At 65.3% G+C, this 208,072-nt stretch carries 207 protein-coding genes, 5 tRNA genes, 1 other RNA gene and 4 pseudogenes; 98 read left to right on the forward strand and 119 right to left on the reverse strand.

Translation table 11 applies throughout. From position 1 onward, the window contains the following. Nucleotides 1-718 (forward strand): hypothetical protein (locus WS91_RS20535; protein WP_231752056.1); only part of this gene is annotated, 718 nt, incomplete at its 5' end. Between the two features lie 52 nt (nt 719-770). Here WS91_RS20535 and WS91_RS20540 read toward each other — a convergent pair. The 30 genes from WS91_RS20540 to WS91_RS20675 all read right to left on the reverse strand — a co-directional run bounded on the left by WS91_RS20540 (nt 771) and on the right by WS91_RS20675 (nt 30,391). Continuing rightward, nucleotides 771-1,661 carry a hypothetical protein gene (locus tag WS91_RS20540; RefSeq protein WP_059670898.1) on the reverse strand — a complete coding sequence of 297 codons (891 nt, stop codon included), beginning with the start codon at nt 1,659-1,661 and terminating at the stop codon, nt 771-773. Between the two features lie 110 nt (nt 1,662-1,771). Then, the gene (locus WS91_RS20545; RefSeq protein ID WP_059670899.1) at nt 1,772-2,560 is read right to left on the reverse strand and encodes a DNA adenine methylase; all 789 of its coding nucleotides are present in this window, start codon (nt 2,558-2,560) and stop codon (nt 1,772-1,774) included. 168 nt (nt 2,561-2,728) lie between these two features. Continuing rightward, on the reverse strand, nt 2,729-3,223 hold the full coding sequence (locus WS91_RS20550; RefSeq protein ID WP_059670900.1) for a DUF2514 family protein: 495 nt from the start codon (nt 3,221-3,223) through the stop codon (nt 2,729-2,731). Then, the gene (locus WS91_RS20555; RefSeq protein ID WP_059670901.1) at nt 3,220-3,639 is read right to left on the reverse strand and encodes a glycoside hydrolase family protein; all 420 of its coding nucleotides are present in this window, start codon (nt 3,637-3,639) and stop codon (nt 3,220-3,222) included. Before WS91_RS20555 ends, WS91_RS20550 begins: the two co-directional genes overlap by 4 nt. Then, nucleotides 3,632-3,925 carry a phage holin family protein gene (locus WS91_RS20560; RefSeq protein ID WP_059670902.1) on the reverse strand — a complete coding sequence of 98 codons (294 nt, stop codon included), beginning with the start codon at nt 3,923-3,925 and terminating at the stop codon, nt 3,632-3,634. The genes WS91_RS20555 and WS91_RS20560 overlap by 8 nt, the downstream gene beginning before the upstream one ends. 56 nt (nt 3,926-3,981) lie before the next feature. Beyond that, nucleotides 3,982-4,719 carry a hypothetical protein gene (locus WS91_RS20565; RefSeq protein ID WP_059670903.1) on the reverse strand — a complete coding sequence of 246 codons (738 nt, stop codon included), beginning with the start codon at nt 4,717-4,719 and terminating at the stop codon, nt 3,982-3,984. Further along, nucleotides 4,719-5,024 (reverse strand): hypothetical protein, encoded by a 306-nt coding sequence (locus tag WS91_RS33920; RefSeq protein WP_082758267.1) that lies wholly within the window; start codon nt 5,022-5,024, stop codon nt 4,719-4,721. Before WS91_RS33920 ends, WS91_RS20565 begins: the two co-directional genes overlap by 1 nt. Continuing rightward, complete coding sequence (locus WS91_RS20570; RefSeq protein WP_059670904.1) at nt 5,024-8,395, reverse strand: host specificity protein J; 3,372 nt, start codon at nt 8,393-8,395, stop codon at nt 5,024-5,026. Before WS91_RS20570 ends, WS91_RS33920 begins: the two co-directional genes overlap by 1 nt. Next, nucleotides 8,392-8,973: a tail assembly protein gene (locus tag WS91_RS20575; protein WP_059670905.1), complete on the reverse strand. Its 582-nt coding sequence runs from the start codon at nt 8,971-8,973 to the stop codon at nt 8,392-8,394. The genes WS91_RS20570 and WS91_RS20575 overlap by 4 nt, the downstream gene beginning before the upstream one ends. Then, a complete protein-coding gene (locus tag WS91_RS20580) occupies nt 8,970-9,701 on the reverse strand; it encodes a C40 family peptidase (RefSeq protein ID WP_059670906.1) in 732 nt (243 codons plus the stop codon). Before WS91_RS20580 ends, WS91_RS20575 begins: the two co-directional genes overlap by 4 nt. A 4-nt stretch (nt 9,702-9,705) precedes the next feature. Next, complete coding sequence (locus WS91_RS20585) at nt 9,706-10,395, reverse strand: phage minor tail protein L (RefSeq protein WP_059670907.1); 690 nt, start codon at nt 10,393-10,395, stop codon at nt 9,706-9,708. A gap of 2 nt (nt 10,396-10,397) precedes the next feature. Further along, nucleotides 10,398-11,891 carry a hypothetical protein gene (locus WS91_RS36095; protein WP_156432420.1) on the reverse strand — a complete coding sequence of 498 codons (1,494 nt, stop codon included), beginning with the start codon at nt 11,889-11,891 and terminating at the stop codon, nt 10,398-10,400. A 1-nt stretch (nt 11,892) separates the two neighbouring features. After that, complete coding sequence (locus tag WS91_RS20590; RefSeq protein WP_059670908.1) at nt 11,893-12,231, reverse strand: phage tail protein; 339 nt, start codon at nt 12,229-12,231, stop codon at nt 11,893-11,895. After that, complete coding sequence (locus WS91_RS20595; RefSeq protein WP_059670909.1) at nt 12,221-15,001, reverse strand: phage tail length tape measure family protein; 2,781 nt, start codon at nt 14,999-15,001, stop codon at nt 12,221-12,223. Before WS91_RS20595 ends, WS91_RS20590 begins: the two co-directional genes overlap by 11 nt. Before the next feature lie 44 nt (nt 15,002-15,045). Then, nucleotides 15,046-15,360, reverse strand: a complete 315-nt coding sequence (locus tag WS91_RS20600) for a DUF1799 domain-containing protein (protein WP_197422259.1) — start codon at nt 15,358-15,360, stop codon at nt 15,046-15,048. A gap of 62 nt (nt 15,361-15,422) precedes the next feature. After that, a complete protein-coding gene (locus tag WS91_RS20605; protein ID WP_059670910.1) occupies nt 15,423-15,761 on the reverse strand; it encodes a hypothetical protein in 339 nt (112 codons plus the stop codon). A 58-nt stretch (nt 15,762-15,819) separates the two neighbouring features. Beyond that, the gene (locus tag WS91_RS20610) at nt 15,820-16,758 is read right to left on the reverse strand and encodes a phage tail tube protein (RefSeq protein WP_226166641.1); all 939 of its coding nucleotides are present in this window, start codon (nt 16,756-16,758) and stop codon (nt 15,820-15,822) included. 30 nt (nt 16,759-16,788) lie between these two features. Then, nucleotides 16,789-17,214, reverse strand: coding sequence for a hypothetical protein (locus WS91_RS20615; RefSeq protein WP_059670912.1), 426 nt, complete (start codon nt 17,212-17,214; stop codon nt 16,789-16,791). After that, nucleotides 17,211-17,507 carry a head-tail joining protein gene (locus tag WS91_RS20620; protein ID WP_059670913.1) on the reverse strand — a complete coding sequence of 99 codons (297 nt, stop codon included), beginning with the start codon at nt 17,505-17,507 and terminating at the stop codon, nt 17,211-17,213. Before WS91_RS20620 ends, WS91_RS20615 begins: the two co-directional genes overlap by 4 nt. Before the next feature lie 2 nt (nt 17,508-17,509). Then, entirely contained in the window at nt 17,510-17,845 is a 336-nt protein-coding gene (locus WS91_RS20625; protein WP_059670914.1) for a DUF2190 family protein, read from the reverse strand. Between the two features lie 66 nt (nt 17,846-17,911). Further along, complete coding sequence (locus WS91_RS20630) at nt 17,912-19,930, reverse strand: prohead protease/major capsid protein fusion protein (RefSeq protein WP_059670998.1); 2,019 nt, start codon at nt 19,928-19,930, stop codon at nt 17,912-17,914. 49 nt (nt 19,931-19,979) lie between these two features. Beyond that, nucleotides 19,980-21,503, reverse strand: coding sequence for a phage portal protein (locus WS91_RS20635; protein ID WP_059670915.1), 1,524 nt, complete (start codon nt 21,501-21,503; stop codon nt 19,980-19,982). A 1-nt stretch (nt 21,504) separates the two neighbouring features. Beyond that, on the reverse strand, nt 21,505-21,711 hold the full coding sequence (locus WS91_RS20640; RefSeq protein ID WP_059670916.1) for a phage head-tail joining protein: 207 nt from the start codon (nt 21,709-21,711) through the stop codon (nt 21,505-21,507). Nucleotides 21,712-21,713: 2 nt separating this feature from the next. Then, nucleotides 21,714-23,783: a phage terminase large subunit family protein gene (locus WS91_RS20645; protein WP_059670917.1), complete on the reverse strand. Its 2,070-nt coding sequence runs from the start codon at nt 23,781-23,783 to the stop codon at nt 21,714-21,716. Next, nucleotides 23,731-24,324, reverse strand: a complete 594-nt coding sequence (locus WS91_RS20650) for a hypothetical protein (RefSeq protein WP_082758258.1) — start codon at nt 24,322-24,324, stop codon at nt 23,731-23,733. The genes WS91_RS20645 and WS91_RS20650 overlap by 53 nt, the downstream gene beginning before the upstream one ends. Nucleotides 24,325-24,509: 185 nt before the next feature. Further along, on the reverse strand, nt 24,510-25,268 hold the full coding sequence (locus tag WS91_RS20655; protein ID WP_059670919.1) for a hypothetical protein: 759 nt from the start codon (nt 25,266-25,268) through the stop codon (nt 24,510-24,512). A gap of 218 nt (nt 25,269-25,486) precedes the next feature. After that, nucleotides 25,487-26,284, reverse strand: coding sequence for a hypothetical protein (locus tag WS91_RS20660; protein WP_059670920.1), 798 nt, complete (start codon nt 26,282-26,284; stop codon nt 25,487-25,489). Nucleotides 26,285-26,572: 288 nt separating this feature from the next. Continuing rightward, nucleotides 26,573-29,311: a VapE domain-containing protein gene (locus WS91_RS37790; RefSeq protein WP_059670921.1), complete on the reverse strand. Its 2,739-nt coding sequence runs from the start codon at nt 29,309-29,311 to the stop codon at nt 26,573-26,575. Between the two features lie 154 nt (nt 29,312-29,465). Continuing rightward, nucleotides 29,466-29,858: a hypothetical protein gene (locus WS91_RS20670; protein ID WP_059670922.1), complete on the reverse strand. Its 393-nt coding sequence runs from the start codon at nt 29,856-29,858 to the stop codon at nt 29,466-29,468. A gap of 8 nt (nt 29,859-29,866) precedes the next feature. After that, nucleotides 29,867-30,391, reverse strand: a complete 525-nt coding sequence (locus tag WS91_RS20675) for a hypothetical protein (RefSeq protein WP_059670923.1) — start codon at nt 30,389-30,391, stop codon at nt 29,867-29,869. Nucleotides 30,392-30,683: 292 nt separating this feature from the next. Here WS91_RS20675 and WS91_RS20685 point away from each other — a divergent pair, with 292 nt between their 5' ends. From WS91_RS20685 to WS91_RS20715, 10 genes are all read left to right on the forward strand, one after another. Next, complete coding sequence (locus tag WS91_RS20685; RefSeq protein WP_082758259.1) at nt 30,684-31,298, forward strand: helix-turn-helix domain-containing protein; 615 nt, start codon at nt 30,684-30,686, stop codon at nt 31,296-31,298. Beyond that, nucleotides 31,243-31,722, forward strand: a complete 480-nt coding sequence (locus WS91_RS36100; RefSeq protein ID WP_156432421.1) for a hypothetical protein — start codon at nt 31,243-31,245, stop codon at nt 31,720-31,722. The genes WS91_RS20685 and WS91_RS36100 overlap by 56 nt, the downstream gene beginning before the upstream one ends. A gap of 136 nt (nt 31,723-31,858) precedes the next feature. Then, a complete protein-coding gene (locus tag WS91_RS36105; RefSeq protein ID WP_156432422.1) occupies nt 31,859-32,074 on the forward strand; it encodes a hypothetical protein in 216 nt (71 codons plus the stop codon). 3 nt (nt 32,075-32,077) lie between these two features. Continuing rightward, nucleotides 32,078-32,230 (forward strand): hypothetical protein, encoded by a 153-nt coding sequence (locus WS91_RS36110; protein ID WP_155649201.1) that lies wholly within the window; start codon nt 32,078-32,080, stop codon nt 32,228-32,230. A gap of 221 nt (nt 32,231-32,451) precedes the next feature. Next, the gene (locus WS91_RS33925; RefSeq protein WP_060331556.1) at nt 32,452-32,811 is read left to right on the forward strand and encodes a hypothetical protein; all 360 of its coding nucleotides are present in this window, start codon (nt 32,452-32,454) and stop codon (nt 32,809-32,811) included. Then, nucleotides 32,811-34,283 carry a hypothetical protein gene (locus WS91_RS20695; protein WP_059670927.1) on the forward strand — a complete coding sequence of 491 codons (1,473 nt, stop codon included), beginning with the start codon at nt 32,811-32,813 and terminating at the stop codon, nt 34,281-34,283. Before WS91_RS33925 ends, WS91_RS20695 begins: the two co-directional genes overlap by 1 nt. Further along, nucleotides 34,280-34,738, forward strand: a complete 459-nt coding sequence (locus WS91_RS20700) for a hypothetical protein (protein WP_231752057.1) — start codon at nt 34,280-34,282, stop codon at nt 34,736-34,738. Before WS91_RS20695 ends, WS91_RS20700 begins: the two co-directional genes overlap by 4 nt. Beyond that, a complete protein-coding gene (locus tag WS91_RS36915; protein ID WP_059670928.1) occupies nt 34,735-35,628 on the forward strand; it encodes a hypothetical protein in 894 nt (297 codons plus the stop codon). Before WS91_RS20700 ends, WS91_RS36915 begins: the two co-directional genes overlap by 4 nt. Next, nucleotides 35,625-35,885, forward strand: a complete 261-nt coding sequence (locus WS91_RS20710; protein WP_059670929.1) for a hypothetical protein — start codon at nt 35,625-35,627, stop codon at nt 35,883-35,885. The genes WS91_RS36915 and WS91_RS20710 overlap by 4 nt, the downstream gene beginning before the upstream one ends. Next, a complete protein-coding gene (locus WS91_RS20715; protein ID WP_059670930.1) occupies nt 35,882-36,220 on the forward strand; it encodes a helix-turn-helix domain-containing protein in 339 nt (112 codons plus the stop codon). Before WS91_RS20710 ends, WS91_RS20715 begins: the two co-directional genes overlap by 4 nt. A 36-nt stretch (nt 36,221-36,256) precedes the next feature. On the opposite strand, the gene WS91_RS20720 is transcribed toward WS91_RS20715, so the two are convergent. The 6 genes from WS91_RS20720 to uvrC all read right to left on the reverse strand — a co-directional run bounded on the left by WS91_RS20720 (nt 36,257) and on the right by uvrC (nt 41,254). Then, nucleotides 36,257-37,456 carry a site-specific integrase gene (locus WS91_RS20720; protein ID WP_059670931.1) on the reverse strand — a complete coding sequence of 400 codons (1,200 nt, stop codon included), beginning with the start codon at nt 37,454-37,456 and terminating at the stop codon, nt 36,257-36,259. Between the two features lie 170 nt (nt 37,457-37,626). Further along, nucleotides 37,627-37,700: transfer RNA gene (locus WS91_RS20725), tRNA-Cys, on the reverse strand. 115 nt (nt 37,701-37,815) lie between these two features. After that, nucleotides 37,816-37,891: transfer RNA gene (locus WS91_RS20730), tRNA-Gly, on the reverse strand. Nucleotides 37,892-37,951: 60 nt separating this feature from the next. Then, nucleotides 37,952-38,027: transfer RNA gene (locus tag WS91_RS20735), tRNA-Gly, on the reverse strand. A gap of 156 nt (nt 38,028-38,183) precedes the next feature. Then, nucleotides 38,184-38,777: a CDP-diacylglycerol--glycerol-3-phosphate 3-phosphatidyltransferase gene (gene pgsA / locus WS91_RS20740; RefSeq protein ID WP_038750360.1), complete on the reverse strand. Its 594-nt coding sequence runs from the start codon at nt 38,775-38,777 to the stop codon at nt 38,184-38,186. A gap of 113 nt (nt 38,778-38,890) precedes the next feature. After that, nucleotides 38,891-41,254, reverse strand: coding sequence for an excinuclease ABC subunit UvrC (gene uvrC, locus WS91_RS20745; RefSeq protein WP_059670932.1), 2,364 nt, complete (start codon nt 41,252-41,254; stop codon nt 38,891-38,893). 237 nt (nt 41,255-41,491) lie between these two features. Here uvrC and earP point away from each other — a divergent pair, with 237 nt between their 5' ends. From earP to WS91_RS20760, 3 genes are all read left to right on the forward strand, one after another. Beyond that, nucleotides 41,492-42,712, forward strand: coding sequence for an elongation factor P maturation arginine rhamnosyltransferase EarP (earP, locus tag WS91_RS20750; RefSeq protein WP_038750356.1), 1,221 nt, complete (start codon nt 41,492-41,494; stop codon nt 42,710-42,712). Nucleotides 42,713-42,896: 184 nt separating this feature from the next. Then, a complete protein-coding gene (efp, locus tag WS91_RS20755; protein WP_038750354.1) occupies nt 42,897-43,454 on the forward strand; it encodes an elongation factor P in 558 nt (185 codons plus the stop codon). Between the two features lie 270 nt (nt 43,455-43,724). After that, entirely contained in the window at nt 43,725-45,122 is a 1,398-nt protein-coding gene (locus WS91_RS20760) for a sigma-54-dependent transcriptional regulator (RefSeq protein ID WP_038750351.1), read from the forward strand. Nucleotides 45,123-45,177: 55 nt separating this feature from the next. Here the strand turns inward: WS91_RS20760 and nagZ are convergent, their stop codons facing one another. The 22 genes from nagZ to WS91_RS20870 all read right to left on the reverse strand — a co-directional run bounded on the left by nagZ (nt 45,178) and on the right by WS91_RS20870 (nt 65,306). Further along, nucleotides 45,178-46,206 carry a beta-N-acetylhexosaminidase gene (gene nagZ, locus WS91_RS20765; RefSeq protein ID WP_038750349.1) on the reverse strand — a complete coding sequence of 343 codons (1,029 nt, stop codon included), beginning with the start codon at nt 46,204-46,206 and terminating at the stop codon, nt 45,178-45,180. 25 nt (nt 46,207-46,231) lie between these two features. Beyond that, the gene (gene acpS, locus WS91_RS20770; RefSeq protein ID WP_038750345.1) at nt 46,232-46,663 is read right to left on the reverse strand and encodes a holo-ACP synthase; all 432 of its coding nucleotides are present in this window, start codon (nt 46,661-46,663) and stop codon (nt 46,232-46,234) included. A gap of 5 nt (nt 46,664-46,668) precedes the next feature. Beyond that, on the reverse strand, nt 46,669-47,442 hold the full coding sequence (gene pdxJ, locus WS91_RS20775) for a pyridoxine 5'-phosphate synthase (RefSeq protein WP_038750344.1): 774 nt from the start codon (nt 47,440-47,442) through the stop codon (nt 46,669-46,671). After that, a complete protein-coding gene (gene recO, locus WS91_RS20780; RefSeq protein ID WP_082721460.1) occupies nt 47,439-48,317 on the reverse strand; it encodes a DNA repair protein RecO in 879 nt (292 codons plus the stop codon). The genes pdxJ and recO overlap by 4 nt, the downstream gene beginning before the upstream one ends. Next, a complete protein-coding gene (gene era / locus WS91_RS20785; RefSeq protein ID WP_038750341.1) occupies nt 48,304-49,203 on the reverse strand; it encodes a GTPase Era in 900 nt (299 codons plus the stop codon). The genes recO and era overlap by 14 nt, the downstream gene beginning before the upstream one ends. Nucleotides 49,204-49,272: 69 nt before the next feature. After that, the gene (gene rnc / locus WS91_RS20790) at nt 49,273-50,754 is read right to left on the reverse strand and encodes a ribonuclease III (RefSeq protein WP_038750338.1); all 1,482 of its coding nucleotides are present in this window, start codon (nt 50,752-50,754) and stop codon (nt 49,273-49,275) included. A gap of 151 nt (nt 50,755-50,905) precedes the next feature. Then, nucleotides 50,906-51,799 carry a signal peptidase I gene (gene lepB, locus WS91_RS20795; RefSeq protein WP_038750336.1) on the reverse strand — a complete coding sequence of 298 codons (894 nt, stop codon included), beginning with the start codon at nt 51,797-51,799 and terminating at the stop codon, nt 50,906-50,908. 16 nt (nt 51,800-51,815) lie between these two features. Beyond that, on the reverse strand, nt 51,816-53,609 hold the full coding sequence (lepA, locus tag WS91_RS20800) for a translation elongation factor 4 (protein WP_038750333.1): 1,794 nt from the start codon (nt 53,607-53,609) through the stop codon (nt 51,816-51,818). A 262-nt stretch (nt 53,610-53,871) separates the two neighbouring features. Beyond that, a complete protein-coding gene (locus tag WS91_RS20805) occupies nt 53,872-54,126 on the reverse strand; it encodes a glutaredoxin family protein (RefSeq protein WP_038750331.1) in 255 nt (84 codons plus the stop codon). Beyond that, a complete protein-coding gene (locus WS91_RS20810) occupies nt 54,123-55,631 on the reverse strand; it encodes a DegQ family serine endoprotease (protein WP_038750329.1) in 1,509 nt (502 codons plus the stop codon). Before WS91_RS20810 ends, WS91_RS20805 begins: the two co-directional genes overlap by 4 nt. A 16-nt stretch (nt 55,632-55,647) precedes the next feature. After that, a complete protein-coding gene (locus WS91_RS20815; RefSeq protein ID WP_038750327.1) occupies nt 55,648-56,703 on the reverse strand; it encodes a MucB/RseB C-terminal domain-containing protein in 1,056 nt (351 codons plus the stop codon). 5 nt (nt 56,704-56,708) lie between these two features. Continuing rightward, nucleotides 56,709-57,308, reverse strand: a complete 600-nt coding sequence (locus WS91_RS20820) for a sigma-E factor negative regulatory protein (RefSeq protein WP_038750325.1) — start codon at nt 57,306-57,308, stop codon at nt 56,709-56,711. An 81-nt stretch (nt 57,309-57,389) separates the two neighbouring features. Beyond that, entirely contained in the window at nt 57,390-57,989 is a 600-nt protein-coding gene (gene rpoE, locus WS91_RS20825) for an RNA polymerase sigma factor RpoE (protein ID WP_038750323.1), read from the reverse strand. A 102-nt stretch (nt 57,990-58,091) separates the two neighbouring features. Then, nucleotides 58,092-58,565: a hypothetical protein gene (locus tag WS91_RS20830; protein WP_059670933.1), complete on the reverse strand. Its 474-nt coding sequence runs from the start codon at nt 58,563-58,565 to the stop codon at nt 58,092-58,094. A gap of 11 nt (nt 58,566-58,576) precedes the next feature. Beyond that, nucleotides 58,577-59,815 carry a beta-ketoacyl-ACP synthase II gene (gene fabF / locus WS91_RS20835; protein WP_038750320.1) on the reverse strand — a complete coding sequence of 413 codons (1,239 nt, stop codon included), beginning with the start codon at nt 59,813-59,815 and terminating at the stop codon, nt 58,577-58,579. A 156-nt stretch (nt 59,816-59,971) separates the two neighbouring features. Beyond that, a complete protein-coding gene (gene acpP, locus WS91_RS20840) occupies nt 59,972-60,211 on the reverse strand; it encodes an acyl carrier protein (protein WP_004197638.1) in 240 nt (79 codons plus the stop codon). Nucleotides 60,212-60,355: 144 nt separating this feature from the next. Then, the gene (fabG, locus tag WS91_RS20845) at nt 60,356-61,105 is read right to left on the reverse strand and encodes a 3-oxoacyl-ACP reductase FabG (RefSeq protein WP_038750318.1); all 750 of its coding nucleotides are present in this window, start codon (nt 61,103-61,105) and stop codon (nt 60,356-60,358) included. A 53-nt stretch (nt 61,106-61,158) separates the two neighbouring features. Continuing rightward, nucleotides 61,159-62,091 (reverse strand): ACP S-malonyltransferase, encoded by a 933-nt coding sequence (gene fabD, locus WS91_RS20850; RefSeq protein WP_059670934.1) that lies wholly within the window; start codon nt 62,089-62,091, stop codon nt 61,159-61,161. 71 nt (nt 62,092-62,162) lie between these two features. Beyond that, a complete protein-coding gene (locus WS91_RS20855; RefSeq protein WP_059670935.1) occupies nt 62,163-63,152 on the reverse strand; it encodes a beta-ketoacyl-ACP synthase III in 990 nt (329 codons plus the stop codon). Beyond that, the gene (gene plsX / locus WS91_RS20860) at nt 63,152-64,258 is read right to left on the reverse strand and encodes a phosphate acyltransferase PlsX (protein ID WP_059584616.1); all 1,107 of its coding nucleotides are present in this window, start codon (nt 64,256-64,258) and stop codon (nt 63,152-63,154) included. The genes WS91_RS20855 and plsX overlap by 1 nt, the downstream gene beginning before the upstream one ends. Before the next feature lie 139 nt (nt 64,259-64,397). Beyond that, a complete protein-coding gene (rpmF, locus tag WS91_RS20865; protein ID WP_004192741.1) occupies nt 64,398-64,577 on the reverse strand; it encodes a 50S ribosomal protein L32 in 180 nt (59 codons plus the stop codon). Nucleotides 64,578-64,673: 96 nt separating this feature from the next. Continuing rightward, nucleotides 64,674-65,306, reverse strand: coding sequence for a DUF177 domain-containing protein (locus tag WS91_RS20870; protein WP_059670936.1), 633 nt, complete (start codon nt 65,304-65,306; stop codon nt 64,674-64,676). Between the two features lie 311 nt (nt 65,307-65,617). Between WS91_RS20870 and WS91_RS20875 the strand changes: the two genes are divergently transcribed. Next, a complete protein-coding gene (locus WS91_RS20875) occupies nt 65,618-66,265 on the forward strand; it encodes a Maf-like protein (RefSeq protein ID WP_038750307.1) in 648 nt (215 codons plus the stop codon). Further along, entirely contained in the window at nt 66,262-66,996 is a 735-nt protein-coding gene (locus tag WS91_RS20880; RefSeq protein ID WP_059670937.1) for an SAM-dependent methyltransferase, read from the forward strand. Before WS91_RS20875 ends, WS91_RS20880 begins: the two co-directional genes overlap by 4 nt. A gap of 18 nt (nt 66,997-67,014) precedes the next feature. On the opposite strand, the gene WS91_RS20885 is transcribed toward WS91_RS20880, so the two are convergent. Genes WS91_RS20885 through WS91_RS20900 form a run of 4 tightly spaced genes read right to left on the reverse strand, consistent with a single transcriptional unit; the run spans nt 67,015 to nt 70,090 of the window. After that, the gene (locus WS91_RS20885) at nt 67,015-68,016 is read right to left on the reverse strand and encodes a S49 family peptidase (RefSeq protein ID WP_038750303.1); all 1,002 of its coding nucleotides are present in this window, start codon (nt 68,014-68,016) and stop codon (nt 67,015-67,017) included. Nucleotides 68,017-68,025: 9 nt separating this feature from the next. Next, entirely contained in the window at nt 68,026-68,421 is a 396-nt protein-coding gene (locus WS91_RS20890; RefSeq protein ID WP_038750301.1) for a Rieske (2Fe-2S) protein, read from the reverse strand. Continuing rightward, entirely contained in the window at nt 68,418-69,077 is a 660-nt protein-coding gene (locus WS91_RS20895) for an HAD-IA family hydrolase (RefSeq protein WP_059647860.1), read from the reverse strand. Before WS91_RS20895 ends, WS91_RS20890 begins: the two co-directional genes overlap by 4 nt. 5 nt (nt 69,078-69,082) lie before the next feature. Beyond that, nucleotides 69,083-70,090, reverse strand: a complete 1,008-nt coding sequence (locus WS91_RS20900) for an RluA family pseudouridine synthase (protein ID WP_038750298.1) — start codon at nt 70,088-70,090, stop codon at nt 69,083-69,085. A gap of 723 nt (nt 70,091-70,813) precedes the next feature. Between WS91_RS20900 and WS91_RS20905 the strand changes: the two genes are divergently transcribed. From WS91_RS20905 to WS91_RS20930, 6 genes are all read left to right on the forward strand, one after another. Continuing rightward, the gene (locus WS91_RS20905; RefSeq protein WP_059670938.1) at nt 70,814-73,990 is read left to right on the forward strand and encodes an Rne/Rng family ribonuclease; all 3,177 of its coding nucleotides are present in this window, start codon (nt 70,814-70,816) and stop codon (nt 73,988-73,990) included. Between the two features lie 139 nt (nt 73,991-74,129). After that, on the forward strand, nt 74,130-75,242 hold the full coding sequence (moaA, locus tag WS91_RS20910) for a GTP 3',8-cyclase MoaA (protein WP_038750293.1): 1,113 nt from the start codon (nt 74,130-74,132) through the stop codon (nt 75,240-75,242). Nucleotides 75,243-75,278: 36 nt separating this feature from the next. Then, entirely contained in the window at nt 75,279-75,902 is a 624-nt protein-coding gene (mobA, locus tag WS91_RS20915; protein ID WP_059584606.1) for a molybdenum cofactor guanylyltransferase MobA, read from the forward strand. 109 nt (nt 75,903-76,011) lie between these two features. Continuing rightward, nucleotides 76,012-77,310: a molybdopterin molybdotransferase MoeA gene (gene moeA, locus WS91_RS20920; protein WP_038750290.1), complete on the forward strand. Its 1,299-nt coding sequence runs from the start codon at nt 76,012-76,014 to the stop codon at nt 77,308-77,310. A gap of 36 nt (nt 77,311-77,346) precedes the next feature. Beyond that, nucleotides 77,347-77,634, forward strand: coding sequence for a hypothetical protein (locus WS91_RS20925; RefSeq protein WP_038750288.1), 288 nt, complete (start codon nt 77,347-77,349; stop codon nt 77,632-77,634). Continuing rightward, nucleotides 77,631-78,134: a GNAT family N-acetyltransferase gene (locus WS91_RS20930; protein WP_038750286.1), complete on the forward strand. Its 504-nt coding sequence runs from the start codon at nt 77,631-77,633 to the stop codon at nt 78,132-78,134. The genes WS91_RS20925 and WS91_RS20930 overlap by 4 nt, the downstream gene beginning before the upstream one ends. Before the next feature lie 259 nt (nt 78,135-78,393). Here the strand turns inward: WS91_RS20930 and rmuC are convergent, their stop codons facing one another. The 5 genes from rmuC to pncB all read right to left on the reverse strand — a co-directional run bounded on the left by rmuC (nt 78,394) and on the right by pncB (nt 84,469). Next, on the reverse strand, nt 78,394-79,869 hold the full coding sequence (gene rmuC / locus WS91_RS20935) for a DNA recombination protein RmuC (protein WP_038750285.1): 1,476 nt from the start codon (nt 79,867-79,869) through the stop codon (nt 78,394-78,396). Then, on the reverse strand, nt 79,866-80,855 hold the full coding sequence (locus tag WS91_RS20940; RefSeq protein ID WP_038750283.1) for a 2-hydroxyacid dehydrogenase: 990 nt from the start codon (nt 80,853-80,855) through the stop codon (nt 79,866-79,868). Before WS91_RS20940 ends, rmuC begins: the two co-directional genes overlap by 4 nt. A gap of 82 nt (nt 80,856-80,937) precedes the next feature. Further along, nucleotides 80,938-82,368 (reverse strand): sodium:proton antiporter, encoded by a 1,431-nt coding sequence (locus WS91_RS20945; RefSeq protein WP_059670939.1) that lies wholly within the window; start codon nt 82,366-82,368, stop codon nt 80,938-80,940. Between the two features lie 82 nt (nt 82,369-82,450). After that, the gene (locus tag WS91_RS20950; protein ID WP_038750279.1) at nt 82,451-83,113 is read right to left on the reverse strand and encodes a LutC/YkgG family protein; all 663 of its coding nucleotides are present in this window, start codon (nt 83,111-83,113) and stop codon (nt 82,451-82,453) included. Nucleotides 83,114-83,269: 156 nt separating this feature from the next. Further along, nucleotides 83,270-84,469, reverse strand: coding sequence for a nicotinate phosphoribosyltransferase (gene pncB / locus WS91_RS20955; RefSeq protein ID WP_038750278.1), 1,200 nt, complete (start codon nt 84,467-84,469; stop codon nt 83,270-83,272). A 265-nt stretch (nt 84,470-84,734) separates the two neighbouring features. Here pncB and fdxA point away from each other — a divergent pair, with 265 nt between their 5' ends. The 8 genes and pseudogenes from fdxA to WS91_RS20995 all read left to right on the forward strand — a co-directional run bounded on the left by fdxA (nt 84,735) and on the right by WS91_RS20995 (nt 89,460). Further along, nucleotides 84,735-85,058 (forward strand): ferredoxin FdxA, encoded by a 324-nt coding sequence (gene fdxA / locus WS91_RS20960; protein WP_038750276.1) that lies wholly within the window; start codon nt 84,735-84,737, stop codon nt 85,056-85,058. 108 nt (nt 85,059-85,166) lie between these two features. Beyond that, nucleotides 85,167-85,242 (forward strand) — tRNA-Asn (locus WS91_RS20965). 80 nt (nt 85,243-85,322) lie between these two features. Then, nucleotides 85,323-85,398 (forward strand) — tRNA-Asn (locus tag WS91_RS20970). A gap of 139 nt (nt 85,399-85,537) precedes the next feature. Continuing rightward, complete coding sequence (locus WS91_RS20975) at nt 85,538-86,020, forward strand: CreA family protein (protein ID WP_038750273.1); 483 nt, start codon at nt 85,538-85,540, stop codon at nt 86,018-86,020. 40 nt (nt 86,021-86,060) lie between these two features. After that, on the forward strand, nt 86,061-87,092 hold the full coding sequence (locus WS91_RS20980; protein ID WP_059670940.1) for an AraC family transcriptional regulator: 1,032 nt from the start codon (nt 86,061-86,063) through the stop codon (nt 87,090-87,092). Between the two features lie 306 nt (nt 87,093-87,398). Then, a pseudogene (locus tag WS91_RS20985) lies at nt 87,399-88,092 on the forward strand (AzlC family ABC transporter permease). Then, nucleotides 88,089-88,430: an AzlD domain-containing protein gene (locus WS91_RS20990; RefSeq protein ID WP_038744493.1), complete on the forward strand. Its 342-nt coding sequence runs from the start codon at nt 88,089-88,091 to the stop codon at nt 88,428-88,430. The pseudogene WS91_RS20985 and the gene WS91_RS20990 overlap by 4 nt, the downstream one beginning before the upstream one ends. A gap of 244 nt (nt 88,431-88,674) precedes the next feature. After that, entirely contained in the window at nt 88,675-89,460 is a 786-nt protein-coding gene (locus WS91_RS20995; RefSeq protein ID WP_038744494.1) for a DUF4088 family protein, read from the forward strand. 223 nt (nt 89,461-89,683) lie between these two features. On the opposite strand, the gene WS91_RS21000 is transcribed toward WS91_RS20995, so the two are convergent. Beyond that, nucleotides 89,684-90,169 (reverse strand): hypothetical protein, encoded by a 486-nt coding sequence (locus WS91_RS21000; RefSeq protein WP_038744496.1) that lies wholly within the window; start codon nt 90,167-90,169, stop codon nt 89,684-89,686. A 306-nt stretch (nt 90,170-90,475) separates the two neighbouring features. On the opposite strand from WS91_RS21000, the gene WS91_RS21005 reads away from it, so the two are divergent. The 3 genes from WS91_RS21005 (at nt 90,476) to fumC (ending at nt 94,188) form a co-directional block, all read left to right on the forward strand. After that, a complete protein-coding gene (locus WS91_RS21005) occupies nt 90,476-90,697 on the forward strand; it encodes an RNA-binding S4 domain-containing protein (RefSeq protein WP_038744499.1) in 222 nt (73 codons plus the stop codon). A gap of 124 nt (nt 90,698-90,821) precedes the next feature. Beyond that, nucleotides 90,822-92,216 (forward strand): MATE family efflux transporter, encoded by a 1,395-nt coding sequence (locus WS91_RS21010; RefSeq protein WP_038744498.1) that lies wholly within the window; start codon nt 90,822-90,824, stop codon nt 92,214-92,216. A gap of 577 nt (nt 92,217-92,793) precedes the next feature. Next, nucleotides 92,794-94,188, forward strand: coding sequence for a class II fumarate hydratase (gene fumC / locus WS91_RS21020; RefSeq protein ID WP_038745522.1), 1,395 nt, complete (start codon nt 92,794-92,796; stop codon nt 94,186-94,188). A gap of 597 nt (nt 94,189-94,785) precedes the next feature. Here fumC and WS91_RS21025 read toward each other — a convergent pair. Together WS91_RS21025 and WS91_RS36115 are read right to left on the reverse strand one after the other, a co-directional pair. Further along, nucleotides 94,786-95,292 carry an acyl-CoA thioesterase gene (locus WS91_RS21025; protein WP_038745524.1) on the reverse strand — a complete coding sequence of 169 codons (507 nt, stop codon included), beginning with the start codon at nt 95,290-95,292 and terminating at the stop codon, nt 94,786-94,788. Between the two features lie 136 nt (nt 95,293-95,428). Beyond that, a complete protein-coding gene (locus tag WS91_RS36115; RefSeq protein ID WP_145986828.1) occupies nt 95,429-95,569 on the reverse strand; it encodes a hypothetical protein in 141 nt (46 codons plus the stop codon). A gap of 394 nt (nt 95,570-95,963) precedes the next feature. On the opposite strand from WS91_RS36115, the gene WS91_RS21030 reads away from it, so the two are divergent. After that, the gene (locus WS91_RS21030; RefSeq protein ID WP_059647838.1) at nt 95,964-96,674 is read left to right on the forward strand and encodes an ArsR/SmtB family transcription factor; all 711 of its coding nucleotides are present in this window, start codon (nt 95,964-95,966) and stop codon (nt 96,672-96,674) included. A 155-nt stretch (nt 96,675-96,829) separates the two neighbouring features. Beyond that, nucleotides 96,830-99,376 carry a DUF6600 domain-containing protein gene (locus tag WS91_RS21035; protein WP_059671000.1) on the forward strand — a complete coding sequence of 849 codons (2,547 nt, stop codon included), beginning with the start codon at nt 96,830-96,832 and terminating at the stop codon, nt 99,374-99,376. A 79-nt stretch (nt 99,377-99,455) separates the two neighbouring features. On the opposite strand, the gene WS91_RS21040 is transcribed toward WS91_RS21035, so the two are convergent. After that, nucleotides 99,456-100,427 carry a thymidylate synthase gene (locus WS91_RS21040; protein ID WP_038745528.1) on the reverse strand — a complete coding sequence of 324 codons (972 nt, stop codon included), beginning with the start codon at nt 100,425-100,427 and terminating at the stop codon, nt 99,456-99,458. A 56-nt stretch (nt 100,428-100,483) separates the two neighbouring features. Beyond that, on the reverse strand, nt 100,484-101,869 hold the full coding sequence (locus tag WS91_RS21045) for a sigma-54 dependent transcriptional regulator (RefSeq protein ID WP_038745530.1): 1,386 nt from the start codon (nt 101,867-101,869) through the stop codon (nt 100,484-100,486). Between the two features lie 524 nt (nt 101,870-102,393). Between WS91_RS21045 and WS91_RS37495 the strand changes: the two genes are divergently transcribed. From WS91_RS37495 to WS91_RS21075, 4 genes and pseudogenes are all read left to right on the forward strand, one after another. Continuing rightward, entirely contained in the window at nt 102,394-102,765 is a 372-nt protein-coding gene (locus tag WS91_RS37495; protein WP_059670942.1) for a hypothetical protein, read from the forward strand. 144 nt (nt 102,766-102,909) lie between these two features. Then, nucleotides 102,910-103,530: a hypothetical protein gene (locus WS91_RS36120; RefSeq protein WP_156432423.1), complete on the forward strand. Its 621-nt coding sequence runs from the start codon at nt 102,910-102,912 to the stop codon at nt 103,528-103,530. Between the two features lie 863 nt (nt 103,531-104,393). Then, nucleotides 104,394-106,020: pseudogene (locus WS91_RS21070) on the forward strand (sigma 54-interacting transcriptional regulator); the annotation flags it as partial. A gap of 232 nt (nt 106,021-106,252) precedes the next feature. After that, on the forward strand, nt 106,253-106,756 hold the full coding sequence (locus tag WS91_RS21075; RefSeq protein ID WP_038745536.1) for a dihydrofolate reductase: 504 nt from the start codon (nt 106,253-106,255) through the stop codon (nt 106,754-106,756). Nucleotides 106,757-106,879: 123 nt separating this feature from the next. Here the strand turns inward: WS91_RS21075 and pmbA are convergent, their stop codons facing one another. Next, nucleotides 106,880-108,250, reverse strand: a complete 1,371-nt coding sequence (gene pmbA / locus WS91_RS21080) for a metalloprotease PmbA (protein ID WP_059670945.1) — start codon at nt 108,248-108,250, stop codon at nt 106,880-106,882. Nucleotides 108,251-108,407: 157 nt separating this feature from the next. On the opposite strand from pmbA, the gene yjgA reads away from it, so the two are divergent. Together yjgA and mog are read left to right on the forward strand one after the other, a co-directional pair. Then, nucleotides 108,408-109,022: a ribosome biogenesis factor YjgA gene (yjgA, locus tag WS91_RS21085; RefSeq protein WP_272482185.1), complete on the forward strand. Its 615-nt coding sequence runs from the start codon at nt 108,408-108,410 to the stop codon at nt 109,020-109,022. Beyond that, entirely contained in the window at nt 108,997-109,623 is a 627-nt protein-coding gene (gene mog / locus WS91_RS21090; protein ID WP_081989424.1) for a molybdopterin adenylyltransferase, read from the forward strand. The genes yjgA and mog overlap by 26 nt, the downstream gene beginning before the upstream one ends. Before the next feature lie 326 nt (nt 109,624-109,949). Here the strand turns inward: mog and orn are convergent, their stop codons facing one another. Next, nucleotides 109,950-110,555: an oligoribonuclease gene (gene orn, locus WS91_RS21095; protein WP_059584572.1), complete on the reverse strand. Its 606-nt coding sequence runs from the start codon at nt 110,553-110,555 to the stop codon at nt 109,950-109,952. Between the two features lie 117 nt (nt 110,556-110,672). On the opposite strand from orn, the gene WS91_RS21100 reads away from it, so the two are divergent. The 3 genes from WS91_RS21100 to WS91_RS21110 all read left to right on the forward strand — a co-directional run bounded on the left by WS91_RS21100 (nt 110,673) and on the right by WS91_RS21110 (nt 113,252). Continuing rightward, nucleotides 110,673-111,932, forward strand: coding sequence for a M48 family metallopeptidase (locus WS91_RS21100; RefSeq protein ID WP_038745544.1), 1,260 nt, complete (start codon nt 110,673-110,675; stop codon nt 111,930-111,932). After that, nucleotides 111,929-112,873, forward strand: a complete 945-nt coding sequence (gene rsgA, locus WS91_RS21105; RefSeq protein ID WP_038745546.1) for a ribosome small subunit-dependent GTPase A — start codon at nt 111,929-111,931, stop codon at nt 112,871-112,873. The genes WS91_RS21100 and rsgA overlap by 4 nt, the downstream gene beginning before the upstream one ends. Before the next feature lie 61 nt (nt 112,874-112,934). Next, the gene (locus WS91_RS21110; protein WP_038745548.1) at nt 112,935-113,252 is read left to right on the forward strand and encodes a putative signal transducing protein; all 318 of its coding nucleotides are present in this window, start codon (nt 112,935-112,937) and stop codon (nt 113,250-113,252) included. Between the two features lie 157 nt (nt 113,253-113,409). Here the strand turns inward: WS91_RS21110 and WS91_RS21115 are convergent, their stop codons facing one another. Both WS91_RS21115 and WS91_RS21120 read right to left on the reverse strand, forming a co-directional pair. Further along, complete coding sequence (locus WS91_RS21115) at nt 113,410-114,348, reverse strand: CobD/CbiB family protein (protein WP_038745550.1); 939 nt, start codon at nt 114,346-114,348, stop codon at nt 113,410-113,412. Nucleotides 114,349-114,456: 108 nt separating this feature from the next. Next, nucleotides 114,457-115,140, reverse strand: a complete 684-nt coding sequence (locus WS91_RS21120) for a CoA pyrophosphatase (protein ID WP_038745552.1) — start codon at nt 115,138-115,140, stop codon at nt 114,457-114,459. Between the two features lie 566 nt (nt 115,141-115,706). Between WS91_RS21120 and WS91_RS21125 the strand changes: the two genes are divergently transcribed. Further along, nucleotides 115,707-116,300, forward strand: a complete 594-nt coding sequence (locus WS91_RS21125; protein WP_059670946.1) for a GNAT family N-acetyltransferase — start codon at nt 115,707-115,709, stop codon at nt 116,298-116,300. 281 nt (nt 116,301-116,581) lie between these two features. Here WS91_RS21125 and rplS read toward each other — a convergent pair whose 3' ends face one another. From rplS to rpsP, 4 genes are all read right to left on the reverse strand, one after another. Continuing rightward, a complete protein-coding gene (gene rplS / locus WS91_RS21130) occupies nt 116,582-116,971 on the reverse strand; it encodes a 50S ribosomal protein L19 (protein ID WP_038745556.1) in 390 nt (129 codons plus the stop codon). A gap of 138 nt (nt 116,972-117,109) precedes the next feature. Continuing rightward, nucleotides 117,110-117,904 (reverse strand): tRNA (guanosine(37)-N1)-methyltransferase TrmD, encoded by a 795-nt coding sequence (gene trmD, locus WS91_RS21135; RefSeq protein WP_059670947.1) that lies wholly within the window; start codon nt 117,902-117,904, stop codon nt 117,110-117,112. 1 nt (nt 117,905) lies between these two features. Beyond that, entirely contained in the window at nt 117,906-118,595 is a 690-nt protein-coding gene (rimM, locus tag WS91_RS21140) for a ribosome maturation factor RimM (RefSeq protein ID WP_059670948.1), read from the reverse strand. Nucleotides 118,596-118,637: 42 nt separating this feature from the next. Continuing rightward, entirely contained in the window at nt 118,638-118,892 is a 255-nt protein-coding gene (rpsP, locus tag WS91_RS21145; protein WP_004189402.1) for a 30S ribosomal protein S16, read from the reverse strand. Nucleotides 118,893-119,058: 166 nt separating this feature from the next. On the opposite strand from rpsP, the gene WS91_RS21150 reads away from it, so the two are divergent. After that, nucleotides 119,059-120,216: a PQQ-dependent sugar dehydrogenase gene (locus WS91_RS21150; RefSeq protein ID WP_059647815.1), complete on the forward strand. Its 1,158-nt coding sequence runs from the start codon at nt 119,059-119,061 to the stop codon at nt 120,214-120,216. 108 nt (nt 120,217-120,324) lie between these two features. Further along, nucleotides 120,325-120,792, forward strand: a complete 468-nt coding sequence (locus tag WS91_RS21155; RefSeq protein WP_038745564.1) for an NINE protein — start codon at nt 120,325-120,327, stop codon at nt 120,790-120,792. Between the two features lie 67 nt (nt 120,793-120,859). Here the strand turns inward: WS91_RS21155 and WS91_RS21160 are convergent, their stop codons facing one another. Both WS91_RS21160 and WS91_RS21165 read right to left on the reverse strand, forming a co-directional pair. Next, on the reverse strand, nt 120,860-122,020 hold the full coding sequence (locus WS91_RS21160; protein ID WP_059584566.1) for a PA0069 family radical SAM protein: 1,161 nt from the start codon (nt 122,018-122,020) through the stop codon (nt 120,860-120,862). Between the two features lie 123 nt (nt 122,021-122,143). Then, nucleotides 122,144-122,632: an Lrp/AsnC ligand binding domain-containing protein gene (locus WS91_RS21165; protein WP_038745568.1), complete on the reverse strand. Its 489-nt coding sequence runs from the start codon at nt 122,630-122,632 to the stop codon at nt 122,144-122,146. Nucleotides 122,633-122,779: 147 nt separating this feature from the next. On the opposite strand from WS91_RS21165, the gene WS91_RS21170 reads away from it, so the two are divergent. Next, the gene (locus WS91_RS21170; protein WP_038745570.1) at nt 122,780-124,066 is read left to right on the forward strand and encodes a D-amino acid dehydrogenase; all 1,287 of its coding nucleotides are present in this window, start codon (nt 122,780-122,782) and stop codon (nt 124,064-124,066) included. Between the two features lie 120 nt (nt 124,067-124,186). Here the strand turns inward: WS91_RS21170 and WS91_RS21175 are convergent, their stop codons facing one another. The 6 genes from WS91_RS21175 to WS91_RS21200 all read right to left on the reverse strand — a co-directional run bounded on the left by WS91_RS21175 (nt 124,187) and on the right by WS91_RS21200 (nt 130,565). Beyond that, nucleotides 124,187-125,977: an acyl-CoA dehydrogenase gene (locus WS91_RS21175; RefSeq protein WP_038745571.1), complete on the reverse strand. Its 1,791-nt coding sequence runs from the start codon at nt 125,975-125,977 to the stop codon at nt 124,187-124,189. Nucleotides 125,978-126,083: 106 nt separating this feature from the next. Beyond that, nucleotides 126,084-127,019: an electron transfer flavoprotein subunit alpha/FixB family protein gene (locus WS91_RS21180; protein WP_038745573.1), complete on the reverse strand. Its 936-nt coding sequence runs from the start codon at nt 127,017-127,019 to the stop codon at nt 126,084-126,086. A gap of 15 nt (nt 127,020-127,034) precedes the next feature. Further along, nucleotides 127,035-127,784: an electron transfer flavoprotein subunit beta/FixA family protein gene (locus WS91_RS21185; RefSeq protein ID WP_038745575.1), complete on the reverse strand. Its 750-nt coding sequence runs from the start codon at nt 127,782-127,784 to the stop codon at nt 127,035-127,037. A gap of 223 nt (nt 127,785-128,007) precedes the next feature. Continuing rightward, nucleotides 128,008-128,802: a MetQ/NlpA family ABC transporter substrate-binding protein gene (locus tag WS91_RS21190; protein WP_081989426.1), complete on the reverse strand. Its 795-nt coding sequence runs from the start codon at nt 128,800-128,802 to the stop codon at nt 128,008-128,010. An 85-nt stretch (nt 128,803-128,887) separates the two neighbouring features. Then, nucleotides 128,888-129,541, reverse strand: coding sequence for a methionine ABC transporter permease (locus WS91_RS21195; RefSeq protein ID WP_038745579.1), 654 nt, complete (start codon nt 129,539-129,541; stop codon nt 128,888-128,890). Next, nucleotides 129,531-130,565 carry a methionine ABC transporter ATP-binding protein gene (locus WS91_RS21200; protein ID WP_059584564.1) on the reverse strand — a complete coding sequence of 345 codons (1,035 nt, stop codon included), beginning with the start codon at nt 130,563-130,565 and terminating at the stop codon, nt 129,531-129,533. Before WS91_RS21200 ends, WS91_RS21195 begins: the two co-directional genes overlap by 11 nt. Nucleotides 130,566-130,873: 308 nt before the next feature. On the opposite strand from WS91_RS21200, the gene WS91_RS21205 reads away from it, so the two are divergent. Next, nucleotides 130,874-131,713 carry an alpha/beta hydrolase gene (locus WS91_RS21205; RefSeq protein WP_082717753.1) on the forward strand — a complete coding sequence of 280 codons (840 nt, stop codon included), beginning with the start codon at nt 130,874-130,876 and terminating at the stop codon, nt 131,711-131,713. A gap of 311 nt (nt 131,714-132,024) precedes the next feature. Here the strand turns inward: WS91_RS21205 and WS91_RS21210 are convergent, their stop codons facing one another. Beyond that, nucleotides 132,025-132,948: a histone deacetylase family protein gene (locus WS91_RS21210; protein WP_059584558.1), complete on the reverse strand. Its 924-nt coding sequence runs from the start codon at nt 132,946-132,948 to the stop codon at nt 132,025-132,027. Nucleotides 132,949-133,126: 178 nt separating this feature from the next. On the opposite strand from WS91_RS21210, the gene mltB reads away from it, so the two are divergent. Further along, nucleotides 133,127-134,419 carry a lytic murein transglycosylase B gene (gene mltB, locus WS91_RS21215; protein WP_059670950.1) on the forward strand — a complete coding sequence of 431 codons (1,293 nt, stop codon included), beginning with the start codon at nt 133,127-133,129 and terminating at the stop codon, nt 134,417-134,419. A 90-nt stretch (nt 134,420-134,509) separates the two neighbouring features. On the opposite strand, the gene cysM is transcribed toward mltB, so the two are convergent. The 16 genes and pseudogenes from cysM to gyrA all read right to left on the reverse strand — a co-directional run bounded on the left by cysM (nt 134,510) and on the right by gyrA (nt 152,358). Beyond that, on the reverse strand, nt 134,510-135,412 hold the full coding sequence (gene cysM, locus WS91_RS21220) for a cysteine synthase CysM (RefSeq protein ID WP_038745590.1): 903 nt from the start codon (nt 135,410-135,412) through the stop codon (nt 134,510-134,512). 268 nt (nt 135,413-135,680) lie between these two features. Then, a complete protein-coding gene (locus WS91_RS21225) occupies nt 135,681-135,998 on the reverse strand; it encodes a ComEA family DNA-binding protein (protein WP_038745592.1) in 318 nt (105 codons plus the stop codon). A gap of 71 nt (nt 135,999-136,069) precedes the next feature. Then, entirely contained in the window at nt 136,070-137,062 is a 993-nt protein-coding gene (rfaD, locus tag WS91_RS21230) for an ADP-glyceromanno-heptose 6-epimerase (RefSeq protein WP_038745594.1), read from the reverse strand. 58 nt (nt 137,063-137,120) lie between these two features. Next, nucleotides 137,121-138,110 (reverse strand): D-glycero-beta-D-manno-heptose-7-phosphate kinase, encoded by a 990-nt coding sequence (gene rfaE1, locus WS91_RS21235; protein WP_052145031.1) that lies wholly within the window; start codon nt 138,108-138,110, stop codon nt 137,121-137,123. Then, a complete protein-coding gene (locus WS91_RS21240) occupies nt 138,076-139,479 on the reverse strand; it encodes a UDP-glucose dehydrogenase family protein (RefSeq protein WP_059584551.1) in 1,404 nt (467 codons plus the stop codon). Before WS91_RS21240 ends, rfaE1 begins: the two co-directional genes overlap by 35 nt. 101 nt (nt 139,480-139,580) lie before the next feature. Next, nucleotides 139,581-140,750, reverse strand: a complete 1,170-nt coding sequence (lapB, locus tag WS91_RS21245; protein WP_059584549.1) for a lipopolysaccharide assembly protein LapB — start codon at nt 140,748-140,750, stop codon at nt 139,581-139,583. Between the two features lie 52 nt (nt 140,751-140,802). Further along, nucleotides 140,803-141,096, reverse strand: a complete 294-nt coding sequence (locus WS91_RS21250) for a LapA family protein (RefSeq protein ID WP_004195986.1) — start codon at nt 141,094-141,096, stop codon at nt 140,803-140,805. Nucleotides 141,097-141,318: 222 nt separating this feature from the next. Beyond that, nucleotides 141,319-141,642 (reverse strand): integration host factor subunit beta, encoded by a 324-nt coding sequence (locus tag WS91_RS21255; protein WP_038745600.1) that lies wholly within the window; start codon nt 141,640-141,642, stop codon nt 141,319-141,321. A 22-nt stretch (nt 141,643-141,664) separates the two neighbouring features. Next, nucleotides 141,665-143,377, reverse strand: coding sequence for a 30S ribosomal protein S1 (gene rpsA, locus WS91_RS21260; protein ID WP_038745601.1), 1,713 nt, complete (start codon nt 143,375-143,377; stop codon nt 141,665-141,667). Between the two features lie 142 nt (nt 143,378-143,519). Then, on the reverse strand, nt 143,520-144,206 hold the full coding sequence (gene cmK / locus WS91_RS21265; RefSeq protein WP_038745603.1) for a cytidylate kinase CmK: 687 nt from the start codon (nt 144,204-144,206) through the stop codon (nt 143,520-143,522). Between the two features lie 16 nt (nt 144,207-144,222). Further along, complete coding sequence (gene aroA, locus WS91_RS38000; RefSeq protein ID WP_038745663.1) at nt 144,223-145,527, reverse strand: 3-phosphoshikimate 1-carboxyvinyltransferase; 1,305 nt, start codon at nt 145,525-145,527, stop codon at nt 144,223-144,225. A gap of 105 nt (nt 145,528-145,632) precedes the next feature. Continuing rightward, nucleotides 145,633-146,559, reverse strand: a pseudogene (locus WS91_RS38005) (prephenate dehydrogenase/arogenate dehydrogenase family protein); the annotation flags it as partial. 132 nt (nt 146,560-146,691) lie between these two features. After that, entirely contained in the window at nt 146,692-147,774 is a 1,083-nt protein-coding gene (gene pheA, locus WS91_RS21275; RefSeq protein WP_038745605.1) for a prephenate dehydratase, read from the reverse strand. Between the two features lie 33 nt (nt 147,775-147,807). Further along, the gene (serC, locus tag WS91_RS21280) at nt 147,808-148,890 is read right to left on the reverse strand and encodes a 3-phosphoserine/phosphohydroxythreonine transaminase (RefSeq protein WP_038745607.1); all 1,083 of its coding nucleotides are present in this window, start codon (nt 148,888-148,890) and stop codon (nt 147,808-147,810) included. 168 nt (nt 148,891-149,058) lie between these two features. After that, nucleotides 149,059-149,655 carry a DUF2059 domain-containing protein gene (locus WS91_RS21285; RefSeq protein ID WP_059671001.1) on the reverse strand — a complete coding sequence of 199 codons (597 nt, stop codon included), beginning with the start codon at nt 149,653-149,655 and terminating at the stop codon, nt 149,059-149,061. Nucleotides 149,656-149,754: 99 nt separating this feature from the next. Then, on the reverse strand, nt 149,755-152,358 hold the full coding sequence (gene gyrA / locus WS91_RS21290; RefSeq protein WP_038745609.1) for a DNA gyrase subunit A: 2,604 nt from the start codon (nt 152,356-152,358) through the stop codon (nt 149,755-149,757). 510 nt (nt 152,359-152,868) lie between these two features. Between gyrA and ompA the strand changes: the two genes are divergently transcribed. From ompA to ssrA, 4 genes are all read left to right on the forward strand, one after another. Then, the gene (ompA, locus tag WS91_RS21295; protein WP_006025709.1) at nt 152,869-153,543 is read left to right on the forward strand and encodes an outer membrane protein OmpA; all 675 of its coding nucleotides are present in this window, start codon (nt 152,869-152,871) and stop codon (nt 153,541-153,543) included. A gap of 169 nt (nt 153,544-153,712) precedes the next feature. Continuing rightward, nucleotides 153,713-154,411 carry a bifunctional 2-polyprenyl-6-hydroxyphenol methylase/3-demethylubiquinol 3-O-methyltransferase UbiG gene (ubiG, locus tag WS91_RS21300; protein WP_038745611.1) on the forward strand — a complete coding sequence of 233 codons (699 nt, stop codon included), beginning with the start codon at nt 153,713-153,715 and terminating at the stop codon, nt 154,409-154,411. Nucleotides 154,412-154,436: 25 nt separating this feature from the next. Then, nucleotides 154,437-155,162 carry a phosphoglycolate phosphatase gene (gene gph / locus WS91_RS21305; protein WP_038745613.1) on the forward strand — a complete coding sequence of 242 codons (726 nt, stop codon included), beginning with the start codon at nt 154,437-154,439 and terminating at the stop codon, nt 155,160-155,162. Between the two features lie 6 nt (nt 155,163-155,168). Continuing rightward, nucleotides 155,169-155,538, forward strand: a transfer-messenger RNA (tmRNA) gene (gene ssrA, locus WS91_RS21310). A gap of 618 nt (nt 155,539-156,156) precedes the next feature. Here ssrA and mcrC read toward each other — a convergent pair. From mcrC to WS91_RS21350, 9 genes are all read right to left on the reverse strand, one after another. Then, a complete protein-coding gene (gene mcrC, locus WS91_RS21315) occupies nt 156,157-157,290 on the reverse strand; it encodes a 5-methylcytosine-specific restriction endonuclease system specificity protein McrC (RefSeq protein ID WP_059670951.1) in 1,134 nt (377 codons plus the stop codon). Beyond that, nucleotides 157,290-159,359 (reverse strand): AAA family ATPase, encoded by a 2,070-nt coding sequence (locus WS91_RS21320; protein WP_231752058.1) that lies wholly within the window; start codon nt 159,357-159,359, stop codon nt 157,290-157,292. Before WS91_RS21320 ends, mcrC begins: the two co-directional genes overlap by 1 nt. Nucleotides 159,360-159,898: 539 nt before the next feature. Continuing rightward, entirely contained in the window at nt 159,899-160,339 is a 441-nt protein-coding gene (locus WS91_RS21325) for a hypothetical protein (RefSeq protein WP_059670952.1), read from the reverse strand. After that, nucleotides 160,336-161,700 carry a recombinase family protein gene (locus tag WS91_RS21330; protein ID WP_059670953.1) on the reverse strand — a complete coding sequence of 455 codons (1,365 nt, stop codon included), beginning with the start codon at nt 161,698-161,700 and terminating at the stop codon, nt 160,336-160,338. The genes WS91_RS21325 and WS91_RS21330 overlap by 4 nt, the downstream gene beginning before the upstream one ends. Further along, nucleotides 161,697-162,194 (reverse strand): DUF2924 domain-containing protein, encoded by a 498-nt coding sequence (locus WS91_RS21335; protein ID WP_059670954.1) that lies wholly within the window; start codon nt 162,192-162,194, stop codon nt 161,697-161,699. The genes WS91_RS21330 and WS91_RS21335 overlap by 4 nt, the downstream gene beginning before the upstream one ends. Then, nucleotides 162,191-162,409, reverse strand: coding sequence for a hypothetical protein (locus tag WS91_RS33990; RefSeq protein WP_082758263.1), 219 nt, complete (start codon nt 162,407-162,409; stop codon nt 162,191-162,193). Before WS91_RS33990 ends, WS91_RS21335 begins: the two co-directional genes overlap by 4 nt. A gap of 126 nt (nt 162,410-162,535) precedes the next feature. After that, nucleotides 162,536-163,750: a hypothetical protein gene (locus WS91_RS21340; RefSeq protein ID WP_059670955.1), complete on the reverse strand. Its 1,215-nt coding sequence runs from the start codon at nt 163,748-163,750 to the stop codon at nt 162,536-162,538. 3 nt (nt 163,751-163,753) lie between these two features. After that, nucleotides 163,754-164,665, reverse strand: a complete 912-nt coding sequence (locus tag WS91_RS21345; protein WP_059670956.1) for an ImmA/IrrE family metallo-endopeptidase — start codon at nt 164,663-164,665, stop codon at nt 163,754-163,756. Next, nucleotides 164,662-164,982, reverse strand: a complete 321-nt coding sequence (locus WS91_RS21350; protein WP_059670957.1) for a helix-turn-helix domain-containing protein — start codon at nt 164,980-164,982, stop codon at nt 164,662-164,664. The genes WS91_RS21345 and WS91_RS21350 overlap by 4 nt, the downstream gene beginning before the upstream one ends. A 204-nt stretch (nt 164,983-165,186) precedes the next feature. Between WS91_RS21350 and WS91_RS21355 the strand changes: the two genes are divergently transcribed. From WS91_RS21355 to WS91_RS21430, 16 genes are all read left to right on the forward strand, one after another. After that, nucleotides 165,187-166,416 carry a hypothetical protein gene (locus WS91_RS21355; protein ID WP_059670958.1) on the forward strand — a complete coding sequence of 410 codons (1,230 nt, stop codon included), beginning with the start codon at nt 165,187-165,189 and terminating at the stop codon, nt 166,414-166,416. Then, nucleotides 166,379-167,380 (forward strand): hypothetical protein, encoded by a 1,002-nt coding sequence (locus tag WS91_RS21360; RefSeq protein WP_059670959.1) that lies wholly within the window; start codon nt 166,379-166,381, stop codon nt 167,378-167,380. Before WS91_RS21355 ends, WS91_RS21360 begins: the two co-directional genes overlap by 38 nt. Nucleotides 167,381-167,563: 183 nt before the next feature. Beyond that, entirely contained in the window at nt 167,564-167,800 is a 237-nt protein-coding gene (locus WS91_RS21365) for a helix-turn-helix domain-containing protein (RefSeq protein ID WP_059670960.1), read from the forward strand. 11 nt (nt 167,801-167,811) lie between these two features. Beyond that, on the forward strand, nt 167,812-168,297 hold the full coding sequence (locus WS91_RS21370; protein ID WP_059538811.1) for a hypothetical protein: 486 nt from the start codon (nt 167,812-167,814) through the stop codon (nt 168,295-168,297). A gap of 2 nt (nt 168,298-168,299) precedes the next feature. Further along, a complete protein-coding gene (locus WS91_RS21375; RefSeq protein ID WP_059670961.1) occupies nt 168,300-169,049 on the forward strand; it encodes a BRO-N domain-containing protein in 750 nt (249 codons plus the stop codon). After that, nucleotides 169,049-169,870, forward strand: a complete 822-nt coding sequence (locus WS91_RS21380) for an ATP-binding protein (protein ID WP_059670962.1) — start codon at nt 169,049-169,051, stop codon at nt 169,868-169,870. The genes WS91_RS21375 and WS91_RS21380 overlap by 1 nt, the downstream gene beginning before the upstream one ends. 2 nt (nt 169,871-169,872) lie before the next feature. Further along, nucleotides 169,873-170,499, forward strand: a complete 627-nt coding sequence (locus tag WS91_RS21385; protein WP_059671003.1) for a hypothetical protein — start codon at nt 169,873-169,875, stop codon at nt 170,497-170,499. A gap of 14 nt (nt 170,500-170,513) precedes the next feature. Next, nucleotides 170,514-170,978 (forward strand): DUF6511 domain-containing protein, encoded by a 465-nt coding sequence (locus tag WS91_RS21390; RefSeq protein ID WP_059670963.1) that lies wholly within the window; start codon nt 170,514-170,516, stop codon nt 170,976-170,978. Continuing rightward, nucleotides 170,975-171,712, forward strand: coding sequence for a hypothetical protein (locus WS91_RS21395; protein ID WP_059670964.1), 738 nt, complete (start codon nt 170,975-170,977; stop codon nt 171,710-171,712). Before WS91_RS21390 ends, WS91_RS21395 begins: the two co-directional genes overlap by 4 nt. Beyond that, nucleotides 171,679-172,077, forward strand: coding sequence for a hypothetical protein (locus WS91_RS21400; RefSeq protein ID WP_059670965.1), 399 nt, complete (start codon nt 171,679-171,681; stop codon nt 172,075-172,077). The genes WS91_RS21395 and WS91_RS21400 overlap by 34 nt, the downstream gene beginning before the upstream one ends. Beyond that, nucleotides 172,070-174,352 (forward strand): phage/plasmid primase, P4 family, encoded by a 2,283-nt coding sequence (locus WS91_RS21405; protein WP_059670966.1) that lies wholly within the window; start codon nt 172,070-172,072, stop codon nt 174,350-174,352. Before WS91_RS21400 ends, WS91_RS21405 begins: the two co-directional genes overlap by 8 nt. Nucleotides 174,353-174,492: 140 nt before the next feature. Further along, the gene (locus WS91_RS21410) at nt 174,493-174,957 is read left to right on the forward strand and encodes a crossover junction endodeoxyribonuclease RuvC (protein WP_059670967.1); all 465 of its coding nucleotides are present in this window, start codon (nt 174,493-174,495) and stop codon (nt 174,955-174,957) included. Nucleotide 174,958: 1 nt separating this feature from the next. Further along, complete coding sequence (locus WS91_RS21415; protein ID WP_059670968.1) at nt 174,959-175,174, forward strand: hypothetical protein; 216 nt, start codon at nt 174,959-174,961, stop codon at nt 175,172-175,174. Further along, nucleotides 175,167-175,550, forward strand: coding sequence for a DUF6362 family protein (locus tag WS91_RS21420; RefSeq protein ID WP_059671004.1), 384 nt, complete (start codon nt 175,167-175,169; stop codon nt 175,548-175,550). The genes WS91_RS21415 and WS91_RS21420 overlap by 8 nt, the downstream gene beginning before the upstream one ends. Nucleotides 175,551-175,744: 194 nt before the next feature. Next, nucleotides 175,745-177,130, forward strand: coding sequence for a site-specific DNA-methyltransferase (locus WS91_RS21425; protein ID WP_059670969.1), 1,386 nt, complete (start codon nt 175,745-175,747; stop codon nt 177,128-177,130). After that, nucleotides 177,123-178,379 (forward strand): site-specific DNA-methyltransferase, encoded by a 1,257-nt coding sequence (locus tag WS91_RS21430; RefSeq protein WP_059670970.1) that lies wholly within the window; start codon nt 177,123-177,125, stop codon nt 178,377-178,379. The genes WS91_RS21425 and WS91_RS21430 overlap by 8 nt, the downstream gene beginning before the upstream one ends. A gap of 15 nt (nt 178,380-178,394) precedes the next feature. Here the strand turns inward: WS91_RS21430 and WS91_RS21435 are convergent, their stop codons facing one another. Continuing rightward, a complete protein-coding gene (locus WS91_RS21435) occupies nt 178,395-178,898 on the reverse strand; it encodes a DUF3489 domain-containing protein (protein ID WP_059670971.1) in 504 nt (167 codons plus the stop codon). A gap of 122 nt (nt 178,899-179,020) precedes the next feature. Between WS91_RS21435 and WS91_RS33995 the strand changes: the two genes are divergently transcribed. Continuing rightward, a complete protein-coding gene (locus tag WS91_RS33995) occupies nt 179,021-179,356 on the forward strand; it encodes an HNH endonuclease (RefSeq protein ID WP_197422261.1) in 336 nt (111 codons plus the stop codon). Between the two features lie 281 nt (nt 179,357-179,637). Next, nucleotides 179,638-180,762 (forward strand): hypothetical protein, encoded by a 1,125-nt coding sequence (locus WS91_RS21440; protein WP_059670972.1) that lies wholly within the window; start codon nt 179,638-179,640, stop codon nt 180,760-180,762. A gap of 4 nt (nt 180,763-180,766) precedes the next feature. Here WS91_RS21440 and WS91_RS37795 read toward each other — a convergent pair whose 3' ends face one another. Further along, on the reverse strand, nt 180,767-180,895 hold the full coding sequence (locus tag WS91_RS37795) for a hypothetical protein (RefSeq protein WP_269435335.1): 129 nt from the start codon (nt 180,893-180,895) through the stop codon (nt 180,767-180,769). Nucleotides 180,896-181,068: 173 nt separating this feature from the next. Here WS91_RS37795 and WS91_RS21445 point away from each other — a divergent pair, with 173 nt between their 5' ends. From WS91_RS21445 to WS91_RS21550, 23 genes are all read left to right on the forward strand, one after another. Beyond that, a complete protein-coding gene (locus tag WS91_RS21445) occupies nt 181,069-181,527 on the forward strand; it encodes a phage terminase small subunit P27 family (protein ID WP_082758265.1) in 459 nt (152 codons plus the stop codon). After that, nucleotides 181,506-183,239 (forward strand): terminase large subunit, encoded by a 1,734-nt coding sequence (locus WS91_RS21450; RefSeq protein WP_231752059.1) that lies wholly within the window; start codon nt 181,506-181,508, stop codon nt 183,237-183,239. Before WS91_RS21445 ends, WS91_RS21450 begins: the two co-directional genes overlap by 22 nt. Further along, nucleotides 183,236-183,388, forward strand: a complete 153-nt coding sequence (locus tag WS91_RS36130) for a hypothetical protein (RefSeq protein WP_156432426.1) — start codon at nt 183,236-183,238, stop codon at nt 183,386-183,388. Before WS91_RS21450 ends, WS91_RS36130 begins: the two co-directional genes overlap by 4 nt. Before the next feature lie 3 nt (nt 183,389-183,391). Further along, nucleotides 183,392-184,645, forward strand: coding sequence for a phage portal protein (locus WS91_RS21455; RefSeq protein ID WP_082758266.1), 1,254 nt, complete (start codon nt 183,392-183,394; stop codon nt 184,643-184,645). Beyond that, entirely contained in the window at nt 184,642-185,625 is a 984-nt protein-coding gene (locus tag WS91_RS21460) for a S49 family peptidase (RefSeq protein ID WP_059670975.1), read from the forward strand. Before WS91_RS21455 ends, WS91_RS21460 begins: the two co-directional genes overlap by 4 nt. A 62-nt stretch (nt 185,626-185,687) precedes the next feature. Further along, a complete protein-coding gene (locus WS91_RS21465; RefSeq protein ID WP_059670976.1) occupies nt 185,688-186,977 on the forward strand; it encodes a phage major capsid protein in 1,290 nt (429 codons plus the stop codon). 39 nt (nt 186,978-187,016) lie between these two features. Continuing rightward, nucleotides 187,017-187,487 (forward strand): hypothetical protein, encoded by a 471-nt coding sequence (locus WS91_RS21470; RefSeq protein WP_059670977.1) that lies wholly within the window; start codon nt 187,017-187,019, stop codon nt 187,485-187,487. Nucleotides 187,488-187,510: 23 nt separating this feature from the next. Then, nucleotides 187,511-188,380, forward strand: a complete 870-nt coding sequence (locus WS91_RS21475) for a head-tail connector protein (protein WP_059670978.1) — start codon at nt 187,511-187,513, stop codon at nt 188,378-188,380. A 10-nt stretch (nt 188,381-188,390) separates the two neighbouring features. Further along, a complete protein-coding gene (locus WS91_RS21480; protein ID WP_059670979.1) occupies nt 188,391-188,744 on the forward strand; it encodes a phage head closure protein in 354 nt (117 codons plus the stop codon). Beyond that, on the forward strand, nt 188,737-189,297 hold the full coding sequence (locus WS91_RS21485) for an HK97-gp10 family putative phage morphogenesis protein (RefSeq protein WP_059670980.1): 561 nt from the start codon (nt 188,737-188,739) through the stop codon (nt 189,295-189,297). Before WS91_RS21480 ends, WS91_RS21485 begins: the two co-directional genes overlap by 8 nt. Beyond that, nucleotides 189,294-189,647, forward strand: a complete 354-nt coding sequence (gp17, locus tag WS91_RS21490; RefSeq protein ID WP_059670981.1) for a tail completion protein gp17 — start codon at nt 189,294-189,296, stop codon at nt 189,645-189,647. The genes WS91_RS21485 and gp17 overlap by 4 nt, the downstream gene beginning before the upstream one ends. A gap of 45 nt (nt 189,648-189,692) precedes the next feature. After that, on the forward strand, nt 189,693-190,328 hold the full coding sequence (locus WS91_RS21495) for a phage tail tube protein (RefSeq protein WP_059670982.1): 636 nt from the start codon (nt 189,693-189,695) through the stop codon (nt 190,326-190,328). A 34-nt stretch (nt 190,329-190,362) separates the two neighbouring features. After that, nucleotides 190,363-190,782: a hypothetical protein gene (locus WS91_RS21500; RefSeq protein ID WP_059670983.1), complete on the forward strand. Its 420-nt coding sequence runs from the start codon at nt 190,363-190,365 to the stop codon at nt 190,780-190,782. Continuing rightward, nucleotides 190,779-191,057, forward strand: coding sequence for a phage tail assembly protein T (locus WS91_RS37505; RefSeq protein ID WP_059670984.1), 279 nt, complete (start codon nt 190,779-190,781; stop codon nt 191,055-191,057). Before WS91_RS21500 ends, WS91_RS37505 begins: the two co-directional genes overlap by 4 nt. Nucleotides 191,058-191,064: 7 nt before the next feature. Next, the gene (locus tag WS91_RS21510) at nt 191,065-193,881 is read left to right on the forward strand and encodes a phage tail length tape measure family protein (RefSeq protein ID WP_059670985.1); all 2,817 of its coding nucleotides are present in this window, start codon (nt 191,065-191,067) and stop codon (nt 193,879-193,881) included. A 7-nt stretch (nt 193,882-193,888) separates the two neighbouring features. Beyond that, a complete protein-coding gene (locus tag WS91_RS21515; protein ID WP_059670986.1) occupies nt 193,889-194,512 on the forward strand; it encodes a DUF2460 domain-containing protein in 624 nt (207 codons plus the stop codon). A 12-nt stretch (nt 194,513-194,524) separates the two neighbouring features. After that, nucleotides 194,525-195,607, forward strand: coding sequence for a DUF2163 domain-containing protein (locus WS91_RS21520; RefSeq protein WP_059670987.1), 1,083 nt, complete (start codon nt 194,525-194,527; stop codon nt 195,605-195,607). Further along, complete coding sequence (locus WS91_RS21525) at nt 195,608-196,039, forward strand: NlpC/P60 family protein (protein WP_059670988.1); 432 nt, start codon at nt 195,608-195,610, stop codon at nt 196,037-196,039. Then, on the forward strand, nt 196,040-199,180 hold the full coding sequence (locus WS91_RS21530) for a phage tail protein (protein WP_059670989.1): 3,141 nt from the start codon (nt 196,040-196,042) through the stop codon (nt 199,178-199,180). A 4-nt stretch (nt 199,181-199,184) separates the two neighbouring features. After that, nucleotides 199,185-200,573 (forward strand): hypothetical protein, encoded by a 1,389-nt coding sequence (locus tag WS91_RS36920; protein ID WP_059670990.1) that lies wholly within the window; start codon nt 199,185-199,187, stop codon nt 200,571-200,573. Nucleotides 200,574-200,576: 3 nt separating this feature from the next. Further along, nucleotides 200,577-201,959 carry a hypothetical protein gene (locus WS91_RS21540; protein WP_059670991.1) on the forward strand — a complete coding sequence of 461 codons (1,383 nt, stop codon included), beginning with the start codon at nt 200,577-200,579 and terminating at the stop codon, nt 201,957-201,959. 89 nt (nt 201,960-202,048) lie between these two features. Beyond that, complete coding sequence (locus tag WS91_RS21545; protein ID WP_156432427.1) at nt 202,049-202,234, forward strand: hypothetical protein; 186 nt, start codon at nt 202,049-202,051, stop codon at nt 202,232-202,234. A 2-nt stretch (nt 202,235-202,236) separates the two neighbouring features. Beyond that, nucleotides 202,237-202,740, forward strand: coding sequence for a glycoside hydrolase family 24 protein (locus WS91_RS21550; protein WP_059670993.1), 504 nt, complete (start codon nt 202,237-202,239; stop codon nt 202,738-202,740). A gap of 146 nt (nt 202,741-202,886) precedes the next feature. Here WS91_RS21550 and istB read toward each other — a convergent pair whose 3' ends face one another. Further along, the gene (istB, locus tag WS91_RS21555; RefSeq protein ID WP_059670994.1) at nt 202,887-203,657 is read right to left on the reverse strand and encodes an IS21-like element helper ATPase IstB; all 771 of its coding nucleotides are present in this window, start codon (nt 203,655-203,657) and stop codon (nt 202,887-202,889) included. Next, a pseudogene (gene istA / locus WS91_RS21560) lies at nt 203,654-204,970 on the reverse strand (IS21 family transposase); the annotation flags it as partial. The pseudogene istA and the gene istB, both read right to left, overlap by 4 nt. Nucleotides 204,971-205,039: 69 nt before the next feature. Between istA and tnpA the strand changes: the two are divergent. The 3 genes from tnpA to tnpC all read left to right on the forward strand — a co-directional run bounded on the left by tnpA (nt 205,040) and on the right by tnpC (nt 207,576). Continuing rightward, nucleotides 205,040-205,501, forward strand: coding sequence for an IS66-like element accessory protein TnpA (gene tnpA / locus WS91_RS21565; RefSeq protein WP_059584105.1), 462 nt, complete (start codon nt 205,040-205,042; stop codon nt 205,499-205,501). After that, nucleotides 205,501-205,854, forward strand: a complete 354-nt coding sequence (gene tnpB, locus WS91_RS21570) for an IS66 family insertion sequence element accessory protein TnpB (protein ID WP_059580646.1) — start codon at nt 205,501-205,503, stop codon at nt 205,852-205,854. Before tnpA ends, tnpB begins: the two co-directional genes overlap by 1 nt. Nucleotides 205,855-205,953: 99 nt before the next feature. Next, nucleotides 205,954-207,576: an IS66 family transposase gene (gene tnpC / locus WS91_RS21575; protein WP_059670996.1), complete on the forward strand. Its 1,623-nt coding sequence runs from the start codon at nt 205,954-205,956 to the stop codon at nt 207,574-207,576. Nucleotides 207,577-207,585: 9 nt separating this feature from the next. Here the strand turns inward: tnpC and WS91_RS21580 are convergent, their stop codons facing one another. Next, nucleotides 207,586-207,846: a hypothetical protein gene (locus WS91_RS21580; RefSeq protein WP_045598729.1), complete on the reverse strand. Its 261-nt coding sequence runs from the start codon at nt 207,844-207,846 to the stop codon at nt 207,586-207,588. Between the last annotated feature and the right edge of the window lie 226 nt (nt 207,847-208,072).

Below are 208,072 nucleotides of genomic sequence, written 5' to 3' on the forward strand. Positions count from 1 at the left end.
TGAGCCGTATGCGGGGAAACTCGCACGTACGGTTCTTAGGGGGCGGCGGCGCAGCAATGCGTCGTCGCTACCCGACTGTTTCGCGCGTATCATGATCTTGCCCCCATTTACCCCTCCCAAGTTCGATGAGATGTCGAAGTGGTGGAACTCGTGCACGTATGCCGACGTCCATCGGCTGATTCTCGAAGTGCTACACCTGCGAATCACGATGAGCGAAATGAGTGGGCTTACCGGCGACGCGACGCGCATGATCGCGTACCTCGATCGTGCCGACGAGCTGCAATACGCCGCCCCGTTGCGACGCTTGTCGAACAAGATCGACAGGGAGGTCACACGGGCAGGCCGAATGAACAATCCTCGCGCGCCCGTTGAGCCGTTCTCCGACGAGTGGCGCGCGCGCGAAGAAATGAAACGCAGGCTTTACGACGTTCCCGGTGAACCTGATCCGGGTTCAGACAAGGCAACAAAGCTGCCCGAGTTTCAACGCCTGACATGGGAGGAGTTGCGCGACGCGTGGAGCGCGGCCAACTTCAAGAAACATCGCTCGCTTACGCTCGAACAACGCTTCGTGCTGGAAGTCGTGCACGTCCGCCGAACACTGCGGCTCATGGAGAAAATGGTCTGCGCGGCCGAGCTCGAGCTGAAGAAAGGCGGCTACCCTGATTCGTTCGCGCTCGATCAGCTGCGAAGAATGATTGATGGTGCGCGGTTCGATTGACCGCGCGGCGGGGAATGCGCCTCACGCTGGCTCGCGTACGGCGCTCCAGCGGTTACTTCTTGACCGGCTCGATGCCCCAACACTGCGCGCCCCGGATGTACTCCGGAATCGCCTCGGGATTGTGCTTGCACTGTTCGATCGTCTCGAGCGCCGCCTTGTAGTTGATCGTGAGCGGATCGACGATGCTGTTGATCTGCGCGTCTTGCGCAATTTGATCGGGCGTCGAGCAATCAGCGCCCATATGGGCCGGATCGGAATCCCGTTGACCGCCCACCGTCCGGAAGCCAACGATATCGTTAAGTGAGGCCGCATAAACCGCACCGTATAGCTCACTGGACGCGGTTCGATACGAACGTTCACGCACAACGCCAGTGTCGTCGGTGTAACGCTCGACCTTCACTGGCTGGCACGACACGATCGGCAGCACTGCGTGTACCACGCGACCTTTGAGGTATTCCCGCGCCGCGTAGATCTCCAGATCCCTCTGGAATTGACTCACGGCCGCCCGCTTTTCCGGCGTGTCGACGTACCCCGCCATGTCGTCGAGCTGGAAGTTCATCAAGACCCATTCGGAAACATTGACGTTCGCCTTCAGCACCTCGTCACGACTCGGACCTACCCCGCCGTTCTCGGCCTGGACAAGTTGATGCAGCGCAGTGCCATCGATCACGCCCGGATAGACGCCGATATCGGCACCGCGTGCCTTGAACGCAGCCTGCAACGCATCGATTGTCGCTTGCGCGTTGAGCCCACTCGGTACGACTGGCGAAGCTCCGTCCGACGCCGCCATCGCACGAGCAACGCGAGCAGTGATGATCGGGTCGCCAGAATACGTGAGGCGAATCGTCGGCCCGGTGTTAGCCGGTGCAGCAACATCGTCCCCACCCCCGCAAGCCGACAGAGCGGCCGCAACGCAAAAAGTAGCAAGTAGCTTTTTTTTCATTGAAGTCTCAGGTGCTAGTTGATTTGGTATGTCCCCGCGATTTCATTTTACAGAATGATTACGCGCGGGTAACTATTGAAAGCGAGCCGGGGTCAACGCCCCGGCCTAGGTCAGAACAAGCCGACCGGTTGTGCCGCGTCGTCCCAACTGAAAATGATCAGTTCGTTTCGGCTGACGCCCTTACCGCCCCCGACCGTGTAGTCGATCGGCACCGTCTCGATGTGGTATCCGTCGAACACACGTCGAATCTCGGGATGATCATTCAGACTCACGATCGCCCGACCCTTAATCGTGCGCAGCCGATCCGCCATCTTTTCGTACTCTGCAAACGGGAACGCCACGCCGTAACCTTCCGTCTCGTAGTACGGGGGATCGAGATAGAACAGCGTGTGCGCCCGGTCGTAGCGGTCAATGCAACCCGCCCAATCGAGACGCTCGACGAACGTATTCGCCAGCCGGAGATGTGCGGCTGACAATTCCTCCTCGATCCGCAGAAGGTTCAGGCCCGGCGGTGTCGTCGTCGCTGTGCCGAACGTCTGCCCTTCAAGCTTCCCGCCAAAGCAACTTTTCTGGAGGTAGTAGAAGCGCGCAGCTCGCTGGATATCGGTGAGGGTTTCCGGGACCGTCGACTTCAGCCACTCGAAAACTTGCCGGCTCGTCAGCGCCCACTTGAACTGGCGCACAAACTCCTCCAGGTGGTGCTGCACAACGCGGTATAGGTTGATCAGCTCGCCATTAACGTCATTGATCACCTCGACCTTTGCCGGCGGACGCATGAAGTACAACGCAGCACCGCCCGCGAACACTTCAACGTAGCAGTCATGTGACGGAAAGCGCGGGATCAGGTGGTCTGCCAGGCGGCGCTTACCGCCGATCCACGGAATAATCGGATTTGCCATTGTGAAAGCCGTTTTTAAACTTGGTGTAGAATCCGGCCCGCCTACGTAGGTAAACGGGGCCTAGGCTGATTCACTGGCTCGGTCAGTGGAAAGGTGGCCGGGGACAATGCGCGAACATTCCCCCGGTCGCCCTGTTTCTCTCGAAGCCGCTCGGCCTCGAATGCCGCGTTATCGCGACGCGCTGGATTGCGCGTCGGACATCAATGCGTCGTAACTGCGCTCACACTGCTGGCCGGCGATACCCCGCTCGTCAGCGATCTTCGCCAGCTCTCCCGCGCGCTCGTCAGTCCGGCCGAACACGTCGGCAAGCAGATCGAGGGCGTCGCCGGCTGCCGGGCTTCCGGCCGAAGCGCTGGCACGCCGGACGTCGGCAACGAGCACTGCGACCTGCTTGCGCAGGCCGTCAGCAGCAGCATCAGCAGTAGCGGCATCAGCGACCGCCTGATCACGTTTCTTTGCAGCATCGGTTGCGATCCCCTCTTGTGCCGCCAGCCGGCGGCGAATCTCGTTTCGTTCGTTCCGAAGGTCATCGATCTGCCTCGCCTGATCCGCGACCTTCGCGGATTGATCAGCGTCACGGTGTCCCTTCGAGTAGCCTGCAGCGGAGCCGATGACGACCGCAACGATGACGGCCATCCAGATGCGAGGATCGAGCCACGTCATGCGCCGCTCCTCATCATCGAAGCAAGACGCTTCGCGCGATCCCCGACCTGTCGCGCCCACAGGCTGTCGAGCATCTCTGCCGCTGCCACGCTCCAGTCCGCGCGTTGCGCCGCCGCGAGGAAATTGCGAAATCCGAGCAGCTTCCCTTGCATGTTGAATGCCATGTTCATCAGCACTCGCTGACGCACGGGATCGAGGGTCCGCCACCACGGCAGATTGCGATCGAGCCACGCCTCAGTGTCGGCGATATCGTTCTGGTACATCAGGTCGATCTCGCTATCGCGGAACCCCTTGTCGGTCAGATTGCGACCAATGCCGCCCGACACCTTGCCGACCGTGTCGGTGTAGATGCGATACCGCCGATCTTCGTCACGCGTCAGTTCCGCCTTCAGTTTCAACGCGTCGTAATTACCCATTCTTGCTTCCCCCAAAAAGTTGCTTTGCCTTCCTGCGAAGCAGTACCTCGAGGTACTGCGACCCGACGATGCCGAATGCGCTGCCGAGGCCGAGCAACGCGATCGGAGGCAGGTCCGGAATCTGCAGCAGTGCGATGCCTGCGACCATCGACGTCGCAGACCCCAAAACGGCACGGCCGACCACAAGCCGGAACGACAACGGCTCGCTTCCGACCAGCACCTTCGCGATGCCAATCAATCCGCCCATAAGAATCAACTCCAAGATGGTTTTTTCATGCTCTTGCATTACGGCTCCTCTTCCCCGTACCCCACAAATGAAAAGGCCGCCAAGTTGGCGGCCTGTTACACAATCCCCGTTCCGTCTAGCACCATGAACCTTGTGTGCCAACACTCTCTGAATGTCGTTATGTTTGGTGACCTTCCCCCGTTGTAGATTCGTGTACCCCACGAGACAACGTCGCCGCTGACTCGCACCGTTCCGACTTCAAGAATGTCCCAGAGCCGCTGATTACTATTCGACGACCCCCAGATGTAATGCGCCGGCCACATCCCAGAGATCAATACGGGTCGGCCGTACGACCGCTGCCCCCAACTCGGATTGGGCGATCCAGTGACGGTCCACCCCGTGTCGCCCATATACCTCGATTCAATGACGTCGAGAACGCGAAAAAATGGACTCGCCGCGTCGGCAATTAACGTGCCGTTCGGACTGAAGACTTGCAGCCCGTATCTGCTGCCAGTCGCCGGAACATTCGAGAAAACGAACAGACGCACTGTCGCTTGCGCCTCCGTAATGAATCGCACGGTATAGGTTCGCCCATCATCGGAGCCCTTCGCATCCCACAGCGACACCCCGATGCCCGGATCTGCGGAAAATGCGTATAGCGGCAACTCGGCCGCAAACGTGAACGAACAAATCCAGTACGTACCTCGATACTGAATGCTCGCGTTGTTGTAGACCGTGTCGACCGTTGTTTGCTGAGACACCGCCTCGAGGCGCTGGACGAGTTGATAGTTCGGCGTCAAGCCGTCGATCTGGAAGACGCCGCTATCAGTAAATGCCTGAAATCCGACACCCATCAATAAACCCCATAGATCAGCCAACCGACAACCGGTGTCCGGTAATCGCTCCCGCCGTCTGCGCTGTACCACCAACGAACGCCACCCGCATTGATCTCGATGTTTGGGACCGGCGCTTTCATCGAGATATGCTTGAACAACCAATCAGGCATGAACGCCCAAAACGGCTCCCCGCCCGACAGGTCTGCGGATTGACTGCCATCTGCCCCGCCAATTCGCACCATTCCTCGCAGGCGTCCGCACCGAGTCGTCCCATCGAGCAGCAAGCGACCATTCAGATCAAAGATTTGCAGTCCGGCCGGCATCACCACCTCCCCCACCGCACGAGCAGCGCCCCGTTCGGCCCGTACACCTGGCCGCCGAATTGGTTGATAACCGTACGACCGCCACCATCCGCACTGTTGATCTCAAACGATCCATTCTTATCGATCCTCCAACCTCGCTGGCCACCGACGTAGTCGTTGCTCTGAATCACATCGCCGATCATCAGGTTCGTGATCCAACCCTTCCCGATAAATCCGCGGTTGATGAAGACCTCCCCATTCTCGATAACGAACGGCGTATACCACCCTCCGTTAGCCAAGCTCAACAATGCGAAGCGGTCGGCCTGAAACAAGATCTGCGATTGCACGACTCCGTTGTTGTTGTCGACGCCGACCGACATGCCCGCGACGTAATAACTGCCGCCGACAGTTGCCTGCACCTTCAACGTGTAGTACGCCTTGACCCGACCATCGACGTCCGCGATCGCCTGCGAGGTCTGTTCAACAGCAGCACTGACCCTACCGACGCTTGCCTCGGTCGTGACGATCCGCTCTGCCATCGCGCTTGCCTCGTTGACGCGCGTGTTTTGCTCGACGCGGATCTGAGCTGCGTGCTCGCCAGTCACGGCGGCGACGGCATCGACTCGTCGTGCTACTGCCGAGATCTTGTCCGTCATGGCCGACCATTGCGTCCACGCACCAGCAAGCTTCGAAGCGTCGCCTGCGTAACCGTCCGTGGCGCCGGCCCACTCAGGCGTCCACTTCGCGACAACACCGTCGACGCGCTCAACCTGCGACTTGACGTCGCCAACGGCATTGGCGAGCTGCTCGAGCTGCTGCTTCGCGGGACCAATGAAGTCTGTTGCTCCCTTGATCTGTGACTGCAGCTGCTGAGTCAGCTCCGAATTGCCGATCTGCCCCTTCAGATACTCGACAATCGCGGTAGCGTCCGAACTAGACTGCCCGTTCACGCCAGCGCCTGCCGGATACCACGGCCCGACGTTGCCCGAGCGATCAACGAGCCGCGCCCAGAAGAAAAACGACGCACCGGCGTGCAATCCGTCCATCGTGTACGCGTGCTGCGGATAGGCGAAATCCCCGAGCTTCTTAGCAGTGCCACGATCGGACGTGGTCGAGTACCACAACTCGCTCCGCTGCGTGTCGAGCGCCCCTTCCGGGAAGCCCCACTCCAGACCGATCCCCATGATCTGCGACGTCGAGCGCAGAAACGTCACCGCAGGCGGAGGCGTCGTCTTGCCCTGCATGGTCGTCAGCGGACTGAACGCCGGCAGGGACGGCACATTCATCGCATTGATCGCGACAATGCGGGCCATGTACGCTCCCGCGTAAATGTTCGGCACTTCGATGTTCACGGATCCGGTTCGGCCGGCCGAGATCCAGTCACCGTTATCCTTTCGCCACTGCGCCTCATACTGCACCGCGCCTTGACCGGGTTCCCACCCGATCACCATGACGGTTGACGCCACGCCCTGATCGATCCGCGAATACGACGTGATGCGGACGTTTGCCGGCGGCGGCTGAATTGACGGCGGGATGACCGTCACCGGCCGCTCCTCAATCCGCGTCCCGAAATCAACGTTGTCAAACTTGCCCGGCGCGTGCTGAACAACGGTGATCTCGAAGCGCACCGACTGATCGTCAGTGCGATCCGCAACCGACACGACCTGAAACATTGGCACGGCCAGGTCATCGCTTTCGACCGCCCACACCGCCTCGGCAACAGGTTGAGCCGACCAATCGGTAGACACGGTTATGTCCCGACCAGACACCTTGAACACCACGCGCGTTTCGTTCCGGCCGCTCGGCAGGTTCACGATCAGCCGATCGCCCGGCTTCACGGAGGGGTCACGGTCAACCGTGATCGTGCGCCCCGCGACGGCATGAATACGGCCACTGATGGGTCGGCCAGCAAACGTCGCATCGGCGATGCGGATCACCTGCCCCGGCAGCGCGAGCATGCCGTCTAGCCCCACCGAGAAAGTTACTTCCTGCGTTTCCAAGCGCGACGTGAGCAAGGCCCACTTGCCGACGCGCTGCGCCTGACCTTGCGAAGTGCATCCGATTGCCGTGATCTCTGTCTGCCGGACTCCATAGCGCAGTTTTCCGTCACGATCCTCGACGGCTTCGACCGCCTGCTGATAGTGGTTGGCGGGATCGCTCCACGACACCAGTGCAACCGTGTATCGCGTCTTTCGCTCGGTTCCCTGTCGCACAAACAGCCCGTCGATGACGTTTCCGGCCGTGTACGTGTATACCGGTTGCGTCGGCATATTCGCCACCGCCCAGATCTGCGCGGCAGACCAGTACGTAATACCCCTGAAAACGGACGCCAGATCTGCCAGAACCTTGTATGCGTCAGCTCGGGTCTGCAGGTACACGTTGCACGTCATGCGCGGCTCCTGCCCGCCCTTACCGTCCGGCACCAGCTCGTCACAGTACTGGCCGATCTTGTACAACTGATAGCGATCGAGTTGGTCGAGTGCGATTCGATGCCCCATGCCGTAGCGCGGATGGGTCGCCATGTCGTAGAAGATCCATGCCGGGTTGTTCGTGTATCCGACCTTGAACGTGCCATCCCAGACGCCCGTATAGCCACGCGTCGTCGGATCATAGTTCGACGGAATGCGGATCCGCCGACCGCGAAGGTGGTACGACCGCGTCGGGACACGCTGGAACTGAGACGCATCGACCATGACGCCAGCCAACGCCGTGTTCGGGTAACGCAGCTTCGCGTCGATGACCTCGGTAACCGATTCCACCATCATGGTGTCGGCGATCGTCGTACTGCCTGCATTCGGCGTCAGCCGTCGAACGCGCACCGTCCACCCGCGACGAGCCGGCGGCAGGTCGACACGGTGCGACCGCTCATATTTTCCCGACACTTTGATATCGAACGCCGTCTTCAGAGCTACCTGAAATGCTCCGTCGTCCGTCGCGATCTCGATTTGATACTCAACTCGGTAGCCCTTCACGTCCCCCGTATTGGGATCGACCTGCTGGAACTGCGGCGTCGAGAGGCGCACACGAACGGCGGACAGCTCGAGGTTGGTGATCGCGCGCGAATACGGTGTTGCGCTGCGCAGCTCGACACTGACGCCGATCTCATTCTCGACCGCAGGAAACCCCGGAATGTAACTTTGGTCCTGCGAGCCGGTGCGGAACTCGATCGTCGCGCCCGGAAAATTGATTGTGCCGTCGTCGGCCGCCAACGGTGTACCGTCGAGGATGACCGACTTCAGCCCGTTCACCGGCCCTTCGATCTCGCCCTCCGACAGGATGTCCAGCACGCGCGCGTAGGAGATCGACCGTGCGGTGTCGCTCGCCTCGACGGGAGAGCGCCCACCACCACCTTTCTTGTACCCGACGACGTCGTGATACCCATATGCCGTCATAGCTGATCCTCTGCATAGATGCCGGCCGATGCAACTGCCGACCCGATCTCGAGCTCGCCATACAGGACCGGCACGGGGCCGCCCTGAGCGGTCGTATTCACCGGGCCATTGAACACATAGCTGGCTTGGTTCTGCGGGCTATCCTTCGTCGACAACCCACGCGGCGATGGAGCAAGCAGTTGCGAGATCCCGCCGGCCATCATGGCAACACCCATGTTGCCGATTACGGCCCCGATCCCGGTCCATCCGAAGTAATAGCCGACCGCGGCCATCACCCCACCGAGAATCGTCTGAAACAGCCCCCCGGCCTTCGCCCCCTGCAACACCGGTGCGATGCGAATATCCTCATCCCCACATGGAAAGCTAAGATCCCGCACGCCGAGGTTGCGACGCCCAGCGAAGACTGCGTACGTGATGCCCCGATCGCGGCTCTGCATCAGCTCTCGCTCGAAGCCGGGCACCAACACGCATAGCGCACCGATCGCGCGCGCGGGACAGTCCACGACGAATCGATGAATCCGGCCGAACCGAGCGCCGAGATAGCCGTACAGCCTGATTACCCGAACGTTGTCACTCATCCTTCGAACCTCAGAATGAGGCGGGTCACTTCCCGCCAATAACCGCCGTAGACGTCACGGCTCGACAGCTTGTCGTAGAGGTGATGCAGCATCGTGCCGTCGCCGAGATAGATCCCGGCATGATTCGGGACCGGTGCGCGTACCTGCATCAAGATCACGTCGCCACGTTCCGGCACCGGCTCCGGCCCCTGCAACGCGACGAATCCCGCCGTGCGGTAGTGCTGCATGTAGAGATCCTCGCCAGCCTCCCACCACGCGTCCCGGCGGGGAAAGTCCGGCAGCACAATCTCATGCTCGACGCGGTACCAATCTCGGACCAGCGTGTAGCAGTCGAGCACACCATGCGCAAACGACCGCCCAACGAGCGGAACCTGAAACCCAACCGGCTCGATCGTCTCGATCCTGCCCGGCCGAACAACGCCATCGTCACCGCGTCGAACCTCGACCACATGCCACGCGACGCCTGACGCTTCGCAGGCGACTCGATCGGCTTCCGATGGCTCGGCTGGCGAATCAGGATGCGAATGGACAACAGCCACGACCGCACCGCGATCCTCCGCCGCCGCATACTCCTCCGCCGGCAGAACGAAATGATCGCTACCTGTCGCCGCATTGCTGCATTCGACGTAGCGCTCACGGCCGCGCTCGACAATCACCAGACCGCAACACTCGTGCGGATACGCGCGAACCGCATGCGAGCGGATCGCGTCCAAAGTTGCTTTTTTCATAGGATCAGGTGCGGACGAGGCCCGCAGCAGGAAAGCCGCCGTAAGGCAGCGGATTGTTGGGACCGAATCTCAGCTTGCAGCCGCGCAGGCTGTTGCTGCATCGATCTTTGGCCGGATCAGTGGTCGGGGCATCGTTCGCGTCTGCGCACGGTCCTCCCGTGTACCCGCACTCCGGACCACGATAAGCCCAGGTGCACAGGTTCGGAATGATTTGCCGGCGCGGCAGCTGCTCGCCGTCGAAATCGAGCGGCGACGACAGTTCGAACTCGACCGTCTCTTTGTCCTCCCGCGACTTCCGTTCGATCAGCCATGTCTCGGGCGGCATTTCCTCATTCGGATTCGCTGACGGATTCCCGTTCGGGAAGTTGACGCCGTCGAGATACTTCAGCAACGTCCGCCGCCGCGTCACCCTCGCACCGACCATGTCGGCCAGCGCGAGACATAGGGACGATATGGATCCGTCGAGGTTTCCAACCTTCAAACTCGGAACAGGCTGTCGCCCGGTGCTCGTGCGCTCGAAGCCTTCCGCCGTGATCGGCCAAGGCGAATATGCGACGGCACGCCAAATTATCTTGCCTTGTTGCCGATGCCCATGAAAGTACGCAACCTGACCACCAATCCCGGTCGCGTCCAGCTCGAACAGTTCGATAAGTGCGCCGGGCTCCAGAATTTGAATGTCAGCGGTAATCGCCATGATTACGCCACCATGCCGGAAATGCTCATGCCGCGCGGGTAGATCGGCCCAATCGGGCGCGTCTTTCTTACGAACAGTCGAATCTGATACTGCCGGCCTATTGTCAGGCTTCCGTACGCAACGTTTAACGACAGTGTTCCCGCTGATGCCAAGCCTACAAATAGCGCCCCATTTGTCATACTAAGTACGCTAAACATTCCGCGTGCGACCTGAGTATTTGTCACAGTGTCGAACACGTCGAGGTACCCAGCAAAGTCGTTTGCTTCTGCTGAATGCGCGCCCACATTGAAATACACAGACGCGCTTGCGCAAACGCTGCTCGCTCGAGCGGTAAAGGTCAATGCAAGGCGTACCTCGTCGTTGATGGATAGGTCTCGTTCTTCGCCGCCTGTTGTAGAGATCGCCTGAACCGCTGATGCAGTCAACGGGTCGGGTAGGTTTCCGCTATCCCACGGAACCTTGCCGGCAAACGTCGGCCGACCCGCAAGAGCCGGCTGTCCGCCCAAATACGCAACAGTCGCTTCCTGCGAGTAGAGCGACGGAGCCGAGCCATACTCCAACTTGAGACGGCGCCACGACACCCCACCAGCGACTACCGAAGGCGGCGAGCCCTCTACTCCCAATTGAACGTAGACATAGGCCGTGTTGGCAGGCGTCGTCCTAGAATCCGACTTGAATACCCAACCATAGCCATTCGTCGTAGTGATGTTCGGCGAGGTTCCGATTACCGAGCCCGATGCGGTCAGGTAGACCATACGGAACCACACCGTACCCGCCGTTACTCCACCCGCATGAATCTCACCTGACAGAGTGAGCTGCGTTCCCGGTCCGATCGCGATCGAGTTGCTACCCACGTAGGAATTTGAGTTGATGACGGCCTTGCTCGAAAAGTAGGTCCCCTCTCCGGTGCCTCCTGTGTACGCGTCCACGAAACCATTCGGCCCCCACCCGCCAGCGACCCCGAGCTCACCGGACCCATTGAACAGCAGGTTCGGGCTATTGACGCCGCCGAGTTTTCCGCCGGCCCCAATCCTGCCCCCGACAGTAAGGCCACCAAGGACGGATTCGTCGCCGGAACTTGCCCGACCTCGATACAAAACCCACCAACCAGTAGACCCGTTCGTATCCATCAGAACAGTCTCGAACGGCTGCAACCGATCCAACCCGATGTAGTCGCCCGATCCATCTTCGACGGCAAGCGTTACGGTTGTCAGTCCGAAGTTGCGAAGGTGAATAACCTGATCAGCCGCACACTTCTTCGCAGCTGGCAATTTGACCCATCCCGGTGACCCCAGGTTAATGCCGACACGTCGCCCAACGTGGTCCGCGACGGTAAGCTGCTGAGAACTGTTGATTCCGGTTTGCGCCGACCTCAACGTCGCCTGCGAATTGAGAATGTCGACGTTACGATTCATGCGATCGTTGCCGCTTCGCGGCGAGTCGCCGCCGACACCAGTTCCCGGCGCACCGAGATCAATCTTTTCCAATTGCGCCATATCAAGCCCCGAAAAATTCTTCGAACGTCGCTGTCAAAGTAACTATGGCCCCCGCACCACGACGGGGCGCATAGCCAGCGCACACGTAGCGCCCGACGACACCGATCGGCGACGTCCACTGGAACGCCTTCCCACCGGCATGACGGTCTAGAAAGTCGAGAATCGGCTGAACCTCCGTCAGCGTGCCGATGATCGTAATCGGCCATTTCGCACGCTTCGAGTTGATCCCGTCCCGGAGACGCTGCTGATACCCGTCACCAAAGGACGCAGCTCGCACCTTGAAATCGATCTGTCCTGTATCGCCGGTGCGAACTGACCACGCGAAAATTTCATCTGCCATTTTTCATGAAGGAGTAAATGATTCCGCCCGGACGCGTCTCGCCGAGAACGACAGCACGCATCTTTTGCTTCAGGCCGTCAGCGAGCGCTTGAGCGCCCCCCGTTGACGACGGTTGCGTCTGTTCACGATCGCTAGACTGGATGTAAACCGGCATCGACAACGAGAGGCTCAGACCCGCGTCCGATGCATTGCCGCCACCCGCGCGTGAACCTGCCACGAGGCCGCCACTGGCGAACTTCGAGAGCCGCGACATGCCACGTCCGTTATTGAGATCCTCGAGCATCGGGAGCACGCCCGGTTGGGACACGACGTCGGCACGTACGATGAATTCCCGATTCGATACGCGAGCCAAAATGCTGTCGCTCGTACCCGTACCGGGTCCGCTGATCAGCCCACCGCCCGCAAATTTCATCCCGGCACCCAGTCCAAACAGCGCACCGCTACCGGCAATCGACGACAACGGCGTGAAGCCGTATGCACTCCCGCCCATACCGCCAGCACTGGAAAGCGCCCCATCGAACAGCATGCCGATCAGCCCCGTATACGCCTTGTTGGCGAAGAGCTGCGCGAATGAACCGAGCATGTTGACGACCATCGAACGCACGGCCTCGGCCGGTGTTTTCGTACCGTTCGCAATGTCCTGGAACAAGCCGCTGAATGCATTTCGTCCAGCGTCGGTGAAATCCTTCAAATAATTCGAGCTGTCGAGCATCGACTGACGAATGCGATCGCGCATCACATCCAGATTGCGCAGCACACCTTCGTCCGTCGTTTGCCATGAAAGCCGGTTGACCTCGTCATACAGCGCCTGCAGCGACGTCACCGTGTCAGCCGAATTTGCGCGCAACTGCGACAATCCATCGATCCACCCGGTCAACCCCTCTTGTTGATCGAGCGAAATCTTCCGCTGTACGCTGCTCGCCTGCGCGACGATGTCGTTGTACTGCGCTGAGATCTTCGTGAGCTGCCGGTTCTGCTCGATGAATGCAGCCCCCTGCATGTCCCCCGTCGATGCCGCCTGCAGCAGCGCCCCCCGATTGCGATCGTCGTAGTCGTGCATCGCGCGCGGCACCGACACACCCGCTTGCGCCAACAGCGCGTCCCGCGTGTCGGAAATCGACTTCAGGTAACGACGCTGCGCGTCCTCTTGCTGCGTCAGCAGCACCAGATCACGCGACGCGTTTTCCTCGCGAGTCTTCGCGATCTTCGTGTCGACCTCGCCGATCTCCTTCGTGATGCGAATACGCTCGTCGGCCGGTGCCTTCCAATATGCCGACTGGAGCGTCTTTTTCTCACGCTCGTAAGCATCGATCTTCTTCGCCGTCGTGTCGTCGGCAAGCGCGATTTGTGCAGCATAGAACGCGTGATCCGAAATCAAAGTTGCTTTGTGCAGCGCCTGCAACTGATCGTCGGCATTCTTGTACGCGTTTTGGATCAGCTCGAGGCTGTTCTTCGTCTCCTGCAGAGCCGCATCGAGCAAGCTCTTCCGGATCCGGTTCGCGTCCGATGCACCCGATCGGTCGGAGTACTTTTTCCGGATCTCCGCCATGTCCGCGCTCATCTGCGCAGCTGACACCTTGTTTTCAGGGTTCGCCTTGTTGTAGTCGGATACCTTGCGCTTGTAGTCGTCGAGCGCGTCGTTGACACGAGCAATGCCCCGCGCCTCATCGCGCAGTCGCTTGAGGTAGTCCGACGCCGCGATGCCCGCCTCTTGGGTACGCGCGTCGTCCGACTTCTTCCGCGCTGCGTCTGCCTCATCCGCCGCCGCCTTCTCAGCTGCGGCGAGCCGCGCCCGAGCCGCTTCCATCGCATCGGGTCGCATCGCGACCCCGCCCCGCCGCGCTGCGTCCTCCAGCTGACGCAGGTCAGCCTTCGCTGCCGCAACGCGCTCGGCCGTCGTCTCAGCTTTGCCGATCGACTTCATCCACTCCCAAGCGCCACCGATCGCACTCCCCACCCCACGCCACGCTCGCTCCAACGCGCCGAGGTTCGACAGAGACTCGCCGCGCAGGTGTGTGTCGAGCAGCTTCGCCGTCTCGAGCATGGCTTTTTGTCGGTCGCCCGTCTCCTCAATCGCGCGAATATGCTCGTACTGCGCCGTCGTCATGAAGTGCATGCTGCGGTTGTGCTCTTCAGCCCATTTGGCAACACCTTCGGGCATCTTCGCGAAATCTTTGGAGATCTCGTCGAGGCTGGCGCCCGTCAGGTCGTGCAGCCGAATCATGCTCTGCCCGAGCACCTGGAGCGCTTCACCTGCGATCTGCCCCGTCGACACGAGCGACTGGACGCTCTGCCGCGCAGTACCGACACTCGCGTGCGTTGCGTCCGCCACAGACACCGACATTGCAGCGATGCTGCTTGTCGTCATGCCCGCGTAGTTACCGGTCAGCTGGATCGACTTGTTGAACGTGCTGACCTCCTGCGCGCCCTTGTAGACCCCGACCGCGAGCGTACCGACGGCAGCCGCGACCGCACCGATTGCCAACCCGACCGGACTAAGTGCGACATGCATCAGATCGATCTGCTCTGCAAATACCATCGCGGAGCCGCCAAGGTTCTTCCAGCTACCCGTCACGACCTCGTGGGCCATCACCATGAGCTCGCGACGCGCAGCGACGGTATGCACCCCGACTTTCTGCATCGACTGGCCAGCCTGTTGCGCCGACTGGTTGACACCGTTTGCAAACGACGTCGTACTGTTCTGCGCTGTTTTCAGGTTCGCCGTGTACGTCGACGGGTCCATCGTCAACTGCACGACCAGTTGGCCCAAACTTCCGCTTTGTCCGTTCATATCGAATGCCCCACTACTTCCGGTCAGTCAGCCAGCAGCACCTCAAGTGCCGCTTCTTCCATGACCCTGATCTGCTGAAACAACGCGGCACGACGTCTGCGCTTCACGCCGAGCATTCGCAACACCGGTTCAAGCGCCGAATAGTCGAGTCCGGTATGCAACATCGATGCCCCACCGAAACCAGCGATCCCTGTCATTCGCCATTGCGTCGTCATGGCAACAAACACGCGCACCGCCTCCCAGTTCTCCGGGTAGACCTCAAACGCGGTCTCAGCCGATTGCAATGCAGCGACCTCCAGATCCGCCGGACGCGCACCGAACGCTGCCAACGCGTCCACGACGCCGCGATCGACGGCCGGCGCTGACGACGATGCGCCGGCCCAATGCCGTGCCGCGTCGATCAGTTTTTTAGTCCGGCCCCCGACGCCCCCGTCATGAATGCCACGACGACACCGCGCAGCGCGTGCGGAATGGACAGAAGTGCGTCACGCGTCTCGTTCGTGAAAGGCACCTCACTGCCCGTAGCGTCAACGAGGCCGTGCCAGCCGACGAGCAGCTCTGCGACGATCGATTGATCAGTGCGGCCGGACGCGCGCATCTCGTCCCACTCGGTCATCGAAATCCGCTTGAACACCGCGACGAATTCATGGGTTTCAACATCGCCGCTCGAGCTCGTGCCCGGCTCCACGACGGTAACCTTCATCGTGAAGGTCGGTGCTTTGGTCAAACAGTAGGACATACGCCCTCGCAAAGAGAGACGGCCGCATCGCGCGGCCGTCTGAATGGGGTTCGAAAAGTTACTTTACGGTGATCACCAGCTCGTCGTTGCCGAGTGCAGGACTGACAGTCAACGTCGCGTCGAGCATCACCTTTTTGTCCTGATCCGAATACGACGGATCGGTCAACTGCACCTTGGGGGCGTCGAACTGGACGATGTTGCCGGGCACATTGCCCTGTGTGATGTTCAGTGCGCCGGTCGTCGCGTCCTTGACCGACTGCCACCAGTTCTTTTCCGCCACCGACCCGAGCTGCATCGTGATCTTGCCGGTCGGCTGACGGTCGTTGATCTCAGCGCCCTCGTAGCCGATCAGTGCCGCCCACGTCAGCGAGTTAGCCAGATCGAGCGACAACGCCTGCAGCGGGCCGGTATACCCGTGCATAGCCCAGGTGGTCGCCTCGGTGCTCGCAAGCTTTGGCCGGAGGAACTTCGAGAAGTCGGTGTCCGCCGGCAGCGGCGAGTCGACGACCGGGTTGTAGACGCCCATGAAGTGAAACTTCATCTTGGGGATCTGCTTCACCGTGAAGTCCCATGACACCGTCCCGCGCGCGTCCGTCAGCTTGTGGAGAAGACCATCGAGGTAGTAATACAGCGTCAACGGCGTCTGGACAGCCGTACTGACCGGCCGATACTTGACATCAACCTTGTCCGTCACGGTCTCGGCAAAGTTGCACGCCACGAGCAGTCGACCCCATGCAGGGGCGACGCCCGCCGTGCCCGACCCGGCAACCTCGACTTCGAAATCCAGCTCGGCATGCGCGCCTGCCGGAAGCTGCTCGCTACTCCCGAAGTATGGGCGCACGAGATCTCGGCCGGTGTATTCGGCGGAGATCGCCTTTGCAGACGGATTGCTTACGAGGATGGCATCAGTTGCGCCTTTCGGCACGGCCGGAGTACCAACCGCAGTTTGAAGCGCGGCTAGTACAACGGAATTTCGCATTGATTTGGGGGCACCCATTTCAACTCCTGTCAATGCGCTACCGCGACCTCAATCGAGGTGGCCAGCGCGCGTCTGGTAAAGAAAGAGATATCGCATCGTCACAACACCGACGCCGCCGTCTGCGTCGCCCGCCTGCGGTTCGTCCGTGCCGGCCTCGCGTACGCCGATCAGTCCGTCCGCCTGAAAGCGCATCACGAGTGGATGCGTCACCTCGAATATGACGTCGGCCTCGCGATCGGGCGCATCGGCGTGCACAACTGCAGACAGCGAAACACCACACTCGCGCGTCGTCACGCCGATGTTTTCCTCTACCACCGGGTCGGAGCTTCGATGCACGACAAGCACACGCGGTTCGCTGCTTGCGAACGCGGCGAATAGCGAACGTTCGACCACGACTCCGGTATCACGCAAACCGGGTTCGGCCGATAGCGCGGCCATCAACTGGTCGATGAATTGCTCGCGCATCGTCGTCATCGCTTCACCTCCAGCTCGGCGACAGAGAAAAAGCCGTCATCGGTGCGTCGCGGCGGGCGAAAGATCGAATACCGCACGCCGTCGATCACGACGACGGAATCGCGGCGCAGATCCGGAGCGGCAGTCGTCTGGTACTCGATCCGATGTTTCGAGACTGTCACGCGACCATCGAGATCCATCTCGTCAGGGGCGAAGAAACCGACCTGCAGGTCTGCACCCGATTCCTCGATCACGGCCGTTTTGAGCATGCCTACGGCCGCGATCGCCGCCCAGATAACAGACGGGTCATACATCGTCACTGCGTCCGCAGAAGACGCACGCGAGCGACGCCGACGTTTGCCGCCTTCGGTGCGGCATAAATGCCGATAGGAACGTTGCCGTCCGCCTTGGCCGTCACGGTGCCGGCCGCCGCATCGAAGAATGCAGCATCGCCAACGACAGCAGCATCCGCCGCCACCGCCGGCAGCTCGAAGACGCCGTCGAGTGCGTACTCGCCGGGCACGTTCGCCGCATACGAACCATATGCGACAGCCGGCGTTTTCGACGAGCCGAGCAGGACGAGATCGCCGGAGTTGACGTCCTTCGTCAGCGTCACGGTGAGAATGTCACCGTCTTGAATGTAGTTCCGCATACATGCACTCCTGTTGAAATAGACAGAGACGCGCGGCGGCACACCACACGTGCGCCGCCGCGCAAGTTACTTGCCGGCGTTGCGGAACAGACCGCGATGGTCGGTTGCCTTCGCTGCGAAGTCGATCCGCGCCTTGACCTTCAGGCCGTCGACATCGAAGTCGAGCGATTGCTCGGTGTACAGGCCCTGCTCGCCCTCGAGGTAGCAGAACTCGACCGTGTCGATCGTCGCGGGATCGGCAGCGAGGTACCACGCCGTCGAGCTGATCGCATCGAGGCGCGGTTCGACAACCGGTGTCAGAACGCCGTAGAACGGGTTCTGATCCTTCGCGACGGTCGGCGTGTACTGGTTGCTCGTGTACTGGCCCGCGACCGTCTCGAGCGCCGCCGGCACGAGCAGATACTTCGGCATCACATTCACGACCGAATCGTCGCCCGGTGCCTTCTGCGTACGCATCTTGGTGCGCCCTTCGGACAGCGAGTCGATGCTGATCGATGCTGCCGTACCGATGTTGTTGTGCGCGGCATCGAACAGCGGCTTGCCGTCAGCCATCTTGCCGCCGCCCGTCAGTGCGCCGTAGACCAGGTCCGATTCGAGGTTCGCAGCTGCACGGCCGAAGAACAGCGGCACACGCTCGAGTGCCGACAGATCGTCGTTGATGATCATCTGGCGCGTGAAGCTGATCACTTTGCCGTAGGTGCCGAGCTGGATCACTTCGCCGCCGTCGACCAGCGTGCCGGTCTTGTACTCGCCGGCCTCGTTCACTTTCTCGAGCTTCAGGTTGCCGTCGACCATCACGCGCGTAGCCGCGCGGAAGTCGGTCAGAACGCCCTGACGCGCCCACGTCGTGAACGAGCGCGGCGCTGCCGCGTACGCGTCGCGCAGCGTGCGATTGATCACGTTGCCGAACACGACCGGCAGATCCGACGTCGTGTGGTAGCCGCCACGCTCGCCCATCCCGAGCGCAGCGCCGGCCAGCGCACGGATGTCCATGCCGCGCGTGTCAACGTGTGCCGCTTCCAGACCGATGCGGCAAAGTTCACGCAGCGTCATGCCGCGATACTGGCGAGCAGCGTCAGTGATCGTGTGGCGCGGGTTGAGGCGATGCATGAGTGCATCGGTCATCGCGGCTCGGCGCACGTCCGTCTCGTCGGTGACGGTTTGAACATTCGCCTGCCCGCGGATGTTCGTTGCGTTCGAGCGCTCGGCTTGCAAACGCAGCACCTCGGCGCGTACGGCGTCGATCGCGACGCCGCGCTCGATGAAACCGTCGATCAGCGCTTGCTGGCCGTCGAGCGTGCTCGCGCGAACTGCTGCGCCGATCTCGATGATGCGCTGACGTTCAGCGCGCTCGCCTTCGGCACGCGCGTTATCGGCCGCCGGCGCCGGAGTGACGTTGCTGGGTGCCGGCGTCGGGGTTTGAACGGTCGTCGGTTGGGTACGGGTGTTATCTTGAACATGCATTTGCGTCTCAGCTCCTTGATTGATCGACGGGGCAGCGGCCCCGGTGGGTTGTGCGGCTGCCCCGCGCTCGACGAACTCGCACGGGAAAGTGGGAAGATGCCCCGCGAACGATTGACCGGGATCACCACGTGTCGTCGACCCGGCATCGGCGTTGATATCGACGACGGAGATTTCGGTCGGCTCCCAATCGATCGCGCGATAGATCCACATCTCGTTGCCCTCTTGGCCGGGCGGGATCATCTCGATGCGGTAGGTTCGATAGCCAACGGAGACGTTTCGGAGAATCCCGTCCTGAACGTCCTGAAAGTACGGCTCCGCCGTGTCACGGCGCGAGAATCGCAGCGTCGCAGACCCCGTGCCGGCGACACTGTCGAGATCGGCCGCCTGCACGACGCCAAGAACACCGTCCAGTCCCCGCCAACGCTCATGGTTGTTGATGACGGGAGCTGTGCCCGACGACAGGCGATCCATGCGAACGGCACCAGGCGCGGTACTGAGCTCTTCGAGATACGGCCGATCGCGCATCCAGTCGTATCGCGCAACCTGCGCGCCGGCCGTCCACGTCACGTCGACCGTGCGCGCCTCGGCGTTGAATGACGAGACCGGCATCAGGCGCGACATGAGCGGCATCGACGTGCCCCGCGCCTGCGGACTCGTCGGGCTGTTAGTGCTACGGGGCATGCTTGCCTCCAAATGAAGACGCCCGCTTACGCGGGCGCTTGTGGGTGGAAATCGTACGTCGCCGGGTATCGGGCGAAGACCTCGCTCCGCCGGCTCCGGCACCTCTACTGCCGGGCGGCGGTTCGTCAGCGTTGAGCGGATCGGCGACGATCTCTTCGTCGACCTCCTCCGGGTCGTCGCCGAGTTCACGAATCCCTTGCTTGCGACTCTTGAGCCGCGCCTCGATCAGCGCGATCAGGCCGTTCGCCTCGCGAGCCGGATCGATAAACTCGATACGCTCCGGCGTCCACGTGACGTCACATGTGGAAAGCTTCGTCTTGCCTGCAAGGAATGCCGTCGATACGAAACGCATTGCGACGCGCTCGCAGAGCATCGGAATCACGATCAACCATTGCCGCTGCTCCATGATCCGTTTGAACTCCATCTTCCCCATGCGCCCGCTCGTGAAGTTGACCTGCGAGTAGTCGCCTGTCAGCTGCTCGTATGTGATGTCGCAGCCGGCCGCAATCGCACGCAACTCGATGCGCACGTGCTCTTCATAACCGTCGCTAGCGGCCGGTGCAGCGAACTGGATCTCTTCGCCGCTGCGCAGATACTCAATCATCCCGGGTGACAAAGCCTCGACGCGCGGCGCATCGGCCTTCGCCCCGGTGACGGCAACGGGTCGACCGGGTTGATAGCCTTCATCGTTCGTCTTCACGAAGGCTGCGAAACACGCCTCGATCTTCTTCCGGACCAGCTCCGCGTCCTGATACTCGTCGAGATCGCGGACTTTCCAGATCGACGTGGAGAACTCGGGGAAACCTCGCACCGAACCGGGGCGCTTGATTGCATCGAACAGATGGATAACTTCGGACGCCGGCACAAAGTGACTTTGCATGTCACGCGGAACGAGTGCGATCTCGCCGGGGTGCCGATCGAAGAACCAGTACCCGACGCGACGGCCGATCGCATCGAACTGCACCCCGGTGATGATGAATCCCCCGTTGTCGGTCGGCCCCGTCTTGGCGCTATCGAGATACTCCGCTTCCAGCACCTGCAGCTGTAGCGGCACCTCGAGGCCATCGTCAGGCAGACGCGTCCTGAACCGAACGAACGCCTCCCCGGCCTCATCCATCGCCCGGTAGCACTGCGCCTGAATGCCATTGAAGTCGAGCAGACCAGCCGCATCGCATTGCTTGATCCAATGCTTCCACAGCTTCTGCAGCGCCTTGTTGTCAAACTTCGCGCGAATGCCTGTTCCGATCAGGTTCGCGACCTTCACGTTCAACGCGTGCTTGATGTATCCGTTGTTCCGGACGAGATCCCTCGACCGGTTACGCAGGGTCGCCAATGCTGGCGCAAGCTCGGCGGTCGCACTGGCCCCGCTTGCGCGCCAGCCGACAGCGCGAGGACCGCGCTTCGCGCCGTCGAAGCCGCGAACAGCATCGAGCGCGACACGTGCCTGCATCCGGCGAGCGCCCCATACGGGTGAAACCGCCGCGATCATCTTGTCGAGAATGTTCGTGCGCATATCAGAATCGCTCGATGATTGCGATGCTCGATCGCGGCCGGCGCGAGCCGCCTGCGGCCGCGTCGACGTCGGCCTTGATCAGGTCGCGAGCTGCGAGCAGGTCAGCGATGCTGCGGAACGTCGTCTTCTTGCCGTTGTATTCCACCGTCAGCGCCCCGCTCGCGATGGCTCGCTCGACGGCGATAAGGTCGTTCTGTGTGAATGCCATAGCTACCTACGCCTCAACCAGTTATCACGTCGTGGAACCCATCCGGTCGTAACCGAACGAGCCTCCGCCTCCTCTGGCACGGGAGCGGATACGACGGGTTCAACTTCCACAACTGCCTGTTCGGCCGCTTCCGGCTCGACCGCCAGGTCATCGCCATTCGATTCCGCATCGCTCCCGACAGGATCGGTGTCCACCTCGACCTCCGGAGCCGGCTCGGCGAATAGATCACGGACGCGCGGCTCGACGACAGCCTCGACAGCGGCCCAATCGGCGTCCTGAAACGCGTTGAGCCGCAGCTTCGGGTGGTACGCACATGCGAGGTTGTAGACCTTCAGGTCGAGCGCCTCGTTGCGCTTGCGAAGCTTGTCCCACCGATCCTTCGCCGGGTTGTATGCCTCCGCGCAGAGCTGCTCGAAGTACTCGTCTTCGAGATCCGTCGAAAACAGCATCTGATGATCAGCGACCTCTAGCTCCTCGTCGCGCGATAACGCGCTGTAGATCCGAGACTTCGCCGTATCAGTACCCACCGGCCACAGCTGCACCCCGCCCTTGTACGTCCGACCGTTCTTCGTCACGTCCTGATCGGTCGGGCGTCCGATGATCGGCTTGTGTTTGTCACGCGCCCCCTTGATCGCGAACACGCCGCGGTGCTTACGAAGGCGGCAGTAGTCGTACACATCCTGCGTGCGGCCACCACCCGAGTCGACCGCACACAGCTCGATCCGCATTGGCACACCAAATGCGTTGACGATCGGTGTCTCGAGCAGCTTGTCGAGCGCGGCCCATGGAGCCTTCGTCGCGGGATCTCCGCGCAGCACGTTGTGCTCGATCGTCCAGTTCCGCATCCCTCGCCCCCAGCCGCCGATCTCGACCTCGAGACGATCGTTCTGGGTATCGACAGCCGCAGTCAGGATGAGGCACCCGAGGGGGATCGTACGCAGCTTGTACGGCTGCGCGCGGCGCTTAACCGTCTGCCATTTCATCTCGGCCGCTTTGTCCTCGTATGTCTCAGCGAGACCGTTGTTCAAGAAAGCGATCTTCTTCTCAACGTCGAGGTTACCGGCCTCGTGCTCGGCCGCCATCTCGTCCCACGGACGCCAGCCGAGCGGTGCATAGATGGCGCTAAGGTGGAAGCTGGCAGTCTTTCCGTCGCCCTTCGCGGTCGGCATCCAGTACGCACTCTCATACCCCCGCTTCCATTCGTGCTCACGCCCCCCAGCCCCGCATGATTCGCAGTAGTAGCGCACGGTCTCCGGCTCGCCCGCCGTGTACTTCATCCCCTTGTGCCAGTCAAAGAACTGCGGATGCCCGCAGTGCGGGCATGGCACGAAGTACCGGCGTTGGTCCCCCTGCTCGTACAACTTCTCGATCTGCGACCGACGCTTGATCGTCGGCGTGCTGTTCGCGAACACCTTTGCCCGGCGGCCAAAGTTGCTTGTCCGATTGACGGCAAGGTCGATCGGATTGCCCTGTCCGTCGACGTTGAGCTCGTACTCGTCAACCTCCTCGAGCAACGCGTAACGAACCGTCGTCGACTTGAGGCGACCTGCGCGCGTCGCACTCACGAGGTTCATCATGCCGCCGGGATAGCGCTTGCGCAGCTTGGTGTTGGCGCTGTTCTTCCGGTTTGAATCCTTCACGCGGCGGCGCAGCGCACGCGTCGCGAGCCTCATCGGCTCGAAGCGGTCCATCTCCCACTTCTCAGCGTCGTCCTTCGTCGCGAACACGCACAAGATGTTGCCGGCCGCCGTCGTGATACTGCGACCGATGAAGTTCTCGCCGAGCGCCGAGCCGCCGAGCTGGTGCCCTTTCTGAAGGCCGACGACCACGACCCAACTGTTGTCGAACGGTCGAGGATCGTCGTGCGCGTAGCGTGTGACGTTGCTCGACATGCCCGACAGCGCATCCATGATGCCCACGAGGTACGGGGTCCGGCTGTTGCGCCACTGGCCCGGCTCCGGGCTGTTCTCAGGCAGGATGCGATGCCGCTCTGACCACTCGGCGATACCGATGCGTTCGTCAGGCTGGATCGCCTCCTTGATCGTCTTCAGGAATGCTTCTGTCGCTCCCATCGGCGTCACCGTCTTGGTCTTGCATCAACGTATCTACGTCGACCGAGGACAGCGCCCGCGCGAGCTCCTCCTCAAGTATGGATTCGACTCGGGCCGCGCTGTCTTCGGCCGCGAGGATGTCTTTGACGCGCACGGGAACGTTCATCACGTTGTCCCGCACGGTCCGGAATGCCGTGAACGCGATCCGCTGCGCGTCCGCGAGCGCCAGCGTGTTGCCGAGCTCGCGCGCGAGCTCCATACGTTCGCGCTCGAGGCGTGTCTCCTCGCGATGCGCACGCGCAGCGCGATACTTCGCCATGTGCGGGTCTTCGTTCTTCGCGCCAGCGGGAAAGTCGTCATCGTCGTCGCCCGGCGACGACGGCAGAGAAGCCGAGGAAAGCGCAGGCGTCGCGCGCGACAGATCCTCGAACGAGCGGCGCGATTCATCGGTGTTGCGCCGCCATGCCGCCTCCGCCACATCGGAGTCGATCTTGCCGTTCGCGTTCAGGGAGATCCGGCCGGCCTTGATAGCCTTCTGAACCGAGTTGAGCGCGACGTTCATGTGACGCGCGAAGGCTCGTTGACTCATCTCAGCCATATGACCACCCGTTGACCACCAAAACTGACCACCTGACCACCCCGGTGACCACCCTGAAATATCTTTGACACTGCGCGTCTAACGTGGCTCGAATTACCCGCATCGGCAGGGGGGCGGGGAGGACCCGCCGCGATGCGACTCACTCTCATCTACGGCCGCCGCGTCGCCATCGCGAGCTTCAACGCAGCCTCGAACGCGGTCGGCAGCGTGCGCACCGTCGTGTTCTCGACCACCTGATTGAATCGAAAGCGCACACCGTAGCGAGGCGCACGAACGAACATCAGGACCGGCCGAATCGCGTAGCCGGAAGCGAACTTGTATCGCGCCCACACGCCGAGCGCCATCCTGCCGCCACCCGGTCGACCGACGAAGTAGCGCGCGTCGCGAAGCGGATCGCGCTTGCGACGCTTTCGAGACCGGTCTGTTTCGTTCTGCGTTCGATCACGCGACGCCTGCAGCTGCGAAAGGATCTTCGAGTACTGGCCACGGCTGAAGTTGCCGTACTGGTCGAGCTGCGCCGCCGCACCTGGCACAACGTACATATCGGACGGCAGAAATCCCCGCGCTCGCAGCAACGCTTCAACTCGCTTCACGCTACGCGGGCCGCCCGTCACTTGCGGCATCAGGTACTTCGTTGCAGGCGTGCCCTTGAACGATTCGTCGATGAACCCGACGCGCGCCTCGAGCCGCTTCTTCGTCGCCACCTTGATGCGCAACGAGCGTTGCGTGTACGGCGTCGGTCGATCGAACACTTCGCGAATCTCATCGCCCAAAGCTGCTTTGCCCGCAGCAGCCGTGTCGTTCAACGCTTTCGAGATCGCGAACGGTAACTGCCGCTGCACGTGATCTTCGAACGATGCTTCGAGGCGAGACGAGTCGACACGTAGCGTGAAAGAGCCACCAGTCATGCGGCCTCCAATGCAAAAAGCCCCGAGGCTTGCGCACTCGAGGCTTCTAGAATTCCATTTCGTGAAGGCGAGCGCCTCCCACTGACCTAACGGGCACCCTTAATTGTTGTTATGTCTCCGAGAGGTTTGCACGACTAACGCGCGGTGCCAGCGAATATCCAGTGACTCGGTAAAGGATGGCCGAATTTTATGCGCGCTCTTCTTGGTTTGCAAGATTTTCATCGTTGCATCTTCCGTCGCACCGTGTCAGACACGCTGCCGTCGACACTATCCAGCAGCGCGAGCGCCGCAACAAAATGCCGAGGCCACTGCGCACGGTAGAGGTCCAGCGAGATTCCGAGCGCACGCGCACGCGCCGGCTCGTCGATCGCGGCTTTGCCCGATCCGCCGCAGCTCTTGCAGATCTGTCGACCAACGCGAACCCCGGATGCCGAGACACGGATCTTGCCTACGCCGTCGCACTCTGCACACGTGCCGTACTCCCGCAGCACCATCGGACTGCGGCCATTGTGTGCGAACGGCACGCGCTGCTCGTCGACCACAACCTTTCGACGACCATGACAAACGGGACATTCAACGTCGCGGTCGGTCGGTTCGTCGCGACGTGATCGACCGATCACGCCGTGACCGTCGCAATCAGTGCAGATATCCGCGCACCACTCGATGATCACTCGACGCGCGAACCGCTCGACGATGTCCGCCTTCGCGACGTCGACTTTCTGACCTCGACGCTTTTCGAGTGCCTGCTGGTGATCGAGGCCGGTGAACTTCGCCCGTGAGAACTTCCGCGACGTTCGGATCCGATGTGACAGCAGCAGAACTGCACGTCGAAGCGGGGACCGCTTCACGTCATGCACATACGACACATCCTGACCGTACTTCATATGCCAAAGTAACTTTCCGAGATCGCCCGCGAATGCGAGGGCAGCTAACGTGGTCTCTGCGTTGACGGCCTGATCGTTGAGCTGGCTCTGAACATTCATCGCGGTCCCGGCTAGTTCTTTCAGATCGATCATCCCTCACCCCGTTCTCTATGTTGTCCTACTGTCCCACTGTCCCAAGGAAAGAAGGTCAGGTGCGCGCGTGCGCGCTTGCGACGTGCGCCCATCCGTGTGTGCGTGTCGCGCACGTCGCACGCACACACGCACGTACGTGAGGCGGGACGCTTGGGACGTCGGGACACGGGACGGATATCGGCGCGCCGATTGATCCGTCGAGGCGCGGCAACAGTGCCGACGTGGCGCGACGAACAACGCTGACGCAGCGCGCCGAACGACGCGAGTTGAACGGCGTGGAGGCGACCATTAGAAACACGCTTCATCGGCGACCTCCGCTGCCGCGACTGCTGCTGTCGCAGCCCGCGCGACGATCTCGACCTGTTCGGGTCGCTGGTAGTACCAGCCGCGCGCGCCCTTCGTCTCGCGCTTGCGCACCCACCCGATCGACTTGATTGCCTTGCCGATGCGGCGCTGCTCGGCCGGCGTCCACTTCGAAATGTCCAGCTTCAGGCAGTCGCCGAGGATCTCTTCCATCGTGACGGTGTCACGCGCGTCGATGAAGCGAGCGATCATCGGTTCGAACACGTCGCCTTCGTAGCGGGCGTCCTGCTCGACACGGAACAATGGCTTCTCCTCGGGCAAGACTTGCCACGGTGCCGGCAGCACTCCGTCAGCCTCAACGTTCGCCGCGTCCCATTCGGTATAGGTCTGGTACGCCTCCGCCCAGATCTGGTCGCGATCGGCAGCAAGGCCCTTCAGGTTCAACACGTCCGCGACCTTCACTGGCCAGTAACGCCGGTTGCCGGATTCGTCTTTCAGGTACGTGTCGAAGTTGACCGTGCCGGCGAACACGCTCTGACGGGGCACGTCGATCGCACGCTTCGCGTACGGTGGCCGATACGTGTCGACTGCCGTCGAAAAGAAGCGCTTTGAGTTGGACGACTCCGACTTCGATAGCGCGTCCAGCTCCGCCAGCTCGATCACCCACTTACCTGCCATCACTGCATACGAATCCTTGTCGCCGATGATGATGTTCGCGTCCGTGAACCATCGCTGCGAGAAGATCGTCCGGAACGCCGATGACTTGCCTGCATCCTGCGCGCCTTCGAGGATCAGCACGTTGTCCATCTTGCAGCCGGGCTTCATCACGCGGCCGACCGACGCGACAAGCCACTTGAAACCAGCGAGCCGCACGTATTCCGTGTCCTCCGCCCCCAGGTACGTGACGAGCCAGTTCCTCAGCCGCGGAGTGCCGTCCCATGTCAGGCCCGCGAGGTAGTCGCGCACCTCGTGATACGAATTGCGCTCGGCCACCAGAAATACGGCGTCGGAGATCAGGTCTGCGCGCGGGCTGACTGCGTAGCGCTGACCGAGCCATAACGCGCAGCGGGCGTCGTCACGATCGGTCCACTCACCGACCTCGCCACCCGGAAACGGAGGTGGCTTCAGCTTCACGATCCGCAGCGCGAACAGTTCAAAACCGAGGACGCCGTCCCATTTCGGATCGTTCGACAGAATCGCGAAGATGTTGTCGACGGTCGGAAGCAACGCGCCACTGTTCGTGCGACGCAGATCCGCGTACCACGACCGAGGTTGACGCTCCGGCTCCGCCGACGATTCGTCGTCGGCCGCGTCAGCTGACGAAGGGGGGGAATCATCGCCCGCGTCGAGCACACGTCGCGAACCCTTGTCGTTCTCTGCGGATACGATGCCGGCTTTCTCCATGTCGTCGAGGATGCGAGCCGCACGGTTAAAGCCGATCTTAAGCTGGCGCTGCACGAGCGAGACAGACGCCCGACGCGCCTCACGCACAGCTGCGACCGCCTGATCGAACAGCGGGTCCGCAGTTTTCTCGACCGCGTGCAGGTGCGGGAAGGGCTTCACGTCGCTCGCGGCCGGCGCCAGAGCCGCGAGAATCGCGCGTGCGACCTGCTCTTTGACGACGTGGAGCCCTTCCTCGCAGTGCAGATCGTTGAAGTCCGTGAGCTTGCGATCTTCGCGGTTCGAGAAGACGGGGAACGTTACGCTGGCGTTGCCGACCTCCGCTGCCGCTTCTTCGGCACGTGCGCGGCCAGTGTTCTCGAATCGCTTGATCTGCTCCGGGCGCGAATCGGTAACGACGCGCAGTTCGATGAACGGAACACCTCCGTTGATCTGCGCCACCTCTGCATTGACGCGATGAGCGACACCCCGATGTTCGATCTCGACTGGATCAGCGCCAACGACCAGGTCGCCGCTGTAGCCGAGTTTGTCGGCGAGCCAGTTCCGCATCTGCTGCTCGACCTTCCAGTCGTCGTCAGCGCAGATCAGGATATGCACGTCCGGATGCGCGGCGCGCAGAGCGCGTGCGACGAGCATGATGTTGCCCGCGTCGATACACACCGATACCGGAATCGCTTCGTCGGTCGCCATGCGGATGGACCGGCCCGTTGCATAGCCCTCTGCGACCATCACGATCTTGTCGTCGGCGTTCACACTGCCGAGGCGACATTCCGCGCCCTTCTTCTCCGTCCCTTTGTTGAAGCGCTTTGCACCGTCCGGTGTGATCTTCTGCAGGCCGACCATACGAACGTCGTCGGCCGCGTACCGCAGCAGCGGAACATATAGTGTCCCGTCCTCTGCAAATCTGACGCCCTCGGCTGTAATCTGCTTGCGATCAAGGTACGGGGACTCGCCTTCTTCAGCAGCTTCGCCCCACTGCTGACGTGCACGGTTGGCGGCCAGCTTCGCAGCATTGCGCCGCTTTTCCTCTTCCGCGCGTTCGGTTGCCTCCTGCCGTCGGCGGGTCTCGGCGAGTACATCAGGAGGAAGCGCACCACCTTGCCACACGAATTTTTGCGCGCCGTTGTCGTCACCGCCCCACTCGCCAAACGCGCCGGTGTAGCCGACAACTTGTCCGGCGCGGACGATCTCGTGCAACGAGTACCAGTGCTTTTTCTTCGGGCCGTAGCGGTGCGGTTTCCCGTCCGCGATGGGATGACCTTCGGGCAATCGCGGATGCCCCGCAGCGTCGAGCTGCGCAATGATCTGATCGATCGTGGACAAGACTCACGCCCCCGTCGCGAAGAGCCGGGCGGCCCGGCGGCGGCGGAACGATGCACGTCCGGCGACGAACGCAGATTGACCTACGGAAAAGCGGTGTCGTGCGCGAATGTGGTGTGCACGAAGCGAGATTGAGACTTGCGGCAAAGTCACTTTGTTACTCCCGATTGGTTGTAGCTTTTCGCCGATGAAATTCGGCGAGTGTCGATGTTTCGAACTGCTCGAGTTGCTCGCTGCCGAGAAAGCCAGCGATCTGATCTTTGAACGCCAGCCGATCCGCTCGCGAAGGGAGAGAGGCGCAGTACTTCGCAGCCGTGTCGATCGCGACGGACTGGTCGGCATAGCGCAAGGCGTGCTGGATCACGTAACCAACCGAAGCCGGGAACGTATCGAGCATCGTATTGATGAGGCGGGGAACGCCGGACGGCATCGCGGTCGCCATGCGCTCGAGCGCCGAGCTGGCGCAGCACAACTGGTTGCCGTAATCGCACGACAGGCCAGCCTGTTCGCGGTACGGGTTGCAGCACTGCATTCCGGAACAGAAGCGCATAGGCTGACTCAGTCGCGACGAAACAGCGGCTTCGGACCGCGCACGGCCAACCGAGCGAGCCGAATGAGGCGATCAAGCGCACGCTGCTGCGAACGTGCTGCTGTCGTGATGGTCGTCGCGTCACCCTCGCTGATGTCCTTGTCTTCCAGTGCCGATCGGACGGAATCTGCGACCTCACCAGTGTGCTTGGCGATCTGCAGCGTTTCGTCGATCAGGGCCTCAGAAGGATCACCGTCTGGCGCGGGGTGTGCTTCGGATGCACGGAGACCGAAGCGCTCGTTCAACGCGTAGAGCGCATCCAGCGCATACGGCGAACGACGCTCCTCCAGCCACTCGATCAGCAACTCGAACATCTCCATCGAGAGACGATTCTCGTCGACTGCACGAAGGCGCAACCGCAGCGCCTCTGCCGAAATCGACCGACCGCGCCGTGCCGTCAGGAAATTCGCTGCCTCGGCTACGCCACCCGGCGTATTGCGGATCGACGTATAGAGGACGTCGAGCCACTCGGTCCCGCTGTATCTGCAGGTCATTGGTGCCCCGCTTGTTCTTGATGATGGTGGACTTTCATTCTGTTTACCCGTCTGCCTGGGACCTAAGATGCAGACTCGGTCGCGCGGTCCGGGCGACTATCGAAGTAGTCGTAAAGCGCCTGCACCGTTGACACACGGGGATCGGTCACGGCACGTGAGCTGATCTTCGCGAGGGTCGAATAGGGAACGCCGGTCGCAGTCGCGATTTGGCGCAGGTTCCCCTTCTCCCGGTCGAGCCGGGCAAGGGTGCTTGCGAAGAATTGAGAGCAATGAGCCATGAGGAACTCCCTGTATGAGCGTCGACATAATAACCATTTGTGGTTATTTAGACAAGCAATCGGGCACCCAATTAACCCGCAATTGGTTATCCATTAATGGCAATCTTGGAGGTATGAAACGACAGGACACCCGTCGCATCCTTGCGACCAACCTTCGTCGCCTGATGGCGGCCACACCCGACCTTGACACTCAGAGCAAGCTGGCGGCTCGCGCCCATATTTCGCAAAGCTCTGTAGGCCGCTTCCTATCGGGGGCCGTCTATGCGCAGCTCGCCCAGGTGGAGTCTCTAGCAGAGGCGTTCGGGATCACGGTCGCCGAATTGCTGACCGATTCTGATGCGCTGCCGGCTCGCGGCCATGCCATTGCTTACGATCACGACTCAGTCGCGACTTTGCCCGCCGATCAGAAGAAGCAGATCGAGGAATTCATCGCTTTCGTTGTCCAACGGAATAACTCGCAGTCGATCGATACGCTTGAGATCGCCGAGACCAACACCCCTGCCGCCGGCCTGAAGGCTCGACTCCTTCAGGCGATACAGCGTGAACTTGATGATGACACGCTAAGGCAAAGCAATGACGAAGAGAGAGCGAGCAGACCAACGGGCCGGGGCAAACGTACTGCAAATTAGCCGGTTCAGGGACAACACCTCCCACCCAAACAGTTCCCAGCTTTCGGGGACACAAAAGCGCACCCGCGCCGTCCGACGCCACATCCTTGACCACATCGACGCAGAAGATTCACCTGCAGCAGCTGCCGCGCTGGTTGCCGTCGACACCACCGGAAATATCCGACTCATCACGAGCGGAATAGAGCCAGAAATGGCCTACTGCGTTGCTGACGAGCTGCGCAAACTCGCAAGCAGAATCGAAGAGTTCGGATCGCAACATCGCCGACAGAGGCGCAGTCAGCGGGGGTTCGGGACTACCGCCACCCTTGCAACCATTGCAATTGCCGCCGCGACATACCTCAACGACGTTCCGTGGATCGACGTCGCACTGGCCCTGACATCGCACGCAATCGGTGCCCTGATCAACCGCAATAAACCGAGCTAGACCTCATTTTTGAAGCGTGCAGCCCCGGCGAGAGGGGTTGCTCGACCATAAATATCCATTTGTGGTTTGCGTTATTGTCCATTTGTGGTTATTCTCCGGCGGAACGCGTCACCCGACGCGCCCACCGGAGGTTGATATGAAACCCATCTTTGACGCGCACGGTGCTGCTCGGCGGGCAGCGATCCAGCGCATGCAGCAAAGTTACTTTCCACCCGCCAAGCAAGTCGAGTCGACGACCGCATGGCGCTTCGTGATGGTCGCGGCAGTTGTCGTGATCCTTGTGAATCTCCTCCCCGGCAATGACGCGCCCCAAGCGCCGATCGCCCGTCCGTATTCGCGCGCGCAGGTGTAGCCGATGAGCCGAAACCGCAAGTCTCAACCCGGCGCAGCGCGCACAACCATCGCCCTGCTCGTCATTTTCATCGCAGTCGCCGTCAGCACGTTCCGCTCAGAAATGTCGATGGCCAACCGTATCGCGCTCGCCGCCTCGAGCTCGACCGCAGGCTGATCCGGGCATGGCAGCGATCGATCAAATCTCCGATGAGCAAATCGCTCGCGAGCACCGCCTTCGCTGCCTGCCCGGCCCCGCCTCCGCATCCCTGACCAATCCCGCCCTCCGGATCTGCCTCGCAAATTGCGCAGCGCTCCGGACACGCGAACAGCAACCGCACGCCAGACACGTCGACATGAAAAGTCGCGCGGCCGGCGAAAGTGAAGAGGAGTAAGACCATGCCCCGCCCGATCAAGCGCTTCGAAACCGATGCTCCGCGCGGCAATACCCTTAGTCTGCGAACCATCGTCCGCTACGACCGCGATGCCCGCCGGCCGTCGACGCCGATCCTCGTCGGCAAGACGGTCGTGATGCGCCGACCGATCGCCGACAGCGTCCACACCGAGTACCTGATCATGGATGGCCACGACGTCGTCCGCAGGCAGATCTCGATTCCGAGCGAAGGCGATTGCGAGAGCGCCATCAACGCAGCACGGCGTCAACGTCAGTCAGCCGAACAAGCAGCCAAGGCAGCCATCGAGCAGGCAGCGCGTAAGGCGACGCCGCGACGTAAGCAGGCATCGAAGGAGGCTGCGTGATGAATGACCGCGCGCAAAGCCTCGACCTGATCGCACCGATCCAGACCGGGAACACCAAGGCCGCCGCCTCTCAGGCAGGTGCCACGTCCGCCGATCTCTGGATGGTGCCGTATGACCAAATTCACTATGACCCGGCTGACAACATCCGCGCCGTAGACCTTGCATGGGTGAATGAACTCACGGTTTTAATGATCCAGCACGGGTACGACAAGGGCTCGCCGCTGCACTGCTACGTGCGCAAGGTCGAAGGAAAGGATCTGTTCTACGTCTACAAAGGGCAGCACCGCTACCTCGCGGCCGGCAAGGCGATCAAGGCTGGAAAGGACCTCGGCAAGATCCCCTTGGTGGTCCGCGATAGCCGCGAAGTCGACCGCGCGAAAATGGTTGTGGATGGCTACAACAACAACCGCCAGAAAGCGGCATCGCCACTGGATCTGGCGACTTCGATTGCCGAGCTGCGTGATGTGCACCAGTACGATACGAAGCAGATCTGCGCGGAGCTCAACATTACCGAGCAATCGATTCGCGACGCGGCCCTGCTGGAAAAGGCCCCGGCCGAATTGCACGACCTCGTCCGCAGCGGCGCGATCGCAGGAACCCTCGCGATCGAAGAAATCCGCGCGCACGGCGCAGACAAGGCGCTCGAGCGCATCGTGTCCGGTCTGTCGAAAGCGAAGGAAGCGGGCAAAACCAAGGTGACGAAGAAGCACCTGGGCAGCGACAAGCCGACCGCCAAGCCCTCTGCCCCCAAACCGACGAAGATCGACGAACCGCGTGCAAAGCAACTTTTGCAGGCCCTGCAGGTTGTATTGCATGACGACGGATTCGGCCTGCTCGAACAGGCCACTATCGACGCCGTTCACAAGGCGCTCATGCCGCTCAGTGACCTACTCGACGCCAAACCCACCGGGACATTTTGGCCCGTCACGGAGCCTGACGAAAACGGTTGCTGCCAGCCGGTCGACACGCTGCGTGGTCCGGAGCGGACCGATCGGATCAAGGGGCCTCTCGCCCACATTCGAATCGCACAACCGGCCCCGGGAGCGTGGATCTACGCCATCGAATACAACACCGGCACCAGCTTTGCGAGCGATCCCCTGAAAGTATCTGCGCAATCGCGGGCAGTGTGGACGCGCGTACAGGCCATTCGCTCGGGCGCGGCGCGGCTCATCGACACAATCAAGTCGCCAGTCCATGGGCACACCAAGGCAGAGCAAGCAGCGTTTAAGCGAATCCTTGCGTGGGCGCATGAGCTCGTCGACATGGCGGACCCGGATATGACTGCCGAATTCTCAGCAGCCACCACCAAAGGGGAACGCCCCGACCTGACAGACGTGCTGACGGCCATCGAACATAAGCGTCGGATCTCGTCCAACAAGGCGCTGCTCGATGCCGCGTTCCCCACTCAGAAGGCGAAGCCCGGTCTTGATCCCGCGTCGGCATGGCCGTTTCCGACTGGAGGCGCGAAATGACCCCGCGCCCGGCTCTTTCTACCCCACGTCCGCTGTCGCATAAGCGGGAACACGGAAACGGACGCACAGCTATCGCGCTCGCGAGCGTCGACGGCAAGGCTGTCGAGAGCGGCAAGCGCGGGCGTGGGCCCGCAAAAGCGATCCAGAAGAACGAAGCGACGCTCGCGCGTCGCAAACCTATCCAGACGAACGATGCCTCGGCGGTGACCCGCCGAGGCAGAGCCGAGCGCCTCGAGGCGGTGCGCATCGCGATCCGCGAGCTCGTCGTCGAGATCTCGCAGGCGGCCGACGTCGAGCTGCTGGACCTGATGGCCGACGAAACCGGCAGCTACGCCCGCCACAAAGCGGCGCAGGAAGCTCGCACATGGGCGGCCACTGCCGGCATCACGCTCGAGACCGGCCTGATGCAACTCTGCCGCGCCCTGCCCGCAACCATCTCCGGAGACCAACAATGAACACTACCGACAAGATCCGCACTGATGCGCTGACCGACGCGCAGATTCTCTCGATCGCTGAACCGCACTTCAGCATCGAAGAAAGCCGGTACGGAAAAGAGCTCAACCCGCACCCGCAGTATCACGGCAGCGATCTGAGCGTCGTACTGTTCGCGCGCAACCTCCTCGCAGCATCCCATGCCGAGCAGCCCGGCGCGAACGTAACCGGCGAAGACGACGCGTTGCGTGCCGCTGCGTTGTTCCTGACCGACGACCACAAACGCGATAGTTTGCGGTCGATGTTGGTCGACGGGAAGCCAATGACGCGCGCCGATCTTGCGCAGCGTCTGCTGGCTATGATCGAGTTTGCTCGATGCGTCCCGGAACCGCAGTCCGCGGCCTCGCAGGTCAACGATGCCTCCGTAGCAGCAATCCAGTATGCGCTTGAAGCTGAGGAGGGTCTCGAATGGCTCTCACTCTGGAACGAAGGGGAATTCGATCGCTGCCGGCGCGACTGGCCCGACGCCCCCGAGGATTGCTACATCGGCGCGGATCCGATGCATCCCGAAACGCAGCGGCGACTCGCGGCGCAGGCAGCGGAAGTGGATGTGCGCGTTGAGCGCCGTCGGCAAGTCGCGGAGAAAGGCTGGACGGTGGACCATGACGACGGACACGTATGCGGAGAAATCGCAGCGCTCGCCGCGTACTATGCGATGCCAGCAGGCGTTCGCGACTGGCCGGCGGCCGATACCGGCTATGGCGCCACGTTCGGCCAAGCGATCCTGCCTGACGGCTGGAGCGCGAAGATCGGCGACGACCGTCGACGCGAACTGGTCAAAGCGGGTGCACTCATCCTCGCCGAGATCGAACGGCTTGATCGCGCAGCTGCGCTCGCAGGAGGCAGCCGATGACAACGCCCCCGAAACGCGCAGTACAGTTTCGCCTCGAGCTGCAGGCGGATACTGTCGACCACCTCGTCACCGCGCTTACAGATCTCGCCACGCAGATCTGCGCCGACCGGTTGAGTGCGCATGCAATCAGCGGCGGGGCTTTCAGCAGCCACGAATGCTGGCTTTCCGTCGCGGATCACCCGACACACGCCGAATACATCGAGCAGCTGGAGCAATGGCGCGACCGCATCACGGCAGATCGAGGAGGTAACGCGTGAGGACGCTTGACCTGATCGAATGCGCCGAATTCCTCAAAATCGATCGCACCACGCTGCTCGACATCGTCCATCGCGGCGACATCCTCGGCGCGAAGATCGGCCGTGCATGGGTCTTTCTGGAGGACGACGTCGTAGCGTACCTGCGCGAACAGGTGCAGGCGCAAACTCAGCGGCGGATCGAACAGATCCGGTGCGGGTCGCCGGCGACCGACGAGCGCGTCGACAAGGCGATCCGAAAGCAACTTTCTCAGACTGACCCGCGCCGGCCCGGCCGCAAAGCACGCCCCCTTCCACGCCTCCCCGAACTGGACGCACCGGCCGCGATGGCCGCGTGATCGCTCCTGACCCGCCCCGGCCGCCCGGCCGGGGCCTCACCAAAGCCTTTCCGCCAGATCACTCCCCCGCAGGTTTGCGTAACGCATCAAGACCTTGGGATTTGTGTGCCCGGTGATCTTCGCGATCTGGACATCGCTCAACGTCGTACGCTCGTAAAGCCGCGACGTCGCCTCGTGCCGCAGGTCATGAAAGACAAGATCCGAGCAACCCGCCGCGTCGAAGATCCGCCCAAACTGCGCCGATAGCCGGGATGAGACACGAGCAAGCACTTTGCGCTTCAACAGCGGCACGCCCTCGGCCCGCATCGACGCCTCCATGTCGTCGACCCACGGGAATAGGCGGCCGGCGTCGAAGGTGAAACCGTTCATTTCAGGATCGCCGTCATTCACGGCGGCGACGTACCGCTCGTACGCGGCGATCGCGATCGTCGTCAGCGGCACCGAGCGCTTACTGCCATTCTTCGTCTTCTCGAGTGACACCGTCCTGCGCCCGACCTCAAACTGGTCGGCCTCCAGCGTGTACATTTCCCGCATCCGCATAGCGGACTCGATGCCGAGCTCAAAGAGGAACACCAGTGCCGGCCGGTACGGCAGATCGAACGCACGCTCGCGGCCGTTGGGCTTACCGCCGGCCATCAGTCGCCGAATCTCAGCCTGCTCCGCCTCGCTCGGCCGTCGATCCCGGTGTACGTCCTCTTTCGCGTCGACATCCTGCGCCTCGACCGCCACCCGGTCTTCATCGGTATAGGTTGCATACCGCTTCGGGAGCAGGCGAAGTGGGTTGGTCGCCAACATCGGCGTGCCCGATCTCACCACCCAATCGAAGCAGCGGGCCAACGCACCGACGTAGTGCCGGATCGTTGACGGCGAAAGGTGGTCATGACGCTTCATGCTGGTCACCCACTGCTCGACCCACTGGTAATCGAGCGTCGCAAGCGACTTTGCCTTGATGGGAGCACTGCCGAGGAGCGCATTGAGCACCTGGACGTCGGAGTCTGGCACCGACACGCGGCGCAGGTACGCCCGAATCGCGTCGCCTGTTGTCGCGATCGCTTCGCGCTGCTCGATGACCTCGTCCGGCACGATGCCGGCGTCCAGCAGCTGCTCCAATCGAGCAACGTACGCGTCGCCCTCTTCCTCGGTGTCAAAGGTCAGGGAAAGTGGCTTTGGTAGCAGCCTCGCCCGCTTGATCGTGTATTCCCACGTGCCGGACGGCCGCTGTCGTTTGTTCGCCATGCCTAGATGAATTCGCCTCGATTGCCAATTAGCCGATTGACGGGTGGTTGGCGTCGGTTTGTGGTTGGTTACAGGCGACTTTTTACCACTCTAGGCGACACATTTCCATCTTTGGAAAGACGCAGAAAAAAGAAAAGCCCTGACGAATCAGGGCTTTATCTCGTTCTACTTGGAGGCGCGAGCCGGAGTCGAACCGGCCTAAACGGCTTTGCAGGCCGCTGCATAACCGCTTTGCTATCGCGCCGTAAGCGGTCTGCCGAACATCGCGAAAACCAGTTGGCCTGCAACGATCGACAGTTTTTTGATTGAAGGCCATCGGGCCCATCAAACAAAAAGGGAAGCTCGGCTTCCCCTTGTTCTGGAGCGGGAGACGAGTCTCGAACTCGCGACCTCAACCTTGGCAAGGTTGCGCTCTACCAACTGAGCTACTCCCGCATCGTCCTGCACTGCATGCTTTGCCGAACAACACGCCAAGCAAAACGCTGCCTTCAAACCTGGAGCGGGAGACGAGTCTCGAACTCGCGACCTCAACCTTGGCAAGGTTGCGCTCTACCAACTGAGCTACTCCCGCGTTTTACTTCATCCACCGCACTGCGCCAAGCACCGTTCAGTGGAGAAACGAGATTATGGTGAAACTCGAATTATGTGTCAAGCGTTTTTCGCGCCCTTTTTCTTCGACCGCATCCTCGCGCTCGTTGACGCGCAATCGGGCATGCGCGCCGAATGCTTATGCGGCGCCCCCGCGTTCGCGAATCTGCGGCCACGCCAGCTTCATGTAGTAGAGCATCGACCAGATCGTCAGCACGGCCGCGAGATAGATGAGCCACTCGCCCCACACGCGCGTGTCGATCGCGATGCCGCCGCCGAACGGCAGCCGGCCGTAGTACAGCAGCATCGGAATCGCAATCATCTGGCACGCGGTCTTGAATTTGCCGAGCGAATTCACCGCGACGCTCTTCGACGCGCCGATGTGCGCCATCCATTCGCGCAGCGCCGAGATCGCGATCTCGCGGCCGACGATCACGAGCGCGATCGCCGCGTCGAGGCGCGCGAGCTGCACGAGCACGAGGAGCGCCGCCGTCACCATCAGCTTGTCGGCGACGGGATCGAGAAACGCGCCGAACGCCGACGTCTGGTTCCACTTGCGCGCGAGATAGCCGTCGAACCAGTCGGTCAGCGCGGCCAGGATGAAGATCGCCGCCGCCGCCAGATTGCGGTGGTCGGCGCTCAGCACCGTATCCGGCAGATAGAACACGCCGACGACGAGCGGAATCAGCACGATTCGCACCCACGTCAGGAAAATCGGGAAGTTGAACGGCATGGCACGCGACACGGTTGAAGGATTTGCCATTGTGCCGCGTCACCCGCGCCGCCACAAGCAACGCGCCCGGCGCGGGCCGCGCCGCCTGGCTCGCCGGCCAGCGCGGCCCGCCCTCAGTGCAGTTGCCGGTAGATCTGCTCGGCGAGCGCGCGCGAGATGCCTTCGACGCTCGCGAGCTCGTCGACGCTCGCCGCGACCACGCCGCGCAAGCCGCCGAAGCGCGCGAGCAGCCGCTGCCGACGCTTCGCGCCGACGCCTTCGAGCTCCTCGAGCCTCGACGTCTGGCGCGTCTTCGCGCGCTTCGCGCGCATGCCGGTGATCGCGAACCGGTGCGCCTCGTCGCGGATCTGCGCGACGAGCATCAGCGCCGCGCTCTCCTTGCCGAGCTCGAGCGGCGCGCGGCCGTCGGCGAAGATCAGCGTCTCGAGCCCGACCTTGCGCCCCTCGCCCTTCGCGACGCCGACGAGCATCGCGATGTCGAGCCCGAGCTCGGAGAACACCTGGCGCGCGATCTCGACCTGGCCGCGGCCGCCGTCGATCAGCACGATGTTCGGCAACCGGCCGGCCGACGCGGCCGCGTGCACCGCGTTGCCGTCGATGCCGGCCGCCTCGTCCGCCGACGCCTCGGCGGCCGCTTCCTCGACCATCTTCTCGTAGCGGCGCGTGAGCACCTGGCGCATCGCGGCGTAGTCGTCGCCGGGCGTGATCCCCGTGATGTTGTAGCGGCGGTACTCGGACGACTGCATCTTGTGATGGTGATAGACGACGCACGACGCCTGCGTCGCCTCGCCCATCGTGTGGCTGATGTCGAAGCACTCGATCCGCAGCGGCGCGAGATCGTCGCTCTCGTAGCCGAGCACGCCGGCGAGCGCGCGCGTGCGCGCCTGCTGCGAGCCCTGCTCGGACAACAGCCGCGCGAGCGCGAGGCGCGCGTTCTGCTCGGCCATCGCGAGCCACGCGCGCTTCTGGCCCTGCGGCTGCCGCACGACCGACACCTTGTGCCCCGCCTGCTCGACGAGCAGATCGATCAGCTCGCGATTCGCGATCGCGTGGCTCGCGACGAGAATCGGCGGCACGCGATTGCCGAGATAGTGCTGCGCGACGAACGCTTCGAGCACTTCGGTTTCGAGCGGCGCGGCGTCGGCCTCCTGCGGCGCGGCGTCGTCGCCGATGTCGGACGGCGCGGCTGCTTCGGTTGCTTCGGTTGCTTCGGTTGCTTCGGTTGCTTCGGTTGCTTCGGTTGCTTCGGTTGCTTCGGTTGCTTCAGTTGCTTGCGCGGCTTCGCCGGCTTCGGCAATTGCGGCTGCCCGCGACGCTTCGGTGATCGCTTCGGCCATCGCGTCGGCGCTTCGTTCGACGCTTTCGTCGGCACACGCTTGCGCGCTCGCCTCGACATGGCGTGCCGCGCCGCCGTTCTCGCTCGCGCCCGCCGCATCCGCCGCATCCGCCGCATCCGCCGCGTCCGCCGCGTCCGTTGCCGCATCGCCGGCGAGCCGCGCCTGCGCATCCGCTCCGGCACCCGCCTCGTCACCCACGTCGTCGCCCGCCTCGTCGCCCGCTTGCGCGCCCGGATCGCCGGCAAGCGCGAGCGCGCTTTCGACGTGCGTCGGGAAGTACGCCTTGTCGCCGAGATGCCGGCCGCCGCGCACCATCGCCAGATTCACGCACACGCGGCCGCCTTGCGCGACGACGGCGAGAATGTCGACGTCGCTGTCGCCGCCGACGTCGATCGCCTGCTGATGCAGCACCTTCGCGAGCGAGCTCATCTGGTTGCGCACGGCCGCCGCCTGCTCGAACTTCAGCTCGGCCGCGAACGCATGCATCTTCCGCTCCAGCTCGCCCATCACCTCGTTTTGCCGGCCGAGCAGGAAGCGCGACGCGTTGTCGACGTCGCGCGCGTAGTCCTCTTCGCCGATCGCGCCGACGCACGGCGCCGAGCAGCGGCCGATCTGGTGCAGCAGGCAAGGACGCGTGCGGTTGTTGAACACCGAGTCCTCGCAGGTGCGCAGCTGGAACACGCGCTGCAGGATCTGGATGCTCTCGCGCACCGCCCACGCGCTCGGAAACGGCCCGAAGTACTGGTTCTTCTTGTCGACCGCGCCTCGGTAGTACGCCATCCGCGGAAACTCGTGCCCCGTGAGCTTCAGGTACGGGTACGACTTGTCGTCGCGAAACAGGATGTTGTAGCGCGGCGCGAGCGCCTTGATCAGGTTGTTCTCAAGCAGCAGCGCCTCGGCCTCCGAGCGCGTGACGGTAGTCTCGATACGCGCGATGCGCGTGACCATCATCGCGATCCGCGGCGAGAGCTGCGTCTTCGTGAAGTAGCTCGACACGCGCTTTTTCAGGTCGCGCGCCTTGCCGACGTACAGCACCGCGTCCTGCACGTCGTAATAACGGTAGACGCCCGGCAGATGCGGCAATTGGGCGAGGATCGGCTTGGGTTCGAAACGGGATTCGGGTGCGTCGGGGGATGTCATGCTCAATGCGGGCGCGAGCGGCGCGCGCGAACAAGGTCATTTAGAATCGCCAGTTTAGAGCATTCGCCGCGCGCGATCGCGGCCGGCTCGCCGCGGCACGCGCCCGCTCGGCGTTCGGCTTGCCGGTTCGCCGGTTTGCATGCCGGCTTGCGTGCCGGCTTGCGCGCCGGCTTGCGCGCCGGCTTGCGCGCCGATCGGCCGGTCGGCGCCCCACTCGCTTCGCTTGGCACAGATCAGATGACGTCGTCCGCTCCCCTCACGCCCCCCGCCTCCGCCCTCGCCGACATTCGCCCCACGGACGCCGCCGCAAGCGCGATCGCATGCGACATCTTCTGCGCGGTCGTCGACAACTTCGGCGACATCGGCGTGTGCTGGCGTCTCGCGCGCCAGCTCGCGGCCGAGCACGGCTGGCAGGTGCGGATCTTCGTCGACGACCTCGCGACGTTCGCGCGCCTTCAGCCGGCCGCCAGGCCCGACGCCGCGCGCCAGACCGTCGACGGCATCGTCGTCGAGCACTGGCGCGCGCCCGCGCACGCCGGCGACACGCTCGAGATCGCCGACGTCGTGATCGAAGCGTTCGCATGCGAGCTGCCGGGCGCGTACGTCGCCGCGATGGCGCGCCGCGCGCGGCCGCCCGTGTGGATCAATCTCGAATACCTGAGCGCCGAGGACTGGGTCTGCGACTTCCATCTGCGGCCGTCGCCGCACCCGCGCTACCCGCTCACGAAAACCTTCTTCTTCCCCGGCCTCGGCCCCGGCACGGGCGGCGTGCTGAAGGAGCGCGACCTCGACGCGCGCCGCGCCGCGTTCGAAGCGAGCGGCGACGCGCGCCGCGCGTGGTGGCAAAGCGTCGCACGCGCGCCGATGCCCGGCCCGGACGCGACCGTCGTGTCGCTCTTCGCATACGAAAACCCGGCGCTCGACGCGCTCCTCGAGCAATGGCGCGACGGCGGCGAGCCGATCGCGCTGCTCGTGCCGGAGGGCCGGATCTCCGCGAGCATCGCGCGCTTTTTCGGGGTCGGCTCGTTCGGCGCCGGCGCGCACGCGGCGCGCGGCAGCGTCGCCGCGCACGGGCTCGCGTTCGTCGCGCAGCCCGACTACGACCTGCTGCTGTGGGCGAGCGACGTGAACTTCGTGCGCGGCGAGGATTCGTTCGTCCGCGCGCAATGGGCGCGCCGGCCGTTCGTCTGGCAGATCTACCCGCAGGCCGACGCCGCGCATCTGCCGAAGCTCGACGCGGCGCTCGCGCACTTCAACGCGCGCGTCGATCACGCAACGCGCGCGGCCACCGAGCGCTTCTGGCACGCATGGAACGGCGCGGGCGCGCCCGACTGGGCCGATTTCTGGCGGCACCGCGCGGCGCTCGCCGCGCGCGCGGCGAGCTGGGCGGACGAACTCGCGGCCGTCGGCGGCCTCGCCGGAAATCTGGCGAATTTTGCAAAAACTCAGTTAAAATAAGCGGTTATCCAATGGCTGACCACGCAAGCGCGTCCGTTATCGGCGCGACGCGCCAGGATAAAGGGGGCCGTCCGGCCGCGACCGATCACAGACGCGGCCGCTCGGCTGCCGGATCGAGCCCGCTTGCGCCGTTGGCCGTTGAGCAACGCTCAGGCAATTTCTCTCGTTCAGGATAGTTTTAGTTATGAAAACCGCACAGGAACTCCGCGTAGGCAACGTCGTGATGGTCGGCAACGACGCTTGGGTCGTGTCGAAGACGGAATACAACAAATCGGGCCGCAACGCCGCCGTCGTCAAGATGAAGCTGAAGAATCTGCTGACGAACGCGGGCCAGGAATCGGTCTACAAGGCGGACGACAAATTCGACATCGTCGTGCTCGACCGCAAGGAAGTGACGTACTCGTACTTCGCGGACCCGATGTACGTGTTCATGGACGCCGACTACAACCAGTACGAAGTCGAAGCGGAAATGATGGGCGACGCGCTCAACTACCTCGAAGACGGCATGACGTGCGAAGTCGTGTTCTACAACGAAAAGGCGATCTCGGTCGAACTGCCGACGATCCTCGTTCGCGAGATCACGTACACGGAGCCGGCCGTCAAGGGCGACACGTCGTCGGGCAAGGTGCTCAAGAACGCGAAACTCTCGACGGGCTTCGAGCTGCAGGTGCCGCTCTTCTGCAATACCGGCGACAAGATCGAAATCGACACGCGCACGAACGAATACCGCAGCCGCGCATAAGCGCCGTTTGCGCGATCAGGTCGAACAAAGCGCCCTTCGGGGCGCTTTTTGTTTATTCGGCGCCGCTTATTGCATAAAGGCGCCACATCATAAACAATGCTTTGCAGAAACCGTGACGGGATTCAATTTGTATCATCCGTAACTGTTTTATAGTCAATAACAAATACCGTACGCCAAGTGCGCGATGGGGCATAAAATTCATTTCTCATCCCGAAATGGGGGCTGTACGCCGGTCCGGCCGACGGATCGGTCTTTCAACTCGCGCACACCATGCCACACGCCCTGATTGTCGAAGACGATCCCAATAGCTTGTCCGGCCTGACCGCGCTGCTCGCGGCGGACGGATTCTCGGTCGATACGGCGACGTCGCTCGCCGAGGCGCGCGGCGCACTCGCCCGCTCGATTCCCGACGTCGTGCTCGTCGACCTGAACCTGCCCGACGGCAGCGGCTTCGATCTGTTGCAGAACCTGCCGCAGCAGCAGCCGAACGGCTCGCTGCCGGTGATCGTGCTGACGGGCAACGCGACCGTCGAGAGCGCGATCGAAGGGCTGCGGCACGGCGTCTGGGATTACCTGCTGAAGCCCGTCAACATCCCGCGGCTGCGCAGCCTGCTCGCGCGGATTCCCCGCCCGTACGAGCTGATCGAGGAAGTGCAGGCGCTGCGCGCGACGCTGCGCCGCCTCGGCCGCTTCGGCTCGCTCGTCGGGCGCAGCGACGCGATCCAGCACGTCTACGACATGATCGAGCACAACGCGCGGACCGAAACCGCGGTGCTGCTGTGGGGCGAGCCCGGCACGGGCAAGGAGGCGGCCGCGCGCACGCTGCACGACCTGAGCCGCCGCCGCAAGGGCCCGTTCGTCGCGTTCGACTGCCGCGCCGCCGTTCAGTCGCCGCGCAACATCGAAACCAACGGCCGCGCGGTCGAGAGCATGCTGCTCGGCCGCGAGCGCGGCGCGTACACGGGCGTCGAGCGGCGCGACCCGGGCGTCTTCGAGCAGGCGAGCGGCGGCACGCTGTTTCTCGAGGAAATCACCGCGTTGCCGCTTTCGCTGCAGGAGGCGCTGCTGCGCGCGCTCGATTCGCAGAACTTCATGCGCGTCGGCGGCACGATCGAGATCGCGAGCGACTTCCGGCTGATCGCGACGACGCGCCGCCCGGCCCGCGAGGCGGTCGCGAACGGCACGCTGCGCGAGGATCTGTGGCTGCGCCTCGACGCCGCGTCGATCGGCCTGCCGCCGCTGCGCGAGCGCGACAACGACGTGATCGAAATCGCGGAAGCGTTCGTCGACGACCTGAACCGCGACGCGCGCGCCGCAGGCCTGAACATCACCGACAAGCGCGCCGCGCCGGGCTTCATCCGCGAATGTCTCGCTTACGACTGGCCCGGCAACGTGCGCGAGCTGCTGGAGCGCGTGCGGCTCGCATACGACCAGTCGGGCGACTTCATCGAAACGCTGCGCGCGGGCGACGCGTATCCGCAACCCGGCGCGGCGCTGAACGGCAGCAGCGTGCAGGTGCGCGTCGGCACGCCGCTCGCCGACGTCGAAGACCTGCTGATCCGCGCGACGCTCGACGCGGTCGGCGGCACGCGCCACCGCGCGGCGACGCTCCTCGGCATCAGCCCGAAGACGCTCTACAACAAGCTGCAACGCATGAAGATCGGCTGACGCCCGATCGACGTCGACGCGAGGGCGGCCGCGCGCCGCCCTCGCCCGTTTCGCATCAGGCGAACGTACTGCGCAGGAGCGCCTGCGCGCGCAGATAGCGCGGCTCGCGCATCAGCTTGTTCCATTTGAGCGCCTTGCCGCGCGGCCGCATCTGCTTGATTCGCCGCAGCGATTCGCGCGACGTCGTCGCGCGCAGCGCGTCGAGCACCCGCTCCGCCGCATCCGGCTGATTGCAGATCAGCACCATGTCGCAGCCCGCGTCGAGCGCGGCCTGCGCCGCCTGCGCGAGCGTGCCGCCTTCGCGCGCCGCCTCCATCGACAGATCGTCGCTGAACACCGCGCCCGGAAAGCCCAGCCGGCCGCGCAGCACGTCTTGCAGCCACACGCGCGAGAAGCCCGCCGGCCTCGCATCGACTTGCGTGTAGATCACGTGCGCCGGAATGACCGCCGAAAGCGACAGCCCGAGCCAGTCGTACGGCGCGGCGTCGTTCGCGAGGATCTCGTCGAGCGGACGGTCGTCGGTCGGCAGCGCGACGTGCGAATCGGCTCGCGCGAAACCGTGACCGGGAAAATGCTTGCCGCAGTTCGCCATCCCGGCGAGCGCGAGCCCGTGGTTCAAGCTCTTCGCGAGCAGCGCGACGACGCGCGGATCGCGATGGAACGCGCGATCGCCGATCACCTTCGAGCGGCCGTAATCGAGATCGAGCACGGGCGTGAAGCTCATGTCGACGCCGCACGCGCGCAGCTCGGACGCGAGCACGTAGCCGGCCGCGGTCGCCGCCTTCGTCGCGTGCAGCACGTCCTTGTCCCACAGCTCGCCGAGCCGGCGCATCGCGGGCAGCACCGTGAAGCCGTCGGTGCGAAAGCGCTGCACGCGGCCGCCTTCGTGGTCGACCGCGATCAGGATGTCGTCGCGAATCGCGCGGATCGCGTCGGTGAGCGCGACGAGCTGCGCGCGGCTCTCGAAGTGGCGCGCGAACAGGATCACGCCGCCCGTCTGCGGATGTGCGAGACGGCGCGCGTCGTCGCGCGTGAGCGTCGTGCCGGCGACGTCGAGCATCACCGGGCCGGGAGTCAGTTTCATCGAATCAGCCCTTGCGGAGAAGGAATCAGGAAGCGGCGGCCGAGCGCGCGGCGGCGACGTCGTCGGGCGCCTCGGCGACGACGAACGTCACCGCGTAATCGCGCTCGTCGCTCACCGTCACGCGCGCGGTGATGCGGCGCGCATCGAGCCATGCGGCGAGCTCGCCCGACGCGACGACGTACGGCTCGCCGCTCGGCCGGTTGAGCGTTTGCAGCACGCGCCACGTCATCGGCCAGTGCATGCCGAGGCCGATCGCCTTCGAGAACGCTTCCTTCGCCGAAAAGCGCGTCGCGAGGAACGCGATGCCGCGCGCCTCCGAGCGCGCGCGCCGCGTGCGGAACACGCGCAGCTCGTCGGGGCCGAGCACCTTCTCCGCGAAGCGGCCGTCCGTGCGCGCGAGCACGGCGGCGATGCGGCTCACCTGGACGAGATCGGTGCCGATGCCGTAGATCGCCATGCGTATCAGCGGCCGCCGTGCAGCGCGGCGACGCGCGCCGCAACCATGATCGCCTTCATCTCGCGCACCGCGTTGTCCCAGCCGACGAACACCGCGTGCGCGACGATCGCGTGGCCGATGTTCAGCTCGGCGATGCCGGGCAGCGCGGCGATCGCCTGCACGTTCGTATAGTGCAGCCCGTGCCCCGCGTTCACCTTGAGCCCGAGCGCGATGCCCGCGTCGACGCCCGCCGCGATCCGCTCGAACTCGCGCCGCTGCTCGGCTTCGCCGTGCGCATCCGCGTAGCGGCCCGTGTGCAGCTCGATCACGGGCGCGCCCGTCTCGTGCGCGGCGCGGATCTGCGCGTCGTCCGGATCGATGAAGAGCGACACGCGCACGCCGGCGTCCGCGAGCTGCCTGCATGCGGCGCGCACCGCGTCGAAATGGCCGGCAACGTCGAGGCCGCCTTCCGTCGTCAGCTCCGAGCGCTTCTCCGGCACGAGGCACGCGTCGTGCGGACCGATCTCGCACGCGATGTCGAGCATCTCCGCCGTCACCGCGCATTCGAGATTCATCCGCGTTTTCAGCAACGGACGCAGCGTGCGCACGTCCGCGTCGACGATGTGCCGGCGGTCTTCGCGCAAATGCAGCGTAATCGCGTCGGCGCCCGCGTCCTCGGCGGCGAGCGCCGCGCGCACGGGGTCCGGATACGCTGTGCCGCGCGCGTTGCGCAGCGTCGCGACGTGGTCGATATTGACGCCCAGTTCGATGGCGGTGGGCGATGTCAGGAAAAAGCTCATAGGTTTTGCAGGTCGATCAGGATCTGACGCGTGGCGAGCGGCGTGCCGCCCAGATAGGTGTTGAGCAGGAAGCGCATCAGCGTCTTGCTTTGCGCGACGGTCTGCGCCCGATGGTAATCGTCCTCTTCCATGTCGAGCAACGTCTGGCCGGCGATCACCGGCCAGTGCGACGGTACGTCGCCGCCCGCGTCGCGCACGCCGCGCTCCGGATCGAACACATAGAGCTTGTCGGGCTCGACCGCGCGCCGCGCGACCGTGCGCTTGAGCGACATCGCATAGCCCGTCTCGCGCAACAGCACGCGCTCGAACGAGCGCAGCACCTGCACGGGCGGCTCGCCGTGCGCGAGGCGCGTGAGCGTGACGAGATAGTGCTTGAAGAGCGGCGGGTGCGGGTCCTCGCGCGCGCAGAACTTGACGAGCAGCTCGTTCACGTAGAAGCCGCACAGGAGCGCGTCGCCCGCGAGCGGCAGCATGCCGCCCACCCATTCGGCGCCCGTCAGCGTGCGCAGCTCGGACTTGCCGGTCCACGACAACGACAGCGGCTGGAACGTCTGCAGCACGCCGCGCAGCGCCGAATGCGGGCGTTTCGCGCCCTTCGCGACGAGCGCGATGCGGCCGTGATCGCGCGTCAGCACGTCGACGACGAGGCTCGTCTCGCGATACGGATAGCCGTGCAGCACGAACCCCGGCTGCTCCGCGATCCGGAATTCGGATGTGCGCGCGGCGGCGCGGCGCGGCTTGCGCGCCGGCTTCTCGGCGTCCGGCGCGGGCGGTGCAGACAGCGCGGGCTGCGTAGACGGCGCGATCGAAGGTTGCGGGTCGGCGTCGGCCTCGTCGGTCATCCCGACATCGGACGTCCCGTCATTCGTACCCATAGGCGCGCAGCCCCGCTTCGTTGTCGGCCCAGCCGCTCCTCACCTTGACGAAGGTTTCGAGATAGACGGGGCCGTCGAACAGCTTCTCCATGTCCTGTCGCGCCTCGGTGCTGATCTGCTTGAGCTTCGCGCCCTTCTTGCCGATCACCATCGCCTTGTGCGAGTCGCGCTCGACGAGGATCGTCGCGAACACGCGCGTGAGCCGCCCCTCCTCCTCGAACTTGTCGATGACGACGGTGCTCGTGTACGGCAGCTCGTCGCCCGTCCAGCGAAACACCTTTTCGCGCAGGATCTCGGCCGCGAGAAAGCGCGAGCTGCGATCGGTCAGATCGTCTTCGCCGTAGATCGCGTCGCCCTGCGGCAAGTACGGCTTGATCGTGTTCATCAGCCGCTGGATGTCCTCCGAATGCTTCGCCGACAGCGGCACGATCTCCGCGAACTCGCGCAGCTCGCCCATCTTCTGGAAGAACGGGTACAGCGTGTCCTTGTCCGACACGCGGTCGAGCTTGTTCGCGACGAGCAGCGTCGGCGTGCCGGGCGGAATCAGGTCGAGCACCTTCTGGTCGTCGGGGCCGAAGCGGCCCGCCTCGATCACGAACAGGATCGCGTCGACCGATGTCAGCGTCGACGTCACCGCGCGGTTCAGCGACCGGTTGAGCGCGGTGCTGTGGCGCGTCTGGAAGCCGGGCGTGTCGACGAAGATGTACTGCGCGTCGTCGAGCGTGCGGATGCCGGTGATCCGGTGGCGGGTCGTCTGCGCCTTGCGCGACGTGATGCTGATCTTCTGGCCGACGAGCGCGTTCATCAGCGTGGATTTGCCGACGTTCGGACGACCGACGATCGCGATCATGCCGCAACGGAAACCGGTGGGAGCGGGTGCGTTCATATCAGGTTGCTGCTGGGTTCGGAAGCGGCCGCGCGACCGTGCGCGACCGCAATGTCGATTGGGACGATGTCAATGACCTGCATCGGCGACGCGCACGGGCGCGGCGGCCAGATCGGGCTCGGCGGCGGACGGCGACGCATCGCGGGCGCGCGGCGGACGGTCGGACGCCCCCGCGGCGCCGCGCGCGGCGGCGTCGGTTTTCTCGGCCGTCTTGTCGGACGCTTTTTCCGGGGCATGATCGGACGGCTTGTCATGCGGCTTCTCGAGCCCCTTGTCGTGTCCTTTGTCGAGCCCCTTGTCGGACACGGGTTCCGTCGCCTTCTCCGCCGGCTTCTCCGGCAACTTGTCGGCCGCCGAAGCAGGCTTGTCCGCCGGCTTCGCCGCGCGCGGCTCGGCCTTGTCGACACCATGTTCGACGTGCGCCGCGCGGATCACCGCGACGGGCGTGGCGGCGTGCGAACGCACGGACGCATCGTCGGCCTGCGCGGGCGCAGCGAACGACGCCGCCGCATGAGCCTGCGCGCCCGCCTTCGCGTCGGCGGATTTCGCCTCGACGGGCTTCGCGTCGGCCGAGGCTTTCGCGTCGGCCGCCTTCGGATCGTCGGCTCGGAACTCCGCGATCTTCGGGTCGGCGTGCTTCGGCTCAGCCGCCTTCGCGTCGATCGGCACGGCTTCGAGCGCGGCCCTCACGTCAACCGCCTTCGCGTCGGCAGCCTTCGGATCGACGCCCGCCGCGTGATTCACGCCACGCTCCTTGCGATCCGGCGAGCGCAGGTCGAGCGCCTCCTGCACGCCCTTCACGCCCGGCACGATCTCCGGCTCCACGTGCTTCGCGCCGCGCGCGCTCTTCGAGCGCTTCGGCTTCGCGGCGAGCATCGGCGCGGCCGCCATCACCTCGTCGAGCGCCTTCTTCGCGGCGGCCTGCTCGGCCGCGCGGCGGCTCGCGCCCGAGCCGGACACCTTCACGTCCAGCTTCGGCACCGTGCATTCGACTTCGAATTGCTGATTGTGCGCCGCACCATGCGTCGCGACGACGGTGTAGGTCGGCAACGCGATCTTGTGGCCCTGCAGATACTCCTGCAGCAGCGTCTTCGCGTCCTTGCCGAGCGTGCGCGGATCGATGTGATCGAGAATCGGCACGTACAGGCGCTTGATGACCCCTTGGGCGGCTTCGAAGCCGCCATCGAGAAACACCGCCCCGATGATGGCTTCGAACGCGTCCGCGAGGATCGACGGTCTTCGGAACCCGCCGCTGCGCAGCTCGCCCTCGCCGAGCCGCAGGCCGTCCGAGATATTGAGGGCCTGAGCGATTTCGTAGAGCGACTGCTGCTTGACGAGGTTCGCCCGCACGCGCGACAAGTCGCCCTCGTCCAGCTTGCCGAAACGCTGGAACAAAAGGGCGGCCACCGCGCAATTCAGAACGGAGTCGCCAAGAAACTCGAGCCGTTCGTTATGCGTGGCACTGTGACTGCGATGGGTCAAAGCCTGGCGCAACAATTCCGCATTGCGAAATTCATAGCGCAGCCGGCTTTCCAACTGGGATAGGGCCATGGACAGGAGTATAACGCGGGCGCCGCTTCGGTCGGCAAACGCGACCTGGCGCGAAAAGGCGTGGCGAGGCGGTGTTGCCGCCGGTTCTTAAAGTCGTTCGGCAACACGCCGCGCAGCCCTCGCGCGGCGTGTCGCAACATCGACGCACAGCTCAGTTGAACGAGCCGACGCGTTTCAGTTCGCTGAAGTTCATCCAGATGAAGAAGGCGCGGCCGACGATGTTCTTGTCCGGCACGAAGCCCCAGTAACGACTGTCCGCGCTGTTGTCGCGGTTGTCGCCCATCATGAAGTAATGGCCAGGCGGCACCTTGCAGACGACGCCGCGGCTGTCGTACTGGCAGTTGTCTCGATACGGATAATCGTCCGCGCCCATTACGAACGGCGGCACCGCCGGATTATTGAGGATCGCGTTCTTGCGCGCGCCGATCGTTTCCTCGAACTGCTTCGCGTAGTTCATCCGCTCTTCGTCGAAGTAGTCGGGCAGCGGCGCCTCGGGCACGGGCTGGCCGTTGATCGTCAGCTTCTTGTCCTGGTACGCGACCGTGTCGCCCGGCAGGCCGATCGCGCGCTTGATGTAGTCGACCGATTCGTCCTTCGGATAGCGGAACACGACGACGTCGCCGCGCTGCAGCGGGCGGCCCTCGGTGATCTTCTGATTCGTGATCGGCAGGCGCAGGCCGTAGTCGAACTTGTTGACGAGGATGAAATCGCCGACGAGGAGCGTCGGCACCATCGAGCCCGACGGAATCTTGAACGGCTCGACGATGAAGGAGCGCACGACGAACACGACGAGAATCACCGGGAAGAAGCTCGCCGTGTACTCGAGCCACCACGGCTGGCGCAGCTTCTCGTCGCGCAGCCGAGCGCGCGTTTGCGGCGCGTTCTCGTCGGCGAAGCGCTCGCCGATCCGCTCCTGCTGGCGGTCGAACTCGGCGACCGCCGCGTCTGCCGCCTTCTTCCGTTGCGGCAGGAAAACCAGCTTGTCCAGCACCCATGCAATGCCCGTCACGACGACGAGCACGAAAAGGATCAACGCAAAATTCATAGAGGATCAGTCCTGTTTATTTGTCTTCGACTCGCAAGATCGCCAGGAACGCCTCCTGCGGGATCTCGACCGAACCCACCTGCTTCATTCGTTTCTTGCCTTCTTTCTGCTTCTCGAGCAGTTTCTTCTTGCGCGTGATGTCGCCGCCGTAGCACTTCGCCAGCACGTTCTTGCGCAGCGCCTTGATGTTCTCGCGCGCGATGATGTGCGCGCCGATCGCCGCCTGGATCGCGACGTCGTACATCTGGCGCGGAATGATCTCGCGCATCTTAGCGGCGACTTCGCGGCCGCGATACTGCGACTGCGAACGGTGGACGATGATCGAGAGGGCGTCGACCTTGTCGCCGTTGATCAGCATGTCGACCTTCACGACGTCCGACGTCCGGTATTCCTTGAACTCGTAATCCATCGACGCGTAGCCGCGCGACACCGACTTCAGCCGATCGAAGAAATCGAGCACGATCTCCGCCATCGGGATTTCGTACGTGAGCTGCACCTGCCGCCCGTGATACTGCATGTTGATCTGCATGCCGCGCTTCTGCTCGCACAGCGTGATCACCGAGCCGACGTAGTCCTGCGGCATGTACAGGTTGACCGTCACGATCGGCTCGCGGATCTCGGCGATCCGCGCGGGCTCCGGCATCTTCGCCGGATTCTCGACCATGATCGTCGCGCCGTCGCTCTGCACGACCTCGTAGACAACCGTCGGCGCGGTCGTGATGAGGTCCATGTCGAACTCGCGCTCGAGCCGCTCCTGGACGATTTCCATGTGCAAGAGGCCGAGAAAGCCGCAGCGGAAACCGAAGCCGAGCGCCTGCGACACTTCCGGCTCGTATTGCAGCGACGCGTCGTTCAGCTTCAGCTTCTCGAGCGACTCGCGCAGCGCGTCGTACTGGTTCGCCTCGACGGGATAAAGGCCCGCGAACACCTGCGGCTTCACTTCCTTGAAACCCGGCAGCGGCTCGGGCGCGGACTTCGTCGCGTGCGTGACCGTATCGCCGACCTTCGCCGCCGTCAGCTCCTTGATGCCGGAGATGATGAAGCCCACCTGCCCCGCCGACAGCGATTCGAGGTTGCGCGACTTCGGCGTGAACACGCCGACGTGCTCGACCGCGTACTGCGCGTCGGTGGCCATCAGCTTGATCTTTTCCTTCGGGCGCAGCGTGCCGTTGACGATCCGCACGAGCATCACGACGCCGACGTAGTTGTCGAACCACGAATCGATGATGAGCGCCTGCAGCGGCGCGTCGGGGTCGCCCTTCGGCGGCGGCACCTTCGCGATCAGCGACTCGAGCACGTCCTCGACGCCCAAGCCCGTCTTCGCGCTGCAACGCACGGCGTCCGTCGCGTCGATGCCGATCACGTCCTCGATTTCGGCGATCGCGTTCTCCGGATTGGCAGCCGGCAGATCGATCTTGTTGAGCACGGGCACCACTTCGACGCCGAGCTCGATCGCCGTGTAGCAGTTCGCGACGGTCTGCGCCTCGACGCCCTGGCTCGCGTCGACGACGAGGAGCGCGCCCTCGCACGCGGACAGCGAGCGGCTCACTTCGTACGAGAAGTCGACGTGCCCCGGCGTGTCGATGAGGTTCAGGTTGTAGACCTTGCCGTCGCGCGCGCGATAGGTGAGCGCGGCGGTCTGCGCCTTGATCGTGATGCCGCGCTCGCGCTCGAGATCCATCGAGTCGAGCACCTGCGCTTCCATTTCGCGGTCGGACAGGCCGCCGCAAAGCTGGATGATGCGATCCGCGAGCGTCGACTTGCCGTGGTCGATGTGCGCGATGATCGAGAAGTTGCGAATATGATCCATTCAGTGCCGATCAAGCGAAAAAGGCGCGCTCGACGACCGCGGAGCACGCCTTGTAAGTCGGTGAAAAAACGGCCTATTTTAGCCGAAAAGGCCCGCTAGGGGCGGCATTTTGGACCTCGGGCGCGCGCCCCTGGCCAGCGGCGCGCGGCGCGATCGTTCGGCGGGCGCTGCTGGCCGCTCGGCGCATGCCGCTACGGTGCGGCCGCACCCACTCTCCCCATACGTTCTTTTAGGCGCCCGCCTTCGACGCCGGCGCCGCGCGTCACGCCCCGCGCCGCGCGAGCGCCTCCCTGACCCGCGCCTCGTCGAAGCGGTGCCGGCACACCTCGACGCCGTCGAGCAGCAGCACCGGCACGTCCTCGTCGTAGCGCGCGACGAGCGCCGGCTCCGCGTCGATGTCGACGTAGTCGACGCTCGCCGAGCATTCGGCCGCAACAGGCGCGAGCGCGTCGCGCATGTCGTCGCACAAATGGCACCAGCCTCGGCCGTACAGCGTGAATCGCGCGGCGGCGCTCACTTCTGACGCGGCCGGATCGGGATGAACTGCGTGTTGTCACCGCGCCGCACGAGCACCGCGACCGCGCGCTGCGGATCGAGCTTCGAGGCCACGTCGACGAACTGCTTCGCGCTCGTGATGTCGACGTCGCCGACGCGCAGCACGATGTCGCCGCGCTGCAGGCCCGCGCGCGCGGCCGGGCCGTCGACCGCATCGATCTGCACGCCGTTGCGCAGCTTGAGCGTCTTCAGTTGCTCGGGCGACAGGTCGCTGACCGTCAGACCGAGCGCATTGCTGCGCGGCTTCTGCTGCGGCGCCTGGCGGCTCTCGGTCTTCGCGCCCTTGTCGGTCGGGAATTCGGCGATCGTGATCGGCAAATCGCGCGACTGCCCCTTGCGCCACACCGTCACCGTCGCCTTCGCGCCCGGCTTCGTGTCGCCGACCATGCGCGGCAGATCCGACGCCGTGTCCACCGGGCGGCCGTTGAACTTCAGGATGATGTCGCCCGGCTGCAGGCCGGCCTTGTCGGCCGGGCCGCCCGGCTCGACGCTGCTCACGAGCGCGCCTTCCGCCTTCGGCAGGCCGATCGAATCGGCGACTTCCTTCGTCACCTCGCCGATCGCGACCGCGATTCGGCCGCGCGTGACCTTGCCCGACGCCTTCAGCTGCTCGGCGACGCGCATCGCCTCGTCGATCGGAATCGCGAACGAGATGCCCATGAAGCCGCCCGTGCGGCTGTAAATCTGCGAGTTGATGCCGATCACCTCGCCCTGCATGTTGATGAGCGGGCCGCCCGAATTGCCGGGGTTGACGGCGACGTCGGTCTGGATGAACGGCAGGTAGTCGCCGGTGTTGCGGCCCTTCGCGCTGACGATGCCGGCCGTGACCGTGTTGTCGAGGCCGAACGGCGAGCCGATCGCGACGACCCATTCGCCGACGCGCACGCGGTTCGAATCGCCGATCGCGACGGTCGGCAGGTTCGTTGCGCTGATCTTCACGATCGCGACGTCCGTGCGCTCGTCGACGCCGATGAGCTTTGCCTTGAATTCGCGCTTGTCGGTGAGCGTCACGTAGATCGTGTCCGCGTCGTCGACGACGTGCGCATTCGTCATCACGTAGCCGTCAGGCGACAGGACGAAGCCCGAGCCGACGCCGCGGTTCTGCTCGGTGTCGGGCGCGTCGGGCGTGCTCGGCGCGTTCTTCTGCCCGCCCGGCGGCTGCGGCAGCGGGATGCCGAAGAAGCGGCGGAAGAATTCCGACATGTCGCCGTTGTCGAGGCCGGGCGGCAGCGCGCCGCGCGTATCGGCCGGCACGCTGGCCGTCGTCCGGATGTTGACGACCGCCGGGCCGACTTTCTCGACGAGGTCCGCGAAATCGGGCAAAGCCGCGCGCGGCGCGGGCGCCGTGCCCGTGGCGGCGGGCGCGGCCGTGACATTCGGAGCCGCCGTCGCCGAGTGCGCGGCAAGCGGCGCCAAGGCCGCCACCGCTGCGGCGACGAGCCTGGTGCGCAGCGAGGGATTCATCATGTCGGAAACCGGAAGGTTACTTGGAAGCCTTGTATTCTATGGCAGACGCGAACTGCTGCAACGTCGCGGGAGGCGCTTCGCCGAGAACGGTGATCCAGAAATCGCCGCGGCGCTTGACGAGCACGTGCGTCGCGCCGGTGCTGCCCGCCCCTTCCTTGCGGCTGTTCTTTTCGGCAGGCTCGATAAAGACCGAAATGGTCGCGAGACCGTCGGTGAACACGGCCTGATCGACCGGAATCGGCGGATCGCTCGCGTCGCGCGCGGCCATCGGGCGGCGCACCTCGCGGATCTTGCGGAAGCCCGCGACCGTCGGCGCGATCTGCCAGCCCTGCGCCTCGATGTCGATGGGCGCCACCGGCGGCCGCACGACGGTCCAGCCGCCGAGATTGCGCATGCCGGCCGCGATCGCAGTCTTCTGGTTCGGCGCCGCGGCGCCGAGCTGCAGCTGCGAAAACGCGATCTGCTCGAGCACGTGATCGTCGGCATCGAGCGTCTGCGAACGCAGCAGAAGCCCCGTCTTCGCGTCGGTCCACAGCTTGTACGCGAAGCGGTACGCGTCCTTCGGCACGAGTTCGACGACCTGCGCGTCGAGGCCCGCGACGCGGTCGCGCCCGAGCGCCTTCGGCTCGTAGACGGACAGCACCTGCTCGCCGCCCGCACCCAGCAGCGCGGGGAACGAATCCTTGTTCTGGCGGCGCTCGACGACGCAAAGCCGCCGCTCGGGCACGAACGTGTAGAGATCGTCGTTGTGGCGCAGCAGCTTGCGCGGCTTGCCGTCGAGGCTTTCGACCTGCTCGAATTCGCCGTCGCCCTTCGACGCGAAATGGACGATCCGGGACGACTGCACGTACGCGCCGCGCTGATACACGAACGTGCCTTCGTAGTTCTGCTGCTGCGCGGCCTGCTGGATGCGATCGAGCCACTCGGCGGCCGAGCGCCGGGTGGCCACGGGATTGTCGGGCTGCTGAGCGAAGGCGGCGGATTGGACGGACAACAGCGCGGCCGCGCACAGCAACAGCGCCGGCAGCCGCCTCCAACCGAGGATGGCTTGATTCAACTGCAACGTCCGCATCGAATTTATTGGCCTTGCGTGGTGACGGCTGTGCGAATGACCGGCATCGAACCCGTCACGACGGGCTGCTGCGCGAACTGTTGATGCGCTTCGAGATATTGATCGAGGCTCGCATCGCGAATGATGTTCGCGTCCTGCAGCGCGGGCTGAGCGGCCGACACGCGTTGCAGGCCTTGCTGCGCGGGGCTCACCGACGCAACCTGGACAGCACCCGGCGCGCCGACGCGCTGCATCTGCGGCACGACGATCCACGTCAGCGTCGCCGCGGCGGCCGCGACCGCGAACGCGGGCACGACCCGGCGCCGCAGCCCCAGCAGCCGGCGCGCGACGGGCGCGGCGGCGGGCGCGAGCAGGTGCGGCTCGGCCACGAGGCTCGCCGAGAAGCGGGCCATGAATGCGCCGCTTTCGGCCGGCTCGAGCGTGAGCTCGTCGGACCGAAGCGCGTCGCCGATCACGTGATACTGTGCCCATGTCGCGCGCTCGGCGTCGCCCAGCCCTGCGAGAATCTGTTTCAGCGAAAGGCCCTCAGGCGCTTCGCCGTCGACCAGAGCGGACACGCGCTCGCGTTGCGAACACGTATGCGACTGCGTAGAGACCGACCCCATGATGCTCCCCATCTTGCACACCCCGTCGTAACACACGACTCCGTAACTAGACCCCAAGCCGCTTCGATTCGCCTCAGGCGCTCACCAGCGCTTGCCTTCCGGCGTATCGAGCAGCGGCCGCAATTTTGCAGCGATCGCCTCGCGGGCGCGAAAGATCCGCGAGCGAACGGTGCCGATCGGGCATCCCATCATCTCCGCGATCTCTTCGTAGCTCAGACCTTCGATTTCGCGCAGCGTGATGGCCGTTCGCAGCTCTTCCGGCAACAGCGCCATCGCGGCGTTGACCGTTTGGGCGATCTGCTTGCTCATCAACATCGACTCAGGCGTGTTGATATCCCTTAGTTGGTCCGCATCGGAGAAAGTTTCAGCCTCTTCGGCATCCGCGTCGGTGGACGTGGGCGCCCGGCGCCCCTGGGTCGCAAGGTAGTTCTTCGCCGTATTGACGGCAATCCGGTACAACCACGTGTAGAACGCCGACTCGCCGCGAAACTGCGGCAACGCGCGATAGGCCTTGATGAACGCGTCCTGGGCCACGTCCTCGACCTCCGCGGGATCTCGCACGAGGCGCGAGATCAACCGGATGATCTTGCGGTGGTATTTGGAGACCAGGAGTTCGAACGCCGCCTTGTCGCCATTCTGTACGCGCTCGACCAGTACCTGATCGATTTCTTTTTCACTCACCTGACAAATCCGTAAACGAGGGAAGCAACGCGGAGCGCTATTGTAACGTTCCCGCTCGAGGCGCTCATGCGCGTTTGAGCCAGGGAACGGTCCCGGCCGCGTTCATGCCGCCGCGAGCGTCCCGCGCGCGGCGCGCCGGCCGAGCACGCAGAGCGCGCGGAACACGGGCGCGTCGACCGCGTCCACCGGGATCACGAGCGGCGTTGCGCGCCGGCCGCGGCCTTGCACCGTCAGCACGACGAGCAGATCGCTCCATTGCGTGCAACCGGCGATCCGACCGCGCGCGAGCAGCCGCCCGCCGCGATCGAACGCCGCGAGCACGCCCGCACCGGCATCGATCCGCAACGCGGCCGGCTGGCGCCGCTCGCAGGCGGCCCGTGCGCGCAGCGCGACGAGCGCCGCGAACAGCACGGCGAGCGCCGCCGCCCCGCCGTTGCCGACGAGCGGCGCGGCGCCCGCATGCACCGCCGCGCCGACGACCGGCACGAACAGCGCGCATGCGGCGCGCAAGCACGCCGACGCGCGCAGCACGACGTGCTGCGCACCTGCCGATGCGGCGTGGAACGGCTCCGTCAAGCGACCCCGCGTCAGACGCGCTTGAAAACCAGCGTGCCGTTAGTCCCGCCGAAGCCGAACGAGTTCTTCAGCGCGATGTCGATCTTCATCTCGCGCGCTTCGTTCGCGCAATAGTCGAGATCGCACTCGGGATCTTGGTTGAAGATGTTGATCGTCGGCGGCGACACCTGATTGTGGACCGCGAGAACCGTGAACACCGATTCGAGCCCGCCGGCGCCGCCGAGCAAGTGCCCCGTCATCGACTTGGTCGAGTTGACGACGATGTCCTTCGCGTGGTCGCCGAACGCGCGCTTGATCGCGACGGTCTCGGCCAGATCGCCGAGCGGCGTCGACGTGCCGTGCGCGTTCAGATAATTCACCTGATCGGCATTCACGCCCGCGTTGCGCAGCGCGGCCAGCATGCAGCGGCGCGCGCCGTCGCCGTCCTCGAGCGGAGCCGTCATGTGATAGGCGTCGCCGCTCATCCCGTAGCCCGCGACTTCCGCGTAGATCTTCGCGCCGCGCGCCTTCGCGTGCTCGTACTCCTCGAGCACCATCACGCCCGCGCCCTCGCCGAGCACGAAGCCGTCGCGGTCCTTGTCCCACGGACGGCTCGCCGTCGCCGGATCGTCGTTGCGCTGGGACAGCGCGCGCGCCGCCGCGAAGCCGCCGATGCCGAGCGGCGACACGGTCGACTCCGCGCCGCCCGCGATCATCACGTCGGCGTCGCCGTATTCGATGAGGCGCGCGGCCTCGCCGATGCAGTGCAGGCCGGTCGTGCACGCGGTGACGATCGCGAGATTCGGGCCCTTGATGCCGAACTTGATCGACAGGTGGCCGGAGATCATGTTGATGATCGACGCCGGCACGAAGAACGGCGAGATCCGGCGCGGGCCGCGATTGAGCAGCTCGGTCTGCGTGACTTCGATCATCGGCAGCCCGCCGATGCCCGAGCCGACCACGACGCCGACGCGCTCCGCGTTTTCGTCGGTGACCTGGAAGCCGCTGTCGTGCATCGCCTGCACGCCGGCCGCGATCCCGTAATGGATGAAGGTATCCATGTGGCGCGCTTCCTTCGCCGGGATGTAGTCCTCGACGTTGAAGCCCTTCACCTCGCCTGCGAAGCGGGTCGAGAAGTTCGTCGCATCGAACTTCGTGATATTGACGATGCCGGACTTGCCGGCCACGAGATTGGCCCAGCCGTCGGCAACATTATTGCCAACAGGCGAAATCAGCCCAAGGCCTGTAACAACAACACGACGGCGGCTCACGGTAACCTCTTTTCCATTGAATGACAAAAACAAAAGCCACAGCGGCCACAGGAACCACTCCTGCGAGCCCTGTGGCTGTTAGCTCGGCCGGCGACGACGCCGACGCGATCGCGCATCCAGCGCAGCGTGTGCAAAAACTTGCAGACGGCGTGCGTGTTACGCCTTGACGTTCGCGCGAGCGTAGTCGATCGCTTGCTGAACGGTCGTGATCTTCTCTGCCTCTTCATCCGGAATTTCCATGCCGAACTCGTCTTCGAGCGCCATGACCAGTTCGACCGTGTCGAGCGAGTCCGCGCCGAGGTCGTTCACGAACGACGCTTCGTTCTTGATTTCAGCTTCGGCGACGCCCAGTTGTTCGGCGACGATCTTCTTGACGCGTTGTTCGATATTGTCCATTACCCCTCCGAGGGAAAGTTCAGATTTACAAGTGCGCGCATTTTAGCAGGTTTGGTGCTGCCCAAAATGCGCGCCGGCTTTGCGGCCAAGCATGCGCCGGATGCGCTGTCACGCATGCACGGCGCGGATGGTAAACGAATTCCGTTACGACATGAACATGCCGCCGTTCACGTGCAGCGTCGTGCCCGTGATGTAGCCGGCCTGCGGCGATGCGAGGAACGCGACCGCATGCGCGATGTCCTCCGGGCTGCCCAGGCGGCCGAGCGGAATTTGCGTCTTCAGCGCGGCCTGCTGATCTTGCGGCAGCACCTTCGTCATGTCGGTGTCGATGAAGCCCGGCGCGACGCAATTCACGGTGATGCCGCGGCTGCCGATCTCGCGCGCGAGCGCGCGCGTCATCCCCGCGACGCCCGCCTTCGCGGCCGCGTAGTTGATCTGCCCCGGATTGCCCGCGGAGCCGACCACCGACGTGATGTTGACGATGCGTCCGCCGCGCGCCTTCATCATCGGGCGCAGCACCGCGCGCGACAGACGGAATACCGCCTTCAGGTTCGTGTCGATGACGGCGTCCCACTCTTCGTCCTTCATCCGCATCGCGAGCTGATCCTGCGTGATGCCCGCGTTGTTGACGAGCACGTTCAGCGCGCCGAACTCGCTGAGCGTCGACTCGACGAGCGCGTCGACCGTCGCCGCATCGTTGACGTTCAGCACGGCGCCGCGGCCTTCGAGCCCGGCTTCCTTGAATGCGGCGGAAATGCCCTCGGCGCCCGCTTCGGTCGTCGCGGTGCCGATCACCGTCGCGCCGCGGCGCGCGAGCTCGAGCGCGATCGCGCGGCCGATCCCGCGCGACGCGCCGGTCACGATCGCGACTTGTTTGTCGAGAGTCTTGTCCATGCAGTGGTTCCGTGTTTCGGTTGAATCGGCAAGCTTGCGCGCCTGACGCAACGTCAGGCGGCGGCGAGCTTGAGCGCTTCGTCGAGCGACGCCGGATCGAACACCGACGCGCCAACCAGGTTGCCGTCGATGCGCTTCGTGAGGCCCGCGAGCACCTTGCCCGGGCCGCACTCGATCACGTGCGTCACGCCTTGGCGGGCGATGTGCTGCACGCACTCGACCCAGCGCACGGGGCCCGCCGCCTGGCGCACGAGCGCATCCTTGATCGCCTCGGGATCGGACGCCTGCGCGACGTCGATGTTGTTGACGACGGGAATCTGCGGCGCCTTCACGTCGACCATCGCGAGGTAGTCGCGCAGCTTGTCCGACGCGGGCTTGAGCAGCGACGAGTGGAACGGCGCCGACACGGGCAGCGGCAGCGCGCGCTTCGCGCCCTTCGCCTTCGCGATTTCGCAGGCCCTCTCGATGCCCGCCTTCGTGCCCGCGATCACGACTTGCGCGGGCGCGTTGAAATTCACCGCTTCGACGACGCCCGACGCCGACGCCTCGGCGCACACCGCGCGCACCGCATCGTCGTCGAGACCGAGAATCGCCGCCATCCCGCCCACGCCGACGGGCACGGCCGTCTGCATCGCCTGCGCGCGGAAGCGCACGAGCGGCAGCGCGTCGCGAAACGCGATCGCGCCCGCGGCGACGAGCGCCGTGTATTCGCCGAGGCTATGGCCCGCGACGATCGACGGCTCCACGCCGCCCGCCTGCCGCCACGCGCGATAGCACGCGTACGCGGCCGTCAGCATCACGGGTTGCGTATTCGTCGTCAGATTGAGTTCGTCGGCCGGGCCGTCGGCGATCAGCTTGCCGATGTCCTGACCCAGCGCGTCGGACGCTTCGTCGAGCGTCTCGCGCACGACGGCGACGTCGGCGAATGCATTGAGCATGCCGACCGATTGCGAGCCCTGGCCCGGAAAAACGAATGCAAATTTCATATCGTCCCCAAATGAATCGAATCGAGCGGCGCGCACGAACTGCGCGCCGATGGGATGCGAGGAGAAACCCGTCAGAAGCGGAAGACCGACGCGCCCCACGTGAAGCCGCCGCCGACGCCTTCGATCAGCACGTGCTGGCCGCGCTTGATGCGGCCGTCGCGCACGGCGACGTCGAGTGCGAGCGGGATCGACGCGGCGGACGTGTTGCCGTGCTCGTCGACGGTGACGATCATGCGTTCCTGCGGCAGGCCGAGCTTGCGGCACGTGCTTGTCATGATACGGATATTGGCCTGGTGCGGAATCAGCCAATCGACCTGCTCCGGCGCGAGATCCGCCTTCGACAGCGCTTCGACCGCGACCTTCTCCAGCACGTTCACGGCGAGCTTGAAGACGGCCTGGCCGTCCATGTGCAGGAATGCGCTGCCCGCGACGACGCCGCGGTTCACGTTGCCCGGCGTGCAGAGAATGTTCGAGTAGCTGCCGTCCGCGTGCAGCGCACTGCCGAGGATGCCCGGCTCTTCGGACGCCGACAGCACGACGGCGCCGGCGCCGTCGCCGAACAGCACGCAGGTCGTGCGGTCCTTGAAGTCGAGGATGCGCGAGAACGTCTCCGCGCCGACGACGAGCGCCGTGCGATGCTGCCCCGTGCGGATGAAGCTGTCGGCCGTGGCGAGCGCGTATGCGAAGCCCGAACACACCGCCTGCACGTCGAACGCGGCGCCGTTGTTCTTGATGCCGAGCTTGTTCTGCAGCAGGCACGCCGTGCTCGGGAACACGAAATCGGGCGTCGACGTCGCGACGATGACGAGGTCGATCGACTGCGGATCGACGTCGGCAGCCTCGATCGCGCGCCGCGCGGCGACGAGCGCGAGATCGCTCGTCGTCACGTCGGGCGCAGCGAAGTGCCGCGCGTGGATGCCCGTGCGCGCGACGATCCACTCGTCGCTCGTCTCGATGCCATCCTTCGCGAGACGAGCGGCGAGTTCTTGATTCGTGACGCGGTCGGGCGGCAAGTAGCTACCCGTGCCGAGCACGCGGGAATAGAGGGTCGATTGGGCCATTATGTCTTCGAGGAAAGCGCGGCGGAGGGCTCGGCTGGCTGGCCTGCGGACGGACTCGCCTGCCCCGCTCCGCCCGCGTCGCGACCGCTTTCGCCAAGCGGCGCGGCGTTTTCCGCCATCGCTCGCGAAAGACGCTCCAGCACGCCATTTTTGACGGCATCATACCCGCGTTTGATCGCCCACTCAAACGCGTACGCGTCGGCGGAGCCATGGCTCTTGATGACGAGACTGCGCAAGCCGAGCAGCGCCGCGCCGTTGTACTGGCGATGATCGACCCGCTTCTTGAAGCGCAGCAGCACGGGCAGCGCGAGAAACGCCATCAGCTTCGACAAAAGCGAGCGGCTGAACTCTTCCTTGATGATGTCCGCGAGCATCTGCGCGAGGCCCTCGGACGTCTTCAATGCAACGTTGCCAACGAAGCCATCGCAGACGATCACGTCGACAGTGCCCTTGTAGATGTCGTTTCCTTCGACGTTGCCGCGAAAATTCAACGTGCTCGCGCGCAATAGCTCGCCAGCGCGCTTGATTGTTTCGTTGCCCTTGATGATCTCCTCGCCGATGTTGAGAAGACCGATCGTCGGCCGCTCCTTGCCCTCGAGCGCCGCGACGAGCGCGTGCCCCATTTCGGCGAACTGCAGCAGGTGCTGCGGCTCGCAGTCGACGTTCGCGCCGAGGTCGAGCATCATCGTGTAGCCCGTCGGATTCGGCAGCGCGAACGCGATCGCGGGCCGCTCGATGCCGGGCAACGTCTTCAGCACGTAGCGCGACACCGCCATCAGCGCGCCGGTGTTGCCGGCGGAGATGCACGCCTGCGCCTCGCCTTCCTTCACGTGATTGAGGGCGACGCGCATCGAAGAGTCCTTCTTCTTGCGCAGCGCCACTTCGACGGGATCGTCCATCGCGACCACTTCGGTGGCCGGCACGACGGACAGCGCAGGCTCGCCGAGCGCCTTGCACTTCTTGAGTTGCGCCCGGATCGCGCTTTCGATGCCGACGAGCATCAGGTGCGCGTCGGGATGCGACCGAACGAACTTGACTGCCGCGGGAACGGTCACGGACGGGCCGTGGTCGCCTCCCATGCAATCGATTGTGAGCTTTACAGTCATGGAATGCGACGAATTTCAGGCACAAAAAAGCGGCAGTTGAATGCCGCCTTCTTGTTGAGCCAGGAAAGTGTCAAGCGAACCGGTTGTCGCGCGACGAGCCTGAATGGCCATCAGACGCGCGCCACGGAGACGGAAACGCTTAGTCGTTCTTCGTCTTGACGACTTTCTTGCCGCGATAGTAGCCGTTCGGGCTGATATGGTGACGCAGATGCACTTCACCCGTGCTCGGCTCGACGGCGAGCGGCGAGGTCGTCAGGAAATCGTGCGAACGATGCATGCCGCGCTTCGACGGCGACTTCTTGTTTTGTTGAACTGCCATGACTAACTCCTAAAAATTTTCCGGATTCTAACACAGCCCGATCCGGCGCTTGCTACCCCGGCCCTGCGGCCTCACGCCTTCCCGCGCCCCAACTGCTTAGTGTTTGCCGCCGCCCCCGCCCTTTTTCAGCGCTTCGAGCGCCGCGAACGGATTCGGCCTGTCGCTTTCGCCCGCCGGTTCGTCGGACGTATCGTCCGTATCGGCCGCTGGACCGCTCACGCCCGACACGAGGCTTTCGTGCACCGCCGGACAAACGTCGTGCTTCGGCACGAGCGGCAGCGAAAGCAGCAACTCCTCTTCGATCAATTCGACGAGATCGAACTGGCGCGAGCCGACGATCACATCGACGTCATCTTCGTCGAGCGGAAATTCGTCCGCCTCTTCCTCGGAGGCGACGATCCGGTACACGACGTCGATGTCGAACGACTGCCGGTACGGCGTCACGCAGCGCTGGCACTCGAGCCACGCGGCACCGTGCAGCGCGAGCCGCAGATAAGGCTGTTGCCCCTCGGCGCCGTCGTCCTGCAACTCGGGCTGCGTCGAACCCTCGGCCTGCCAGGTGAATACGGTGTCGCGGTCTGGCGCGTCCGCCGGCACTTCGTTTAACATGCGCGGCAACTGCGAAAGCCGGACGGCACCCGCCGCCTGCCGAGCGCTGCGCGCAAATTCGAACAGATCGATCGCATGCGGATCGAGCGAAACCGCAGGCTTACCTGAAGACGGATTCATGTGCGCTCCTGCCGTATCAACCCTCGGTACAACTCGTCGTTCGTGCAGGCGGCCCGCGCACCACGCGCCCGATGCGTGGCGCACGATGCGCACGCCCGATGTGTACGTACGCCGATGGGACGCATCGGGCCGTGGTCGGGCACTCGCAAAAACCCTGCCGATGAAAAGCGCAAGAGCATACCCGTTTTATCTTTTCGAGTCAAATACTTAAGGCATCACCGAACACACCCCCGCCGAGCGCCCGCGTGCCGCGCGGCGGAGGCCATTCCTTCACATCCGATCTTTCGAACCGACCGATACCCGACACCATCATGCCGGACAACGCTTCCAGCCCGCCGCGGCTGATCCTCGCCTCCAGCTCCCGCTACAGGCGCGAGCTCCTCGAACGCCTGCGCGTGCCGTTCGACGTCATCACGCCCGAAGTCGACGAAACGCCGCTGCCGGACGAAACGCCGTCGGCGACCGCGCTGCGGCTCGCCGCCGCGAAGGCGCGCGCCGCGGCCGAACGCGCCCGAGCGCCTCACGGCGCGCTCGTGATCGGCTCCGATCAGGTCGCGACCTTCGACGGGCTGCAGATCGGCAAGCCGGGCACGCATGAGCGCGCGCTCGCGCAACTGCAGGCGATGCGCGGCCGCGAGGTCGAATTCCACAGCGCGCTTTGCCTGTACGACAGCCGCTCGGGCGCGACGCAGATCGAAGACGTGGTGACGCGCGTACGGTTCCGCACGCTGACCGACGTCGAACTCGACGCCTATTTGCGCGCGGAGACGCCGTACGACGTCGCGGGCAGCGCGAAATCGGAAGGGCTCGGCATCGCGCTTCTCGACGCGATCGACTCCGACGATCCGACCGCGCTCGTCGGCCTGCCGCTCATCGCGCTCACGCGGATGCTGCGCGCGGCGGGCTATCCCCTCTTCGGCGCGCGGGCGCCGGCTTCCGGCGGAGCGAACGGACGATGACGGCAGGCACGCTTTATCTGATCCCGAACACGCTCGGCGAAGGCGAAGGCGAAGGCGACGCCGAGATGCTCGCCGCCGTACTGCCCGCCGCCGTGCAGGCGCGCGCCGCGTCGCTCGGCTATTACATCGGCGAGAACGCGAAGACGACGCGCGCGTTCCTGAAGAAAATCGGCACCGAGCGGCCGATCCAGGAAATCGAGATCCGCGAGCTGAACGTGAAGACGCCCGCGGGCGAGATCGGCAAGCTGCTCGCGCCCGTGCTCGCCGGCGCCGACGCCGGGCTCGTGTCGGAAGCCGGCTGCCCCGCCGTCGCCGATCCGGGCGCGCTGCTCGTGCGGCGCGCGCACGAGCGCGGCGTGAAGGTCGTGCCGCTCGTCGGGCCGAGCTCGATCCTGCTCGCGCTGATGGCGTCCGGCCTGAACGGCCAGAGCTTCGCGTTCCACGGCTATCTGCCCGTCGACGCCGCCGCGCGCGCGAAGCGCCTGCGCGAGCTCGAGCAGCAGTCGCGCAAGGCGAATCAGACGCAAATCTTCATCGAGACCCCGTACCGCAATCACGCGATGCTCGATGCGCTCGTCGCGACGTGCGCGCCGTCGACGCTCGTATGCGTCGCGGCCGACCTCACGCTGCCGACCGAGACGATCGCGAGCCGCTCGGCCGCAGAATGGAAAAAGGCGCCCGTGCCCGATTTGCACAAGCGCCCTGCGATTTTCCTGCTGCTCGCGAACTGAGCGCGGCGGACCGCGCCGTCAGCGCAGCTTCAGCTCGCCGCCGGCCACGGCCGCCTTCAGCGCGGCCTTGCCGACCGCCGCGCCGAAGCGGCGCGCGACGCGATCGGTCAGGCTTTCCTTGACCGTGTAGTCGACGAGATCGGGCGCCTTCAGCACGTCGCGCGCGACGGTATCGGTCGTCCCGTAATCGTCGGCGAGGCCGAGCTCGATGCTCTTCGCGCCCGTCCAGAAAAGCCCCGAGAAGATCTCCGGCGAGTCGTGCAGCCGCGCACCGCGGCCGTCCCTCACCGCCTTGATGAACTGCTCGTGGATCTGGTCGAGCATCTCTTGCGCGTGCGCGTCCATCTTCGCCGTCTCCGGCGAGAACGGATCGAAGAAGCCCTTGTTCTCGCCCGACGTGTGCAGCCGCCGCTCGACGCCGAGCTTGCCCATCAGCCCGGTGAAGCCGAAGCCGTCCATCAGCACGCCGATCGAGCCGACGATGCTCGCCTTGTCGACGTAGATCTTGTCGGCCGCCGCCGCGATGTAGTAGCCGCCCGACGCGCACATGTCGGAGACGACGACGTAGAGCGGCTTCGCCGGATACTTCTTGCGCAGCCGGCGGATCTCGTCGTAGACGATGCCCGCCTGCACCGGGCTGCCGCCCGGGCTGTTGATGCGCAGCACGACGCCCACCGTGCCCGAATCCTCGAACGCGCTGCCGAGCGCCGTGTTGATGTCCTCGGCGTTCGCGTTGGTGCTCGCCGCGATTTCGCCGTCGATCGTCACGACGGCCGTGTGGCGTCCGCTCGCGAGCTTGCTGCCGTCGCCGGACACGCTGAGGAACGCGAACGCGAGCACGGCGAGCACGACGAGGAACGCGAAGCGGAAGAATATCCGCCAGCGCCGTGCGGCGCGCTGCTCCTTGATCGCCGCGAGGGCGACGCGCTCGAGCACCGCGCGCTCCCAGTTTGGTTCGCGAGCGGCGGCGCTCGCCGCGGAAGAGGAAGACGGATCGGGCGGATTGATTTGATCGGACATGCGTGAAAGTCAGTGGTCAGAAGAGGCCGGGCGCAGATCGCCGTCGGGCAGCCAGAACACCGCGCGGCCGCCCGGCGTATCCCGCTCGTCGACCTGAACGGCGCGCAGCCGCGCGCCGCGGCACGGGCCGCCGACGCACTTGCCCGTCTCCGGCTCGTAGATCGCGCCGTGCGTCGCGCACATCAAGTATAAGCCCGACGATTCGAAGAACTGGCCCTCGGCCCAGTCTAGTTCCATCGGCACGTGCGCGCAGCGGTTCAGGTAACCGTACGCGCGTCCCTCGTAGCGCACGAAGAACACGACGGCAGGCTCGCCGCGCAGCGTCGCGTCGACCCGCACGCCCTCGCCGCCGTCGACGAGCGCGTCGGCCGCGCAGACGAAGCGCGCGTCGCCGCCGCCCGTCATGCGTGCTCCCGCAGCCAGCCGGCGAGCGCCGCGACGTCGGGCGCGACGAAGCGCGGCGACAGCGCCGCGAGCGCGTCGGCCGAATGCGCGCCGTACGCGACGCCGATGCCCGCCGCGCCCGCGCTCGCCGCCATCTGCAGGTCGTGCGTCGTGTCGCCGATCATCACGGTGCGCGCCAGATCCTGCCCCAATTCGCGCGACAGCTCCTGCAGCATCGCCGGATGCGGCTTGGAGAACGTTTCGTCCGCGCAGCGCGTGCCGTCGAAGAGGCTCGTGAGCTTCGCCTGGTCGAGCGCGCGGTTCAGGCCGACGCGCCCCTTGCCCGTCGCGACGGCGAGCAGGTAGCCGGTGTCGCGCAGTTCCTCGAGCATCTCGCGCACGCCGGCGAACAGCTCGATGCGCTGGTCCTTGACGAAATAGTGGAGCCGGTAGCGTTCGGCGAGCCGCGGATAGTCGGCGGTATCGAGGCTCGGCGCGGTCACGGCGAGCGCGTCGCGCAGGCCGAGCCCGATCACGTAGCGGGCGGCCTCGTCGGATGGCACGGGCACGCCGAGATCGCGGCACGCGGCCTGGATGCTTTGCGCGATGTGCGCGGTCGAATCCATCAGCGTGCCGTCCCAGTCGAAGACGATCAGATCAAATTGCTGTCGGGCCATGCGTGTCACGCGTGTTCGCGCAAGTCGGTGAGTTGGTCGAGAAATTGCCGGCACTCGGCGGGCAGCGGCGCGTCGAACTGCAGCGGCTCGCCCGTCAGCGGGTGCGCGAGGCGCAGCCGGTGAGCGTGCAGGAACATCCGCTTGATCGACGGCACCGCGCTCGCGCGCGCGAGCGTCTTGTTCAGCGCGAAATCGCCGTACTTCGCGTCGCCGACGATCGGCAGGCCCAGATGAGCGAGGTGCACGCGAATCTGATGGGTCCGACCCGTTTTGAGTTCCGCCTCGACGAGCGCATAGCCCGGCCAGCGGTCGACGAGATTGAACACCGTGTGCGACGGCAGCCCGTCTTCCTGGACGCGCACGCGCCGCTCGCCGTCGGGCGTCGAGTACTTGAAGAGCGGCGCCTTCACCGCGCGGCGGCGGCCCCAGTCCGCCGCCCAGTCGCCGTGCACGCATGCGTAGTAGCGCTTGTCCATCCGGTTGTCGCGGATCTGCTCGTGCAGCCCGACGAGCGCCGAACGCTTCTTCGCGAGCATCAGGATGCCCGACGTCTCGCGATCGAGCCGGTGCGCGAGTTCGAGGAACTTCGCGTGCGGCCGCGCATGGCGCATCTGCTCGATCACGCCGAACGCAACCCCGCTGCCGCCATGCACGGCGACGCCCGCCGGCTTGTTGAGCGCGATGATCGCGTCGTCCTCGAACAGGATCTCGAATTCCGCGGCGGGCACGGGCGCGGGACCGGCCGCGCGCGCGAGGTCGGCCGCCGCGACGCGCACGGGCGGCACGCGCACGACGTCGCCGAACGCGAGCCGGTACTGCGCATCGATCCGGCCCTTGTTCACACGGACTTCGCCGCTGCGCAGAATCCGGTAAATGTGACTCTTCGGCACGCCCTTGCAGACGCGCAGCAGGAAATTATCGATGCGCTGCCCGGCGGCGTTTTCGTCGATCTCGATGAGCGAAACCTGGCCGCTTGCGACCGAATTATGGGATTTTTTGCCTAACTCATTCATACTGAATATAATTTTGCGCAGCTTTCCGTAATGGAGCGGCCTGATCGGCCGGTTTTCGGGCGGACTGCGTGAGGCGCAAGCGCAAACTGTTATTTTACTTGCGCCCGGGGCGTGCTGCTCGTCCTCACGAAATGAAAGCAGCAAGTTGCACGCACGGCACCCCGCTCTGGCAGGGATCGCGCCCACAGGCGGATTCGGTCGGAGCCGTGCCGCGGTAACGGAATGTTGGACAAAAAGAATTTGTTGGGAGCTGCGGCGCGGCGCGATGTTAGCCCGGCGCGGCTCCCTGTTGCGAATAGAACGGCGTGCGCCCGATGTGGTTCCGCAAGAGCGCGGAGCTTGGCGACGTCAAAACCAAGGAAGGAACACCCCAGGCGGGAAAGTCGGGCTGGATTCGATACTCCCCGCTGCGGCCGAGCCGCAGCATATGCCGCCACCCGGCGCCGCGCGCACTTTGCGCCGCGCCCCGCGGCAGTGCCCGGTCGGAGGCTTAGCGCGCCCTGCGGCGCGCGGAGTGTCGACGCCGTGTGCTTTGAAGCCGTGTTCGCAGGCGCCCTCTGGCCGCGGCCCGTCGTATGGGCTCGCGCCTCATCAGGCCATTCTCCCGCCATCATTCCCGCTCCAGCGTGCTCGTGACAACACAACAAGGCGCGGCCTGACGTCGTCCCGCGCTCCGCCTGACAACCGGAGCGCGCCGCCGGCAGAGCCGCCTGGAGTCGTTCAATGAAACGCATGCTGTTCAATGCGACGCAGCAGGAAGAACTGCGCGTCGCCATCGTCGATGGGCAGAAGCTCATCGACATCGACATCGAAACCGCCGGACGCGAACAGCGCAAAGGCAACATCTACAAGGGCGTCGTCACCCGCATCGAGCCGTCGCTCGAAGCGTGCTTCGTCAACTACGGCGAAGACCGCCACGGCTTCCTGCCGTTCAAGGAAGTCGCCCGCCAGTACTTCAAGGAAGGCGTCGACATGCGCTCCGCGCGCATCCAGGACGCGTTGCGCGAAGGCCAGGAGCTGATCGTCCAGGTCGAGAAGGAAGAGCGCGGCAACAAGGGCGCGGCCCTCACCACGTTCATCTCGCTCGCCGGCCGCTACCTCGTGCTGATGCCGAACAACCCGCGCGGCGGCGGCGTGTCGCGCCGCATCGAGGGCGACGAGCGCCAGGAACTGCGCGAAACGATGGCGCAACTGCAGATCCCCGACGGCATGAGCATGATCGCCCGCACGGCGGGCATCGGCCGCAGCGCCGAGGAACTGCAGTGGGACCTGAACTACCTGCTGCAGCTCTGGCGCGCGATCGAGGCGGCGTCGCAAAGCGGCCACCCCGGCCAGCCGATGCTGATCTACCTCGAATCGAGCCTCGTGATCCGCGCGATCCGGGACTATTTCCAGCCGGACATCGGCGAAATCCTGATCGACACGACCGAGATCCATGATCAGGCCCGCGCGTTCATGGACATCGTGATGCCCGACAACGTCGGCAAGGTGAAGCGCTATCACGACGACGTTCCCCTCTTCTCGCGCTTTCAGATCGAGCACCAGATCGAGACCGCGTACTCGCGCACGGTGCCGCTGCCGTCGGGCGGCGCGATCGTGATCGACCACACCGAGGCGCTCGTCGCGATCGACGTGAACTCGGCGCGCGCGACCAAGGGCGCGGACATCGAGGAAACGGCGACCCGCACGAACCTCGAGGCGGCCGACGAAGTCGCGCGCCAGCTGCGCCTGCGCGACCTGGGCGGCCTGATCGTGATCGACTTCATCGACATGGAATCGGCGAAGAGCCAGCGCGAAGTCGAGCAGCGCCTGAAGGATGCGTTGAAGCATGACCGCGCGCGCGTGCAGATGGGCAAGATCTCGCGCTTCGGGCTGATGGAGCTGTCGCGCCAGCGCCTGCGTCCGGCCCTCTCCGAAGGCAGCCACGTGACGTGCCCGCGCTGCAACGGCACGGGCCACATCCGCGACACCGAATCGTCCGCGCTGCAAGTGTTGCGGATCATTCAGGAAGAAGCCATGAAGGAGAACACCGCGGCGATCCACTGCCAGGTGCCCGTCGAGGTGACGGCCTTCCTGCTCAACGAAAAGCGCCAGGAAATCAACAAGATCGAGTCGCGGTTCAAGGTCGGCGTCGTGCTGATTCCGAACAAGCATCTCGATACGCCGCACTACAAGCTCGAGCGCCTGCGCCACGACGACGCGCGCCTCGACGATCCGCGCGCCTCGTGGAAGATGGCCGAGGAAGCCGCCCGCGAGCTCGAGGCCGAAACCGGCTACAGCAAGCGCGCGGAGGAAACGAAGCCGCGTCAGGAAGCGGCCGTGAAGGGCATCACGCCCGAGCGTCCGGCACCGAGCCCCGCACCGCAGCGCCAGCCCGCACCCGAGGCGGCGCCCGCCGCCGTCGCACCGGCGAGCGGCGGATTCGTCAAGTGGCTGAAGAACCTGTTCGGCATGCAGCCGGCCGCGGCCTCCGCGCCGGCGCCCGCCGCGCAGGAAGCGGCCGCGCGTCCGGCGCGCGAGCGTGGCGAGCGTGGCGAGCGCGGTGAAAAGGCCGAACGCGGCGGCGATCGCAATCGCAACCGTCGCGGCGGCGGCGCGCAACAGGCAGGCGGCCGCGACCAGGCCGCAGCGGGCGGCGGCCGCGCTCAGGCGCCGCGCGCCGAGCGCGAAGGCAAGGAAACCCGCGAGCCGCGCGAAGGCCGCGAGGCACGCGAAGGCCGCGGCAGCCGGGACAACCGCGAAGGTCGCGAAGGCCGTGAACCGCGCGAAAGCCGTGAGCAGCGCGAACAGCGCGAGCCGCGTGAGCCGCGTGAGCGCGCCGAAACGGTCGATGCCGCGGAAACACAGCGCAGCGAGCGCCGTGAGCGCGGCGAACGCGGCGAGCGGCGCAAGCCCGTGCCGCACGTCGCGACGCTCGAAACGGTGAACCGCGGCGAAAGCGCCCACGCGGAACCGGCCGAGAAGCCGGCGCATGCGCTCGGCGCCGAAGCCGGCGTCGAGGCCGATTCGAACGCCCGCGACGGCGAGGAACGCCGCCGTCGCCGTCGCGGTCGCCGTGGTGGCCGCCGCGAGCGCGAGGATGAAGCCGCAGGCGCCGTGCAAGCGGCGGAAGCCGGCGAAGACGTGACGGCCGAAGCGGCCGCAGCCGATGTGCACGAAGCCGCCGCGCCGGTTGCCGGCCATGAGCCGCAGCACGCCGCGCAGGCGGGTGTAGCGGCGGTAGCGGCGTCAGCCGTCGCCGCGGAAGCGGTCGCTCACGTCGAGAGCGGCGCGACGGCCGAGCCGCAAGCGGCAGCCGAAACGCCCGCCGCCGGGGCCGAGCAGGCTCCGGCAGCGCCCGCTCGCGCTGTCGAAGCGCCGATGCAAGCCGCAGCGGTGGAGGCCGCACCGGCAGCCGCGGCGCACGCCGAGCCGGCTCCGGCCGAAACCGTGCAGGCGCAAGCCGCCGCGCCGGCCGAGGCCGCTGCCGTCGAGGCCGCACCGGTTGCAGCCGCCGCGGCGGACGTGTCCGAAGCGGCGGCTCCGGCGATTGCTCCGGCCCCGGTTGCCGAGCCAGCGCCGGCCGTCGCGCCGCAGCCCGCGCCTGTCGCGGCCGCGCCCGTCGAAACGCGCATCGCGCACGAGCCGCCCGCCGTCGCCGAAGCACCGGCTGCGCCGGCTGCCGAGGCCATCGCACCGGCTACGGCCGCCGCCCCCGTCGCGGCCGCGCCGGGCACGAGCCTCTCAACGGTGCTCGAAGCCGCCGGCCTCGTCTGGGTCAATACGGACGCGGACAAGCTGCATGCCGCTCAGGCCGTCGCCGCGCAAATCGTGCAGCCCATGCGCGTGCCGCGCGAACGCAAGCCGCTGCCGCCCGTCGACACGACGCCGATGCAGCAAGTCGAGACGACTCACCGCTGATCCGGTCGTCCATCGCACGAAAAAGCCCGCCCCGAAAAGGCGGGCTTTTTTGTCTGTGCTCCGGTTCTGCGGGTTTCCATGCCCGGCCCCTCCCGGCGCTTCCAGCTAAAATGGAGGTCTGGCTTATCTTGCAACGCACATGTCCCGACGCATCATCCCCGTGACCCCGGTGAGCGCGGCGCCCGATCTGCCCGGCGCCCTGCTCGCGCCGAGCGGCACGCTCCGCGACGCCTTCGCGCGCCCGTTGCGCGACCTGCGCATCTCGGTCACGGACCGCTGCAACTTCCGATGCGTGTACTGCATGCCGCGTACCGTGTTCGGCAAGGATTACCCGTTTTTGCCGCACAGCGCCCTCCTGACGCTCGAGGAAATCGAGCGGCTCGCGCGGCTTTTCGTCGCACACGGCGTCGAAAAAATCCGCATCACGGGCGGCGAGCCGCTCCTGCGTAAAAACATCGAATTCCTGATCGAGCGCCTCGCAAAGATGACGACCGTCGACGGACGGCCGCTCGACCTCACGCTGACGACGAACGGCTCGCTCCTCGTGCGCAAGGCGAGAAGCCTGCGCGACGCGGGGCTCTCGCGCGTGACGGTCAGCCTCGACGCGCTCGACGACACGCTCTTCAAGCGAATGAACGACGCCGACTTCGCAAGCGCCGACGTGCTCGACGGCATCTTCGCCGCGCAGGCGGCGGGCCTTGCGCCCGTGAAGGTCAACATGGTCGTCAAGCGCGGCACCAACGACGCCGAGATCGTGCCGATGGCGCGCCGCTTCAAGGGCACGGGCGTCGTGCTGCGCTTCATCGAATACATGGACGTCGGCACGTCGAACGGCTGGAACATGGCCGAAGTGCTGCCGTCCGCCGACGTGGTCGCGCGCATCGCCGAGCACTTCCCGCTCGTGCCGCTCGAGCGGCACACGCCGTCCGAAACCGCGCAGCGCTGGGGCTACGCGGACGGCAGCGGCGAGATCGGCGTGATCTCGAGCGTCACGCGCGCGTTCTGCGGCGACTGCACGCGCGCGCGGCTGTCGACGGAAGGCAAGCTGTATCTGTGCCTCTTCGCTTCGTCCGGCCACGACCTGCGCAGCCTCGTGCGCGGCGGCGCGACCGACGAGCAGATCGCCACCGTGATCGGCCACATCTGGCAGGCGCGCACCGACCGCTATTCGCAATTGCGCGGCAGCGCGCCGGCGACGGTAGAAGCGGCAAGCGAAGCGAAGCGCGTCGAAATGTCCTACATCGGCGGCTAGGCGCGCCGCCCGCTCGACGCGCCCGCCGCTTTCACGATGCCGCCGCACGCCGCCCCCTCCTCCACGATCACCGGCCTGCTGCTCGCAGGCGGGCGCGGCACGCGGATGGGCGGCGTCGACAAAGGGCTGCAGCCGCTGCGCGGCGAGCCGCTCGCGTTGCACGTGTTGCGCCGGCTCGCGCCGCAGGTCGACGCGCTCGTCATCAGCGCGAATCGCCATCTCGATGCATACGCGGCGCTCGGCGCGCCGTTTCACGCGCGCGTCATTACGGACACGCACGCCGACTTCGCCGGCCCGCTCGCCGGGCTCGCCGCAGGCATGCGCGCGGCGAGCACGCCGCTCGTCCTGTGCTCGCCATGCGATTCGCCGTTCCTGCCCGCCGATCTCGCCGCGCGCCTGCGCGCCGCGCTCGACGCGCAGCGCGCGGAGATCGCGTTCGCGACGACCGTCGACGCGAACGGCGGCGCCTCGGCGCAGCCCGTCTTCGCGCTCGTGAGCACCGCGCTCGCCGACGATCTCTGCGCCTATCTCGCGTCCGGCGAGCGCAAGATGCGCGCGTGGTACGCACGCCACAAGACGGCCGAAGTGCCGTTTGACGACGAGCGGGCGTTTTACAATGCAAACTCTTTGCGGGACTTAGCCGGCCTCGAACGCGCATGACGGGCCGCATCTCGTTGCTCGCGCCGCCCGCCGCTTGCGATGCGAGCGCGTCACAACGGCGGCCGGGACACCGGCCCCGAACACAATCCGCCTAGCGGCGCCGTCATCGATGACCACGCACACCACGCCTACGCCATCCGCCACGTCCGAGAACGCCGTCGCGCTGACCGTCGACGAAGCGCGCGCGCTCGCGTTGCGTTTCGTCGAGGGCGTCGCGCAGGTCGAGCGCGTCGCGCTGCGCGATGCGCTCGGCCGCGTGCTCGCCGGCGACGTCGCATCGCCGTTCGACATTCCCGCCTACGACAACGCCGCGATGGACGGCTACGCGTTCGACGGCGCGGCGCTCGCCGCGCCGGCCGCCGACGGCACGCTCGAGCTCGCGGTCGCGGGCCGCGCGCTCGCGGGCCATCCGTTCGACGGCCCGCGTGTCGCGAGCGGCGCGTGCGTGCGGATCATGACGGGCGCGCGCATGCCCGCGGGCTGCGACACCGTGATCCCGCAGGAAAAAGTCGATGCGGCGGGCGACGTCGTGCGCTTTCCCGCATCGGCCGCCGCGCGCGGCGACCACTGCCGCCGCGCGGGCGAGGACCTCGCGCGCGGCGCGAGCGCGCTCGCCGCCGGCCGCGTCGTGCGCGCCGCCGATCTCGGCCTGCTCGCGTCGCTCGGCATCGCCGACGTCGCGGTGCGCCGCCGCGTGCGCGTCGCGTTCTTCTCGACGGGCGACGAACTGCAACTGCCGGGCGAGCCGCTGCGCGACGGCGGCCTCTACGACAGCAACCGCGCGACGCTCGCCGGGATGCTCGCGCGCGTCGGCGTCGACGCGCTCGATCTCGGCATCGTCCGCGACGATCCCGCCGCGCTCGAAGCCACGCTGAAGGCCGCGGCCGCGCAGGCGGACGCGGTGATCACATCGGGCGGCGTGTCGGTCGGCGACGCCGATTTCACGCGCGCGCTGCTCGACAAGCTCGGCGACGTCACGTTCGCGAGCGTCGCGATGCGCCCGGGCCGGCCGCTCGCGTGCGGCCGCATCTGGGCGGGCGCACGCGACGCGCGGCCCGCGCTCTTCTTCGGCTTGCCGGGCAATCCGGTCGCGGTTGCGGCGACCTTCGTCGTGATCGTGCGCGACGCGCTCCTCGCGCTGATGGGCGCCGACGCGCCGCCGCTTCCCCGCTACCCGGCCGTCTGCGACGCGCCGCTCAAGAAGCGCGCGGGGCGCACCGAATTCCTGCGCGGGCGCGCGGCGCGCGACGCGAGCGGCGTCTGGCGCGTGACGCCCGCCGGCTCGCAAAGCTCGGCGTCGCTCAAGAGCCTGAGCGACGCGAACTGCTTCATCGTGCTCGCGCACGACGCCGCACGCGTCGACGCCGGCGCGACGGTCGACATCCTGCCGTTCGACGGCGTCATCTGAATCCGATCTCAGCACTTCCACGGGGGCAACTCGCATATGAAAAAACAAATCTCATCGATCGCGCCGGGGCAGACCGCGAAAGCGCTGATCCTCGTTTATCTGACGTTCAGCGTGCCGATCGTGCTGCTCGGCATCGTCAACGCATTCATCCGCGACCAATCGGTCGGGCTGGGCACGATCGTCAGCACGATCTTCAGCGCGCTGCTGCTGAACGCGATCGTCGGCTTCGTGCTGCTGTGGATCGCGTGCCACGCGTACAACTGGGTCGCATCGCGCTTCGGCGGCATCGAGATCGTGCTGTCGGACGCGCCGGAGGAAGCGTGAGCGCAGCGGCCGACGAGACGATCGCGATCCGCGCGGCCGCGGCGGCCGACGTGCCCGCGATGCTCGCGCTGATGCGCGAGCTCGCCGAATTCGAGAAGCTCACGCATCTGTTCGTCGCGACCGAAGCAGATCTCGCCGACGCGCTCTTCGGCGCGCGGCCGTCCGCCGAGGCGCTCGTCGCGGAAAACGGCGGCGCGATCGTCGGCTACGCGCTCTACTTTCACAACTATTCGACGTTCCTCGGCCGCCGAGGCCTCTATCTCGAAGACCTGTACGTGCAGCCGTCGCAGCGCGGCACGGGCCTCGGCACGCAGTTGCTGCGGCGGCTCGCGGCGATCGCGGTCGAGCGCCGCTGCGGCCGCTTCGAATGGACCGTGCTCGATTGGAATCAACCGGCGATCGACTTCTATCGGAAGATGGGCGCGGACGTGCTGCCCGATTGGCGCGTCGTGCGCGTGACGGGCGACGCGCTCGCGCGGCTCGCGGGCGGCGGCGCCTGAATCGGCCGCGAGCCGATGCACGTCCATGCGCGTCGATGTCACGCCGGCATCACGCCGACATCGCTTGCTTCGGCCCGCGATCGGCGCGAAACGCGACGGGCGGCCGGCAAAAACGCGAGCGCACGAAGCCGAACGAGGCCGCCCGGCACACGATCGAACCGGCAAAGCAAAACGGGGCGCACGCGGCGCCCCGTTTTTCGTTCCGCACGCCAGAGGCGCGCGAGACCAGCGATGCTTTCGCCGTTGCGCGCGGCGCGCGTCAGCTCTCGTCCGCCTCCGCGCCGTCGGCGCCCAGCAGCCCGTTCGCGACCTCGCCCGGCAGCGCCTCGACCTGCTTGAGCTTGCGGTTCATCACGCGCGTGCGCTGCTCGGCCGCCTCGATCGAGCGCGTGACCGTCTCGAGCTGCGACTTCGTCCGCGCGAGCACGTCGCCGAACTTGCCGAACTCGGTCTTCACCGCGCCGAGCACCTGCCAGACCTCGCTCGAGCGCTTCTCGATCGCGAGCGTCCGGAAGCCCATCTGCAGGCTGTTCAGGAGCGCCGTCAGCGTCGTCGGGCCGGCGACCGTCACGCGATAGTCGCGCTGCAGCAGATCGGTGAGGCCGGGACGGCGCAGGATCTCCGCGTAGAGCCCTTCGGTCGGCAGGAACAACAGCGCGAAATCGGTCGTATGCGGCGGCGCGACGTACTTCTCGGCGATCGTGCGCGCCTCCGCGCGAATCCGCGCCTCGAGCGCGCGCGCCGCTTCGTCGACGGCCGCCGCGTCCGCGCGCTCCTGCGCGTCGATCAGGCGCTCGTAATCCTCACGAGGGAATTTCGCGTCGATCGGCAGCCACACCGGCTGAGCTTCGCCTGTCGCGCCGTCGTCGTGCCGGCCCGGCAGCCGGATCGCGAACTCGACGCGCTCGCCACTCTTCGGCACCGTCGCGACGTTCTTCGCATACTGGTCCGGCGTCAGCATCTGCTCGAGCAGCGCCTCGAGCTGCACTTCGCCCCAGGTGCCGCGCGTCTTCACATTCGTCAGCACCTTCTTCAAATCGCCGACGCCCGCCGCGAGCGTCTGCATTTCGCCGAGCCCGCGATGCACCTGCTCGAGCCGGTCCGACACGAGCTTGAACGATTCGCCGAGCCGCTGCTCGAGCGTCGCGTGCAGCTTCTCGTCGACGGTGCGGCGCATCTCCTCGAGCTTCGCCGCGTTGTTCGCCTCGATTTCCTTCAGGCGCGTTTCGAGCGTCGCGCGCACTTCTCCGATCCGGCGATCGTTCGCCTCCGTCAGTTGCTTGAGCTGCTGATTGAGCGTGTCGCCGAAATGCCTGAGCGCCGCGCCCTGCTCTTCGCGCGCGAGCTGCGCCTGCCGCTGCAGCGTGTCGCGCATCGCGTCGAACTGCTGCGTGTTGCCCGCGACGAGCTTCGCGAGCTGCTGCGCGAAGCCGTCGATCTGACTGTTCTGCACGGTCGCGACGCTCGAGAGCTGCGCGGCGAGCGTCTGCTGCAGTTGCGCGAAGTTGCCCGCGAGCTCGGTGCGCGAGTTGCGCGCGCCGTCAACGATCTCCGCGCGCAGCTCGCGCTCGAGGCGCTCGGCCGCATGCGCGTGCGCGTCGTTTGCGTCGTCGATCTGCTCGGCGAGCCGCTCGAGGCCTTCGCCGCGCGAGCCGCCGCGCAGCAGCGCGAAGAGCGCGACGGCGAGCGCTACCGCCAACGCGACGACGGCGGCCAGCAACAAGGTTTCGGTCATATGCGAGCCTTCCCCAGCACGCCGGGATTGATCGGATTCGGCGGACGGCCCGCGCGCGGCCCGACGCCGAGCGCCGCGATCAGATTGTCCGCCGCGAGATTCGCCATCGCGCGGCGCGTGCCTTCGCTCGCGCTCGCGATGTGCGGCGTCAGCACGACGTTCGGCACCTCGAGCAGCGCCGGATGCACGCCCGGCTCGCCTTCGAACACGTCGAGGCCGGCTGCGGCGATCCGCTTGTCGCGCAGCGCCGCGGCGAGCGCGGCGTCGTCGACGATCCCGCCGCGCGCGATGTTCGTGAGCGTCGCGGTCGGCTTCATCAGCGCGAGCTCGGCCGCGCCGATCGTATGGCGGGTCTCGGCCGAATACGGCAGCACGAGCACCACGTGATCGGCCTGCGCGAGGAGCGCCGCCTTCGACACGTACTCGGCGTTCAACTGCGCCTCGATCTCCGGCGCGACGCGCGAGCGGTTGTGATAGATCACGCGCATGTCGAAGCCGCGCGCGCGCCGCGCGAGCGCCTGGCCGATGCGGCCCATGCCGATCACGCCGAGTGTCGCGCCGTGGATGTCCGCGCCGAGAAAGCTGTCGTACGACCACTTGCGCCACTGCCCAGCGCGCAGCCAGTGCTCCGCTTCGGCCATCCGCCGCGCGGCCGCCATCATCAGCGCCCAGCCGAAATCGGCCGTCGTCTCGTTCAGCACGTCGGGCGTGTTGGTGCCGAGCACGTGCGCGGCGTTGAACGCGCCGATGTCGAAGTTGTTGTATCCGACCGCCATGTTCGACACGACGCGCAGCCGCGGCGCGGCCGCGAGCACCGACGCGTCGATCACGTCGCTCGCCGTCAGCGCGCCGTCCTTGTCCGCGAGACGCGCCTTCAGCGCGAAGGGCGACAGCGCGTCGCCGTCGTTCCAGTCCACGTCGAAATATTGCTTGAGCCGCTCGATCACGTCCGGGAAGATCGAGTGCGCGACCAGGATTTTCTGCATTGCCGTCTCCGTCACGCCGCGCGGGCGGCGAACGCGCGCATCGCGCCGCCCGCCGCCCGCGCGGCCGTCATCGTCATCTTGCCTAACCGCCGAAGAACACCCACGTCGTCAGCAAAAACACCGGCACGAGAATCGCGAGCGCCCAGCCGAGGTACGCGAAGAAGCTCGGCATTCTCACGCCGCGCGACTCGGCGATCGCCTTCACCATGAAGTTCGGCGCGTTGCCGATATAGCTGTTCGCGCCCATGAACACGGCGCCCGCGGAAATCGCCGCGAGCGTCGTCGCGCCCGTCGTCATCAGCGCCTGCGCGTCGCCGCCCGCGAGATTGAAGAACACGAGATAGGTCGGCGCGTTGTCGAGGAATGACGACAGCACGCCCGTCGCCCAGAAATACATCGCGTCGATCGGCTTGCCGTCGGCGTCCGTGACGAGATGGACGATCGGCGCGAACACGCCATCGCCGCCCGCGCGCAGGATCACGATCACGGGCGCGATCGTCACGAAGATGCCCGCGAACAGCTTCGCGACCTCCTCGATCGGCGCCCAGTTGAACGCGTTGCCCTCGCGCGCCGAGCGCGGCGTGATCGCGAGCGACACGAGCGCGACCGCGACGAGCGCGACGTCGCGCACCGCGTTCTGCAGCGCGACGTGCGTGCCGAACAGGTCGAACGTGACGCCCGGCTTCCACAAGCCGCTCATCAGCACGAGCGCGATCACCGCGCCGAGCAGCACGAAGTTGATCTTGCCCTCGATCGACACGCCGTGCGAATCGGGCGTCGGATCGAGGAACGGCTTGCGCTCCTCGCCGCCCTTCCGATAGAAGTACGTATCGATCGCGAAAAAGAGCGTGAGCAGGATTGCGCAGATGAAAAGCATCGGCCGCGCGAGATGGATCGTCGTCCAGAAGAAATCGACGCCGTTCAGGAAACCGAGGAAGAGAGGCGGATCGCCGAGCGGCGACAGCGAGCCGCCCGCGTTCGCGACGAGGAAGATGAAGAACACGACGACGTGCACGACGTGCTTGCGGTTGTCGTTCGCGCGCAAGAGCGGCCGGATCAGCAACATCGCGGCGCCCGTGGTGCCCATCACGCTCGCGAGCACGGTGCCGAGCGCGAGAATGCCGGTGTTGAGCTTCGGCGTGCCGTGCAGGTTGCCGCGCACGCAGATGCCGCCCGCGACCGTATACAGCGACGTCAGCAGCACGATGAACGGAATGTATTCCTCGAAAAGCGCGTGCATCAGCGTGCCGAACGCGGTGCCGAAGCCGAACGTCGCGGCGAACGGAATCAGGAACGCGACCGCCCAGGCCGCGGCGATCTTGCCGAAATGGTGATGCCAGAACACGGGCGCGATCAGCGGAAAGAGCGCGATCGACAGCAGGATGCCCGCGAACGGGATCGCCCAGAACGCGGAAAGCGCGGCACCGTCGAGCGTTGCGGCCGATGCGAGCGCGGGAGCGGCGCCTAGCGCGCCTCCCAGCGCCATGCCCGCCCAGGCGGCATGTCGTTTCATGTGAGTTCCTCTTGAATTGCGAATGGATACGGCGCGCAACGCGACGGCGGCGACCGTGGCGTGACGCGTCACGCGTCACGCGTCACGCGTCGCGCACGACGATCGCGTGAACGCGATACGGCCCGTGCGCGCCGAGCACGATCGTCTGCTCGATGTCGCCGGTGCGCGACGGCCCCGACACGAAGTTCACCGCGCGCGGCAATGCGCCGCGCTCCGCGCGGATCAACGCGAACGCGTCCTCGTGCCCCGCGACGATGCGCGACGCGCTCACGAGCGCGATATGGGTTTCGGGCAGCAGCGCGGCGGACGAGCACGTCTTCGGACTAGACAGCAGAACGAGCGAGCCGGTTTCCGCCGTCGCGCAAAAACAGCCGGTGATGCCGACGACGTCGCCGTCCACGGGCTTCCTGAATTCGACCGCGAGCCCCGCGCCCGCCCAGTCGAGTTCGTCGAGCGTCGGCCACGCGATCGCCTGCGTGCCGAGCCCCGTGCGCCGCAGATACGCGGCGGCCGCGGCGGGCGCGTCGCGCATCGACGCGACGGTGTCGACGGTCGTCTCGAGCCGCAGCGCCTCGTCGACGAAGCGCGCGACGAGATCGCCTTCGAGCGGCGGCCGCGGCCCCGCCGGATGGCGCGCGACGTAATCGGCCGCATGCTCGCGCTCCACCTCGGCCAGCTCGGCCGGGCGGCCCTGCGCGGCGCGGATGCGCGCGAGGATGTTGCGGCGGGCAGCCGATGTGTCCATGAACTCCTCGTGACGATGGCCTTCGATACCGGCCCGATTATACCGGCCGATGCGGCGCGCGCCCGTCGCGGCGGACACGAAAAAAAGCGGGCCGTGCGGCCCGCATGCGCGCTGCGTCGATGCGGCCGCGCTCGCGCGCCGCCCTTGCGGGCGGCGTCACTTGCCCGCGTCGTCGTCGGGCGGCTGCGTGATCCCGAACACCTGGCGCAGATACGCGAGGTACGCCTTGTCGTCGCACATGCTCTTGCCGGGCGAATCGGACAGCTTCGCGACGGGCTGCCCGTTGCAGCGCACCATCTTGATGACGATCTGCAGCGGCTGGTAGCCGAGATCGTTGGTCAGGTTCGTGCCGACGCCGAACGCGAGCTTGCAGCGCCCGCGGAACCGCTCGTACAGCTGCATGACCTTCGGGATGTCGAGCGCGTCGGAAAACACGAGCACCTTCGTGCGCGGATCGCAGCGATTTTCCTCGTAGTGCTGGATGAGCCGCTCGCCCCAGTCGAACGGATCGCCCGAGTCGTGGCGCGCGCCGTCGAAGAGCTTGCAGAAATACATGTCGAAGTCGCGCAGGAACGCGTCCATTCCGTAGACGTCCGACAGCGCGATTCCGAGATCGCCGCGATATTCCTTCGCCCACATCTCGAAGCCGTAGGTCTGCGAATCGCGCAGCCGCGGGCCGAGCGCCTGGCAGGCCTGCAGATACTCGTGCGCCATCGTGCCGAGCGGCGTGATCTCGTGCTGCATCGCGTAGTAGACGTTGCTCGTGCCGGCGAACTGCGCGCCGAGCCCGTCGCGCAGCGTGCGCAGCACCTCCTCGTGCCAGATCTTCGAGAAGCGGCGGCGCGTGCCGTAGTCGGCGATCTTGCAATCGGCGAACTCGGGCTTCGCGCCGAGCAGTTGGATCTTCTCACGCAGCCGCTCGCGCCCTTCGCGGTAGTCGGGCCGGCGCTGCGTGTTGCGGAAGTACACCTCGTTGACGATCGCGAGCACCGGGATCTCGAAGAGGATCGCATGCAGCCACGGCCCCTTGATCTCGATGTCGATCTCGCCGCTGCCTTTTTGCGACGGCATGATCGAGATGTATTTCTCGTTCAGATGAAAAAGCGCGAGGAAATCGACGAAATCGCTCTTGATGAAGCGCAGCCGGCGCAGGTAGTCGAGCTCGGGATCGGTGAAACGCAGCTCGCACAGCGAGCGGACCTCGGCGCGGATCTCGTCGATGTACGGCACGAGGTCGACGCCGGGCGTGCGGCACTTGAAGCGGTATTCGACGCTTGCGGCGGGAAAATGATGCAGAACGACCTGCATCATCGTGAATTTGTACAGGTCGGTATCGAGCAGCGAAGTGATGATCATGATTCCAGACTGCCAAGATCGAGACGGAGCCCGAGCGTTCGCGCGCGGCACGCCTGCCCTCCGGTTGACGCATGTTACCCGAATGCGGCGCAAATCCGCGCCGAAGCGCCGCGGCGCCGCGCGTTCCGCCATAAACTAATCACGAAACGGTATAAGCGGCGAAGTCGAGCGCGCAATGCGGGTTTGGCGCATCAGTTACAATGCCGGTTTTGGCGCCATGCGTCGCCCCCATACATACCTAGATTCCGCCGCAGGAGCGTTTTGAATGACCCACGTTGTGACTGAAGCGTGCATCAAGTGCAAATACACGGATTGCGTCGATGTATGCCCTGTGGACTGTTTCCGTGAAGGCCCGAACTTTCTCGCGATCGATCCGGACGAGTGCATCGACTGCGCGGTGTGCGTCGCCGAATGCCCGACCAATGCGATCTACGCCGAAGAAGACGTGCCGGGCGACCAGCAGCAGTTCACCCCGCTGAACGCCGAGCTCGCGAAGAACTGGCCGTCGATCACGAAGACGAAGCCCGCACCCGCCGACGCCGACGAGTGGAAAGACGTGCAGGACAAGCTGCACCTGCTCGAGCGCTGATCGCCCGCGCTCGCGGGGCGCGACGCGACGTCGCGTGACGAAGCCGATGTGCAAAAGTATTGACAGATCGGCCAGCGCCTCATAGAATTTCATTTCTCTGCTGTTTGTTCCCCGATAGCTCAGTCGGTAGAGCGCCGGACTGTTAATCCGTAGGTCCCTGGTTCGAGCCCAGGTCGGGGAGCCAAGAATTGCAAAGGCCCGTTGCAGACGGGCTTTTTCATGGCCGCCTAGTTTCGAGGCGTCAAGCACGCCGAACCGTCTTATTCCCCGATAGCTCAGTCGGTAGAGCGCCGGACTGTTAATCCGTAGGTCCCTGGTTCGAGCCCAGGTCGGGGAGCCAGCTTCGAAGGCCCGTCGTTCGCGACGGGCCTTTTTGCTTTTCCCCTCTACGTTTTCGTTGTGCCGCGCACCGTCGCGCCGGCGGCGGCGTGCTAGAGTCGTGCTCTGCTTCTCGCCACGCATCCGCCGCTTCCCCACCGATGAAAAACCGTTATTTCGCTGTCCTCGCGACCTGCGCCGCCCTCGTCTCGATCGCCACGCCGGCCGCGCGCGCCGAGGAAGTCGCAAGCGTCAACACCAATTTCCGCCTGACGGGCTCCGACCGCGTCGTCGTCGAAGCGTACGACGATCCGCTCGTGAGCGGCATCACGTGCTACGTGTCGCGTGCCCGCACGGGCGGCATCAAGGGCACGCTCGGCATCGCCGAGGACCCGACCGAGGCGTCGATCGCGTGCCGGCAGGTCGGCCCGATCCGCTTCACCGAGCCGCTCAGGCAGCAGACCGACGTGTTCAGCGAGCGGCTGTCGTTCATCTTCAAGACGCTGCACGTCGTGCGCGTCGTCGACAAGAAGCGCAACACGCTCGTCTATCTGACCTACAGCGACCGGATCGCGACGGGCAGCCCGAAGAACAGCGTGACCGCGGTGCCCGTGCCGACCGGCACGCCGATTCCGGTCAGATAACGGGCGCACCCGCATCGCCGGACCGTCGCGAGCCGCCGCCATGCGATCCGAACGCGCGCACGAGCAGGTCCGATACTGGCGCACGCCGCTGCTGCCGGACGCCGACTTCGTCACGGCGACCTACCGCGACCATGCGTTCGCGCCGCACTGGCACGACGCGTACACGATTCCCGTCATCGTGGCGGGCGCCGAGCGCTACACGTGCCGCGGCAGCGCCTATGTCGCCGACACGGGCTCGATCCCCGTCATCAATCCGGGCGAGATCCACACCGGCTCGCGCGCGGCCGAAGACGGCTGGCGCTATCGCGTGGCCTACGTGCCCGTCGACTTCATCCGCGCGCTCGCCGACGAAATCGCGGGCACGCCGCAGCCGCAGCCGTGGTTCCGGCTCGACGTCATCCACGACGCGGACCTCGCCGCGCGGCTCGTCGCCGCGCATCGGCTGATGGAAGCGAGCGGCGCGACGGGGCTGCGTGAGGCGATCGATCGGCTGCTGCGAGGCGAACGCGTCGCGGCGGCGGGCCGCACTTCGGGTTTGGCTTCGGGTTTGGCTTCGAGTCCGGATTCCGGTCCGGCTTTGGATTCGGGTTCCGGCTCGGTTTCGACTTCGGCCTGGCTGCCGGATGCGCTCCCTCGCGACGCAAGCGCGCCCCGGCCGATCGACGATCCGCTCTCCGCCGAAACCGCGATGCTCGACGCCTACTCGACATTGATCGCGCGTCACGCCGGCAATCGCACCGCGCCGCGCGACGTCGCGGCCGACCGCCGGCGCGTCGATGCGATGCGCGAGCGGCTCGCCGCCGATCTGTCCGAATCCGTCACGCTGTCGGACGTCGCGCGAGCGGCCGGGCTGTCGCCGTTCCATGCGGCGCGCCTGTTCTCGCGCGCAACCGGCATGCCGCCGCACGCATGGCGCAACCAGTTGCGCCTGCAACGCTCGCTCGCACCGCTGCGCGCGGGCGCGAGCGTCGCCGACGTCGCCGCCGCGTGCGGCTTCTCCGATCAAAGCCACTTCACCCGCCATTTCAAACGGATGTTCGGCGTGCCGCCCGGGCGATGGCAGCCGTCGTAGCGTTGTAGCGACAGACGCGCATCGCCGCCGCCGTCGCTTCCCGCTCCGGCGAAGGTACCGGTACCAGCTTTGGCTTTGGCTTTGGCTTTGGCTTTGGCTTTGGCTTTGGCTTTGGCTTTGGCTTTGGCTTTGGCTTTGGCTCGGGCTTTGGCTCGGGCTGGGCCTTCACGACATCGACATCGCAAGAACGTACAAGCGAGCGCCTCTCCCGCGCGGCTATCCTCCATCGCACAGGAGGTAGCCGCCTTGTCCCAGTCCCGCTCCACGCATCCCCCGCCCGCCCGGCTCGGCGAATTCGCCGCCGGCATGCGCGACACCGTTCCGATGATGGTAGGCGCCGCCCCCCTTCGGCGTGATCTTCGGCACGCTCGTCACGACGGGCCCGCTCGCGCCGTGGCACGGCGAGCTGATGTCGCTCGCGCTCTTCGCCGGCTCCGCTCAGTTCATCGCGCTCGGCCTGATCGCGGGCGGCGCGAGCTATGCGGTCGTGCTCGCGACGACGTTCGTCGTCAATCTGCGCCATCTGCTCTACAGCGCGACGCTCGCGCCGTACGTCGCGCATCTGCCGCTGCGGTGGCGCACGACGCTCGGCGCGCTGATGACGGACGAAGTGTTCGCCGTCGCGTACGCGCACTACCGTCATGCCGAGCCCGGCGCGACCGGGCCGTACCACTTCTTCGGCTCCGGCGTCGCGATGTACGTGAACTGGCAGGTGTGGACGATCGCGGGCCTGCTGTTCGGCGCCGCGTTCCCGCGCCTGCAGTCGCTCGGGCTCGACTTCGCGATGGCGGCGACGTTCATCGCGATCGTCGTGCCGCAACTCGCCTCGCTGCGCAATCTCGCCGCCGCGGTGACGGCGGGCGCCGTCGCGCTCCTCTGCCGCGCGTGGCCGTACAAGCTCGGGTTGCTCGCCGCCGTCGCCGCGGGCGTCGTGATCGGCGTCGCGCTGACCTGGTTCGCGGAGCAGCGCGCGCGCCGGCGCGCGGAGGCCGCATCATGAGCTACGCGCTGCTGATTCTCGGAATGGCGGCGCTCACGTACGCGATCCGCACGACGCTCTTCCTGCTCGGCGATCGCCTCGCCTTCCCGCCGCTTCTCCTCGCCGCGCTGCGCTTCGTCCCCGTGACCGTGCTGACCGCGATCATCGTGCCGATGACGCTCGCGCCGCACGGCGGCGACGCGGAGCTGACCTGGCGCAATCCCCGGCTCGTCGGCGCCGCTGCCGCGGTGCTCGTGTCCGCCGCGACGCGCCGGCCGCTCGTCACGATCGCCGCCGGGCTCGCCGTGTTCTTTTTCTGGCAGGCGATCGTGCCGCCGCGCGGCTGGCTGCCGGGCTGAGCCGCGTGCGCCGCCCGCACGCGCGGCATCGGCGCGCACGGCCCTCAAGTTCCCGCGCGCACAGCCGTTAAGAAGATGAAGCCCCGCGCCCGGCGACCGAATCCCGTCATCCGATCCAGCCGGACAGCACGACGACCGACGGCCAGCCGGCCGATCCGCGCAGCCGACACGCGGCCTGCCCACGTCGGCTGCGCGCGGGCGAAAGCGCCGGTCGAGCCGACCGGCATCGAGCATCGAGACAGACATGGGCCAAATCACTCTCACGCTGAAAGACGACACCGTCGCTTCCCTGCGCAAAGACTTCGATGCGTTCTTGCGCGTGTCGCTCAAGCTCGATCCGCAGTTCGTCACGCCGTCGTTCGAGGATTTCCTGCGCGCGAAGCTGCTCGACAGCATGGTGCCGCTCACCGAGCACGCCGTGCAGCGGCTCCTGCAAGGCGGCCAGTATGCGTGGGCGAAGCGCACGCTCGACAAGGAGTTTCCGGACGTCGTCGCGATCCTGATCCGGCAGGCGGGCGAATTCGGCTTCGGCTTCGCGTCGCGCTCCGAATGGACGCCCGACGAACTCGCGAAAGCATGCCGCGAATGGGCGGCCGCCGTCGTGTCCGGCGCGCAGGGGGATGCGGCGCTCGTCGATCCGCTCGCCGCGCAGATCAAGGCGGCCGTCACCGACATTCAGACGCTCGAGGAGCGGATGCAGACGCCCGCGTGGCGGCTCGCCGAATCGCTGCGGCAACGCGTGTACGAAGCGAAGCTCGCGTGCGAGATGAGCGTCGGCAGCGTCGCGCGCGAGAAGCTCGGCGAGCTGCGCGGGCTGCTCAGGCTCGGCATCGCGCACGGCTCGTTCCAGAAGCAGGAAGCGCAGCAGATCATGGAATACCTGCGGCTCCTGAAGCCCGAGATCTTCGTCGAGGAGCCGTACGACATCTTCACGCGCATCGCCGCGTGGCTGCGCAGCGTGTTCATCGTCACGCCGCCCGCGCGCGGCGCGCAGAACACGGCGCAGCCGCAGGGGCGCCGCCGCCAGTAGCCAGTAGCCATAGCCGTTGCAATTGCCGTTGGCCGTAACCAGTCACGCGCGGCGCGCTCGTTCGCGCGCGCGCAAACGCGGTTCGAGCACGAAGGCGGACCGCTAAAACGCAACGGCCCGGACCGCGCGATGCGATCCGGGCCGTCGTCCATCGGTCGACGCGCAATGCGCCAGGCGAGCCTTCCGGGGCGAAGCCCGCTTGCCGCGCGCCGGCCTTCGGCGCTTACTCGCCCGCGCCGGCCTTCACGCCGCCGTTGACGGATAGCGAGCCGTTCGCGCCGCCCGCGACACCCTTCGCCAGACCGCCCGCCGCGCCCGCGACGCCGCCGACCGCATTGCCCGCCGCGCTCGTCGCGCCGTTGACGGCGTTGCCCGCCGCATTCGTCGCACCTTCGACCGCGCCGCTCGCCTTCGTCTTCGCGTCCGCGCCGAGCTCGGCCGCTTCGTCGGCCTTCGCCTTCGCCTTGGCCTTCGCGTGCGTCACGTGCTTCTTCGCCGAATGCTTGACGGCATTCGCCGCCGCTTCCGGCGATGCGGCCGACAGGTCGCCGCCCGCGTTCAGTTGCGCGCTCGCGCCCGCCTTCTGGCCGAGCACGTCGGCCGAGCCGCCGACCGAACCTTGCGTCGCCACGCCGGCCGTCTGCGCGAAAGCGGTCGTCGCCACCGCCGCCACCGCGGCACCGATCAACATTGCACGAATCTTGGACATCGCAATTCTCCTCAACAAAGTCGTTGGAACGGCGTGCCGTCGAAGGCCGCCGCTATGTGCCCGCCGCGACATGCAGCGAGTCCGTGTACAGACCGGCCGATTTCGTTCGCGGTTCGCCGTTCTCGACAACTGTTACCCACCGTTTCATTTGCTGACGAGTTCGACACACTCGCTTACACGCGGCGGCCCGAATCGCGCGAACCCCCGAAAACATTTGACGCGCGCCTTACACCGCTTGCGCCGCGCATCGCTTATGATGCGATGCCGCCGTCGCGCGGCGCGCTCTTCTTTCCCGTTCTCACTGCCATGCCCAACCTGGATTTCACGCTGACCGGCGAATTCGTCGAACTGCATAACTTGCTCAAGCTCACCGGTCTCGCGGACAGCGGCGGCTCGGCGAAGATGCTCGTCGCGTCGGGCGCGGTGAAGGTCGACGGCGCGCCCGAGCTGCGCAAGACGTGCAAGATCCGCGCGGGCCAGGTCGTGCTGCTCGGCGACACGCGCATCGCCGTGCACGCCGCGACGTAGCGAGCCCCTGTCGGCCGTAAGGCCATCAGAAGCCGGCATCGACAGCGTTCGCGGAAACTCGTAATCTCATTGTTTCCTAAAAATAAGCAAAGGCGCGGGCAGGCCGTCCGCGCGAACGCGTCCCATGTCGCCTACCAGTTTCACGCGAGCGGCCGCCGCGCCGCCCCCCACCCTGTCCCGTCACGCCGCCGATACGGCGCGCCTCGCCGCGCCGCTCGCGATCGCGCAGCTGTCGCAAATGGCGATGAGCGTCACCGACACCGTGCTGCTCGGCTCGCTCGGCCCCGACTCGCTCGCGGCGGGCGGCCTCGGCGCGAATCTGTTCTTCGTCGTCGTGACGCTGCTGCAAGGCGTGCTGACGTCGGTCAGCGTGAGCGTCGCGCACGCGCGCGGCGCGCAGGCCGAGCACCGCGTGCCGCACATCTACTGGACGGGCTTCGCGCTGTCGTTGCTGCTCGCGGTTCCGGCGTTCGCGCTGCTGTCGTTCGCGGAGCCGCTCCTGCGCGCGTTCGGCGAACCGGCGGCGCTCGCGCGCAATGTCGGCGAATACGCGGCCGTGCTGCGCTTCGCGGCCCCCGGCAGCCTGATCGGCGTCGGGCTGATGCGCTCGTTCCTGCCCGCGATCGGCGCGGCGAAGCGGCTGCTGTGGGTGTCGCTCGCCGGCGTCGGCGTCAACGCGTTCCTCAACTACGGCCTGATCCACGGCGCGTTCGGGCTGCCTCGCCTCGGCTTCCTCGGCTCCGCGACCGCGACGACGATCACGATCTGGCTCTCCGCGCTCTTGCTCGTCGCGCTGCTGCACGGGCGGCCGGCGTTCAAGCACTTCGTCGTCGCCGCGCGGCCGCGGCTGCCGCTGATGGGCGAGCTGTTCGGCATCGGCTGGCCGGTGGCGATCACGTACGGCGTCGAATCGACGCTCTTCCTCGCGACGGGCCTCACGGTCGGCGTGCTCGGCGAATCGTCGCTCGCCGCGCATCAGATCGCGCTCAATGTCGCGTCGGTCGCGTTCATGGTGCCGCTCGCGATCGGCCAGGCGGCGAACGTGCGCGTCGGCTACTGGGCGGGCGCGGGCGCGCCCGTTGCCGCGCGGCACGCGGGCTTCGTCGCGCTCGGGCTCGGCATTGCGTTCATGTCGCTGTCGGGACTCGTGCTGATCGTCGCGCCGCACGCGATCGTCGGCCTCTATCTGAAACTCGACGATCCCGCGAACGCGCACACCGTCGCGCTCGCGACGTCGCTGCTCGGGATCGCCGCCGTGTTCCAGATCGTCGACGGGATGCAGACGGTCGGCTCCGGCTGCCTGCGCGGCCTGAAGGACACGCGCGTGCCGATGCTCGCCGCGACGCTCGGCTACTGGGGCATCGGCTTTCCGACCGGCTACTGGTTCGCGTTCCATGCGGGCCTCGGCGCGCGCGGGCTGTGGTGGGGGCTCGCCGCCGGGCTCGCGAGCGTCGCGGTGCTGATGACGTGGCGTTTCCATCGGAAGAGCGCGGCGCTCAGGACGCATGCGCGCGGTTAAGCGCGGGCTTCGGCGCGCGCGTTAGCGCGTTAGCGCGTTAGCGCGTTAGCGCGTTAGCGCAGGCGAACACGGCGACGGCGATCCGCGCAAGCGCTCATTCGCCGCCGCGAGCGGCCTATGTTCATTTCATCGGACTCTACGGCACGCATCATCGCAAGCATCGGCCGATTCGCCGCACGATGCGCGCATGCGATCGCCGCCTCGTCGACGCCGTCGAATCGGCTGACCGCCATCCATCCGGCAAGGCGACGCCGACCGGACAGTCCGCGTCGCCTCGCGTCGAGTGCGGCCGCGCGCGACGTCGGCGCCGAGCGAAATCGGCGCATCCACGTCCCGCCAATCGCGCCGGCGCTCGCATACGCCACGCCGTCCCGATCGCCGCGACGCGCGTGCGCCCCGCCCCGCCCGCGCCCGATTCCTCCCGCGTTCGCATTGTCCGCCACGCGCGCCGCGGCACGAAATCGCGCGCGGCGCTATGCTTGCCGATCAAGCGGCCGCCGTCGCGAGAACGGCCCCGTCCCCGCATGCGCATTGCGCCGCGTCCGCGCGGCGTCCCCCGTCATCTGAAGGAGCAATCATGAGCGAAGCAGTACGGATGGAACGCGACACGTTCGGTGAAATCGCAGTGCCCGCGGCCCGGCTATGGGGCGCGCAAACGCAGCGCTCGCTGCAGAACTTCAAGATCTCGACCGAGAAGCAGTCGCCCGAGCTGATCGAGGCGCTCGCGCTGATCAAGCGGGCGGCCGCCGCCGTCAATCTTGAGCTCGGCGTGCTCGCGCAAGACAAGGCGAACGCGATCATCGCCGCCGCCGACGAGATCGTCGCGGGCAAGCACCCCGACGAATTCCCGCTCGCGGTCTGGCAGACGGGTTCGGGCACGCAGACCAACATGAACCTGAACGAGGTGATTGCGAACCGCGCGAGCGAGCTGCTCGGCGGCGAACGCGGCGAGAGCCGCAAGGTGCATCCGAACGACGACGTCAATCGCGGCCAGTCGTCGAACGACGTGTTCCCGACCGCGATGCACATCGCCGCCGCGCGCGCGATCGTCACGCATCTGCTGCCCGCGCTGCGCACGCTGCGCGCGACGCTCGACGCGAAGGCAGCCGCGTTCGCCGACATCGTGAAGATCGGCCGCACGCACCTGCAGGACGCGACGCCGCTCACGCTCGGCCAGGAATTCTCCGGCTACGTCGCGCAGCTCGATCAGGGCATCCGCCACGCCGAAGCGGCGCTGCCGCATCTTTACGAGCTCGCGCAAGGCGGCACCGCGGTCGGCACCGGGCTCAACGCGCATCCGAAGTTCGCCGCGGGCGTCGCGGCCGAGATCGGCCGGCTCGCCGGGCTGCCGTTCGTCAGCGCGCCGAACAAGTTCGAGGTGATGGCCGCGGCCGACGCGCTCGTGTTCGCGCACGGCGCGCTGAAGACCGTCGCCGCGAGCCTGATGAAGATCGCGAACGACATCCGCTGGCTCGCGAGCGGGCCGCGCTGCGGGCTCGGCGAGCTGTCGATTCCGGAGAACGAGCCGGGCAGCTCGATCATGCCGGGCAAGGTCAACCCGACGCAGTCCGAAGCCGTGACGATGCTGTGCTGCCAGGTGTTCGGCAACGACGTCGCGGTGAACTTCGGCGGCGCGAGCGGCAATTTCGAGCTGAACGTGTTCCGGCCGATGATCGCGCACAACGTGCTGCAATCCGTGCGGCTGCTCGCGGACGGCGCGCAGAGCTTCAACGATCACTGCGCGGTGGGGATCGAGCCGAATCGTCCGCGCATCGACGCGCTCCTGAACGAATCGCTGATGCTCGTGACGGCGCTCAATCCGCACATCGGCTACGACAAGGCCGCGCAGATCGCGAAGAAGGCGCACAAGGAAGGCACGACGCTGAAAGCCGCGGCGCTCGCGCTCGGCTACGTGACCGAAGCGCAGTTCGACGAATGGGTGCGGCCGGAGAAGATGGTCGGCAACGGCTGATGTCCGATGCCGGCGACGCGCGACGCACGGCGGGGCCGCGACTCGGTCGGCGTCGCGCGGGCCGACGACGGCCCGGCGCGGCGGCGGGCCGGTGGCGGAGCCCGCTCGCCCGCGCTGGATCGGCGCTGGGCGGCCGGCGCCTTGTGATTGCCGGTTGTCGTTCGATGGTCGCCGGTTGATCGTCGCCGGCTTGATCGAACGCGCTCGATCGTCGGCGCTCGATCGTCGGCGTTCGATCATCGGCGCTCGATCGTCTGCGTTCGATCCGATGTAATCGAATCGAAGCGCACGGTCATCATCACGTGAACGTGCTCGCGGGCATTCGATCGCCGCCGCCCTGCCGACCGTACGATCCCGGCGCGCCCTCGATGCACCCTCGACGCGCAATCGCTGCAGCATGCGTGAGCAACGTGTGCGACGCACGTCGACGCAAGCCCGCGCACGCCGCCCCGCTTTCACGCCGCGCCTCGCCGCTCCAATCGCGCCGCGCCGCTCCAATGAAAAACGCCGCGAACGATCGCGGCGTCTTCGGTTCGATGAGCCCGGCGGCCCCCGCTCACGCGCCCGCTTGGCCGCGCGACGAGCGCCGATGCGCGCTCACACTTCCCCTTTCGCGACTTCCTCGGGCTTGAGCTCGACGATCTTGTCGAGCGCGGCCCGCACTTCCATCGCGTATTGCGCGAGCCGCTTCTGCTCGTCGGTGGAGGGCTCGAACGGCGGCACGGGCACCGGATTGCCGTTCTCGTCGACCGCGACGAACACGACGAGGCAATCGGTCGTCTGGCGCAGCACGCCGCCCTTCGGATCGCCCGCGTGCACCGACACGTGGATGTGCATGCTCGTGCGGCCCGTCGCGACGACGCGCGCCTTCAGCTCGACGAGATTGCCGACGAGGATCGGCCGCTGGAAGCGGATGTTGCCGACGCTCACCGTCACGCAATAGCGGCTCGACCAGATCGCCGCGCACGCATACGCGGTCTCGTCGATCCATTTCATCAACGCGCCGCCATGCACCTTGCCGCCGAAGTTCACGGACGTCGGCTCGGCGAGGAAGCGGAAAACGGTTTCGGTGCGATCAAGCGGCGCGGAAGGCGTGGCGGGCATGTCGGCTAGCTCCAGTTCTGCGGTGTAGCGGGAAAGGAGATGATTATACGTTGCGCTGCGACAAAGCGTCGCGCCCGCCGAGCCGGGCCCGCCGCGCACGCCGGGGCGAAAGCGGCGCTAGCTCGCGGCCGCGCCGTCAGTTGCGGATCGTGATGCCCTGATCGATCGTGCCGTACATCTCGATGCGGCCGGTGCCGGCGCCGGACCCGCCCGCGCCGCCGGACGCGCAGCCGGTGCAGACAAAGACGGCAATGAGGGTTGCAACAAGCGTTTTCATCGGGAGAAGCGTCGTCGAATGGCCGGCGCGCCGCGATGGCGCGCCGCCGGGTCAGCGGTCGTCGCATTTTACGCGCGCTGTCGGGACACGCGCCGAAGGCGGCGGGCGCATGACGTCGGGTCGCCCTAATCCGAGACACCTTGCCCTGGACCTGCTCCTTGCCCTGAGCCCAAACCCAAACCTAAACCTGAGCCAGAGCCCGATCCCGAGCATGCGCCCGAACCGGAGCCAATGCCACGACTTGAACCTGAACCCGAACCCCGGCATGCGCCCGAACCGCAACGCCGGCTTCAGTCATCAAGCCCGGCGCGCATTCGACATTTCACCCGACGCCGAAACATCGAATGCAATACGCGCCTACACTCGAACACATCCCCCTGTCCGAAATCCGCCAATGTCCGACTCCGACCGCCACCACCATTTCCCCGGCCTGAGCCATCTGGGCGCGCTGCTCGCCGATCCGGGGCGCGCCGCGATGCTCTGGGCGCTGATGGACGGCAGCGCGCGCCCCGCGGGCGAGCTGACGATGATCGCCGGGCTGTCGCCGTCAGCGGCGAGCGCGCATCTCGCGCGGCTCGCGGACGGCGGCCTCCTCGCGCTCGACGTGCGCGGCCGCCACCGCTACTACCGGATCGCGTCGCCCGACATCGCCGCGGCGATCGAGGCGCTCGCGAACGTCGCGCAGGCGGCCGCGCCGCGGCGCCCGACGCCGCAACCGGCGCGCACCGTGCCGCCCGACATGCGCTACGCGCGCACCTGCTACGACCACATGGCGGGCGAGCTCGCGGTCCAGGTGTTCGAGCGGCTGATGTCGCGCGGCTGGCTGACGATGGCGGACGGCGCGCTCGACGCGACCGCGGCGGGCGCCGCGCAGTTCGCGCAATGGGGCGTCGACATCGGCGGCCAGCGCGCGAAGCGCCGCCGCTTCGCGTGCACGTGCCCGGACTGGAGCGAGCGTCGTCCGCACCTGGGCGGCGCGCTCGGCGCCGCGCTCCTCGACAGCTTCTGCCGGCGCGGCTGGATCGAGCACGCGGCGAAGCCGCGCGTGCTGCGCGTGACGCCCGCCGGGCAGCGCGAATTCGACGCGCTGTTTACCGGCGGATGACGCGCGCTTTCATCGGTCTGACGAATTCCCGAGTGCCGACAATTCTTGTTACACGCACGTCAAATCGCATAACAAAACGACCGTCACTGAAACATGTCGAGCGGATAGAGTGGATTCATACGGCGCGTGCCACGCCGGACATAACAGAGACAATGATGACCATCCTCGCCGTTCATAGTCCATTTGCGCTGTCGCGCATCGCCCGCCACACGCTCGTCGCCGTCGCGATGCTCGCCGCCTTGCCGCCCGCCATCGCGCAGACCATCGATGCGCCACCCGCCGGCGTCGCCCGGCAAGCGGGCGGCGATCCGCCGAGCCGCGTCGCGCGCCTCAATTACCTGTCCGGCGCCGTGACGACCGAGCCCGCGGGCGCGATTGACTGGTCGTACGCGGCCGTCAATCGCCCGCTCACGACCGGCGACCAGCTATGGAACGATTCGGGCGCGCGCTCCGAGCTGCACATCGGCTCGACCGCGGTGCGCCTCGGCCAGTCGACGAGCCTGTCGCTCCTCAACCTCGACGACACGAACACGCAGTTGAAGGTGCCGCTCGGCACGCTGTCGACGCACGTGCGCGAGTTGCCGCCCGGCACGTCGTACGAAGTCGACACGCCGAACCTCGCGCTCGCGGTCGGCTCGCCCGGCGACTATCGGGTCGACGTCGCGCCCGACGGCTCGAGCACGACCGTCACCGTGCGGCGCGGCAGCGCGACCGTCTACGGCGACGGCGCGCAGATGCCGGTGTCGGCCGGCCAGCGGGTCGTCTTCACGGGCACCGGGCTGCAAGTCGCGGACACGGGCGCCGCGCCGCCGCCCGACGTTCTCGACGAATGGGCCGCGAGCCGCGATGCCGCCGAGGAGCGCTCGGTGTCGGCGCGCTACGTGTCGCGCGAAATCCCGGGCTACCAGGATCTCGACGCGAACGGCTCGTGGCGCGACGACCCCGATTACGGCGAGGTGTGGGTGCCGAGCGCGGTGCCCGCCGGCTGGGCGCCGTATCGCACCGGCCACTGGATCTGGCAGGCGCCGTGGGGCTGGACCTGGGTCGACGACCAGCCGTGGGGCTTCGCGCCTTACCACTACGGCCGCTGGGCCTACGTCGACGATTCGTGGGCCTGGGTGCCGGGCCCGCTCGTCGTCAGCGCGCCGCCGTGCTACGCGCCCGCGCTCGTCGCGTTCGTCGGCGGGGGCGGCGGCGGCTTCGACTGGAGCGTCGGCCTCGCGATCGGCGGAATCGCGGCAGCGGGCGTCGCGTGGTTCCCGCTCGGCCCGCACGATCCGTGGCGGCCGAGCTGGGGCGGCTGGAGCCCGCACTACTACCAGCACGTGAACCGGACGGTGATCGTGAACAACGTCAACAACATCAACGTCAACAAGACGGTGAACGTGACGAACATCACGAACATCCACAACACGTACGTGAACTTCCGCGCGCCGAACGCGGTGACGGCCGTGCCCGCGACCGCGTTCGTCCACGGGCAGCCGGTGTCGCGCTTCGCGCAGAAGGTCGATCCGCAGCAGTGGCGCAACGCGCACGTCGGCTCGGGCGCGCCGGGCGTCGCGCCGGTGCGGCAAAGCTTCGCGGGCGCGCTGCGCAACGCCGCGTACCGGCCGCCCGCGGCCGTCGAGCAGCGCGCGATCGTCGCGACGCGCAACCCGGTCGTGCCGGCCGCCTATCACGACCAGCTCGCCGCGCACCTCGCGCAAAGCGGCGCGCGGGTGCCGGGCGCGGGCGCGCCCGTCGTAAAGACCTCGGCGCCGCCGAACTATGCGATGCGGCCGGTGCGCTCGCCCGAAAACGCGGGTGCGCCGAACCGCTGGGCGATGCGCAACGTGCAGCTCGTCGATACGCACGCGCCTGTCGCTCAACCCGGCCGCGGACCGCAGGGCGGCGCCGGCAACCCGGCCGCGCGCGCGGGCGAGCCACCGCAGCCGAACATGCCGCAGCCGAATGCGGCCCAACCGAACCTCGCGCGCCCCGGCATCCCGCAACCGGGCCTCACGCAGCCGAATGCGCCGCACGCGCCGGGCGGCCCGCAGAACGCGATGCAACCGAACGCCGCCCAGCCGAACGTGTCTCGCCCGAATCCCGCGCCGGCGTTCAACAATGGCGTACCGCGGCCGCCCGCAGCCGACGAGGGCCTAGGCGCGCGCGCGGAATCACGCGCACCGGGCGAAGCGCAGCGCGCGCAGCCGTCGTGGACGCAGCCGCATCCGCCGATCCAGCAGCAGCACGCGAACGAAGGCCAGCCTCGCGCGAACGCCGGGCCGAATGCGCCGCTCAATTACCGTTCGCCGACGCAGAACGCGGTGCCGCCGATCCGCTCGACGCCCACGCCCATCCACCCCGCGCCGTCCGCGCCGCAGCCCGCCGAGCGGACGCAGCCGCAGCCCGCGCCGCGAAACGAAATGCGCGCGACCGAGGCGCCGCGCGGCATGCCGCGTCAGGACGCGCCGCGCAACGAATATCGCGCGCCGGCCCCTGCGCCGCGTCCGCAGACGGAAGCGCCGAGGATGGAAGCGCCTCGCGCCCCCGCGCCGCGAATGGAGGCGCCTCGCATGGAACCGCGCCCCGCGCCGCCGCCGCCCGCCGTGCCGCACAACCCACCGCCTCCCGCGCCGCGCCAGGAGCCGGCGCGCCAGGTGCGTCCGGATCAGCAGCACGGCTCCGATGCGCACCGCGAAGAACGTCGGCGTGCGTGAGGTCGCGCCGTGCATCAAACAAAAAAACCCGCGAGTTTCGCGGGTTTTTTCATGATTCGGCCGACGAGCGGCGCGTCGCTCAGACGGCCATCGGCGCGCTCAACGGCTCGTGATGGCGATAACCGGCGAGCGTGAAATCCGACGGCTCGACGCGCTCGAGCCATTCCGGCTCGTACTTGCCCGTCTTCGCGTAATCGGGCACGCGCTCGGCGATCTCGAGCCGCGGGCTCTCGAACGGCTCGCGCTCGAGCTGCTGCTTCAGCATGTCGAGCTGATTCTCGTAGATGTGCGCATCGCCGACGAAGTACGTGAACCAGCGCGGCGCGTAGCCCGTCAGCCGGCCGACGAGCGCGAGGAGCGCCGCGCCTTCCGCGAGATTGAACGGCGTGCCGAGTCCGACGTCGTTGCTGCGGATGTACAGGCACAGCGAGATTTCGCGGCGCTCGACGTTCGGCAGGAACTGATACAGCAGATGGCACGCGGGCAACGCGATCTCGTCGAGCACCGCGGGGTTCCAGCCGTGAAACAAAATGCGCCGGCTCGACGGATCGCGCACGATCGTGTCGAGGCAATCGCGCAGCTGATCGATCGCCTTGTGGAGCAGCACCTTGCCCGCGCCGCCTTCGTCGAATCGGGCGACGACGCGAAAGCCGCGCGACGTCGCATCGGCGATCTGCGCGTCGGCGTGCGCGTCGAGCACCTTGTAGCCCGGCCACTGCCGCCATTGAACGCCGTACACGTCGCCGAGATCGTCCGCGCCGCGGCGGTACGGGTTCGCGAGCCACTGCGCGTTCTCATTCGCATTCGCGTCCCACACCTTGCAGCCGAGCGCGCGGAAATCGGCCGCGCTGCGCTTCGCGCGCAGGAAGCCGACGAGTTCGCCGATCGCCGACTTGAACGCGAGCTTCTTCGTCGTCACCGCGGGAAAGCCCTGCTGCAGATCGAAGCGCAGCATCGCGCCGGGCATGCTGACCGTGCGGATGCCCGTGCGGTTGTTCTGCCAGGTGCCGGTGTCGAGAATGGTGCGAACGAGGTCGAGATACTGTTTCATGCGGGTTCCTCCGGCCGCGGAAAGCGGCCGTGCCCGCCATTTTAGCAAGGGCCGCGTCAGCAGGCCCGACGCAGGTCCTCTTCGCGCTTCGCGCGCGTGCTGCCGTCGTCGCGCATCCCGTACGCACAGAGCAGACGGTAGAGCGTCACGCGCGACACGCCGAGCTCGCGCGCGGCGTCCGCGAGCCGGCCGCGATGCCGCAGCAGCGCGACTTCGATCGCGTGCCGCTCCGCGCTTTCGCGCGCCTCCTCGAGCGACATCGGCACGACTTCCGCGTAGTTCGACAGCTCGAGATCCGCCGCGCTGATCATCCGCCCTTCCGACATCACGATCGCGCGCCGCACCCGGTTGATCAGCTCGCGCACGTTGCCCGGCCACGCGTAGTTGTGAAGCGCGGCGATCGCGTCGGGCGTGAAGCCGCGCAACCGCCGGTGCGCGTCGCCCTTGAAACGCTCGAGCATGTGCCGGGCGAGGATCTCGATGTCCTTGCCGCGCTCGCGCAACGGCGGCTCTTCGAGCTTCAGCACGCATAGCCGGTGATACAGGTCCTCGCGAAAGCGGCCGTTGCGCAATGCGACCTGCATGTCGACGTGCGTCGCCGAGATGATCCGCACGTCGACCGGAATCGACGTGTGCCCGCCGACGCGCTCGACCTTGTGCTCCTGCAGGAAGCGCAAGAGGCTCGCCTGGCTCTCGAACGGCAGATCGCCGATTTCGTCGAGGAACAGCGTGCCGCCGTTCGCGGCTTCGATGCGGCCGATCTTGCGCTGATTCGCGCCGGTGAACGCGCCGCGCTCGTAGCCGAACAGCTCGGCCTGCAACAGCGTCGGCGGAATCGCGCCGCAATTGATCGCGACGAACGGCGCGCTCACGCGCGACGAACGCTCGTGAATCGCGACCGCCGTGAGCTCCTTGCCCGTCCCCGACTCACCGGAGATGAACACGGGCGCGTCGGTCGCGGCCACCTTGCGGATCATCTTGAAGAGCGCGAGCATCGCGTCGCAGGTGCCGACCATCTCGCCTTCGTTGCGCACCGTCGCGGCGGCGGGCGCGAGCCCTTCCGACAGCGTGACCATCCCGTACGCGTGGCCGACCGATTCGACGATGCGCTCGCATTCGTAAGGCACCGTCACGTAGTCGAAACAGTAATCGCGCACGAGCCGGCGCACCGCGTCGTCTTCCATCTGCCCCCGCCTCGTCGTCGCGATCCATCCCACGTTCGGCGTCTTCAAGCTGGCTTCGAGCTCGCGCAATTCGGCGGCCCCGACGCCGCAAGAAAAATCGAGCAAGCCGCCCGCGATCACGTCGCGCGCGGCGGAGCGCCGCATCTCGCGCGGCGAATCGACGACGTCGACCTGCCATCCGTGCTGATCGAAACAGCGCCGCAGATCCGCATCCGGACGATGGGAATAGTAGATGAGATGCCTTGCCGCAACATCCATGACGCCACCCAGTCAATCGAATTGCGTCGCGCCGCCTGGCACAGGCGCGCGACGGAACCGAGCCGGAACCCGCGAGAGGAACTCGGCTCGTCATTTTTCACAACACTGGAACTGCGTTTCCCCGTAGATCGGCGCTTGGCTCGAAAAAGAGCGGTGGTCACGGCCGCCCGTTTCTCGACTCTATGTTGTTTCAGCGTACTGACAAGCGTGCGACAAAGCAAATGAATTAAATCAACTCTTTTCAGCATGGACTGCATTAAAACGGCATTGCATTCTTCTGCTTAAACTCCGAAAGACTGTGTTTATCAATTCGCTTAATTCGTTGCACGCTTGAATAGAAGATTAGATTAGCCCGTCAATTTTTGAATCAGCGGTATTCCCAAGTGCCCGTTTCAGACCTGAAACGTTTTGCGCGCGATCGAGCGCGCCCCGATTCGTCCGCGCATTCGCGCAGCCCGCCCGGTCAACGGATTGCGCGCGATGGCATGCATTTCGCTGGATCACCGGCAAACCGGAGAGACGCCATGCGAATTGCGGCCTGTCTTGCCTATCGACCTCATTGCACCGCCACTGTGCTCGCCGCGTGGTTTGCCGTGTTGTCCCCTTTCGTCGCAACCGCGCACGAAAACGAAACAAATCGAATCACCGATGCGAAGCCCGTGCACGTCGCCTCGGCCGAATGGACCGAACGCATCGCGCGCGTCGACGCCGGCGCGTTCGCGCGACCGCGCGAGCACACGGCGACACCGGTTCCCGTCGCGACGCCGGCACCGCTCGTCGGCGGCGGCGCAGCCGTGACGCTATGGGACGAGATCGGCCCGCCGACGCCGCTGCCCGTGCCGGCCGACGCACAGCGCACGGTCAGCAGCGACGGCACGCGCGATACGAGGCAATGACGCATTCGAATGCAAAGGGCGAGCCCGCCGCGACAAAACAACGCAACGCGAACAGGAGACAAGATGACCGCAATGCCCGACGCTTCGCACCCGTCGTCGCGCCGCACGCTGTCCGCCGTGCGGATCGGTTTCAGCGACGCGAACGTGCGCGCCGAGCCGATGGGCGCGGTTCCGCGCGGCGCGGCGCGCGAGCACGCGGTCGAATCGCGCGCGGCGAATCGCCGACGCGCGTCGCGCATTCGCGACGATCGCGACCGTCTCGGCGCGCCGGCCGTGCATGCCTGCATGCGGCGCGCGAACGCGGCCGCCGCGCGCCGCACGCGCGTTTGGCCTCACTCCGATTCGAAGCATTCGCACATTTCCATCCGGCTCGCTCGGCTTCGCGCATCGCATGCGCCGACGAGCGCCGGATGCATCGCATTGTCGAACCCGTCAGGTTCGCCGCCCGCGCTTCGTCGCGCGGGCGCCGCAGGCCTTCAGCGCCGCAGCGTCACGATCCTCACGCTGAGCGCGGAAGTGGAGACCGCCCCGGATAGCGCGCTATCCGAGGCGGCCTCGAAACACGGAAATCTGGGACAGCCGTCGGGGGGGCATGACATGCAGCGTGCATTGCGCCACGGCGACGCGCTCGCACATCTCATCGGAATCGTCCAGGTCGTCCAGATAGCCGAAGCCGTTCATGCAACGGCAAACGTTTTGGTGCTCCGTCCCCCGGCGGGCACTCTTTTTGACAACGGAATTCCTAGACGTCGGAGCGCAGGATGACGACGCGCCCACGCTTTGCAGCGGCGAAGCCTGCAACGGCCGCCGGTTTCGCGCCCGCCTCGGCGCTTCGCCCGACTTCAGACAACGCACACGGCGTCGCGCCGCGCAACGCCGTGCCGCGCGGATGCGCGCGCGTCGATCGCGCCGACGCCGCCGCGACAAGCGGGCGCGATCAGCGGATCGCAATGACATCGAGCGTGGCCCGCGACGCGCGCCGCCGACGCGATTCGCATCGGGCCGCGTGCGCATCGGCGCTTGTGCGCGCACCGGCCGCGACATGCATGCCGCGGCGGTCGCGCCGGACGCACGACGCCGGCAACGCCGGCGACACTGACGACGCCGGCGACGCGGCGGCGCGTCGCGCCGGCGCACACGTTTTTCCGGCGCGGCGAGCGAACCGGCTCGCCGCGTCGAGCACACGTCGCGGCGCGGCGCGTGCGATCGGCATCATCGAATCGAAGACCGCCGGCAATGCCGGCGACAGGCAAGACAACCATTCGTCGTCGCCGCGCTGACGCGCAGCCGTCGACGGCTCTTACCGGGGAGTGTGCGTCGCGCCGCCGAACATGCGGCGCGTCGCGCAACGGGGGGACCGACATGGCCGGGGAAACCGCGCCGACGCTCGTTCGGCCAGCCGCCGCATTCGCGCGCCGCGCGCCGTGCGCGCGCGTCCTCGATCGCGGCGTCGCCGCTCGGCCGGACACGGTCGGCGGCGCCGCGCGGCCGCGTCGTCCGACTTCACGCACCCGGCACGCGCGCGCCGTCCGTGCATCGCGCGACGCGCGTCGCGCGCATCGCCGCGCTTCCGACCTGAACGAATGCTCGACGAATACGCATGCGCCGCGCCCGAGCCGAGCGCCGGCCAAACGGCGTCGCCCCCTTCGCCGCTCGCCCGCCTCGATCGCGGCGCCGGCGCGCTCGCCGCGACGCATGCGGCGAACGCGACGCCCGCACCGGACATCGCGCGCCGCTCTCGGCGCGCACATCCGCGACACGTTCTGAACAACATCCATGCAGAGGTGCATCGTGCAAGACTCCCGCTCCTCCTCCGGTTGCACGCCGCCCGGTCACGCCGCGCATCCGTGCGTCCCGCCGGCCGACACGGCCGCGCGCCAGCTCGTCTACCTGTCGCGCACGCCCGACACGGTGCTCGTCGAGCATCTGCGCGCGCGACACTGGAACGTGCACGTCGCACGCTCGGCGAACGAAGCGGCGCGGCGCGTGAAGCCGGACGAGCCGCAGGCGGGAATCGCCGATCTCGACGGCTTCGCGCCGCGCGAGCTGCCGACGCTCGAATCGGTGCTGCGACAACAGCAAGTCGGCTGGATCGCGCTCGCGGGCGACACCCGCCTCAACGATCCCGACGTGCGCCGGCTGATTCGCCAATACTGCTTCGACTACATGCAAGGCCCGCCGCCGCACGAGACGATCGATTACCTCGTCGGCCATGCATACGGCATGGTCGCGCTGTGCGACCTCGATATCGCGGCGGGCGCCGCGCAGGCGACGGGCGACGAGATGGTCGGCGCGTGCGACGCGATGCAACAGCTGTTCCGGATGATCCGCAAGGTCGCCGCCACCGACGCGACCGTGTTCATCTCCGGCGAATCCGGCACCGGCAAGGAGCTGACCGCGCTCGCGATCCACGAGCGCTCGGAACACCGCAAGGCGCCGTTCGTCGCGATCAACTGCGGCGCGATTCCGAATCACCTGCTGCAGTCGGAACTGTTCGGCTACGAGCGCGGTGCGTTCACGGGCGCGAGCCAGCGCAAGATCGGCCGCGTCGAGGCGGCCGACGGCGGCACGCTGTTCCTCGACGAGATCGGCGACATGCCGCTCGAAAGCCAGGCGAGCATGCTGCGCTTCCTTCAGGAAGGCAGGATCGAGCGCCTCGGCGGGCACGATTCGATTCCCGTCGACGTGCGGATCATCTCGGCGACGCACGTCGATCTCGAGGCGGCGATGCGCAACGGCCGCTTTCGCGAGGACCTGTATCACCGGCTATGCGTGCTGAAGCTCGAAGAGCCGCCGTTGCGCGCGCGCGGCAAGGACATCGAGATCCTCGCGCATCACATCCTGCATCGCTTCAGAAGCGACGGCGCGCGCAGGATTCACGGCTTTACGTCGTGCGCGGTCGAGGCGATGTACAACTACCAGTGGCCCGGCAACGTGCGCGAGTTGATCAACCGAATCCGGCGCGCGATCGTGATGTCCGACAGCCGCCAGTTGTCGGCCGCCGATCTCGATCTCGCGCCGTTCGCGACGCGCCAGGCGACGACGCTCGCCGAGGCGCGCGAGCGCGCCGAGCGCCGCACGATCGAGGCGTCGCTGCTGCGGCATCGCAACCGCCTGACCGAGGCGGCGGCGGAGCTCGGCGTGTCGCGCGCGACGCTGTATCGGCTGATGGTGTCGCACGGCCTGCGCGACTTGTCGTGGGGAACGCATCGACCGGGCGCGAGCGCCCCGGACGACGAGGCCGACCACGCGTGACGCGCGCGCGGCATGCGGCACGCGGCACGCGGCGCGCGGAACGCGGAACGCGGAACGCGAAGCGTCCGCCGCCGGGCACGCCGCGACGCGAATCACGCACCCGTCGCCTTTCGAGCCGGCGCGACGCGCGAACGCCGCCCGTGCGGCGGCGCCGAACGAAGCCGAAGCGCCGCGCGGCGGCCGACGCGCGATCCGGTAGAATCGTGCCCCCGGCATCTCTACTGTTCCCGTCATGACGACGCTGACCCTGATCGTCGCACGCGCCCGCAACGGCGTGATCGGCCGCGACAACCAACTTCCGTGGAAACTCCCCGAGGATCTCGCGTTCTTCAAGCGCACGACGATGGGCGCGCCGATCGTCATGGGCCGCAAGACGCACGAGTCGATCGGCCGGCCGCTGCCCGGCCGCCGCAACATCGTCGTCACGCGCGACGCCGCGCGTCGCTTCGACGGCTGCGACACGGTCACGTCGCTCGGCGACGCGCTCGCGCTCGCCGAGCGCGACGGCGCGGCCGAGGCGTTCCTGATCGGCGGCGCGCAGCTTTACGCGGAGGGCCTGCGCCACGCGGACAAGCTGATCGTCACCGAGATCGACGAGGACTTCGAAGGCGACGCGTCGTTCCCCGCGCCCGATCCCGCGCATTGGGAAGAGGTGTCGCGCGATGCGCATCGCGCGGCGCAGCCGAACGAGTTCGCGTACGCGTTCGTCGTCTACCGTCGCAGGCGCGCCGGCTGACGAACGCCGGACGGCGCATGATCCCGCGCCCGCCTGCCCGACGGCATAACGTCCGACGACAAAAAAAGCGCCGCTTCCCGCGGCGCTTCTTGTTTTTGCGTGCGATCGAACCGATCGCGGCGCTCACTGCCCGGCGATCGTCATCTGTTCGATCAGCACCGAGCCCGTTTCCTTCGTGCCGCGCACGATCGAATCCGCGCCGATCGCGACGATGTGGCGGAACATCTCCTGCAGCGTGCTCGCAACCGTGATTTCCTCGACCGGATACTGGATCACGCCGTTCTCGACCCAGAAGCCCGCCGCGCCGCGCGAATAGTCGCCCGTCACATAGTTGACGCCCTGCCCCATCAGTTCGGTCAGCAGCAGGCCCGTGCCGAGCTTCTTGAGCATCGCGCCGAAATCGTCGGCCGGCTTCGTCTGCGCGCTCCTCAGCGCGATGTTGTGCGAGCCGCCCGCGTTGCCCGTCGTCTGCGTGCCGAGCTTGCGCGCCGAATACGTCGACAGGAAATAGCCCTCGACCACGCCGTCCTTCACGACGCTGCGCGCGCGCGTGCGCACGCCTTCCTCGTCGAACGGCGCGCTGCCCATCGCGCGCGGCACGTGCGGGTCCTCGACGATCTGCACGTGCGGCGCGAACACTTCCTTGCCGAGGCTGTCGACGAGGAACGACGTCTTCCGATACAGCGCGCCGCCGCTCACCGCCTGCACGAACGCACCGAGCAGGCCCGCCGCGAGCGGCGCCTCGAACAGCACGGGCACCTTGCGCGTGTCGAGCCGGCGCGCGCCCATCCGCGCGAGCGCACGCTCGGCCGCATAGCGGCCGACCGACTCGGGCGACGCGAGCTCGTCCGCGCGGCGCTTCGACGTGTACCAGTCGTCGCGCTGCATGTGGCGGCCGCTGCCCGCGATCGGCGCGCACGCGACGTAGTGGCGCGAGTACGGATAGCCGGCGAGGAAGCCGCGCGTCGTCGCGAGCACGAACTGCGAGTGCTGCGCGGACACGCTCGCGCCTTCCGAATTGCGGATCTGCGGGCTGACCGCGAAAGCGGCGTCCTCCGCGCGGCGCGCGATGTCGACCGCTTCGTCGGCCGAGATGCACCACGGATGGTAGAGGTCGAGATCGCGCGGATCGGTTTCGAGCAGCTCGGCTTCGGCGAGCCCGGCCGCGTCGTCCTCGGCCGTGAAGCGCGCGATGTTGTACGCGGCCGCGACCGTGTCCTTCAGCGCCGCGGGCGAGAAATCGGACGTGCTCGCGTTGCCGCGCTTCTTGCCGATGAAGACGGTCACGCCGACCGTCTTGTCGCGGTTGTGCTCGATCGTCTCGACTTCGCCGCGCCGCACCGACACCGACAGGCCGTCGCCTTCGGAGATCTCGGTCGCGGCGTCGGTCGCGCCGAGCGCCTTCGCGTGCCGGAGGATGTCCGTCGCGATTTCTTTCAGTTCGTCCTGCGTGTGCGGGAAATAGTGCGCCTGGGCGTCGAGGTTTGCAGCCATCGTCGTGATATCCGGTGGCGGGCGGGTCGCCCGCGTGTTTCGAAATGTGCGTATCCCGCGATCATAGCAAGGTCCGGCGCCGGCGACGCGAGTCGGCGAACGCAGCGCGCTGCGGCGATGCGCGGCGTGCGGTGCGCGCCGCGATACAATGCCGCCCATGACACGCAAAACCCGCATCCAACCGATCGAGCACGCCGGCGAGGACGCCGACCACGGCTACGATCGCCCGAGCAAATCCCAACTGAAGCGCGACATGCACGCGCTGCAGGAACTGGGCTCCGCCCTCGTCGAGCTGCCGAAGGACGCGCTAAAGCGCATGCCGATGCCGGAAGATCTCGCCGACGCCGTGCGCGAGGCGCGCCGCATCACCGATCACGAGGGCAAGCGCCGCCAGGTTCAGTACGTCGGGCGCGTGATGCGCTCGCTCACCGCCGACGAGACGGCCGCGCTGCGCACGGCGCTCGACACGCAGCGCGGCGTGAACAAGGCCGAGACGGCGCGCCTGCACTGGATCGAACGCACCCGCGAGCAACTGCTCGCGAGCGACGACGCGCTGACCGCGTTCATCCGCGAGCATCCGGCCGCCGACGTGCAGGAAGGCCGCACGCTGATCCGCAACGCGCGCAAGGAAGTGCAGCAAGGCAGGCCGCCGCGCTACTTCCGCGAGCTGTTCCAGTGGATCAAGACGGCGAGCGGCTCGGCGGGCGACGCGCACGACTCGCCCGAGCACTCCTCCCCTTCCGACGATGAAGACGACGACGACCAAGCGTAACCATCCCGACGAACTCGTGATCGGCCTCGTGTCGATCAGCGACCGCGCGAGCAGCGGCGTCTACGAGGACAAGGGCATCCCGGCGCTCGCCGAGTGGCTCGCGGCCGCGCTCGCGTCGCCGTGGCGCGCCGAAACGCGGCTCATCCAGGACGACGCGCCGACGATCTCGGCGACGCTCATCGAGCTCGTCGACACGCTCGGCTGCGACCTCGTACTGACGACGGGCGGCACGGGCCCGGCGCGCCGCGACGTGACGCCCGAGGCGACGCTCGCGGTCGCGACGAAGGAGATGCCGGGCTTCGGCGAGCAGATGCGGCAGATCAGCCTGAATTTCGTGCCGACCGCGATCCTGTCGCGGCAGGTCGCGGTGATCCGCGAGACCGCGGACCACGCGGCGCTGATCGTGAACCTGCCCGGCCAGCCGAAGTCGATCAAGGAAACGCTCGAAGGGCTGCGCGGCGACGACGGCAAGGTCGCGGTGCCGGGTATTTTCGCTGCGGTGCCGTATTGCATCGACCTGATCGGCGGCCCTTACGCGCAGACGAATCCGGCCGTATGCGCGGCGTTCCGGCCGAAGAGCGCGGTGCGCGCGCCGAAGTGACGGCGGCCGTTGGCGGCGTGGCCGCGCAGCTCGCCAAGGCAGCCGATTCCGTGATAGGCGCCTCCGCGGCAGACAGCCTTCCGGAAGACGCCCCCGCCGCGGGCGGTCGAGGCACATTCGACGCACGCGGGCCGCGAGGCCCGTCCGACGTGCCGGCCGCGCACACGGCGGCCTTCGTGGAGCACGCGGCGCGGCGCAACGCGGCGACATGCGGCGCGGGCGCCGCGCCGTACGCCGGCTGCGGGCCGCTCGGCGCGGCGCGCGAGCGCGCCGGCACGCGCCGCGCACGGGCACCGCGCCGGATCGCGCGCGCCGCCCCGCTCCGCTTAAGCGGTCTCGCCCGCCGGCGCGGCCGGGATCAGGAAGTGCTCGCGATAGTACTTGAGCTCGTCGATCGACTCGTGGATGTCGGCGAGCGCGGTATGCATCGCGCGCTTCTGGAAGCCCTTGTAGATCGCGGGCTGCCAGCGCCGACACAGCTCCTTGAGCGTGCTGACGTCGAGATTGCGGTAATGAAAGAAACGCTCGAGCTCCGGCATCCAGCGCGCCATGAAACGGCGGTCCTGGCAGATCGAGTTGCCGCACATCGGCGACTTGCCGGGCGGCACGTGCTGGCCGAGAAACGCCGCGATCTGCGCGGCGGCGTCCGCCTCGGTGACGCGCGACGCCCGCACGCGGTCGATGAGGCCGGAGCGGCCGTGCGTGTTCTTGTTCCAGTCGTCCATCTTCGCGAGCGTCTCGTCGCTCTGATGGATCGCGAGCACCGGCCCTTCGAGCGCGACGTCGAGGGTCGAATTGGTGACGACGACGGCGATCTCGATGATGCGGTCGGTGTCCGGGTTCAGGCCCGTCATTTCCATGTCGAGCCACACGAGGTTCAATTCGTTGCGAACGAGCGCGGGCTGGCCGGCCGCGGCGGAGATATCGGTCATGTGCAATCCTGGGAAATGGGCGGACGGCGCGCGCGCCGCCGGGCGGGCCGGCAAACGACGAGCGGGCCGGGTCCGCAAGAACATATAATTCTCGCATAGATACCACCAGCGCCTTCGATGTCCGCCTATACCTTCACCCTGCTCTTCGCCGTCGCGGTCGTCGCGATGACGGGCACCAAGCTGTGGCTCGCGTCGCGGCAGATCCGCTTCGTCGCCTCGCATCGCGCCCGCGTGCCCGCGCAATTCCGCGAAACGATCCCGCTTTCCGCGCATCAGCGCGCCGCCGACTACACGATCGAGCGCACCCGGCTCACGATGTTCGAGATCGTCGTGGGCTCGGCCGTGCTCGTCGGCCTCACGCTCCTCGGCGGCGTCGGCGCGCTCGATTCGCTGCTCTCCGGCTGGCTCGGGCGCGGCTACGGCCAGCAGGTCGCGCTCGTCGCCGCGGTGCTCGTGATCTCGGGCGCGGTCGACCTGCCGTTCGAGTACTACCGCCAGTTCGGCATCGAAGAGCGCTTCGGCTTCAACCGGATGACCAAGCGCCTGTTCTTCGCCGATCTCGCGAAGAACGCGCTTCTCGGCGCGGCGCTCGGGCTGCCGCTCCTCTTCGTCGTGCTGTGGCTGATGAACCAGGCGGGCGCGCTCTGGTGGCTGTGGACGTGGGCGGTGTGGGTCGGCTTCCAGATGCTCGTCCTCGTGCTCTACCCGAGCTTCATCGCGCCGCTCTTCAACAAGTTCGAGCCGCTGTCCGACGACGCGCTGCGCACGCGCATCGAAGGGCTGATGAAGCGCTGCGGCTTCGCGGCGAAGGGCCTCTTCGTGATGGACGGCAGCCGCCGCTCCGCGCACGGCAACGCGTACTTCACGGGTTTCGGCGCGTCGAAGCGGATCGTGTTCTTCGATACTTTGCTCGCCCGCCTGACGGGCAACGAGATCGAAGCGGTGCTCGCGCACGAGCTCGGCCATTTCAAACGCCGCCACGTGATGAAGCGCATGCTCTGGACGTTCGCGCTCAGCCTCGCGCTCCTCGCGCTGCTCGGCTGGCTCGCGCAGCGCGCGTGGTTCTACACGGGCCTCGGCGTGATGCCGTCGCTCGCCGGCAGCAACGCGGGCGTCGCGCTCGTGCTGTTCTTCCTGTCGATGCCGGTGTTCCTGTTCTTCGTCACGCCGCTCGGCAGCCTGAGCTCGCGCAAGCACGAGTTCGAAGCCGACGCGTTCGCCGCGAGCCAGACCGACGCGCGCGACCTCGTCAACGCGCTCGTGAAGCTCTACGAAGACAACGCATCGACGCTCACGCCCGACCCCGTCTACACCGCGTTCTATTACTCGCACCCGCCCGCGTCGCAACGGATCGACCGGCTGCTCCAGCACTCATGAAGCACGCGCCGACCAAGCAGCCGGCCAAGGCCGCCGCGCGCGGCGGCGAGCGCGTCGAAGGGCGCGTGATCGCCGCGCACGGCCGCCACTACATCGTCGCGCCCGCCGACGGCGGCCCGATGCTGCAGTGCTTTCCGCGCGGCAAGAAAAGCGACGTCGCGGTCGGCGACCGCGTCGTCTACGAACGGACGTCGGCCGATCAGGGCGTGATCGTCGAGATCGGCGAGCGGCGCAACCTGCTCTACCGCTCCGACCAGTTCAAGTCCAAGCTCTTCGCGGCGAATCTCGATCAGTTGCTGATCGTGCTCGCGACCGAGCCGTATTTCAGCGAAGACCTGCTCGGCCGCGCGCTGATCGCCGCCGAGGCGAACGCGCTGAAGCCCGTCGTGGTGCTGAACAAGATCGACGTCGAGGCCGCGCTGCCGGCCGCGCGCGAGCGTCTCGCGTCATACCGCGCGCTCGGCTACGACGTGCTCGAGCTGTCGATCAAGGGCGCGCCCGACGACGCGCGCGCGCAGCTCGCGCCGCGTCTCGCCGGCCATTCGACGATCCTGCTCGGCCAGTCGGGGATGGGCAAATCGACGCTCGTGAACCTGCTCGTGCCCGACGCCGAGGCGGCGACGCGCGAGATCTCCGCGGCGCTCAACAGCGGCCGCCACACGACGACGTTCACGCGCCTCTATCCGCTGCCGGAAGGCGGCGCGCTGATCGATTCTCCCGGCTTCCAGGAGTTCGGCCTCTATCATCTGACGGAAGGCCGCCTCGAGCGCGCGTTCCCGGAGTTCCGGCCGCTGTTGCCGCATTGCCGTTTCTATAATTGTCATCATCTGCACGAGCCGGGCTGCGCGATCCTGGAAGCCGTCGCCGGCGGCAGGATCGCGGCCTCGCGCCACGCGCTGTACGCGCAGCTCGTGCACGAGGCGAGCCAGATCGTCCGCTAGCCGGGCGGCCCGGCGGCCCCGCGCCGCCGCCGCCCGTTCGTCACGCACGGAGGAGACGCCGATGCGCTTCAAGGCCCCCGACCTCGCCACCGCCCAGCACTGGGCGAACGTGCTCGACGTCGCAGGCGTCGGCTGCGAGCTGCACAACTGTTACGCCAGCGGCGCGCTCGGCGGCCTGCCGATGGACGCGTGCCTGCCGGAAATCTGGCTCGACGACGAACGCGACGAGGCGCTCGCGCGGCGGCTGATCGAGGCGGCATCGGCCGGGCCGCCCGCCGGCGCGGCGCCGTGGCGCTGCGCGCGCTGCGGCGAGACGCTCGACGCACAGTTCACCGCGTGCTGGCATTGCGGCGCGGGCCGCGACCCGCGCGACGGCTGACCGCACCGCGTGCCGGCTCGCCCCGCAGGCCCGACGCCGCACCAATAACGTGCGCGCCCCGCTCGACACGGCACGAGGCGCAAAAAAGCCGGCTCGAAGCCGGCTTTTTCGTTGGCTGTCGCGGTCGGGGCGAAGCACGCGCAACGCCCCCGCCGCATCACGACACCCAGACGGCGATCGTCAGCATCAACAGAAGCAGCATCCACAGGATCACCGCGCGCCACACGAGGCCGACGGCCGACTGCAGCGTGCGCGGCGTGCAGTCGTCGCCGACCGTCACCGGCCCGTTGTCCCCCGCCGCGAGCGCATCGATGCTCGACTGCTCGGCGAGCGGGCCCGCGAGCCGCGCGCCGAGCGCGCCGCTGCCGGCCGCGAGCAGCACGCCGTCGTTCGAGTCGGGCCACTGGCGCGTGTGATTGCGCCATGCGTAGATCGCATCCTCGAAGTTGCCGACGATCGCGAAGCCGAGCGCCGTCAGGCGCGCCGGCACCCAGTCGATCACGAAGAACGCGCGCTGCGCGAACGTCGAGAACGCCGCGGTGCGGTCGTCCGCCGGCGCCGACCAGCTGCGCGACAGATATTCGGCGATCCGGTACAGCACCGCGCCCGCCGGGCCGACCGGCAGCACGAACCAGAAGAACACGCCGAACACGTGCCGATGCGACGCGACGACCGCGTGGATCAGCGTATGGCGGACGATCTCGCTGACCGGCATGTCGACCGTGTCGATGCCCGTCCACTCGCGCAGGATGTCGCGCGCACGCGGCACGTCGTCGTTGTTGAGCGCGAGGTGGATGTCGGTGAAGTAATGGCTGAACTGCCGGAAGCCGAGCGTGAAGTACACGACGACGACGTTCCAGAGGAACGCGAGCACGAAGCTCACCTTGTACAGCAGGAAATAGACGAGCCCGACGGCAAGCACCCAGGGCAGCACGACGACGAGCCAGGCGAGCACGCCATGCTTCCTTTTGCCGGCGTCGAAGCCGTGCGCAGCCGATTCCGCATGAGACTGAAACAGCGCGAAGACCGGATTGCTCGGCGACAGCGCGCGGACCTGTTCGATGATGAGGGCAAGGAGAACCGAGAAGAAAGTCATGCGAAGGGCCGTGCCGTTCTGGGTGATTGATTTTTCGCGTAAAGATAGCACAGCGGGCGCGCCGGATGGCTGCGGCGTGCGTCGACTGTGGCGCCGGCCGCTAGGCCGCTAGGCCGCGAGGAAGCGGTACAGGTTGCGCAGCATGCCGGCCGTCGCGCCCCAGATGAAATACTGGCCGCCGACCGGCCCGCGCGGATACGGCATCGCGAAGAAGCGCCGCTCGCCGCCCTCCCAGCGGAACACCCTCACCTGGTGGTGCGCGGGGTCCATCAGGAAATCGAGCGGCACTTCGAAAATCTCGGCAACTTCGAGCGTGTCCGCCTGCACCGTGAACGGCGGATGCACGAGCGCGACGACAGGCGTCACGCAAAAACCCGTGCCCGTCAGATAGTCGGGCAGCGCGCCCAGCAATTCGACGCGCTCGCGCGCGAGCGCGATTTCCTCGCGCGCCTCGCGCAGCGCGGTGGCGTTCGCGTCGCGGTCGTCGGGCTCGCGGCGCCCGCCCGGGAAACTGATCTGGCCGGCGTGGTCGTTCAGGTGGTCCGCGCGCTGCGTGAGCAGCACGGTCAGGCCACGCTCACGCACGACGAGCGGCACGAGCACCGCCGCGCTGCGCGGATCGACGCCGTCGGCGAGCTGCACCTCGACGGGCTCCTGCGTCCATTCGGGCGGCTGCTCGAAACGGCTGCGCAAGCCGGCCGGCGTGAGCAACGGCGGCGGGACGGCCGGCAGACCGGCGCCGGTCGTCTCGATCGGCAGCACTTCGGGGTCGATGATGGGGCGACGGATCAAGGGGACGCTCTTCTCGGAATGGATATGACCATATTGTCGCGCCGGAAAGAAAAAAACGCCCATCGCGGCGGATCGTCGGGCGGCACTGCCGTCGGCAACCGGCAAATCGGCGGCGCGTGCGTCGATGCGTGGCTCATTATATGGTGCCGCAGCGATGCCGTCCGCGGCGCACCGATCGACGGCATGCAAGTTGGCCCGATTCGCGCTACATCCACGAACCGCCTGACGCGCCCGCGATCGAATGAATATCCGGCACGAACCGGCGCCGCCGTTTGTGCATCCCGCGGAACCGGCAACTTGCATGCGAGCGCCATCCGCGCAGCCCGGGATTCGGACCGCTCGGGCAACCGTCGTCGCACCCGGGCCTTCGAGAGCCGGGGCGATTCGGCCCCGCGCCGGGCAAACCCGGACGAGCGGAAAACCGGCCCGACAGCCGCTTCGCCCGCCCGGCAACAAGCCCGACAGCAAGCCCGACCATCGGCAAACCGAACGCCGACGAACCAGCATGAACCCCGGCGCGCCTCGCTGTCACGCCCCACCCGCCCATATCACGATGACCCCGCGACATGACGAACGCCTACGCACTCCACTCGATTCGCTACAACGACGCGCCCGACGCGCTTCGACGCCAGTTCGCCCTGCTCCACCAACGCGTCGACCCCGACGATGCGTTTGCCCCCGGCGAAACGACTCAGGTGATCCACGATCCTCGCCTCGACGCGATGTCGTTCTACGTATCGACGCCGGCGAACCATGAAGTCGTCGGCTACGCGGCCGTCGTGCGCAAGACGATCTCGCACGCGGGCGAGCGCTTCTCGATCGGCGGGCTCAGCTGGGTGGCGACCGATCCCGCGCACCGGCGCGCGGGCCTCGGCACGCGCACGGTCGCGGCGGCGACGCAGTGGCTGCAAGCGAGCGGCATCGACATCGGCGTGTTCACGTGCGATCCGCCGCTCGCGCGCTTCTATGCGCGCGCCGGGCGCTGGCCGGTCGCCGCGCGCGTCACGCTGATCGGCAGCCGCGCGCAGGGCGCGCTGCGCAGCGACACGCTGAACAAGGTCGTGCTGATGCGGCTCTTTTCCGCGAAGGCGCGGGCCGCCGAAGCGGAACTGAGCCGTGCGACGATCGATCTCGACCTGCCCCTCGGCCAGTTCCTGTGAGCGAGCCGCCGCGCGCCCCGACCGTGCCGGCGCTCCGCTGGCACGAGCGGCACGCGTGCCGGCCGATGCTCGCCGTTTCAAGGCAGTGCGTCGAGCCGCCGATCGGTTTCACCCGAATGCGCAATCGCGCGACCGCGGTCGAATGCAAAAAGCCGCGGCAGCGCCGCGGCTCTCGACACGCTGCGAAAAAAAAGCGCCGTGCGGGAGCTTCCCGCACGGCGCTTTTCCGCACCTGACGAAACGCGCGCCGATCGACATCCGGCGCACGTTCCCGAGCGCGCTTACTGTTGCGCAGCAGCGGCGCGATCCTTCGACACCAGCTTTTCCTTGATTCGAGCCGACTTGCCCGAACGCTCGCGCAGGTAGTACAGCTTCGCGCGACGCACGTCGCCGCGACGCTTCACGACGATGCTCGCCAGCAGCGGCGAGTACGTCTGGAACGTACGCTCGACGCCTTCGCCCGACGAGATCTTGCGGACGATGAACGACGAGTTGAGGCCACGGTTGCGCTTCGCGATCACGACGCCTTCGTAAGCCTGAACGCGCTTGCGGTTACCTTCCACCACGTTCACGTTCACGATCACCGTGTCGCCCGGGGCGAATGCGGGGATCGTCTTGCCTGCGAGCGCGCGCTCGATCTCTTCCTGCTCAAGTTTTGCGATCAGATTCATCACTGACTCCTAAAGCCATCTTGTCGGCGTTTGCGCCCGCCTGTACCCAGGCTCGGCCCCGATAGAGGATGGATTCACATCTGGCGCCGCGCACGCATGCACGGCACCGCCATATTCGCGAGCGAAAGCGCCGCCGCCTCAGGAGGCCTGCTTCGCTTCTTTCGCGAGACTTGCAAGCCACGCCTCGTCGGCCCGGCTCAGCAACTTTTCGCGACGCGCCCGCGCGATCAGATCGGGACGCTTCGCAAGGGTGTTTCTCAACGCTTCCTGCCTACGCCAGCGTTCGATCTCGGCATGATGTCCGCCGAGCAGCACGTCCGGCACGCGCACGCCCTCGTATTCCTCGGGGCGCGTGTAATGGGGGCAATCGAGCAGCCCGTCGGCGAAACTGTCCTGCACCGCCGATTGCGCATCGTTCAGCACGCCCGGCAGCAGGCGCACGACGGCGTCCATCAGCGCCATCGCAGGCAACTCGCCGCCCGACAGCACGAAGTCGCCGAGGCTCAGTTCCTCGTCGACGCAACGATCGATCAGGCGCTGGTCGATCGCCTCGTAACGGCCGCACAGCAGCACGACGCCCGGCTCCGCAGCCATCCGCGCGACGCGCTCGTGCGTGAGCGGCGCGCCCTGCGGCGACATCATCACGACACGCGACGTCGCGACGCCCTGCGCCGCCTGCTCGGCCTTAGCCGCGCCGATCGCCGCTTCCAGCGGCTTCGCGAGCATCACCATGCCGGGGCCGCCGCCATACGGGCGATCGTCGACGGTACGGTAATTGTCGGTCGTGAAATCGCGCGGATTCCACGTGCGCAGGCCGAACCGCCCCTGCTTCACCGCGCGGCTCGTGATACCCCAGTCGGTCAACGCGCGAAACATCTCCGGAAAGAGCGTGACGACGTCGAACTGGATCCCGCTCTGCGTGGCTTCGTCCATTTCAGTAATCGGCTTCCCAGTCGACGACGATGCGCCCCGCCGCCTGCTCGACCGCCTTCACGTACGCGCCGACGAACGGAATCAGCCGCTCGCCGGTTTTCGGCCCGCCATCCTTGCCGGTTGCCGGATATTCGACGCGCATGATCGAATGCACGCCGTTGTCGATCATGTCGGCGACCTTGCCGAGCGCGACGCCCGCCTCGTTGACGACGTCGAGGCCGATCAGATCGACCCAGTAGAACTCGTCGGCGGCGAGCGCCGGGAAATCGCCGCGACGCACGAACACGCGAAAACCGCGCAGCGCGAGCGCCGCATCCCGATCGGCGGAGCCGGCCGGATGCGCGACGATCGCGTCGCCATGCAGCTTCGCCTGCGTGACGCGCGCGGATTTCCGCTCCGCGCCTTTTTGCAGCCACCAGTCGCGCGCGTTGAGGAGCGCGTCGCCGCCTCGCCCCGCACCGGCATGGGCCGCGAGCTTGACCCAGCCCTTGAGGCCGTACGCGTCGACCACCGCGCCGACCTCGACCGCATCGTCCGGCCACGACTGCGCCGCGTCGATGCGAATTGCTTCCGAATCAACCGCGCCGCCGCTCGCCGCTTTCACGGGCGCGCGCTCGACCGGCTTGCGGACGAATACGCCGAACGACGGCGCTTGTCCGCGCTTTGCGCTACCGGAGTCGTGACCAGCCATCAACGAACCTCGCAGCCGGCACTTCCGGCACGCCGCACCATGTTAGGCAGCCGGCTGCGCCTTTTGCGCTTGCTTCACGAGACGCTCGACGGTCGGCGACAGTTGCGCGCCAACGCCTTGCCAGTACGTCAGGCGGTCTTGAGCGATGCGCAGCGCTTCGCCCTTCGTCGCGACCGGGTTGTAGAAGCCGACGCGCTCGATGAAACGGCCGTCACGACGGTTGCGCGAATCGGTGGCGACGATGTTGTAGAACGGGCGCTTCTTCGAGCCGCCGCGAGCCAGACGGATGATGACCATATGAATTCCTTCGGGGAAACCGGGTTCGAAAACTACTGAAACGTGCGATTATAGCCCGAAATCGATGGCACAACAAACACTTACCCGGCAAAAAAACCCGGCTGCCGCCTCCGGAGACTTACAATTGCCCCGTCGCGCGCTTCGCGCTCGCCCGCCTTCGTCCGTCATGCGTCCTTCCACCGCCCTGTCGCGCATCGTTTCGTCAGACCTGCCGGCTTTGCTGCGCGCGGCGGCCGCCGCCTGTCTCGTTCTCGCCACAATCGCGGCCGCCGATGCGTCGGCCGCGCTGCCGATCGACGAACTGCGCGTGCCGCCCGGCTTCCGCGTCCAGGTGCTCGCCGACGACGTGCCCGCCGCGCGCGAAATGGCGTGGTCGCCGCGGGGCATCCTGTACGTCGGCAGCATGGAGGGGCGCGTGCACGCGCTCGTCGTGCGCGACGGCCATGTGCGCGAGCATCACGTGATCGCATCCGGGCTCGAGATGCCGGTCGGCGTCGCGTACCGCGACGGCGCGCTCTACGTGTCGGCCGTATCGCGAATTTTACGCCTCGACCGGATCGACGAGCGGCTCGCCGCGCCGCCGAAGCCCGTCGTGGTCACGAACGCGCTGCCGACCGAACGCCATCACGGCTGGAAGTTCATCGCATTCGGGCCCGACGGCAAGCTCTACGTGCCGACGGGCGCGCCGTGCAACATCTGCGTCGCCGACCGCGACCGCTACGCGATGATCGGCCGGATGAATCCCGACGGCAGCGGCTACGAGGTCTATGCGCGCGGCGTGCGCAACACGGTCGGCTTCGCATGGCATCCGGCGACGCACGAGCTCTGGTTCACCGACAACGGCCGGGATCTGATGGGCGACGACCGCCCCGACGACAAGCTGAGCCGTGCGCCGCGCGCGGGCCTCGACTTCGGCTATCCGTTCTGCCACGGCGGCGACGTGCTCGATCCGCAGTTCGGCGGCGGCCACACGTGCGCGAGCTACGTGCCGCCTGTGCTCAAGCTGGGCGCGCATGTCGCCTCGCTCGGCATGCGCTTCTATACGGGCGACATGTTCCCGCCCGACTACCGGGGCAATATCTTCATTGCCGAGCACGGTTCGTGGAACCGCAGCCGCAAGGTCGGCTACCGGGTCATGCGAGTGATCGCCTCGCCCGACGGCCGGTCGGCGCGCCAGGAGGCCTTCGTCCAAGGGTGGCTCCGGCCCGACGAAAGCGTCTGGGGACGCCCCGCCGATGTGCTGCCGCTGCCGGACGGCTCGCTCCTCGTCAGCGACGACTACGCAGGCGCGATCTACCGGATCACCTACGATGCGACGCATTGACGCAACCATCGCGTGACCGTGCCTCGCCCCACATCGTAGAATGCGAGCCGACCGCCGCGCCCCGCCTCGCCGGGGCGTCCACGAAGAAGACCTCTCTGCCTGCCCGACATGTCCAGCAGCACGACCACGCCGCCCCGCTTTCGCTCAAAGACGCTCACCGCACTGCTCGCCTTCCTGTTCGGCTCACTCGGCGCGCACCGTTTCTATCTATACGGCTGGAAAGACCTCGCGGGCTGGGCGCACGTGTTCGCGACGATCGTCGGCGTTCCCGGGTTCCTGCTGCTCGCGGCCTCGGGGCGCAGCGCCGCGCTCGGCTGGTGGCTCGTCATGCCCGGCGCGATTTCACTGCTCGCCGCCTTCCTCGCCGCGCTCGTCTACGGGCTGCGCGCCGACGACAAATGGGACGCGCAATTCAACGCCGCAACGGACCGCCGCAGCCGCTCCGGCTGGGGCGTCGTGTTCGTCGTCATCTTCTCGCTGCTGATCGGCGCGTTCCTGCTGATGACAGGGCTCGCGCTCGCGTTCCAGACGTACTTCGAATCGCAGGTCGAGGCGGCCAAGCAAATTTCGCAATGATGCGTGCGCAGGCGCGGCCGACGCGACACACATACCCCGCACGAATACCCTGCGCGCATCACGCGCTCTAGAACAGGCTGAGCTGCGACGCGTCTTTCGCTTGCGCCGCCTTGCCCGGCCGCGCGAGCGGCGTCCGCGGCTTCGACTGCCGCTGCGCACCGAACCGCGAGAAATCGAGAATGCCGCGCGAGCGTTCGTTCAGCCCGCAGCGCTTGACCGCCATCCGGAAGCGCTGCCTGAGCAGATCCGCCCACATGCCGTCCCCCTTCATTCGCCGGCTGAAATCCGAGTCGTAGTCCTTGCCGCCGCGCATGTCCCGCACGCGCGCCATCACGCGCTCCGCGCGATCCGGGAAATGCGCGGCGAGCCATTCGGTGAAGAGCGGCGCGACCTCCCACGGCAGCCGCAGCACGATATAGCTCGCATGCGTCGCGCCAGCGTCCGCGCACGCCTCGAGCACGCGCTCGAGATCGGGCTCGGTGACGAACGGAATCATCGGCGCGACGCTCACGCCGACGGGCACGCCCGCGTCGCGCAGCGCGCGGATCGTCCGCAGCCGGCGCGAAGGCGTCGCGGCGCGAGGCTCGAGCGCCCGCGCGAGCTCGGGATCGAGCGTCGTGATCGTGACGGCCGCCATCACCTGCCGGCGCTCGGCCATCGGCGCGAGCAGATCGAGATCGCGCTCGATCAGCGACGACTTCGTGATCGCGGCAAACGGCTGCCCGTGATCGTGCATCACCTGGATCACCTGCCGCGTGATCGCCAGCTCGCGCTCGACCGGCTGATACGCGTCGGTGTTCACGCCGAGCGCGATCGGCTCGGGCACGTAACGGGGCTTCGCGAGCTCGCGCGCGAGCAACTCCGCCGCGTTCACCTTTGCGTAGATCCGGCTCTCGAAATCGAGCCCCGGCGACAGCCCGAGATAGCTGTGCGTCGGCCGCGCGAAGCAGTAGATGCAGCCGTGCTCGCAGCCGCGATACGGGTTCAGCGACACGTTGAACGGGATGTCCGGCGACGCGTTGCGCGTGAGGATCGTCCTCGCGCGCTCCTCGAACACCTGCGTGCGCAACGCGGCGGGCGGCTCGCCGTCGTCGTCGCGCGTCCAGCCGTCGTCGACCGCCTCGCGCTCGACGATCTCGTAGCGCCCCTGCAGGTTGCCCACCGCGCCGCGCCCCTTGCGGGGCGCGGGCGGCGCTACCGGATATTCGACGTCGGATCGATCGTTCATCGTGCCTCTGCTACGCGGCCCGAGCCGCGAATGACAAAACCGCCAATTACTGTATAAACATACAGTAATTGGCGGTTTGTGCCAAGCGCCGAGAATTCGCGCCCGCGCGCACGCGCGCTCGCCTCACTCGTCGACCGCGATCGCCAGCGTCTCCTTGATCTCTTCCATCACGACATAACTCTTCGACTGCACGGCGCCCGGCAGTTGCAGCAGGATGTCGCCGAGCAGCTTGCGGTAGTCGGCCATCTCGCCGATCCGCGCCTTGATCAGATAGTCGAAGTCGCCCGACACCAGATGGCATTCGAGCACCTCGTCGATCTTCATCACCTCGCGCCGAAACTGCTCGAACATGTTGCCGCTCTTGTGATCGAGCGTGATCTCGACGAATACGAGCAGCGCCGCGCCGAGCTGCGCCGGGTCGACGCGCGCGTGATAGCCCGTGATCACGCCGTCGCGCTCCATCCGCCGCACCCGCTCGATGCAAGGCGTGACCGTCAGGCCGACGCGCTCGGCGAGGTCCTTCATCGCCATGCGGCCGTCCTCTTGCAGCAGCTTCAGAATGCGCCGGTCGAGCTTGTCGAGCGCGCGTACCGGCTGGCGTTGGGTTCTCATCGTTTTTTTACTGAAAATTGAAAAAATACAATAACAAAACCTATAGTCTCAACAATACCATAGCGCAAAAAACTAGGTTGGGTGGAAATCGCAGAGCGCACCGGGTGTGCCGCGCGCCGCCCGGCGTCTTCTCTATCCGGAGCAGCTATGCGAGTGGTTATCTTGGGCAGTGGCGTGGTCGGCGTGGCGAGCGCCTATTATCTGGCTCGCGCGGGCCATGAAGTCACGGTGATCGACCGCGAGGCCGGTCCCGCCCTCGACACGAGCTTTGCGAACGCGGGCCAGATCTCGCCCGGCTACGCGGCGCCGTGGGCCGCGCCCGGCGTGCCGCTGAAGGCCGTCAAGTGGATGTTCGAAAAGCATGCGCCGCTCGCGATCCGCCTCGACGGCACGCGATTCCAACTGCAATGGATGTGGCAGATGCTGCGCAACTGCACGACCGAGCGCTACGCGCTGAACAAGGGCCGGATGGTGCGCCTCGCCGAATACAGCCGCGACTGCCTGCAGGCGCTGCGCGCCGACACGGGCATCCAGTACGAAGGACGCACGGGCGGCACGCTCCAGGTTTTCCGCACGCAGCAGCAGCTCGACGGCGCCGCGAAGGACATCGCGGTGCTACGCGAGGCGAACGTGCCGTTCGAGCTGCTGTCGAGCGACGAGCTGAAGAAGGCCGAACCGGCGCTCGCCGCGGTCTCGGAAAAGCTGACGGGCGGCCTGCGGCTGCCGGGCGACGAGACGGGCGACTGCCAGCTCTTCACGACGCGCCTCGCCGCGCTCGCCGAGCAGCTCGGCGTGAAGTTCCGCTTCAACACGAGCATCGACGCGCTCGCCATCGCGGGCGGCAAGATCGCGGGCGTTCATTGCGGCGGCGAGATGGTGCGCGCCGACGCGTACGTGGTCGCGCTAGGCTCGTACTCGACGGACTTCGTCGCGAATCTCGTGAAGATTCCGGTGTATCCGCTAAAGGGCTATTCGATCACCGCGCCGATCGTCGACGCGGCGAAGGCGCCGGTGTCGACCGTGCTCGACGAAACCTACAAGATCGCGATCACCCGCTTCGACGATCGCATCCGCGTGGGCGGGATGGCGGAGATCGTCGGCTTCGACAAGCGGCTGCGCCAGGCGCGCCGCGAAACGCTCGAAATGTGCGTGAACGACCTGTTCCCGGGCGGCGGCGACACCGCAAGCGCGTCGTTCTGGACCGGCCTGCGTCCGATGACGCCGGACGGCACGCCGATCGTCGGCCGCACGCCGGTGCCGAACCTGTTCCTCAACACGGGCCACGGCACGCTCGGCTGGACGATGTCGTGCGGCTCCGGCCAACTGCTCGCCGACCTGATGTCGGGCAAGAAGCCGGCGATCCGCGCGGACGACCTGTCCGTGCATCGCTATCTGAGCGAAACGGACGGCGAGCATCGTCCCGCCTACGCATGACGCACTGACGCGCGAATCGGGCGGCCCGCATGCGCGGCCGCGTTCAAAAGGAACGGCGCCCGAGGGCGCCGTTTTTCGTTTCAGCGTTTCGTTTCGGCGTCTAGCCGCCGAGCCGGACGATCAGAACTGGTCTTCCGTCAGCGCGAACACGCCCTGCCCGCCCTTCGCGCCGACGATCGACGCTTCGAGCCCGCTCGCCTGCGCGAGAATGTGCTCTGCGTAGAACTGCGCGATCGCGATCTTCGCGTCGTAGAACTTCGGATCGTCGGCGCGTTTTTGCTGCGCGGCGAGCAGCGCGCGCGCCATTTGCCAGCCGCACAGCACGACGCCCGCGAGCTTCAGATACGGCACGCTGCCGGCAAACACCGCGTTCGGATCGCCCTTCACGTTCGCGACGACGAAGTCGACGACGGCCGACAACGCGCGCGCGCCGTCTTCCAGTTGCGCCTTCATCGCGGCGAATGCCGGGCCATCGTGCGCGCCGAGCGCGTCGGCCGTCTGCCGGATCTCGCCGACGATCGCCTTCGCGACTGCGCCGCCGTCGCGCGCCGTCTTCCGGCCGACGAGGTCGTTCGCCTGGATCGCGGTCGTGCCTTCGTAGATCGCGAGAATGCGCGCGTCGCGGTAGTACTGCGCGGCGCCCGTTTCCTCGATGAAGCCCATTCCGCCGTGCACCTGAATCCCGAGGCTCGCGACCTCGTTGACCATCTCGGTGCTCCAGCCCTTCACGACCGGCACCAGATACTCGTAGATCGCCTGATGCCGCGCGCGCACGCCTTCGTCGGCGGCGCGGTGCGCGTGATCGCAATGCGCGGCGGCGACGTAGGACAGCGCCCGCGCGCCTTCCGTGAGCGCGCGCATCGTCGCGAGCATCCGGCGCACGTCCGGGTGATGAATGATCGTCACCGACTGCTTCGCGGAACCGTCGACGGGACGGCTCTGCACGCGCTCCTTCGCGAACTCGGCGGCCTTCTGGTACGCACGCTCGGCGACGCCGATCCCCTGCATCCCGACGCCGAAGCGCGCCGCGTTCATCATGATGAACATGTACTCGAGGCCGCGGTTCTCTTCGCCGACGAGATAGCCGATCGCGCCGCCGTGGTCGCCGTACTGCAGCACCGCGGTCGGGCTCGCCTTGATGCCGAGCTTGTGTTCGATCGACACGCAGTGCACGTCGTTGCGCGCGCCGAGGCTGCCGTCGTCGTTGACGAGGAACTTCGGCACGATGAACAGCGAGATGCCCTTCACGCCTTCGGGCGCGTTCGGCGTGCGCGCGAGCACGAGGTGGACGATGTTGTCGGCCATGTCGTGTTCGCCCCACGTGATGAAGATTTTCGTGCCGAACACCTTGTACGAACCGTCGCCCTGCGGCTCCGCGCGCGAGCGCACGAGCGCGAGATCGGAGCCCGCCTGCGGCTCGGTCAGGTTCATCGTGCCCGTCCATTCGCCGGAAATGAGCTTCGGCACGTAGCGGGATTTCTGTTCGTCGGTGCCGGCCGTGAGGAGCGCCTCGATCGCGCCGTCGGTCAGAAGCGGGCACAGCGCGAACGACAGGTTCGACGCGTTCAGCATTTCGATGCAAGGCGTCGCGATCAGCTTCGGCAGGCCCTGGCCGTCGTATTCGGTCGGATGCTGGAGCCCCTGCCAGCCGCCTTCGACGAACTGGCGGAACGCCTCCTTGAAGCCGGGCGTCGCCGTGACGGCGCCGTCCTTCCAGCTGCTCGGATTCTTGTCGCCTTCGACGTTGAGCGGCGCGAGCACCTCGCCGCAGAACTTCGCCGATTCGTCGAGCACGGCGTGCGCCGTATCGAAGCCGGCGTCCTCGTAGCCGGGCAGCTTCGCGACCTCATCGATGCCGGCCAGCTCCTTCATCACGAACAGCATGTCCTTGACGGGTGCGGTATAGCTCATGTTGCTCCTCTCCTAGTCTGCTTATGGTGTGAAAAGGGGCGCTCGCCGCGCCCCTTTGTTCATGTTCGACCTGCTCGCGCGTTGAACGCAACGCGCGCGGCACGCGTCAGCCGAGCTCGTTCACGAGTTCCGGCACGAGCGTGAACAGATCGCCGACGAGGCCGTAGTCGGCCACGCTGAAGATCGGCGCTTCGGGGTCCTTGTTGATCGCGACGATCACCTTCGAATCCTTCATGCCGGCCAGGTGCTGGATCGCGCCCGAGATGCCCACCGCGATGTACAGCTGCGGCGCGACGATCTTGCCCGTCTGGCCCACCTGATAGTCGTTCGGCACGTAGCCCGCGTCCACCGCCGCGCGCGACGCGCCGAGAGCCGCCTGCAGCTTGTCGGCGAGCGGCTCCAGCACCTTCGTGTAGTTCTCGCCGCTGCCGAGGCCGCGGCCGCCCGACACGATGATCGACGCAGACGTCAGTTCCGGACGATCGAGCTTCGTCACCTCGCGGCTCACGAACTGCGACACGCCCGCGTCCGCCGCCGCGTCGATCTTCTCGACCGGCGCGCTGCCGCCTTCGGCCGCGACCGGATCGAAGCCCGTCGCGCGCACCGTGATCACCTTGATCGGATCGCTCGACTGCACCGTCGCGATCGCGTTGCCCGCGTAGATCGGGCGCTCGAACGTATCGGCCGAATCGACCGCCGTGATGTCCGAGATCTGCGCGACGTCCAGCTTCGCGGCGATCCGCGGCGCGATGTTCTTGCCGTATGCGGTCGCCGGCGCGAGGATGTGCGAGTAGTCCTTCGCGACGTTCAGCGCGGTCGCCTCGACGTTTTCCGCGAGACCGTCCGCGAGTTGCGGCGCGTCGGCCAGCAGCACCTTCGACACGCCCGCGATCTTCGCCGCCGCGTCCGCCGCGCCCTGCGCATCGCGGCCCGCGACCAGCACGTGAATGTCGCCGCCGATCTTCACCGCGGCGGCCACCGTGTTCAGCGTCGATGCCTTGATCGATGCGTTGTCGTGTTCGGCAATTACCAGAATCGTCATTTCTTTGCGCTCCCCTTACAGCACCTTGGCTTCGGTCTTCAGCTTTTCGACCAGCGTCTTCACGTCCGGCACCTTCACGCCCGCCGCACGCTTGGGCGGCTCCGCCACCTTCAGCGTCTTCAGGCGCGGCGCGACGTCCACGCCGAGGTCTTCCGGCTTCACCGTCTCGAGCGGCTTCTTCTTCGCCTTCATGATGTTCGGCAGCGTCACGTAGCGCGGCTCGTTCAGGCGCAGGTCGGTCGTCACCACGGCCGGCAGCGTGAGCGACAGCGTCTCCGCGCCGCCGTCCACTTCACGCGCGACGATCGCACGGCCGTCCGCCACCGTCACCTTCGACGCGAACGTCGCCTGCGGCAGATTCGCGAGCGCGGCCAGCATCTGGCCCGTCTGGTTCGAATCGTCGTCGATCGCCTGCTTGCCGAGGATCACGAGCTGCGGCTGCTCCTTGTCGACCAGCGCCTTCAAGATCTTCGCCACGCCGAGCGGCTGCACCTCGTCATTCGATTCGACGAGAATCGCACGGTCCGCGCCGATCGCGAGCGCCGTGCGAAGCGTTTCCTGAGCCTGCGCGACGCCCACCGACACCGCGATCACCTCGGTCGCCACGCCCGCTTCCTTCAGGCGCACCGCCTCCTCGACCGCGATCTCGTCGAACGGATTCATCGACATCTTCACGTTCGCGATATCGACGCCCGTGCCGTCCGACTTCACCCGGACCTTCACGTTGTAATCGACCACTCTCTTCACTGGCACCAGGATTTTCATGCACACGCTCCAAAGTTACGAACACGACCAGCGGCCATTTTATAGCGAGGCTCGGCCGCGCGGCGGCGACGCCGGTCATTCAATTTGCGGCTACCGAGGATAGCGTCCCCTTGCGGCATGCCGACAATAGCGAACGGTCGTTCTATTTTAAAAGAGAAAAAACCCGGACGCCAAGCCCGGGTTTTCGATTTCCGCCTCTAATCGGCGGCGCCCCTCGTTTCGCTCACCACGCGGCGATCACCGCGCCGCCGAATTGACGCTCGATGAAGCGCTTCACGTCGGGCGACCGGTACGCGGCGACGAGCTTCGCGACCCACGGCTTGTCCTTGTCTTCCGAGCGCACCGCGAGAATGTTCGCGTAAGGGCCGTTCGGACCCTCGATCGCGATCGCGTCCTGTTTCGGCTTCAGGCCCGCTTCCATCGCGTAGTTCGTGTTGATCGCGGCGGCGTCGACATCGGCGAGCGAGCGCGGAATCTGCGCCGCGTCAAGCTCGACGATCTTCAGCTGCTTCGGGTTATCGACGATGTCGAAGCGCGTCGCCTTCAGGCCCGCGCCGTCGCGCAGCTTGAGCAGCCCCTGCTTCTGCAGCAGCAGCAACGCGCGGCCGCCGTTCGTCGGATCGTTCGGGACCGCGATCCGCGCGCCCGGACGCAATTCCGCGAGCGATTTCACGCGCTTCGAGTAGATGCCCATCGGGAACGTGACCGTGTCCGCGACCTTGACGATCTTGTAGCCGCGATCCTTCACCTGCGCTTCGAGATACGGATAGTGCTGATAGCTGTTCGCGTCGAGGTCGCCCGCCGCGAGCGCCGCGTTCGGCTGCACGTAGTCGGAGAACTCGACGATCTTGATGTCGAGCCCGCTCTTCGCGGCGACCTTCTTGACTTCCTCCATCACCTGCGCGTGCGGGCCGCCCGTCACGCCGACCTTGATCGTCTGCGCCTGCGCATGCGCGCTTGCGACGCACGCGGCCGCGCCCAACGCGGCGGCGAGCTTCAGCATCGTTCTTCGTTGCATCTCCGGATCTCCTCACCGGTTGCGGCGCCGTCGCCGCCGCGTATCGCGTATCGCGGCGCGCGGCGCTCGTTCGTCTTCGATTGCGCTACTTGTGGCTCAGGCGCCGCACGAGCCAGTCGCCGAACGACTGCGCGATCTGCACGAACACGATCAGGATCGCGACGACCGTCCACATCACTTCGGGCAGATAGCGCTGATAGCCGTAGCGGATGCCGAGATCGCCGAGGCCGCCGCCGCCGATCGCGCCCGCCATCGCCGAATAGCCGACGAGCGACACGAACGTGATCGTGAGCCCCGCGACAATGCCCGGCAGCGATTCAGGCAGCAGCACCTTGAACACGATCTGGCCCGTCGTCGCGCCCATCGCCTGCGCGGCTTCGATGAGGCCGCGATCGACTTCGCGCAGAGCGGTTTCGACGAGCCGCGCGATGAACGGCGCGGCCGCGATCGTGAGCGGCACGACAGCGGCCGCCGTGCCGATCGACGAGCCGACGGCAAGACGCGTAAACGGAATGACCGCGACGAGCAGGATGATGAACGGCGTCGAGCGCACCGCGTTGACGATGCCGCCCAGCACGCGGTTCACCGCGAGGTTCCGCAGCACGCCCTGGCGGTCGGTCAGGTACAGCAGCACGCCGAGCGGCAGACCGACGAGCGCGCCGACCGCCCCGGAGATGCCGACCATGATCAGCGTCTCCCAGAACGACTGCACGAACATATCGAACATTTCACTCAACATACGAAAGCTCCTCGACGACCACGCCCTGCTCGCGCAGATACGCGAACGCCTGCCCCACCTTGCCCGGCTCGCCGGTGGCGAGCACCGCGAGCGACCCGAACGCGCGGCCCTGGATTTCGTCGATCTGGCCGTGCAGGATGTTGAAGTCCAGCTCGTAGCGGCGGATCGTCTCCGACAGGATCGGCTGATCGACGCCCGAGCCCGTGAACGCGAGGCGCAACAGGTGCCCGGAGCCCGTCTTCAGGCGCTCGGCGACGCGCGCCTTCATCGCGGGCGGCAGTTCCTGCGCGATCACGTCGCCGATCAGCGCGCGCGTGACTTCGTGGTGCGGACGCATGAACACGTCGATCACGTTGCCTTCCTCGACGACGCGCCCCGCGTCGAGCACCGCGACGCGATCGCACACGTCCTTGATCACTTCCATCTGGTGCGTGATGAGGACGATCGTGAGGCCGAGCTCGCGGTTGATGCGTCGAAGCAGGTCGAGGATCGCGCGCGTGGTCTCCGGATCGAGCGCGGACGTCGCCTCGTCGGACAAGAGCACCTTCGGCTTGCTCGCGAGCGCGCGCGCGATGCCGACGCGCTGCTTCTGGCCGCCGCTGATCTGCGCCGGATAGCGGTCTTTCTGCGCGGCGAGGCCGACGAGATCGAGAAGCGGCAGCACCGTCGCCTCGATCTCCCCGCGCTTCACGCCCGCGAGCTCGAGCGGCAGCGCGACGTTGTCGAACACCGTGCGCGACGACAGCAGGTTGAAGTGCTGGAAGATCATCCCGATATCGCGCCGCGCGCCGCGCAGCTCGCCGGCGGACAACTGCGTCAGGTCGCGCCCGCCGACGGACACGCTGCCTTCCGACGGCCGCGTGAGCAGGTTGATCGTGCGCACGAGCGTGCTCTTGCCGGCGCCGCTGCGGCCGATGATGCCGAAGACCTCGCCCTGCGGAATCGTCAGATTAACGTTGTGCAGCGCCTCGATCCAGCCGCGAGGCCCCTCGAATCGCTGCGAAAGGTTGCGAATTTCGATCATGTAAACAAAGCGGCGGAACCGCGCAGCCGGATGTGCCGGGCTTCGCTGTCGACCGCCGCCGCATCTAGGTCTAGGGAATAACCCGCGAGTTTACCGCATCCGCCACATTTCACTTAATAATCGATTCCCACCTTTTCATAACCAAACGCGATTAGAGGGCTGCGCCCGCACGGGCCGTCACGGACGGCGTCTATGATCGAGCGCATCCTTCATAACTACTCGCTCCGGAGACTCACGCCATGGACGCTGCCGCTTCGACTTCGCTCCGCTCCGCCGCTGCCGCCGGCGCGACCCCGCAGCGCGGCAACCTGCGCACGGCCGACGGGCTCGCGCTCGCGTCGTACCGGTGGCCGGCTGCGCCGGGGTTCGCGGCGCCGCGCGCGAGCGTCGCGCTCGTGCACGGGCTCGCCGAGCACGCGGGACGCTACCAGGCGCTCGCCGAGCGGCTGAGCGCGGCGGGCATCGAAGTCGTCGCGATCGATCTGCGCGGGCACGGGCATTCGCCCGGCGAACGCGCATGGATCGAGCGCTTCGATCAATATCTGCAGGATGCGGATGCGCTCGTCGCGAGCGCGGCGCGCGACGGCACCCCGCTCTTCCTGATGGGGCACAGCATGGGCGGGGCGATTGCCGCGCTCTACGCGGTCGAGCGCGCGCCCGCGCGCCGCGCGGGCTTCGCGGGCCTGATCTTGTCGAGTCCCGCGCTCGCGCCGGGCCGCGACGTGCCGAAGTGGATGCTCGCGATGAGCCGCTTCATCAGCCGCGTATGGCCCCGCTTTCCGGCGATCAAGATCGACGCCGCGCTGCTGTCACGCGATCCGGCCGTCGTCGCCGCGAATCGCGCCGATCCGCTCGTCCATCACGGTTCGGTGCCGGCGCGCACCGGCGCCGAAATTCTCGACGCGATGCGGCGCATCGAGGGCGGGCGCGCGGCGCTGCGCGTGCCCGTGCTCGTCTATCACGGCACCGCCGACAAACTGACGGAGCCCGACGGCAGCCGCGACTTCGGCCGGCACGTCGGCTCGCCCGACCGCACGCTCACGCTATATGAAGGCAACTATCACGAGACGATGAACGATCTGGAACGTGAGCGCGTGATCGGCGCATTGATCGACTGGATTCTCGCGCGTGCGCCGGCGCACGGGTAATGCCGGGACCAAGCGGAGCGCAAGGACACCGGAACACGTTGCGCGAAGACGGGAGCGACGCGAGGTGAAGAGCGGCGCACCGCCAGCGCCGCGCGGATTCGCAACCGGCGCGGCGGCCGCGCCACCGCGCCATCGCTGCCTGAGCGCTCGCCTGGTCGATCGGGCGCGCCGCCGCGAACGGGATACGATCTCCGCCGCGCGTTGCTGGCGCTTGCCGATGCGCGCCGGCGCTCGACGGCCGGCGTCGCGCGCCATCGCGCCCGTCATCGCCCGCCCGTCATCGCCCGCCCGTCGCTCGCCGTCTCGCGAGCTCACACCCCGGCGAGCACACGCAGATGCGCGACCACGCTGCGCCCGAGCGCGGACAGGTTGTAGCCGCCTTCGAGGCAGCTCACGATGCGGCCTTGCGCATGCCGCCGCGCGACTTCGCAGATCTGCGTCGTGAGCCACTCGTAGTCGGCCTCGACGAGCCCCATTCCGCCGATGTCGTCCTCGCGATGCGCGTCGAACCCCGCCGATACGAACAGCATCTGCGGCTTGAACGCGTCGAGCCGCGGCAGCCACATCAGGTCGACCGCCTCGCGCACCGCCATTCCGTTCGTGCGCGCGGGCATCGGCAGATTGACCATGTTCGGCGCCTGATGGTCGACGCCCGAGAACGGATACAGCGGATGCTGGAAGAAGCCGCACATCAGCACGCGCTCGTCGTTCGCGAACGCAGCCTCGGTGCCGTTGCCGTGATGAACGTCGAAATCGATGATCGCGACGCGCTCGAGGCCATGGATCTCGAGCGCATGGCGCGCGGCGATCGCGACGTTGTTGAAGAAGCAAAAGCCCATCGCGCGCGCGGGCTCCGCGTGATGGCCAGGCGGGCGCACGCTGCAGAACGCGTTGTCGTAGCGGCCCTCGAGCACGGCGTCCGTCGCCTCGACGGCCGCGCCCGCGGCGCGCAGCGCCGCGCGCCACGTGTAGCGGTTCAGCGACGTGTCGGGATCGATCTCGACGTAGCCTTCCTTCGGAATCCGGCTGCGGATGTAGTCGATGTGCGCCTGCGTGTGCACGCGGGCAAGCGCCGTCTCGCTCGCGAACGGCGCCGTCTCGTGGACGATCAGATCGTCGATGCGGCTCGCGATCAGTTGATCCTGGATAGCCGACAGCCGCGCCGGCGACTCGGGATGCCACTCCCCCATCTCGTGCAGCATGCAGTCGGGGTGCGTGTAAAAGGCCGTTGGCATAAGCTCGTTCCGCGACGCGGCCGGTGCGCGCCGCAGGTCTCCGTCAAGGATGTCCGCGATATCGTCTGGTGCGAAGTTCGCCGCTAACTTACCACAACGCGCCCCGCGCCGGGCCGGCGCGGCGGGCGCGTCGGTTATACTGGCCCGAAATCATCCGCCTCGTCCGCCTCGCTTCGACATGACTTTCAACCAGCCTGCCGCCCCCGCCTCGCTCGCCTTCCGCCTTCGCTTCCCGCTCGCCGCGCTGTCGCTCGCCGCAACGCTTCTCGCGTCCGCCGCCGTCGCGCAAACGCAGCCCGCCGCGGCCGTCGACGCGCAAGCGCAGCCGCAAACGCAACAGCAAACGCAACAGCAACAGCAACAGCAACAGCAACAGCAGCCGCAGCCGCAGCCGCAGCCGAGCGTGCAGCAAGGGCAGACGTTCGAAGAAGAAATCGTTCCGCAGCGCTACGCGAACAACCCGAAGATCGACGCGTTCATCGCCGACATGGCCGCGCGCCACGATTTCGACGTGAACGCGCTGCACACGCTCTTCGCGCGCGTCAGCTATTCGGCGACCGCGGCGAAACTCGTGATGCCCGCGCCGTCGCCCGCCGTCAAGAACTGGCGCGTCTACCAGTCGCGCTTTCTCGACGCCGTGCGCGTGAACGCCGGCGTGAAGTTCTGGCGCGCGAATCAGGGAACGCTGCAGCGCGCAGCGGCGGAATTCGGCGTGCCGCCGGAGGTGATCGTCGGCATCATCGGCGTCGAGACGATCTACGGCCGCTACATGGGCAACTTCCGCACGCTCGACGCGCTGACCACGCTCGCATTCGACTATCCGAACACGCCGAATCGCGACTCGCGCCAGGAGACGTTCCGCAAGAACCTCGAAGACTTCCTCGTGTGGACGCGCGACAGCCAGCTCGATCCGACGAGCGTGCTCGGTTCGTACACGGGCGCCGTCGGCATCCCGCAGTTCCTGCCGAGCAGCATCCGCGAATACGCGGTCGACTACGACGGCAACGGGCACATCGATCTGCGCGCGAGCCAGGCCGACGCGATCGGCAGCGTCGCGAATTATCTGAAGCAGCACGGCTGGGAGACCAGCCGCCCGGTGGTATGGAACATCGCGCCCGACACGGGCAGCCTGGGCGTCGCGCAAGCGGCGGCCGACGGCCGCCCCGAGCCGCACTGGGCGCTGTCGCAGTTGCTGCGCGCGGGCCTCGTGCTCGACGAGCCGTCCGTCAACATCGCATCGGAGGCGAGCACGCCCGTCACCGTGATCGATCTGCCGACGCCCGGCCGCGCAACCGAATACAAGCTCGGACTGCAAAATTTCTACGTGCTGACCCGCTACAACCGCAGCTTCTTCTATGCGCTCGCCGTGTATCAGCTGGGCGAGCGCGTGAAGGCGCAGATGGAAGCGAGCGGCGCGCTGACGGCGCCGCCGGACAATGCCGCGCCCGCCGCGCAGCCGTCGTCGGAATGACATTGCGTGCGGCCTGCGCCGTCGCGCCAATGAAAAAAGCGCCGCTAGCGGCGCTTTTTCATTGACGGCCCCGCGCAGCCAGACCGCGCGTCACGCGGGGAACACGCCCGTCGACAAATAACGGTCGCCGCGGTCGCAGACGACGAACACGATCGTCGCGTTCTCGACCTGCCGCGCGACGCGCAGCGCGACTTCGCACGCGCCGCCCGACGAAATTCCGCAGAAGATGCCCTCGACGGCCGCGAGCTTGCGCGCCATCGCCTCGGACGCGGCCTGGCTCACGTTCTCGACGCGATCGACGCGGCTGCGATCGAAAATCTTCGGCAGATACGCTTCCGGCCATTTGCGGATGCCCGGAATGCGCGAGCCCTCTTCCGGCTGCGCACCGACGATCTCGATGTTCGGATTCCTCTCCTTCAGATACTGCGACGTGCCCATGATCGTGCCCGTCGTCCCCATCGCGGACACGAAGTGCGTGATGCGGCCCTCGGTCTCGCGCCAGATCTCAGGGCCGGTGCCTTCATAGTGCGCGATCGGATTGTCGGGATTCGCGAACTGATCGAGGATCACGCCCTTGCCTTCGCGCTGCATCTGGTCGGCGAGATCGCGCGCGAACTCCATGCCGCCCTTCACCGGCGTCAGCACGATTTCGGCGCCGTACGCGGCCATGCTCTGGCGGCGCTCGACGGACAGATCCTCCGGCATGATCAGCACCATCTTGTAGCCGCGGATCGCCGCCGCCATCGCGAGCGCGATCCCGGTGTTGCCGCTCGTCGCCTCGATCAGCGTGTCGCCCGGCTTGATCGTGCCGCGCTCTTCCGCCTTGCGGATCATCGACAGCGCGGGGCGGTCCTTCACCGACCCCGCCGGATTGTTGCCTTCCAGCTTCGCGAGAATCACGTTGTTACGAGCGCGAATCTCGTCGTCCGGCAAGCGGACGAGCTGCACGAGCGGCGTATTGCCGATCGTGTCTTCGATAGTTTTGTAAGCCATGAACGTCACGTTTATCCGATGCCGATGAGTGGATCGATTGTAAACCAGCGGAGAAACGTACGCGCACGACGGCCGTCAAGCCCTGACCGCCGCCGCGGACATTCGGCGGCTCTCTCGAGCAATGCGCTGCGGCCACGCAAAAAGCCCGCGGCGTGCGCCGCGGGAATTCGCCGCCGAAGCAGCGCCTGAAGGAGACATCGCCGTTGCCGCCGACCGTGCGATCGCTCGACCGCGGGATCGTCGGCGCCGGAATCGTCAGCAGCCCGGATTATTTCTTGCCGGCGGCCGCCGCTTTCTGCGGCGCCGCGGATGCGGCGGGCGCACGCGCCGCGCCGATCGCGAGGCCTTCGGCCTGCAAGCGCTCGACCGTCTTGCCGCCCATGCCCTTCACCCTGCGCGAGAGATCGGCCGCATCCTTGTACGGGCCGTGTGCGCTCCGCTCGTCGATGATCGCCTTGGCCTTCGCCGGGCCGATGCCCCTGATGCCGCGAAGCGCATCGTCGTTCGCGGCGTTGACGTCGACGGCAGCCCATCCGTGCGCGGCCGCGGCGCACAGCGCGACCGTCGCGAGAAGTTTCTTCAGCATCTGGATCTCCGTAGAAAAACGGCCGGCGGCTGCCGACCGTGAGATCCAGTCTAAGGATGCGGGCGCGCCGCTCAAAGCTGGCCGAACAGCCAACGCACGTAACGGTCGACGCCCTCTTGCACCGTCAGGAACGGCGCATCGTAGCCCGCCGCGCGCAGCTTCGTCTGGTCGGCCTGCGTGAAGCACTGGTACTTGCCGCGCAGCGCGTCCGGGAACGGCACGTATTCGACGAGGCCCGCGTCCACCTGCTCGCCAAGCGTGAGCGCGGGCTTGCCTTCGAGCGCGCGCAACGTGTTGACCACCGTCGTCGCGATGTCGTTGAACGGCTGCGCGCGGCCGGTGCCGAGATTGAAGATGCCCGATTTCTCCGGATGGTCGAAGAAATACAGGTTCACCCTCGCGACGTCCTCCACCGACACGAAATCGCGCGTCTGCTCGCCCGGGCCGTAACCGTTGTATTCGCCGAACAGCTTGACCTTGCCCTCGGCGCGGAACTGGTTGAAGTTGTGGAACGCGACCGACGCCATCCGGCCCTTGTGCGACTCGCGCGGCCCGTACACGTTGAAATAGCGAAAGCCCGCGATTTGGCTCTTCGCGCTCGGCAAGACGCGGCGAATCACCTGGTCGAACAGGAACTTCGAATAGCCGTAGACATTCAGCGGCGCCTCGACCTCGCGCTCCTCGACGAAGCGCGTCGAGCCGCCGTAGATCGCCGCCGACGACGCGTACAGGAACTGCGCGCCCTGCGCGAGGCACGCGTCGAGCACCGCGCGGCTGTAGCGGAAATTGTTGTCCATCATGTAGCGGCCGTCGTGTTCCATCGTGTCCGAACACGCGCCTTCGTGGAACACCGCACGCACCTTGCCGAATTCGCCGCGCGCGAAGCGCTCGACGAATTCGGTCTTGTCGAGATAATCGTCGATCTCGCAATCGACGAGGTTCTTGAACTTGTCCGCGCGCGTCAGATTGTCGACCGCGATGATGCGCGTCTCGCCGCGCTCGTTCAGCGCCTTGACGATGTTCGCGCCGATGAAGCCGGCCGCGCCGGTAACGATGAGGGTCATGATCGTCCTACCGATGAAAATGGGCACACGGCGCGCGGCAGCGCGCGCCATGCGCCGTTCAATGAAACAGTTCGTCGTACTCGACGGTCGCGGTGCCGAGCTTGCCGACCACGATGCCCGCCGCGCGATTCGCGAGCACGACCGCCTCGACGAGCGGCAGCCCCGCGCCGAGCATCGTCGCGACGGTCGCGATCACCGTGTCGCCCGCGCCCGACACATCGTACACCTCGCGCGCAAGCGCGCTCACGTGCAGCTCGCCGTCGTTCGAGAAGAGCGTCATCCCCTCCTCCGAGCGCGTGAGCAGCAGCGCGTCGAGCGCGAGCTCGGCGCGCAGCTTCGTCACGCGCGCGTGCAGGTCGTCCTCGGATGTCCACTGCCCGACAACTTCGCGCAGCTCTGCGCGGTTCGGCGTGATCAGCGACGCGCCGCGATAGCGCGCCCAATCGGCGCCCTTCGGATCGACGAGCACGGGCTTGCCCGCCGCGCGCGCCTTCGCGATCATCGTCGTCACGTGCGTGAGCCCGCCCTTCGCGTAGTCCGACATCAGCACGACGTCGTACGAAGGCAGCAGCGCGTCGAAGCGCGCGAGCCCCGCGAGCAGCACTTCGTGCGTCGGCGCCGCCTCGAAGTCGACGCGCAGCAATTGCTGCTGCTGCGCGAGCACGCGCAGCTTGATCGTCGTCGGCAGCGACGGATCGCGCTCGAGATACGGCGTCACGCCGCTTTCGCCGAGCAGCTCGACGATCCGCTCGCCCGGCTCGTCGCCGCCGACGACGCACAGAAGGCCTGCCTGGCCGCCGAGCGTCACCGCGTTGCGCGCGACGTTCGCCGCGCCGCCCAACCGCTCCTCCTGCCGCTGCACGTGCACGACGGGCACGGGCGCCTCGGGCGAGATCCGGTTGACGTTGCCGAACCAGTAGCGGTCGAGCATCACGTCGCCGACCACGAGCACGCGCGATTTCGCAATCTGCTCGCGCGGCACGCCGCTCGCCGAGGCGGCGAGCGGCGCGCGCTTATCCGCGCGCGGAGGAAGAGACGGGCTCGACATAGGGGCGTCCAATCGCGTGGTAATCGATGCCGAGTTCGGCCATCGCATCGGGTTCGTACAGGTTGCGGCCGTCGAAGATCGCGGGCGCCTTCAGCACCGCCTTCAGATGCGAGAAATCCGGGCTCTTGAATTCCTTCCATTCGGTGACGATGACGAGCGCGTCCGCGCCTGCGAGCGCATCGTCGGCCGAGTCGACGAACGCGATCCGCGCGAGCGCGTCGGGCGCATCGTGCAGGTCGAGCGCAAACACGCGCCGCGCCTCGTCGATCGCGACCGGATCGTACGCGCGCACCGTCGCGCCGCGCGCGAGCAGCGACGCGATCAGGCGCCGGCTCGGCGCTTCGCGCATGTCGTCGGTGTTCGGCTTGAACGCGAGCCCCCAGACGGCGAACGTGCGGCCCGTCAGATCGGCGCCGTAACGCTGCTCGATCTTGCCGAGCAGCACGTTCTTCTGCGCGTGGTTCACTTCCTCCACCGCCTCGAGGATCTTGAGCGGCTGGCCGTTTTCGCTCGCGGTGCGGATGAGCGCCTGCACGTCCTTCGGGAAGCACGAGCCGCCGTAGCCGACGCCCGCGTACAGGAAGTGATAGCCGATCCGCGGATCGGAGCCGATCCCGCGCCGCACCGCCTCGATGTCGGCGCCGACGCGATCCGCTAGATTCGACATCTCGTTCATGAACGAGATGCGCGTCGCGAGCATCGCATTCGCCGCGTACTTCGCGAATTCGGCCGAGCGCACGTCCATGTAAATCGTCCGCTCGTGATTGCGATTGAACGGCGCGTAGAGCTTTTTCATCTTCTCGCGGGCGATCGCGCCCGCTTCGTCGTCGTCGACGCCGATGATGATCCGGTCGGGCCGCATGAAATCGTCGACGGCCGCGCCCTCCTTCAGGAACTCGGGGTTCGACACGACCGAGAAGCGATGCCCGGCGCTGCCGGCAAGGCCGCGCGCGGCAAGCGCCTCGTCGATCACGGCGCGCACGCGCTGCGCGGTGCCGACGGGCACCGTCGATTTGTCGACGATCACCTTGTAGCCCGCCATGTGACGGCCGATGTTGCGCGCCGCCTCGAGCACGTATTGAAGATCGGCGGAGCCGTCCTCGTCGGGCGGCGTGCCGACCGCGATGAACTGGATCTCGCCGTGCGCGACGCTCGCCTCGACGTCCGTCGAAAACGTGATGCGGCCCGCGGCGCGCGTGCGCGCGATGATTTCCTGCAGCCCGGGCTCGTGAATCGGCATGCCGCCGTTGTTCAGGATGTCGATCTTGCGGGGATCGACGTCGAGACAGAACACGTCGTGGCCGATCTCGGCGAGACACGCGCCGGTGACGAGGCCCACATAGCCCGTGCCGATGATGGTGATCTTCATAAGTATTCCGATGATTCGCTCGAGCGGACGGCGTCCGCCCGGTTCAGGCCCGCGCCGGCGATGTCACGCCGGCTGGCGCGGCCTGCCCCATTACTGCCCCGCTACGCAACGGCGGGCTCGACGCGCCGCGGCGCATAGGTTTCCCATCCGCTGCATCCGGGGCACTGCCAATAGAAGAGGCGCGCCCGGAAACCGCAATTCTGGCATGTATATCGTGGCAAATTTTTGGTGCGCTGCTTGACGAGCGTGCGCATCATTTCGAGCTCGGCGCGGCGGGGCTCGTCGGCCGCGGCGATCTGCGCATCGAGCAAGTGCAGCATGCCGGACAGATTCGGCGCCTTTTCCATCTGCGAGCGCGCGAGCGCGTGCGCGGCGCCGTTGCCGCGCATCTGCGCGACGTACTGATAGACGACGTCGAGCAGATCGTTCGACGGATAGCGCCGCGCGTAGTCCGTCAGCAGATCGGCGCCGTCGGCCGCCCGATCGAGCGCCACGTAGGATTTCATCAGCTTGTCGGCGACGAGCGGCAGGTACGCGGGATTCTGCGTCTCGATCCGGCGCCAGTGCTCGATCGCCGCGAGATGGTCGCTCGCTGCGGCGGCAGCGTCGCCCGACAGGATCGTCGCACGCGCGTTCTGCGGATTCACCGCGAGCGCGTCGCGCAGATGCCCGGCCGCGAGTTCGGCGTTCTTGCGCAGCAGCGCGTCCTGCGCGAGCTCGCAATGGAATTGCGAGATCTCCGTCGCAAGGCGCGGCGCGCCCATCGATTCGATTCGCGTCGCGGTGTCGATCGACTTGTTCCAGTCCTTTTCGATCTCATAGATCGTGAGGAGCGCGCGCTGCGCGTCGAGCGCGTAGTCGCCTTCGGAGAGCTTGTGGAACGCCTCTTCCGCGCGGTCGAGCAGGCCCGCCTTCAGGAAATCCTGCCCGAGTTCGAAGAGCGCGTGATCGCGCTCGTTCACGGGCAGATCGTTGCGGCTCAGCAGGTTCTGATGGACGCGAATCGCGCGGTCCGTCTCGCCTCGACGGCGAAACAGGTTGCCGAGCGCGAAGTGCAGCTCGACCGTTTCGGGATCGAGCTTCGCGACTTCGATAAACGCGTCGATGGCTTTATCCGGCTGTTCGTTCAGCAGGAAGTTCAGGCCGCGGAAATACGAGCGCGGCAGATTCGCGCTCTCGGACAGCAGCTTGTTGAGGTCGTAGCGCGACGCCATCCAGCCGAGCGCGAACGCAACGGGAATGGCGAGCAGCCACCAGAAATCGAGATCCATGCGACGTGTCGAAAAAAACCTGGGCCGCGCATCGTGCGCGGCGTCGGCATCGTTAAATGACGGGCGGCATCGGCGGCTGGTCGACGACGGCCGGGTTCTCGCGCACAGCGCGCAAGTCGCGCTTCAGGCGGCCGTTCTCCATCCGCATCCGGAAAATCGCGGGCAGCGCAGACAACAAACCCGCGATCAGCCCGACGCCGAAGAACGCGAGGCCGATCAGGATCAGCGGAGCCTGCCAGTTGTACCCGGCTAGAAAATTCAGCGTGGCGCTTTGCGTATTGGCCAGCGCAAGCACCAGCAGCAGCACGAACACCAGCACACGGATCAACCAGACGATGAACTTCATGACTCCCTCTCTTTGACTGAGATTGTTCGGCAGCGCGTGCGACTCCCCTTCGCAGCGCTTCAGGCGCCCCGTATTGTAAAGGAAGCGTTTCGCGCTTCGTGAATCGCTTGTGCCGGCGCTTGACACGCTTCGCGAAACGCGCGCGGCGCGCCAAAGAAAAAGCGCCCGCGAGGGGCGCTTTCTTTCAGCCATGCTGGTTCGGCATCGACCGCGGCGGAACCGTCACTCGCCGCTTTCCGGCTCGTCGTTCTTCAACGGCTCGCCGGCACGGCCGTCGACGCGCTCGCGCAATTCCTTGCCGGGCTTGAAGTGCGGCACGTACTTCTCAGGCACCTGCACTTTCTCGCCCGACTTCGGATTGCGTCCGACGCGCGCCGGACGGCGGTTCAGACCGAAGCTGCCGAAGCCGCGAATTTCGATGCGATGCCCTTTCGACAAGGCGTCGGACATCGCATCGAGCATCGTTTTCACCGCGAAATCCGCATCCTTCAACACGAGCTGCGGAAATCGCGATGCCAGCTGGGCGACCAACTCGGATTTGGTCATACTTCAGCAGACCTCGCGAGGCTTACTGGTTCTGGCCGTCGAGCTTCGCCTTCAGCAGCGCGCCGAGGTTGGTCGTGCCCGTCGCAGCGGCGCTCGAATCGGCTTGCAGGCCGCGCATCGCTTCCTGCTGCTCGGCCGAATCCTTCGCCTTGATCGACAGGTTGATGCCGCGCGACTTGCGATCGATGTTGATCACCATCGCGTTGACCTTGTCGCCTTCCTTCAGCACGTTGCGTGCGTCTTCGACGCGATCCTGCGAGATTTCCGACGCACGCAGGTAGCCTTCGACGTCCGGCGTGAGCGTGATGACCGCGCCCTTCGCATCGACCGACTTCACGACGCCGTCGACGATCGAGCCCTTGTCGTTCATCGCGACGTAGTTGCTGAACGGATCGCCTTCGAGCTGCTTGATGCCGAGCGAGATGCGCTCCTTCTCGACGTCGATGCCGAGCACGATCGCCTCGACTTCGTCGCCCTTCTTGTACTTGCGAACCGCTTCTTCGCCAGCTTCGCTCCACGACAGGTCCGACAGGTGGACGAGGCCGTCGATGCCGCCCGGCAGACCGATGAACACGCCGAAGTCGGTGATCGACTTGATTGCGCCCGTGATCTTGTCGCCCTTCTTGAAGTTACGGCTGAAGTCATCCCACGGATTCGGCTTGCACTGCTTCATGCCGAGGCTGATACGACGACGGTCTTCGTCGATCTCGAGGACCATGACTTCGACTTCGTCGCCGAGCTGAACGACCTTCGACGGAGCGACGTTCTTGTTCGTCCAGTCCATTTCCGACACGTGGACGAGGCCTTCGATGCCCGATTCCACTTCGACGAACGCGCCGTAGTCGGTGATGTTCGTGACCTTGCCGAACAGGCGCGTGCCCGACGGGTAGCGGCGCGAGATGCCTTCCCACGGATCGTCGCCGAGCTGCTTGATGCCGAGCGAGACGCGGTTCTTCTCTTGGTCGAACTTGAGGATCTTCGCGGTGACTTCCTGGCCGACCGACAGAACCTCGCTCGGGTGACGCACGCGGCGCCATGCGATGTCGGTGATGTGCAGCAGGCCGTCGATGCCGCCGAGGTCCACGAACGCGCCGTAGTCGGTGATGTTCTTGACCACGCCGTTGACGATCGCGCCTTCCTTCAGCGTCTCGAGCAGCTTCGCGCGCTCTTCGCCTTGCGTGGCTTCGATCACCGCGCGGCGCGACAGCACGACGTTGTTACGCTTGCGGTCGAGCTTGATCACGCGGAACTCGAGCGTCTTGCCTTCGTACGGGGTCGTGTCCTTGACGGGACGCGTGTCGACGAGCGAACCCGGCAGGAACGCGCGGATGCCGTTGACCATCACGGTCATGCCGCCCTTGACCTTGCCCGTGATCGTGCCGGTCACGAGTTCGTTGTTGTCGAGAGCCTTTTCCAGCGACAGCCACGAAGCGAGACGCTTCGCCTTGTCGCGCGACAGGATCGTGTCGCCGTAGCCGTTTTCCAGCGCGTCGATCGCGACGGAAACGAAATCGCCCGCCTGAACCTCAACCTCGCCCTGATCGTTCAGGAATTCCTCGATCGGAATGTAGGCCTCGGACTTGAGACCGGCATTGACGACCACGAAGTTGTGGTCGACACGCACGACTTCGGCGGAGATCACTTCGCCGGCGCGCATGTCTTGGCGGGTCAGCGACTCTTCGAACAGAGCCGCGAAGGATTCGGTATTCGGGTTGGAGGTTTGCAGGTCGGACATAAAAATCGGTTTGTGCGTGGTTTCGCTCTACCGCCCGCGCCGGCCGCAACGGCTGGCGACGCGCCCGCGAATCCACACGGGGTAAGGGTTTAACACACGCTTCGCGCGACGCGCGAAGCACCTACTGCGCTTTCGCCCCCGATCAGGCGGGCTGGCCGAGCTCCCGATACCACGCGAGCACCTGTGCGACCGATTGCTCGATCGTCAAGGCCGACGTGTCGAGGGGCTTGGCGTCTGCCGCAGGCTTGAGCGGCGCGGCGGCGCGATTGCTGTCGCGCGCGTCGCGTTCGCGCAAATCCTGGAGCAAGTTATCCATATTAGCAGAAAAACCTTTTTGCATCAATTGCTTATGCCGGCGCGCGGCGCGCGCCTCGACGCTTGCCGTCAGGAACACCTTCAGCACCGCGTCCGGGAAGATCACGGTCCCCATGTCTCGGCCGTCCGCGACGAGCCCGGGGGTCTTGCGAAACGCGCGCTGCCGCGCGACGAGCGCCGCGCGCACGGGCGCGTGGACGGCGATCGCCGACGCCCGGTTGCCGACCGCCTCCGCGCGGATCGCGTCGGACACGTCGACGCCGTCGAGCTGCGCGCAACCCTCGCGGAACGTGATGTGGAGACCGTCGACCAGCTTTGCAAGCGCGTCGACGTCGTCGGGCTCGACCTGATAGCGGATGCTCGCGAGCGCCGCGAGCCGGTACAACGCGCCGCTGTCGAGCAGGTGAAAACCGAGGTGCGCGGCGACGAGCGCCGCGACGGTGCCCTTGCCGGATGCCGTCGGGCCGTCGATCGTGATAACTGGGGTCGGGTGAAAAGGTCGAGTCGATTTCATCGGGTCAATACGGGCGTCACGCCTTCGCGAGCGCCAGGAAACGGTCGAAATAGTCGGGGAACGTCTTGCCGACGCACTTCGGATCGTTGATGCGCACGGGCACCCCGCCCAGGCTCACGAGCGAGAAGCACATCGCCATCCGGTGGTCGTCGTAGGTGTCGATCGCCGCGTTCGGCGTGAGCTGCGCGGGCGGCGTCACGACGAGATAGTCGGCGCCCTCCTCGACCGTCGCGCCGACCTTGCGCAGCTCGGTCGCCATCGCGGCGATCCGGTCGGTTTCCTTCACGCGCCAGCTGCCGATGTTGCGCAATGTGCTCGCGCCGTCGGCGAAGAGCGCGGCGACCGCGATCGTCATCGCGGCGTCCGGAATCAGGTTGAAATCCATGTCGATCGGCGCGAGCCTGCCGTGGTCGTGGCCGATGCCGCGCACTTCGATCCAGTCGTCGCCCATCGTCACGTTCGCGCCCATCTGCATCAGCGCGTTCGCGAAACCGACGTCGCCCTGGATGCTCGCGCGGCCGACGCCCTCGACGCGCAACGGCCCGCCGCCCAGCGCACCCGCCGCGAGGAAGTACGACGCCGACGATGCGTCGCCCTCGACCATGATCGCGCCGGGCGACCGGTAGCGCACGCCCGACGGCACCGTGAAGCGCTGCCAGCCGTCGCGCTCGACCGTCACGCCGAAGCGCGCCATCAGCTTGATCGTGATCTCGACGTACGGCTTCGAGATCAGCTCACCCTCGATCTCGACGATGCTTGCGCCGTCCTTCGCCTTCACGAGCGGCAGCGTCATCAGGAGCGCGGTCAGGAACTGGCTCGACACGTCGCCGCGCACGCGGATCGGCGCGTCGACCGAGATCGTCGCGGGCCGAATCCTGAGCGGCGGAAAGCCCTCGCTGCCTTCATAGTCGATCCGCGCGCCGATCTGGCGCAGCCCGTCGACGAGATCGCCGATCGGACGCTCGTGCATCCGCGGCACGCCGTGAATCCGGTAGTCGCCGCCGTTCACCGCGAGCGCCGCCGTCAGCGGCCGCACCGCCGTGCCCGCGTTGCCGAGGAAGAGATCCGCGGTTCTCGCGGTGAACGCGCCGCGCGTGCCGCCGACGACGCAGGTGTCGCCGTCGCGCGACAGCTTCACGCCGAGCTTCGTCAACGCGTCGAGCATCACGCGCGTATCGTCGGAATCGAGCAGGTTCGTGACGGTCGTCTCGCCCTCCGCGAGCGCCGCGAGCAGCAACACGCGATTCGAGATGCTCTTCGAGCCGGGCAGGCGCACCGTGCCTTGCGCATGGGAGAACGGGCCGAGATCGAGATGTTCCATGTGAAATCCTGTTGCAGGGATAGCTGAACGGACAGCGGATGCGGGTTTCGCGCCGCGCTCGCGCCACGCCGAGCGCGCCGCGCGCGAGCGCGCGAACACGGTTTCGAGCGCGGCGCCGTCGCCCGCGTCGATCGCCGCGCGCAGCCGTGCGAGCACGCGCGTGTAGGCGTCGAGCTCGTCGAGGAGCGCCGCGCGGTTCGCGAGACACACGTCGCGCCACATTTCCGGGCTCGACGCGGCGATGCGCGTGAAGTCGCGGAAGCCGCCCGCCGCGTACGAGAATTTCAGCTCGGCATCGGATTCGCCGAGAATCTGCTCGACGAGCGCGAACGACAGCACGTGCGGCAGATGGCTCACCGCCGCGAACACGCGGTCGTGCTGCTCGGCGCTCATCGCGCGCACGTCGGCGCGCGCCGCGCGCCACATCGCTTCGACCCGCGCGAGCGCGTCCGGCGCGTTCTCCGGCAATGCGCACAGCACGACGTTGCGGCCGACGTACAGATCGGCGAGCGCCGCGTCGACGCCGCTCGATTCGCGCCCCGCGATCGGGTGGCCCGGCACGAACTGGCCGATCCGCGCGCCGAGCGCCGCGCGCGCGGCCGCGACGACGTCCGACTTCGTGCTGCCCGCGTCGGTGACGATCGTCAACGCGTCGAGAAACGGCGCGATCCGCGCAAGAAGCGCGCCCGTCTGCGCGACGGGCGCGGCGAGCAGCACGAGATCCGCGCCCGCGAGCGCGTCGCGCAGTTGCGCGTCGTCGTCGAGCGCCGCCGCGCGGTCGATCACGCGCAATGCGAGCGCGCGCTCGATCGACGCCGTCGAGCGGCCGACGCCGACCACCTCGCGCCTGCCGCCCGACGCGCCTTCGCGCAACGCGAGCGCGAGCGAGCCGCCGATCAGCCCGACGCCGAAAATCACCAGTTTGTCGAAAGAAAAGCCTGACACGACGAGAGCCAAGTAACGCGCGTCCGGGCCAGGCCCGGGCGCGCGAGGGTCAATATCGAACGGCCGCCGGCCCGGCGCGCCGCACATTCGCAAGCGCGAAGAGCCATGCGCCGCCTCGCTGCGGCAAGCCGTTCAGCCGTGAACCTGCCGCCGCGCGCCGCTTCGGCCGATGCGGCCGAAGCAGGCCGCGCCGGCCCGCGCAACGCAACGCGATGCGCTTCACCGCGCGCGCGGATACGAACCGAGAATCTTCAGGAATGCCGCCTTCTTGCCGAGCTCCGCGAGCGCGGCCTTGACGGCGTCGTCGTCGCGATGCCCTTCGATGTCGATGTAGAAGTAATACTCCCACGTGCCGACCCGCGCCGGGCGCGATTCGAAGCGCGTCATCGACACGCCGTGCCGCGCGAGCGGCTCGAGCAGCTTGAACACCGCGCCCGGCTCGTTCTTCACCGACACGATGAGCGACGTCTGGTCGTGCCCGCTCTGCCCCGCCGGCTCCTTGCCGATCACGGCGAAGCGCGTGCGGTTGTGCGGATCGTCCTGGATCAGCGCATACGCGATCTGCAGCCGGTAGTGCGTCGCCGCGCGGTCGCCCGCGATCGCGGCGACCGTCGCGTCGTCGGCCGCGAGGCGCGCGGCTTCCGCGTTGCTCGAGACGGCCTGCCGCTCGAGATGCGGCGCGTTCGCGGCGAGCCAGTGCTGGCACTGAGCGAGCGCCTGCGCATGCGCGCAGACACGCTTCACGCCGTCGAGCGTGCCCGTCTGCGTGAGCAGGTTGTGATGAATCGGCAGCGACAGCTCGCCGCCGATCAGCAACTGCGTGTGCAGCAGCAGATCAAGCGTGCGCGACACCGCGCCTTCCGACGAGTTCTCGACCGGCACGACGCCGAATGCCACGGCGCCCGCCTCGACCGAGCGGAACACTTCGTCGATCGACGGGCAAGGCAGCCCCTCGATCGAATGCCCGAAGTAGTCGAACATCGCCTGTTCGCTGTACGTGCCGACAGGCCCCAGGAACGCGACGTGAATCGTCTGCTCGAGCGCACGGCTCGCCGCCATGATTTCGCGCCAGATCGCGCTGATGTGCTCGCTCGCGAGCGGCCCGCCGCTCATGTCCTGCAAGCGCGTGATCACCTGCTGCTCGCGCTCCGGCCGGAACACGGGCGCGTTGAAGTGCTTCTTGACCTCGCCGACCTCGAGCGCGACCGCCGCGCGCTGGTTCAGCAGCGCGATCAGCTGCGCATCGATCGCGTCGATGCGCTCGCGCAAAGGCTTCAGGCGGGTATTGAGTTCGTCGTCCATGAATTGACAAGCGTGCTTAGGGAGCGGCGCGCGTCACGCGCATCGCCGCTCGAAATCTCTCATGTACTCGACGAGCGCCTGCACGCCCGCGAGCGGCACCGCGTTATAGATCGACGCCCGCATGCCGCCGACGGACTTGTGGCCCTTCAACTGCAGCAGCCCGCGCTCTTTTGCGCCGGCAAGGAAGTCTTCGTTGCGCGATTCGTCGGCAAGAAAGAACGGCACGTTCATCCGCGAACGCGCCGACTTCTCGACCTTGTTCAGATAGAAGCTGCCCGCGTCGATCGCGTCGTACAGCAGCTTCGATTTTTCGATGTTGCGCTTCTCGATCTCGGCAAGGCCGCCTTGCGCCTTCAGCCACTTGAACACGAGGCCCGCGATGTAGATCGCGTAGGTGGGCGGCGTGTTGTACAGCGAATTGTTGAGCGCGACCGTCTTCCACTCGAACGCCGACGGGCAGATCGACAGCGCGCGGTCGAGCAGATCCTCGCGGACGATCACGAGCGTCACGCCCGCCATCCCGATGTTCTTCTGCGCGCCGCCGAAGATCGCGCCGTACTTCTCGATCTCGATCGGACGCGACAGGATGTGCGACGACACGTCGGCGACGAGCGGCACGTTGCCGAGATCGGGGATGTCGAACGTCTCGACGCCGTCGATCGTCTCGTTCGTGCACAGGTGCACGTACGCCGGATCGTCGGACATTTGCCATTCGGAGAACGCCGGCACGCGCGTGAAGCCCGCTTCCGTCTTGCCCGTCGCGGCGAGATGCGGCGCGCAGTATTTCTTCGCCTCGTTGAACGACTTCTGCGACCACGAGCCCGTGACGATGAAGTCGGCCGTCGTCCGCGAACCGAGCAGGTTCATCGGCACGATCGCGTTCTCGGCGATCCCTCCGCCCTGCAGGAACAGTATCCGGTAGTTCGCGGGCACGTCGAGCAGCTCGCGCAGATCGGCAAGCGCCGCCTCGTGGATCGACATGAATTCCTTGCCGCGATGGCTCATTTCCATCACGCTCATGCCGCTGCCGTTCCAGTCGAGCATTTCGGCGGCCGCCTGGCGCAGCACTTCCTCGGGCATCGCCGCGGGACCGGCGGAGAAATTAAAGACGCGCATCGTGAGAACCTCGGAAGGGACGCGGCCGCCTCGATCCGCCGAAAGCCGCGCGGGAAAAGGAAATGGCCGCTTGCGCTGTCGCGCAAACGGCCATTATCGCACTGTCCTGACGAACCCGCCAAACCCGGGCGGCGAACGCCCCGGCCGGCGGGCCTCAGCCGGCGCGGCTTACTTGCCCGGCTTGACCGTCGCGACTTCCTTGTCGGCTTGGTCGCGCGTCGCCTTGATCGCCTGCGGCATGTACTTCTGCATCAGGCCGTTCACGACGTCGCGGCCGACCTGATCCTGAACCTGGATGAACTTGCGGCCCGTCGGGCTCTTGTAGAACGTCGTCAGATCCTTGATCTCCGACGTGCTGTAGTACTTCGCGTACGCGTCGTACTGAGCCTGCATCGCGTCGTTCGTGAACTGCTGCGTGCCGAACACCTTGCCCGCGCCGTCGACGAGCTTCGGCACCGCATTCTTTTGCAGCGTCGGCACGGCGGCTTGCTTTTGCTTGTCGTTCAGCGTCTTGTTCTCCGACAGCGCGTCCGACAGGATCGCCGGCACGAGCTGCTTCGACTGCATCTCGGCGCTGTTCGCGATGGCCGCGACGAGCTTCGGCGCGTCGATCGCGTCGAGCAGATCCTTGATCGCCGCCTTCTTGTCTGCGTCGATCGGAGCAGCGGCCGCCGGAGCCGAAGTCTGGCTCGACAGCGACTGAGCCATCGCGAACGCCGGAACCATCGCTGCCAGCAGGACCAGTTGCTTGAATCGTTTTTGCATCATCACTCCCTCATGGAAATATGCACAGTTTATACGCCGCGCCCGTCACGCCGCATCTTTGCGTGCGCGCCGGGCGGCGGCTCGACGGTCACAACCGGCTCAGGCGTCGCCGCCCTCCGACGCGTCGTCGTCGTCGGGATCGGCATCCGCCTCGGCGATCTGCTGCAGACCCGAAAGCTTGGTGCCTTCATCGAGACTGATGAGTGTAACACCTTGCGTCGCCCGCCCCATCTCGCGGATCTCCGACACGCGCGTGCGGATCAGCACGCCCGCCGTGGTGATCAGCATGATCTGATCCTCGGCGTCGACGAGCGTAGCGGCCACCACGCGACCATTGCGCTCGGACGTCTGGATCGCGATCATCCCCTTCGTGCCGCGGCCGTGGCGCGTGTACTCGGTGATCGGCGTGCGCTTGCCGAAACCGTTCTCGGTCGCGGTCAGCACCGATTGCTCCTCGCTGCCCGCGACGAGCATCGCGATCACCTGCTGACCTTCGTCGAGCTGCATCCCGCGCACGCCGCGCGCCTCGCGGCCCATCGGACGCACGTCGTTCTCGTCGAAGCGCACCGCCTTGCCGGCGTCGGAGAACAGCATCACGTCGTGCGCGCCGTCGGTGATCGCCGCGCCGATCAGGTAGTCGCCCTCGTCGAGGCCGACCGCGATGATGCCCTTCTTCATCGGCCGGCTGAACGCTTCGAGCGGCGTCTTCTTGACGGTGCCCAAGGCCGTCGTCATGAACACGTACTTGTCGGCCGAGAATTCCTTGACGGGCAGCACGACGTTGATCTTCTCGCCGTCCTGCAGCGGGAACATGTTGACGATCGGACGGCCGCGCGAGTTGCGCGAGCCCTGCGGCACCTCGTAGACCTTGACCCAGTACACGCGGCCGCGGTTCGAGAAGCACAGGATGTAGTCGTGCGTGTTCGCGATGAAGAGCGTCTCGATCCAGTCGTCTTCCTTCATCTGCGTCGCCTGCTTGCCGCGGCCGCCGCGCTTCTGCGCGCGATATTCCGACAGCGGCTGCGACTTCACGTAGCCCGCGTGCGACATCGTCACCACCATGTCCTGCGGCGTGATCAAGTCTTCCGTGTTCAGCTCGGTCGCGTTCAGCTCGATCTTCGAGCGGCGCGCGTCGCCGAACTCGGCCTTCACCGCGTTCAGCTCCTCGCTGATCATCACGGTGATCCGCTCGGGCCGCGCGAGAATGTCGAGCAGATCGGCGATCTGCGCCATCACGTCGCGGTATTCGCCGATGATCTTGTCCTGCTCGAGGCCCGTCAGACGCTGCAGGCGCATCTGGAGGATTTCCTGCGCCTGCGTATCGGACAGCCTGTAGAGGCCGTCGCCCTGCATGCCGAACGCCGGGCTCAAGCCTTCCGGGCGGTACGCGTCGCGCCCGCCCGCCGCCGCGTTCTCCGTCTCGGCGCGCGTCAGCATCTCGCGCACGAGCGACGAATCCCACGACTTCGCCATCAGTTCCTGCTTCGCGATCGGCGGCGTCGGCGCGGCCTTGATGATCGCGATGAACTCGTCGATGTTCGCGAGCGCGACGGCGAGGCCCTCGAGCACGTGGCCGCGTTCGCGCGCCTTGCGCAGCTCGTAGACCGTGCGCCGCGTCAGCACTTCGCGTCGATGCGACAGGAAGCACTGCAGGATTTCCTTCAGATTGAGGAGCTTCGGCTGGTTGTCGACGAGCGCGACCATGTTCATGCCGAACGTGTCTTGCAGCTGCGTCGCCTTGTAGAGGTTGTTCAGCACGACCTCGGGCACTTCGCCGCGCTTGAGCTCGATCACGACGCGCATGCCGCTCTTGTCGGACTCGTCGCGGATGTCGGAGATGCCCTCGAGCTTCTTCTCGTTGACGAGCTCGGCGATGCGCTCGAGCAGCGAGCGCTTGTTGACCTGGTACGGCAGCTCGTCGACGATGATCGCCATCCGCTGGCCGCGGTCGATCTCCTCGAAGTGCGTCGTCGCGCGCATCACGACGCGGCCGCGCCCCGTGCGATAGCCGTCGCGCACGCCCGCGACGCCGTAGATGATGCCGGCCGTCGGGAAATCCGGCGCGGGGATGATCTCGATCAGCTCGTCGACGCTCGCCTGCGGATTGTTCAGCAGATACAGGCACGCGTCGACGACCTCGTTCAGGTTGTGCGGCGGAATGTTGGTGGCCATGCCGACCGCGATCCCCGACGAACCGTTGATGAGGAGGTTCGGAATCCGCGACGGCAGGATGAGCGGCTGCGTCTCGCTGCCGTCGTAGTTCGGGCCGAAGTCGACGGTTTCCTTGTCGATGTCCGCGAGCAGCTCGTGGCCGATCTTGGCCATCCGGATTTCGGTGTAGCGCATCGCGGCCGCGTTGTCGCCGTCGACGGAGCCGAAGTTGCCCTGGCCGTCGACGAGCATGTAGCGCAGCGAGAAGTCCTGGGCCATCCGGACGATCGTGTCGTAGACCGCGGTGTCGCCGTGCGGGTGGTACTTACCGATCACGTCGCCGACGATACGCGCGGACTTCTTGTAAGGCCGGTTCCAGTCGTTGTTCAGTTCGTGCATTGCGAACAGCACGCGCCGGTGCACGGGCTTCAAGCCATCGCGGACATCCGGAAGGGCACGTCCGACGATCACGCTCATGGCGTAATCGAGATACGACTTGCGCATTTCCTCCTCGAGGGAGGTGGGCAGGGTCTCTTTGGCGAATTGATCCATGTATCCGTATCTTTTCGGAGCGAAGACGGGGCCGCCTTTCGCGTGGGCGCCGCTCGCGCGACGCAACGTGCGATTCTAACATGCGCCCCAACCCGCCCCAACGCGGCCCCTCTATATAAGAATGGCGAAACTCGCGCGGCCGCTTCGCCGCCACCCCGCCCCGCCGCACGCACAAAAAAACACAAAACGATCAACGAAAGGTTCGCATTTCAAAAAATCTGCAATTCCCCGCCAACAGACTTGACAATTTCCAAAACATGCGGCAAGCGGTGTTGCACTCGCGCCACAATCGATAGACCGATCTTAGGGTGGGGAGGATTTTTTTTCGTGGGAAGGGAACGATATGGCAAAATGCCAACGCACTGAAAGTTAGACGCTGCTCGAAGTCTACACAGAGCGGTGCCGCGTTTTTTGTGCCGCACCAATGTTATACTTCGAGCAATGTATGACTTGTCATCGTCAACAGGCTCGCAGTAAACCTGCGGTAATCTCAATTTCGAGAGGAGAAATATGAATAAACTTTCAAAGCTCGCGTTCATTGCAGCTACCGCAGTTATGGCTGCATCCGCTTCGGCACAGTCGGTGCCGGCGTCGCGTCAAGCCGTGAATGACAACTGGGTGAATGGCACGGGCGAATGGGTGTGGATGAACGGCACGAACGAGCTCTGCTGGCGCGATGCGTTCTGGACGCCGGCCACCGCCAACGCGAAGTGCGATGGCGCACTGGTCGCCCAGGCACCGGCACCGGCCCCGGTTGCACCGGCTGCTCCGGTCATCACGAGCCAGAAGATTACGTACCAAGCCGATACGCTGTTCGACTTCGACAAGGCCATCCTGAAGCCGGCCGGCAAGCAGAAGCTTGACGAACTGGCCTCGAAGATCCAAGGCATGAACGTGGAAGTGGTCGTCGCCACGGGCTACACCGACCGCATCGGTTCGGACAAGTACAACGACCGTCTGTCGCTGCGCCGTGCGCAAGCCGTCAAGTCGTACCTTGTCAGCAAGGGCGTTCCGGCGAACAAGGTTTACACGGAAGGCAAGGGCAAGCGCAACCCGGTCACGGGCAACACCTGCAAGCAGAAGAACCGCAAGCAGCTCATCGCCTGCCTCGCACCGGACCGCCGCGTGGAAGTCGAAGTGGTTGGTACGCAGGAAGTGCAGAAGACGACCGTTCCGGCGCAGTAAGCCGCGGATCGATCGCATCTGCTTCAAAAGCCCCGCTTCGGCGGGGCTTTTTCATTGACGCGGCCCGGACATCGCTCGGCCGCGTTCCTGGCGACCTCGCCCGCTTAGCTTATATACTCGTGGCTTGACGGGCGCGCCGCCACCCTCTTTCCCGCATCCGCTTGCCGACATGACGAACGCCGATCCGCACGAACTCCAGAAATTCAGCGACCTCGCCCACAAATGGTGGGACCCGAACGCCGAATTCAAGCCGCTGCACGACCTCAATCCGGTGCGTCTGAACTGGATCGACGCGCATGCGCATCTGCCGGGCAAGCGCATCGTCGACATCGGCTGCGGCGGCGGCATCCTGTCCGAATCGATGGCGTCGCTCGGCGCGCAGGTCAAGGGCATCGATCTCTCGACGGAAGCGCTCGGCGTCGCCGATCTGCACAGCCTCGAGAGCGGCGTGACCGTCGATTACGAGGCGATCGCGGCCGAAGCGCTCGCCGCGCGCGAACCGGGCACGTACGACGTCGTCACGTGCATGGAGATGCTCGAGCACGTGCCGTCGCCCGCGAACATCGTCGCCGCATGCGCGACGCTCGTGAAGCCGGGCGGCTGGGTGTTCTTCTCGACGCTGAACCGCAACCTGAAGTCGTACCTGCTCGCCGTGATCGGCGCCGAGTACATCGCGCAGATGCTGCCGAAGGGCACGCACGACTACGCGCGCTTCATCCGGCCATCCGAGCTCGCACGCTTCGTGCGCGCAGCCGATCTGCAGACCGTCGAGATCAAGGGCATCACGTATCACCCGCTCGCGAAGCGTTTCACGCTGTCGAACGACACCGACGTCAACTATCTCCTCGCATGCCGCCGCAGCGCCTGACCCGCCACCCGTTTCGATCTCGTCCATGAGCTCATCCTCGCCCTCCTTCGCCGCGTCGCCGACCGACGAGCCGCGCCTCGATGCATGCGAAGCCGTGCTGTTCGATCTCGACGGCACGCTCGCCGACACCGCACCCGACCTCGCCGCCGCAGTCAACAAGATGCAGCGCTCGCGCGGCGTCGCACAAACGCCGCTCGACGCGCTGCGTCCGCTCGCATCGGCGGGCGCCCGCGGCCTGATCGGCGGCGCGTTCGGCATCGCGCCGGCGGACGTGGAATACGATGCGCTGCGCGACGAATTCCTCGCGAACTACGCGACCGACCTGTGCGTGCAGACGACGCTCTTTCCGGGCATCGGCGCGCTCCTCGACGCGCTCGACGCGCGCGGCGTGCGCTGGGGCATCGTGACGAACAAGGCCGCGCGGTTCACCGATCCGCTCGTCGAACTGCTCGGCCTCGCCGGGCGCGCGGCGTGCGTCGTCAGCGGCGACACGGCGTCGCACCCGAAGCCGCATCCGGCGCCGCTGCTGTACGCGGCGCAGCGGCTGTCGCTCGCGCCCGCGCGGATCGTGTACGTCGGCGACGACCTGCGCGACATCCAGGCAGGCAGCGCGGCCGGGATGCCAACGGTAGCGGCCGCGTACGGCTATTGCGGCGACGGCACCGTGCCCGCCGAGTGGCAAGCGCAGCATCTCGTCGAGACAACGGACGAACTGGAGCGATTGCTGCGCGCGTTGCGCTATAATGTGTAATCCGCTGGGGGCGACCTGGTTTCGACAGGGGTTGTGAAGCGGCTAGGGCATGTCGAGGACCCGTCACCTCGTTAATCAATGGGAAAAACGTAACTGCAAACGACGATACGTTCGCACTGGCAGCCTAAGGGCCGCCGTCCTCTGCCTAGTTCACTGACGGGCTAGTGTCGCAAGACCGGTAGCAATACCGACAGAGGTCATATACGTCAGTTAAGCCTTGCCGGCGTCACGACGGCCGGGTCGAAAACTTAGTGAATCGCCGCAACGGAGCGTGTTCGTCCGCGACGTCACGGTTAAATCAAAAGACAGAACTAAACATGTAGAACTGGTCGTGGACCGCTTCTGGACGCGGGTTCGATTCCCGCCGCCTCCACCAATACTCGAACCCTAACCGTTCTCGGTTGGGGTTTTTTCTTGTCTGCTCGCGCCGGTTCCCGCATGCCGGCGGGGGTTTCTGCAAATTCCTGCGGACTTCGCCCGTCGGCCAAATTGCCCCCTTTAGGCCACTTCTTGCCCTCTCCCGCCCCATTTCTCTCTCCGGCCCCGCTTTCTCCGTCAGACCGGAGTCCACAAGAAGCGCCGCTCCACGTGATACAAATCAATGGGTTATGCGCGGACGAATCGAGAGGTTAATTCACGACATTGGTAAGCGAAAGGAACTGAAGCACTGACTCAAGGAAGCTTCAGGTCAAGGGGACCGCAGTCACGGTATCAACTGAACGCCGGATTTCGGGCCAGAAGGCGCCGTTGGCTCATATCGTCGCGAAGACCTTCAGACGTCTGTCCCTCTCGGCAAGCTGCCATTCGCCATGCGAACGCTCAGTACGTACGCGTCGAGTGCAGTGTTCGGGACCCCAAGTCCCCGCGCTCTTTGCACACAATCAGGGTTCGAACTCCAACGGCTGCTACCCGCCGCCCTTGGTCCACCCGACCCGATATGCCTCGAAAGGTGATGACGCGAACTTCGTGTAGCTCAAGCGTGGGCACGCTCCGACTAGGCAATGACATACCCCGCGGGGTCGGCGAAACGCAACAGTTGTGCCTTGATCTCTCTAGGATGCCCGGCCAGATCGATGGTGCCGAAGCGAACGGCATGATCCTGGATGATGGCGAGCTCGTCGACATGAGCATGGACCGATGGATGCAACAGCAAGCCGGCCGCACTGTCGGCATGGGGATCGCCTCGCCCCTTTTGCGAGAAGATATAAGCGTACATCTGGTAGACGTAACCACTCTTGAGCACTTCCCCGCGAAACCGGCTCTTTGTGACAATCGACGTGAATTTGGTGTCGATAATGATGCGGCGCCGGGTCGGGACATGATCGAGCATAATATCGGTTTCCATCTTTGGAAGGATATTGTCGATACCTTCGGTCTTGCCCGTCAGTCGCCATTGATGGACAGTGCCGCTTCTCACGCGCCAGCTATCTTCGGCGAGATTGATTCGATAGAAACCGCCGACGGCTTTTTCGAAGAGCTTACGTACCCATGTCGCCTCGCGATCAGGAATCGGCATTGCGCGCGATCCGGCGGCTTCCGTCGGCAGCGCGAGGTCGAAGGCAAGCTTCGCGGCGTCCACCATCAGGCGGTCATCCTGATCGTTTCTGCAGAACCGCTCGGCACTCATCTGTGCACGCGTAGGAACCGCACCTGACACGCCTGCCATCTTCAGATTATTCGCCAGCGCAGTACACTTGCGGGCGCGACCGGGGTTGACGTGGCGTGCGATATGCTCCAGCGCACCGCGAACGTAACGGTTGCGCGGGGTGTCGATTGTCAGTACCTCGAAGCGGCACGCTACGCTGCCGCGCGCAAGCAGTTGTTGTCGCTCGGTCGTCAGCACGTCGATGCGGCCACGCACGCGGTTCAGTATCGCCTCGTAGGCTCGATAGCCTGCACTGAGCTGGCGGCGTTGCCGTTGTTCCACCGTGTGGATCAGCAATTCGGCGACGAGGTCCGCTAGGTCATCGGGATTGTCTTCAATATCGACAAACCTTGTCCCTTGCGCGCGATACAGATCGGACGCGTACAGCATCAGCAACCAAAGGTTGCGCACGGGAATGCGCCCCAACATGCCGCTGCTCGCCACATCCAGGGCGCCGTCAGCCGTTTCAGACGCAGTTGCCATCACCAGTCGTGTAACAGTTGCTCGGCCGCCTTGCGCGCTTCGTCTGGCGTGTCGAACCAATATTCGTCCAGCAACGGACGAATCTCTGTGTCGACCACGTCGATGAACCATTGGCGTGTGGAACCGGCTTCGAGTACTTCCGTTGGCGTCACATAGCTATGTCCGAGGCGAAAATGCTCGCCGAGCCTCGGGTCCTTTGCGATGGTGCGATTGAGCGCTTCGAAGCGCAACTCGATGGCGCTAGCAAGCGATACATCCATTTTCGCTTGCCTGGTGACCCACTGCCGCCATACCGGGCCAAGCTGGGGCTCAAGTTCGGCGAACGCGAAGCGGCGGCGCAGCGCCATGTCGACCAGTGCGAGGGAGCGGTCGGCCAGATTCATCGTGCCGATGACGTAGAGGTTGTCAGGAACATGCACTGGGCGGCGCCTGCCGTCCGGGTCTGGATAGCAGAGTTCGATGGCTTCATTTGGCGTCCGCTTGCCGGCTTCGAGCAGGGTCAACAATTCGCCAAAGATCTGCGCTGGGTTGCCGCGGTTAATTTCCTCGATGACGACGACGAACTTCTGATCCGGCGCGCGCAAAGCGGCATGGGCCGCTTCCATGAATACACCCTCCACCAGCGCAAGTTTGCCATCGCCAGTGGGCCGCCAGCCACGCACAAAATCTTCATAGGAGAGGTTGGGGTGGAACTGCACGCGTCGAACTCTGCTGTCGGTCTTCTCGCCAATCAGCGCAAACGCGAGACGTCTGGCGAGCCAGGTCTTGCCGGTGCCAGGTGGCCCCTGCAACACGAGGTTCTTTTTCTGCTCGAGGCGCTGGAGCAGGCGCTCTACCTTGGCCCGTTCGAGGAAGCAGCCTTCCCTGAAAATGTCGTCGACGGCATACGGCACAATCGGCCGGTCCGGAACGAGGGATTCCGAGACCACGTCGGCTCCTTCGTCACCCTCGCCATCGGCGTCCTCTCCGGGGCCTCGCGGCCCGCCACCGGCCGGTTGATAGACCCAAGCCTGTTGGGATAGATCGGGGAACGAATGCACGGCGTAGTCCGGTTCCTGGAAGCGCCGCTCCAGAGTATCGATCAGTGCGAGATAGTCGGTGGCGCTACAGCGGTGATTTGGCCCGCTGGTGCTGATCTCGGCGAGCAGCTTTTCCCGGATTAGGCGGCGCGAATTCCCATCCAGCGTAGGAAACGACCATGGACGAATCCAGAAAAGGCCCATCGTGAGGTTCCAGCCAACGCCCGGTTTGCCGTTGACTTGGTCGAACGCTTTAGCGAAACGCTCGCGCCCAGTGTCGTCGTCAGACTCGGCATAGTCGATAGCTGCAGCGAACACGTCCCAAAGCTGATCAATCTGCTCGGCTGGGCGTTCGTCCTCGAACGGAAAATACCAGGACTTGAGGTTGTTCAGTAGCGGTACCCCTTCGAACGATGCGGGCACCGGCTCGGATACGCCAAGAAACCGGGCCAGCTCGTCGGCCAGTTGCTTGCGGTTGATGTCCGTGATGCCCCGGTTGAAGCTGCCCATTACTGTGAACGGACATATATCGCGCACGAAACCCTTCTGGCCGTCCGGGAGTCGATCCTTGTTCAAGTAGTCCAACACGTCGACGCGGCTCGCGATGTCTTGCAGGCCGGCAACAAGCGCGCTGCGATTCGACCGATAGGCGAGCAGAGCGTCGGCGGTGGCCTGGAAGAAGCCCGTCCAGCGGAAAGGTTGCTGCGCCTCGTCGCCAACGCCATAGCGGTCGCGCCAGTATGGCGACTGCAAGAAGCGCTCAAAGTCCTGTGGTTCGTTTTCGAAGGTGAAGCGAATCAGCGCTTCCGCTTTCCAAGTGTCAGGTAGCACGCGCCAAATCGTCGGGCGGTAAGTGTAGAAGAACCACTCTCGCACCGGCTCAACGGCGGTCCATTGCACACCGACCTGATAGCCGTTTCCTTCATTGCTGACCACCGTCCCGATGGCCTTGATGCCCATGACAGAAACCGACTGGTCGCGGATGTCGAATGGCAGGTTGCGCTTGCGCACATAGGCTGCCTTGATGGCGATGCGGTCTCCGACACGCATGGCATTGACATCGGCAGATTCCCGGCTAGTTGGCTTATGGACTTCCCATATGCCCTCTTCTAGGAAGCGAGCCGTCTGATCCTTTGACGCGCCGTAACTAGCGCCGACGAACCAGTACGCCGACGCTGCCCCTGTCTTACCCCCAAGCATATGCCCTTGTTCCTGTTTTTGAGCCGTCTGACACGGCCTCATGGCGGGACTCGAAATGATGGCAAATTATCGGACACAGCGTTGCAGACTGCAATCGGGACCCGATACGCGCAGTGGCAGTCGGTATCCGGTGCAACCTGTCAGCCGCCACAACCCGATGTCGGATCTAGCAATGAAACTTTGGTGGTGCATCTTCGACGTAGTTTGAACATCTGCTTTCAGGCAGCAGCAATGACCGCGAGTCGGTCAGAGACGGTCGGCCTAGGCGGTGGGCAGCTGGCCGAGTCCCCACAACGTGCCGTCTGAGTGACCGCGCGAATGGCCGTCCCACCCCCGCAACGGCCGTAGCTCTTGCATTGGGTCGAACGGCCGTTGTGGGTCGCAGCCAGTCATCTGACGACCTTAAGCCGTTCCCGCTGGTGATCCCACAAAGCCGGCGGATCCACCGCCAGATCGAACAGCGTGATGTGATCCGGCAACGCGTCGTCGAGGATTGCGGCGACGATGTCGGGCGCCAGCGAGGTCAGATTGACCATGCGGCTCACATAGCTGGGGTCGACGTTTTCGCGGGCAGCAATTTCCTTGAGCGACTGCACTTCGCCCGACGTCAGCATTGCCAGCCAGCGGTGGCCTCGGGCCAACGCCAACTGCAGCGGCGTGGCCGCGGTGTCGTCCCACGGTCGAGGTTTCATGGCTTCACCGCTGGGCAGCGTGACCAATTTGCGGCCGCTACGTCGCTTGATCCGGATCGGTACATACAGCGTCAGACGGCCGTCGCTTGCTTCGACGACATTTAGCTCCCCTGACTGCTGGATCGACATCTTACTCATGCCATGACCTCCTCGGCGGCACCATCGGTCGCCGGTCGCAATTCAAGGACCAGGCGCTCGATGCCGTTCGCGCGCAACCGCACTTCGAGATCATCAGGCGACACGATCACCTTCTCGACCAGCAATTTGACGATCCTGGTCTGCTCGGCCGGGAACAGTTGGTCCCAGATCGCATCGAGACGTGTCATCGCCACGGTGACCATGGCCTCGTCCAGGCTGGGGTCAAGCGCAATAGCCCGAGGCAGCATATCCCCGATCAGCCCCGGTGACCGAAGGATCGCCCGCAGTTGATCCAGCACCGCTGCCTCGAGCTCGGCCGCTGGCACGGTAGGCAGACCCGACGCACCGGCATGCTCCTTTTTCTCCCGCTGAGGGACGTAGTAGCGATATCGACGCCCATCTTTCTTTACCGTGGAAACCGGCGACAGCGCCCGGCCGTCGGTTCCGAATACCATACCCCTGAGCAGACAATGCACCTTCGCCACCCTCGCCCGTGTGGCGCTCGCGCGCGCACGGCCATTGGTGGACAGGATTGCATGAACTCGGTCCCACAGATCACGATCGATGATCGACGGATGCTCTCCCGGATACCATTGGTCCCGATGGCGCAATTCCCCGAGGTAGGTACGGTTGTGCAGCAGTTTGTAGATCAGAGCCTTGTCGATCGGCCGCCCCTTACGGACCTTGCCGTCCTGCGTGGTCCAAGCCTTCGACGTCACGCCATCGAGTCTCAACTCCTTGACCACGAGGGTGGTCGATCCGATTTCGACGAAACGCCGAAAGATGTGGCGCACGAGTTTTGCCTCGCCGTCATTCAAAACCAGTCGTCGATTCACGACGTCGTACCCGATGGGTGGAATCCCGCCCATCCACATGCCCTTGCGTTTGCTGGCAGCGATCTTGTCGCGAATGCGCTCCCCGGTGACCTCGCGCTCGAACTGGGCGAAGGACAGCAGAATGTTCAGCATCAGTCGGCCCATCGAGGTCGTGGTGTTGAATTGCTGGGTCACCGAAACGAACGAGACGCCCTGACGCTCGAACACATCGACCATGCGGGCGAAGTCAGTCAAGCTGCGCGTCAGCCGGTCGATCTTGTACACCACCACGATGTCGATCTTGCCTGCCTCGATATCTGCCATCAGGCGTTTGATCGCGGGACGATCCATGTTCCCGCCCGAGTAGGCAGGATCGTCGTAGTCGTCGGCGACCGGAATCCAGCCCTCGGCACGCTGGCTCGCGATATAGGCATGTCCCGCATCGCGCTGCGCATCGATCGAGTTGTACTCCTGGTCCAGCCCCTCGTCGGTGGATTTACGCGTGTAGACGGCGCAGCGCAGGCGCCTTATCGGTGAATCGCTCATTTCCGCCCCCGCTGTTTTTCAACCTTCGGCTTTCCCCGCTCCGTGAGACCAAAAAACACGGGACCTGACCAACGCGTCCCGGAAATTTCACGGGCAATCATCGACAGGCTCGGGTATAGCCGACCTTCAAACTCATATCGGTCGTCCGCAATGACCGTCACGCGATACTCGACCTTCTGGTATTCGCGGGTCAGCACCGTCCCCGCTGGCGGACGGTACGATCGCGCCTTCTTCGTGAGCTTGCCTGTTTCTACCAGATTGGTGATGCGGCGCTTGTTCCTCTCAAGCAGGTTTGGATCGACCTTGCGAAACTCGACTTCCTGCAGTCGATAGGCAATGCGGCGCTCGAGAAATTGCCGATTGTGCGTGGGCGTATCGCCCCCGATCAGCCTGCGCCAAAGCGCCTTGATTTCGGCCATGGGCAGATCAGGCAATCGGGCGATTTGCGCAGCAACCGACGCTGGTGTTGTGTATGCACGCGGGCTCTCACTCATCTGGACTCCGTATTTTTGTTGTTGACGGGGTCTATATGAACGCGCTGGCGTCCAGATAAGGCAAGCTTAAACTCACTCTCCGGCAGGCACTTCGCGGACTGTGGAAAATGGCTGATGCGCAGGCGCACGAGTCCGTTGGCCAGCAGCGACGCGACTTCGAGCCGACGCTGCTCCGGGGTCATCCGTTCTGGGGAAATCTGGTTTGTCTCTTGCATCGGTACCGATCCTCTCCATCAAACTCGCCATGAAAGCGAAATTCTCCAGACGAACCGTCACCGACACCATGAGGGAGTTTCGTATGCCCGCATACGGATGCAGGCTATCGCAAAAACGCCACTGAATCAGACCGCCAGCTGATGGGCCAGAACGGTCTTCATGAACTGATTGCCTGCAGGCGTCGAGGCCAGCAGATCCCTGATCTGAGTCTTGACCTGCTGGATATCCGTGCCTTCGGTCGATGCAGCCTTGAGCACGGCAGAATAGGCATCGAGCACATCGGTGCCCGTGATTTCATAGCCGAAACCGAGCGAAATCCACCGCAGTGAAGCCAGGCCCGCAGCGATCGCGAACTTGGGCTGAAGCTCGGCAAAATCTCTTGCTGCGCGCGCAAGTGTGCGCGGGTCGGTCGGGCTGCGCGTGACCAACTCGATGGCAACGTCGAACAGGCCGGCATCCTTCGCGGCGGCGAACCACTTGCCTTCAGCACCGGGCGTGCTGGCAACCAGGTCGCGCAGAATCTGCTCCGGCGGTATGTTCGGATATTTTTTGGCGATGGCGCGAAAGGTGGCAAGATTAGTCGTGCCTTGATTGGCTTCGATCGCATAGCGTCGATATGCATCCTCCGCCATGCCCGACGATAACAGGATGGCTTCGCAGGCCACTGCAATCTGCCAGCCAGGGTCGTTCAAGCCGCGCGACTGCTCGGCATATCGAATCGCCTCCGCCTTCTTCCCCATCGCTTCGAGCGCCTTTACGCCCCACTGGCGGTAATACCACCACTTGAACGGCGCTCGCTCCAGCAACGCGAGCAGTTGTTCATGGCGACCGGCGGCGTACAACGAAGCAAGGCATGCACCCGTTCCCTTGAAAAAACCGTGACCGGAGGATTGGGAACCCCAGACATGTTCGACCAGCGGCAAGAACTCATCGACCCACCGGGCAGCAATCTCCGGGGTAACGCACAGTTCGCCCCAGTGCTCGCCGAGCGATTCGATGTAGGGCATCTCATCGTCCTGCAAAGCCTGCCACAGGCGTTCAAGCCAACGCTGCCGAGCGCTCGCGTCGACATCCGCCTTCGCAATGATTGGCACCAGTGTTTCGATGGCCTTGTTGACCGCCGCGCCCAAGGCACCCGAGGAGCTATCGACCTGCTCGAGAGAGGGCGACAGCTTTTCGAGGAGCAGCACCGCCCCCTCGGCCGCAACCACTGGCTCCTTGCGTGCGACCGCCTTGATTTCTGAAAGCGCTTCCTTGATACGCTGAATCGGCGTGTCGGATCGCCAGCCGAAGGCGTTGCGGCGGAAACGGGAACCGAACTGCCACTTGTACGTGCTCATGATCTACCGCGCCGGGTACTGTCCGTTGCGGACGAACCGGTCGAAGCTGTCCTCCTCGGCCTCTTCGTCATCGTGCCGGGGCCGTTGCCATTCCGCGTCGGGCAACGACAGCAGCGTCAACGTATAGTCGTACTGCCCTGCCACCCGGGTCATTTCAGTAACGGGCATGCTGGCAGGTTCATGTGGAAACCAGTGCTGCGCTCGGCCCGTCTGCTGATCGCCTGCACTCCAGCCGTTATCGCTGTGAGCAAGCGCCTGGCGAGGCAACTCGATGGTGTTCCTGCGCGTCGCAAAATATGCCCCCGATCTGAACGCCGCATCGTTCGATTTCGCCCATAGCATATGGTCGTCGCGACTGGCCACCAGCACGACACGCTTCGGCGCGATTTCTGTCCAGCGCAAAGCTGCCGCTGTCAGAGAAACACCGTAGCGATCGGCGCAATGACCGAGCAGATCAAAGCTGACCGGCTGTCCGTCCACCTGTCGCCGGAAATCATCCAGCGGCATCAGCAGGGTCGAGGCGAAGACATCCGCCTCAGCCTCGATATCGCGCCCATTGTTGTCGCCCGTCTCAATGTCATCGGTGCCGCACTCAAAACGGTCCTGCTGATGACGATGCATCAGGTAGTGGGCAAATTCGTGAGCGACGGTGAAGCGCTTGCGCCCTTCCGACCGCACGGCGCTGTTATAAACGATAAGCCATTTCGACCGTGCCTTGTTCGCAGCCAGCATGCCTTCAAAATCATCCATGTCCTCGCCGACCACCTTGTCGATCGGCGAATCCGCGAAGCACTGCCGTGAATACTCCAGCGCCAGTTCATCGACCTTGACCGGAAAACGGTCCACGCCGAGCACGGCGTTCAGCATCGACGAAATCTGATTAGCTGCAGCCTGCGGCTTTTTCGCCTCCGTCATTCGTCTTCCCAGGCATCGAGGATTTTGCGGATCTTCTTCTTGTCCGGCTCGGACATGGCTTTGAACTTACGGAAGAAGGCTTCATCAAGCACAGCCTCGTCTGGCGTGGCCGAGGACTCGGTCAACAGGAATTCCGCCGTCACATCGAGCACGGTGGCAATTTTCCCTATCTTCTCAGCCGACGGTTTGGGATCGTCCTTGTTCTCCAACTCCCAGATGTAGCTTTTGCTGGAGTCGGTGAGTTCGGCCAACTGCTCGAGGCTGAGCTTCTTTTCCTTGCGCCGTGCACGGATCTTGTCACCCAGAGGGGATGGCACTGCTTTCTCCTGATCGTTCCGATTTGCCCAGAAAATGATACCACCATACCGAACGAAATCGTAACTGCTTGACAAACCCCTCACCGGTTGGAAATAATCATACCAGTTCGGCACACCGAACGCCGTCGATCTGTACACCCCGATTTAAAAAAGGGCCATACAGACTGAAGCAAACCTGATCCACACGTTGAGAAAGGGGTAGCGATGAACGATGCAGAGAACCTGTCGAAATTGCTGGGCCATGTGACGCCGGCCGTGTTCCACGAATTCATGGTCGATAAATTCGGCCTAGATCTGGTGGATCTGGATGGCGACCAGACCAAGCGGGACCAGCGGGCGGCGATGGAAGCCGAACTGGCAAGCCTCGATGTCGGGGAACGGCAGCAGATCGAGGAGGTTGCCGAACGCATCGTGTTGCTGTCCGATGGTCCTGGACAGGACGTGATCGACGGGATCAGCCAGGACATCTTCGATGAGCAGGACCAGACAGCGTTTTCCGCAATTCGCAACCAGTATGAGCGCGCCATCTGGCTGTATCGCCATGTCCCGTCGCTATTCGATGAAGCCCTGAATGCCCGGCAGGCGGACGTATTCCGCCAAAATGCTACCTGCTATTCGGGGTACTTGGCCCCCAAAAATCTCGCAGTGCTGGACGATGTGGAGGCGCGTCAGTCCTTCCACACTGCAGTGGCCGAACAGCTTGGCTGTGCAGCGACAGACGTCGCCGTACAGGTGTTCAAGCGACTGCGCCCGGACACGCAGACCGGCGAGGACATCGAGCTGTACCAGATCAGTGTCCACCACAACCGCCCGCCCGAAATCGTCGATTGCGTCCAGGATAGTGAGTTGGTGCCGCAGGAGGTCGTGCGTGCCGTGTCCTCGCACGTCACCTACGAGCCGGCCAACGGTCATCTGGAAATCCTGTCGAAAGACGCGGACGGACGTGAAGCGCTGGCGCGCATCGCAGCAGACTCATTGCTGCAGTCGCCGATCACCGGCGAAAAGGTCCCGCTCAAGCAATACGATTACCAGAGCCTCGCCGCCCCCCGGAATTTCGACATCTCCGGTGAGAACGTCGCATCGGTCAAGGTGATCGAGCTCGGCTATGCATCCGAAAACCATCGATCACTGCTGGTAAAAATCTGGGCCAAGGACACAGACGACATCTACACGGCCGCCCGCTCCCTGATCTCCCATACCTTCGATTTCCGTGACCACCACCTCAATTACGCGAAGCTCTCTATTCGCATCAAGAAGGTCGGCACGGATCGCGCACGCACGATCACCATCATTCTGCGCGACGAAAATCGCTGCAACATCAAAACCAAGCGCGAAAGAGATCGAGCAATGTGCGACCGCCTGCTGGCAAGGTGGAATCTGGTGAAGGAGATCGGCAGTGCAGACGATACCCCTGTCGACGCGCTCGCTGCTTGAGCTGCTCGCACTGTTCGAACAATCGAACCAGCCGATCCCCGATGCGGATGGGCAACGTCTGCTGGGCGTGCCCGGGTGGAGCCTGTCGCGCACGACGGCCCTGTCCCGGCGCGATCTCGACACATGGACGGAATGCATCGGATACGCAGGTGGCTACCCTGCCCCTTGCGGCGATGCAACGGTCATGGTCGATCTCGAGGAAGATGAATCCGGACGGTATCGCTACCGCTGTCCTGAAACCTTCCGCTCCAAATACGTGCCGGCTGATCTCGTGGCAGTTCATGCTGTCTCGGACACGAGGCTGTTGAGCTACTTGGCGGACCTGCTCGAAATTCCACAGGCTCATCGCCGTGGCATCACGATGCCGGCCATTGGTAGCACGCTGTGGAACCTCGGCAAGATGCGCATCGCCGACGCGCAGGTCGATGTATGGTTGGTGCGAGGACTGTCGTCATCCATCGACCGGGTCTTCGACCACTTCCGTGCTGCGTCACTACCCGAACAGGGCTTGATCTTCACAACAGGCCAAGCCTTGCCCGACATCGTGCTGCCACCCCGGAGCTACCGCATCGTTCCGATCTCCAGCATCCTGCTGGACTACGTGGTCAGGCCGCAGGCCGACACCGACCTGCTCCATCGCCTGCTGGTAGCACCGGCGGGTAGCAAGGAGGAAAAATCGCTCCCGGTTCGCTTCGACCCGTACACCAATACGCTGGTCATCGCCACCAAGGCGGACAAGCCTTGGACCATCAAAGGTGCCAAGCAGATCGCCGTGGTGAAGTATCTGGTCGAACAGTTCGAAAACGGCCGCACCCGCGTTTCTGCCGGTGACATTCTGGTTGCCGCTCACGGCTCACGGGAGGCAGCAAGCGGCAAGCGCGTTCCGAGCATCTTCAGCAGCAACAACCAGTGGCTCGACTACATCACGCATGACGACGCGGGGTATGGCATCAAGCTGGAATAAACCTGCGCTGACATTCGGCTTCACGCACAACCGCCTTCGGGCGGTTTTTTGCTTTCTGGGCCCGGCTTTCTCTGGCTCCGTCTGAGCCCGTACATCAGCCCGTACATGGCGTTGGCTGACGCCCGTACATCCCGAATTCGAACATGACCTCACGTTTTCGCAACCACTCGAAAGGAGAAAAACGTGACCGTCAAACACCTCAATCAACGCGATCTGGCTGAACGCTGGGACATCAGCGAGGCCACCCTCGAACGCTGGCGCTCCGATGGCATCGGCCCCGTCTTCATGAAACTGCAAGGGCGCGTCCTGTACCGCCTCGAGGATGTCGAAGCCTACGAAACGGAAAGCCTGCGCCGAAGCACGTCCGAACCCTTCGAAGGGAAAGGGACTGCGGCCGTCCACGCTTCGATGAACCAGTAAGGGGAATCGCCATGACCGATATGACGATTTTCCCCGCCGACCTCGCGGCCATGTCCGTGGCCCAACTCGCGGCTCTTCCTGCGGCCCAGAAAGCCGAAATCCACCGCAACCTCGCCGAAGCCAGCGAATGGCTGAAATCGGCCCGCGCGAAGTTCGACGCGGCGCTCGATGCCGCTTACGGCGAACAGGCTCGCGCAGCCCTGCGTGACTCCGGTCGCGACTTCGGCACCACACACGTGTCCGACGGCGCGCTGCGCATCACGTTCGAACTGCCGCGCCGCGTGTCCTGGGACCAGGAAGGCCTGTCCAAGATGGCCGCACGCATCACGGCTGCCGGTGAGCGAGCCGAGGACTACGTCGACGTTGAGCTGTCGATTCCCGAATCACGCTTCTCGAACTGGCCGCCGGCATTGCGCGAGCAGTTTGCGTCGGCTCGTACCACCAAACCCGGTAAGCCGACTTTCCGGCTGGCCCTCCTCAACGACATGGGAGCCTGACCATGACGAATATCCTTCCGTTCGAATTCGAAGCCCACGCAGTGCGCCTCCATGTCGATGACGCAGGCCAGCCTTGGTTCAACGCCAATGACGTGTGCACTGTGCTCGAGTTCGGTAATCCGCGCCAGGCCGTCGAATCGCATGTCGATGACGAGGATGTCCAGAAATTGGACACCCTGACGCCTGGCGGCCGTCAGCGCCAGAACCACGTAAACGAATCGGGACTGTATGCCCTGATCCTCGGCAGCACCAAGGACGCCGCGAAGCGCTTCAAGCGATGGGTCACGAGCGAAGTGCTGCCCGCTATCCGCAAGACCGGCAGCTACAACGCCGTCGCCAGCCTGCCCGCACCGACCCAGGACCGCGTGTCGTCGATCCTGCTGATCGGCGAGGCCGTAGCGAAGGTCCCTGGCGTCAAGGCCGGCATTGCGATGGCTGCAACGCTGACCTGTATCCACGACAACACAGGTATCGCCGTCGAAACGCTGCGCCGCGCGTTGCCCGCTGCGGATGCGCCCATCTGCTCGCTCAACGCCACGCAGGTTGGCCAGCTTCTGAGCATCTCGGCGAAAGCGGCCAACCTGCGCCTTGCGCGTCACGGTCTGCAGGTGCGCAATGACCGCGACGAGTGGGAACTGACCGAGGCGGGCGAGGCTTGGGCCGAGGCTATGCCCTACTCGCGCAACGGTCACTCCGGCTACCAGATTCTCTGGAATCCGGCGGTCGCCGAACTGCTGAAGGAGGCTGCGTGATGGCTCTGCCCATTATCACCGCCGATCAGCGGCTTGCCGAACGTCAGGGCGTCAAGATCGCCGTGCTTGGAAAGAGCGGGATTGGCAAGACCAGCCTGCTGAGAACGCTGCCCGAGGCCTCGACGTTGTTCGTCGATCTCGAGGCCGGCGACCTCGCAGTACGCGACTGGCAGGGCGACTGCATGCGCCCGGCTACCTGGCCGGAATTCCGCGATCTCGTCGTGTTCCTCGCAGGCCCCAACCCGGCCCTGCCACCGGAGGTGCCGTTCTCGGACGCGCATTTCCACCACGTGTGCGATCGCTTCGGCGATCCGGCGCAGCTGGCCCGCTACGACACGTACTTCGTCGACAGCATCACCGTGCTCGCGCGTCTGGCACTGATCTGGGCCAGAACCCAGCCGCAGGCCGTGTCCGATCGCACGGGCAAGCCCGACATGCGCGGTGCCTATGGCCTGCTTGGCACGGAAATGCTCGCGGCACTGACCCATCTGCAGCATGCGCGCGGCAAGAACGTCGTGTTCGTCGCGATTCTCGACGAGCGTATCGACGATTTCAACCGCAAGGTGTTCACCCCGCAGATCGAAGGCTCGAAGACTGCCGCCGAGCTGCCTGGCATCGTCGACGAGGTCGTCACACTCGCCGAGATCAAGGCCGACGACGGCACATCCTATCGCGCGTTCGTCACCCACACGCTCAACCCCTACGGCTATCCGGCCAAGGATCGTTCAGGCCAGCTCGAACTGCTCGAGCCGCCCGATCTCTACGCGCTGATCCGCAAATGCGCAGCCGCAGCGACCCAATCCCCGACGACGAGGAACTGATCATGTCCCAATGGAACGACTTCAACGATGCCGATGCACAGCACACTGGCTTTGAACTGATCCCGAAGGGTACCGTCGTGCCGGTTCGCATGACCATCAAACCCGGTGGCTACGAGGATCCCGAGCAGGGCTGGACCGGCGGCTACGCGACCGAATCGTTCGAGACGGGCTCGGTCTACCTGGCCTGCGAGTTTGTCGTGACCGACGGCCCGTATGCCAAACGCAAGATGTGGACGAACATCGGCCTCCACTCTCGCAAGGGGCCGACCTGGGGGCAGATGGGGCGCAGCTTCATCCGCGCAATTCTCAACAGCGCTCGTCACGTCCATCCGCAGGACAACAGTCCGCAGGCATCGGCTGCCCGCCGCATCGAGAGCTTCGCCGATCTCGATGGCATCGAGTTCATCGTGCGCGTGGACATCGAAAAGGATGGGCGCGGCGATGACCGCAACGTCGTGCGCATGGCGGTCGAACCGGATCACGCCGACTACGCCGCGTTCATGGCCGCGGCCTCGAAGCCTTCGGGCTCCGGCGGCCAGTCGGGTGCTCCGGCACAGACCGCGCCAACTTTCCGTCCCGCGCCGACCACGACCCGACCGGCACCGGCGGGCAAACCTGCCTGGGCCTGACGCGGAGATCCCCAATGAAATGCTGGGTCTGCACCCGTCAGGCCCGGGGACTCACGCATGCCGATACCCGTCACGGTATCGGCAATCCCCGGCGCTACCCAATTGACTGGGCGTTCTGCTCACGACGCTGCCAGGACGCTTTCCATGCGCTGTACGGCACCAGGCTTCGTGCCCTGGACGGCGGCGCAACCCTTGCGGAGAACACGATGATTGATCCGACTGAAGTCGAGCGCGGCGCAATGAAGCGGTGCCTCAAGGCCTTCGGCGAAGCCGCTGGCGAGATTGGTTTCGACAAGCCCCTCGGCGCGTATGCCGAGGAAGAAGCCCTGCGTGTGATTGACGCGATCGTCACCTGCTGGACGGAACAGATGGTCTCGCACCACGAGGCGACGCGCCAGTCCACCGTGCGCGGAACGACGCCACCGCGCGATCCGTTTGCCGATATGGCAGACGACCTGCCGTGGGAGGTCGCGCAATGATGGATTTCAATTCTTCGTCCACGCTGTCGGAACGAATTACCACGTTGATCGATGCCGGCATGCAGCGCACGAGCAAGCGTGAGGGCAGTCGCACATATCTCGGTGCCTCGCGTCTGGGAGCCGCGTGCGAACGTGCATTGCAGTACGAGTACGAACGCACTGCTGTCGATCACGGTCGCGACGTCCCGGGCCGCATGCTGCGCATCTTCGAGCGTGGCCATGTGATGGAGGACTGCATGGTCGCGTGGCTACGTGGTGCCGGATTCGATCTGCGCACGCGCAAGGCCGATGGCGAGCAGTTCGGATTCTCGGCACTCGACGGCCGGCTGCAGGGGCACATCGATGGTGTGCTCGTCGGCGGCCCCGACGACGTCAGCTATCCGGCGCTCTGGGAAAACAAGTGCCTCGGCGGTAAGTCGTGGCGCGAATTGCTCAAGCACCGGCTCGCCGTCGCCAAACCCATCTATGCCGCACAGGTCGCGCTCTACCAGGCCTATCTCGGTCTGCACGAGCATCCCGCCGTGTTCACGGCAATCAACGCCGACACGATGGACCTGTACATCGAACTGGTTCCGTTCGATGCGGTGCTCGCCCAGCGCATGTCCGACCGTGCCGTAACCGTGATCGGCGCGAGCGATGCCGGCGAGCGACTGCCGCGCGGATTCAATGACCCCACTCACTTCGAATGCCGGATGTGCGCATGGCAGGACCGCTGCTGGAGGACCGGCCCATGACCCGGTTTCCCCTCCGATGCGAAACCGGGGCTCCTCGCCCACTGGTACGTATCACCGCTATCCAGCGCCTGCTGCTGCGCCACGCGGATGTCGTTCAGCCCGAAACACGCCTGGCAGTCGCCGCAATCTGCCAGGCCATCGCGGACTCCTGTATCGGCAGCCCGTCCAGGCGTACCGACGCACGGGACTTCATGTACGGCAGGCGGCTTGATGCGTGGGCATCGCTTGCCGGGCTGAATCCCGTCTTCGTGCGCGACGTGGCCACGAAAACCGGGTACCTGCCAGCGCAGTCTGCCCATACGACAACCCGATCCTACGCACGGTCGACCAGCAACATCCCGACGCAAGGAATCCGTCATGCTTGATTTCAACGACACCCCCGATCCCGTTACGACCGATCCGGCTGACTCGCGCGAAACCATGCGCACCGCATTGCTTGCCCGACTCGAGTCAGTACTGACCGTCATGTTCCCGGCGGGCAAGCGTCGCCGGGGCAAGTTCCTCATGGGCGATGTCATGGGCAGCCCGGGTGACAGCCTCGAGGTTGTGCTCGAAGGCGAGAAGGCGGGCCTGTGGACCGATCGCGCGACCGGTGACGGCGGCGACATCTTCGATCTGATCGCGGCGTGGCTTGGTGTCAACGCTCACGTCGATTTCCCCCGCGTGCTCCAGCAGGCACGTGAGCTGATTGGACAGAGTGCCCTCATGCCGAAACGGCGCACGAATAAGGACGTGCCGGTGGATGATCTGGGTCCGGCCACGGCCAAGTGGGATTACCTCGATGCATCTGGTCAGCTGATCGCTGTCGTTTACCGCTACGATCCACCGGGCCGGAAGAAGGAATTCCGGCCGTGGGATGCGAAGCGCCGCAAGATGGCCCCGCCCAATCCGCGCCCTCTCTACAACCAGCCGGGCATGGTCGACGCCTCGCAGGTGGTCCTGGTCGAGGGCGAGAAATGCGCGCAGACACTGATCAACGCAGGCATCGTCGCTACCACGGCGATGCACGGTGCGAACGCGCCCGTCGAGAAGACCGACTGGTCTCCACTTGCGGACAAGGCCGTGCTCATCTGGCCCGACCGCGACAAACCCGGCTGGGAATACGCCACGCAGGCAGCACAGGCCATCCTCACGGCAGGCGCAAAATCCTGCCACATCCTGTATCCGCCCGAGGAAGCATCAGAAGGATGGGATGCAGCGGATGCAATGGCGGAGGGTTTCGATCTCGCAGCCTTTCTCACCCGCGCCCCGCGTGCCCAGATCTACAACGTCGACGTCGAGCAGGAACCCGCCGTCGGCAGCGACGAATCCGTGTGGGGCACGGAAGACGCGCTGGCGCTGGCCTTCACCCGCCGTTACTACCGCGACTGGCGCTACGTGTCCGCATGGGGGCGCTGGATGATGTGGGATGGCCATCGCTGGCGCTCCGAAGACACCCTGGCCGCTACCGACCTGATCCGTAGCGTTTGCCGTCACACGGCCGTGCGTGCAGAAAACCCGAAGATTGCCGCCAGGCTCGCCAGTTCTGGCACGGTCGCTGGTGTCGAACGGCTGGCTCGATCGGATCGCCGACATGCGGCCACCACCGCCGAATGGGACGCCGACCCGTGGCTGCTCAACACGCCGGGTGGCGTGGTCGATCTCACGACTGGCAGGCAACGTGCGCACGACCGTACCGACCGGATGACTCGGGTGACCACGGCGACCCAAAGTGGCAACTGTCCTATCTGGCGGCAGTTCCTCACCGAGGTCACGGGCGGGGATATCGAGCTACAGGCCTATCTGCAACGGACGGCGGGCTACGCGCTCACCGGTTCGACGCAGGAGCACGCGCTGTTCTTCCTCTACGGCACGGGCGCGAACGGCAAGTCGGTGTTCGTCAACACGCTGGCAACGATCCTCGGCGACTACGCCACCAACGCGCCGATGGACACATTCATGGAAACGCGCAACGACCGGCACCCGACCGACATGGCTAGCCTGCGTGGCGCGCGCTTCGTGTCGGCCATCGAAACAGAACAGGGACGCCGCTGGGCCGAATCGAAGATCAAGAACCTCACGGGTGGCGACAAGATCTCCGCGCGCTTCATGCGGCAGGACTTCTTCGAATTCCTCCCTCAGTTCAAGCTGTTCGTTGCTGGTAACCACAAGCCTGCGATCCGCAACATCGACGAAGCAATGAAGCGGCGGCTGCACCTGATCCCGTTCACGATCACCATACCGCCCGAGCGCCGCGACAAGCTGCTCCAGCAGAAGCTCCTGGCCGAGCGCGACGGCATTCTGGCGTGGGCAGTTCAGGGCTGTCTGGACTGGCAACGTCTCGGGCGGCTTGATCCCCCGCAACAGGTGAAGGACGCGACCGACGAGTATTTCGAGGCCGAGGATGCGCTGGGCCGCTGGCTCGACGAACGCTGTGTACGCGAGGCCAACGCGAAGTCGTTGACTGCGGAATTGTTCAACGACTGGAAGCAATGGGCCGAATCCGCCGGGGAGTTTGTTGGATCACAACGGAGGTTTTCCGATCTGCTCATCACGCGTGGATGCGAGCAATGGAAAAACACCGCAGGTCTGCGCGGTTTCAGGGGCATCGACCTCAAGCACCCGCATACGCCCGCATACATCCCATACGCCGACAACTGAGTCGCCATTCGAGCATGCCGAACGGCGCAGCCGGCGCATTACAACGTAACTCTTATACGCGTGCGCATGCGCGCACACAAGGGTATTACGTTTTGCTCTGCCGGCTGCGCCGTTCCTCCCCAACAGGAACGACTGCAATCATGATCACGACGATTCTCGCCCTTGATCTGGGCACGACCACCGGCTGGGCGCTGCGCCGGTTTGATGGCGGCATCACGAGCGGCGCGCAGCACTTCCGGCCGCAGCGCTTCGAGGGCGGTGGCATGCGCTTCCTGCGCTTTCGTCGCTGGCTCTCGGAACTGCACGGCAGCGCAGGGGATATTCACGCTGTGTACTTCGAGGAAGTGCGCCGGCATGCCGGTGTCGACGCCGCACATGCGTATGGCGGATTCCTCGCCACGCTCTCGGCATGGTGCGAGCACCACCGTATCCCGTACCAGGGTGTGCCGGTGGGCACGATCAAGAAACACGCGACCGGCAAAGGCAACGCGGGCAAGGATGCGGTGATTGCGGCGATGTGCTCGCTCGGTCACGCCGTCACCGATGACAACGAGGCCGACGCACTTGCACTGCTGCACTGGGCCATCGACACGCAGGGGGAGTGAGATGAAGATCCCGTCTCCGCATTCCCCGTCCTCGCTTGCCCGCCATCAGCCCGTGACCGTGGATCTGGAAGCGACCAAGCGCGATGGCTGGCAGCAGCAACGTATCCTCGTCATCGCCGAGCATGACGAGCGGCTGGATTTCATCGAGCGTGAATTCGTGCGCCGGATCGGCAACCGGCTTTATGGCCCGCCCGGCCACGGAGGTCGCCATGGCTGAGTGGAGCGTCGATACTGTGGCAGCACGCTTTGTCGAGGCAGCGGATACCAGCCACCGTCTGCCGCCCGTGCGTGTTCAGGGCTACTTCAACGTCTGGCCGGAATTCGTGCGGCGCGAATGGGAAGCACTTGCGAACGAGGATCGCGAGTGCCGTCCGTTGCCGCCGTCACCATCTGCAGTCGACCGGATGCTGGAAACGATGCGCTGGGTGCAGTGGCTCGAAGAGGAACAGCGGCATCTTGTCTGGATGCGTGCCGAACGGCATCGCTGGGAAGACATCGCGAAGCGCTTCGGCTGCGTCGCGCGGACTGCCCAGCGCCGGTGGGATAGCGCCATGCAGCACATCGTCCAGCAACTCGATAACGGGAATCAATAGACGTTGCGGGTCGTTAAGGGGTCCCTCAAGCATATGCAGACTAATACCAAGATCCCACGATTTTCGGGGTGTCGCATTTTGAGGAAATTTCGCTAAGATTGCGGCTATGGTTGCGAGAGGTGGATCTCGCACCGCCCTCTCCTCTCTTGCCCGCGATGAGCGCCGCTCTCGCGGGTTTTTTATTTCCGCTCCCGATGCCGGCCCTTGAAATCGACTATCGTCCGATCGAGTCGCTGATCCCGTACGCCCGTAACGCGCGCACGCACAGCGATGAGCAGATCGCCCAGATTGCGGCGAGCATCCGGGAATTTGGCTTCAACAACCCGGTGCTGGTCGACGGACACCGAGGCGTCATCGCTGGTCACGGTCGCCTCCTCGCTGCGCGCCAGCTTGCGATGACCGAGGTGCCCGTGATCGAACTCGCGCACCTGTCCGAGACGCAAAAGCGTGCGTTCATCCTCGCGGAGAACAAACTCACGGAACGCGCGGGCTGGGACGGCGAACTGCTGTCGCTCGAGCTGGCCGATCTGCAGGCGGCCGGGTTCGACCTTGAGCTGACCGGCTTCGATGACAACGAGATTGCGGAGCTGCTCGGTGACAGCGAATCCGAGTCAGTCGAAGGCGACGACGCTGACGATGTGCCGGAGGCACCGACCACGCCGGTCACTCGGGCTGGTGATGTCTGGCAGATTGGCACGCATCGGCTCATCTGCGGTGATGCCGCCGATCCGACGGTCATCGCGACGCTGACGGGCGAAGATCGCGCATCATTGTGCTTCACCAGCCCGCCCTACGGCAGCCAGCGCGACTACACAAACACGATCGTCGATTGGGACGGCTTGATGCGCGGCGTGTTTGCCGCACTGCCGATGGCCACAGACGGCCAGGTGCTCGTCAATCTCGGCCTGATCCATCGCGACAACGAAGTCATCCCCTACTGGGACGGCTGGCTGCAGTGGATGCACGCGTCCGGCTGGCGGCGCTTCGGCTGGTATGTGTGGGATCAGGGCCCGGGAATGCCCGGTGACTGGAACGGCCGCCTCGCACCGAGCTTCGAGTTCGTGTTTCACTTCAACCGTGCGGCACGACGTCCGAACAAGATCGTGCCGTGCGTACATGCTGGCCAGGATTCGCATCTGCGCGCTGATGGCTCGTCGACAGCGATGCGCAAGAAGGATGGCGAGGTCGGTGGTTGGTCGCATGCCGGCAAGCCCACGCAGGACACGCGGATCCCCGATTCCGTGATCCGCATCATGCGGCACAAAGGCCCGATCGGCGACGGCATCGATCATCCGGCCGTGTTCCCGGTGGCACTGCCCGAGCAGATCATGCTTGCGTACTCAGATACCGGCGACATTGTGTTCGAGCCGTTCAACGGATCCGGCACGTCGCTGCTCGCGGCGGAACGCACGCGCCGTCGCTGCCGTGCAGTCGAGATCGCACCCGAGTACGTGGATGTCGCGATCCGCCGCTTCCTGCAGCACTATCCGGACGCCGAGGTGACCCTGGCGAGCTCCGGACAGTCATTCGAGCAGGTCGAAGCAGAACGTGTCACCCTCGACGAGATCGCCCATGCGTAACCATGTCGCTGACGTCAAGATCGAGTTGCGACCGGTCGACGTACTGATCCCGTATGCGCGGAACGCCAAGCAGCATTCCGATGCGCAGGTCGCGCAGATCGCCGCCAGCATCGTCGAGTTTGGCTGGGGTGCGCCACTCCTGGTCGATGGCCAGAACAACGTCATCGCCGGCCATGGCCGCTTGCTTGCGGCGCGCAAGCTCGGACTCACCGAAGTGCCGGTGGTACCGATGACGCACCTGACGGACGTCCAGCGTCGTGCGCTAATCCTTGCCGACAACAAGATCGGCGAGAACGCCTCGTGGGACGATGAACTGCTCGGCCTCGAGTTGGCCGAACTGAAAGACGCCGGGGTCGATCTCGCGCTCACCGGCTTCAGTGCCGACGAATGGGACGCGCTGGTCGCCGGCAACGAACCGGATCGCGCCGGACAGACCGATGAAGATGCCGTCCCGGAAGTCAATGAGATCCCGGTGTCGCGCGCCGGCGATATCTGGCTGCTCGGCGAGCACAAGCTGCTATGTGGCGATGCGACGAAGACCGAATCCTACCGAGCGCTGCTCGGCGATGAGCTGGCCGACATGGTCTTCACGGATCCGCCTTACAACGTCAACTACGCGAACACCGCGAAGGACAAGTTGCGTGGCAAAAATCGTCCAATCCTGAACGACAATCTCGGTGACGGATTCGAGGCGTTTCTGACCTCAGCCTGTCAGAACATCCTGACAGTCACCAAGGGCGCCGTGTACATCGCGATGTCGTCGAGCGAGCTCGATACGCTGCAGTCGGCGTTCCGTACCGCTGGCGGTCGCTGGTCGACGTTCATTATCTGGGCCAAGAACACCTTCACGCTCGGCCGCGCCGATTACCAACGTCAGTACGAGCCAATCCTCTACGGCTGGCGCGACGGGGCCGATCACTTCTGGTGCGGCGCACGCGATCAGGGCGATGTCTGGCAGATCAGGAAGCCCGCGAAGAACGACCTGCATCCGACGATGAAGCCGGTCGAGCTGGTTGAACGCGCGGTGCGCAACAGCAGCAAGACGCGCGACATCGTGCTGGATCCGTTCGGTGGCTCGGGCACGACGCTGATCGCCAGCGAGAAATCGGGACGACGCGCGCGATTGATCGAACTCGATCCGAAGTACGTCGACGTGATCGTGCGCCGATGGCAGGACTACACGGGCGCCGAAGCAATACGCGCCCACGATGGGGCGCGCTTCGGTGAGACTTTGCAGGAGCCTCAGTGAGGATTTTCGGGGGCGTCAGTCGGCGATCCGGTAGATGCGTTCCTCGCCCTGTTTGTCGGATGTGACGTTGAGTCCGAGTTTCTTCTTCAGAGCGCCGGCCAGCGTGCCTCGCACCGTGTGGCTTTGCCAGCTGGTCGCCTCGCAGATCTGCGCGATCGTGGCGCCTTCCGGTCGGCGCAGCATTGTGATCACCAGTGCCTGCTTGCTGTTCTCGCGCGCGCGGCGTGGTGCCTTGATCCCGAGGTTTGCTTCGGCGGTTTCGACTGCAACCTCCATCTCAGGATCGACGGATGCGACCAGTTCAGGGCGCGGTACACCCAGCGCATCGTAACCCTCGGCAGCCACAAACCAATCGGTGCCGTCGGTGGTGATCAGGGCGCGGTTCGACAGGCCATCGATCACCTTCTTGCGAGCGCCGCCCTTTATGTTGTCGGGAAACCAGTCGATCTTGCCGCTGGTGTGGTTGATCGCGTACGTGAGGATCGCGTGTTGGGCGGGCGTCAGTTCGATGGTGCTCATGGTCGTACTCCTCTCGTGGTGGATGACGACTCCATGAACACGCTGTTCAATCGCAAAGCCAAGCTGAATTGCTAATGCCGCGTCGAGCGCCGACACCCTGTCGGTTTCCTGGATGCGCGGCGGTGCTAGCTTCACCCGGCTATTGCGCGGCGCACCGTGGATGGGAGCATCGCGATTACGGTCGCGCACGGCGGACGTTTGACGCGGAGCTTGGCTTCTACAAGTCGATGGCCTGGCAGCAATGTCGTGCTGCGTATCTGCGGGCACATCCGCTGTGCGCGCATTGCGCGAGACGCGGTCAGACCGTTACCGCCAGGGTCGTTGACCACGTCGTGCCGATCAAGGATGGCGGTGCGCGCTTCGACTGGATCAACCTGCAGTCGCTGTGCACGCCGTGCCACAACCGCAAGACCGCCACGGAAACAGCGCAGCGCGCTCTCCGTCGGCTGGCTCGCTGACAAACGCGATGTGTGCGCCTCGCTGCGCGCCTGAACGAAACTGCCGCGTCAGCGCAAACGGGGCGCGACATGTGGCCACGTGGGCGCCCGCAGCGGCATCGATGGACCCCCAGGGGGGATCGAATCTCTACGGCCGTCGGCGCCGGGATCGTGCGCGTGCCTGAATTTTTGCGCGTGCAAAATGAAACAGGGGGGGATTACAGTCCTCTAGCTAAGACTCAAACATGAGTTCGGCTCGGTCTTGCTATCCTGTGCGGGTCAAATCACTGCCCGATTGCTCCATGTTTGACCAATTCGCGCTACAGCTGGCTCTATCTATAACCGGCAAGAAGCCTGGGCCGCTATTCACGGAAATGACCGGAATGTCGATACGGGCGGGGGAACGGTTGTCAAAGTTCCCCGAAGGAGACACGCGGATTCGTCGCTCTGTCGTAGCGCAGTTTGCACGTGTGAACGAGTGCTCGATGGATGAGGCTATTCAACATTTCGCTGATCTGCCAAGCGTCCGCGAACAGAGGCCATCCCCCTTAGCTGACTACGTTGCAATCAGCCCGAGATTTGATCAGAGCCGCAAGAACTACGCCCGCTCATTGAGACTAGCCCAAGAATTGGACGAGTATTCCAGGCACTACATGCAGCTGCGCTCGACCGAGGATGGATTCACAAAATTTCGTGAATATCTACTCGCCACCGGCCATGGAAAGCCTGAGTTCTTTGCGGACCTGAATGAACGCGACTTCGATGCGCCCCGGCTTTGGTCTGAATTTCATGCGGCGCAAAGCTGGGAGGATGCACGTGCGTCGCTGCATGCGTTCATCTGGAATGCGCTGCTCGACTGGCTGGCCTGTTGGGACCTTGAGTTTTGCATGGATTGGATTCCCAATCGAATTCCGAACCCGCTTTTCACCCTTGTCACGCCGTCAGTATCTGAGGAGATCCTGGAGCAGGAGACGGTGACGCTCGATAAAAAACGCAACTGGTATCGACTGCCGATTGACCGTCTTATCGACGTCACCTCAGTGTTGGTGAGTGGCGTGCGGAATCGCTCGATCCCGAAAAAGAAACCGTTACTCAAAACCTTCGCCGCGTGGGCGCGGGTCGAGCCGCAATGGCTCGCGAACGTACGAACCGGCGAGCGCAAACTTACGCTTCGGCGTTTCTGTAGCTTGTGGGAAACAGCCATCGTGCGCGGCACGGATCCGAACATCGGTCCACCTATTCCCTTGTTCGTCGCGGCGCACGCCTTCACGGTGCTGCTTGTACGCCAACACCGACCAGGCCACATTGCGCAAATCGTAACCGTGAATGAGGATCGATATCGGACGATGTGGAAAAGCCATCGGGATGCCGTGATTGAGGCGGGCGCCAAACCTGGTACCCGCCCGTGGCCGAAGATTCTAGGATGACTATTTACTGCTCCTCGTCTTGCAGTCGGTCTTGCCAGTCATCGGGCCGCTCGTCTTCCCCGCGAGATTGCCAATACGCATCGTTTTCGGGGTTGAGTTGATTGGCGTGATTGTCGAGATCGTGCTTTTCCATGTTGACTCCACTGAAGGTTAATGTGGCCACCCGCCGTGGGTGAAACCAAAACCATTGTCCGGTTGACCACGAAGAAATTAATCCCGTTTTTTTGACGAAATGAGCGTGGTCGTTGAACACCACCGCTCGCGTGGCAATCCCCGTTGCTGCCAAACGTCATCTAACCGACAGCTATGGCTGGCCGAAAACCCCTCCCCACCACCGTCAAGAAGATCAAGGGCACGCTGCAGAAATGCCGGACCAATTCGCGCGAGCCACAGCCGCCAGGCGATCTGGTCGACCCGCCCGAGTACATGAGCGAAGGGGCAAAGGACGCCTGGCGCTACGCGATCGAAAACGCGCCGGCGCATCTGCTCAAACGGCTCGATATGTCCGTCCTCGAGGTCTGGGCGTGTGCCGCCGATCTGTATCGCAAAGCGCAGGCAGGCCTCGCCAAGACCGGTTTGCTGATCAAGGCACCGAACACTGGCGTACCAATGCAGTCGCCGTACCTCGCGATTGTCAACAAGCAGGCGCAGATCATGACCAAGGCGGCCACCGAGATGGGATTCACACCGGCGTCGCGCTCGCGCGTCACGCTACCGGTCGAAGCGGCAGACGAGCTCGATCCATGGTCGGAGATTGCCGGCTGATGGCCGCCAGCCGGTACGGTGCCACGGCGAAACGTTACGCCGAGGCAGTGGTCGCAGGCGAAATTACCGCCTGCCGCTGGGTCAAGCTCGCCTGCCAGCGACAACTGAATGATCTCGCTCGCTTCAAGGGCAAGAGCAGTCCGTATCGGTTCAATCCGAAGCTCGCGGACAAGTCCGGCAAGCCGTTTGCGCCCGCGGACAACCTGTGCGCGTTCATCGAGCGGCTGCCCCACGTCAAGGGGCCGCTGGCCGGTGAGTCAATCACGCTCGAGCCGTGGCAGGTGTTCATCCTGACCACCGTGTTCGGCTGGGTGCAGGCTGATGGCCGGCGCCGTTTCCGGCGCTCATACATTGAAGTGCCGCGCGGCAACGCCAAATCGACGCTGTCGTCCGCAGTGGGCCTGTACATGCTCGCGGCCGACGGTGAAGGCGGCGCAGAGGTGTATTCGCTGGCGACGACACGCGACCAGGCGCGCATCGTGTTTGGCGACGCACAGACGATGGCCCGGCGCAGCGCCGGATTCCGCTCGCGCTTTGGTGTCGCCGTCGGAGCGCACAACATGAATGTGCTGGCGTCCGGCTCCAAGTTCGAAGCGCTTTCCGCCGAGGGCTCCACGCTCGACGGCCTGAACATCCACTTCGGCTGCATCGATGAACTGCACGCCCACAAGACGCGCACCGTCTACGACGTGGTCGAAACGGGAACCGGCAAACGGAACAACTCGCTGCTGTGGGTGATCACGACGGCGGGCAGCAACCGGGCCGGGATCTGCTACGAGATCCGCACCTTCGTCACGAAGCTGCTTGAGGGCGTGTTCGAGGACGACAGCCAGTTCGGCATCGTGTACGGCCTCGACGACGGTGACGACTGGACGACTGAGGAAGCGCTGATCAAGGCGAATCCGAACTGGGGCATCTCGGTCCAGCCCGAGGTACTGGTGCCCCTGCAGGCCAAGGCCATGCAGTTACCGAGCGCGGTCAACAACTTCAAGACCAAGCACCTCAACGAGTGGGTTAACGCCGACACCGCGTGGATGGATATGCGGGCGTGGGACCGGTGCGCCGATGCTGCGCTCGATCTCGATACGTTTGCGGGACAGTCCTGCTGGATCGGACTCGACCTCGCGAGCAAAACGGATATCGCCGCGCTGATGCTGCTGTTCGCGCATCCCGAGATCGAAGGCGGATATGCCATCTTCGGTCGTTACTACCTGCCCGAGGACACCGTGATGGCGACCAGCAACAGCCAGTACGCGGGCTGGATGCGCAATGGCCGGCTCACCGTCACGCCTGGCAACGTGATCGATTTCGGGTGGATCGAGGCCGACCTGATCGAAATGTCGAGCCGCTTTCAGGTACAGGGCGTGGCGTTCGATCCCTTCCAGGCGACGCAATTGTCGACCCGAATGCTCGCCGAAGGCCTCCCGATGATCGAGTTGCGCCCGACCGTGCTGAATTTCTCGGAACCGATGAAGGCCCTCGAAGCGCTCGTGCTGCAGCGCCGGCTGATCCACGACGGCGATCCGGTATTGGGCTGGATGGTGAGCAACGTAGTCGCTCACCTCGACGCGAAGGACAATATCTACCCGCGCAAGGAGCGCCCGGAGAACAAGATCGACGGCATTGTCGCGCTGATCATGGCGCTGTCGCGCGCGCTCGTCGGTGACGGCACCCCGAAGATGCCCGACGACTACACCTTGATGATCGTATGAGCCCGCTGACCTACAACGCTTCCCTGCTGACCGGCATTGCCCTGATCGGCACGGGCGTCGCGCTTATCAGCATTCCGGCGGCACTGGTAGCGGTTGGCTCGCTTGTGCTCGCTTTCACAGTGTTCGGCGCGCTCGTCGCGAGGAAGTGATCCGTGCTGCTATCGATGCGCCTGAACGCGGACACCGGTGACCGGTCTCCGTGGGGCGATTTCTGGTTCTCGCCGGTGCCGTTTCGGGGCACGCCGCACTCGGTCAACGCCGATGCGGCAATGCGGCTCACGGCCGTATTCGCCTGCGTGCGCGTGCTCGCCGAATCCGTCTCAACACTGCCGTTCATGCTGTACCGCGAGCGGCATGATGGACGGAAGACGCCGTTGCGCAACCACTGGCTTTACCGGCTGCTCGCCATAAGGCCCAATGATTTCCAGAATCCGCTGGAATTCCGGGAGATGCTGCAGGGACACTGCACACTGCGCGGCAATGCGTTCGCGCAGATCGTCTCGAATAGCCGGGGCGAAGTGACGGACCTGCTGCCGCTGCATCCGGATCGTGTGACGATCGAACTGCTGTCCGATACACAGTGGCGCTACCGGTATACGCGCCGTGACGGCAGCGAGATCGTGCTCGCACGAAGCGAAGTGTTCCACCTGCGCGGCCTGTCGCCGGACGGCATCGTCGGCTATAACCCGATTACGGCCGCACGCGAGGCAGTTGCTGGTGGACTCGCCGCGCAGGACTACGGTATGCGTTTTTTCATGAACGACGCGACGCCGGGTGGCTGGATCGAGATGCCGAATGCGTTCCCGTCCGACGAGAAGCGCCGTGAATTCCGCGAGGCATGGCAGCGGCAGCAGACCGGCCGCAACCGGCACAAGACGGCCATCCTCGAGTTCGGGATGAAGTATCACGAGTTGGGCTTGAAGAACGAGGACATCCAGTTCATCGAGACGCGCAAGTTCTCCGTCTCCGAAATCGCGCGCCTGTTCCGGATTCCACCGCACATGATCGGCGACCTGGACAAGGCGACCTTCTCGAACATCGAGCAGCAATCGCTCGAGTTCGTGATCCACACCCTGCGCCCATGGCTCGTGCGCTGGGAAGAAGCGATCCGATACTACTTCCTCGGCGAGGACGACGGCCTGAACGTGGAATTTCCGGTCACGGCGCTGCTGCGCGGCGATGCACAGGCGCGCGCAATGTACTACCACAACGGGATTCTTGATGGCTGGCTCACGCGCAACGAGGCGCGCCGCATGGAATCGCTCGATCCGCTCGACGGGCTCGACGAACCACTACGGCCACTCAATATGGTCGAGGAAAGCGATGCGTCGAACGCCCCGGCAACGACGCAACCCGAACCCGACGAATCCGATGACACGTCCGACGATGCCAGGAATAACGAATGAAACACGCGCTCCTGATCTCTGAATTCCTGTCGACGCCGTGGGCGCTGATGCCTGAGCGGCTCGCAGCCTTCACTGGCGTCGTTGCGCGCTGGTCAACAGGCCGGACGGTCGATGCTGACACGATGGCGCGCGTGCGTGCTGATGCCGACATTGTTGCCGCCCGTCGCGGCGCCGCGACCAAAGCGACCGGCGGCGCAATCGCGGTATTGCCAATGTACGGCGTCGTCACCCAGCGCGGCAATATGGCGGACGACATCTCTGGGCCCGGCTCGATGAGCACGCAACTGTTTGCACAGTCGCTGCGCTCCGCCCTCGCCGACGATTCCGTCGACGCGATCCTGATTGATGTGGATTCGCCCGGTGGCAGCGTGTACGGTGTCCAAGAACTGGCCGACGAGATCTATCAGGCGCGTGGTCAGAAATCTGTCGTCGCCGTCGCGAACAGCCTGGCGGCCAGCGCGGCGTACTGGCTCGGCAGCGCCGCGAGCGAGTTTTATGTGACGCCCGGCGGCGAAGTCGGCTCGATCGGCGTGTGGTCGGCGCACGAGGACTGGTCGAAGGCGCTGGCCGATGCCGGTGTCACGACCACACTAATTTCGGCCGGTACGTACAAGACTGAAGGCAACCCATACGGCCCGCTTTCCGCCGACGCGCAGGCCTTCATGCAAAGCCGTGTCGACGATTACTACGGTGCCTTCACAAAGGCGGTCGCGCGTAATCGGGGCGTACCAGTTGCAACCGTGCGCGATGGCATGGGTCAGGGACGCGTGCTCGGCGCACAGGCCGCAAAAGACGCTGGCATGGTCGATGACATCGCCACCTTCGACGACGTGATCCGGCGCATGTCAAAAAACCTGCGCCAATCCGCGAAGGCAAAGGCAGCGGATTTTCTGGCTGCTCCACAGGCCCAGCCCGCAGTCACCGAAGGCATGGGACGTATCGCGTGCCGGCGACGTCTCCTCGACCTGATCGGCACGTAACCTCCTCCCATCTCATCTCTCGACCTCGCTCCGGCGAGGTTTTTTCATTTTTGGAGCCTGACATGAGCAAAACCCTCCGCACCCTGCAGCAGCGCAAGGCGACGCTGGTTGCTGACGCGCGCAAGCTGGTCGATGCTGCCCACGCCGAAGACCGTGACCTGAACGAAACCGAGACAACGCAGTACGACTCGCTGATGGCATCGATCCAGGCCACGCAGCGCCAGATCGAACGTGAGGAATCGCTAATCGAGGCCGAACGCACGGCCCGGGTGACGAAGATCGACGGCGCACGCATCAGCGTGTCGGAGAACGTCGAACAGGATCCGAAGCGCGGCTTCCAGACGCTCGGCGAATTCGCCCGCTCGGTGCACACGGCCACCGTCAACCCGATGCGCGCCGATGACCGGTTGCGCTACGGTGCAGTCGCGCCCGGCACCTACGGCGGCGAAGGATCAGGCCCGGATGGCGGCTTCCTGATTCCGCCGGAGTTCTCGCGCGACATCTTCACGCTCTCGCTCGGCGAGGATGCGCTGCTGCCCTACACCGACGACTATGACATCGAGGGCAACTCGATGGTATTTCCGAAGGACGAGACGACGCCGTGGGGCACCGATGGGATCCGCGCGTACTGGCAGGCCGAGGCCAATACCGGCACGGCGACCAAGCCCAAGCTGTCGGCCACGACGCAGTACCTGCACAAGATGATGGCGCTCGTGCCGCTCACGGATGAACTGATCGCCGATGGGCCGGCGCTTGGTCAGTATCTGAACCGCAAGATTGGCGACTCGATCCGCTGGAAGACCAACGATTCGCTGCTCTTCGGCGCAGGCAACGGGATGCCGATTGGCGCACTGCAGGGCAATGCGGCGATCGTGGTTTCGAAGGATTCGGGGCAGGCCACGCAGACGCTGACCATCTCGAACCTCTCGAAGATGATCTCGCGTTTGCCACCGGGATCTTTCGGTCGCGCTATCTGGCTCGTGAACAACGATGTGCTACCTGCGCTCTTCACCCTCACGCTCGGTAACTATCCGATCTACCTGCCGATCTCGGCCGGTGCGCAGGAATCGCCCTACGGGATGCTGCTCGGCCGTCCGGTTTTCGTCTCGCAGCACGCGAAGAGCTTCTCGTCGCAGGGCGACGTGATCCTGCTCGACATGTCGTACTACCGCACCATCAAGAAGGCTTCGGGCATCGAGACGGCGACGTCCATGCACCTGTATTTCGACGCCGACGCGATGGCGTTCCGGACAGTGTTCCGTCTGGACGGGCAGCCAGCCATCACCAACCCGATCAAACCTGCCAACGGCACGAACAACCTGTCGCCGTTCATCCAGCTCGCGGCGCGTTGATCCCGCGCTGATTCCGAACCTAACCGGAGGATTCCGCCCATGTTCCCGAGTCTCAAACCCACCGATTTCGAGGCACTGCTGACCTCGATCGATCCCGCCAACCAGCCTGCCGGCACGGTAACCACTGCGTGGGTGCCGGTGCAGAATTTCCATACGTTCCTCGCCCTCATCGGCACCGGCGTGATGGGCACAAACGCTACGCTCGACGCAAAGATCCGTCAGGCCCAGGATGCAACTGGCACCGGTGCCAAGGATCTGCCCAACAAGGCGATCACGACGATCCAGGCGGCCAGTGGCGCCAACGTGCAGGCGCTTGTCAACTTCAGCAGCGGCGACGTCGACACGAACAACGGCTACGCGTTCGTGCAGCTCTCGCTCACGGTCGGCACAGCAGCCTCGTTTGTTGCCGCGTATCTGTTTGGCGTCGGAGGCCGCTTCGATCCGCCGGTGGATGTGTCAGCAGCGATTCCGGTCAATCTTGGCGACGCGAGCGTCGTCCAGATCGTCTGAGTCCTTCGTTACCGGACTGACCCATGCCGGAAATCCTGCTGCAGCGGCCTGTCGGCGAGCCCGTGGATCTCAACGAGGCGAAACTGCACCTACGCGTGACCGACGACGCGCAGGACACGCTGATCACCTCGCTCGTAACCACCGCCCGGATTGCAGCCGAGACGATCACGCGCCAGCAGCTGCTCCACGCGCGCTATCAGCTCGTGCTGGACCAGTTCCCGATGGCGGGCGTCGGTACGCCGCTGCCGTTCGAGCATGTGATCAACTATCCGGCCTGTGCGATCGTGCTCCCTCACGCGCCGCTCATCGATGTTGTGTCTATCGGCTATCTCGACATGAACGGCACGGCGCAGACAATGGATCCGGCCGACTACGTGGTCAACGCGGCGCTGATGCCCGCGATCATCACGCCCGGATTCGGAAAGATCTGGCCGATTCCGCTGCCACAGATCGGCGCGGTCACCGTGACGTATGACGCCGGCTACATGTCGGTTTGCACAGTCCCGGGCAGTCTCCCCTCGACGCAGATTCAGGTGCGCGGCCCGGTCACTTGGGCCGTCGGCAATACCGTCCAGTTTTTCAATTCGGGTGGGGCGCTTCCGACGCCATTGCAGCTTGACGTTCCGTACACGGTGACGGCTGCGAACGCGGGCCTCTATGCCCTGCAGGATCCCGGCGGCAACCCGGTCACCCTGTCGGACGCAGGCAGTGGCACGAGCTATGTCTATAGCGGTCCGGAGCCGGTGCCCGAGGGCATCCGCAACTGGATCCTGCTGCGCACTGGCTCGCTGTACGAGAACCGCGAGGAAGTGGCCATCCTCAACCGGGGCAAGGTTGAGGAACTGCCGTTTGTGGCAGGCCTGCTCGATCCCTACCGCATGTCGCTGCCATGATGAGGTTACCGTGACCACACAGATGCGCGCGGGGCAGCTGAACCGTCTGGTTGCCTTGCAGCAGCGCAGCACGGCGCGGGACAGTTTCGGCCAGCAGGTCGAGACGTGGACGACCATCAAGTCGGTCTACGCGTACATCGAGGCGTTGAGCGGCAACGAACGTGCCGCCGCCCAGTCGATCTCAACAGATGTCTCCCACCGTTTCACGGTCCGGTACGACGCGATCTTTGCCGATCCGCGTGTTGTGGCGACGTATCGCATCGTCTACGCCAGCCGAATCTTCGACATCAATGCTGCGCTGAACATCGATGAATCTAACCGAACCGTCGAACTGCTCGCGAGCGAGGGACTGACGAATGGCTGAACTCCGGTGCATCAAGGGGCTGGACGAATTTGCCAAGGCGCTCGAGCAGCTGCCCCGCAATATCGGTCGCAACGTGCTACGCGGCGCGGTCAATGCAGGCGCCACCGTGCTGCGCCAGCAGGCGGTTGTATTTGCGCCGGTCTACGACGGCGACGATCCACGCCAGGATCCCGGACGCATCCGGCGCGCGATCTACCAGAAGCAGATTCCCGAGCGCTCGAACGAACTGTTGCAGGTGTTCTACGTGGGCGTGCGGCGCGGCCGGAAGAACCAGGTCAAGGTCGTGCGCGGTCGGGTCACAAATCTCGACGCCTACTACTGGACGTGGCTGGAATTCGGCCACGCCTATGTCCCACAGCGTCCGAAGGGTATGTCGCTGAAGGCACATCGCGCGGCGGTCAAGGCGATGCCCACCGCGATCTGGGTTGAACCACGCTCGTTTATGCGGCCGGCCTTTTCGATCGCAAAGGATCAGGCGATCCAGGCCATGATCGATTACCTCGCGGCCCGTATTCCGAAGGAAGCGGCCAACCTCGGCCTCGCCATGAAATGACCACGATCCAGGAGCAGGTCGCCACGCTCCTGCAGCCGCTGGCCGCCGGTGGAGCCTCACCCCAGGTGCAACTGCAGGACAACACGTACCCGTACATCGTCTACCGGCGCCTCGCGAGTCCGGTCTGCAACACGCTTTCCGGCAACGGCTCGCCCCCGATCAACAACACGCTCTTCGAGATTTCGTCCTGGGGCTATACGTATGCCGATGCCGTGGCGACAGCTTCGGCCGTGGCCGCTGCGTTCCAGTCGTGGAGCATCCAGAACGTCCTGCAGCATGAGCAGGACCTGTACGAATCCGACGTCAAGGCTTTCCGTGTCGTGCAGACGTTTTCCGTCTGGCACGACTGACCTGCTTCTGCTTTCCGTGTTTTCTTTCCCTCTGGAGTCACATCCATGACCTCAACTGCCATTTCGTCGCAGGGCTCGTCGTTCGCCGTGTCGGGCGGCGCGGGCGCGGCCGTCAGTATCACCGGAATCATTCTCGGCTACCCCACCATCATCGAGGCGACCGCGCACGGGTTCACGAACGGCGACGTGGTGTCGTTTGCCGGCGTCGGCGGCGAGACGGGCCTCAACGGCCAGCCATTCGTCGTGACCAACGTGACGCCAAATACGTTCGCCGTCAACTACAACTCGACGGGCGGTGCATCGTGGACCTCAGGGGGCACGGCCACACCCGTTACCTGGACGCCGATCGGCAACTTCAAGACCATCAAGGGCTTCGACGGCAAGACCTCGAAGCTCGACGCGACGAACCTGGCGTCGCTCGCAAAGGAATACCGCGCGGGTCTGCAGGATCCGGGCAATTTCAGCTTCGACGTCGATATCGATCTCACTGATGCTGGCCAGCTCGCCTTGCAAACGTTGAAGGCGAGCAGCGCGCTCGCGAATTACCGGCTCACGCTGCCGAACGGCCACACCGCCACCTTCACCGCGTTCGTCGAATCGTTCCCCTGGGATGGTGGTGTGGACAAGCTGCTGACCGCCACCGTCAACCTGATCATCACCGGCCCGATCACGATTGTGTGATCTCCGCTTCCTGTCACCTCACCACGGAACTTCCATGTCCACGATCCTGAATCGTGCCGCCATCCTTGCGGCCAATGACCTCGCAACCGTTACCGTCGACGTGCCCGAATGGGGCGGTGCCGTCATCATCCGTTCAATGACGGGCGCGCAACGCGACGCCTATGAAACCAGCCTGATGACGAAGGATGCCTCGGGTCGGTACACGATCGATACCGAGAACATGCGCGCGAAGCTCGTGATCTTTACGGCGGTCGATGAAACCGGCACGCCGCTCTTCACACCGGATGACCTGCCAGCGTTTGCGGGCAAGAACGCGGCCGTTATCGAGCGCCTGTTCGTCGCCGCGCAGCGCATCAACGGCCTGTCGAAGGACGCCGTGGCGGACGCGGAAAAAAACTCCGTGAGCGGCCAGCTCGACGCTTCTGCTTCCGGCTCGCCGCAGCCCTCGGCATGACGGTCCGGCAACTGCTGGCCAATCTCGACAGCAGTGAACTGACCGAATGGATGGCATTCGAGCGCGTCGAGGCGATTGGTGAGGCACGTGCCGACCTGCGCGCCGGCATCATCGCTGCCGCCGTCGGCAATCACGGCAACCGTACCTTGCCCAAACCCTACCGGGCGAGTGACTTCATGCCCTACCTGCCGCGCGTCGAAGACAAACCGATCTTCTTCGACGACCCCGAGCAGCAATCCGCCACGATCCTGAAACTGGTCTTTAACCGCACGTAATCGCCCCATGTCGCTCGGTTCCCTCGTTCTCGAACTGCAGGGCAACGTCGCACGCACGCAGGAAGATATGGGGCGCCTGCAGCAGATCGTCGAGTCTGCGATGCGCCGCATGGATGCGGCCGCCTCCCGTACATCCGACAACATCCAGGGCGTCGCCACGGCCGGGCGTGCGATCCAGCGCGTACGGGGTGCCGAGGAAGCCGCAGCCAGCATCGAACGGGTCGGCCACGCATCGGTCGGTGCGCGGCGCGAGATGCTGGTGCTCGCCCATGAACTGGCCACCGGCAACTTCAAGCGCGCGGCAGGATCGCTCTTGGTGCTGGGCGAGCGTATCGACATCATGTCGAAGCTCGCATCCCCGGCAGGCATCGCGATCGCAGGGCTTACCACAGCCGTTGCCGGCTTTGCCGCAATGGTAATCAAGGGCGCGATGGAGTCCGCCCAGCTCGCACGCTCGATCATGCTGACCAGCAACTACGCCGGCCAGACCGAAGCGAGCTATAACCGACTGTCACGCAGTGTCGCCGATGCCACGGGTGCCACGATCGGCAATGCGCGCGAGATCACGCAGGCACTGATCTCGTCCGGGCGCATCAGTTCAGGGGCGCTCGAATCCGTCGCGCTTGCCGCCACCCGACTGCAGGTCGCCACCGGCCAGAATGCGCAGGAAATCGTGCGCCAGTTCGCCGGCATGTCGGACGGCATGCTGAAATGGGCACTCGATGCGAACAGGCAGTATCACTTCGTCGACGGCGCGCTGTACGACCACATCAAGGCGCTCGAGGAGGCCGGACAGCAGGAAAAGGCGATGGAGGTTGCCTCAACGGCGCTCTACCAGCACCTTGGCAACGCAGCGACGGAGAACCTCGGCTACATCGAGCGCGCCTGGCGCGGAGTGAAGTCCGCAATCAGCGATGCTGCCGACGCGCTGATGTCGGTCGGCCGCGCCGAGACGGCGGCAGAAACAGCCGCCCGCATCAACCGCACGCTTGCCGCTAGGCGCTCGGGGCAGACCGACACATCCTATGCACTTGGCGTTGGCGAGGGACTCGGTGGACTTGAAGCGGGCGGGAGTTACGACGACCTGACTCGCCAGCAGTCGGCAGCCACATCACTCGCGCGTCGCCAGCAGGATGCGGCGTCACTGGCGGCCTATAAGGCGCACACCGATGAGATGGTCGTCGCGGCGAAGACGCGCTGGGACGAGCTCGCGAAGGCGCACAAGGTCGGCGCGGAGCGCCTGAAGGAAGAACTCGACGAAGCCGCTCGTGTCGGCCAGCAGGCGGGCGCCTCACCCACCGACATCGCCGCGATGCAGGAGCGTATCCGCAAGGAATACAGCCATGGGAGTGGCGCGGGACTCGATCGCGCGAATCTTGACGCGCAGACCCAGCCGATCCAGAAACAGATCACCTCGCAGTCCCGGTTGCTGCAGGATCGGCAGAAACAGCTGGAACTCGCGTATCGCGATGACCACATCAGCGAGCAGGCGTACTACGACCAGTCGAAGGCCGCGATCGAGCAGTACAACTCTCAGATCCGCACACTATACGATCAGCAGATCACGATCGTCGAAGGCGCGGCAAAGCGCACGGCCGATGCCCGGGCCCGCGTCACGCTGACGAACCGGGCGAACGCGCTGCGCAACGACGAACAGCAGGCGCTACTGCAGTCGTCGGAGCAATTGTCAGAACTGACCGAGAAGCAGACCGAGGATACGCGTAAATACCGGGACGAGGTCGAGAAGCTGAACTCGGAACTCGGCAAGCTCGACCGTGATCCGGGGCGCACGGCGGGCGCGGATTTTGATCGCGAGCACGGTCATCTGCAGCGGCAGGCCACATTGAGCGGCGACACCGATACGCTTACCACGCTAGCACAGGCACGCAATGCTGCCGTCGCACAGGCGCAGATGAATTCGCTGAAGCAGGAAGCTGAGCAGATCACCCAACGGCTTACCCTCGCGGAGAAGGAACTGGCCGTCGCACAGGAGACAGGCGAGAAAGGTGCCGTTACTGGCATGGTCGAACTCGGCCACCTTCGCCAGCAGGCCGCGCAGCAGCTTGCGCAGATCCAGCAGCAGATGCAGGGCATCGCATCGAACTCGGGACTGCCGCAACTCGATCTTCAGGCGCAGCAGTTCGGGCTTCAGGTGCGGCAACTGTCCGCATCCAGCAATGTGCTTGGCAAGTCGATCACGGACGTCTTCGCAAACTCGTTCGCGAATATGCTCGATAACACGATTACTCGCACGAAGACGCTGCGGCAGGAATTCCTCGATATGGCCAATAGCATTGAGCAGGCCATCACGCGGATCATCGCGCAGGACCTGACAAATCAGTTGTTCGGCATTGGCTCGGGCGCCAGTTCCGGCAGCAGTTCGGGCGGGTGGCTGGGGCAGCTGTTCAGCTGGGGTATGGGCCTGCTTGGGCTGACGGGCGGCAGTGCGATGTCGTTCTCGACGGATGTCATGCAGTCCGGCCTGACGGGATTGACGCCCGATTTCAGTGTCGCGGCGGACGATATCGGCAGCATGCTGACCTATCCGTTTCATATGGCATCCGGCGGCGATACGTCGCCCGGCGGCCTCTACGAGGTCAACGAGAAAGGACCGGAGCTGCTGACCGTCGCGAACCGCACATTCCTCATGATGGGCAACCAGGGCGGCACGGTTACCCCGGGTGGTTCGTCCGGTCCCGCGCGGGGTGGCCACACGTTCAACCTGAATATTGCGGTGCCGCCCGGCACGACCCGGCAGAGCGCGCAGCAGCAGGCCCAGGCCATCATGCGGCAGGCAAACATCGCGGTAGCAAGGAACGGTTGATTCCGCGATGACGACGTTTCTCGAATCGCCCCGCTTTCCGGACAACATCGCTTTCGGTGCCACCGTCGGCCCTACGTATCTGACCGTGGTCAATCAGGTCTACAGCGGGCGTGACACGCGCATTCCGGCCTGGACGCAGTCGCGTATTCAGTTCGAGGTCGGGCGCCGGGCGATGAACGCCGCCGATACCGCAACGCTCGATGCCTTCTTTCGCACGGTCAAGGGACGCGCATATGGTTTTCGTATAAAGGACTGGACCGATTACTCTGACGGCGGCGCCGGCGTACTGATTGCGACCGCAACGAGTGGCGTCTACCAAATGACGAAGCTGTATGCGAACGGCGCGCTCACTGAATCGCGGCTGATCCAGAAGCCAGTGGCGGGCAGCGTGCAGATTATCAAATCCGGCGTGCCCCTCACGACGGGCGTCACGCTCGACACGACCACGGGCCTTGTGACGATTATGCCGGCGCCGACGGGCTCCCCCACGCTCACGTGGACCGGGCAGTTCGATGTGCCTGCACGGTTCGATGTGGACCAGATGAAAAAGCAGATCATGGACCGGAATGGTCCGGTTGGCGATTTGCTGGTCGACTGGGGATCGATCCCCCTGATCGAGATCCGCCCGTAATTTGCCTCCCTCATGCGTACGATTCCCAACGCCCTCCTCACTACGCTCCAGAGCGAGGTGCAGACCGTCTGCACGCTCTGGAAAATCACCCGCACCGATGGACAGGTGTTCGCATTCACCGATCTCGACCAGCCCGTCACCTACGGCGGGCTCACGTATCAGTCCGCGGGCGGTTACACCCATTCGCAGATCGACAGCACGAGCGACCTCTCGACCTTGAACCTCGAGGTACAGGCGGTGTTCGACAGTTCGGCCATCACGCAGACCTCGCTTGAGTCCGGACAGTGGGATTTCGCGCAGGTGACCTGCATGCTGGTCGACTACACGAATCCGTCGGCGGGCGCTGTGACGCTGGCGAGCGGCACGCTCGGTCAGGTGACGATCACGAACGGGGCCTACCAGGTCGAAATGCGCGGCGTGGCGCAGCTGATGCAGCAGGAACAGGGTGACGTGTACAGCCCGACCTGCCGCGCGCAGCTTGGCGACGCGAAATGCACGGTCGACGTGACGTCGCTCACCTTCAACGGGAAGGTCGCAAGCGTGAACAGCGCGACCAGCTGGAACGATCCCGGCCTCACGCAGACCGGGCCGGTCGTCGCCTACACCGATACGACCGGCCACAAGATCCCGACGCGCTCGCCGTTCACGGTCCAGGTCGTGCCGCCCAACGGTGGTGCGTTCGTTTCGACGATCTCGGTCGTCGATTCATATGGCACCACCTACGGTGTCGGGACCGGATCCGGGCAGTACACGGTTTTGTCCACGGGTCTCTTTACCTTCAACAGCGCACAGGCCGGCGGCGAGATCTTTATCAGCTACAACTACACGGTCGGGTATTTCGCGTTCGGCAAGGTCAAGTGGCTGACCGGCCAGAACGCGGGCTTCGTCATGGAGGTCAAGGCGTTTGCGCCGGGCGTCGTCACGCTCGCGATGGCGATGCCGTATCCGGTGGCAATCGGCGACACGTACACGATCACGGCCGGCTGCGACAAGCAGCTTGGCACCTGCTACGCGCGCTACAACAACATCGTCCATTTCCGTGGCGAGCCGTATATCCCCGGCCCCGACCTCCTGCTCTCGCCTCAGGGGAACTGAATGGAAGATCATGCCGTGGTAACCATCACGCGCGAGCAGTTCGTCGCCGAAGCCCGCGACTGGCTCGGCACGCCGTACCAGCATCAAGGACGCTTGAAGGGCACCGCCTGCGACTGCATTGGTCTTGTGATCGGCGTGTCGCGCGCAGTCGGCCTGGACGTGCCTGATGCGCCCGATTACGGGCGCCGCCCGGATGGCCGGCTGCGCGGCGCACTAGAGGCTCACCTGATACGAGTTCCGCTTGCAGATGCCCAGGGCGGCGATGTGTTGCTGTTCGCGTGGCACGCCACGCCGATCCACGTGGCGATCCTGACCGATGCGGATCACTTTATCCACGCGTATCTGCCGAACCAGCGCGTGGTCGAATCGCGCCTTGATGAGAAAACCCGGCGCCACGTGATCGCTGCTTACTGCATCCCTGGAGTCGTCTGAATGGGCCAGCTTGTCCTGTCCGCCGCCGGCGCCGTGGTTGGTGGTGCGGCCGGATTCCTGATCGGCGGGCCTGCCGGTATTGCAGAAGGGGCGGAACTTGGCTGGATGGCGGGCGGCATCGCCGGTGGCCTGCTGTTTCGCCAGAAGGGACCACAGCCCGCCGATATACGCATCCAGGACAGTGCCTACGGGAAGCCGATCCCGCTTGCCTACGGCATCTACCGGATTGCCGGCAATATCATCTGGGCCGGGCAGCCTTACGTCGCCAGCAGCGGTAAAGGGGCGGCTGGCAAAGGACCGCAGCAGCAGAAAGTATCCATGTCGTTCGCTGTCGGTCTGTGCGCGGGTCCAATTACGGCGGTGCGGCGCATCTGGGCCAACGGCAAGCTGATCTACGACGTGTCTGATCCGTCGAATTTCCAGGCGATCAGTGGCTCGAACCAGATGGTGACGAATTTCACCGTTTACCCCGGCGATGAAAACCAGCTGCCCGATCCGGTGATGCAGGCCGCGCTTGGCGTGAACAACACGCCCGCGTACCGGGGACTGGCCTACGTCGTATTCAACGAACTGGACCTCTCGCAGTGGGGCAACTATCTGCCGTCGCTCTCGTTCGAGGTCGTCACGGCGCCGGCTGCGCTCGCTACTTCGCGCTCGGCGTCAACGTATGCGTACTCGACCTCGCTCGGAACGTTCTTCATGGCGCCGTGCCTGTCGGCGTCGGGCGGCATCGCGATGGGCTACGGGTATTACTTCGGCTACAACGGCGTGACCGTCGCGAACCTGAGCGCCTATGGCGCCGTCCAGACGCAGCTGATTCCCTGGAACGGCAACCGGGGGGGCATCAACATGCCGCTCGGCTACAGCGATGTAGCCGGCATCTACACCTGGCCTGGATGGCTGCATCCGGACGGCTCCTACGACGACATGAGCCTGACGGGCAGCATGGACCTCGGCTTCGATGGCGATGAGGCCTGCTTCTGGCGCAACGGTACCGACCTCCTCCTGAGCTCGTTCTATACGACGAGCGGCCGCCCGATTTACCGGTGCGACCTGTCGCAACAGGGGTTGATCGTCGCGCAGAGTACCCAGCTGGGCGAATGGCACATCCTCGGTGGCTCGGCCACGCATGTCTATGCATTCGACGACCTGACCGGCCATCTGTTCCAGTTCGACCGCGATACGCTAGCCGTCACCGCGACGTATACCGGCATCAATTTCAATGCGAACACCGGGTATGTGCTCACAGACGACTACATCTACACGGTCGGCGACAACCTCGCCGTGTCGCTGTTCCGGCCATCGCAGAACACCTATACGGTAATCGGCTATGCCCCGTTCGGCGTCTCGACGATGGTGGCCATCAACGAGAATTTCTTCGTGTTCGCCTCGGGTGCGAATCTCAACAGCATCTCGCTTGGCTACATGTGGATCTCGCAGGGCCAGACCTTCACGACGGTCGGCAATGTCGTGGCCGACCTGTGCAGCCGTGCGGGCCTGTCCGCCGCGCAGATCGATGTCTCGCAGCTCACCGACGTGCTGAACGGCTACTGCGTGACGAACCATTCGACCACGCGCAGCAATCTGGGCCCGCTGATGTCCACGTACTTCTTCGATGCGTGCGATTCGGGCGGTGTGATCCGGTTCGTGAAGCGCGGTGCGCAACCGGCCGGGACCTTCCTGTACGCCGATCTCGGTGCATCGCCAAATCTGGCGGACACAGCGAACACGACACCGGTCACCGAGACGATCGTGCAGGAGGTCGATCTGCCGCGCTCGATGCAGCTGACCTACCCGGAACTCGGAGACGACTACAACCCGAACACGCAGCGCGCGATGCGCGCATACACGAACTCGAACCGCGACACCGTCATGCAGGTGCCGATCGTTCTCGCGGGCTCCGATGCGCTCGCGCGTACCCAGGCCATGCTGTGGTCGGCATGGGTCGGCCGCAAAACTTTCCAGTTCACGACAGGCCTCGCTTACCTGCAGTACGAGCCGGGCGACGTGATGACACTGCAGGGTGCGAACGGCGAGAGCTGGATCGCCCGGATCACGCGTTGCCAGTATGACGGACAAGGGTCGCTCCTCTGGGGCGCCGCGCTTGAGGAGCCCGATATCTATCCGGGCACCTCATACACGACGCAGGGCGGCACTGCGCTTGGCTTTGCCAGCCAGCAGATCGATTACAGCGGCCCGACCATCCTCTCTGTGCTCGACATTCCGCCGCTGCGCGATGCAGATAACACGCCCGGGGTTTACCTCGCTGCCTGCGGGATGGCTTCGTCGTGGCCCGGTGCGGCGATCGACCTGTCGCGCGATGACGTGACGTTCACACAGTTCGCGCAGATCACCCATGCGTCCGTCATGGGCTACGCGGCAGGTGCCCTGTCATTGTTCGGCGGCGGCAACCTCCCGGACGAAATCAATACGGTCAGTATCATGCTCTACGAAGGGGCGCTCGCTTCGTGCAGCTATGCGGATTTCCTCGCCGGCGCCAATGCGGCGTGGCTGGGTGGCGAAATCCTGTTTTTCCGCAACGCGACGCAGACGGCAGCCAACACCTGGACGTTGTCCGGCCTGCTGCGAGGGCGCGGTGGCACGGAAGCCGCCATGACAACCCACGCCGCCGGCGAGCGGTTCGTGCTGCTCGATCCTGCTGCGATCGTGTCGATGCCGATCCAGACGACGGATTTCGGCTCGATGCTCTACTTCGAGACATTCCTGCTCAACCCGTTCTCGGGCTCGCCCGGTGCGCAGGTGAGCGTCACGCCGAAGAACGGCCGGATCATGCCGCTCTCGCCGGTGTATTTCATGGCCGCGCACGGCAGCGCGTCGAGCGCCTCCGACATCTCGCTGTCGTGGACCCGGCGTGCCCGCGTGCGCGCCCAGTGGTTCGATGGCGCCGATGTCCCACTCGACGAGTCAGCCGAGAACTACACGCTCACGATCCTGAACGGCTCGATCACAGTTCGGACCGTCACGGTTGCCGGCAATGGTGCGGGCAGCACCTGGACGTACACCGCCGCCAACATCACGGCAGACGGCTTCTCGACGGGCGCGACGATCACCTTCCGCGTGCAGCAGAACAGCGATCAGGGCGTGCTGGGCGCATCTGCCACGACGACCATCACGAGGTAACACGATGTCCAACAGCACGACGCTGCTCGACACCATCGCGACGAATCAGGCGGCCAAGGAAGTGATCGCCAATGCCCTCTTCGATGCGGCGAGTCCCGCGATGATCTGGGGCCGGCGCGCGAGCACGACGAGTGGCCTGACGTGGGGCTACTATGGCGGCACGTATATGGTCGGCACGACCGCCAATGCGATCGTGAACGGCACCGTCACGCTCACCGCGAGCGCGACCAACTACGTGTATGCGAGCGCCACGACCGGTGCCGTGTCGGTGAATACCACGGGTTTCCCCGCCGGGTCGATTCCGCTCTACCAGATCGTGACCAGTTCGACCGGCATCTCCAGCTACATAGACTGCCGAAGCTACCAGCCCAGCGCGATCGCGGGCACCGTCCGCAGCGCAACGAGCGAAGGCAGCGGCACGCCCGTGCTGGATGCAGCGAATTCTACGGCGCAGACGCTCGCTTTCAAGTCGTTGATCGGCGGCGCCGGTGTCACCGTCACGGACGGTGGATCGAACGGGCTTACGATCAGCACGAGCGGTACGAGCGGCACCGTCACGGGCGGCAGCAACGAAGGCAGTGGAGTCGGCGTGCTCGACACTGCCTCCACTACGTCGAGCAACCTGGCGTTCAAAACACTGGTCGCCGGCAGCGGCATCACCATCACCGACAATGGATTCGCCGGCATTGCAATCGATGCGAACGCGGCCGCTGCCGTTGCGCCGGCGATCCAGCAGAACGGGACTACGGTCGTCAATGCGGCGACGCTGCTCAATTTCCTGGGGGCGCAAGTCACGAATCCGGGTGGATCGCAAGCGCAGATCGCGCTGTTCTCTGGTTTCGGCGCGCCCGATCAACCACCAAACCTGTCGAATTTCACCTGGGTCAACCAGGGCAGTGCCACCGCGCTGCAGGAACCTTGGGGCATCAGCCTGTCCACGCCGAAAGCGGGCGGTGAGAATTGCGCGTGCCTCGTGATTGCCGCGCCCGCGACGCCCTACCAGATCGTCGCCCGCATGCGCGCGTTTCCGGCCAGCTCCAGCTACATCAAGTGCGGGCTCGTCTGGCGCAACAGTTCAAGCGGTCTGCTGCAGGTCGCAGGCCTGCTGTATCAGAGCGGATTCCAGTACGGCATCGGCAACTTCAACAGCCCGACCTCGTGGAACGGATTTCAGGGCTCGCAGTACGCGATGACCTTCTGGCCGGACTGGCACCGGATCCGTGACGACGGGACGAACCGGTATTACGACGTGTCGCCGGACGGTGTCACGTGGGTGAATATGTACTCGTTCTCGCGCACGACCTTTCTGACGCCGGACCAGGTGGGATTCTTCGCTGATCCGAACGGGCAAGCCGTCGGCCTTTCGGTGTTTTCCTGGTACGCCGGAGCGTAAGTCATGTCGAACAGCTCGACCCTGCTCGATATGCTATTCGCGACTTCCTCGACGAAGGAGGCAACGCTTAATGCGCTGTTCGATGCCGCCAGCCCGATGATGCTATGGGGCCGGCGCGCGGCAACGACGGGTGGCCTTGTCTGGGGCTACTACGGCGGCACCTATACGAATCCGGCGGGCGTCATGCAATCGGTACCCGACGGAACCCTGACGCTTGCCGCGAGTGCGACGAACTATATCTTTGCGGACCCAGTGACGGGCGTGGTCAGCACCAACACCTCGGGCTTTCCGACTACCTCGTTCCCGCTGTATCAGGTCGTGACCGGCACATTGACGGCGTCGAGCTACACCGACGTGCGCAGTTACCAGCCGAACGCGATCAGCGGATCTCTGCGCGGCGGCGTGAACGAAGGGGGCGGCGCCGGCCTGATCGATACATCGTCATCCACGGCTGCGAGTCTCGTCGTGAAGACGCTGGCCGCAGATGGGAATTTTTCGATCACGGACAACGGTGCAGGAAGTCTGGTGCTGACCTGCCCCGGTGGCACGGTCACCGGGGCATCGAATGAAGGCAGTGGTGCTCCGATTCTCGACACAGCGAATTCGACCGCGCAATCACTCGCCTTCAAGTCGCTCTCGGGCGGCGCGAACCTGCAGGTGACCGAAGGCGGCAAGCTCGGCGCAGGATTGTCTCTTGTCGGCACGCTCAGCGCGGCCGAACAGGCCGGGATCGTAAAGGCCGTGGCGCCGGGGTCGCTGAATTTCACGAACGCGAGTGTGACGGCGGTAGGTTCAGGCGCGACGATCACGCCGAATTCGTCGCATGGCGTGACGGACACGGTGCCGCAATTGTCCGGCTTCACAGCGCGTAATCAGGGAGCAACGGGCGCCGTCGCCACGCAATATCCGTGGGGCATTGGCGTTGTCGCACCGCATTCAAGCAGCGCTCAGGCATTTGTCCTCACGCAGCCGATTCCATCGGGCGCATTTCAGGTAACGATGCGCTTGCGCGCGGCGCCGCTGAATGCCAACTACGGGTGCGTTGGCCCGTGCCTGTATGACAGCGCGAGCGGTAAGCTGAAACTCTTTGAGCTCGCGTATCAGAACCAGCTCGGCTACTGGGTCGGCAACTTCAGCAATTTCTCGTCGTGGAGCGGCAACCCCTTCTCCACGAACCTTGGTGCCGTTCCTGAATGGATGCGAGTCCGTAGCGACGCGACGAACTGGTATTACGAGGTTTCGGGTGATGGTTCTTCGTGGCAAACGCTTTTCAGCGAGGCGATCAACTCATTTCTCACGCCCGATTCGTGCGGGTTCTACGCATTCCAGCCACAGGCAGTGCCCGATCTCGCGTTAGCTGTCTTTTCCTACTCCTGCGGCCCTTAGGTTGAACCTGGCCTCGCAGAAGTCCATCGCCGCCCTTTGGGGCGGTTTTTCATTTCTGGAGCACGCCCGTGGAGAGCAACGATCACGTCATGGAATCCGTCAAGGTGTCGATCGCATGGGTTGGCGGCCTGATCGGCACGCTGCTGGGCCAGGTCGCGGCGTACCTGACGCTGTCGAACGTGGTGCTGTCGGCCACGCTCGTCTACACAGTACTGCAAATTTTCATCCTGGCGCGAGACAAGATTTTTCGCCGCCGCACAAGCACGGAGGATTGACCATGCCCGTCATCACCGCACAGCAGGCCGGTGGCCGCAACCGGACCGCGTTTCTCGACATGATCGCGTGGAGCGAATGGACATCGCGCATCCCCGATTCCGATGACGGCTATCGGGTGCTCGTCGGCGCGACACCGGAGAAGCCGCTGACGTTTTCAAGTTACGCGACGCACCCGGACATTTTCAATGCCGGGCTCGACTCGACTGCCGCTGGCCGGTATCAGCTGCTCTATCGCTATTGGTTGTCGTACCGGCAATTGCTCCGGCTGTCCGATTTCTCGCCGCTCTCGCAGGACAGGATCGCACTTCAGCAGATTCGCGAGAGAGGTGCGTTGCCGTTCATCGACATCGGCAATTTCACGAAAGCGGTCCAACTCTGCTCTGGCATCTGGGCGAGCCTGCCCGGCAACGACTACGGGCAGCACGTCAATACGATCGCCGCATTGCAGACCGCCTACGTCAATGCGGGTGGCGCAATTCTGCGCGGGGCAACCAACCTCGCGTAATCCGTTCGATTTTCATCACTACGACCACGGAGTCGACCATGAATCAAGTCTCGTCCCTCGTCACCGGCCCCGGGCGGTCAGTTGAAACTCCCCCGGTTGTGGTCGCGTAAAATCCCCCACCAGGTGAAGCAGGACGAGGTCGAGTTTTATTCCTCTTTCGTTTTCTGCGCAAGCGCCTCAGCGGCCTCCTTGAGCCGGTAGCTACGACCGTTGAACTCAAGCTGGTGGCAGTGATGCATGAGGCGATCGAGGATCGTCGTGCTCATCGTGTTGTCGCCCAGGTACGCTCCCCAGTCCTGCACTACGCGATTGGACGTGACGATGATGCTTCGGCGCAGTTTGTAGCGCTGATGGACCAGGGTCTGCAACAGCGCGCCGGCCTCGTCAGGGATCGAGCGTGCCAGGAACAGGTCGTCCAGCACGAGCAGGTCTGCCTCGAGTATCGCGCGCAGCCTCGTCTGTCTCTGCTCGGGTGCACTGAGCGCATAGCGGTTAAAGAAGTCGTCGGTTTCAAGATACTGGACCTTGTGCCCCTGCAGGACGGCCTGGTATGCGACGGCCTTGGCAACGTGCGACTTGCCGGTGCCCGGTTTGCCGATGATCAGCCCGTTCTCGCCCGCGGCGATGAACTTCAGCGTGTTGAACTGGAAGCAGGCCTGACGCGGGATTTTCGGATTGAAGGACCAGTCGAACTCGGCCAGCGTGAGTTTCTCTTCAAGACCGGACTGCTGGTAGCGCCGCTCGATGAGCCGCGACTGACGCCGGTCGAGTTCGTCCTGCAGGATCAGCGCGAAGGTTTCCAGGAACGGTTGCTGGGTGCCCTGTGCCTGCAGCACGCGGGTTTCCAGTGTGTCCCGTACGCCGGACAGGCGCAGCATCCTGAGCGCCCGCTCGATATCGGGTAGCGTGGTGGTCATACAGATTCTCCTGTTGTGGGAGGTTGAGAGGCGGCGCTGTGCTGCGCGCCGGCGTTGAAGAACTCGCCGTATTCGTTACCCGGGCGGATCAGCGGATGCTCCTGCGTGAGCGGCAAGGCCAACTGCGGTGCCCGGTCGAGGCGCTCAAGGGCCTGCTCGAACAGCCGCTCGACGACGGCGCGTATCTGCCGGTATCGATAGAGGTGATGACGCAGGGCGTGATCGCAGGCCTGCTCGACGAGCCATGCGGGATACTTCTTCGCCAGCGCGACGATGCCCCACATGCCGCGGTGGCCAACGCGGCCTTCGGCGTCAAACAGGTGCTGGCACAGCGCCCTTGTTTGCGGACCGATGTCGCCAGCGCTGGAGAGCGCGACGCTCGTCTGGCGCGATGGATTGAATGGCCGCTCGTTTTCGGGGAGCTCGAGCGAGCCGGGTTCGATGTGGCGTGGATGGGTGCGCAGCAGTTCCTGCGAGCGGCGATCGCGGATCTCGATCGTGGTGTCATAGATGCGCACACACACGAGAGAGCCGATGGGTGCCGGACGCGCGGCATAGTTGCTGCGATCGATGCTCACGGTGGTATCGTCCCAGACGGTGCGCACGACCTCGGTAAAGTAACGGAAGCCCGTCGTCGGCAGCGGCCGCAGGTGTGGCTTCTCCTCCTGGAACATCGCTTCGACCTGTCGCCGCGCGCGGCCATGGATCCGTTTGGCGGCCCAGTTCTCTTCCCAGTGCATCAGGAATTCGTTCTGGGCCTCGAGTGACTCGAAACGCCGACCCTTGAGGGCCGTGTCCTGCGTATGTCTGATTGCGTTTTCTACGGCACCCTTTCGATTCGGATCACGCACGCGGGCCGGGTCGGCGACGACGCCGTAGTGTTCGAGCATCGCGGCATAGAGCCGGTTGATCTCGGGCTCGTACAGGTCGGGCGTGATGACGCCCTCGCGGAGGTTGTCGAGGACGACGTAACTGACGCTGCCGCCGAAGTACCGGAATGCCTCCTCGTGGAGTTGTGCCCAGACCTGTTGGCTGGACTTCCAGACCACGCGCCGGAAGCTGCGTCGCGAATACCTCAACGTCATGACGAACAGGCGTGGCCGGCGGTAGCGGCCCGTCTTTGGATCTTGGGTCGGTGCACCTTCACCGTAGTCAACCTGTGCCTCTTCGCCGGCGGCGCACTCGAGTCGGTCGAACTGTTCCGGATCGACGTGGCGCAGGGCTCGCACGAAGCGTTTGACGCTCTCGTAGCTGGCCGTGAAGCCATGCTGGTCGACGAGGTCCTGGTAGATTGACTGTAAGCGCGAATTTAACCCCACCTAGAATCGAAAGCTGAACGAGCGCAGGCTTGCGTCCGCAACTACAACTTGCGGACGCAACCGATGACACAGAACGAAGTTGATTTCCTGCCACTGCGGGTGACCGGCGTGACCGCGACGGGCAAGCGCAGGTTTGACGCCGAGGGTAAGCGCAAGCTGATTGAAGCCTGCCTGCAGCCGGGCGCGTCAATTGCCGGACTGGCGTTGAAGGCGGGTGTGAACGCGAACCAGCTGCATAAGTGGATTCAATTGCGCGAACGCGCGAATGCTGCTGTGACGGCGTGCGTCGAGCCCTTGCCATCGGCATTCGTGCCGGTCGTTCCGATCAACGAGGTGGCACCGGTGCGCACGAACCCCGAGCCGGTGAACGTACGGCGAACGTCACACAGGTACGAAGCGGCGAAGGCAATGACGCCGGCGCGACTATCAGCGCAGTTGCCCAACGGCGTAACGCTACAGCTCGAATGCGCCGCACACGATGGCGCTCTCGTGAAGGCGATGATCGAAGCGTTGGGGGCACGCTGATGTTCCGCTTCGACGCGGACCTGCAGATCTACCTGCACCGCGAGCCCATCGACTTCCGCGCCGGCATCAACAGCCTCGTCGCGCTGGTCGAGCAGTCGATGCTGCTCGATCCGCTTGCGCGAGCCGTCTTCGCGTTCCACAACCGCAAACGCGATCGCGTGAAGCTTCTGCTGTATGACCGGGCCGGATTCTGGCTCCTATTGAAACGCCTCGAGGCCGACCGTTTCGTTTGGCCCCGCCGTCAGCAAGCCGTGATCGAACTGACGGCCGAGCAGCTTCACCTGCTGCTCGACGGCGTCGATATCGACGCCGTGCGCCGCCACCCAGCGCGGCAATACTGCCACACGAACTGAAGCAGGGTATCGCCGCTGTTGCCAGTAAACAACGGCGGCTTTAGCTGTTACAAATTCGCGTAAACCTATTTGGCTCTGCGTTTCGCTATCGTTGAGCGCATGTCCCCTCCCAATCTCCCCCGACTTCCGCGCACCGCCAAGGCCTATATCCACAAGCTGGAGGAGCGGGTGGCGGCCGATGCTCAGGTCATTGCCGAGCGTGACGCCAGGATCGACGAATTGACCAAGCGCCTGGATGCGCTGGAAGAGCAATATCGTCTCGCGTTGGCCCGACAGTACGCGCCGAAGAGCGAGAAGCGCCGCGACCGCGTGTTCAACGAGGCCGAAGAGGCAGCCCACGCTGAGCCGGCCGAGGAGGACGACGGCGAGCCGCTGACGTTGCCCGATACCGGGTTGCCGGAACCCGGCCAGCCTGAACCGCGCAAGCGTGGCCGCAAACCGCTGCCCGCGGACCTGCCGCGCGAGCGAATCGAGTACGACCTGCCCGAAGACCAGAAGATCTGCCCGTGCTGCAGCAAGGCAATGCATCGGATGGGCGAGGAAATCAGCGAACAGTTGCACATGCAGGTCAAGGTCTCGGTGCTGCAGCACGCGCGTTTCAAGTACGCGTGTCGGCACTGCGAGCGTCACGGCACGCACACACCGATCGTGGTCGCGCCGATGCCGGCGCAGCCCTTGCCGGGTAGTCACGCCAGTGCATCGATGATCGCCGCCGTCACGGCCGGCAAGTATGTCGACGGCACGCCGCTGTACCGGATGGAAGACGTGCTCGCACGCTCGAATATCGCAGTCAGCCGCGGTACGCTGGCGAACTGGATCATCCGCCCCGCCGAGCTTCACTACACGCGCCTGTTCAAGGCGCTCAAGAAGATTCTGCTCAGCCAGTGGCTGATTCACGGCGACGAGACCACCGTCCAGGTCCTGAAGGAGAACGGCCGAAACGCGCAGGACAAGTCATACATGTGGGTCTACCGAAGCGCGGAGGATAGCGAGCAGCCGGTGGTGCTGTTTGAGTACCAGCCGGGGCGTGGCCAGCAGTACCCGAAGGAGTTCCTCGGAGACTACGCGGGCACGCTGATGACGGACGGCTGGCCTGCGTGGCGGACGGTCAAATCGGCCACGCACCTCGGATGCCTTGCGCATGGACGCCGGATGTTCACGGATGCGCTCAAGGGGCAGAAGAACAAACCGAGCCCCCGCATCACGAAGGCGCTCGAATTCTTCCAGGCGCTGTACCAGGTCGAGACGCTCGCCAAACAGACGTTGCCCGAAGGCGAGACGCTGGCCGATTACCGGTACCGCTTGCGCCAACAGCACAGCGTGCCGTTGCTAAACGCCTTCAAGAGTTGGCTCGACGAGCTCGCGCCGAAGGTTCTGCCCAAGAGCCTGCTAGGCGAGGCGATCGGCTACTGTCTCCGGCAATGGCCTTACCTGAGTCGCTATGTGGACGATGGCCGGTTTGCAATAGACAACAACGTCATCGAACGCGACATCAGGCCGTTTGCCACGGCGAGAAAGTCGTGGCTCTTCAGCGATACGGTCGACGGCGCGAAAGCGAGCGCGATGGTCTACAGCCTGATGCTCACGTGTCGAGCCTGTGGCGTCGATCCCCATGCCTATCTGCTGCACGTGCTGACCGAATTGCCGCAGCGCGCACCGGATGCCGATATTAGCGACCTGCTACCGTTCAACTTCGCTCGACAGCAAGCCGTTACCGGGTAACTCCGATCGCTACCGCGCTGGGCCGAAGTATTGGTCCCACTGTTCCGAATCGGGATCGAGTCGGCGCACAATCGCGTCGTCTGCCCGCGCGATCAACCGTTCCAGCATCTGGCGCTTCGTTACCGAGTAACGGCGAGCTAACCGCGTCAGAGCAAGATACGCTTCCGTGCTCACCCACATATCCAGACGTCGATCACCGTTGCCGTCCTTGCCTGCCGTCTCGCGCCTTGCCCGATAAGCCGCCTGCCGCTGCGCCGTCGTTTGCGTCATCTCGCATCTCCTTCGTTACCCGGTAACTATCGATTCGAAACATGTTACCCGGTAACACGTCACCTAACGACGTGTGGCGGATTTAGCGCTTACAAATCATCAATCGCGTTGGTTCGCCTGACTGCCGATGTACCGGCTCCGGTTGTTTGGTCCCGTTTCGACAAGATGTGGTGGAAGTACCCGCACTCCCGTGCCTACCGCGTCGCGCTTTTGGATATGGGCTGCC

It is taken from the genome of Burkholderia sp. MSMB1498 (assembly GCF_001526245.1).
GTDB classification, from domain to species: Bacteria; Pseudomonadota; Gammaproteobacteria; order Burkholderiales; family Burkholderiaceae; genus Burkholderia; species Burkholderia savannae.

What these genes read in the sequence shown, in the direction of transcription:
- WS91_RS20540 (WP_059670898.1), bottom strand. Translation starts at nt 1,661, where the DNA reads ATGAAAAAAAAGCTACTTGCTACTTTTTGCGTTGCGGCCGCTCTGTCG.
- WS91_RS20545 (WP_059670899.1), bottom strand. Translation starts at nt 2,560, where the DNA reads ATGGCAAATCCGATTATTCCGTGGATCGGCGGTAAGCGCCGCCTGGCA.
- WS91_RS20550 (WP_059670900.1), bottom strand. Translation starts at nt 3,223, where the DNA reads ATGACGTGGCTCGATCCTCGCATCTGGATGGCCGTCATCGTTGCGGTC.
- WS91_RS20555 (WP_059670901.1), bottom strand. Translation starts at nt 3,639, where the DNA reads ATGGGTAATTACGACGCGTTGAAACTGAAGGCGGAACTGACGCGTGAC.
- WS91_RS20560 (WP_059670902.1), bottom strand. Translation starts at nt 3,925, where the DNA reads ATGCAAGAGCATGAAAAAACCATCTTGGAGTTGATTCTTATGGGCGGA.
- WS91_RS20565 (WP_059670903.1), bottom strand. Translation starts at nt 4,719, where the DNA reads ATGGGTGTCGGATTTCAGGCATTTACTGATAGCGGCGTCTTCCAGATC.
- WS91_RS33920 (WP_082758267.1), bottom strand. Translation starts at nt 5,024, where the DNA reads ATGCCGGCCGGACTGCAAATCTTTGATCTGAATGGTCGCTTGCTGCTC.
- WS91_RS20570 (WP_059670904.1), bottom strand. Translation starts at nt 8,395, where the DNA reads ATGACGGCATATGGGTATCACGACGTCGTCGGGTACAAGAAAGGTGGT.
- WS91_RS20575 (WP_059670905.1), bottom strand. Translation starts at nt 8,973, where the DNA reads ATGAGTGACAACGTTCGGGTAATCAGGCTGTACGGCTATCTCGGCGCT.
- WS91_RS20580 (WP_059670906.1), bottom strand. Translation starts at nt 9,701, where the DNA reads ATGAAAAAAGCAACTTTGGACGCGATCCGCTCGCATGCGGTTCGCGCG.
- WS91_RS20585 (WP_059670907.1), bottom strand. Translation starts at nt 10,395, where the DNA reads ATGGCGATTACCGCTGACATTCAAATTCTGGAGCCCGGCGCACTTATC.
- WS91_RS36095 (WP_156432420.1), bottom strand. Translation starts at nt 11,891, where the DNA reads ATGGCGCAATTGGAAAAGATTGATCTCGGTGCGCCGGGAACTGGTGTC.
- WS91_RS20590 (WP_059670908.1), bottom strand. Translation starts at nt 12,231, where the DNA reads ATGGCAGATGAAATTTTCGCGTGGTCAGTTCGCACCGGCGATACAGGA.
- WS91_RS20605 (WP_059670910.1), bottom strand. Translation starts at nt 15,761, where the DNA reads ATGTCCTACTGTTTGACCAAAGCACCGACCTTCACGATGAAGGTTACC.
- WS91_RS20610 (WP_226166641.1), bottom strand. Translation starts at nt 16,758, where the DNA reads ATGGGTGCCCCCAAATCAATGCGAAATTCCGTTGTACTAGCCGCGCTT.
- WS91_RS20615 (WP_059670912.1), bottom strand. Translation starts at nt 17,214, where the DNA reads ATGACGACGATGCGCGAGCAATTCATCGACCAGTTGATGGCCGCGCTA.
- WS91_RS20620 (WP_059670913.1), bottom strand. Translation starts at nt 17,507, where the DNA reads ATGTATGACCCGTCTGTTATCTGGGCGGCGATCGCGGCCGTAGGCATG.
- WS91_RS20625 (WP_059670914.1), bottom strand. Translation starts at nt 17,845, where the DNA reads ATGCGGAACTACATTCAAGACGGTGACATTCTCACCGTGACGCTGACG.
- WS91_RS20630 (WP_059670998.1), bottom strand. Translation starts at nt 19,930, where the DNA reads ATGTCGCGCCTGATGCCGGTCTCGTCATTCAACGCCGAGGCGCGCACG.
- WS91_RS20635 (WP_059670915.1), bottom strand. Translation starts at nt 21,503, where the DNA reads ATGCGCACGAACATTCTCGACAAGATGATCGCGGCGGTTTCACCCGTA.
- WS91_RS20640 (WP_059670916.1), bottom strand. Translation starts at nt 21,711, where the DNA reads ATGGCATTCACACAGAACGACCTTATCGCCGTCGAGCGAGCCATCGCG.
- WS91_RS20645 (WP_059670917.1), bottom strand. Translation starts at nt 23,783, where the DNA reads ATGGGAGCGACAGAAGCATTCCTGAAGACGATCAAGGAGGCGATCCAG.
- WS91_RS20650 (WP_082758258.1), bottom strand. Translation starts at nt 24,324, where the DNA reads ATGAACGTCGCGCTCAACTCGGTTCAGAAGGCTATCAAGGCCGGCCGG.
- WS91_RS20655 (WP_059670919.1), bottom strand. Translation starts at nt 25,268, where the DNA reads ATGACTGGTGGCTCTTTCACGCTACGTGTCGACTCGTCTCGCCTCGAA.
- WS91_RS20660 (WP_059670920.1), bottom strand. Translation starts at nt 26,284, where the DNA reads ATGATCGATCTGAAAGAACTAGCCGGGACCGCGATGAATGTTCAGAGC.
- WS91_RS20670 (WP_059670922.1), bottom strand. Translation starts at nt 29,858, where the DNA reads ATGCGCTTCTGTTCCGGAATGCAGTGCTGCAACCCGTACCGCGAACAG.
- WS91_RS20675 (WP_059670923.1), bottom strand. Translation starts at nt 30,391, where the DNA reads ATGACCTGCAGATACAGCGGGACCGAGTGGCTCGACGTCCTCTATACG.
- WS91_RS20685 (WP_082758259.1), top strand. Translation starts at nt 30,684, where the DNA reads ATGAGCGTCGACATAATAACCATTTGTGGTTATTTAGACAAGCAATCG.
- WS91_RS36100 (WP_156432421.1), top strand. Translation starts at nt 31,243, where the DNA reads ATGACGAAGAGAGAGCGAGCAGACCAACGGGCCGGGGCAAACGTACTG.
- WS91_RS36105 (WP_156432422.1), top strand. Translation starts at nt 31,859, where the DNA reads ATGAAACCCATCTTTGACGCGCACGGTGCTGCTCGGCGGGCAGCGATC.
- WS91_RS36110 (WP_155649201.1), top strand. Translation starts at nt 32,078, where the DNA reads ATGAGCCGAAACCGCAAGTCTCAACCCGGCGCAGCGCGCACAACCATC.
- WS91_RS33925 (WP_060331556.1), top strand. Translation starts at nt 32,452, where the DNA reads ATGCCCCGCCCGATCAAGCGCTTCGAAACCGATGCTCCGCGCGGCAAT.
- WS91_RS20695 (WP_059670927.1), top strand. Translation starts at nt 32,811, where the DNA reads ATGAATGACCGCGCGCAAAGCCTCGACCTGATCGCACCGATCCAGACC.
- WS91_RS20700 (WP_231752057.1), top strand. Translation starts at nt 34,280, where the DNA reads ATGACCCCGCGCCCGGCTCTTTCTACCCCACGTCCGCTGTCGCATAAG.
- WS91_RS36915 (WP_059670928.1), top strand. Translation starts at nt 34,735, where the DNA reads ATGAACACTACCGACAAGATCCGCACTGATGCGCTGACCGACGCGCAG.
- WS91_RS20710 (WP_059670929.1), top strand. Translation starts at nt 35,625, where the DNA reads ATGACAACGCCCCCGAAACGCGCAGTACAGTTTCGCCTCGAGCTGCAG.
- WS91_RS20720 (WP_059670931.1), bottom strand. Translation starts at nt 37,456, where the DNA reads ATGGCGAACAAACGACAGCGGCCGTCCGGCACGTGGGAATACACGATC.
- pgsA (WP_038750360.1), bottom strand. Translation starts at nt 38,777, where the DNA reads ATGCCGTTCAACTTCCCGATTTTCCTGACGTGGGTGCGAATCGTGCTG.
- uvrC (WP_059670932.1), bottom strand. Translation starts at nt 41,254, where the DNA reads ATGACATCCCCCGACGCACCCGAATCCCGTTTCGAACCCAAGCCGATC.
- earP (WP_038750356.1), top strand. Translation starts at nt 41,492, where the DNA reads ATGACGTCGTCCGCTCCCCTCACGCCCCCCGCCTCCGCCCTCGCCGAC.
- efp (WP_038750354.1), top strand. Translation starts at nt 42,897, where the DNA reads ATGAAAACCGCACAGGAACTCCGCGTAGGCAACGTCGTGATGGTCGGC.
- WS91_RS20760 (WP_038750351.1), top strand. Translation starts at nt 43,725, where the DNA reads ATGCCACACGCCCTGATTGTCGAAGACGATCCCAATAGCTTGTCCGGC.
- nagZ (WP_038750349.1), bottom strand. Translation starts at nt 46,206, where the DNA reads ATGAAACTGACTCCCGGCCCGGTGATGCTCGACGTCGCCGGCACGACG.
- acpS (WP_038750345.1), bottom strand. Translation starts at nt 46,663, where the DNA reads ATGGCGATCTACGGCATCGGCACCGATCTCGTCCAGGTGAGCCGCATC.
- pdxJ (WP_038750344.1), bottom strand. Translation starts at nt 47,442, where the DNA reads ATGAGCTTTTTCCTGACATCGCCCACCGCCATCGAACTGGGCGTCAAT.
- recO (WP_082721460.1), bottom strand. Translation starts at nt 48,317, where the DNA reads ATGGGTACGAATGACGGGACGTCCGATGTCGGGATGACCGACGAGGCC.
- era (WP_038750341.1), bottom strand. Translation starts at nt 49,203, where the DNA reads ATGAACGCACCCGCTCCCACCGGTTTCCGTTGCGGCATGATCGCGATC.
- rnc (WP_038750338.1), bottom strand. Translation starts at nt 50,754, where the DNA reads ATGGCCCTATCCCAGTTGGAAAGCCGGCTGCGCTATGAATTTCGCAAT.
- lepB (WP_038750336.1), bottom strand. Translation starts at nt 51,799, where the DNA reads ATGAATTTTGCGTTGATCCTTTTCGTGCTCGTCGTCGTGACGGGCATT.
- lepA (WP_038750333.1), bottom strand. Translation starts at nt 53,609, where the DNA reads ATGGATCATATTCGCAACTTCTCGATCATCGCGCACATCGACCACGGC.
- WS91_RS20810 (WP_038750329.1), bottom strand. Translation starts at nt 55,631, where the DNA reads ATGATGAATCCCTCGCTGCGCACCAGGCTCGTCGCCGCAGCGGTGGCG.
- WS91_RS20815 (WP_038750327.1), bottom strand. Translation starts at nt 56,703, where the DNA reads ATGCGGACGTTGCAGTTGAATCAAGCCATCCTCGGTTGGAGGCGGCTG.
- WS91_RS20820 (WP_038750325.1), bottom strand. Translation starts at nt 57,308, where the DNA reads ATGGGGTCGGTCTCTACGCAGTCGCATACGTGTTCGCAACGCGAGCGC.
- acpP (WP_004197638.1), bottom strand. Translation starts at nt 60,211, where the DNA reads ATGGACAATATCGAACAACGCGTCAAGAAGATCGTCGCCGAACAACTG.
- fabG (WP_038750318.1), bottom strand. Translation starts at nt 61,105, where the DNA reads ATGGACAAGACTCTCGACAAACAAGTCGCGATCGTGACCGGCGCGTCG.
- fabD (WP_059670934.1), bottom strand. Translation starts at nt 62,091, where the DNA reads ATGAAATTTGCATTCGTTTTTCCGGGCCAGGGCTCGCAATCGGTCGGC.
- WS91_RS20855 (WP_059670935.1), bottom strand. Translation starts at nt 63,152, where the DNA reads ATGGCCCAATCGACCCTCTATTCCCGCGTGCTCGGCACGGGTAGCTAC.
- plsX (WP_059584616.1), bottom strand. Translation starts at nt 64,258, where the DNA reads ATGACTGTAAAGCTCACAATCGATTGCATGGGAGGCGACCACGGCCCG.
- rpmF (WP_004192741.1), bottom strand. Translation starts at nt 64,577, where the DNA reads ATGGCAGTTCAACAAAACAAGAAGTCGCCGTCGAAGCGCGGCATGCAT.
- WS91_RS20870 (WP_059670936.1), bottom strand. Translation starts at nt 65,306, where the DNA reads ATGAATCCGTCTTCAGGTAAGCCTGCGGTTTCGCTCGATCCGCATGCG.
- WS91_RS20875 (WP_038750307.1), top strand. Translation starts at nt 65,618, where the DNA reads ATGCCGGACAACGCTTCCAGCCCGCCGCGGCTGATCCTCGCCTCCAGC.
- WS91_RS20880 (WP_059670937.1), top strand. Translation starts at nt 66,262, where the DNA reads ATGACGGCAGGCACGCTTTATCTGATCCCGAACACGCTCGGCGAAGGC.
- WS91_RS20885 (WP_038750303.1), bottom strand. Translation starts at nt 68,016, where the DNA reads ATGTCCGATCAAATCAATCCGCCCGATCCGTCTTCCTCTTCCGCGGCG.
- WS91_RS20890 (WP_038750301.1), bottom strand. Translation starts at nt 68,421, where the DNA reads ATGACGGGCGGCGGCGACGCGCGCTTCGTCTGCGCGGCCGACGCGCTC.
- WS91_RS20895 (WP_059647860.1), bottom strand. Translation starts at nt 69,077, where the DNA reads ATGGCCCGACAGCAATTTGATCTGATCGTCTTCGACTGGGACGGCACG.
- WS91_RS20900 (WP_038750298.1), bottom strand. Translation starts at nt 70,090, where the DNA reads ATGAATGAGTTAGGCAAAAAATCCCATAATTCGGTCGCAAGCGGCCAG.
- WS91_RS20905 (WP_059670938.1), top strand. Translation starts at nt 70,814, where the DNA reads ATGAAACGCATGCTGTTCAATGCGACGCAGCAGGAAGAACTGCGCGTC.
- moaA (WP_038750293.1), top strand. Translation starts at nt 74,130, where the DNA reads ATGTCCCGACGCATCATCCCCGTGACCCCGGTGAGCGCGGCGCCCGAT.
- mobA (WP_059584606.1), top strand. Translation starts at nt 75,279, where the DNA reads ATGCCGCCGCACGCCGCCCCCTCCTCCACGATCACCGGCCTGCTGCTC.
- moeA (WP_038750290.1), top strand. Translation starts at nt 76,012, where the DNA reads ATGACCACGCACACCACGCCTACGCCATCCGCCACGTCCGAGAACGCC.
- WS91_RS20925 (WP_038750288.1), top strand. Translation starts at nt 77,347, where the DNA reads ATGAAAAAACAAATCTCATCGATCGCGCCGGGGCAGACCGCGAAAGCG.
- rmuC (WP_038750285.1), bottom strand. Translation starts at nt 79,869, where the DNA reads ATGACCGAAACCTTGTTGCTGGCCGCCGTCGTCGCGTTGGCGGTAGCG.
- WS91_RS20940 (WP_038750283.1), bottom strand. Translation starts at nt 80,855, where the DNA reads ATGCAGAAAATCCTGGTCGCGCACTCGATCTTCCCGGACGTGATCGAG.
- WS91_RS20945 (WP_059670939.1), bottom strand. Translation starts at nt 82,368, where the DNA reads ATGAAACGACATGCCGCCTGGGCGGGCATGGCGCTGGGAGGCGCGCTA.
- WS91_RS20950 (WP_038750279.1), bottom strand. Translation starts at nt 83,113, where the DNA reads ATGGACACATCGGCTGCCCGCCGCAACATCCTCGCGCGCATCCGCGCC.
- pncB (WP_038750278.1), bottom strand. Translation starts at nt 84,469, where the DNA reads ATGATCATCACTTCGCTGCTCGATACCGACCTGTACAAATTCACGATG.
- fdxA (WP_038750276.1), top strand. Translation starts at nt 84,735, where the DNA reads ATGACCCACGTTGTGACTGAAGCGTGCATCAAGTGCAAATACACGGAT.
- WS91_RS20975 (WP_038750273.1), top strand. Translation starts at nt 85,538, where the DNA reads ATGAAAAACCGTTATTTCGCTGTCCTCGCGACCTGCGCCGCCCTCGTC.
- WS91_RS20980 (WP_059670940.1), top strand. Translation starts at nt 86,061, where the DNA reads ATGCGATCCGAACGCGCGCACGAGCAGGTCCGATACTGGCGCACGCCG.
- WS91_RS20990 (WP_038744493.1), top strand. Translation starts at nt 88,089, where the DNA reads ATGAGCTACGCGCTGCTGATTCTCGGAATGGCGGCGCTCACGTACGCG.
- WS91_RS20995 (WP_038744494.1), top strand. Translation starts at nt 88,675, where the DNA reads ATGGGCCAAATCACTCTCACGCTGAAAGACGACACCGTCGCTTCCCTG.
- WS91_RS21000 (WP_038744496.1), bottom strand. Translation starts at nt 90,169, where the DNA reads ATGTCCAAGATTCGTGCAATGTTGATCGGTGCCGCGGTGGCGGCGGTG.
- WS91_RS21005 (WP_038744499.1), top strand. Translation starts at nt 90,476, where the DNA reads ATGCCCAACCTGGATTTCACGCTGACCGGCGAATTCGTCGAACTGCAT.
- WS91_RS21010 (WP_038744498.1), top strand. Translation starts at nt 90,822, where the DNA reads ATGTCGCCTACCAGTTTCACGCGAGCGGCCGCCGCGCCGCCCCCCACC.
- fumC (WP_038745522.1), top strand. Translation starts at nt 92,794, where the DNA reads ATGAGCGAAGCAGTACGGATGGAACGCGACACGTTCGGTGAAATCGCA.
- WS91_RS21025 (WP_038745524.1), bottom strand. Translation starts at nt 95,292, where the DNA reads ATGCCCGCCACGCCTTCCGCGCCGCTTGATCGCACCGAAACCGTTTTC.
- WS91_RS36115 (WP_145986828.1), bottom strand. Translation starts at nt 95,569, where the DNA reads ATGAAAACGCTTGTTGCAACCCTCATTGCCGTCTTTGTCTGCACCGGC.
- WS91_RS21030 (WP_059647838.1), top strand. Translation starts at nt 95,964, where the DNA reads ATGTCCGACTCCGACCGCCACCACCATTTCCCCGGCCTGAGCCATCTG.
- WS91_RS21035 (WP_059671000.1), top strand. Translation starts at nt 96,830, where the DNA reads ATGACCATCCTCGCCGTTCATAGTCCATTTGCGCTGTCGCGCATCGCC.
- WS91_RS21040 (WP_038745528.1), bottom strand. Translation starts at nt 100,427, where the DNA reads ATGAAACAGTATCTCGACCTCGTTCGCACCATTCTCGACACCGGCACC.
- WS91_RS21045 (WP_038745530.1), bottom strand. Translation starts at nt 101,869, where the DNA reads ATGGATGTTGCGGCAAGGCATCTCATCTACTATTCCCATCGTCCGGAT.
- WS91_RS37495 (WP_059670942.1), top strand. Translation starts at nt 102,394, where the DNA reads ATGCGAATTGCGGCCTGTCTTGCCTATCGACCTCATTGCACCGCCACT.
- WS91_RS21075 (WP_038745536.1), top strand. Translation starts at nt 106,253, where the DNA reads ATGACGACGCTGACCCTGATCGTCGCACGCGCCCGCAACGGCGTGATC.
- pmbA (WP_059670945.1), bottom strand. Translation starts at nt 108,250, where the DNA reads ATGGCTGCAAACCTCGACGCCCAGGCGCACTATTTCCCGCACACGCAG.
- yjgA (WP_272482185.1), top strand. Translation starts at nt 108,408, where the DNA reads ATGACACGCAAAACCCGCATCCAACCGATCGAGCACGCCGGCGAGGAC.
- mog (WP_081989424.1), top strand. Translation starts at nt 108,997, where the DNA reads ATGAAGACGACGACGACCAAGCGTAACCATCCCGACGAACTCGTGATC.
- orn (WP_059584572.1), bottom strand. Translation starts at nt 110,555, where the DNA reads ATGACCGATATCTCCGCCGCGGCCGGCCAGCCCGCGCTCGTTCGCAAC.
- WS91_RS21100 (WP_038745544.1), top strand. Translation starts at nt 110,673, where the DNA reads ATGTCCGCCTATACCTTCACCCTGCTCTTCGCCGTCGCGGTCGTCGCG.
- rsgA (WP_038745546.1), top strand. Translation starts at nt 111,929, where the DNA reads ATGAAGCACGCGCCGACCAAGCAGCCGGCCAAGGCCGCCGCGCGCGGC.
- WS91_RS21110 (WP_038745548.1), top strand. Translation starts at nt 112,935, where the DNA reads ATGCGCTTCAAGGCCCCCGACCTCGCCACCGCCCAGCACTGGGCGAAC.
- WS91_RS21115 (WP_038745550.1), bottom strand. Translation starts at nt 114,348, where the DNA reads ATGACTTTCTTCTCGGTTCTCCTTGCCCTCATCATCGAACAGGTCCGC.
- WS91_RS21125 (WP_059670946.1), top strand. Translation starts at nt 115,707, where the DNA reads ATGACGAACGCCTACGCACTCCACTCGATTCGCTACAACGACGCGCCC.
- rplS (WP_038745556.1), bottom strand. Translation starts at nt 116,971, where the DNA reads ATGAATCTGATCGCAAAACTTGAGCAGGAAGAGATCGAGCGCGCGCTC.
- trmD (WP_059670947.1), bottom strand. Translation starts at nt 117,904, where the DNA reads ATGGACGAAGCCACGCAGAGCGGGATCCAGTTCGACGTCGTCACGCTC.
- rimM (WP_059670948.1), bottom strand. Translation starts at nt 118,595, where the DNA reads ATGGCTGGTCACGACTCCGGTAGCGCAAAGCGCGGACAAGCGCCGTCG.
- rpsP (WP_004189402.1), bottom strand. Translation starts at nt 118,892, where the DNA reads ATGGTCATCATCCGTCTGGCTCGCGGCGGCTCGAAGAAGCGCCCGTTC.
- WS91_RS21150 (WP_059647815.1), top strand. Translation starts at nt 119,059, where the DNA reads ATGCGTCCTTCCACCGCCCTGTCGCGCATCGTTTCGTCAGACCTGCCG.
- WS91_RS21155 (WP_038745564.1), top strand. Translation starts at nt 120,325, where the DNA reads ATGTCCAGCAGCACGACCACGCCGCCCCGCTTTCGCTCAAAGACGCTC.
- WS91_RS21160 (WP_059584566.1), bottom strand. Translation starts at nt 122,020, where the DNA reads ATGAACGATCGATCCGACGTCGAATATCCGGTAGCGCCGCCCGCGCCC.
- WS91_RS21165 (WP_038745568.1), bottom strand. Translation starts at nt 122,632, where the DNA reads ATGAGAACCCAACGCCAGCCGGTACGCGCGCTCGACAAGCTCGACCGG.
- WS91_RS21170 (WP_038745570.1), top strand. Translation starts at nt 122,780, where the DNA reads ATGCGAGTGGTTATCTTGGGCAGTGGCGTGGTCGGCGTGGCGAGCGCC.
- WS91_RS21175 (WP_038745571.1), bottom strand. Translation starts at nt 125,977, where the DNA reads ATGAGCTATACCGCACCCGTCAAGGACATGCTGTTCGTGATGAAGGAG.
- WS91_RS21180 (WP_038745573.1), bottom strand. Translation starts at nt 127,019, where the DNA reads ATGACGATTCTGGTAATTGCCGAACACGACAACGCATCGATCAAGGCA.
- WS91_RS21185 (WP_038745575.1), bottom strand. Translation starts at nt 127,784, where the DNA reads ATGAAAATCCTGGTGCCAGTGAAGAGAGTGGTCGATTACAACGTGAAG.
- WS91_RS21190 (WP_081989426.1), bottom strand. Translation starts at nt 128,802, where the DNA reads ATGCAACGAAGAACGATGCTGAAGCTCGCCGCCGCGTTGGGCGCGGCC.
- WS91_RS21195 (WP_038745579.1), bottom strand. Translation starts at nt 129,541, where the DNA reads ATGTTGAGTGAAATGTTCGATATGTTCGTGCAGTCGTTCTGGGAGACG.
- WS91_RS21200 (WP_059584564.1), bottom strand. Translation starts at nt 130,565, where the DNA reads ATGATCGAAATTCGCAACCTTTCGCAGCGATTCGAGGGGCCTCGCGGC.
- WS91_RS21210 (WP_059584558.1), bottom strand. Translation starts at nt 132,948, where the DNA reads ATGCCAACGGCCTTTTACACGCACCCCGACTGCATGCTGCACGAGATG.
- mltB (WP_059670950.1), top strand. Translation starts at nt 133,127, where the DNA reads ATGACTTTCAACCAGCCTGCCGCCCCCGCCTCGCTCGCCTTCCGCCTT.
- cysM (WP_038745590.1), bottom strand. Translation starts at nt 135,412, where the DNA reads ATGGCTTACAAAACTATCGAAGACACGATCGGCAATACGCCGCTCGTG.
- WS91_RS21225 (WP_038745592.1), bottom strand. Translation starts at nt 135,998, where the DNA reads ATGCTGAAGAAACTTCTCGCGACGGTCGCGCTGTGCGCCGCGGCCGCG.
- rfaD (WP_038745594.1), bottom strand. Translation starts at nt 137,062, where the DNA reads ATGACCCTCATCGTTACCGGCGCGGCCGGCTTCATCGGCGCGAACATC.
- rfaE1 (WP_052145031.1), bottom strand. Translation starts at nt 138,110, where the DNA reads ATGTCGAGCCCGTCTCTTCCTCCGCGCGCGGATAAGCGCGCGCCGCTC.
- WS91_RS21240 (WP_059584551.1), bottom strand. Translation starts at nt 139,479, where the DNA reads ATGAAGATCACCATCATCGGCACGGGCTATGTGGGCCTCGTCACCGGC.
- lapB (WP_059584549.1), bottom strand. Translation starts at nt 140,750, where the DNA reads ATGGATCTCGATTTCTGGTGGCTGCTCGCCATTCCCGTTGCGTTCGCG.
- WS91_RS21250 (WP_004195986.1), bottom strand. Translation starts at nt 141,096, where the DNA reads ATGAAGTTCATCGTCTGGTTGATCCGTGTGCTGGTGTTCGTGCTGCTG.
- WS91_RS21255 (WP_038745600.1), bottom strand. Translation starts at nt 141,642, where the DNA reads ATGACCAAATCCGAGTTGGTCGCCCAGCTGGCATCGCGATTTCCGCAG.
- rpsA (WP_038745601.1), bottom strand. Translation starts at nt 143,377, where the DNA reads ATGTCCGACCTGCAAACCTCCAACCCGAATACCGAATCCTTCGCGGCT.
- cmK (WP_038745603.1), bottom strand. Translation starts at nt 144,206, where the DNA reads ATGAAATCGACTCGACCTTTTCACCCGACCCCAGTTATCACGATCGAC.
- aroA (WP_038745663.1), bottom strand. Translation starts at nt 145,527, where the DNA reads ATGGAACATCTCGATCTCGGCCCGTTCTCCCATGCGCAAGGCACGGTG.
- pheA (WP_038745605.1), bottom strand. Translation starts at nt 147,774, where the DNA reads ATGGACGACGAACTCAATACCCGCCTGAAGCCTTTGCGCGAGCGCATC.
- serC (WP_038745607.1), bottom strand. Translation starts at nt 148,890, where the DNA reads ATGCGCGTCTTTAATTTCTCCGCCGGTCCCGCGGCGATGCCCGAGGAA.
- WS91_RS21285 (WP_059671001.1), bottom strand. Translation starts at nt 149,655, where the DNA reads ATGCAAAAACGATTCAAGCAACTGGTCCTGCTGGCAGCGATGGTTCCG.
- gyrA (WP_038745609.1), bottom strand. Translation starts at nt 152,358, where the DNA reads ATGGATCAATTCGCCAAAGAGACCCTGCCCACCTCCCTCGAGGAGGAA.
- ompA (WP_006025709.1), top strand. Translation starts at nt 152,869, where the DNA reads ATGAATAAACTTTCAAAGCTCGCGTTCATTGCAGCTACCGCAGTTATG.
- ubiG (WP_038745611.1), top strand. Translation starts at nt 153,713, where the DNA reads ATGACGAACGCCGATCCGCACGAACTCCAGAAATTCAGCGACCTCGCC.
- gph (WP_038745613.1), top strand. Translation starts at nt 154,437, where the DNA reads ATGAGCTCATCCTCGCCCTCCTTCGCCGCGTCGCCGACCGACGAGCCG.
- mcrC (WP_059670951.1), bottom strand. Translation starts at nt 157,290, where the DNA reads ATGGCAACTGCGTCTGAAACGGCTGACGGCGCCCTGGATGTGGCGAGC.
- WS91_RS21320 (WP_231752058.1), bottom strand. Translation starts at nt 159,359, where the DNA reads ATGCGTGTCGGAGACCGCATCGCCATCAAGGCAGCCTATGTGCGCAAG.
- WS91_RS21325 (WP_059670952.1), bottom strand. Translation starts at nt 160,339, where the DNA reads ATGAGTAAGATGTCGATCCAGCAGTCAGGGGAGCTAAATGTCGTCGAA.
- WS91_RS21330 (WP_059670953.1), bottom strand. Translation starts at nt 161,700, where the DNA reads ATGAGCGATTCACCGATAAGGCGCCTGCGCTGCGCCGTCTACACGCGT.
- WS91_RS21335 (WP_059670954.1), bottom strand. Translation starts at nt 162,194, where the DNA reads ATGAGTGAGAGCCCGCGTGCATACACAACACCAGCGTCGGTTGCTGCG.
- WS91_RS33990 (WP_082758263.1), bottom strand. Translation starts at nt 162,409, where the DNA reads ATGCAAGAGACAAACCAGATTTCCCCAGAACGGATGACCCCGGAGCAG.
- WS91_RS21340 (WP_059670955.1), bottom strand. Translation starts at nt 163,750, where the DNA reads ATGAGCACGTACAAGTGGCAGTTCGGTTCCCGTTTCCGCCGCAACGCC.
- WS91_RS21345 (WP_059670956.1), bottom strand. Translation starts at nt 164,665, where the DNA reads ATGACGGAGGCGAAAAAGCCGCAGGCTGCAGCTAATCAGATTTCGTCG.
- WS91_RS21355 (WP_059670958.1), top strand. Translation starts at nt 165,187, where the DNA reads ATGAACGATGCAGAGAACCTGTCGAAATTGCTGGGCCATGTGACGCCG.
- WS91_RS21370 (WP_059538811.1), top strand. Translation starts at nt 167,812, where the DNA reads ATGACCGATATGACGATTTTCCCCGCCGACCTCGCGGCCATGTCCGTG.
- WS91_RS21375 (WP_059670961.1), top strand. Translation starts at nt 168,300, where the DNA reads ATGACGAATATCCTTCCGTTCGAATTCGAAGCCCACGCAGTGCGCCTC.
- WS91_RS21380 (WP_059670962.1), top strand. Translation starts at nt 169,049, where the DNA reads ATGGCTCTGCCCATTATCACCGCCGATCAGCGGCTTGCCGAACGTCAG.
- WS91_RS21385 (WP_059671003.1), top strand. Translation starts at nt 169,873, where the DNA reads ATGTCCCAATGGAACGACTTCAACGATGCCGATGCACAGCACACTGGC.
- WS91_RS21390 (WP_059670963.1), top strand. Translation starts at nt 170,514, where the DNA reads ATGAAATGCTGGGTCTGCACCCGTCAGGCCCGGGGACTCACGCATGCC.
- WS91_RS21395 (WP_059670964.1), top strand. Translation starts at nt 170,975, where the DNA reads ATGATGGATTTCAATTCTTCGTCCACGCTGTCGGAACGAATTACCACG.
- WS91_RS21400 (WP_059670965.1), top strand. Translation starts at nt 171,679, where the DNA reads ATGGCAGGACCGCTGCTGGAGGACCGGCCCATGACCCGGTTTCCCCTC.
- WS91_RS21405 (WP_059670966.1), top strand. Translation starts at nt 172,070, where the DNA reads ATGCTTGATTTCAACGACACCCCCGATCCCGTTACGACCGATCCGGCT.
- WS91_RS21410 (WP_059670967.1), top strand. Translation starts at nt 174,493, where the DNA reads ATGATCACGACGATTCTCGCCCTTGATCTGGGCACGACCACCGGCTGG.
- WS91_RS21415 (WP_059670968.1), top strand. Translation starts at nt 174,959, where the DNA reads ATGAAGATCCCGTCTCCGCATTCCCCGTCCTCGCTTGCCCGCCATCAG.
- WS91_RS21420 (WP_059671004.1), top strand. Translation starts at nt 175,167, where the DNA reads ATGGCTGAGTGGAGCGTCGATACTGTGGCAGCACGCTTTGTCGAGGCA.
- WS91_RS21425 (WP_059670969.1), top strand. Translation starts at nt 175,745, where the DNA reads ATGCCGGCCCTTGAAATCGACTATCGTCCGATCGAGTCGCTGATCCCG.
- WS91_RS21430 (WP_059670970.1), top strand. Translation starts at nt 177,123, where the DNA reads ATGCGTAACCATGTCGCTGACGTCAAGATCGAGTTGCGACCGGTCGAC.
- WS91_RS21435 (WP_059670971.1), bottom strand. Translation starts at nt 178,898, where the DNA reads ATGAGCACCATCGAACTGACGCCCGCCCAACACGCGATCCTCACGTAC.
- WS91_RS21440 (WP_059670972.1), top strand. Translation starts at nt 179,638, where the DNA reads ATGTTTGACCAATTCGCGCTACAGCTGGCTCTATCTATAACCGGCAAG.
- WS91_RS37795 (WP_269435335.1), bottom strand. Translation starts at nt 180,895, where the DNA reads ATGGAAAAGCACGATCTCGACAATCACGCCAATCAACTCAACCCCGAA.
- WS91_RS21445 (WP_082758265.1), top strand. Translation starts at nt 181,069, where the DNA reads ATGGCTGGCCGAAAACCCCTCCCCACCACCGTCAAGAAGATCAAGGGC.
- WS91_RS21450 (WP_231752059.1), top strand. Translation starts at nt 181,506, where the DNA reads ATGGTCGGAGATTGCCGGCTGATGGCCGCCAGCCGGTACGGTGCCACG.
- WS91_RS36130 (WP_156432426.1), top strand. Translation starts at nt 183,236, where the DNA reads ATGAGCCCGCTGACCTACAACGCTTCCCTGCTGACCGGCATTGCCCTG.
- WS91_RS21460 (WP_059670975.1), top strand. Translation starts at nt 184,642, where the DNA reads ATGAAACACGCGCTCCTGATCTCTGAATTCCTGTCGACGCCGTGGGCG.
- WS91_RS21465 (WP_059670976.1), top strand. Translation starts at nt 185,688, where the DNA reads ATGAGCAAAACCCTCCGCACCCTGCAGCAGCGCAAGGCGACGCTGGTT.
- WS91_RS21470 (WP_059670977.1), top strand. Translation starts at nt 187,017, where the DNA reads ATGTTCCCGAGTCTCAAACCCACCGATTTCGAGGCACTGCTGACCTCG.
- WS91_RS21475 (WP_059670978.1), top strand. Translation starts at nt 187,511, where the DNA reads ATGCCGGAAATCCTGCTGCAGCGGCCTGTCGGCGAGCCCGTGGATCTC.
- WS91_RS21485 (WP_059670980.1), top strand. Translation starts at nt 188,737, where the DNA reads ATGGCTGAACTCCGGTGCATCAAGGGGCTGGACGAATTTGCCAAGGCG.
- gp17 (WP_059670981.1), top strand. Translation starts at nt 189,294, where the DNA reads ATGACCACGATCCAGGAGCAGGTCGCCACGCTCCTGCAGCCGCTGGCC.
- WS91_RS21495 (WP_059670982.1), top strand. Translation starts at nt 189,693, where the DNA reads ATGACCTCAACTGCCATTTCGTCGCAGGGCTCGTCGTTCGCCGTGTCG.
- WS91_RS21500 (WP_059670983.1), top strand. Translation starts at nt 190,363, where the DNA reads ATGTCCACGATCCTGAATCGTGCCGCCATCCTTGCGGCCAATGACCTC.
- WS91_RS37505 (WP_059670984.1), top strand. Translation starts at nt 190,779, where the DNA reads ATGACGGTCCGGCAACTGCTGGCCAATCTCGACAGCAGTGAACTGACC.
- WS91_RS21510 (WP_059670985.1), top strand. Translation starts at nt 191,065, where the DNA reads ATGTCGCTCGGTTCCCTCGTTCTCGAACTGCAGGGCAACGTCGCACGC.
- WS91_RS21515 (WP_059670986.1), top strand. Translation starts at nt 193,889, where the DNA reads ATGACGACGTTTCTCGAATCGCCCCGCTTTCCGGACAACATCGCTTTC.
- WS91_RS21520 (WP_059670987.1), top strand. Translation starts at nt 194,525, where the DNA reads ATGCGTACGATTCCCAACGCCCTCCTCACTACGCTCCAGAGCGAGGTG.
- WS91_RS21525 (WP_059670988.1), top strand. Translation starts at nt 195,608, where the DNA reads ATGGAAGATCATGCCGTGGTAACCATCACGCGCGAGCAGTTCGTCGCC.
- WS91_RS21530 (WP_059670989.1), top strand. Translation starts at nt 196,040, where the DNA reads ATGGGCCAGCTTGTCCTGTCCGCCGCCGGCGCCGTGGTTGGTGGTGCG.
- WS91_RS36920 (WP_059670990.1), top strand. Translation starts at nt 199,185, where the DNA reads ATGTCCAACAGCACGACGCTGCTCGACACCATCGCGACGAATCAGGCG.
- WS91_RS21540 (WP_059670991.1), top strand. Translation starts at nt 200,577, where the DNA reads ATGTCGAACAGCTCGACCCTGCTCGATATGCTATTCGCGACTTCCTCG.
- WS91_RS21545 (WP_156432427.1), top strand. Translation starts at nt 202,049, where the DNA reads ATGGAATCCGTCAAGGTGTCGATCGCATGGGTTGGCGGCCTGATCGGC.
- WS91_RS21550 (WP_059670993.1), top strand. Translation starts at nt 202,237, where the DNA reads ATGCCCGTCATCACCGCACAGCAGGCCGGTGGCCGCAACCGGACCGCG.
- istB (WP_059670994.1), bottom strand. Translation starts at nt 203,657, where the DNA reads ATGACCACCACGCTACCCGATATCGAGCGGGCGCTCAGGATGCTGCGC.
- tnpA (WP_059584105.1), top strand. Translation starts at nt 205,040, where the DNA reads ATGACACAGAACGAAGTTGATTTCCTGCCACTGCGGGTGACCGGCGTG.
- tnpB (WP_059580646.1), top strand. Translation starts at nt 205,501, where the DNA reads ATGTTCCGCTTCGACGCGGACCTGCAGATCTACCTGCACCGCGAGCCC.
- tnpC (WP_059670996.1), top strand. Translation starts at nt 205,954, where the DNA reads ATGTCCCCTCCCAATCTCCCCCGACTTCCGCGCACCGCCAAGGCCTAT.
- WS91_RS21580 (WP_045598729.1), bottom strand. Translation starts at nt 207,846, where the DNA reads ATGACGCAAACGACGGCGCAGCGGCAGGCGGCTTATCGGGCAAGGCGC.